Annotated in this window: 198 protein-coding genes and 3 pseudogenes (2 of these 201 only partly in view); 148 read left to right on the top strand and 53 right to left on the bottom strand. The window is 38.8% G+C overall.

Annotated elements, in window-relative coordinates; genetic code table 11:
- From AN957_RS24975 to spoIID, 3 genes are all read left to right on the top strand, one after another.
- Positions 1-416 carry the 3' portion of a YwmB family TATA-box binding protein gene (locus AN957_RS24975; protein WP_053478568.1) on the top strand. The gene continues 325 nt to the left of window position 1, outside the view, so 416 of the gene's 741 nt are visible here — the last part of the coding sequence; the start codon falls outside the window, past its left edge; its stop codon occupies positions 414-416.
- A gap of 33 nt (positions 417-449) precedes the next feature.
- Complete coding sequence (gene murA, locus AN957_RS24970; protein ID WP_053478569.1) at positions 450-1,763, top strand: UDP-N-acetylglucosamine 1-carboxyvinyltransferase; 1,314 nt, start codon at positions 450-452, stop codon at positions 1,761-1,763.
- 428 nt (positions 1,764-2,191) lie between these two features.
- Entirely contained in the window at positions 2,192-3,229 is a 1,038-nt protein-coding gene (gene spoIID, locus AN957_RS24965; protein WP_053478570.1) for a stage II sporulation protein D, read from the top strand.
- A 65-nt stretch (positions 3,230-3,294) separates the two neighbouring features.
- On the opposite strand, the gene AN957_RS24960 is transcribed toward spoIID, so the two are convergent.
- Positions 3,295-3,714, bottom strand: a complete 420-nt coding sequence (locus AN957_RS24960) for a VanZ family protein (RefSeq protein WP_053478571.1) — start codon at positions 3,712-3,714, stop codon at positions 3,295-3,297.
- Positions 3,715-3,854: 140 nt separating this feature from the next.
- Between AN957_RS24960 and spoIIQ the strand changes: the two genes are divergently transcribed.
- Positions 3,855-4,793, top strand: coding sequence for a stage II sporulation protein SpoIIQ (spoIIQ, locus tag AN957_RS24955; RefSeq protein WP_053478572.1), 939 nt, complete (start codon positions 3,855-3,857; stop codon positions 4,791-4,793).
- Positions 4,794-5,015: 222 nt separating this feature from the next.
- On the opposite strand, the gene AN957_RS24950 is transcribed toward spoIIQ, so the two are convergent.
- Positions 5,016-6,719 carry a methyl-accepting chemotaxis protein gene (locus AN957_RS24950; protein ID WP_053478573.1) on the bottom strand — a complete coding sequence of 568 codons (1,704 nt, stop codon included), beginning with the start codon at positions 6,717-6,719 and terminating at the stop codon, positions 5,016-5,018.
- 594 nt (positions 6,720-7,313) lie between these two features.
- Here AN957_RS24950 and spoIIID point away from each other — a divergent pair.
- The 7 genes from spoIIID (at position 7,314) to AN957_RS24905 (ending at position 12,299) form a co-directional block, all read left to right on the top strand.
- A complete protein-coding gene (gene spoIIID, locus AN957_RS24945; RefSeq protein WP_053478845.1) occupies positions 7,314-7,586 on the top strand; it encodes a sporulation transcriptional regulator SpoIIID in 273 nt (90 codons plus the stop codon).
- A 410-nt stretch (positions 7,587-7,996) separates the two neighbouring features.
- A complete protein-coding gene (mreB, locus tag AN957_RS24930) occupies positions 7,997-8,998 on the top strand; it encodes a rod shape-determining protein (RefSeq protein WP_053478575.1) in 1,002 nt (333 codons plus the stop codon).
- Between the two features lie 279 nt (positions 8,999-9,277).
- Positions 9,278-10,105, top strand: a complete 828-nt coding sequence (locus AN957_RS24925) for a flagellar hook-basal body protein (protein WP_056686765.1) — start codon at positions 9,278-9,280, stop codon at positions 10,103-10,105.
- Positions 10,106-10,132: 27 nt separating this feature from the next.
- The gene (locus tag AN957_RS24920; RefSeq protein WP_053478577.1) at positions 10,133-10,975 is read left to right on the top strand and encodes a flagellar hook-basal body protein; all 843 of its coding nucleotides are present in this window, start codon (positions 10,133-10,135) and stop codon (positions 10,973-10,975) included.
- A gap of 24 nt (positions 10,976-10,999) precedes the next feature.
- A complete protein-coding gene (locus AN957_RS24915; protein WP_053478578.1) occupies positions 11,000-11,272 on the top strand; it encodes a DNA-directed RNA polymerase subunit beta in 273 nt (90 codons plus the stop codon).
- Between the two features lie 140 nt (positions 11,273-11,412).
- Entirely contained in the window at positions 11,413-11,835 is a 423-nt protein-coding gene (gene fabZ / locus AN957_RS24910; protein WP_053478579.1) for a 3-hydroxyacyl-ACP dehydratase FabZ, read from the top strand.
- 161 nt (positions 11,836-11,996) lie between these two features.
- The gene (locus tag AN957_RS24905) at positions 11,997-12,299 is read left to right on the top strand and encodes a hypothetical protein (RefSeq protein WP_053478580.1); all 303 of its coding nucleotides are present in this window, start codon (positions 11,997-11,999) and stop codon (positions 12,297-12,299) included.
- Positions 12,300-12,329: 30 nt separating this feature from the next.
- On the opposite strand, the gene AN957_RS24900 is transcribed toward AN957_RS24905, so the two are convergent.
- On the bottom strand, positions 12,330-12,764 hold the full coding sequence (locus tag AN957_RS24900; RefSeq protein WP_053478581.1) for a YwpF family protein: 435 nt from the start codon (positions 12,762-12,764) through the stop codon (positions 12,330-12,332).
- A gap of 289 nt (positions 12,765-13,053) precedes the next feature.
- On the opposite strand from AN957_RS24900, the gene AN957_RS24895 reads away from it, so the two are divergent.
- Both AN957_RS24895 and AN957_RS24890 read left to right on the top strand, forming a co-directional pair.
- The gene (locus AN957_RS24895) at positions 13,054-13,413 is read left to right on the top strand and encodes a single-stranded DNA-binding protein (protein WP_053478582.1); all 360 of its coding nucleotides are present in this window, start codon (positions 13,054-13,056) and stop codon (positions 13,411-13,413) included.
- A gap of 5 nt (positions 13,414-13,418) precedes the next feature.
- Complete coding sequence (locus AN957_RS24890; protein ID WP_053478583.1) at positions 13,419-13,598, top strand: hypothetical protein; 180 nt, start codon at positions 13,419-13,421, stop codon at positions 13,596-13,598.
- A 347-nt stretch (positions 13,599-13,945) separates the two neighbouring features.
- Here AN957_RS24890 and AN957_RS24885 read toward each other — a convergent pair whose 3' ends face one another.
- Both AN957_RS24885 and AN957_RS24880 read right to left on the bottom strand, forming a co-directional pair.
- Positions 13,946-16,765, bottom strand: coding sequence for a DEAD/DEAH box helicase (locus tag AN957_RS24885; protein WP_053478846.1), 2,820 nt, complete (start codon positions 16,763-16,765; stop codon positions 13,946-13,948).
- Positions 16,758-18,374, bottom strand: coding sequence for a hypothetical protein (locus AN957_RS24880; RefSeq protein ID WP_056686763.1), 1,617 nt, complete (start codon positions 18,372-18,374; stop codon positions 16,758-16,760). Before AN957_RS24880 ends, AN957_RS24885 begins: the two co-directional genes overlap by 8 nt.
- Positions 18,375-19,070: 696 nt before the next feature.
- Between AN957_RS24880 and AN957_RS24875 the strand changes: the two genes are divergently transcribed.
- The 13 genes from AN957_RS24875 (at position 19,071) to AN957_RS24820 (ending at position 32,079) form a co-directional block, all read left to right on the top strand.
- On the top strand, positions 19,071-19,985 hold the full coding sequence (locus tag AN957_RS24875; protein WP_056687320.1) for a helix-turn-helix transcriptional regulator: 915 nt from the start codon (positions 19,071-19,073) through the stop codon (positions 19,983-19,985).
- Between the two features lie 67 nt (positions 19,986-20,052).
- Positions 20,053-20,802 (top strand): effector binding domain-containing protein, encoded by a 750-nt coding sequence (locus tag AN957_RS24870; protein ID WP_053478585.1) that lies wholly within the window; start codon positions 20,053-20,055, stop codon positions 20,800-20,802.
- 139 nt (positions 20,803-20,941) lie between these two features.
- The gene (locus AN957_RS24865) at positions 20,942-21,400 is read left to right on the top strand and encodes a DinB family protein (protein WP_053478586.1); all 459 of its coding nucleotides are present in this window, start codon (positions 20,942-20,944) and stop codon (positions 21,398-21,400) included.
- Positions 21,401-21,835: 435 nt separating this feature from the next.
- Positions 21,836-23,194, top strand: coding sequence for a M28 family peptidase (locus AN957_RS24860; RefSeq protein WP_053478587.1), 1,359 nt, complete (start codon positions 21,836-21,838; stop codon positions 23,192-23,194).
- Between the two features lie 1,200 nt (positions 23,195-24,394).
- Positions 24,395-25,918 (top strand): YifB family Mg chelatase-like AAA ATPase, encoded by a 1,524-nt coding sequence (locus tag AN957_RS24855; protein WP_056686760.1) that lies wholly within the window; start codon positions 24,395-24,397, stop codon positions 25,916-25,918.
- A gap of 2 nt (positions 25,919-25,920) precedes the next feature.
- A complete protein-coding gene (gene dprA, locus AN957_RS24850) occupies positions 25,921-26,979 on the top strand; it encodes a DNA-processing protein DprA (protein ID WP_056686755.1) in 1,059 nt (352 codons plus the stop codon).
- A 137-nt stretch (positions 26,980-27,116) separates the two neighbouring features.
- Entirely contained in the window at positions 27,117-27,932 is an 816-nt protein-coding gene (locus AN957_RS24845) for a YwqG family protein (RefSeq protein WP_053478590.1), read from the top strand.
- Between the two features lie 67 nt (positions 27,933-27,999).
- A complete protein-coding gene (locus AN957_RS24840) occupies positions 28,000-28,569 on the top strand; it encodes a cupin domain-containing protein (protein ID WP_053478591.1) in 570 nt (189 codons plus the stop codon).
- 124 nt (positions 28,570-28,693) lie between these two features.
- A complete protein-coding gene (locus AN957_RS28210) occupies positions 28,694-28,840 on the top strand; it encodes a hypothetical protein (protein WP_172797676.1) in 147 nt (48 codons plus the stop codon).
- A gap of 47 nt (positions 28,841-28,887) precedes the next feature.
- Positions 28,888-29,835: a hypothetical protein gene (locus AN957_RS24835; RefSeq protein WP_053478592.1), complete on the top strand. Its 948-nt coding sequence runs from the start codon at positions 28,888-28,890 to the stop codon at positions 29,833-29,835.
- Positions 29,836-29,935: 100 nt separating this feature from the next.
- On the top strand, positions 29,936-30,532 hold the full coding sequence (locus AN957_RS24830; RefSeq protein WP_056686752.1) for an SMI1/KNR4 family protein: 597 nt from the start codon (positions 29,936-29,938) through the stop codon (positions 30,530-30,532).
- Between the two features lie 40 nt (positions 30,533-30,572).
- The gene (locus AN957_RS24825) at positions 30,573-31,265 is read left to right on the top strand and encodes a hypothetical protein (RefSeq protein ID WP_056686749.1); all 693 of its coding nucleotides are present in this window, start codon (positions 30,573-30,575) and stop codon (positions 31,263-31,265) included.
- 61 nt (positions 31,266-31,326) lie between these two features.
- The gene (locus AN957_RS24820) at positions 31,327-32,079 is read left to right on the top strand and encodes an NUDIX hydrolase (protein WP_056686746.1); all 753 of its coding nucleotides are present in this window, start codon (positions 31,327-31,329) and stop codon (positions 32,077-32,079) included.
- A gap of 105 nt (positions 32,080-32,184) precedes the next feature.
- Here the strand turns inward: AN957_RS24820 and AN957_RS24815 are convergent, their stop codons facing one another.
- On the bottom strand, positions 32,185-33,381 hold the full coding sequence (locus AN957_RS24815; RefSeq protein ID WP_056686743.1) for a L,D-transpeptidase family protein: 1,197 nt from the start codon (positions 33,379-33,381) through the stop codon (positions 32,185-32,187).
- 521 nt (positions 33,382-33,902) lie between these two features.
- On the opposite strand from AN957_RS24815, the gene AN957_RS24810 reads away from it, so the two are divergent.
- Both AN957_RS24810 and AN957_RS24805 read left to right on the top strand, forming a co-directional pair.
- Positions 33,903-35,279, top strand: a complete 1,377-nt coding sequence (locus tag AN957_RS24810) for a S41 family peptidase (RefSeq protein WP_056686740.1) — start codon at positions 33,903-33,905, stop codon at positions 35,277-35,279.
- Between the two features lie 242 nt (positions 35,280-35,521).
- Positions 35,522-37,549 (top strand): coiled-coil domain-containing protein, encoded by a 2,028-nt coding sequence (locus AN957_RS24805; protein WP_056686737.1) that lies wholly within the window; start codon positions 35,522-35,524, stop codon positions 37,547-37,549.
- A 245-nt stretch (positions 37,550-37,794) separates the two neighbouring features.
- Here the strand turns inward: AN957_RS24805 and AN957_RS24800 are convergent, their stop codons facing one another.
- The 3 genes from AN957_RS24800 to AN957_RS24790 are packed head-to-tail and all read right to left on the bottom strand — an operon-like array spanning position 37,795 to position 39,806.
- A complete protein-coding gene (locus AN957_RS24800) occupies positions 37,795-38,067 on the bottom strand; it encodes a hypothetical protein (protein WP_056686734.1) in 273 nt (90 codons plus the stop codon).
- Positions 38,067-38,825, bottom strand: coding sequence for an Ig-like domain-containing domain (locus AN957_RS24795; protein ID WP_056686731.1), 759 nt, complete (start codon positions 38,823-38,825; stop codon positions 38,067-38,069). Before AN957_RS24795 ends, AN957_RS24800 begins: the two co-directional genes overlap by 1 nt.
- A complete protein-coding gene (locus tag AN957_RS24790) occupies positions 38,826-39,806 on the bottom strand; it encodes an Ig-like domain-containing domain (protein WP_056686728.1) in 981 nt (326 codons plus the stop codon). It abuts the gene before it with no gap.
- Between the two features lie 589 nt (positions 39,807-40,395).
- Between AN957_RS24790 and AN957_RS24785 the strand changes: the two genes are divergently transcribed.
- The gene (locus AN957_RS24785) at positions 40,396-42,567 is read left to right on the top strand and encodes a hypothetical protein (RefSeq protein ID WP_056686723.1); all 2,172 of its coding nucleotides are present in this window, start codon (positions 40,396-40,398) and stop codon (positions 42,565-42,567) included.
- An 800-nt stretch (positions 42,568-43,367) separates the two neighbouring features.
- On the opposite strand, the gene AN957_RS24780 is transcribed toward AN957_RS24785, so the two are convergent.
- On the bottom strand, positions 43,368-45,932 hold the full coding sequence (locus tag AN957_RS24780; RefSeq protein ID WP_056686720.1) for an Ig-like domain-containing protein: 2,565 nt from the start codon (positions 45,930-45,932) through the stop codon (positions 43,368-43,370).
- A 232-nt stretch (positions 45,933-46,164) separates the two neighbouring features.
- Between AN957_RS24780 and AN957_RS24775 the strand changes: the two genes are divergently transcribed.
- The 3 genes from AN957_RS24775 to AN957_RS24765 all read left to right on the top strand — a co-directional run bounded on the left by AN957_RS24775 (position 46,165) and on the right by AN957_RS24765 (position 52,232).
- Positions 46,165-48,264, top strand: a complete 2,100-nt coding sequence (locus AN957_RS24775) for a ligand-binding sensor domain-containing protein (protein WP_156341165.1) — start codon at positions 46,165-46,167, stop codon at positions 48,262-48,264.
- A gap of 243 nt (positions 48,265-48,507) precedes the next feature.
- Positions 48,508-51,099, top strand: coding sequence for a hypothetical protein (locus tag AN957_RS24770; protein WP_056686715.1), 2,592 nt, complete (start codon positions 48,508-48,510; stop codon positions 51,097-51,099).
- Between the two features lie 278 nt (positions 51,100-51,377).
- On the top strand, positions 51,378-52,232 hold the full coding sequence (locus AN957_RS24765; protein ID WP_056686712.1) for an HNH endonuclease: 855 nt from the start codon (positions 51,378-51,380) through the stop codon (positions 52,230-52,232).
- Between the two features lie 657 nt (positions 52,233-52,889).
- On the opposite strand, the gene AN957_RS24760 is transcribed toward AN957_RS24765, so the two are convergent.
- From AN957_RS24760 to AN957_RS24745, 4 genes are all read right to left on the bottom strand, one after another.
- Complete coding sequence (locus AN957_RS24760) at positions 52,890-53,339, bottom strand: competence protein ComK (RefSeq protein WP_245637838.1); 450 nt, start codon at positions 53,337-53,339, stop codon at positions 52,890-52,892.
- A gap of 36 nt (positions 53,340-53,375) precedes the next feature.
- Entirely contained in the window at positions 53,376-53,657 is a 282-nt protein-coding gene (locus AN957_RS24755) for a helix-turn-helix domain-containing protein (protein WP_056686705.1), read from the bottom strand.
- Between the two features lie 366 nt (positions 53,658-54,023).
- Positions 54,024-54,524 (bottom strand): sigma-70 family RNA polymerase sigma factor, encoded by a 501-nt coding sequence (locus AN957_RS24750; RefSeq protein WP_056686702.1) that lies wholly within the window; start codon positions 54,522-54,524, stop codon positions 54,024-54,026.
- A gap of 169 nt (positions 54,525-54,693) precedes the next feature.
- Entirely contained in the window at positions 54,694-55,527 is an 834-nt protein-coding gene (locus tag AN957_RS24745; protein ID WP_245637813.1) for a hypothetical protein, read from the bottom strand.
- A gap of 59 nt (positions 55,528-55,586) precedes the next feature.
- On the opposite strand from AN957_RS24745, the gene AN957_RS24740 reads away from it, so the two are divergent.
- On the top strand, positions 55,587-55,790 hold the full coding sequence (locus AN957_RS24740; protein ID WP_056686698.1) for a hypothetical protein: 204 nt from the start codon (positions 55,587-55,589) through the stop codon (positions 55,788-55,790).
- 287 nt (positions 55,791-56,077) lie between these two features.
- Here AN957_RS24740 and AN957_RS24735 read toward each other — a convergent pair whose 3' ends face one another.
- On the bottom strand, positions 56,078-56,518 hold the full coding sequence (locus AN957_RS24735) for a YtoQ family protein (RefSeq protein ID WP_056686695.1): 441 nt from the start codon (positions 56,516-56,518) through the stop codon (positions 56,078-56,080).
- A gap of 617 nt (positions 56,519-57,135) precedes the next feature.
- Here AN957_RS24735 and AN957_RS24730 point away from each other — a divergent pair.
- The 9 genes from AN957_RS24730 (at position 57,136) to AN957_RS24695 (ending at position 65,750) form a co-directional block, all read left to right on the top strand.
- Positions 57,136-57,924 (top strand): IclR family transcriptional regulator, encoded by a 789-nt coding sequence (locus tag AN957_RS24730; RefSeq protein WP_056686692.1) that lies wholly within the window; start codon positions 57,136-57,138, stop codon positions 57,922-57,924.
- A gap of 18 nt (positions 57,925-57,942) precedes the next feature.
- Positions 57,943-58,968, top strand: coding sequence for an ABC transporter ATP-binding protein (locus AN957_RS24725; RefSeq protein ID WP_053478631.1), 1,026 nt, complete (start codon positions 57,943-57,945; stop codon positions 58,966-58,968).
- Positions 58,958-60,022, top strand: coding sequence for an ABC transporter ATP-binding protein (locus AN957_RS24720; protein ID WP_056686689.1), 1,065 nt, complete (start codon positions 58,958-58,960; stop codon positions 60,020-60,022). Before AN957_RS24725 ends, AN957_RS24720 begins: the two co-directional genes overlap by 11 nt.
- A gap of 64 nt (positions 60,023-60,086) precedes the next feature.
- A complete protein-coding gene (locus tag AN957_RS24715) occupies positions 60,087-61,307 on the top strand; it encodes a dipeptidase (RefSeq protein WP_053478633.1) in 1,221 nt (406 codons plus the stop codon).
- Between the two features lie 24 nt (positions 61,308-61,331).
- Positions 61,332-62,966 (top strand): ABC transporter substrate-binding protein, encoded by a 1,635-nt coding sequence (locus tag AN957_RS24710; protein WP_056686686.1) that lies wholly within the window; start codon positions 61,332-61,334, stop codon positions 62,964-62,966.
- Positions 62,967-63,037: 71 nt separating this feature from the next.
- Positions 63,038-63,337, top strand: coding sequence for an ABC transporter permease family protein (locus AN957_RS28715; protein WP_245637812.1), 300 nt, complete (start codon positions 63,038-63,040; stop codon positions 63,335-63,337).
- 41 nt (positions 63,338-63,378) lie between these two features.
- Positions 63,379-63,984 carry an ABC transporter permease gene (locus tag AN957_RS28710; RefSeq protein WP_245637811.1) on the top strand — a complete coding sequence of 202 codons (606 nt, stop codon included), beginning with the start codon at positions 63,379-63,381 and terminating at the stop codon, positions 63,982-63,984.
- A 24-nt stretch (positions 63,985-64,008) separates the two neighbouring features.
- Positions 64,009-64,899 (top strand): ABC transporter permease, encoded by an 891-nt coding sequence (locus AN957_RS24700; protein ID WP_056686683.1) that lies wholly within the window; start codon positions 64,009-64,011, stop codon positions 64,897-64,899.
- A gap of 17 nt (positions 64,900-64,916) precedes the next feature.
- Positions 64,917-65,750, top strand: a complete 834-nt coding sequence (locus tag AN957_RS24695) for an alpha/beta fold hydrolase (RefSeq protein WP_056686680.1) — start codon at positions 64,917-64,919, stop codon at positions 65,748-65,750.
- 373 nt (positions 65,751-66,123) lie between these two features.
- On the opposite strand, the gene AN957_RS24690 is transcribed toward AN957_RS24695, so the two are convergent.
- The gene (locus AN957_RS24690; protein WP_142108355.1) at positions 66,124-66,774 is read right to left on the bottom strand and encodes a hypothetical protein; all 651 of its coding nucleotides are present in this window, start codon (positions 66,772-66,774) and stop codon (positions 66,124-66,126) included.
- Between the two features lie 765 nt (positions 66,775-67,539).
- On the opposite strand from AN957_RS24690, the gene AN957_RS24685 reads away from it, so the two are divergent.
- From AN957_RS24685 to AN957_RS24660, 5 genes are all read left to right on the top strand, one after another.
- Positions 67,540-68,097, top strand: a complete 558-nt coding sequence (locus tag AN957_RS24685) for a YitT family protein (RefSeq protein ID WP_075209256.1) — start codon at positions 67,540-67,542, stop codon at positions 68,095-68,097.
- Positions 68,098-68,241: 144 nt separating this feature from the next.
- On the top strand, positions 68,242-68,595 hold the full coding sequence (locus AN957_RS24680) for a hypothetical protein (RefSeq protein ID WP_053478639.1): 354 nt from the start codon (positions 68,242-68,244) through the stop codon (positions 68,593-68,595).
- A 423-nt stretch (positions 68,596-69,018) separates the two neighbouring features.
- Positions 69,019-69,306: a hypothetical protein gene (locus AN957_RS27930; protein WP_156341164.1), complete on the top strand. Its 288-nt coding sequence runs from the start codon at positions 69,019-69,021 to the stop codon at positions 69,304-69,306.
- Between the two features lie 433 nt (positions 69,307-69,739).
- Positions 69,740-70,291 (top strand): cysteine hydrolase family protein, encoded by a 552-nt coding sequence (locus AN957_RS24665; protein WP_082446748.1) that lies wholly within the window; start codon positions 69,740-69,742, stop codon positions 70,289-70,291.
- An 80-nt stretch (positions 70,292-70,371) separates the two neighbouring features.
- Positions 70,372-70,797 (top strand): hypothetical protein, encoded by a 426-nt coding sequence (locus AN957_RS24660; RefSeq protein ID WP_056686667.1) that lies wholly within the window; start codon positions 70,372-70,374, stop codon positions 70,795-70,797.
- Between the two features lie 284 nt (positions 70,798-71,081).
- Here the strand turns inward: AN957_RS24660 and AN957_RS24655 are convergent, their stop codons facing one another.
- Positions 71,082-72,137, bottom strand: a complete 1,056-nt coding sequence (locus tag AN957_RS24655; RefSeq protein WP_053478646.1) for a C40 family peptidase — start codon at positions 72,135-72,137, stop codon at positions 71,082-71,084.
- 399 nt (positions 72,138-72,536) lie between these two features.
- On the opposite strand from AN957_RS24655, the gene AN957_RS24650 reads away from it, so the two are divergent.
- Positions 72,537-72,920, top strand: a complete 384-nt coding sequence (locus tag AN957_RS24650; protein WP_056686664.1) for a hypothetical protein — start codon at positions 72,537-72,539, stop codon at positions 72,918-72,920.
- Positions 72,921-73,094: 174 nt separating this feature from the next.
- Here AN957_RS24650 and AN957_RS27260 read toward each other — a convergent pair whose 3' ends face one another.
- Positions 73,095-73,256 (bottom strand): type II toxin-antitoxin system antitoxin, encoded by a 162-nt coding sequence (locus AN957_RS27260; RefSeq protein WP_075209255.1) that lies wholly within the window; start codon positions 73,254-73,256, stop codon positions 73,095-73,097.
- 12 nt (positions 73,257-73,268) lie between these two features.
- Positions 73,269-74,114 (bottom strand): SPFH domain-containing protein, encoded by an 846-nt coding sequence (locus tag AN957_RS24645; RefSeq protein WP_056686662.1) that lies wholly within the window; start codon positions 74,112-74,114, stop codon positions 73,269-73,271.
- 284 nt (positions 74,115-74,398) lie between these two features.
- Here AN957_RS24645 and AN957_RS24640 point away from each other — a divergent pair, with 284 nt between their 5' ends.
- Genes AN957_RS24640 through AN957_RS24630 form a run of 3 tightly spaced genes read left to right on the top strand, consistent with a single transcriptional unit; the run spans position 74,399 to position 77,842 of the window.
- Complete coding sequence (locus AN957_RS24640; RefSeq protein ID WP_053478649.1) at positions 74,399-74,683, top strand: DUF997 family protein; 285 nt, start codon at positions 74,399-74,401, stop codon at positions 74,681-74,683.
- 11 nt (positions 74,684-74,694) lie between these two features.
- Positions 74,695-76,188, top strand: a complete 1,494-nt coding sequence (gene panF, locus AN957_RS24635; RefSeq protein WP_053478650.1) for a sodium/pantothenate symporter — start codon at positions 74,695-74,697, stop codon at positions 76,186-76,188.
- A gap of 46 nt (positions 76,189-76,234) precedes the next feature.
- Positions 76,235-77,842 (top strand): N-acyl-D-amino-acid deacylase family protein, encoded by a 1,608-nt coding sequence (locus AN957_RS24630; protein ID WP_056686659.1) that lies wholly within the window; start codon positions 76,235-76,237, stop codon positions 77,840-77,842.
- A gap of 140 nt (positions 77,843-77,982) precedes the next feature.
- Here the strand turns inward: AN957_RS24630 and AN957_RS24625 are convergent, their stop codons facing one another.
- Positions 77,983-78,345, bottom strand: coding sequence for a YflT domain-containing protein (locus tag AN957_RS24625; protein WP_053478652.1), 363 nt, complete (start codon positions 78,343-78,345; stop codon positions 77,983-77,985).
- A gap of 239 nt (positions 78,346-78,584) precedes the next feature.
- On the opposite strand from AN957_RS24625, the gene AN957_RS27480 reads away from it, so the two are divergent.
- Both AN957_RS27480 and AN957_RS24615 read left to right on the top strand, forming a co-directional pair.
- Positions 78,585-79,328, top strand: coding sequence for a tail fiber protein (locus AN957_RS27480; protein ID WP_056686657.1), 744 nt, complete (start codon positions 78,585-78,587; stop codon positions 79,326-79,328).
- Entirely contained in the window at positions 79,329-81,899 is a 2,571-nt protein-coding gene (locus tag AN957_RS24615; protein WP_056686654.1) for a discoidin domain-containing protein, read from the top strand.
- Positions 81,900-82,023: 124 nt separating this feature from the next.
- Here AN957_RS24615 and AN957_RS24610 read toward each other — a convergent pair whose 3' ends face one another.
- Positions 82,024-82,869 (bottom strand): MurR/RpiR family transcriptional regulator, encoded by an 846-nt coding sequence (locus tag AN957_RS24610; protein WP_053478655.1) that lies wholly within the window; start codon positions 82,867-82,869, stop codon positions 82,024-82,026.
- A 304-nt stretch (positions 82,870-83,173) separates the two neighbouring features.
- On the opposite strand from AN957_RS24610, the gene AN957_RS24605 reads away from it, so the two are divergent.
- From AN957_RS24605 to AN957_RS24520, 18 genes are all read left to right on the top strand, one after another.
- Positions 83,174-84,739, top strand: a complete 1,566-nt coding sequence (locus AN957_RS24605) for an ABC transporter substrate-binding protein (protein ID WP_053478656.1) — start codon at positions 83,174-83,176, stop codon at positions 84,737-84,739.
- Positions 84,740-84,766: 27 nt separating this feature from the next.
- Entirely contained in the window at positions 84,767-85,717 is a 951-nt protein-coding gene (locus tag AN957_RS24600; protein ID WP_053478657.1) for an ABC transporter permease, read from the top strand.
- A gap of 16 nt (positions 85,718-85,733) precedes the next feature.
- The gene (locus tag AN957_RS24595) at positions 85,734-86,636 is read left to right on the top strand and encodes an ABC transporter permease (RefSeq protein ID WP_053478658.1); all 903 of its coding nucleotides are present in this window, start codon (positions 85,734-85,736) and stop codon (positions 86,634-86,636) included.
- 22 nt (positions 86,637-86,658) lie between these two features.
- The gene (locus AN957_RS24590) at positions 86,659-87,681 is read left to right on the top strand and encodes an ABC transporter ATP-binding protein (RefSeq protein ID WP_053478659.1); all 1,023 of its coding nucleotides are present in this window, start codon (positions 86,659-86,661) and stop codon (positions 87,679-87,681) included.
- Positions 87,656-88,642 (top strand): ABC transporter ATP-binding protein, encoded by a 987-nt coding sequence (locus AN957_RS24585; RefSeq protein ID WP_053478660.1) that lies wholly within the window; start codon positions 87,656-87,658, stop codon positions 88,640-88,642. The genes AN957_RS24590 and AN957_RS24585 overlap by 26 nt, the downstream gene beginning before the upstream one ends.
- A gap of 73 nt (positions 88,643-88,715) precedes the next feature.
- The gene (locus AN957_RS24580) at positions 88,716-89,867 is read left to right on the top strand and encodes a M20 peptidase aminoacylase family protein (RefSeq protein WP_053478661.1); all 1,152 of its coding nucleotides are present in this window, start codon (positions 88,716-88,718) and stop codon (positions 89,865-89,867) included.
- Positions 89,868-89,905: 38 nt separating this feature from the next.
- The gene (menC, locus tag AN957_RS24575; RefSeq protein ID WP_053478662.1) at positions 89,906-91,015 is read left to right on the top strand and encodes an o-succinylbenzoate synthase; all 1,110 of its coding nucleotides are present in this window, start codon (positions 89,906-89,908) and stop codon (positions 91,013-91,015) included.
- Positions 91,016-91,474: 459 nt separating this feature from the next.
- On the top strand, positions 91,475-92,467 hold the full coding sequence (locus AN957_RS24570) for an ABC transporter ATP-binding protein (RefSeq protein WP_056686651.1): 993 nt from the start codon (positions 91,475-91,477) through the stop codon (positions 92,465-92,467).
- Positions 92,464-93,483, top strand: a complete 1,020-nt coding sequence (locus tag AN957_RS24565) for an ABC transporter ATP-binding protein (RefSeq protein WP_053478664.1) — start codon at positions 92,464-92,466, stop codon at positions 93,481-93,483. The genes AN957_RS24570 and AN957_RS24565 overlap by 4 nt, the downstream gene beginning before the upstream one ends.
- Positions 93,480-94,289, top strand: a complete 810-nt coding sequence (locus tag AN957_RS24560) for an IclR family transcriptional regulator (RefSeq protein WP_053478665.1) — start codon at positions 93,480-93,482, stop codon at positions 94,287-94,289. The genes AN957_RS24565 and AN957_RS24560 overlap by 4 nt, the downstream gene beginning before the upstream one ends.
- Positions 94,290-94,307: 18 nt before the next feature.
- Positions 94,308-95,888: an ABC transporter substrate-binding protein gene (locus AN957_RS24555; RefSeq protein WP_053478851.1), complete on the top strand. Its 1,581-nt coding sequence runs from the start codon at positions 94,308-94,310 to the stop codon at positions 95,886-95,888.
- Positions 95,889-96,019: 131 nt separating this feature from the next.
- Positions 96,020-96,952: a nickel ABC transporter permease gene (nikB, locus tag AN957_RS24550; protein WP_056686648.1), complete on the top strand. Its 933-nt coding sequence runs from the start codon at positions 96,020-96,022 to the stop codon at positions 96,950-96,952.
- Positions 96,949-97,860 carry an ABC transporter permease gene (locus AN957_RS24545; protein WP_053478666.1) on the top strand — a complete coding sequence of 304 codons (912 nt, stop codon included), beginning with the start codon at positions 96,949-96,951 and terminating at the stop codon, positions 97,858-97,860. Before nikB ends, AN957_RS24545 begins: the two co-directional genes overlap by 4 nt.
- Before the next feature lie 10 nt (positions 97,861-97,870).
- Complete coding sequence (locus AN957_RS24540; RefSeq protein ID WP_056686646.1) at positions 97,871-100,819, top strand: M14 family metallopeptidase; 2,949 nt, start codon at positions 97,871-97,873, stop codon at positions 100,817-100,819.
- Between the two features lie 12 nt (positions 100,820-100,831).
- Entirely contained in the window at positions 100,832-101,443 is a 612-nt protein-coding gene (locus AN957_RS24535; RefSeq protein ID WP_056686643.1) for a pyroglutamyl-peptidase I, read from the top strand.
- Positions 101,436-102,179, top strand: coding sequence for a 5-oxoprolinase subunit PxpB (gene pxpB / locus AN957_RS24530; RefSeq protein ID WP_053478669.1), 744 nt, complete (start codon positions 101,436-101,438; stop codon positions 102,177-102,179). The genes AN957_RS24535 and pxpB overlap by 8 nt, the downstream gene beginning before the upstream one ends.
- A gap of 305 nt (positions 102,180-102,484) precedes the next feature.
- Positions 102,485-103,249: a LamB/YcsF family protein gene (locus AN957_RS24525; protein ID WP_053478670.1), complete on the top strand. Its 765-nt coding sequence runs from the start codon at positions 102,485-102,487 to the stop codon at positions 103,247-103,249.
- Complete coding sequence (locus AN957_RS24520) at positions 103,246-104,109, top strand: 5-oxoprolinase subunit C family protein (protein WP_053478671.1); 864 nt, start codon at positions 103,246-103,248, stop codon at positions 104,107-104,109. The genes AN957_RS24525 and AN957_RS24520 overlap by 4 nt, the downstream gene beginning before the upstream one ends.
- A gap of 186 nt (positions 104,110-104,295) precedes the next feature.
- On the opposite strand, the gene AN957_RS24515 is transcribed toward AN957_RS24520, so the two are convergent.
- From AN957_RS24515 to AN957_RS24495, 5 genes are all read right to left on the bottom strand, one after another.
- Complete coding sequence (locus AN957_RS24515) at positions 104,296-105,156, bottom strand: Gfo/Idh/MocA family oxidoreductase (RefSeq protein ID WP_053478672.1); 861 nt, start codon at positions 105,154-105,156, stop codon at positions 104,296-104,298.
- A 5-nt stretch (positions 105,157-105,161) separates the two neighbouring features.
- Complete coding sequence (locus AN957_RS24510) at positions 105,162-106,472, bottom strand: GGDEF domain-containing protein (RefSeq protein ID WP_053478673.1); 1,311 nt, start codon at positions 106,470-106,472, stop codon at positions 105,162-105,164.
- Between the two features lie 112 nt (positions 106,473-106,584).
- Positions 106,585-107,643 carry a dihydrodipicolinate synthase family protein gene (locus AN957_RS24505; RefSeq protein ID WP_056686639.1) on the bottom strand — a complete coding sequence of 353 codons (1,059 nt, stop codon included), beginning with the start codon at positions 107,641-107,643 and terminating at the stop codon, positions 106,585-106,587.
- Complete coding sequence (locus AN957_RS24500) at positions 107,643-108,659, bottom strand: NAD-dependent epimerase/dehydratase family protein (protein ID WP_056686636.1); 1,017 nt, start codon at positions 108,657-108,659, stop codon at positions 107,643-107,645. The genes AN957_RS24505 and AN957_RS24500 overlap by 1 nt, the downstream gene beginning before the upstream one ends.
- A 20-nt stretch (positions 108,660-108,679) precedes the next feature.
- Complete coding sequence (locus AN957_RS24495) at positions 108,680-109,924, bottom strand: Nramp family divalent metal transporter (protein WP_056686633.1); 1,245 nt, start codon at positions 109,922-109,924, stop codon at positions 108,680-108,682.
- Positions 109,925-110,171: 247 nt separating this feature from the next.
- Between AN957_RS24495 and AN957_RS24490 the strand changes: the two genes are divergently transcribed.
- Genes AN957_RS24490 through AN957_RS24465 form a run of 6 tightly spaced genes read left to right on the top strand, consistent with a single transcriptional unit; the run spans position 110,172 to position 116,815 of the window.
- Entirely contained in the window at positions 110,172-111,116 is a 945-nt protein-coding gene (locus AN957_RS24490) for a sugar-binding transcriptional regulator (protein ID WP_056686630.1), read from the top strand.
- Positions 111,117-111,127: 11 nt separating this feature from the next.
- Complete coding sequence (locus tag AN957_RS24485) at positions 111,128-112,054, top strand: sugar ABC transporter substrate-binding protein (RefSeq protein ID WP_053478678.1); 927 nt, start codon at positions 111,128-111,130, stop codon at positions 112,052-112,054.
- A gap of 24 nt (positions 112,055-112,078) precedes the next feature.
- Entirely contained in the window at positions 112,079-113,587 is a 1,509-nt protein-coding gene (locus tag AN957_RS24480; RefSeq protein WP_053478679.1) for a sugar ABC transporter ATP-binding protein, read from the top strand.
- On the top strand, positions 113,584-114,555 hold the full coding sequence (locus AN957_RS24475; protein ID WP_053478680.1) for an ABC transporter permease: 972 nt from the start codon (positions 113,584-113,586) through the stop codon (positions 114,553-114,555). The genes AN957_RS24480 and AN957_RS24475 overlap by 4 nt, the downstream gene beginning before the upstream one ends.
- Positions 114,552-115,325 (top strand): tryptophan synthase subunit alpha, encoded by a 774-nt coding sequence (gene trpA / locus AN957_RS24470; protein WP_056686627.1) that lies wholly within the window; start codon positions 114,552-114,554, stop codon positions 115,323-115,325. The genes AN957_RS24475 and trpA overlap by 4 nt, the downstream gene beginning before the upstream one ends.
- 17 nt (positions 115,326-115,342) lie before the next feature.
- Positions 115,343-116,815, top strand: a complete 1,473-nt coding sequence (locus AN957_RS24465) for a xylulokinase (RefSeq protein WP_053478682.1) — start codon at positions 115,343-115,345, stop codon at positions 116,813-116,815.
- Positions 116,816-116,834: 19 nt separating this feature from the next.
- Here the strand turns inward: AN957_RS24465 and AN957_RS24460 are convergent, their stop codons facing one another.
- Both AN957_RS24460 and AN957_RS24455 read right to left on the bottom strand, forming a co-directional pair.
- Entirely contained in the window at positions 116,835-117,146 is a 312-nt protein-coding gene (locus tag AN957_RS24460; RefSeq protein ID WP_053478683.1) for a hypothetical protein, read from the bottom strand.
- Positions 117,147-117,493: 347 nt separating this feature from the next.
- Complete coding sequence (locus tag AN957_RS24455; protein WP_056686624.1) at positions 117,494-118,726, bottom strand: ATP-binding protein; 1,233 nt, start codon at positions 118,724-118,726, stop codon at positions 117,494-117,496.
- A 189-nt stretch (positions 118,727-118,915) separates the two neighbouring features.
- Between AN957_RS24455 and AN957_RS24450 the strand changes: the two genes are divergently transcribed.
- Positions 118,916-120,265, top strand: a complete 1,350-nt coding sequence (locus AN957_RS24450) for a GGDEF domain-containing protein (protein WP_082446744.1) — start codon at positions 118,916-118,918, stop codon at positions 120,263-120,265.
- A 128-nt stretch (positions 120,266-120,393) separates the two neighbouring features.
- On the opposite strand, the gene AN957_RS24445 is transcribed toward AN957_RS24450, so the two are convergent.
- A complete protein-coding gene (locus tag AN957_RS24445) occupies positions 120,394-122,904 on the bottom strand; it encodes an NEW3 domain-containing protein (RefSeq protein WP_056687317.1) in 2,511 nt (836 codons plus the stop codon).
- A gap of 327 nt (positions 122,905-123,231) precedes the next feature.
- Between AN957_RS24445 and AN957_RS24440 the strand changes: the two genes are divergently transcribed.
- From AN957_RS24440 to AN957_RS24405, 8 genes are all read left to right on the top strand, one after another.
- Positions 123,232-124,437: an ROK family transcriptional regulator gene (locus AN957_RS24440; protein ID WP_053478685.1), complete on the top strand. Its 1,206-nt coding sequence runs from the start codon at positions 123,232-123,234 to the stop codon at positions 124,435-124,437.
- Between the two features lie 127 nt (positions 124,438-124,564).
- Positions 124,565-125,656: an extracellular solute-binding protein gene (locus AN957_RS24435; RefSeq protein ID WP_053478686.1), complete on the top strand. Its 1,092-nt coding sequence runs from the start codon at positions 124,565-124,567 to the stop codon at positions 125,654-125,656.
- Positions 125,657-125,722: 66 nt separating this feature from the next.
- On the top strand, positions 125,723-126,793 hold the full coding sequence (locus AN957_RS24430; protein WP_142108380.1) for an ABC transporter ATP-binding protein: 1,071 nt from the start codon (positions 125,723-125,725) through the stop codon (positions 126,791-126,793).
- 42 nt (positions 126,794-126,835) lie between these two features.
- On the top strand, positions 126,836-128,563 hold the full coding sequence (locus tag AN957_RS24425; RefSeq protein ID WP_053478687.1) for an ABC transporter permease: 1,728 nt from the start codon (positions 126,836-126,838) through the stop codon (positions 128,561-128,563).
- 15 nt (positions 128,564-128,578) lie between these two features.
- Positions 128,579-129,310, top strand: coding sequence for a creatininase family protein (locus AN957_RS24420; protein ID WP_053478688.1), 732 nt, complete (start codon positions 128,579-128,581; stop codon positions 129,308-129,310).
- Positions 129,311-129,334: 24 nt separating this feature from the next.
- A complete protein-coding gene (gene argH / locus AN957_RS24415; RefSeq protein ID WP_172797675.1) occupies positions 129,335-130,858 on the top strand; it encodes an argininosuccinate lyase in 1,524 nt (507 codons plus the stop codon).
- Entirely contained in the window at positions 130,851-131,801 is a 951-nt protein-coding gene (locus AN957_RS24410; protein WP_056686618.1) for an N-acetylglucosamine kinase, read from the top strand. Before argH ends, AN957_RS24410 begins: the two co-directional genes overlap by 8 nt.
- A gap of 93 nt (positions 131,802-131,894) precedes the next feature.
- Complete coding sequence (locus AN957_RS24405; protein ID WP_053478690.1) at positions 131,895-133,622, top strand: alpha/beta hydrolase; 1,728 nt, start codon at positions 131,895-131,897, stop codon at positions 133,620-133,622.
- Positions 133,623-133,681: 59 nt separating this feature from the next.
- Here AN957_RS24405 and AN957_RS24400 read toward each other — a convergent pair whose 3' ends face one another.
- The 7 genes from AN957_RS24400 to fdrA form a co-directional block, all read right to left on the bottom strand.
- The gene (locus AN957_RS24400) at positions 133,682-134,938 is read right to left on the bottom strand and encodes an MFS transporter (RefSeq protein WP_056686615.1); all 1,257 of its coding nucleotides are present in this window, start codon (positions 134,936-134,938) and stop codon (positions 133,682-133,684) included.
- A gap of 386 nt (positions 134,939-135,324) precedes the next feature.
- Complete coding sequence (locus AN957_RS24395) at positions 135,325-136,038, bottom strand: response regulator transcription factor (RefSeq protein ID WP_056686613.1); 714 nt, start codon at positions 136,036-136,038, stop codon at positions 135,325-135,327.
- Positions 136,010-138,649: a sensor histidine kinase gene (locus AN957_RS24390; protein ID WP_056686610.1), complete on the bottom strand. Its 2,640-nt coding sequence runs from the start codon at positions 138,647-138,649 to the stop codon at positions 136,010-136,012. Before AN957_RS24390 ends, AN957_RS24395 begins: the two co-directional genes overlap by 29 nt.
- 101 nt (positions 138,650-138,750) lie before the next feature.
- The gene (gene arcC, locus AN957_RS24385; RefSeq protein ID WP_056686607.1) at positions 138,751-139,689 is read right to left on the bottom strand and encodes a carbamate kinase; all 939 of its coding nucleotides are present in this window, start codon (positions 139,687-139,689) and stop codon (positions 138,751-138,753) included.
- Positions 139,690-139,692: 3 nt separating this feature from the next.
- Positions 139,693-140,598: an oxamate carbamoyltransferase subunit AllH family protein gene (locus AN957_RS24380; RefSeq protein ID WP_082446740.1), complete on the bottom strand. Its 906-nt coding sequence runs from the start codon at positions 140,596-140,598 to the stop codon at positions 139,693-139,695.
- A gap of 7 nt (positions 140,599-140,605) precedes the next feature.
- Complete coding sequence (locus AN957_RS24375) at positions 140,606-141,871, bottom strand: YlbE family protein (protein WP_056686600.1); 1,266 nt, start codon at positions 141,869-141,871, stop codon at positions 140,606-140,608.
- A 180-nt stretch (positions 141,872-142,051) separates the two neighbouring features.
- Positions 142,052-143,800 (bottom strand): acyl-CoA synthetase FdrA, encoded by a 1,749-nt coding sequence (gene fdrA / locus AN957_RS24370; RefSeq protein ID WP_056686597.1) that lies wholly within the window; start codon positions 143,798-143,800, stop codon positions 142,052-142,054.
- 342 nt (positions 143,801-144,142) lie between these two features.
- Here fdrA and AN957_RS24365 point away from each other — a divergent pair, with 342 nt between their 5' ends.
- The 4 genes from AN957_RS24365 to AN957_RS24350 all read left to right on the top strand — a co-directional run bounded on the left by AN957_RS24365 (position 144,143) and on the right by AN957_RS24350 (position 147,121).
- Positions 144,143-144,997: an alpha/beta hydrolase gene (locus AN957_RS24365; protein WP_053478698.1), complete on the top strand. Its 855-nt coding sequence runs from the start codon at positions 144,143-144,145 to the stop codon at positions 144,995-144,997.
- Between the two features lie 51 nt (positions 144,998-145,048).
- The gene (locus AN957_RS24360; protein ID WP_082446738.1) at positions 145,049-146,290 is read left to right on the top strand and encodes a DUF4062 domain-containing protein; all 1,242 of its coding nucleotides are present in this window, start codon (positions 145,049-145,051) and stop codon (positions 146,288-146,290) included.
- Positions 146,287-146,499: a hypothetical protein gene (locus AN957_RS24355; RefSeq protein ID WP_053478700.1), complete on the top strand. Its 213-nt coding sequence runs from the start codon at positions 146,287-146,289 to the stop codon at positions 146,497-146,499. Before AN957_RS24360 ends, AN957_RS24355 begins: the two co-directional genes overlap by 4 nt.
- 226 nt (positions 146,500-146,725) lie before the next feature.
- A complete protein-coding gene (locus tag AN957_RS24350; RefSeq protein ID WP_056686594.1) occupies positions 146,726-147,121 on the top strand; it encodes a hypothetical protein in 396 nt (131 codons plus the stop codon).
- Between the two features lie 55 nt (positions 147,122-147,176).
- Here the strand turns inward: AN957_RS24350 and AN957_RS24345 are convergent, their stop codons facing one another.
- The 5 genes from AN957_RS24345 to AN957_RS24325 form a co-directional block, all read right to left on the bottom strand.
- A complete protein-coding gene (locus AN957_RS24345; protein WP_053478855.1) occupies positions 147,177-147,557 on the bottom strand; it encodes a VOC family protein in 381 nt (126 codons plus the stop codon).
- Positions 147,558-147,626: 69 nt separating this feature from the next.
- Positions 147,627-148,010, bottom strand: a complete 384-nt coding sequence (locus AN957_RS24340; protein WP_056686591.1) for an SRPBCC family protein — start codon at positions 148,008-148,010, stop codon at positions 147,627-147,629.
- Positions 148,011-148,018: 8 nt separating this feature from the next.
- Positions 148,019-148,375, bottom strand: a complete 357-nt coding sequence (locus AN957_RS24335) for a VOC family protein (RefSeq protein ID WP_053478702.1) — start codon at positions 148,373-148,375, stop codon at positions 148,019-148,021.
- A gap of 27 nt (positions 148,376-148,402) precedes the next feature.
- On the bottom strand, positions 148,403-149,221 hold the full coding sequence (locus tag AN957_RS24330; RefSeq protein ID WP_231690182.1) for a helix-turn-helix domain-containing protein: 819 nt from the start codon (positions 149,219-149,221) through the stop codon (positions 148,403-148,405).
- A gap of 75 nt (positions 149,222-149,296) precedes the next feature.
- On the bottom strand, positions 149,297-149,788 hold the full coding sequence (locus tag AN957_RS24325; RefSeq protein WP_245637810.1) for a GNAT family N-acetyltransferase: 492 nt from the start codon (positions 149,786-149,788) through the stop codon (positions 149,297-149,299).
- Positions 149,789-150,092: 304 nt separating this feature from the next.
- On the opposite strand from AN957_RS24325, the gene AN957_RS24320 reads away from it, so the two are divergent.
- Positions 150,093-152,294, top strand: a complete 2,202-nt coding sequence (locus AN957_RS24320; RefSeq protein ID WP_053478703.1) for an NHL repeat-containing protein — start codon at positions 150,093-150,095, stop codon at positions 152,292-152,294.
- Positions 152,295-152,533: 239 nt separating this feature from the next.
- On the opposite strand, the gene AN957_RS24315 is transcribed toward AN957_RS24320, so the two are convergent.
- Positions 152,534-153,499 carry a DUF3298 and DUF4163 domain-containing protein gene (locus tag AN957_RS24315; protein WP_053478704.1) on the bottom strand — a complete coding sequence of 322 codons (966 nt, stop codon included), beginning with the start codon at positions 153,497-153,499 and terminating at the stop codon, positions 152,534-152,536.
- Between the two features lie 458 nt (positions 153,500-153,957).
- Between AN957_RS24315 and AN957_RS24310 the strand changes: the two genes are divergently transcribed.
- From AN957_RS24310 to AN957_RS24270, 10 genes and pseudogenes are all read left to right on the top strand, one after another.
- A complete protein-coding gene (locus tag AN957_RS24310; RefSeq protein ID WP_056686588.1) occupies positions 153,958-155,820 on the top strand; it encodes a bifunctional metallophosphatase/5'-nucleotidase in 1,863 nt (620 codons plus the stop codon).
- A gap of 342 nt (positions 155,821-156,162) precedes the next feature.
- Positions 156,163-157,302 (top strand): glucosaminidase domain-containing protein, encoded by a 1,140-nt coding sequence (locus AN957_RS27245; protein ID WP_075209249.1) that lies wholly within the window; start codon positions 156,163-156,165, stop codon positions 157,300-157,302.
- A 204-nt stretch (positions 157,303-157,506) separates the two neighbouring features.
- Positions 157,507-158,169 (top strand): hypothetical protein, encoded by a 663-nt coding sequence (locus AN957_RS24300; protein WP_053478706.1) that lies wholly within the window; start codon positions 157,507-157,509, stop codon positions 158,167-158,169.
- A gap of 15 nt (positions 158,170-158,184) precedes the next feature.
- Positions 158,185-159,396, top strand: coding sequence for an efflux RND transporter periplasmic adaptor subunit (locus AN957_RS24295; RefSeq protein WP_056686585.1), 1,212 nt, complete (start codon positions 158,185-158,187; stop codon positions 159,394-159,396).
- 169 nt (positions 159,397-159,565) lie between these two features.
- Entirely contained in the window at positions 159,566-163,021 is a 3,456-nt protein-coding gene (locus AN957_RS24290) for a S8 family peptidase (protein WP_056686583.1), read from the top strand.
- A 262-nt stretch (positions 163,022-163,283) separates the two neighbouring features.
- Positions 163,284-163,532, top strand: a pseudogene (locus tag AN957_RS29300) (hypothetical protein); the annotation flags it as partial.
- Between the two features lie 30 nt (positions 163,533-163,562).
- Positions 163,563-164,114, top strand: a pseudogene (locus AN957_RS29295) (anthrax toxin lethal factor-related metalloendopeptidase); the annotation flags it as partial.
- Positions 164,115-164,471: 357 nt separating this feature from the next.
- Positions 164,472-166,949, top strand: a complete 2,478-nt coding sequence (locus AN957_RS24280; RefSeq protein WP_056686580.1) for a phosphodiester glycosidase family protein — start codon at positions 164,472-164,474, stop codon at positions 166,947-166,949.
- A gap of 208 nt (positions 166,950-167,157) precedes the next feature.
- Positions 167,158-167,568, top strand: a complete 411-nt coding sequence (locus AN957_RS24275) for a hypothetical protein (RefSeq protein WP_075209246.1) — start codon at positions 167,158-167,160, stop codon at positions 167,566-167,568.
- A 237-nt stretch (positions 167,569-167,805) separates the two neighbouring features.
- Positions 167,806-168,513 (top strand): C40 family peptidase, encoded by a 708-nt coding sequence (locus tag AN957_RS24270; protein WP_053478710.1) that lies wholly within the window; start codon positions 167,806-167,808, stop codon positions 168,511-168,513.
- Positions 168,514-168,725: 212 nt separating this feature from the next.
- Here AN957_RS24270 and AN957_RS24265 read toward each other — a convergent pair whose 3' ends face one another.
- Positions 168,726-169,631: an accessory Sec system S-layer assembly protein gene (locus tag AN957_RS24265; protein ID WP_056686579.1), complete on the bottom strand. Its 906-nt coding sequence runs from the start codon at positions 169,629-169,631 to the stop codon at positions 168,726-168,728.
- Between the two features lie 65 nt (positions 169,632-169,696).
- Positions 169,697-172,063 carry an accessory Sec system translocase SecA2 gene (secA2, locus tag AN957_RS24260; protein WP_053478712.1) on the bottom strand — a complete coding sequence of 789 codons (2,367 nt, stop codon included), beginning with the start codon at positions 172,061-172,063 and terminating at the stop codon, positions 169,697-169,699.
- Between the two features lie 385 nt (positions 172,064-172,448).
- Between secA2 and AN957_RS24255 the strand changes: the two genes are divergently transcribed.
- From AN957_RS24255 to AN957_RS24190, 14 genes are all read left to right on the top strand, one after another.
- Positions 172,449-173,507 (top strand): glycosyltransferase family 4 protein, encoded by a 1,059-nt coding sequence (locus tag AN957_RS24255; RefSeq protein WP_053478713.1) that lies wholly within the window; start codon positions 172,449-172,451, stop codon positions 173,505-173,507.
- A 173-nt stretch (positions 173,508-173,680) separates the two neighbouring features.
- A complete protein-coding gene (locus AN957_RS24250) occupies positions 173,681-174,793 on the top strand; it encodes a DegT/DnrJ/EryC1/StrS family aminotransferase (protein WP_053478714.1) in 1,113 nt (370 codons plus the stop codon).
- A gap of 98 nt (positions 174,794-174,891) precedes the next feature.
- A complete protein-coding gene (locus tag AN957_RS24245; RefSeq protein ID WP_053478715.1) occupies positions 174,892-175,635 on the top strand; it encodes a hypothetical protein in 744 nt (247 codons plus the stop codon).
- Positions 175,628-176,638, top strand: a complete 1,011-nt coding sequence (locus AN957_RS24240) for a Gfo/Idh/MocA family protein (RefSeq protein WP_053478716.1) — start codon at positions 175,628-175,630, stop codon at positions 176,636-176,638. Before AN957_RS24245 ends, AN957_RS24240 begins: the two co-directional genes overlap by 8 nt.
- Before the next feature lie 14 nt (positions 176,639-176,652).
- Positions 176,653-177,966, top strand: coding sequence for a nucleotide sugar dehydrogenase (locus tag AN957_RS24235; protein WP_053478717.1), 1,314 nt, complete (start codon positions 176,653-176,655; stop codon positions 177,964-177,966).
- Between the two features lie 118 nt (positions 177,967-178,084).
- Positions 178,085-178,816 carry an N-acetyltransferase gene (locus AN957_RS24230; RefSeq protein WP_053478718.1) on the top strand — a complete coding sequence of 244 codons (732 nt, stop codon included), beginning with the start codon at positions 178,085-178,087 and terminating at the stop codon, positions 178,814-178,816.
- Between the two features lies 1 nt (position 178,817).
- Complete coding sequence (locus AN957_RS24225; RefSeq protein WP_056686576.1) at positions 178,818-180,245, top strand: lipopolysaccharide biosynthesis protein; 1,428 nt, start codon at positions 178,818-178,820, stop codon at positions 180,243-180,245.
- Between the two features lie 122 nt (positions 180,246-180,367).
- Complete coding sequence (locus tag AN957_RS24220) at positions 180,368-181,960, top strand: asparagine synthase C-terminal domain-containing protein (RefSeq protein WP_053478720.1); 1,593 nt, start codon at positions 180,368-180,370, stop codon at positions 181,958-181,960.
- Complete coding sequence (gene wecB, locus AN957_RS24215) at positions 181,957-183,015, top strand: non-hydrolyzing UDP-N-acetylglucosamine 2-epimerase (RefSeq protein ID WP_053478721.1); 1,059 nt, start codon at positions 181,957-181,959, stop codon at positions 183,013-183,015. The genes AN957_RS24220 and wecB overlap by 4 nt, the downstream gene beginning before the upstream one ends.
- 10 nt (positions 183,016-183,025) lie before the next feature.
- Positions 183,026-184,405, top strand: coding sequence for an O-antigen polymerase (locus tag AN957_RS24210; protein ID WP_053478722.1), 1,380 nt, complete (start codon positions 183,026-183,028; stop codon positions 184,403-184,405).
- A 9-nt stretch (positions 184,406-184,414) separates the two neighbouring features.
- Positions 184,415-185,521 carry a glycosyltransferase gene (locus AN957_RS24205; protein ID WP_053478723.1) on the top strand — a complete coding sequence of 369 codons (1,107 nt, stop codon included), beginning with the start codon at positions 184,415-184,417 and terminating at the stop codon, positions 185,519-185,521.
- A gap of 81 nt (positions 185,522-185,602) precedes the next feature.
- Positions 185,603-186,685, top strand: coding sequence for a glycosyltransferase (locus AN957_RS24200; RefSeq protein WP_053478724.1), 1,083 nt, complete (start codon positions 185,603-185,605; stop codon positions 186,683-186,685).
- Positions 186,682-187,545, top strand: a complete 864-nt coding sequence (galU, locus tag AN957_RS24195; protein ID WP_053478725.1) for a UTP--glucose-1-phosphate uridylyltransferase GalU — start codon at positions 186,682-186,684, stop codon at positions 187,543-187,545. Before AN957_RS24200 ends, galU begins: the two co-directional genes overlap by 4 nt.
- A 13-nt stretch (positions 187,546-187,558) precedes the next feature.
- The gene (locus tag AN957_RS24190; RefSeq protein WP_053478726.1) at positions 187,559-188,800 is read left to right on the top strand and encodes a glycosyltransferase family 4 protein; all 1,242 of its coding nucleotides are present in this window, start codon (positions 187,559-187,561) and stop codon (positions 188,798-188,800) included.
- A 681-nt stretch (positions 188,801-189,481) separates the two neighbouring features.
- On the opposite strand, the gene AN957_RS24185 is transcribed toward AN957_RS24190, so the two are convergent.
- The 5 genes from AN957_RS24185 to AN957_RS24165 form a co-directional block, all read right to left on the bottom strand.
- A complete protein-coding gene (locus tag AN957_RS24185) occupies positions 189,482-190,804 on the bottom strand; it encodes a SpoIID/LytB domain-containing protein (RefSeq protein ID WP_053478727.1) in 1,323 nt (440 codons plus the stop codon).
- 1 nt (position 190,805) lies between these two features.
- On the bottom strand, positions 190,806-191,501 hold the full coding sequence (locus AN957_RS24180) for an SH3 domain-containing protein (protein WP_053478728.1): 696 nt from the start codon (positions 191,499-191,501) through the stop codon (positions 190,806-190,808).
- 176 nt (positions 191,502-191,677) lie between these two features.
- Entirely contained in the window at positions 191,678-193,786 is a 2,109-nt protein-coding gene (locus AN957_RS24175; RefSeq protein WP_075209244.1) for an N-acetylmuramoyl-L-alanine amidase, read from the bottom strand.
- A 207-nt stretch (positions 193,787-193,993) separates the two neighbouring features.
- Positions 193,994-195,031 (bottom strand): LCP family protein, encoded by a 1,038-nt coding sequence (locus AN957_RS24170; protein ID WP_053478729.1) that lies wholly within the window; start codon positions 195,029-195,031, stop codon positions 193,994-193,996.
- Positions 195,032-195,195: 164 nt separating this feature from the next.
- On the bottom strand, positions 195,196-195,834 hold the full coding sequence (locus AN957_RS24165; RefSeq protein WP_053478730.1) for a YigZ family protein: 639 nt from the start codon (positions 195,832-195,834) through the stop codon (positions 195,196-195,198).
- Between the two features lie 465 nt (positions 195,835-196,299).
- Here AN957_RS24165 and AN957_RS24160 point away from each other — a divergent pair, with 465 nt between their 5' ends.
- Positions 196,300-197,457, top strand: a complete 1,158-nt coding sequence (locus AN957_RS24160; RefSeq protein WP_053478731.1) for a sensor histidine kinase — start codon at positions 196,300-196,302, stop codon at positions 197,455-197,457.
- A 111-nt stretch (positions 197,458-197,568) separates the two neighbouring features.
- Positions 197,569-198,255, top strand: coding sequence for a response regulator (locus tag AN957_RS24155; RefSeq protein ID WP_053478732.1), 687 nt, complete (start codon positions 197,569-197,571; stop codon positions 198,253-198,255).
- A gap of 684 nt (positions 198,256-198,939) precedes the next feature.
- Here the strand turns inward: AN957_RS24155 and AN957_RS24150 are convergent.
- On the bottom strand, positions 198,940-199,212 hold the full coding sequence (locus AN957_RS24150; RefSeq protein WP_053478733.1) for a hypothetical protein: 273 nt from the start codon (positions 199,210-199,212) through the stop codon (positions 198,940-198,942).
- Positions 199,213-199,383: 171 nt separating this feature from the next.
- Between AN957_RS24150 and sda the strand changes: the two genes are divergently transcribed.
- The 28 genes and pseudogenes from sda (at position 199,384) to fliT (ending at position 226,098) form a co-directional block, all read left to right on the top strand.
- Complete coding sequence (gene sda / locus AN957_RS27240; RefSeq protein ID WP_082446734.1) at positions 199,384-199,536, top strand: sporulation histidine kinase inhibitor Sda; 153 nt, start codon at positions 199,384-199,386, stop codon at positions 199,534-199,536.
- A 222-nt stretch (positions 199,537-199,758) separates the two neighbouring features.
- On the top strand, positions 199,759-200,601 hold the full coding sequence (locus AN957_RS24145; protein ID WP_053478861.1) for a DegV family protein: 843 nt from the start codon (positions 199,759-199,761) through the stop codon (positions 200,599-200,601).
- 177 nt (positions 200,602-200,778) lie between these two features.
- Positions 200,779-202,275: an ATP-dependent helicase ComFA gene (locus AN957_RS24140; protein WP_056686573.1), complete on the top strand. Its 1,497-nt coding sequence runs from the start codon at positions 200,779-200,781 to the stop codon at positions 202,273-202,275.
- On the top strand, positions 202,265-202,969 hold the full coding sequence (locus AN957_RS24135) for a ComF family protein (protein ID WP_342668503.1): 705 nt from the start codon (positions 202,265-202,267) through the stop codon (positions 202,967-202,969). The genes AN957_RS24140 and AN957_RS24135 overlap by 11 nt, the downstream gene beginning before the upstream one ends.
- A gap of 92 nt (positions 202,970-203,061) precedes the next feature.
- Positions 203,062-203,493 carry a TIGR03826 family flagellar region protein gene (locus tag AN957_RS24130; protein ID WP_053478735.1) on the top strand — a complete coding sequence of 144 codons (432 nt, stop codon included), beginning with the start codon at positions 203,062-203,064 and terminating at the stop codon, positions 203,491-203,493.
- 254 nt (positions 203,494-203,747) lie between these two features.
- Positions 203,748-204,011 (top strand): flagellar biosynthesis anti-sigma factor FlgM, encoded by a 264-nt coding sequence (flgM, locus tag AN957_RS24125; protein ID WP_056686570.1) that lies wholly within the window; start codon positions 203,748-203,750, stop codon positions 204,009-204,011.
- Positions 204,012-204,029: 18 nt separating this feature from the next.
- Positions 204,030-204,515, top strand: a complete 486-nt coding sequence (locus AN957_RS24120; protein WP_056686567.1) for a flagellar protein FlgN — start codon at positions 204,030-204,032, stop codon at positions 204,513-204,515.
- A gap of 18 nt (positions 204,516-204,533) precedes the next feature.
- Entirely contained in the window at positions 204,534-206,099 is a 1,566-nt protein-coding gene (gene flgK, locus AN957_RS24115; protein WP_056686564.1) for a flagellar hook-associated protein FlgK, read from the top strand.
- Between the two features lie 10 nt (positions 206,100-206,109).
- Positions 206,110-206,997 carry a flagellar hook-associated protein FlgL gene (flgL, locus tag AN957_RS24110; RefSeq protein WP_053478739.1) on the top strand — a complete coding sequence of 296 codons (888 nt, stop codon included), beginning with the start codon at positions 206,110-206,112 and terminating at the stop codon, positions 206,995-206,997.
- Positions 206,998-207,046: 49 nt separating this feature from the next.
- Positions 207,047-207,598: a DUF6470 family protein gene (locus tag AN957_RS24105; protein ID WP_053478740.1), complete on the top strand. Its 552-nt coding sequence runs from the start codon at positions 207,047-207,049 to the stop codon at positions 207,596-207,598.
- 19 nt (positions 207,599-207,617) lie between these two features.
- Entirely contained in the window at positions 207,618-208,064 is a 447-nt protein-coding gene (gene fliW, locus AN957_RS24100; RefSeq protein ID WP_056686561.1) for a flagellar assembly protein FliW, read from the top strand.
- A 2-nt stretch (positions 208,065-208,066) separates the two neighbouring features.
- Positions 208,067-208,276: a carbon storage regulator CsrA gene (gene csrA, locus AN957_RS24095; protein WP_053478742.1), complete on the top strand. Its 210-nt coding sequence runs from the start codon at positions 208,067-208,069 to the stop codon at positions 208,274-208,276.
- 144 nt (positions 208,277-208,420) lie between these two features.
- Positions 208,421-209,272, top strand: coding sequence for a flagellin N-terminal helical domain-containing protein (locus AN957_RS24090; RefSeq protein WP_053478743.1), 852 nt, complete (start codon positions 208,421-208,423; stop codon positions 209,270-209,272).
- 133 nt (positions 209,273-209,405) lie between these two features.
- Positions 209,406-211,289, top strand: a complete 1,884-nt coding sequence (locus AN957_RS24085) for a TPR domain-containing glycosyltransferase (RefSeq protein ID WP_053478744.1) — start codon at positions 209,406-209,408, stop codon at positions 211,287-211,289.
- 262 nt (positions 211,290-211,551) lie between these two features.
- Positions 211,552-212,655 (top strand): annotated as a pseudogene (locus AN957_RS29270) (glycosyltransferase); the annotation flags it as partial.
- A 42-nt stretch (positions 212,656-212,697) separates the two neighbouring features.
- Positions 212,698-213,645: a tetratricopeptide repeat protein gene (locus AN957_RS29265; protein ID WP_425388949.1), complete on the top strand. Its 948-nt coding sequence runs from the start codon at positions 212,698-212,700 to the stop codon at positions 213,643-213,645.
- Positions 213,646-213,650: 5 nt separating this feature from the next.
- Positions 213,651-216,710, top strand: coding sequence for a glycosyltransferase (locus AN957_RS27230; RefSeq protein WP_075209242.1), 3,060 nt, complete (start codon positions 213,651-213,653; stop codon positions 216,708-216,710).
- 10 nt (positions 216,711-216,720) lie between these two features.
- Positions 216,721-217,617 carry a formyltransferase family protein gene (locus tag AN957_RS24070; RefSeq protein WP_056686558.1) on the top strand — a complete coding sequence of 299 codons (897 nt, stop codon included), beginning with the start codon at positions 216,721-216,723 and terminating at the stop codon, positions 217,615-217,617.
- Between the two features lie 75 nt (positions 217,618-217,692).
- Positions 217,693-218,820 (top strand): dTDP-4-amino-4,6-dideoxygalactose transaminase, encoded by a 1,128-nt coding sequence (gene rffA / locus AN957_RS24065; protein ID WP_056686555.1) that lies wholly within the window; start codon positions 217,693-217,695, stop codon positions 218,818-218,820.
- 28 nt (positions 218,821-218,848) lie between these two features.
- On the top strand, positions 218,849-219,595 hold the full coding sequence (locus AN957_RS24060) for a sugar phosphate nucleotidyltransferase (RefSeq protein WP_056686552.1): 747 nt from the start codon (positions 218,849-218,851) through the stop codon (positions 219,593-219,595).
- Between the two features lie 11 nt (positions 219,596-219,606).
- On the top strand, positions 219,607-220,152 hold the full coding sequence (rfbC, locus tag AN957_RS24055; protein ID WP_056686549.1) for a dTDP-4-dehydrorhamnose 3,5-epimerase: 546 nt from the start codon (positions 219,607-219,609) through the stop codon (positions 220,150-220,152).
- Between the two features lie 12 nt (positions 220,153-220,164).
- Positions 220,165-221,178 (top strand): dTDP-glucose 4,6-dehydratase, encoded by a 1,014-nt coding sequence (gene rfbB, locus AN957_RS24050; protein ID WP_056686545.1) that lies wholly within the window; start codon positions 220,165-220,167, stop codon positions 221,176-221,178.
- Entirely contained in the window at positions 221,175-222,062 is an 888-nt protein-coding gene (gene rfbD / locus AN957_RS24045) for a dTDP-4-dehydrorhamnose reductase (protein ID WP_056686542.1), read from the top strand. The genes rfbB and rfbD overlap by 4 nt, the downstream gene beginning before the upstream one ends.
- A gap of 232 nt (positions 222,063-222,294) precedes the next feature.
- Positions 222,295-223,356, top strand: coding sequence for a tetratricopeptide repeat-containing glycosyltransferase family 2 protein (locus tag AN957_RS24040; protein ID WP_056686539.1), 1,062 nt, complete (start codon positions 222,295-222,297; stop codon positions 223,354-223,356).
- A 61-nt stretch (positions 223,357-223,417) separates the two neighbouring features.
- Entirely contained in the window at positions 223,418-223,777 is a 360-nt protein-coding gene (gene flaG, locus AN957_RS24035) for a flagellar protein FlaG (protein WP_053478756.1), read from the top strand.
- Between the two features lie 14 nt (positions 223,778-223,791).
- Entirely contained in the window at positions 223,792-225,309 is a 1,518-nt protein-coding gene (fliD, locus tag AN957_RS24030; protein WP_056686536.1) for a flagellar filament capping protein FliD, read from the top strand.
- A gap of 43 nt (positions 225,310-225,352) precedes the next feature.
- Complete coding sequence (gene fliS / locus AN957_RS24025; protein WP_053478758.1) at positions 225,353-225,748, top strand: flagellar export chaperone FliS; 396 nt, start codon at positions 225,353-225,355, stop codon at positions 225,746-225,748.
- Entirely contained in the window at positions 225,748-226,098 is a 351-nt protein-coding gene (fliT, locus tag AN957_RS24020; protein WP_056686532.1) for a flagellar protein FliT, read from the top strand. Before fliS ends, fliT begins: the two co-directional genes overlap by 1 nt.
- 209 nt (positions 226,099-226,307) lie before the next feature.
- On the opposite strand, the gene AN957_RS24015 is transcribed toward fliT, so the two are convergent.
- Both AN957_RS24015 and AN957_RS24010 read right to left on the bottom strand, forming a co-directional pair.
- The gene (locus tag AN957_RS24015) at positions 226,308-226,487 is read right to left on the bottom strand and encodes a hypothetical protein (protein ID WP_053478760.1); all 180 of its coding nucleotides are present in this window, start codon (positions 226,485-226,487) and stop codon (positions 226,308-226,310) included.
- 239 nt (positions 226,488-226,726) lie between these two features.
- Positions 226,727-227,770 carry an HD-GYP domain-containing protein gene (locus tag AN957_RS24010; protein ID WP_056686528.1) on the bottom strand — a complete coding sequence of 348 codons (1,044 nt, stop codon included), beginning with the start codon at positions 227,768-227,770 and terminating at the stop codon, positions 226,727-226,729.
- Between the two features lie 186 nt (positions 227,771-227,956).
- Between AN957_RS24010 and AN957_RS24005 the strand changes: the two genes are divergently transcribed.
- Positions 227,957-228,301, top strand: a complete 345-nt coding sequence (locus tag AN957_RS24005) for a hypothetical protein (protein ID WP_056686526.1) — start codon at positions 227,957-227,959, stop codon at positions 228,299-228,301.
- Positions 228,302-229,202: 901 nt separating this feature from the next.
- The gene (gene hpf / locus AN957_RS24000) at positions 229,203-229,754 is read left to right on the top strand and encodes a ribosome hibernation-promoting factor, HPF/YfiA family (RefSeq protein WP_053478763.1); all 552 of its coding nucleotides are present in this window, start codon (positions 229,203-229,205) and stop codon (positions 229,752-229,754) included.
- A 296-nt stretch (positions 229,755-230,050) separates the two neighbouring features.
- On the opposite strand, the gene AN957_RS27225 is transcribed toward hpf, so the two are convergent.
- Positions 230,051-230,179 (bottom strand): FbpB family small basic protein, encoded by a 129-nt coding sequence (locus AN957_RS27225; RefSeq protein ID WP_075209241.1) that lies wholly within the window; start codon positions 230,177-230,179, stop codon positions 230,051-230,053.
- Positions 230,180-230,599: 420 nt separating this feature from the next.
- Here AN957_RS27225 and AN957_RS27220 point away from each other — a divergent pair, with 420 nt between their 5' ends.
- Positions 230,600-230,686 carry the beginning of an SEC-C metal-binding domain-containing protein gene (locus tag AN957_RS27220; protein WP_075209239.1) on the top strand. 1,827 nt of this gene lie beyond the right edge of the window, so the window shows 87 of its 1,914 coding nt (coding positions 1-87); its start codon is at positions 230,600-230,602; the stop codon falls past the right edge of the window.

Genomic DNA, 230,686 nt, shown 5'->3' with positions numbered 1-230,686 from the left:
TTCTATCTACCCCCATAAAAGACCACTTTCAAACGTATGTGATTTATGAGGTGAAAGGACAAGGGTGGGACCAAAAGGCAGAGGAATCCTTATCAAAAAGAATGACCGACAGAATAACTGACATATTTCGAGGAAATGCCACAACTTTCTCTTGTATCAAAGGCGAATTCAATGATAAAATAGATAAGACTTTGCCATTGGAAATAAAGCATTTATTAGCTGTTTTAAAAGCAAAGGAAGTCGAGGCATTAAAGGAAGATGCCTTTATTGCTAGTTCAGCCTATTCGACAATGTTTTCAGAATCTGTTGAAGCTGGCGAAAAAGAAATGAATGTACAACTAGGAATACGAAATCAAGGAATGGGCGGAAAGACTACCATTGTAGTTGGCACACCTATTATAACGATTGAATATTAATATAGAGAAAATGGACGCGGAGGGGAATACACTTTGGAAAAAATCATCGTCCGCGGCGGCAATAGGCTAAGCGGTACTGTCAAAGTAGAAGGAGCAAAGAATGCTGTCTTACCGGTTATCGCCGCAACACTATTAGCAAGTGATGGGAAAAGCGTAATTCGTGATGTACCTACACTCTCCGATGTATATACGATTAATGAAGTATTACGCTATTTAAACGCTGAAGTTGCGTTTAAAGATAACACCGTTACTGTAAATGCATCCCGAGAGTTAAGTGTTGAAGCGCCTTTTGAATATGTACGCAAAATGCGTGCTTCCGTTTTAGTTATGGGCTCATTATTAGCGCGTAATGGCCGTGCACGAGTAGCATTACCTGGCGGATGTGCCATTGGTTCTCGCCCGATTGATCAGCATTTAAAGGGCTTTGAAGCAATGGGTGCGACTGTTAAGGTCGGCAATGGCTTTATTGAAGCAGAGGCTGCTGGTGGACGCCTGCACGGAGCGAAAATATATCTTGATTTCCCAAGCGTAGGAGCTACTGAAAATATTATGATGGCTGCTACTCTTGCAAAAGGAACAACTATTTTAGAAAATGTTGCAAAGGAACCAGAAATTGTTGACCTTGCAAACTTCCTGAATAAAATGGGTGCAAAAGTTAGAGGTGCTGGAACAGGTACAATTCGCATTGAAGGTGTCGATGTATTATTTGGTGCAGACCACAATATTATTCCTGACCGTATTGAAGCGGGAACCTTTATGGTTGCAGCTGCAATTACTGGAGGAGATGTGCTTGTACAAGGAGCAGTTCCAGAACATTCGACTTCTTTAATTGCAAAGATGGAAGAAATGGGCGTTATTTTTATCGAAGAAGCAGAAGGTATCCGTGTTTTAGGACCAGATAAGTTAAAAGCAGTCGATATTAAAACCATGCCTCATCCAGGCTTTCCAACAGATATGCAATCCCAAATGATGGCATTATTACTGCATGCAAACGGCACAAGTGTCATTACAGAAACAGTATTCGAAAATCGTTTCATGCATGTGGAAGAATTCCGCCGTATGAATGCTGATGTTAAAATCGAAGGACGCTCCGTAATTATGAATGGTCCATCTAACTTACAAGGAGCGGAAGTAGCCGCAACGGATCTCCGTGCTGCAGCTGCATTAATTCTAACAGGATTAGTAGCTGACGGGGTCACTCGTGTGACGGAATTAAAGCATTTAGACCGTGGCTATGTCAACTTCCATCAAAAGCTTGCTGCATTAGGTGCAGATATTGAACGAATTTCAGAAAAAGAAGAAACCGTTGTAGATGAAGAAGCATATATTACAGATATGAATGCTTAATTTTTAATAAAAACGCATTATTCACCTGTCAGACTTCTGACTAGTTGAGCAATGCGTTTTTTATTTATATGCACCTCAAACGTGCTTGCGAGAAGCATTTGGGACTTATCAAGCAACATTTCATACATATCGAGCATTTCTCAAAAGTTATCGAGCATTTCCCAATAATTATCAAGCATCTTCTGAGATATATCGAGCATTCCGACGTATCAGGCCCCAAATAAAAAATATCTAGCACAATAGTAGGTTTATCGAGTATTTCCCCCAATTTATCGAGCATTTCCCATTCATGAAGCGTTTTTCCACTTCAACCAACATTTCATATCCTTCAAAAATTTTGTCATAATCGCTTGTCCAATCCCATAAGAATGAAATGGAGACGGACTCATTGGGAGTCTTAAGATTACATTCCTATGGAGGCTTAAATCATGAACACACCAAAATTCAAACTTTTCATCGTACTAGGCGCATTATTGTTTGTCATCACACTTATGATTCCATCCTTAGTCGTGCTTCCTTTCACTGAGGATCAAGCAACCGGAAAACTTGGGGAGCAGCTAAAAAAGGGGGAAAGCTCAGCGGAAACAAAGGTCACGTCTTCTGGTCCAGCCGTTGAAGTAGCCGTTTTCCAAATGCAGAAGAAGCAAACAGTAACACTTCCTCTTGAAGAATATATTGTTGGTGTCGTTGCATCTGAGATGCCGAGAGAATTTGAGAAAGAAGCCTTAAAAGCACAGGCTTTGGCTGCCAGAACCTATATTGTCAATCAAATGCTAAAGGAAAGTAAAACGGAGCTGCCAGGCGGAGCACTTGTAACCGATACCATTCAGCACCAAGTATATAAGGATGATGCCGAGCTAAGAAGGATTTTCAAAGATGATTATAGTTGGGCGATAAAGAAAATTAGAGAAGCTGTGAGCGAAACGAGCGGGCAAATTATCACCTATAATGGTTCCCCCATTGATGCGAGTTTCTTTTCAACTAGCAATGGCTATACAGAAAATCCAGAAGAAGTATGGCAAATGCCGCTTCCTTATTTAAAAAGTGTGGAAAGCCCATGGGATCTTAATTCCCCTAAATTCGATGGCCAAAAGGTATTGACTGTTTCAGAATTCGAACAGAAGCTTGGTGTTAAGCTGCCCAATAACAGCACAATTGGAAACGTAACAGAAAGAACAGCTGGCAAGCGCGTAGGCGAGGTGGAAATCAACGGGAAAACGATCAAAGGGAAGGATATCCGGGATACCCTTGGATTAAAGTCTACGGACTTCACCTGGGAGCGCAAAGGGGACAAAATTATTATTAACACAAAGGGAAATGGCCATGGAGTCGGAATGAGCCAATACGGAGCGAATGGGATGGCTGCAGAGGGCAAAAGCTACAAGGATATTATTGCTCATTATTATCAAGGAGTAGAGGTAACTGCGTCCGATAATATTCTAACAAAAGTACTCGCCAAACAATAGAACGATCCACTCAGTATGTAACTGGAATAAGAGAGTTATCGCATCATAAAGCGATAACTCTCTTTTTATGCTTTTTTTAGAAAATGAAGGAAGGCTGCAATCTTTGAGAAGCGCTTATGAAAGGAAGCGCGGTCAATGAAATACCAGCAAATGGCGACACCGGTTACATCTTTGACAACATCTATAAATGTTGCAGACCGGGCAGGTACAAAAGATTGATGAATCTCATCTGTAATCCCATACAGGCAGGCAATGACGGCGCAAACGAGATTGATCTTTTTAGAAAAAGGAATCTTTATTGTATGCATCGCAAAGACGAATAATAAATAAAGAATAGCGAATTCGATTAAATGCATGGATTCCTTAATAAAGCTGTCAAGTGATAAGTCGGGAAGCTCAACCACTGCATTAGCTGGGAAGCTTGAGAGCGTCCAAATGATCCCCATATATAAAAAGGGAAGAATTCTGAAAATCCATTTCCACATGTTAAAAACTCCTTTTAAAAAATAATTTATCTTTCATGAATAATTTCCTCGCGCTTATCAAAAAATAATCTAAAAAAATTTTTTCTCCACGTGTATATATTTCTTCTATTCTGTTCAGAATGATTGCTGAGGTGATGATAATGAGAGAGGAAGAAAAGAAACGATCTTCTCAAAATTCCAGCTTTAAGCGCTTTTTCAAAAAGCGTTGGGCATTCCCAGCTATCTACATTGCAAGTGCAGCAATCATTCTAAGTGCGGTCCTTTGGTATCAGAACAGCAATAGCGCGAAGAATCAAGATGACTTTGATTATAATGCGACTGATGTTCCAGGAAAAAATATCAATGAACCAGCTGTTGAAGTAAACCGTCAAATGGAAAACTTCATGATGCCTGTAAAAGAGGCTGATTCGCCAGTCATTCAAAGACATTTCTATGATATGAATGGCAAGGCAGAAGAACAAGAAGCAGCTCTCGTATTCTACAATAACAGTTACCATCAAAATACTGGTGTAGATATTGGCATTGAGAGCGGCGAAACATTTGATGTTATTGCAGCACTAAGCGGTACCGTAACGAAAGTAGCTGAAGATGTACTATTGGGAAATGTCATTGAAATTGAACATGACAATGGAATTGTAACACAATATCAGTCTGTTACAGAGATGAATGTTGAGGTTGGCGATCAAGTTAAACAAGGACAAGTTCTTGCAAAAGCAGGAGAAAGCATGTTTGATGAAGAAGCAGGTGTACATGTACACTTTGAAATTCGTAAAGATGGTGTTCCTGTAAATCCGCATAATTACTTCCAAAAGCCATTAAGCTCTCTACAAGAGGACACTTCATCAGATAAAGCGAATGCAGCTGATGAAGAAAAGGCAGAAGAGGACAAAGCTTCAGATGAGCAATCAACTGAAGATGGAAAGTCACTTGAGGAAGATCAACCATTAGAAGATGACAAGTCACTTGAAGAGGATCAATCATCAGAAGAAAATGCTGGTGATAAAGAAAAGGATTCAAGTGAAAAAGACAAAACAGAAGATGGTACAAAACAAGATAAAAAAGAATCTGCAGATGCATAAGAAAAGCGCAAGCGCCTTGGTCATCGCCGTACAAACTGGAAGGACCGGTTCTTTCGATAAAGGAAACACGGTGAGCGAGAGCGAACCGATGTTGACGCAATCGTTGCGGAGGGGGCCTGAAGTTTGATAGGCGATAGGACGCTTGCGCTAGACAATTCTCTAACTCCAAAGTTATACTTTCTTATCTCGAAAGAGAAACCCGCCAAATGGCGGGTTTTTTGCTTATAGTTTAAATTGGTTGACGATCATTCTAAGCTCATCAGCCATTTGGCTAAGGACAGTCGTAGAGGATGAAATTTCCTCCATGGTTGCATTTTGTTCTTCTGCAGCAGCAGCAACATTTTGGGACCGTTCAGAAGCTTCATTTGATAAATGGGCTACTTCATCCATCGTTTGCTGCATATTTTGTGTGCTTGCATTGACCTGTTCAATTACAGCGGAAATTTCCTCTGTTTGAGCGGAAACCTCGCTAACCATTCGGGCAATTTCCTGGAAGCTGGATTGGGTGGTCTTAGCCATTTCAATGCCATTTTCCACATTTTGAAGGGATTCCTCCATCGCTAGATTGGCCTCCATGACTTCCTGACGAATGACACCGATCAAGCTGCTGATTTCACCAGCTGCTCCATTTGACTGCTCTGCTAGCTTGCGAACCTCATCAGCTACTACCGCAAATCCTTTTCCATGTTCTCCAGCTCGTGCTGCTTCAATGGCTGCATTAAGTGCGAGCAGGTTTGTTTGATTCGTAATATCTGTAATCAACGTGACAATTCGTTCAATTTCCTTTGATTTTTGCTCAAGGGAGTTAACGATTTGCGCTGTTGCTGCTGAAGAACGCTGAATATCAACCATCTTATCCATAGTATTATCCATGATTGATGTTCCTTCAACCGTTGCTTCTGTTGTTTCAACGGCCAGGTTAGATACATTACCAACAGATTGAGAGGCTTGATTCATCCCTTTGCCTATTTCCTCGATCACTTTCCGGCTCGTATGGGTGCTCTCTAATTGGACGGATGAGCCCTCTGATATTTCCATAATTGCTTCTGTTACTTGTTGAAGAGAGTTTGATGTTTCTTCAGCACTTGCAGCTAATTCCTCTGAAGTCGAAGCAACTAGACCGACATTTGAGTCGATATTATGAACAATTTTTAGTAATTTATCGAGCATTTGGTTAAAGCTTTCTGCCATCTCACCAATTTCATCCCGATTCTTAATCTTTAATTCTCCAACGGTTAGATCGCCTGTCGCCATTAATGTAAATTTCTCAGCCAGTTTTACGATTGGTTTTTGGATGAGACGTAAGATGAAAATGATCATAGTAATGACGAAAAGAATTGAAATAAATACTAATATTATCATGACAATAGTGTTATTTTTGTATAAATGTATCCCTTGATCTTCAATTTCTGATGCATGTTTTTCGTGCATTGAAATTAGCTCATCGATATCTTTATCCATTGCATCATACAAGACCTGTGCATCATAAAATTGTAATACGGCACTTTCAGTTTGGTTTTGGGTTTTAAGTTCTTTTGCTTTATCTGTTGTCTGTAAGAATGTTTCCCATTTTTTTCGAAGACTTTGACCGATTGCCTTGGCCTCTTCACTTTTTAAGCTTTGTTCCTCATACTCATCGAACATTTGATCAATGTTTACTTTAAGCTCATCCATTTGCTTTAAAAATTTATTGATATATTCCGGGTCGCTCGATAATAAATATTTTTGAGCGGTTGATAAATAGCGCTCTGTTGTAAAATTGATATCGCCAATTTGTCTAATTCCAGGAATAACCTCTGTATTAATAAACTTTGCATTTTCATTCAATCTTGAAGAGGTGACAAATGATGAGGCGCAAATCACACCAATTAATACTAAAAAGGCACCAAAGATAATAACAATTTTCTTGCGGATGGACCATTTCATTCCTGCATTCTCCTTCACTTGATGAATGTGATTTTATGTTGACTATTTATTCGAGACACTTTAGCGAATGATCTTTAAAGTATTTCGACAAAAATCGCTATAAATTTCTTGAACTAATCATAATACGAAATATTTAAATTGGAAAGGCATTTTTTTTAAGAAAAGTCAAATGAAGAGGTCTGACCTCCTTCGACAAATTTCTTGGGAAATACCCTTTTTTCGTCCTATTCCTTCACTTTGTATAAAAATAAAGGTAGTAGGAGATTTCGATGTATTGCTCAAATTTTCAAAAAATTATTTAGATACCTTGTCCCTATTGTGTTTTTGATGCATATATAAGCAACCAAGCTAATAGACTGATACTAACCTTACAAAGAGAGTGTTTGAGGTGAGGAGTCGTTTGCGAAATAATAATGTATGTGCTCGGGACATGTTTATTCATAGCAAGTTCAGAAAGTATTGGCTTTCTGCCGCATGGAGGAAAAGGCGAATTGATTTTATACAAATGAAAACGTGCGGAATGGTGTAGCGGTCAAAGCGAAAAGCGAGTCTCATTTCACACTTCTCACATCCAATTTAGGGAGGGCGAGTGGTGTGCACGATTACATCAAAGAGAGAACTATCAAGATTGGAAAGTATATCGTGGAGACGAGAAAAACGGTTCGCGTTATCGCGAAGGAGTTTGGCGTATCCAAAAGTACAGTCCATAAAGATCTAACGGAAAGACTTCCTGAAATTAATCCCGAATTAGCCGTCGAGGTTAAAGAAATCCTAGATTATCATAAATCAATCCGCCATTTACGAGGGGGAGAAGCAACAAAAATGAAGTACAAAAAGGAGGAGTTAGAAGGCGAGCCCATCAAGTAATTTATGTGAATACAATCATCATAAAAAAGAAGCTAGAGATAAGGGCAATTGGCAATGGGCTAATTGCTTTTATTATTGAAAAGACTACTGTTAGAAGTATGGCAAATCATTTAAATCATCCCTTGTGCCTCTCCTTCCGACAAAAACTAGCAAAAATCCCAACAATTTTTGACAAATCATTATTTAAATCACAGTGAGTGTGGTAGAATATAAAATTAGGATAGAACTTGGTTCGTATAATCAAATGAGCATCTATGAAGCAACAAATAATAAAGCGAAGTTCGCTAAAAATAGCTTAAACATAAGAGATTGTGCTTGGCTGGTTTTCTTTAAAAAGCAGACGCCTTGCGCTTTTCTTATGAGCCAGGGCGGACGAGAAAGGCCAAAAGTGCAAGGAGGAAAGAGTAGGAATGTTTGCGAGGGATATTGGTATTGACTTAGGAACGGCTAACGTGCTTATTCACGTAAAGGGCCGAGGCATTGTATTGAATGAGCCATCTGTTGTAGCAATCGACAGAAACAATAATAAAGTTTTAGCTGTTGGTGAAGAGGCACGCCGCATGGTCGGGCGTACACCTGGAAATATTGCAGCTATTCGTCCATTAAAGGACGGCGTAATTGCAGATTTTGATGTGACAGAAGCGATGTTAAAGCATTTTATTAATAAATTAAATGTGAAAGGCTTTTTATCAAAGCCACGCATTTTAATTTGCTGTCCAACAAACATTACGAGTGTGGAGCAAAAGGCAATTAAAGAAGCGGCTGAAAAAAGCGGCGGCAAAAAAATCTATTTAGAAGAAGAACCGAAAGTAGCAGCAATCGGTGCCGGTATGGATATTTTCCAGCCTAGCGGAAATATGGTTGTTGATATTGGCGGAGGTACAACGGACGTAGCCGTATTATCAATGGGTGATATTGTTACCTCTTCATCCATAAAAATGGCTGGAGACACCTTTGATAGTGAAATCCTTCAATATATTAAACGTGAATACAAGCTTCTGATCGGGGAAAGAACAGCTGAAAATATTAAAATAAATATTGGAACGGTATTCCCAGGCTCAAGAAGCGAAGAAATGGAAATTCGCGGCCGTGACATGGTATCAGGTCTTCCAAGAACGATTACAGTGCGTTCAGAAGAAATTGAACTTGCACTAAGAGAATCGGTTGCTGTCATCGTTCAGGCTGCAAAAAGCGTCCTAGAACGCACACCGCCTGAACTTTCTGCAGATATCATTGACCGCGGTGTGATTCTAACAGGAGGCGGTGCATTGCTTCATGGCATCGATACACTGCTTGCTGAAGAATTAAAGGTTCCTGTCTTAATTGCTGAGAACCCAATGGACTGTGTGGCTATTGGAACCGGTATCATGCTTGACAACATCGATAAGCTTCCTCGTAGAAAGCTCGGATAATAAAGAGATAGCCTGCCTTCTATGGCAGGCTATTTTCGATGAAGGAAATGAAGTTTGGTTCTAGTGTAAAAATTGTTAGTAGATGGATGCTTCATGCCAGGAAATATGGATTGCTTCTGAGCGTTTTTGCATAAATCTCCTATTTCATACTATTTCCTGTAAAAATATAATGTATATTTTCTGTTTTTTTTTTATAATAGAGGTAGTGTCTAAAAATAGATTTGCGAATAGGCGATTCATTTACATATTTAATCGATTAATATAATGAGGTGAACATTTATGTTCAGAGGTTTTTATACCGTTGCGTCTGGGATGCTTGCACAGCAAAGAAGGACGGAAATGTTGACGAATAATATGGCAAATGCCAATACACCTGGCTTTAAAGAAGATCAATCATCATTAAGAGCATTTCCTGAAATGCTTTTGCAGCGGATGGATGATCAAGGCGTTAATATTCCAACTCAAAAAGGGCTCAATCTTCCTTTTAATAAAAGAATTGGATCTCTTAGTACTGGTGTCTACATGCAGGAGGCGATTCCTGCATTTAAGCAGGGGGATTTAAAGGAAACAGGACTTGGGACAGATATGGCGCTTTTAGACGTCTTTATGCCTGAGAATGGCTCTGTATTTTTTTCCGTTGCTGGTCCAAATGGGGAAACACAGTATACAAGAAATGGAAACTTTACTGTAGATGGGCAAGGCTTTTTAACGACTGCAAGCGGCTTGCAAGTGTTAAATGACGCTGGAAACCCAATCCAGCTAACAAGTGATCAGTTCACAGTCAATGAAAATGGTGTGCTTTCTGGTGAGGGCGGCGTAACAGCAAGACTTGGCATTGGATTTTCGGCTGATGCAAACCGTCTGATCAAGCTTGGAGACGGGCTGTATCAAACGGAGGATGGAAATGCCTTAGCGAATGCTTATAATGTGCCTAACGCACAATTTAAGCTGCAACAAGGCTTTATCGAGCGTTCCAATGTGGATGTGAGCAGAACGATGACAGATATGATGACTGCTTACCGTGCCTTTGAAGCTAATCAAAAGGTTTTGCAAGCATATGATAAAAGTATGGAGAAAGCCGCAAATGAAGTAGGCAGAATCGGCTAATTTGACTAGTGGAAAGGAGGAAGTGCAATGAATAGAACAATGATTACAGCGACGAATACGCTTTCTCAATTGCAGAAGCAGATGGATATTGTCAGCAATAATATGGCAAACATTGATACAACTGGCTATAAGCGCAGAGAGGCAAGCTTTACCGATCTTTTGTTTCAGCAATTTAATAATCAGCATAATGCGAATGCAGAAGGAAACCGTTTGACGCCAAATGGGATCAGACAAGGGGTTGGGGCAAAGCTTGCTCAATCAAAAATAGTCATGTCGCAAGGAAGCATCAAAAATACCGACCGTGCGCTTGATGCGGCATTCACAAAGGAAGGCCAATATTTCCGTGTGCTCGAGCAAAGTGAAAACGGTTCGGCGATTCGCTATACGCGTGATGGTGCTTTCTACCTGACGCCGCTGTCAGATACGGAAACCATGCTTGTAACGGGGAATGGCTATCCGGTTTTGGATGAAAATAATAATCCGATTACGATCAACGGACAAGTAAATGATTACGAAATAACGACAAATGGGCGTTTGATTGCGAAAATGGAAAATGGCGGGACGAGTGAATTCAATCTTGGTGTCGTTCAAGTGAATAAACCGCAATTCCTTGAGCAAAAAGGCGGCAATCTTCTGGGTCTGCCAGAAAATATGGCTGAATTAAATGTACCTGTGAATGAAATCTTGACTGAGCTGAACGGTCCGATGCGTAATCAAGTCTCAATTCAGCAACGTGCACTGGAACAGTCAAATGTAGATATGTCCAGAGAAATGACCGATCTCATTAACCTCCAGCGCGCCTATCAATTCCAGTCTAGATCCGTTTCAATTGCAGATCAAATGATGGGATTAGTGAACGGAATTCGTTAATCTGCGATAAAGGGGAAAAACAAAATGTCGATAAACAACAATAATCAAGAAGCAGCGAAAACGCGTGAGCAGTTTAAAAAAGAGAGTAACCCCCAACCGGCGAAAGTGCGCAGACGTCGTATACGAGTGCGTATTCTACCGATCTGGCTGCGGATTATCATTGTTGCGGCTTTAATTTTCCTAAGTCTCATTGCTGGTGCGGCCGTCGGATACGGTGTTATTGGGAATGGCGAAGCAAAGGATATATTTAAGAAATCAACGTGGACGCATATTGTTGATTTAATTGAAAAAGAATAAAGGAAAACTAGGTGAGGGGCATGGTGCCTCTCTTTTTTTATGTGAATCATAACAGCCAGGACCCTCCAGCCTATACATACACGGTTTTTTTTAGTAAAATGAAAATAAGATATAACCTATTACTAGTAGGAGGTACTAAAATGCTGGATATTAAGCAAATTAAAGAAATCATTCCCCATCGCTATCCTTTTTTGCTTGTTGATAAGATTCTTGAGGTAGAGGAAGGCCAGAAAGCGATTGGAATCAAAAATGTGACGGCTAATGAGGAATTTTTCAACGGCCACTTTCCGGAGTATCCTGTTATGCCAGGTGTGCTTATTGTTGAGGCGTTGGCACAGGTTGGCGCTGTTGCTATGCTGCTTAAAGAAGAAAACCGTGGCCGTCTTGGTTTTTTAGGCGGGATTGATAAATGCAGATTTAAAAGACAAGTTGTCCCTGGTGATCAGCTGCGTTTAGAAGTTGAAATCATTCGTGTAAAAGGGCCAATCGGCAAAGGGAAGGCTGTCGCTACAGTTGACGGAGAACTCGTCTGTGAAGCGGAAATTACATTTGCATTAAAATAATGATTGAACCTAAGAAAAACCAGAATATACCATGAGATAAAGCCGGCCTATCAAAGGGCTGGCTTTATTTTTTATGCAAGTTGCTGCGTATTTTGGGAACATTAACATAAGACCACTATAAAAGAGGTCACCAAAAAACATGTAAGGAAGGAGTTTTTCTCATGAATAAAAAGTTATTAAGCATTATTGGAGGATCCCTGCTTACGGCAATGCTGCTAACAGGTTGTGCGAACAACGACCAAGAGCCGCCTCCAGAGGATAACAATATCAATGAGCCAGGAGTCAATGACAACAATGGAAACGGCACGGATACAAATTTAAATAATGACAATGGCTTAAACAATGATAATAATGATGTAAACACAGATAATGATGGGGACATCATGCAAGATAATAATGAACCTGGTGAAGATTTAATTGAAGATAATTTAGATCAAAATGATAAAGATAACAAAGACAGATAATAAAAAGGGACAGGGGAGACCTGTCCTTTTTTATTTCTCTTTAGCTAGTGTCAATTTTGGCTTGCTATGCATCATTTGATTAAACTCATTAAGAAGCTTTTCCCCAGAAAGTCCCTGGGTAATTAATTTCTTCAAAACAATTTCTGCATAGTCATAATTTGTTTTCTTTAAATGTCCCTTTAGAAGAATGCTTATATGATCTTCGATGTGTTTGATCGTAACAATTTTTGTTTGAAAGGCAGCTGGGCTGTTTTCTTTTTTCGTAATAACGACTTGAACAATCAAATCCTCGTCCTGTTTGGCAAGCTTCTGGAAATAGTCATCATACGAAATGTTGATATAGGCCTCAATCAGCCAAGTGCTTTGAGTATTTTCTTGACTAATGATTAACCCATCTTCTAGCTCGATATCTACCAATTGGTCATCCTCGACTATCTGCAGCGAGATCAGCTTAAATGTTTTCATCCTCTTCCTCCTGTTTCAGACTCGTTTTTACGGACACCCTCAACTAACTCATACCCAAATTATAACATAGCTGAAGATAGAAACGGAAACCGCATCCATGTCGAAAAATATAGTCGGAAATAATCGAAATAAGGTTATAACTGATAATAAATGCCAGAATATAGGTATATATACCTAAAAGAGGTGTTTCTGTGTTTCTTCCCCAGTCAAAATTGTATTTTCGTGCTTTTACGCGTGTATCGCATAGCGGTTATGATAGGGCTAACTTTATAGAAAGGAGAATGGGCAGATGATTAATCAAGTAACGCTCGTTGGCAGGTTAACCAAGGACCCCGAGCTGAAACGGACAGCGGAAGGAACCCCCGTTACAAATGTGACCCTTGCTGTTAATCGTCATTATCGAAATCAGCAAGGGGAAATTGATGCAGACTTTGTTCAATGCACACTTTGGAGAAAGGTAGCAGAGAATACCTCAAGATACTGCCGAAAAGGCTCCCTAGTTGGAATTACCGGCAGAATACAGACAAGTCATTATGAAAATCAAGCAGGTAAACGAGTCTACGTAACTGAAGTATGGGCAGATAGTGTCAAGTTTCTTGATCAAAAAAAGCCGGATGAAGCGTATGCACCAGCAGGGAGAGAGGTGTAGCATTCTTGGAAAAGGAAATCGAATGCTTAGTGGAAGCCCTCATTACAATGCTTGGAAAATCAAATAAAAGAGTCAATGATTTAACTAGTCGCGTCGAACAGCTGGAGGAAATTATCCGTGAATCCGTTTTACAGGAAGACAAATCAGAGCCAATAAAGGAGGTGCATGCAGCATTTACTAACTAAACTTCTCAAAAATGTTCACCGTAATTTTCTATTCCCAATACCCTCTATATAAAAATTCAATTCAACTCCTCGAATTCCCTCATTCTTTCCGGTACAAATGTGCCGGACTTTTTCATTTAATAGGAGGGTGAGGTGGGGTACCGTCTTTGGTGATTTTTTCTCTATCGCCGAGCATCAAAGATCTTTATTTATTGGTGACCGCAAATCCGAAATTTTCCCTTTCATGGTAACCAAAGGCCGTCATTGGTGACCGCAAATCCGAAATTTACTCATTTACGGTAACCAATACTCCTCATTTCTTACCGCCCTTAAAAATAGCCACTAAAACAATGTTTAGTGGCTAAGCATTATGATAAATAGACAAGATCTCGCAGTTCATCCGTAGAAAGCTCGGTAATCCAGCTTTCACTTTGGATGATTTGGTCGTTCAAGGATTGTTTTTTCTCAAGCATGGCATCAATTTTTTCCTCGAGTGTGCCTGTACAGATCATCTTATGGACATGAACAAAGCGTTTTTGCCCAATGCGGTAGGCTCTGTCTGTTGCTTGATTTTCAACGGCAGGATTCCACCAGCGATCATAGTGGATCACGTGATTGGCGGCGGTTAAATTCAAGCCGGTTCCTCCAGCCTTCAATGATAAAAGGAAGATAGGAAATTGGTGCTCCTGGAACTGAGCAATCATCCGATCCCGTTCATTTTTCGGCACACTGCCATTCAAGAATGGAACATCCACTCCGAATTTCTTCTTCACCATGTTGCGGATGATGTTGCCCATTTCAATATATTGCGTGAAAATGAGACAGCTTTCTCCTTGTTCAAGGACAGAATCAAGCAGTTCACTCAGCTTTTCAAGTTTTGCTGAGCGTGCAATCATATTCGCTGGTCTCTCCTCTTTTAAGTAGAGGGCCGGGTGGTTGCAAAGCTGCTTCAAGCGGCTCAGCATTTGCAGAATCAATCCCCTGCGCTCAAAGGCAGACAACTGCTCAATCTGTGCAAAGGTGTCCTTCACAAGCTGCTCATACAAGGAGGCTTGCTCAGGTGTTAACGGACAATACTCCTTCTGCTCAAGTTTATCAGGCAGATTGAGTGCAACCTCTTCATCCTTTTTCGTCCGGCGAAGCAGGAAGGGACGAATGAAAGCCTGAAGCTGCTGAACCTTCTCTACATCATCGTCCTTTTCAATGGGCAGAACGAAGCGCTTTTGGAATTGGCCGAGGCTGCCAAGATAGCCGTGGTTTGTAAAGTCGAAAATGGACCATAGCTCGGACAGGCGATTTTCCATCGGTGTGCCGGTTAGGGCAATATGATGTTTCCCCTTTAATTTCCTTACTGCTCTGGACTGCTTCGTCTGAGCATTCTTGATGTTCTGCGCCTCATCGATGCTAATCGAGCTCCATTCGATGCGTTCGAAATCCTCCACATCTAGATGGGTTAGCCCATAGGAGGTGAGAACGACATCCGAGGCCATTACTTGTTTAGAAAATACCTCTTCTTTTAGCCGATTCCCGCCATAATGGAGATAGACGTTCAGATTAGGTGCAAAACGTTCAATCTCTTTTTGCCAGTTGCCCAATACCGAAGTGGGGCAAATAATTAGCGCAGGACCGCTGTCTGTTTCCGTCTCTTTTACCTTTAAAAGATAACTGATCAGCTGAATCGTTTTCCCAAGCCCCATATCATCTGCCAAACAGGCGCCAAACCCGTACTTCCGCAAAAAGAAGAGCCAGCTCATGCCGAGCTTCTGATAGGGACGGAGATCGCCTTGGAAATCAGCGGGTGCTTCCTCAAGCGGAATGTCCTTTATGTCGCGAAGCTGCTTCACCATTTGCTTCCATTGACGATTCAGTTCGATTTGAATTTTCGCGAAGGCTTGCGGGTTTTCGAGTTCATCCGTTTCGGCCTCTTCATCCTGAAGGAGCTCCTGTTCGATTAAATCGCGTACATGCAGGCCTTCCTTTTCTGCTTTTTTCATTAAATCTTGAATTTGCCGCACAAAATTGGGGTCAAGCTTAATCCAGCGCCCGCGAATATAGACAAGACGACGCTTTTCTTCAACCATACTGTTGAATTCATCCTCTGACAGGTCTACTCCGTTCATGGAAATGCGCCAGTCATAATCAAGCATTGCTTGGAGGCCCACGAAGGATGGACGATGGTTCGATTGGCCTTTTACCCGTGCTTTTACTTTCAGACTGGCATTTTGCATCGCTTGCCACCAGGATGGCAATAGGATTTCAACGCCAAGGGAGAGCAGGGTTTCACTCGCTTCTGTTAAAAATGTCCATGCTTCCTCTTCTGTTAGCCTGCTGGCAAGCCCTTTTTCACCGGCAAGCCAAGGGAATACGCTGATCCAGCGCTGCAGTTCTTTTTCAATCGCTTCCTCATGTTTCTTCCAGCCACGCGGGTAGTTGGCATAGTCATTCCGATCAACAAGCAAATCAGGCTGTTTTTTTCCGCGAAGGAAAATGCTGAGGTCCCATTGGTCATATATTTCCGCAGGCTCTTCTAATTTGAGCCCGATAGTAAAAGGTACATCGCTTTCCTTGAGGCCAATCCATTCCTGCCAGCTTTCCTCGTCAAAATAGGCAGCAAGATCACGAGGGGAGAGCTGATCATTTCGAAGTGCCTTAAGTTTTTCACCGAAGACAGCCCTCGTCTCGCTTTTTCGCTCCAAATAGGCATCCAATGAATGATGATACCAATTCTGGATAAAGTCTTTAACGGGCGTTTCATCAATGATTTGCTCCCAGAAGGAGGATGCGAATTCATTCATCACCCGATCAGGCAATGCCCAGCGAAATTCTTCCTTTTCCCAAGAAGCAAAATCCGGAATCCATTCTTTTTCAGTGATGGCTTCATAAATCGGCAGTGCCGCGGCTAAGCAAATTTGCGCCATCTCATCCCAGTCCCACTCAATCAATTGATTGAACTGCTCCCGGGCAAACAAGGTAACAAGCTGCCAGCCGTTGATGGGAAGGTCTTTTCCGTCAACAATTTCCTTCTCATTAAAAAGCGTTCCATAGAAGCTTTCTTCATGATGATGAAAGAGAAGCCGAATCCAAGCTTCAGGTGCAAGGAACTGCCCCTCTTCATTTTGGGCAGATAGATAATAGAGATCTGTGTTGATATTCCGTACGGCAATGGTTATATGTCTAGTTTTAAGCATCAATCAGCTTACCCCTTTTACATTCTTCTTGAAAGGCGCGTAGTCGTTTCGTTTTTTCAAGCAGTGCTTCCAAGTAGTACGCCCAGTCGTCCTGCCGCTTTAACTTTTTGTACAAGGTGCGGAGCTTTTTCATCTTTCGGACTGCTTGGCGGTAATTATCTCTGCCTTTTTGTGCAATATGATCTTGTACAGATTGATGATAGAGCGGCAAAAGCAAGTGAGGATGCTGCTTTTCAAGTGCTTTGAGCCGATCGCTTTGCAGCCTATCGATATCAAGACCCATATAGGCTTGTAAATCGGTCCAGCGATCAAATGCCTCATTGTCAAAAAGAAGATATTCATATTCGTTATAGCTGTATGGCAGCATTTCCATCAAGGCTTTTTCATAAAGATCTTGCCGGTTTGCTTCGATGCAATATGGTTGGATCGTTTTGATTGTATGTCTTGTATAGCTCATCTTTTCATAATAGTCCTTGGGTATAGATAGATAATCCTTTAACTTTTTAATATACACCTCGATAAAAGGCGCGACCCGTTTCCAGTCCTTTTGCGCAGTGAGGAGCTCAATCCAATATGTGATAAATGGGGTCATCCATTTATCCGGTAGAGCCAATTGTTCCAGAATGATGTCATCCTCTTTTTGCAGAAAATGAAGATGAATCATACCGATAAGCAAGGGATGGCTATTTTCCTCAACTGCCCTTAATTTCTTAAGTTCCTCCTGACACCAGTCCTTCTTCTTGAAAAACTTCGTCCATAGGATGCGGTACAAGTGAATCCGTTCAAATTCAAGCGGGAATTCAGCCGTAATGAGCCCAGAGGAATCCTCTTTCAGCTTCTCAATGAAATCATCAAAAGCAAAAGGCAGGGAATGAACGGAAAGGGAGTGAATGACGTCGACTACATCATCCGCTATTTCATAGAAAAGCTGTTTATAATAGCGATGAATCATTTCTGCAGAATGCCCATATTTCACACTTAACCCCATCAGCTTTTTAAAAGAAAATACATGTCCGACAAGGAAGTAGAGGAGCTTCCATTCCTGCTCATAGGGGGCATTTGCCTTCATTCTTCGGGTATACACCTTGTAAAGCTCGGTAATCACATATGGTTTTGGTTCGCCGTTCCCTTCCAAAATCGTGTGAAAGCTTTCATCAAAGGCCGCAATCCACCTGTCATAATTGGGCTTCAGCCGCCCAGCTGTCTGCAATAAATCCTTTGCTTTCTGAATACCTAGCTGTTTAGCCACTTTCTTTTCCCGCAGCGGCTTCCGCCATTCCTCCACCAAAGTGCTGACACTTCTCGCATGCGAAAGAAGCTGGAAAAAGACAGCCAGCTGATGGCGGCAAAATTCATCGGCTGGACAAGAGCACGTACTTAATTGGATAAAATTAAGGTTTAACTGAACCTTCGCTGGCGTTACATCCTGCACTGTCGCGGTAATTTCATCTCCATCAAAACGCAGCTGATAAACGAGCCCCTGCCGAAACAGCATCAGCCCTTTCTGAATGAGGCGCTCATGCTCGGGATTCTCTGCACGCAGTAACTCCATCAATTCATTCGCTGCAAACTGCAAAGGCTCATGGAAACGCTCAGGTATTGCAGTCATAGATAATCCTCCTCACCGATTGCCTCTGTCACACTCCGTTATGGAGAATCGCGAGTGACATCAGGCACAAAAGCATATTCCTTAATTATAACATTTCTTAGGAGGGTTCGCACGGGTGTATGGAAGTGGTAAATCACTGTGTGGAAATTGAATCAGAGGAGAGCGATGATGCCTGAGGAAGGGAGAATAGGCGTGAAGCGGTAATCAGAGGAGAGTGATGATGCCCGATGAAGTAGAAAAGAGAGTGTCCGCGGTAACAAGAAGATGCCACATGTGCCCAAGAAAGTAGAAAAGAGAGTGTTCACGGTAACAAGAAGATGCCACATGTGCCCCAAAAAGTAGAAAAGAGAGTGTTCGCGGTAACAAGAAGATGCCACATGTGCCCGAGAAAGTAGAAAAGAGAGTGTTCGCGGTAACAAGAGGAAGCTACATGTGCCTAAGAAAGAAGAAAAGAGAGTGTTCGCGGTAACAAGAAGATGCTACATGTGCCCGAGAAAGAAGAAAAGAGAGTGTCCGCGGTAACAAGAAGATGCCACATGTGCCCAAGAAAGAAGAAAAGAGAGTGTTCGCGGTAACAAGAGGAAGCTACATGTGCCTGAGAACCAAATTCCTCATGTACCCTCAAATAATAAAGGATTTTCCAATATCCATATAGAATTTTTTCTGATAGCATCTTATCTAAAAAGGAAGAAAACTATGAAACTAGACCGTCTTTTAACGATGACGATGATTTTAATAAACCGAAAAAAGGTAACAGCACAGGAGTTTGCTAAAGCTTTTGGCGTCTCAGTAAGGACCATTTATCGGGATGTGGACACGCTCAGTCAAGCGGGAATTCCTGTCGTAAGTTATCAAGGAGTGAATGGAGGAATTAGTTTAATAGAGGGGTACCGCATGGATAAGCAGGTGCTGACAGAAGGGGAGCTGGCATCCATTTCTATCGCTTTAAAAAGTGTGCTTACCTCTTACCAGGATCCGCATGCGGAAGCCGTTCTTGAAAAAATTACGGGGATTGCTGAAGAATCGGTCAAAAATACCTCGGATTATCTCTTCATTGATTATAGTCCGTGGGGGACAACTCCATTTTTGAAGGAAAAAATGACAACGATCAAACAGGCAATTGAATCTTCAACCTGTATAACTTTTACATACGGAAACGCTGGTGGAAAACAATCCGTTCGGACGGTTGAGCCCCATACACTTGTTGAAAAAGGGAGATCCTGGTATGTCTACGGCTATTGTCAATTAAGAGAGGCCTTTCGGCTTTTTAAAATTGCCAGGATGAAAGAGGTAAAGGGCTGCAAAGTTACGTTTGTCCGCAGAGAAATAGATTTGACTGAGCGTCCATGGGACAAGGAATGGAATGCGCCAGAAAATACGGTTGCACTAAAGCTCGCGTTTCAACCTGAACATCGATTAATGATTGAGGAAATGTTCGGCATCGAGGCGATTGAGGACGGTGCTTCGATTATAAAAGTTGACATCCCTGAGGACGAGTGGCTATACGGATTTATCCTCAGCTTTGGCAATAAGGTAGAGGTGCTGGAGCCTCTTCATATAAGGGAAATAGTAACAATGCGAGCAAAAGAAATTTTAGAAAAATATTTGTAAATATGACAAACAGCTGTCAGGTTTCCCTTGGTATATTGAGTACAAACAATTGAAAGGTGTGTTTTTGATGAATGCTGTTTATTGCCAAAGCTGTGGAATGCCGATGAATGAGGAAAAAATATTTGGTACGGAGAAGGATGAAGGAAGAAGCAGGGAGTATTGTGTTTACTGCTATGAAAAGGGCGAATTCAAACAGCCAAACATGACGGTTGAGGACATGATTGATCTTTGTGTTCCTTTTATGAAAGAGGATGGAAAAAGTGAAGAGGAAGCTCGGACGATTCTGACGAACTTCTTGCCAACATTAAAAAGATGGAGCGGCAACAGTAAGATGAATGAACCAGTCATTATAGAAAAAGAGGCGTTTACCATCATTGGCATGACGTCAAGAACGTCGAATGCCAATGAAATGACGATGGACGCAAAAATCCCGCAAATGTGGGAGAAGTATTATCAGCAAAAAATATATGAGCAAATTCCAAACCCTGAGGGAGCCATTACATATGGTCTTTATTCTGACTACCTTGATGGGGTGAATGGTGAATACAGTATGACAATCGGACTGCAAGGAAGTGCGGATGCATCATTGCCTGAGGGACTCGTTGCGATAACCATACCAGCTGCCAAATATGTTGTCTTCACAACCGAAAAAGGACCTATCGCGCAAATCGTCATTAAAGCATGGCAGCAAATTTGGGCATGGTTTGAGCAATCTGACTTTACAAGAGCCTATACAGGTGATTTCGAAGTATATGATGAAAGATGTGCAAACCCGCTTGAGGCTCAAGTTGATATCTATATTGCGATAAAACAATAATCGCGGTCAGCAGGAATATATCTGCGAACATGAGTAAAATATCTGCGAAATTAATAATATATCTACGAAATATGCAGATATATCTACGAAATTTCCAATTTATTGATTTTTCGACAAAATAAGAAAGGAGGTATGCCAATTGCAACTGGAAAAACAGAACATCTTATTGCATTACGAACAATCTATCCAATGGGTGCAAAAACTAGAAACATTATCAGAGGAGCAATGGCGAACACCAATTAAAGAAGGAAAGTGGAGCATTGCGGAAATCATCGGCCATCTGATTCCGTGGGATATGTTTATTATAAAAGATCGAATGCCATACTTCTTCAAGGATATCGATTTGCCGAAAGGTCCGGATGCTCAAGCGCTCAATGATCAAGCAGCCTCTGAAAGCAGGGTGCGAACAAAAGAAGAAACGATTGAGCGGTTTGCAGATACCAGAAAAACACTACTATCTGCTTTACAAGAGATGAATGACGACCTTTGGTCCAAGGAGCTAATCATTGGCAAGTCTACGCTTTCACTTGCAGCCTATTTTCAAGGAATGGTCGAGCATGACAATCATCATTTTGAACAAATAAAAAATGTCATTTAACAGAAAAACTGGAGCCGTGTCTGTACGCATGGGCTCTCTTTTTCTATTTATTCCTATTGCCAGCTTCCTCCTCACAAGTATAAATAATATTTTCCCCATTAATAATGTCGAAAATAGGGAGATCCTGTTGTTTTTTGCGTAATCTCTCATTCTATTAAAATGCTGATAAATAGTATTCCTCTCGATTAATCATTTCGTACTAAGAGAATGATTTTACTTGGAAAAACTAGATAGGTATATAGGCAGGGATTTCTATTTCAATATACTAATTTCCATTCGTCAAACAGAAAGATATATGAAAGATAAACCCATTCTTCCTGAAAACAGTGGCTCTTCCTGCTGAAAAATGGATAGATTTGTATTATTGTTTCAATTTACAAAATATTTAATTATATCAATAATAGAGTCATATTAAAAATGACTAGGAGGAATACGATGAATCGTAAATTAGTAGCTTTATTTGCAGCAGCGGGTTTGGTTTTATCCAGTGGAACTGTTCACGCGGCAACGATTGTCAGTCCAAACACGCAATATGAGGTTGTATTAGAAAATAAGTTTCTGAAGAAGATCAGTGCGGACAATATGTATAAAACAATTGAATTGTTATCTAAGCAACCTAGGGAAGCTGGAACAGAAGGAGAGCTTAAAGCCGTCAAATATATAGAGGGAGAATTTAAGAAGCTAGGCTACAAAACAGAAATTCAGCCATTTCCAATTTACGATTTCAAGACCAATCATGTAAAAGTGAAAATTGGCGACACCGATCTAGGTGGAACCCCTCACGCATTTAGCGGCAGTGCGAGCGGAAAAGTAACTGCTCCACTAGTGTATGTAGGGAAGGCAACACCTGAGGAAGTTGGGGATGTAAAAGGAAAGATTGTATTAGCAGAACGTGGAGACATCGCTTTCGTTGATAAGATTAAGAATGTCCTTGAAAAAGGGGCAGTCGGTGTCCTGATGTACAATAATTCGGATGAAGGCAATACATTCGGACAAGCTGCAGAGGGGCAAAATATTCCGGCAGTTGCTATTACCAAAGCGGAAGGACTGAAGCTAGTTGACCAGTTGAAGGCTAAAGAGCTTTCCGTAACTTTGGATGTAGACATTGAAAAAATTGAGAAGACTTCCTACAATGTAATCGCCACAAAACCAGCAACGGAGAAGAAAAATACAGGACAAATCGTAACAGTTGGTGCACACCATGATTCAGTGCCTGGTGGACCAGGTGCGAATGATGATGCATCAGGAGTTTCTGCTGTCCTTGAATTAGCAAGACTGTTTGCGAAGGAAAAAACAGATACAGAAATTCGCTTCCTTACATTTGGTTCTGAGGAAAGAGGGCTAGTCGGCTCGTCTTACTATGGGTCTAAACTTCCGAAGGCAGATGTTAAAAAAATGGTTGCGCACTTCCAAATGGATATGATTGGCGGCCGTGATGCCGGAGGAGATAACGAAGCTGGCGGATTAATCATGTATACAATTGACGGCAAGAAAAATCTCGTGACTGACTTAGGAGCAACGTCAAGCTATCATCTTTTTAATGAGGTTCTTCCGTATGGACAGCTTGGCCGAAGCGACCATCAACCATTCCATGACCTAGGAATCCCATCAGCTCTATTTATTCATTCACCAGTCGAGCCTTGGTACCACCAGCCGACAGACACACTAGATAAAATTGATAAGAAAAAACTTCTTCAAGTAGCGAAAATCGTAGGCTCATCTGTTTACCATATTACAGACCCTAAGACACCTGGAATCATTAAATACTATTTTGAAGATCGCGCTGTAGATTAATAGAGTGTCCATGGGCGGTGCATGCCACCGCTCGTGGATATTTGAGTGAAGTTCGGACAGGTTAGGTGGGATTCAAGAGCAAGGAGTCCGAACTTGGGATGAGATCGGACAGGTTAGGAGGATTCAAGAGCAAAGAAGTCCGAACTTGGGATGAGTTCGGACAGGTTAGGAGGATTCAAGGTTAAAGTTGTCTGAACTTGAGAGGAGTTCGGACAGGTTAGGAGGATTCAAGAGCAAAGAAGTCCGAACTTGGGATGAGTTCAGACAGGTTAGGAGGATTCAAGAGCAAGGAGTCCGAACTTGGGATGAGTTCGGACAGGTTAGGGGGATTCAAGAGCAAAGAAGTCCGAACTTGGGGTGACTTCGGACAGGTTAGGAGGATTCAAGAGCAAAGAAGTCCGAACTTGGAATGAGTTCAGACAGGTTAGGAGGATTCAAGAGCAAGGAGTCCGAACTTGGGATGAGTTCGGACAGGTTAGGGGGATTCAAGAGCAAAGAAGTCCGAACTTGGGATGAGTTCGGACAGGTTAGGAGGATTCAGGAGCAAAGTTGTCCGAACTTGGGATGAGTTCGGACAGGTTAAGAGGATTCAAGAGCAAAGAAGTCCGAACTTGGGATGAGTTCGGACAGGTTAGGAGGATTCAAGAGCAAAGGAGTCTGAACTTGAGAGGAGTTCGGACAGGTTAGGAGGATTCAAGAGCAAAGGAGTCCGAACTTGAGTCAACTTCGGACAAATTAAGAAAAAACAAAGTCAATTGTGTCCGAATTGGTGAGCCCCTTCGTAAAAAGTTTAATGTAACTCTCTTTTTCTAGTTCATTCTTCACGAATGGTGGCTAGTGTCGCTCATGGATATTGCATGTGTGATTGTGTGCGTGGAAAGTATGTCAATCAGGCATCTCAACTTTATTAATATTTTTTTATTTAAAGAGAAACTAATAGAATCAATGCTGTATAATAATAGAGAAATACCTTCCTCTAACACTCCAGCTATTCCTCACCAGTACGAAATCTCATAGGCAATCAGAAATATGGCACTTTTCCAGAATGTTCAAGATCGAGCGTATAATCTATTTCTTGCATCATCAGGTACGAAAAAAGGACAAAAACACCCCGGAGAAACGAGTGACCTTCCTTTATTTTGTTTTGCAATAATGTTGGAACTCGTTCATTCGAAAAAATACAAATAAGGAGATGCAATCATGGCTTCAACCGTACAAAGCTTTACCACGACAGGTATCCAAGGCCATCTCATAGAGGTCGAAACCGACACACTTATTGGCTTGCCGACCGTATCCATCGTCGGTCTCGCCGACAAAGCTGTAAAGGAAGCGAAGGAGCGATTGGAAGCCGCCATCAAAAATGCTGGCTATAAGTTCCCGCCGCAAAAAATCGTATTCAACCTAGCGCCATCAGATATGAAAAAGACCGGCACCCATTTTGACCTCCCCATGGCAATAGGCCTTTTACTCCAAACGAATCAAATCCGTCCAGTCTCGCTTTCCAAAACAGGACTAATCGGCGAGTTATCCCTCAATGGCTTTATTCGCCCTGTTTCAGGCATTCTTCCAATGGTCGTAAAAGCGAAAGAGTGTCAATTAAAAAGAATAATTCTCGCAAAGGAAAATGTACAGGAAGCCCAGATCATTAAAGGATTAGAAATTATCGGCTGTAATACACTGAAAGAAGCCATTCATTTCCTCAATGGAAAACAGCCCCCTCCCGCAATAGAAATAATTAATCCACCAAGCACAAATGAATATTCAGTTGATTTCAAAGATGTAAAAGGTCTCCATTCACTTGTTGATTACATTAGTATCGCTGCGGCAGGCGGTCATAACTTTCTCATGGTCGGGCCACCGGGGTGCGGCAAGTCCATGATTGCCAAGCGGATCCCAACCATCCTCCCCAACATGATAGAAAATGAATCACTCGAAGTCATGAAAATATACAGTGTAGCCAATTTGCTAAAAGATAAAAGCAGCCTCATCACGAAGCGCCCCTTTCGATCTCCGCACCATAACGCCTCAACAAACGCACTCATCGGCGGTGGAACGTATGCATTGCCTGGTGAGATTTCCCTTGCACATAGTGGAGTCTTGTTTTTAGATGAAATCGCCGAGTTTAGTAAAAAGGCATTGGATTCGCTAAGACAGCCGCTTGAAGATCATGCAGTCACCATCTCAAGAGTTTGGGGCTCGAACACATTTCCAGCCAATTTCATGCTTATTGGTGCCATGAACCCTTGCCCATGTGGGTATCACGGACAGGAGAAATGCCGCTGTACAGACTACGAAATCATAAAATATCGTCAAAAGCTTTCCGGCCCCATTATGGATCGAATGGATATTCAAAAATATGTGGGCACAGTTGACTTTTTTAATGAGGAGGACGAGGGGATAAGCTCAGCAGACATTCGAACCCGAGTGGAAAAAGCAAGATCTATTCAGCAGAAACGATACGAAGCGCTTCCTGATATTAACTGCAATGCACAGCTAACCCCAGCCCTCATCAATCAATTTTGCCCGCTTGACAGGGAATGTACAAAATTGCTGCAGCAAGTTTATCACCGTTTCCGATACAGCGGACGTTCCCTGCATAAATTTATTAAAATCGCCCGTACAATTGCAGATTTGGATGGAGAGGAGCAAATACACATTCAACATCTAAAGAAAAGCCTTTTAAGCCGGGATATTGAAAAAGAAACAACATTCATAGGAGGATGATGATGGACATTTATTGGATTTGGCTAAGCCGCTTAAAGCATGTAGGACCCGTCTTGCAAAAACAGATCATTATGCACTTCCCATCGCCCAAGGCTGTTTTTGAAGCAACTGAGGATGACCTTACAGTGGTGTCCAAAATGACAAAAACTGCAATGAAATCGATCCTCATAAACCGGGGTCTAAAAGATGCAGAGAATATCCTGAAAACAGCAGAAAAAAGCGGGGTGAGCCTGCTTCCTTTTACGAGTGAACACTACCCAAAATTTGCCCGCGAGAGCAAGCAATCGCCAATTATTCTCTATTACAAAGGAGAACTCCAGCCGCTCCACAACACGGTTGGAGTTGTTGGTGCGAGAAGATGCTCGCCCTATGGTAGGAAAATCGCCAAACAAATAGGAGAGGAACTAGCAGCGATAAACATTCCTGTTATCAGCGGCTTTGCTAAAGGAATTGACAGCTACGCACAAGTTGCCTGCTGCCGAAAAGGAGGATACACAATTGCCTTCCTTGGCTGCGGGCCAGATGTTTGCTACCCTCCAGAGCACAGGATGCTTTATCAGCAAATCCTTGAAAATGGCGGTGCCTTTCTCTCGCAGTATCCGCCTGGAACACGGCCATCCCCTAAATATTTCCTCGCAAGAAATGCTCTAATCAGCGCTTGGTCCACAGAGCTTGTCATTGTGGAGGCTAGTGAACGAAGCGGTGCTCTCTGGACAGCAGACTTTGCCATCAAGAACAATAAACCTATCTATACTGTTCCCAACCGGATTGACTCCCAAGAAGGGATAGGTACAAACCGTCTCCTTGCTCAAGGGATCCCGCCGTACCTTGGGATTCAAAGCCTGCAAGCACACAAAGAAAAACGAGAACACAGCAAACATCACCCAGCGACCGTAATCCCCGAATCCCCCATTCTCCAGCTCCTTTCAGACTCTCCCGCTACCATTCAGCAACTATCCAAGCAAATAAACCTCGACGTCACCGAAATCATGGACCAGCTGGTCGAATTAGAACTGGAAAAGAAAATTATCGTTAGGGGAAATGTGGTTTATCTGGTGTGAGGGTTCAATGTGACTAAAAATCTGCTAAATGCAATTGAAAGTTCATACGGTATGAAATGAGAAATTGTTATATAATGTAAATTGTTAATAGAGGAAACTAATTTTATCTGAAATCCACGTAAAGGCGGCGATTACATATGAGTCAGACTCCGAAATTAACATTACCAAAGGAACTGGAAGTCTATCGAAAGCAAATCGAAGGTACAATAAAACCTTTTGTTAAAATTTCTGCATCCAAAAGACGAACAACCCTTTTTCAGAGTAAGTTTGCAGGCGACCCCTATCTTCCAAAAACAACAGAACATCCAAAGGATGCGACTAATAAACCAATGAAATTGTTAGCACAGATAAATTTTGAGGAAATCCCTGTCCTAAAGGAAATGCCAACGCATGGGATCTTACAATTTTTTATCTCAGCTGAGGATGATGTGATGGGTTTAGACTTTGATCATATGACAAGCCAAAGAAATTTTAAACTATTATTTCATCAGCATATTGAGAGAGACGAATCATTATTAATTAGCGACTTCTCCTATATGTATGATCTTAATACAGATTATTTTCCAATTCAGCATGAATTAGCCCTTACGTTTAGTGTAGATTACGAACCAGTATCCATTGAACATTATAAAATAGATGAGTTACTTGAGACGGTAGATTTAAACCTTGAGGTAAGTGATGGGGAAGATGTAAAAGAACTTTGGGAAATTTATTCTGATACATTCCTAGGGGATGGCCACAAAATGGGGGGATATCCTTTCTTTACACAAGGGGACCCTAGAGATAGTCAAAAACGTTATGTCGACCACGAGATTCTTTTACTTCAAATAGATAGTGATGATGATCATGGGATCATGTGGGGAGACAGTGGCGTTGCAAACTTTTTCATTCGAAAAGAAGATTTGCTTAACTTGAATTTTTCAAACGTTATCTATAATTGGGATTGTTATTAAAAAAACATAACATCCCCTAACAGAGTGCATAGAATGATTTTATAAATCTGAAAGGGGTTGAAGGAAGATGTATGATGTCCCTTATATATACCCAAATCCATATCATGTTCACTTACCAATGGACATCCATGGAAGAAGTCTTGCTTACTGGAATGTTCCCAACGGGGTGAATCGTAATACGCAATGGCTTCCCGTTCAGTCACCAGTAGAAAGGAATCGTATTGAATTAAAGGATTATGGATCAGCACCATTTGTGGTGAATATCAACAAGGCTGCCAAGCAAAATCGTGCATATCGTACAGCTTTATGGACAGGAAGGCATTTGCAAGTTACGTTGATGAGTCTTAAAGCTGGTGAAGACATTGGATTGGAAATGCATCCAAACCTTGATCAATTTCTGCGGATTGAACAAGGGCAGGGGATTGTTCATATGGGGAATCAGAAAGATCATTTATATTATAGGAAAAAAGTCAATGATGATGATGCCATCATGATCCCTGCTGGAACATGGCATAATGTTACAAATACAGGGAATGTCCCGCTGAAACTATACTCGATTTATGCACCTCCCCAACATCCATGGGGTACAGTTCATATGACAAAAGCAAATGCAATGGCAGCGGAGCATGGGCATTAAATCTCTTCGGTGCAGCGATGGAAAGTGATCCTTTGCATCGCTGCACGTTGAATATAGCTTTTTTATATTGAAGAAGTAGTTTTGTAAAGTGTACAGGCATCATACCAATAATGGGGGGATCATAATGGCAAGATTTATTGATGATTTGGCTGGAGCAATCTATGATGTTTTTAAGTTTTTAATTACTAGTCTTTGCTATCTACTCGCTGGAATGCTCATTGTCGGAATCCCACTCTATCTAATTGCATTTGTATTTAAAATGATTGGTTAAGCGGGAAGAGGAAGGAATCAATACAATATTTGAAAAGAGGAACTCGCATGGAGAAGATAGCAAAGAAATATCTAAAAATATATCATAATCCAGCAGAGACCAATGATGTTTATACATATGTAGACTGGGAAGATTATATAAACCACCAATTTGAAATATACACAAAGATTGATAAAAGAAGAAAAGATGCGGATATAACTATATATTTAGCTTTAATAAAAAATCCATATTTATTGGGATTGTCTGAGGCTTTTCAGAGTAATGATTATGAGTTATTGAATCATACCATTTACCATTACAGCAAACATAGATTACTAGATATGAAAGCTGGCGGTTATGATCATTGTCTATATTTCTGGAATGTGATGGATAGCATGGCCTGCAATTATAAAGAGGCAGTCGAGAAATGTTTTCCTGAGGAATTGGGGCTATGCAAGAATGGATACCCTTTTTATGTCGTTGCCAGTAATTTGCTCATGTCATTATGGTATAAAAATCAGCAATGGATGGAATTTGCTTATCCTGCAGGAGAAAAATTTTTGAGTCAAAAGAAGGGTTTATGGGAAAAAGCAATCGTTTCCTATCTAATGGCCCTATCGAATAAGGATATGGAGAAAGCAACGGAAGCATTGAGTGATGTATGTAAACATTCCACAAGGATTGACCGTCCAAAAATATATAAATGCTTTTGCACAGAAGCGCATGGGCTGTACCAGATAGCCAGGTATCTATTATCAGAAGAAGATTTCAATCGAATCGAAATGCCGGCTAATGATAATTTTTGCAAGGGATTAATCTCGTGGCAGAGAAAACATAATTACCCGGAAAAGGGGAACATGATCGTGCATTATCCGGAAGAACTTGATGTGATGAACCATATTTTAGACCTGCCATTGCCAAGATGCGTTTTAAAGGGAAGTGGTGGGAGGCAAACAATAGACACAGAACAAATGAAAAAGAACTTGATTGCGGAGTTTGCGGGCGTTGATTCATGAAGAATGAACGCTGTTTTTCGTTGTAATTACTGATCTTCATGACACAGGTTAGATCAAGAAGGTATTTACAAAAATCAGCTGCAGAGGGAGAGGGTGAAAAATGGAGGATATTCAATTTCTTATTTCAAAATGGAAACAAATACTGCAAAAATTAGAGAAGAATAACGGCAAAGTCCGCCAAATTCAAATTGGTAAAAAGGCAACGATGCAGGAGATAGAGGCGAAAGAAAAGGAGTTAGGGTGTCAATTACCTCCTTCATATAAATACATAGTACATAATATCGGAAAATCACTTTCCTTTTATTACTCATTTTCTGAGGATACAATGATTCCCTGCGAATTTAGGGAAATATTTTCAGGTGAGATCAATTGGAATATCGACTTCCTTCAAAATTTAAATATAGCTGACGATCTACTTGAGGATGGAGAAGATGATGGGAGTACCCTTAGGGGGAAATTAGAGTTTTCTCACTCTGGAAATGGAGATATTTACGCATTTGATATGTCTGTTGACAGTGCGGAAAAACCAGTTATTTATTGGGACCATGAAGAAGACACGATTACTTATATTGCCGATTCATTTATCGATTATTTACTTAGGATTACTGAACTTGGGTGTATCGGCAGTGAAAAGTGGCAGTTTGAATATTTTCTAAGCGATTCTGGATTGGACACTGCAAGTCCAGCAGCCGTTTGAGACATTTTCAGAGACAACCTTAGAAGATGTGAAAAATAATATGGAACAGCTAGCAGCATTTGTTGTTTATCGAGAGAAATTAGAAACAATCACCTTACTCCAGAGATTTGATAGAAATGAGTTGTTTCAGTTCCTTCTAAAAGAATTGTATAAAGAAGTGGCATTTAAAGATCAGAAGCTAATATGTGGGATGATCGGACGAGTTTTAGGATTATACGCCGAAACATGGGTTAGCAGCATATGGGAAGATAAACCAGATCATATAGATACAAGATTACGTTCGTACCTAACAGCAATGTGTACAAGTAAGGATAAAGGATTACTGCTAGTATTTAATTTTCTTGAATCATCTAATAAAAAGATAACGGGGTATGAAGCACTTTCCCATCTTGGTGATTTTCATTCGAGGGATGTGATTTCCTGGATGGAGAACGATGTGAAATTTCCTGTGACAGAAGGCTGGGACGAATTATTTCTAAGATCAAACTTTTCATGGGACGATTTAAAAAGGTGGACCTCCTTAGAGGAGAAGCATGAAGTAACTGTCATTCACGCATTAGAAAAATATGTCCATGAGAAGTCCGCAAATAATGAATTTTCTTATGTTATATCAGGTCTCCCATCAAAATCGGAACTTATTGATTTTCTAGTTGAACTACGTAAGAGACAAGTGTTAAAAAAAAGGATCCTTCCTATTGAAAATGTTATACAAAACATAGATATTTTTTATTGAGATTTGAATTTGAGGGTATTCATTTATTCGAAAAATAACTTGAACAGATAGGAGGTTCCCCATGCAGCCACTCATCATCGAAAAAGCTCCACCAAGCATAATAGTCAAATTGAGCACAAGTCCAAGCAGGATTCCCCAAGAGATAAGCAACAACCATGATCGCTTTTGGAATGAACAAATAAGCAAAAATCCTGCACTTAGAAATGGAGAAGCCTTCACTATTACAGATATTAGACAAACACCCGAGAAACTAGAAATCACCGTTGTGAAAACCGACTACAAACACTATTTATACACAATGCACCATCCCACGTGTGACTATCCGTGTAAAGTCATCTATTCCTGCGCATCGGTCATTACGAAAGACAACCATTTGGCCTTCGGCAGAATGAATCAAACGACCTCCACCCCTGGGCGACTGCAATTCACAGGTGGCGGACTGGATGAATCGGATTTAAGAGATTCCAAATTTAATATGGAAGATAACATTAGCAGAGAATTAAAAGAGGAGATGGGGCTGGACATTCACTCGCCAGTTGTTCGTTCGTTTAGACCTAAATTCTTAAAGCATAAAGGCTCGCACGACTTTTGGGCAGTTATCTATGAATTATCGGTAGATTTTACAGCGAATGAACTGCATGATTATTTCTTAAATCATAACCAACATATAATAGAAAATGGTCAGCAGCCTGAGTTTGATAAGTTCCTGTTCGTTCCATTAGAAAAAGAAGCTGTTGAAGCATTTCTCCAAAACGAGAAAGCCCCTATGGTCGACTATTTAGCTGAGACACTCTTAAAATATACAGAAAAATAGGCACTCATGTTCAAGGGATTACTAAGTGACATTCCACAGAAAAGAGAGCCGATCCTGATCGACTCTCTGAATCTATTATTAACTGGGATTCGGTTTTTATCCCGTTTATTTAATTGTAACCACCGTTTTCAATGGGATATGCTGGAATAGCCATTGGACATCAGCGTTTTTCAGTCGAATGCAGCCTAAACTGACGTAGCCTCCAATGGAGGATGGATCGTTCGTTCCATGGATCCCATATTTTGTTCCCTTTGTTCCTGGTACGTCAAGACCAAGCCAATGACTGCCAAACGGATTCTTTGGATCGCCCCCAGGGATATCCTTTGGGCTATACCATGGTTTTTCAATTTTGTTAACAATTCTATACGTTCCTTCAGGTGTGAGCGATGAGTTTTTCCCTGTCCCAACTGAAAAAGTCTTTATCGCTTTCTTGTCTTGATAAACCACAAGCTTATTTGTCTTTTTCGTAATAACGATGCTGTACACGCCTGTTGCTTTCTCTTTATCTTTATTTTCTGATAATTTTCGTAATACAAAAGGACCTGGGATCTGCACCGTCTCCCCATATTTCAATTGATCGGGATTTTTGATTCCGTTAAAATTGGCTAATGACACACGATAGGAAGCGCTTCCATAATATTTTCTCGAAATGCTTGCAAGTGTTTCGCCTTTACTCACCTTATGATCAAACATAAACTCAGGATTCGGTATATTAAGCTTCATCCCTGAACGAATCTCTTTTGCAGGATCAGTAATCCCGTTATAAGAAGAAATCTTATTCTGAAACTGACTGCTTGAAAAATAGAGCATAGTAATACTAAAAAGAGTCTCATTCTTCTTCACTTCATGTTCGATCACACGAATGTCTTCTTTCTTCTTCCCTTCACGTTGGATCACACGAATGTCTTCTTTCTTTTTCCCTTCACGTTGGATCACATGTATGTCTTCTTTCTTCTTCACTTCATTTTGACATGTACATTTCTTCTCAGCTTTTGTCTGTATTGCATCCACCTTTATTTCAGTTTTTAATTCTTGTCCTAATTCTGATAATTTTTGGGGTGGCGTTTTCTGTGACGAAGCTAAAACTTCCTCTTGATTTGCAAGCTTCTCTTTTGGTTTTACTACTTGAATAAGCTGATCAGCCATTGTGCTTGATTGAATAGCTGGTACTGCTGCGAAAAGACCTATCAATAATAAAAGCATGAAAAAAATAAAAGTAAAGCGTCTTTTTCTTTGTCTGCTAGCCCTAATTCGCTTAGACCGAGAGAGCTGCCCTTTCTGAACATCCATCTTACTCGACATGTTTCTTCCCCTCACACTAAAATTCTACAAAATCTCCCAAATTATAGCTTGTTATGAAAGAAAATAAAGCAAAAATAATAAAAATAGGACCATGAAAATAACAAATCACTCCTATTTAACCAAAATATGGACAAAATATAGCGGAATATTAGCTAAAATGAACCTCTCTTACCTACAACCTTTTACCCATCAGGACAAATGGACAGGTACCCTAGGGTTATAAATATTCCAAATATAGTAAACTGGTTAACTTCTAAATAATATTCAGAAGGAACTGCTCACAACCAAGCAGGTAAATACCGGTCTGCTGGTTATTCCTTCGTACATATAGGTTTGTTCAGTTCATCAGACCGGCAATTCATTTTTATTATTTACTGGAACAAGGTTCCTGTCCCCTTGTCTCTCCGCCATCCCTGTCCTATTGCCAAAAAATCTATGAATATAACAAAAAGTAGTCTAAAATATAGCTAACGGTGCCTGTCACCGCGTGATTCGACTAACTTTGGGAGGTGCCTGTTTGTATGTTGAAAAAGTATTTTAGCTTTTTACTAGTTTTCTTGCTTTTATCGAATGTGACGGCTGTTTCTGCGGCTGAACCAATTGATGAGATACGTGCATTAATAAAGGATTATTACATAGAGGATGTCTCGGATTCTGTGCTGGCGAAACCGACTGCCAAGGAAATTACTAAGCATTTGGATCCTTATTCTGCCTATATGACAGCAGAGGAGTTTGCTGATTTTTCCAATGGAATTGAGCAGCAGCTTGTCGGCGTAGGAATTGTGTTAGAAGAGGATGTCAAAGGCATAAAGGTGCTGTCTGTTATCCAAGGCGGACCTGCAGATCGTGCGGGTATGCAAGCAGGAGATATTATAGTAAGTGCAAACGGCATTAGCCTTGCCGGCAAATCTGTCCAAAACGCGATTTCAATTATTAGCGGAAAAGAAAACACAACGGTGACGTTAAACTATATTTCAGTTGAAACGAATAGCCTTGTGACTAAGACGATAACAAGGGAATTAATCAAGCTGCCAAATGTCGAGTATAAAATGCTCGGGGGCGACATTGGCTATGTTCGCTTAAACAGCTTCGCCCAAGAATCAACGAAGGAAATCGTTAAAGCGATTGAAAAATTAAGCGGGGCAAAGGGCTGGATTTTCGACCTTCGCAACAATGGCGGAGGCTATGTTTCGGCTGCCCAGGAAATTGCCGGTCTCTTTCCAAATGTAAAAAACGGGTTCCAGCTGCGCTATAAAACAGAAAAACCAGAAATTTACGCAGCCATTCCACAAAAAGTAAAGTTTACAGAACCAACGCATATCCTAATCAATGAGTATAGCGCAAGTGCATCAGAAATGGTTTCCGTCTCTGTCAAAGAGCAAAAAGGAGCAACCATATACGGGCAAACATCCTTTGGAAAAGGATCGATGCAAACATTATTCCCGTTAAGTGACAACAGTCTGTTAAAATTAACAACCGCACGCTTCTATTCACCGAACGGCACGCCTGTTCATGAGGTAGGCGTGACACCAAATGTTGAAACGGCGGTAGGGGAAGAATTAACAATCTCCCATAGAGATCAACTAATCGCAAAACACAAAGGATACCACAAGCTTCCAATGCTCAAGGACGTCCCGGTTACGAAAACATTTACAGTTGAAATGAATATGAAAATGAACTGGTCTGCACTCAAGCCTGAGGATGTCCAGCTGATCCAGCTAGGTGGGAGCGAGGTCCCAGTTGATGTGAAAGTCGCCAACGATTATAAAATGACGATCACACCAAAAGCAAAGCTGCAATCAAAAGGACATTATATGCTTCTCATCCATCCAAAATGGACAAGCAAAAATGCCAAGCAGATGCAAAAGGGCATTTACCTTGAGGTGACAGTGAAGTAGGAGGAAAGGAGCACGAATTTGTGCTCTTTTTTCTTGCTAGTTACGCGCATTAATAGCATTTCAAGTGATCCCTGCAAATCTCCAAGAGTTCTTTATTAAGAAATTTATCCTATCAAACTATTTCAAATTCTATAATTATAATGTATAATCGGGAATATAAATGAATTATATCTCTTTATCGAACTTATTTTTTTACATAAATCGTTCTATATAAAGAACAAAAGGGGAGGTTTGGAATAATAGTGGAACCAAGATTCATGAGACAAAAAGGCAAGCTCAAGAAGCAAAAAAGAAGACTGTTTCGGATATTTACATCGAGTGTCGCGATTTCCTCTCTTTTATTAGGCACGGCAAGGATGACAGGCCCTACATATGGAGCGTTTACCTCTATACAGGATCAGGAAATTGGGGTTCAGGCTTGTTTCATTTTCCCAAAGGAGATTGAAAAGCGACGAGATCTTACATATGAGTGGAAGGAAGAAGCGATCGTACTGATGCAGGAGATATTAGCAAAAGCAGGCGAAATCGATGTCGCGGGCATGACGGAAAAAATCGACGGGATGATCAAAGCGGAAGAGGAAGATGGCACCGAAGCACCGCCAGCAGTTTCATTCGACACTACAACGATCGAAGGACTGCAAGCGCAGCAGGAAAGCCTGCGAGCAGAAATTGCGGCTATTCAACTGACAATTGCTGAAAATGAACAAAAGGTTTCGGACTTAGGGGCATTGATTAGTGAAATACAAGAGATGCAAACAAAGCTGCAAGAGGTTCTTGCTAATGACTTCCCGAAAGGAGAACAGAAGGCGCAGGAGAACCTTAAGAAAATGGAAGAAACCCTTGAATTTATTCGAGGGATCGTACAACTTGCCATTGAACAATGTAATTATGATCCAGAGTTCTTTGAGCTAATCCTCACACAAATCGAAGGCTTCAAAGAGGAGCTGATCCTATTTATGGAGGAATTTGCAGAAGGCAAAATTTTAACAGAAGAACAAGTCAAACAGCTAGACATGAAAATGGAAGAAGTAAATAAAGCCATGGAAGCCCTTCGTCAGCAAAATACAGACTTGTTAGCTAAAATCACCGAAATCGAAAGCACCATTGCCGCCATTGACCAGCAAATCATTGCCTTCCAAGAAATCCAAAAGAAAAAGGATGCCCTTAGAGAAGGTGCAGCACGAATCATTCAAAAGCTTAATGATTCAAAGAACTTAACACCTGAACAAGTTCAATACTTAATGGATAAATTAGCCGAAATCAATGCCGCCCTTGATAACAAGGATCTAACGGCAGATATTAGCGGGTTAGATCAAGCGATCGCTGACATAGAGAAAGAAATGACCCAGCTTGAGGAAATCCAAGTGCAAAAGAAAGACTTAAAGGAAGGAACAAGCCTATTAATTCAAAAGATCACTGAATCAACCACTCTATCAGAGGAGCAAAAACAAGCCCTTCTTGAAAAATTAACAGGACTTAATTCAGCCATTGATAGTGGAGATCTAACTGCTGGAACCGGTGAATTCGAGAAAGCCCTTGCTGAAATTGAAAAGGAAATGAAGCAAAAAGAAGAAGAGGCAAAGCTCGAACAGGAAAAGCTTGAAAAAGAAAAACTGGAGAAAGAACAGCAGGAACAGCAAGAGGAAGAAGTCGATGGAGAACAGCCGCAAAATCCAAATTCAAAAGAAGACCTTGATGCACTCAAGAAGCAAATTACGGAATCAGCGACACTAACGGATGAACAAAAACAGGAGCTGCTCGATAAATTGGCCGAACTTGATGCAGCAATCGGGGAAAACCCATCCGACAGCACAAGCGACCTCGAAAAAGCCCTTTCCGAAATCGAAAAAGAAATGAAACAAAAAGAAGAGGAAGCGAAGGCGGAACAAGAGGAGAAGGAAAAGACCGAAGAGGAACAGAAAGAAGGGGAAACTGATGAAGGCAAAGAGAATCCTTCTAAAGAAGAAAATCCAAATGACCCAGACAAACCTGATCAAGAAAAGCCAGCACAAGAAGATGAAAAGAAACCAGGAGAAGATAAGCCTGTAAAAGATAACGAAAAAGAACAAACACCAAGCCCGCAGCCTGCTCCTAAACAAGGACAGCCAGTGAAAGAACGCAGCGACAATAATGACTTAATAAACAAGCTGTTAAATAGCGGAGCAGTCCAGCCACAGATCAATAAACCAGAAGCGCCAAATAAAAACTTATCGATTGAGAATACAAGGCTAGATATGAGAACGGAAGAATCCACGGTCGAACCAGAGTAAGAAGGAAAAGGTGACAATATAATTAAAATGACAAAGAGCTCCGGATGCATAGGCAACCGGAGCTCTTTGTCAGGATAAAGCTTGTTAATAATCATATAATAAGCATAAAAAAGGCCAGCACTCATAACATTGAGTACTAGCAAAATGATGCTGCAGCTTTTGCTGCCCAGTTAGGTAAGCACTAGCCATTGGAAAAATCCGTTGCCAGTGTCCATCTAATAGACGTTGTTAGTATCAAAAAAGTTTCATTCAATTTTAAGAATTTTAAATGGTGCATCCTTTGAGACATCTTTTTCAGAGGAATCCTCTGTTTGTTCTTCAGCATTTGCAGCTTTCTCGCTATTTTCTGTCGCTTCGGTACCTGTTTCAGCTTCTGCTTTTCCTGAAGAATCACCCTTTTCGATGCTTGCCTCTTTACGGGAATCCTCTCCAAGATCAGAAAAAAGCATCGGCCAAATAATTAGGTTTGCGATGATCAGTGAAAAGATCATGGTATTACGGAGGGCTTTCTTCATCATTACGGAATGACAACCTCCTTCGTTTCGAGCACCTTGCCAGACATGCTGTACCCTTTAACGGTAATCTTTTCTCCAGATTTTAGCCCAGGCTTATAAAGCACAAATAAATTGTTGCCTTTATATTCAAACTCATCGCTGCCAGCCTTCACCTTTGTCACATAATCGCTCACCTGTACACTGATTTCATCAAAATGTGAATGCTTCTTCGTCTGAACCTTTACTAGATTCTTTTCAGGTGTTTTCGAGCTAGTGCTGTACTTAGAATTAGAGCTAGGTTTCGAGTTCGATCCGGAACTGGACGTTTTCCCTGATGAGGAAGTAGGCTGCTTAGCATTGGTAACCGTCTTTTCGTTGGAGCTCTTGCTCTCCTTTGAAGCAGTCCCAATTTTAAAAGGCAAAACCGTATGCTCATTCAGAAATTGATTGCTGCCGGATTTTACATTCCCTTTAACATATAAGTAATAAGTAACTTCTTTTTTATAAGGAGACTCAGGTGTAATTGTTACTTTTCTTTCATCCTTTGATAGGCTAAGCTTTGCTTTTACCTGTCGTTTCTTATCATCTTTAATAAGGAAGTTTTGCTTTTTAAAGGTTCCTTTATTAATCGGCTGTGAGAAGGTAATCGTCCAGCTTTTCATCGGATCCTGAATGGCTCGTTCGTTGAGCGTAACCTCTTTAATTGAAGCTTGCCCCTGCAGTATTCCAGGAAAGACAATAAGACTGCAAACCATCATGAAGAGGATAGTAATCTTCTTCATTTATCTATCCTCAACCTGAACTTTAATATCTTGCATCAAGCTTTCAGACAGCAAATCAGAAAACAAGCTTTCTTTTGACAGCAGCTCATGGAACGTATAGCCATTTCCAGCCGTCTTATATTTATAGGATTCTTTAAAAGAAGTAATTGCTTTGCCATCCTCGGCAGCAAACTTAATAATCTTCGAATCTATTGTTTGCTGGGCATTGTTTAAAACAGTCACTCTTACATCGTAAAAGTCAGGAATATTTGAGAACCCAATGTCAAATGTAAATTGGTTCTTCGATGCCTTCGTACCAGTTACTTTGCTCGCATATCCCTTTTGAAGGATATTATCATTTTTCATTATATCGACATGAACACTCGCGACGTCTTCACTTTTTGTATTAATATCAATATTCGTAATGCCGTTAAAGGATGCTTGATCCCCTTTTAAGGAACCTGTTTTTTTATGAATCACAGAAATCTCATTAATATAGCGTTTTGGAGCAAAAGCTTTAATTTGTCTAGGCGCATATGTATCAAGCATATTCATTAATCGGCCTTCATTAACAACCATTAATTCATAGAAATCGATATAGTTGGTTTGGAACGTATAAGACAGATGCTGATTGTATGTACCATTCTGTAGATCAACAGCAGGTCCGTTGAACTGAACCATGTATTCTTTGTTGAATCCGAGTGATTTCTCAGGAAGAATATGTAATGCTTCTCCATCTTTCTTAACGGTTTTTATCGGGAAATCATAATACGTTCCGTTGCTCTTCTCAAATAGTTTAATATACTGTGAGGAAATCCCGCGTATATCACTGTTGAAATAAATGCGTATATCCGTATCAATCGGAACATTCTGTTCGTTAGCTGCAGGACTTGTATGATCAATCCTTGGAGCAGCAGCTGCTGAGACCGATTGATTCAAAGCAGGCATTAATATGGAAAGGAGCAGTATGAAAGCAACGCCTATCCCCTTCAGTTTCTTCATAATACAAACCACCTTCATTGATAATAATTCTTTAGTCTTACTATACAACGAAATTCGACATTTCTCTATCCCTAAATAGGAAAAAGCCGCCAAATTTGGCGGCTTTTCCTGAACGCTGGAGCGAAGGTTAGTACGTTTGTACTATACAAGTTAAAGAAAGCATCCATTAGGGAGAAAACCTTCTTAATGATAGTGTACCAAATAATACCGAAAAGTACATGAAAAATTTTCTAATATAGACAAATTTTTATTGAACAGGCATAATCCTGAATTGACTGAATAGAATGATAAAGTGTGCATTCCTCTAGAAAACAGTAAATATATTACAGAATTAATAAAAATATGATAAAAAATGTAGAAATTTAGCAAGGTTTATATTATCATATGAAATATAAACCAAAGTTGGGAAGTCTGTCTTCGTTTACCTATAAAAATATATATTGGTAACTATTGCATTAAAGTTAATAGTTTGATATACTTTTTTACTAGTTAGGTAAGTGATGGATATAGAGGAAAACACAACCATTGGTTTATTCATTGCTAACAAATAAAAAAAGCACTACATAGTACGAAGGGAGAATACAAGTTTATGAAAAAGAAAGCTATTAAAATCGCAGCTTCAACAGCTGTGGCAGCTTCAGCATTCGTAGCTGCAGCACCAGTTAATAAAGCTGATGCAGCTGTAAATGTTGATCAATTAGTTAAATCTGCAGAGGCTTCTGCAAAAGTTCTACAATGGTCTATCTCAACAGAGGGTACTGCTAATTTTGTTGATCGTCCATACGCTCAATATAATGCAGCTAAGAAAACAAATGCTGCTGCTAAAGCTGCAATTGCAAAATTATCTGCTTCTGAAAAGGTTGTTTATGAAGCACGCCTTTTAGATTCTGACATTCAAATCAAGCGCGCTCAAGCTTACATTGATGCTCTTACTTCTGGTGAGAAAATCCGTGACAAGCAAGCTGCTCTAGACAAAGCTATCAAAGCTGCAGATCTTAAATCAGTTCAATCAAGCTACCACGTATTAACTGCTGAGATCCGTAAACAAGCTGAATTATTATACCGTGTTTATGGTCAATCTACTCGTGATGGCATCTTAAAAACTTTCAAAGCGCCTGCTGAAAGCTTATACAGAAGTGTTATCAATGAAGTAACAGTGCTTGATCACACTGCTTTAGTTGATAAATATACTAAAGCAAAAGATTTTGACAAGGCTGTAGATCATGTTGAAAAAGCTGAATATGCGTTGAAAGACGTTAAACAATTCAAAGCTGAATTGACTAAGAACTTAAATGATGTTGTAGATGCATTACCTTTAACAGTAAAATCTATAAATCGCATTAACTCTACTACTGTAGAAGTTAAATTTACAAAAGCTCTAGATGTCGCACCTGTTACTCACTTCACTTTTGATAAAGGATTAGAAGTTTCTTCTACAAAATTAAGTGATGATAAGAAAACAGTTACATTAACTGTAAATGGAGAAAAAGCTGGAGAGACTTATACTTTGTCTTACAAAGGTGAAGCTACGAAGTCATTTACAGCTCCAAAAACATCTACAAATGACCCAATTACTTCTGCTGATAAAGCTGAAAGAATTGAAGAAAATCAATACCGTACTTATACTTTCGATTTAAAAGATAGTGATGGACGAAAGTATAATGGCTATGCAGATGTAGAATTGACAACACCTGATATTGTTGAAATTGTATCTGTTAATGGAGATACAAAAACTACAGGTGTAAAAGTTAAAGATGGAGTACTATCTGTTGTTGTTAAGGGTGCAAAACATGGTGAAACTGCAGTAAAAGTTACAAATCTTGACACTGGTAAGACATTAACTAGTGGCAAAACTATTGTAGTGTTTGATCAAAACAATACTCTTGATAAAGATTCAGTATTATATGTACATCCTGATAAAGATTACTTCACTGCAAAAGTAGGCGGAGTAAACGACGAATTTAAGTTCTCTTTCACTAAAAATGACACTTTCCAAGTAGAAGGAAAAATTGTATCATATGAGGACTTCAAGAAAGCATTAACAGCACATTCAAAGATCAGTGTTGTGTATACAAAAGGTGAAAGAAACTTCTTTAACCTTGTTGAAAAAGTTGATGTAAAAGTAATCACTGTTACAAACCCATCTAAGAAAGATGTACGTGTAAATCCGAAAACAAATCAAAAATATTTCGATTTACGTGGTACTGGAGAAGCAGGCAAATATGTGAAGATTAACGTTGATGCTAATGGCGTTTCTCAATATGAAGTTAAAGTTGATTCATCTGGCAGATGGGAAGAACGCGTTTATTTAACAGAAAATGCAAAGAATACATTTACAATTGGTCAATATGAAGGAAAAAATAGCTCTGATGTAGTTGTAGGCGGCACAAAGGAAATTAACATCATTGAAGGTGCATTTGGTGTAACAGATGTTGCTGGTACATTTGCTACTGGAGAAGAGCTTACATTAACATTCACTACAATTGATAATTATAAAGATGAAGCTAAATTCTCTAGCAACTCTGTATTAACATTTATCGACGAAAATGGTGAAAAGTTAGAATACCAAATTGGTAAAGATAAAACAGAAGTTACATCTGGAGATGGAACAAACGTTGTTAAAGTTAAATTAGGTACTCCAATTAAAGCTAATAGCAACTTCAGCAAAGATGCAAACAGAGTAGTAAAATTATCTAATATCTCTGGTGTAACAAACCAAGATGGATTAAACTTAACAGTAGATTTTATTCCAGTTAAGTAATCCAATAGAAAAGTGTCTATTAACTCAAAAAATGTTGATAGATAATTAGAAAAGCTTTGCAGAGAGAGGTCTCTGTAGGGCTTTTCTTTTGTGTATTTTCAGAAAGAGTTTTGTATTTAGGTTTATAAATTTGGTTCTATAATATTTGTTGGGGTATTACACAATTTAAGAAATAAAAAATGTAAGTATTCATCCAATCTTTTATACATGAATTGTCGAGAAACAAGTATAGATTGGAGATACGTGCAAAATGAATTCTAACTGTTGACAAATGACCTTTAACGGTAGGGATCTCCTACCATTGTTATGACTGTAGAATGATGCAATATACAATTTGAAATTAAATTTGCTAGTTTAGTTCCTGAAAAATTTCATCACACACTATAAATTAACATTTGCTGTTAAAATGGTAATTCCCTTCTTATTTCTCTAGGGTGTTTTCTAGCTGATCTCACTATTTAAATCATGACACTTAATAAAAATAGGTGTTTGACCATTTCTTTGCTTACCACATTACCTATTGCAGTGCCGAGTGATTTACTAACATTTTTTGGTCCTAAAAACACAATATTCTTATTTTGCTTAATAAAACGAAAAGAGAGGAAATCTTGAATCTACTGCTGGTTTATTAAGCTTGAAAGGTAAATCGAAAAATTTTATTTCTTTTATATGCTGAAAGGCTACGACCTTTATTATTGATTACGTTATACTAAAAAGAGTAAACAATTCTCCTTTTTTAATTAGGAATCCTATCTATTCACCAAAAAAGGATTTGCCCAAATTGGCAAATCCTTTTTCATTTATTGAGTAATTTCCTTCACAATCCCAGCCTTTATCGGATTTCCTGCCAAGTCACTAATTCGAGCATCAGTTGATGTTTGAATTTTTATGCTTCCTGTTGTGAATAATAATTTATCAGGATATGAAACAACAAGTATCTCTCGTCCATTAGCTCCACTTTTTATTTCATATTGGTCCGAATTTATTTTTGTTGCATTTACACTAATATCAAAGCTTGTGTACCCATTATCATTAAACATAATATTCTCAGAAAATGTTAGTTTAATATTATTATTGGCATCAAGAGTGGCTGCCGTTAAAATGGGCTGAGTATTATCAGTTAGTGGAATACTTGCTGTAAAAGGATTCATCACATTATCTGAAAGATCCTTTACACCTGTTGCGGTAAGTTTATAATTTTTAGTTGCTGTAATCGTTCCTTCAGGCAGCGTAATTGTAACAAGCCTTTTGTCACTGCTCAATGTAAATGTTGAATTCGAAGGTAAATGGTTTCCATCATAAGAATAGTTTCTATAATATGTTGCGGATTCTTCTTTTACTGCTTCACTGAAATAGGCTAGGAATTGTCCGTTTATGGATGATTTATCAAATTGGACCGTTGGCTTTATTGAATCAAATTTTTTGGTAATGGAAGTAATGAATGCACGATTGTTATTTTGTGAAATCGTATTATCCTTTACGGCACCATCTTCAACAGTTATACGATAGTCTCCGTCAGGTAAACTTTTTACATCAAGTATCAGCTTGTTATTCACATTTGATTTAACTGTCGCTTTGACAATATTACTTCCTGAATCATATATTTTTATATTGTTTGCTACTGGCGATCCAGATTTTAAGGTCTTATTAAAAGAGATTTGGAATTCATTTGTCTTAGCATCATAGGTTGCACTAACAAACTGTGGCGGATTCAAATCCTTCGTAAGACTGACAGAACGGTCAATCGTTGAACCGGTATTATTATCAAGATCCTTATATGCTTTTACTTGTACATTTAACCAAACGGAATTTTCGTTCGTTCCATACACACTTGCAGGAAGCTCGATGTCAAACTTTGTTTTTTGCCCGTTAGAGACATCTTTTACAGTCGTTGGTCTTATCGTTGTGTTGCCCTTTGTAATGACAAGGTTAGATGCGGTGAACGCTTCTAATGTTTCTGTAAATTCTACTGTAAGTGTTTTCTCGTCCTTCACCTGTAAAGTTCTGACTCCTGGCGCAACCGAATCGGCTGTTGGATTATACATAAAGTTGCTGCGATACGTATCCATTGTATTAGGCGTATAGACAACTACATCCTTTGCACCTGAAACAACGATAGAATAGGATCTTCCTTTTCGAAGGCCAATACGATCAAGCTCTGCTTTAGGTACAGTGACTGTATCTGTGTCACTATAAACAGAGTTTGCTGTAACAGATTTTCCATCAACAGTGATGCTTAGGGATGACCCCGAATTAATGATTTCCGAGAACTTAATTTCCACATTGCCATTTGTTTGAGTGGTTATTGTTGAAACGGTTGGCTTTTGCTTATCTGAAAAAGTGAAAGATGAAGTGTAATCAGCTGTGCTTAATGTCTCATAGTTCGCTGACTGAATATTCTTCTTTACAGTTACAGTATAGGACGTACTTGTATAAAGCGGATCATATAGTTCAATGACTGCCGTCTTTTTGTCATTTGTAAGTATTACATTTTTAATCGTTCTGCCTGAAACAGAGTAATTCGATGTATTTTCAGCCCCATTTGTTCCGGAGCCAGATAGCATGGCTTTGTTAAATTCGACTCTAATACGTTTAGGTTCTGCTGCACTAACGTTTTCTACTTTAGGAACGTAAGATGTTTCTAAAGCGTTTAAGCGATCCGTTAAGTATTTCTTAATAACTGTATTGTTGATATATTTTAAATAGCTTTTTGCCTCTTGAATATGTTTGTTGGCTTTAACGGAGTTCTTATCTGCTAATGCTTTTTGTGCAAAATCGAGTTCCATTTTTACGGTTACAGGATATTTGGAAGCGTCCCGAACCTTTTCAGCTGATTGCTTATAATGCGAGCGTATGAGATCACGTGTCGTTTGCCCATATACACGATCAAGCAGAATTGCCTGTTTGCGGATCTCATTGGAAAGCTCATGGTATGCCTTCTCTGTCTGATCATTAATGATATCAAGATCCTGCTGATAAGCTAAAGTTTGTTGTTTTTCCTTAATTTTCTCGCCCGCAGTGATCGCATCGATATAGTACATCGTGCGAGTGATATGCAATTTTACATTTTGATCTAGGTCTGCTAAATATCTGTTCTTCTGGGCAGCTGGTAAAGTATTTACCGCTTTTAAAGCTTTGTCATACGCAGACTTGGCAGCATTATAAGCAGCCCATGGACGAGTCTTGCCATCGGCAGTTCCCTCAATGGATATGGCCCATTTTAATACAGTCCCCGCATCTTTTGCAGTCTTTACTAGCTTTTCTGCTTCGCTGACAGAAGCGGCTTCAATGGATGGTGCTGTAACGAAGGCAGAAGCAGCGATCGCGGAAGCACTTAAAATTTTCAACGTTCTTTTTTTACTCATACAATTATCCCCTAACATGAAATTTGTAGTAATACATCCAACATATTCCTATTGTAAGAGATTATATGAATGCTGTCATCTTCTGAGTATAGTAGTTTTGCAGGAAATTCATTTTTTTAACCTCGTAAGCTATAAAGCCAGAATCTTTACATTACTTATACTCTTTTAGGGGAGGAAAATCATACCTATTCGCGCAATTTTTGTTATAATGGAAAAGAAGGGAGAAGATTGGATGAAGAGAAAGATATTAACGTTAGTCACTATTTTCCCGCTTTTCTTATCGCTTGGACAGCCGAGTGTTTTTGCGGAGGAGATTGATGCTGGAACGCCAGTAGAGCAAGAAGATATTGAAATCATTGAAGATCAAGAGACACCAGAAACAGAAATTAATGAAGATGAAGTAGAAGTAGTCGAAGAGGTCAATAAGAATATAAGCTTAGTTGGCCCACAAGTATTTCAAACATCTGCTTTAACTGCAGCTGCAGGTTTTGATGAACTTGGAAATTCATACATGTATTTTGTTATGCATGGTACGCCATCAGCATTGGCTGTTGTCGATTTGAATACGAATGAATTGAAGCATACATATACACTATCTAATTCGACAAGTGCCTGGGGATTAGACGTGGATGAGGATGGAACCGTTTGGGTTGGCGGAACAACGGATGGCAATGTATACAGCTATAACCCAAATACGGATGAATTTCATGATCATGGGAATATGCTGACATTGCCTAAGGATACAGCGATTCAAGATATTGATGCTGTAGACGGAATCGTATTTGGTTCAACAGCATATGGCGGTTCTGTATTTAAATACGATTCTTCCACTGGAGAATTAGAGAATTTTGGACAGGCTTTATATAAGAAGGAATTTGCTAAGTCCATCGCCTATGATCAAGAGGCAGACGTTTTATACGTAGGTGTTGGTTCAAAAGCTGATTTAGTAAAAATTGACTTAAAAACAAAGAAGAAAACAGCGTTTCTTCCAAACGAATATAAAGATGATAAATATGTTCGAGATATCAAATTCATTGGAGATAAGATTTTTGCCCGAATGGATCCGTCCAATCGTTTAGTAGCGTTTGATAAAGAAACGTTAGAAGTGACAGATGAAATCGAATTAAACTCGAGAACCGTATCATTGATTTCTCCAACTGAAGAGGCTATTTATTATTCGAAAGAAAATAGTCTTTACAAGTATGACCTAAATACGAAAGAGCATATAAACCTGAATATTTCTTTGCTCAAAGGAACAGAATTGCTTAATCTGGATTTTGCCGAATTAAATGACCCGAACTATCCTGGAACGACATTAGTAGGTCTAATTGATAATGCGGGGAATGTTTTTAAGTATAATTTAGAAACAGGCTATAACGAGATTACAAAGATGGAACTGCCAGCGCAGCCAGTTACTTTATACACAATGATTCAAGATGAAAAACGGGAAAATATCTTTATCAATGGATATATGTCTGGCGGCTTAGCCATCTATAATCCTAAGACGAATCAATCTACACTTCATAAAGATATTAGCCAAATTGAATCGATGACAATTATGGGAGATAAGCTATATATTGGAGCTTACCCAAGAGCTAGAGTGCTTGAGCTTGATTTAACGAAGCCATGGGGTCCGATGAATCCAAGAGAGATTATGCGACTTGGGGAGTTTGGACAAGAAAGATCTACTGCCATTACTGCTGTACCAAAACTGGGTAAAGTATTCGTAGGAACTTATCCAGAAACAAGCATCGGCGGGGGAGCATTGGCGATCTATGATTTGAAAGAGAACAAGCAAGAAGTCTATGAAAATTACATCTATAATCAGAGCCTTGTGTCATTCCTACATCATGATGGATATATTTATGGCGGAACTTCGATTCATGCGAACTACCAAGTAAATGAACGTGGTGCAAGATTCTTCCGTTTCAAACCTGATTGGCCGGAAGAAAAGGAATACATTCACCTGCCGATAGAAGCCAGCATGATTACTAGCATCATCGCAGATAAGAACGGCACAATCTGGGCAATGGCTGATGGGACACTGGTTTCCTACAATCCAGAAACAAAGGAAATTAAAACAAAGCAGATCTTAGAATTAATTTCTGGCCGCTTCCGTAACGCGAAGATTATTGAAGGCATCGACGGAAATATCTATGGAACAGTAGAAGGAAGATTATTTAAAGCTGATCCGAAGACTTTAGATATTGAAATCCTCGTAAAAGAAGGGGCAAACGAAATTGCTCAGGATGCTGAAGGAAATCTGTATTACAGAAATCAAGCAGATTTGTGGAAGTATACATTCCCAACTGAAGAAGTAGAAAAGAAATAGACCTTAAAAATCAACCTAGCATATAGGTTGATTTTTTTTGTTATAAATAATAGAAGAAACTAGTAATCTACTTGAATACTTTTCCTTTGTATCCAATTTTACTAGTTTGAAGGAAAATTTTTGTCATTTAACTAATTTTAGAGATGATTTATGATTATAAACGTGGGGGCGACAAGGACATACAAATGCCTACATACTTATGAATTATCAATCTTATAAACATTCTTCTAGGGGGATTTTACATTGAATAAAAAGAAAGCAATTAAAGTACTAGGTGCATCAGCAATCGCTGCATCCGCATTCGTAGCAACATCTCCATCAAGTGCAGACGCTGCATCAGTAAGCCAAGTACAATCTTTAGTAAAAAAAGCTAAAGATGCTGGTACAGTTTTAAAATGGGCAATCTCAACTGAAGGCTCTGCTGATGGAACAACTCGTCCATGGGCACAATACAATGCTGCTAAAGCTGCTCGTGATAAAGCAGTAGCTGCAATTAACACATTACCAGCTTCTCAAAAAGCTGGATACCTTGCCGACATAGAACAAAATGTAAACCTTCACATTAACCGTACAATGTCTTACATTGATGCCATCACTGCTGGTGAAAAAATCAATGTGAAAAAAGCTGCTCTTGAAGCACAAATCTCTAAAGGGCTTATCGACGACAAGACTGAAGCTGCATACCATGCACTTTCTACTGAAATTCGTAAGCAAGCAATCCTATTAGACCGTGTTTACGGACAAACGACACGTGACGAAATCCGTGCAAACTACAAAAAAGCGGCTGAAACTGTACGTGACAGCGTGAAATACGAAGTATCTGCAAAAATCGAATTAGACTTAGCTAAAAAAGCTCTTGCTGCAAATGATGCTGCAACAGCTGAAAAGCACTTAACTGAAGCGGCTAAGTACATGAAAGATGTTAAAAATGCAGCAATGAAGGCAGCTCTTGTAAAAACTTTTGACGAGTTAGAAGCTCAAATGACTCCTGAAGTTAAATCAGTAACTGCAATCAATGCAAAGCAATTAGTTGTAAAATTCAATACAGCATTAGCAAAAGGTACGACTGAGGCACAATTATTAGCTGCTCTTTCATTAGAAACGAAAGCTGATTCAGCTGCTACTTTGTCTGAAGATAGAAAGACTGTTACTTATACTTTAGACAGCACTGAAGTTAAAAATGCAAAACTAACTGTTAAAGCTCTTGATACAGATAAAAAAGCTGCTGATCATACTGTCATTAAAACAGCTGAATACAATGCCGTATTCTCATTTGAAGATGTAGTAGCTCCAGAAGTAGCTGATAAAAAATTCAATTACACTTCTGCAACTTCAGCTGATTTAACATTAAAATTCTCTGAAGAGTTATCTTCTTTTGGAACGATCTCTGTAAATGGTGCTCAAGTTACTCCAGCTCCTGCAGATATCGATTTAGCTAAAGGTGAAGTTGTCCTACGTGGTTTAGAAGTAGGAAAATCATATACAATTGACGTTGTAGGTGCAACAGATGCTGCGGTGAAAACAAACAAGGCAGAGCATATTACTCTATCTTTAACAGTTCCAGCTCAACAAGTTGATTCAACAATTCCAACTGTATCTACTTCAACAAATGGAAATAAATTAGCTTTAACTTTCTCTGAAGAAGTAACAAAAGGCAGTGTATCTATTGGCGGCGTTGCTGTTGCAGCTAATGATATTACAACAACTGACAACAAAACATTTATTGTGGATGTTCAAAAAGCTAATGCTGGTGCATTCTTCGCTAACAATGCTAACTTCTTTACTTCAGAAGTTGTAATTAACGGATTTGCTGATAAAGCATCAACTCCAAATACAATGAAAGAAGTTAAATTCAATTCTACATTTACTGCTGATAACACTGCTGCATCATTAGTTCGTGCAGAAGCAAAAGCAGATGGAAAATTAGTGCTTGAATTTAACGAAGAAGTATCTGCTGCAAGTCTTTCAGCTCTAACAGTTAAGTCAATTGATGGAATTTTCCAAAGCAACACGAACCTAACTGTAGATTCTGCAATCAACCCAACTGTTGATGGAGAAGTTGTAAAGAACAAGCTTGAGCTAACACTAGCTGCTGGTACACAACTTGCAACTGGCAAGAACTATGTACTTGAAGTAGCTGCAGATAAAGTAGCTGACAGCTATGCAAACAAAAACGATAAAGCTATTACTTTAAATGTTGTAAGACCTGAAACAGCTGAACAACAAGCAGGTAAAGTAGTAACAACTACGATCAGTGAAGATAAAAATGTTATTTCTGTAGTATTTGCTAACACACATGCAAATGGAATGACTGATTCCGTTCTTTCTCCAGCTAACTACACTGTTGGCGGAAAAGCTCTTCCAGCAAACACAGATATTAAGTTTGTAGACAACAAGAACAAAGTAATGATTACATTACCAGAAGGATTTGTAACAGTGAACGGAACATTTACTTTTGCTGCTTCAAACTTAACGGATGCTTATGGAAATACTTTAGCTGATGGAGAAAATACAGCTCAAGTTGATTTAACTGAAAACATCGCTCCTACTGTAAACACAGCATTAACAGTAAACAGCAGCAATGAAGCAGTAGTTAGCTTCTCTGAATCAGTTGTTTCAACTGATATCGATGGCGATGCTACATTCTTCGAAGGTATTTCTGTAAAAGTTAACGGCTCTACTGCTGCATTTACACCAGCAGTAAACAACGGCAAGTTAACAGTTAAATTAACGAATGCGATCACACTTACAGATAAAGTAACAGTAGAATTTAAAGATGCTGAATTAACAGATGTTAATGGAAACCAAGTGAAGAATGGTTTTGCATCTAACTAATAATTAATTGTATGATCCATGAACACATTTGTATGTGAGTGGGTATTATAGAAGGAGAGCTACCGTAATATGCGGTAGCTCTTTTTTTTTACTAGTCTCTTGGGGCGGTTCCTTTTTTGATGCGCAGAAAATTGTATTTAAATCAAATATGCAATCTATTGTTTTGGTACTATATACATATATAAATAATCCATTTCTGCAAAATATGAGTAAATAGACTAATAGGATTGATTAATATGTTAATAGTATTTACACCAAGATAGCAAAGGAGACTTCCAATGACGGTTTGGCTAAAATCAGCAATTAGTGATTTTGATGTAAGCTCTGCAATTGAAGAGGTTGGGTACATCGATTGGGGAACGAATCATCATATTTTTGCTGGTGATATTGTTTATATTTATATGGGAAGACCAACACAAAAAATTTCATATAAGACAGAATGTGTGAAAGATGATCTAACAGAGAAGGAGTTAACAGATTATAGTCAGTTCTATCGCGTTCCATTATCGTCTTCAGCTGTTTCTAATCGAGTATCAAAAAAGTATATTCGTTTAAAGCCTTTAATCAATTTAGAAAGTTGTCTAGGTGAGGAGCTTTCTTTAAATGAACTTGTTGCAAAAGGGATGGCAAAATCTTATGTACGAGATACGAGAAAATTAGAGAATAAGCCGGATCTATTAAAATACATATATGAAGTAGAAGAAAAGCTAGAGATGGATTCGATAGATTCATTGGTACCGAAAGGGACACCAACTACAGTTGCAGAACGTATCGTGAAAACAAGAGTTGGACAAGGACTATTTAAGCAAAAGCTGTTATTGGAATCTCAGGAATGCTGTATCTGTGGCCTTACTGACATGAGTTTATTAATAGCTAGTCATATAAAGCCATGGAAAGACTGTACATCAAATGAGAGATTGGATAAGCATAACGGACTTCTGCTTTGTCCCGCTCATGATGCTCTGTTTGATAAGGGCTATATTACTTTTAATAACAATGGGAAAGTGGTTATTTCCTCAAGACTGGATGAAACAACGAAAAGGTTAATGAATATTGAATCGAGCAGTAAAATAAAACTATCCAAAAATAATAAGAAGTACATGGCGTTTCATCGAAGTAAGATTTTTAAATGACAAATTAGAGGTAAATAGCATTCAAAAAACTTCGTGTGGAGGTTTTGTCATTGGAGAAAATAGAAATTACAGAGAAGGAATTAGTTGATTGGGCTGATAGCTTTTCTCCGAAAAATAATAAATGGATTGTCGCTAACTTTCCGAAAAGAAGTCCTAGGGAATTTTAGAAAAGACGATCAATTTTTTAAGGAAATAAGTAAAGATTGTGGGATTTATTATTTTGTTAAGGAAAACAAGGTTAAATATGTGGGACAAAGTATAAATTAAAATCCCCTTTCTATAATCATAAGGATTCAAACGAGGCTTATTGTTTCGATTTTTATATTGTTACTGATAGTAAAAAGCCATTAGTTGTTGCCGATTTGGAGCTATTAGTAGAATACTTTAGAAGAATTTTGATTCTAGCAAAAAAGAATAAAGGTTGATTTTACTGACTCTTACTATAAAGCTATTTAGTCTAACTAAAATGAATTTAATACTGCAAATGTTAGCTGCAATATTACATAAAAGGACTGGGCGTTTGCAAGAAAGAGCAACCGCCTAGTCTTCGGTCATAGAAAAAGCAGTTATCGGATTAGGACTTTTTCTAAGTGTAAAAATAATCCACCATCTTGTATCCTAATCCACTGTCTTTTCTATTGCTTATAATTAAAAATCTCATATCTTTGTCATATCTTCTAGCTGTTCGGCTTGCTTGATTTTACAATTAAAGGATGCTAGTTTGTCTCTGATGAGTTTCGTTCGGCCATTGCTGTATATGATGAAGGTTTGGCGGTTGAGGCTGCTTGTTCTTTTGATGTGAACGGGGTTGTACCAGACGCACTCACTATGCTTAGGTGAAAGGGTAGGAAATATAACAATTCGATCTATTGGATTTACTAAAATGGGACAAATATAGATATTGCCCAGCAGACTTCTAGCTGTCTTCGTGGCGCCCTTTAAATCATATCCAACGCATATAATGTTGTCATTGATAATTTCAAGAGGTGATTTGTCGACGATGAAGGTTCTTCCTGTTTCTGTGACGAGGGTGCACAGCTTTCCGTTGCGGTCATAATAACCTGTCATTTCCATGAAATGTTTGTTGATGGTATAGCGGCTTTCCATAAACAAGCAAATCGACTCCTTTATGTAAAATATTCACTACTCCATTTGAACATTTGACCAATTGGGATCCTTCTCACGAATCCGGGCTCTTTCTACATCCATCTCAATTTCCTTCAAAAATTCAGAAGGCTCCATTCCTAAGGCTACGGCAAGGGAGCTAATTGTACTCAAAAGAGGCTCTTGCTGATTATTTTCCAGTAAACTAATTGTTCGTGTATCAAGCCCACTTTCCTCGGCGAGATCCTCCTGTGTCAGTAATTTGGACTTCCTTAGCTTCTTTAAAGTTTCACCAATATATTTTAGATTCCAGATTTCCATGATAAACCTCCTTTCTATCATTATTAGATAATATTAAGGTGAATTCTTACAGATATAGGACTGCATAAATGTTGAGTAAGGTAAACTTTTCTATTATTAGTAATATCCAAAATTTGTTTAAAAACTAGGTGTTAATCCCTATTATATGCGGTTTCTTAATTGAGCTGGTTAATGGAAAAGTAATTGTTACATTCTCATGAACAATTGTCTTTTCAAGTAAAAAATAATAAGGATAGCCGAATTTTGCTTGGGCAAAGTTGCCACCATCGGATGAAAACACACAGGGAAAGTGAAGTTGCTTATAAATAGTTTATAGGAGGAAGCAGGAAAAGGTTGTGATATTAGCCTCCTGCTTCCTATAAAAACTTACAATACCTTATTTTCTTTGATTGCTTTTCTTAGCTTATCCGTGGCAGCTGTTCTCCAATTTTTCACGGCAGATAATGAAACCTTCTCCATTGCGGCTATTTCTTTCACATTGAATCCCTTTAGGCATGTATAAAGAACCCATTTTGTCTGATTTTCAGTCAGGGATCCAGCTTGGCAATAGGAGAGGAGAATGTCTTCTTCCAATGGGCAGAGGCTGAACTCATCTTCTACGTAATCCAGGAACTCCTCGTTTACTGGACATGTATTCTCCGTATGCCTATTTGATTGCTTCATTTCTGTGAGAAATCTTCCCTTGATAAAGGTGTAAGCATAATTGGTGAAGTTCCCTTTCTCTGGATCAAATCGTTCATAAGCCTCCCATAATGCGATAAGACCAATCTGGAAGAACTCGTCCTTGTTCATATAAATGTTTAAGGACGAAATAATTTTGTAAATCATCGGTGTATATTGCTTCTTGACCTGTTCAAAGCTTTCCATCATGAATCCCTTCAGAAAGCGCGCTTTGCTCGTGTATTCCCGGGTAATCTACACCATAATGGAATGCTGAATTTTCAGCGAACAGGTTAAAGTCTAATTTCAACCAGGAAAAAGAGGGAAGAATGAAAAATTGGCATCAAAAGAGAAAATTGACCGAAAAAATAAGATGTTAGGACGAAATTGAATCAATCGAACATTTTTTTCTAAAAATCAATTCCTCTTGCCCCTGTCCGGTAGAAAAGCCTAGCTCAAATAACTCACCAAAATAGTGCTCGTCTAATTTCTTATTTAAGATTCCATGGAAGTAAGCAATAGGGTTTGCTACCCTATTGGCTGACTTCATTTTCCGAATCAGCTGCTTAAAGGAATGGATCGCTAAAGAAGTTATCAGGTCAGTTTCACTCTCCCTGTTATGTCGGTAAGCGGCGATGGTCGTCATTCTCCAAAATTCTTCAATCTCCTTGGCGACAGGAAAGAAGCATTTCATCAGTTGGACGAATGCACGAGGAACTCGGTCACTTGTATAGGTATGGTCAAGTTCAGTCTCTTTACGTTTATTTTTATCTTTAATTATTGTTTTAGAGAGATTGATAGCTTTATTAAGGGAGTTCATTTTTTCCTCTTTAGGTGGTTCACTGCTGGGAAAACAATTAAATACATACAAATTACTAGACTGTGACCCATTTCTTCTTTCTGTTTCATAAATCGTTAGGATGCCTAACGCTGACACCTTGGCAACCATTCGTTTAAACGTAGATCGGGAAATCCCGTTTCCGCCATACTCTTCATGAATGGCTTTTAACAAGGTACCGATTTTCGCATTACATACACCCGGCACTTTCGCAGCGAAGCGGATGAGCCGCTTCAGCCCAACTAGTTCTCCTTTCGTAAGCTGGTCCTTATGTACAGCCAGCCACATTTCGATATGCGTATTAAACTCCTGAAGATTCCTAAATTGTGAAAACGACTTAAACTGTTCTACATTGCCTGATTTTAAATTCATCTCTATGCACCACCCTTTTATTGCTATATATCTATTTGGGTGGAAATGGGACAGGATGAGTGCTCATTATTTTTAGACAAGGAAATTTTATTAGCGGGCATGCTGAAGCGCTTGCATTAAAAAGGGACTATAAAAAGATGATGAAATTATTAGAACATGCACAATTGAAGCGTCCAGATTACTATGCATTACAAGATAGTATCGATATGATCGATAGACTATTGAATATGAGGATGTCCTTGGCAAAGTTAGTGAAAATATAAAAAGGACTCAATTTCAATGAAGTTTATGCAACTGTAGTTGCTATTGTATCTGATGAGGAACGAAAAAACGGCTCAACCATTTTAAGCAAATACAAAGCCACTTATGAAATTCGCTATGAAAATGATCAGCTGAAACTGATATCTGGGAAGGCGGAGAAGATTAATTAGGGGGTACGATGTATTGTTTTGTTGAGCAAGACTTAAGGGAAATAGGACAGGTGAACTAAAGAAAAGGCTCTGGAAATATTCAGAAGCCTTTTCAACTATTGTTATTCATCGAGATAGCTTTATTCAAAAATATAACCAATCACATCCAACGCCTGTTCAACTGTCTCTACTGTTACATTTGCCTTATTGGAAAGTTCCTTTAACGGGTGGATTAATGATTCCGGTCGAATGATAATGGTTGGTTTATTCAACGTTATTGCTGTTGTGGCATCCATCGCTGTATTCCATTGTTTATACTTTTCGCCAAACAATGCAATCACGATATCGGCCTTCTGCATTAATACTTGTGTTCGGAAATTGTTTATATCAGATGCTGCATCATCCTTATAAAGGTTGCTAGGTTGTTTCCCTAGAATCTCTTCACCGATATTATCTGACCGGTCATGGTTTGTTTGAGGTGCCACAAATATTAACGGAAGATTTTTCGCCTTTGCTTTTTTCTCTAATTCCTCTCTCCAATTATCATGAATCTGTCCAGCTAAATAAACGGTTAATTCCATTAATATCCCTCCAAGTGCAATTAGTCTACTCTATCTTATAAAATTTTGTTGGAATTTTCAAAAATTAATGTGTGGTAGGAACTGCTATCTCCGTCAAGATGAGTATGATGAAGGCCCAATCTTGTTCAGAAAACAAAGAGATTGTCTTTCATCGCAGCAATGAAGGCCCCATTTTAGTCGGAAAACAAGGAAAGTGTCCTTCATCGGGGTAATGAAAGCCCAAACATGGTCGGAAACCAATGGAAGAGTCCTTCATCAGGTGAATGAAAGCCCAAACTAAGTCGGAAACCAAATGAAGAGTCCTTCATCGGTTCAAAGAAAGCCCAAACTTTTAAGCGAACAGTTTGGGTTTGGTGAACAAGAACAATTGAATCAGCAAAAATCTCTAATCCCTGTAGATGGATCTACAGGTTTTTTGTATTTTTATAACCTTATACGGAATCAATGATTTTCGTAGTATATGTTCGCCATATAATAATACTTGCTTTCAAATAATCAGAAACTTATAAAAAATCATAAAAATGTATTTACAATATTTTTTGTCATGGTATTATTATAAAAACGTTACAAAATTTAGAATAGTGGTTCTATAATCGAACCACAAAGGGTGTGTGAATTTGAGCTCGAAAACAGTTAGTAAGGCCCTTAGTATATTGGATGCATTTACTGCTGAAACCCCATCATGGGGATTGAGGGATCTTGCGAGATATTTAGATATGAGTCATACGATTGTTCATCGTATTCTCTCAACATTTGAGGAGAAGGGATATGTTGTTCAAAATACCGAAACAAACAAATATGAATTAGGGATCAAATTTATGGAGCTGGGCAATGTGGTTGAAGAAAATCTGAAGATATCCGAGATGATTCAGCCCATTATGAAGCGGATTGCTTTAGGGACAGGGGAAAGTGTAGTCTTGACCATTATTGATAATGAAGAAGGTCTATACCTGAAAATCGTTGAGAGTGAAAAAAGTGTTCGTTTTTCGGAATCGGTTGGAAAGAGAAGTCCCTTGTATATTGGTGCTTCACACAAAGTGATTCTAGCGCATCTTCCCCCAGACATTCAGAGCAAAATTATCGATCATGGGATAGAAAATAAAGCTAGACAGATTAATACAAAAGAAAGCTTCCAAGTTTTACTTGAATTTATTAAAAAGCAAGGCTGGTTCTATACATCCAGTGAAACGTTTGAGGAAGTGGCTGCTGTATCTATTCCTTTATTTGATAAAAAGAATAATATTCTAGGCTCTTTATCAGTTGCTGGCCCAGACTATCGTTTAACAGATGAACAGGCAAAGAAAATTCTTCCTATACTGAAAGAATATCAAGAAAATATGAATTTCATTTTAAGCAAAGTCTTTTTTCCATCTAGAAGAAATTATTTAATGAATAAACTATCTTAATGGAGAGGAGGGAGTTAGTTGGATAAGATTCTTGAAGTGAAAAGTCTTGTCACAGGTTATCAAGGGAAGGATGGGTTTGTAAGAGCTGTAGATGGTGTTTCTTTCGATATTAATAGAGGAGAGACCATTTGTATTGTAGGTGAATCAGGCAGTGGGAAAAGTGTAACATCCATGAGTATTATGCGGCTAGTAGAATATGAGAATGGAAGAATCATCGAGGGCGAAATTAAATTCAATGGCGAGGAACTGACGACCAAAAATACCGAGGAAATGAGAAGGATAAGAGGATCGAAAATATCGATGATCTTTCAGGAACCTCTAACTGCACTTAACCCTGTTTTTACAATCGGCAAACAAATTACAGAAGCCATTCTTTTTCATCACCCGATAAGTAAAAAGGAGGCTTGGCAGCGAGCGGAAGAACTTGTTCGTCTTGTAGGAATATCAGATCCTCAGGCTCGCTTGAAGCAATATCCACATGAATTATCAGGCGGGATGAGGCAGAGGGTAATGATTGCCATTGCTTTAGCTTCTGAACCGGACCTTCTCATTGCTGATGAACCAACAACTGCCTTAGATGTTACCATTGAGGCGCAAATACTAGAGCTTTTACGGAAATTACGTCAAGAACGTAATATGTCCATCCTGCTCATTACTCACGATATTGGTGTTGCTGCCGAAATGGCCGACCGAATTATCATTATGTATGCAGGAAAAGTGATGGAAATTGCTAAAACAAAGGATATTTTTGATCAGCCACTCCACCCGTATTCAAAAGGACTGCTGGAGTCCGTTCCAAAGATGAACGGAGAACGCGGGGTACCTTTAAAATCAATTAAAGGATCAATTCCTAGTTTAAATGAAATTCCAAGCGGCTGCCGTTTTTCTCCACGCTGTCCATTTGCAACAGATAAATGCCATACAGAAGAACCGCTTTTAGAAATGAGAGGGGAAAGACAAGTTGCATGCTGGCATGTAGATTATCTGATCGAAAATAGTTTACTTCAAATTGAAGAAGAAGGGGGTGTATCTATTGAATCCTAATCAAAAGAGCTATTCTTCTGACAACTCAGAACCACTTCTAAGAATTGAAAATTTGAAAAAACACTTTCCAATCAAAGGAGGCGGTTATTTTAGGAAAGAAAAAAAGGCAGTGCTGGCTGTTGATGATGTGTCCTTTACGATTTATAAAGGGGAGACATTAGGTTTAGTCGGTGAGTCAGGCTGCGGGAAATCAACACTTGGCAGAAACATTTTGAGGCTGCAGGAGCCAACAGAGGGTCAGGTTTTCTTTAATAATACGAATATCTTATTACATAACAAACATGAACTTAGAAAACTGCGAAAACAGATGCAAATTATCTATCAGGATCCTTTTGGCTCGTTGAATCCTCGCTTTACAATAGGACAAATTATAGGCGAAATGTATGAAATCCATGGCATTGCGAAAGGAGCTGAAAAGGAAAAGAAAGTAAAGGAAATGCTTGAATTAGTTGGACTGGATCCTAGCCGTTACAATAGCTATCCGCATGAATTTTCTGGGGGGCAGCGGCAAAGAGTTGGCATTGCAAGAGCGCTTGCGCTAAATCCGACATTTGTTGTAGCAGATGAACCAGTCTCTGCACTTGATGTGTCAGTTCAATCACAAGTAATCAATTTATTGATGAAGCTTAAAAAGGAATTTGGCCTTACCTTACTTTTTATCGCACATGGTTTAAATGTTGTTAGACATATATCAGATCGTGTAGGTGTCATGTATTTAGGAAAACTTGTTGAGCTGTCAGAAACGGATAATATCTTCGAGAGTCCAGCCCATCCGTATACAGCAGCACTGTTATCAACAGTCCCTGAAGCAGATCCACGATTGAAAAAAGAGCGAATAGTTTTAAAAGGAGAAGTCCCTTCTCCAGCTAATCCTCCATCTGGTTGTCGTTTTCGAACAAGATGTCCACTTGCAGCAGAACGATGCAAGAATGAAATGCCGCCATTAGTAGAAGTACGCAGTAAACACCACGTCGCTTGCCATTACCCACTAGAAGAAGGACAAACACTAAAAGAAGCCATTGCTTCTAGAAAAGAAGGACAATTGTCCATTTAATTATCTGAATGTTTTTTTAAACGGAATAATCAGTCTAAAAATAAAAAATAAGGAGTTTTTAAACATGACACAAACAACTAAGCAAGGAAACAAGAAAATGTATGACGGATACAAATCTTTTCAGTATTTAGAAGCTGGTGTGGATTATAAAGAGTATAAATTATCGAAAGAAAATGATCGAGTGGAACCTTACGTTTATCCTGTCTCGGCAGATGAAGAAGAAACCGTTCAAGAAATATTAGAACAGGATTATATCGTTTCCATGCATGAACATACATTTGTTATGCCAGAGAATTTACAAGAGTTCTATGAATTTAGACGTCAAGGACGTGATTGGACAGGCTTTGAAGCGCTAAGCCAATCCGGATTGGATGTCATATTCGAAAACTTCATGGATGGAACAGCGATGATTACTTCTCAGGCAGGATGGAAATGGTCAGATGTCATTCATGATTTGGGTATTCGTTTTAGTGATATTGCTCATCAAGATATGGTAATCAAGGCAGAGCGTATCTCGGATTTATATCGCGCGAAAAAGGAAGGGAAAATTGCCTTTGTTGGGGCATTGGAGTCTTCAACAATGATTGAAAATGAGCTTGATCGATTAGATGTTTTATATGGGTTTGGTATCCGTACGATGGGGATTGTTTATTCTGAAGCCAATCAATTAGGAGCAGGTTTAAGAGAACCGAATGATGGTGGTTTAACTGTATTTGGTAAGCAGGCTGTTCGTCGGATGAATAAGCTTGGAATTACGATTGACGTGTCACATGCAGGGGATAAGACATCATTAGATACGATTGAGGCAAGTGAAAAGCCTGTCACGATTAACCATGCAGGAGCCCGTGCGCTCTGGGATACAAAACGCTTAAAACCTGATGATGTGATTAAAGCTTGTGCAGAAAAAGGAGGAGTTATTGCGATTGAAGCTGCTCCACATTCGACGATTACTCATAATCATCCTGCACATAATATTGAGTCATTCATGGAGCATTTTGAGTATACAGCCAATTTAGTGGGGATCGACCATGTGGCTTTTGGCCCTGATACATTATTTGGGGATCACGTAGGTGTTCATGACCTCCTAGCCGGACAGCTTTCCATCAAGAGTGCTCAAATGGCAAATCTGCAAAAGGTTGAATATGTGAAAGGGCTTGAAAACCCAGCAGAATGCTTCCCTAATATTGTTCGCTGGTTAGTGAAGAAAGGCTACAGCCGTGAAGAGATTCGTAAAGTTGTTGGCGGAAATATCTTCCGTGTGTTGGAGGCTACTTGGGCAAAATAATTTAATTTGAGAGGGTAGATGATTATGAAGAAAAGCAAATGGAAATTTTTTAGTACCCTATTGCTCTCCGTTATTCTTCTTACTGCATGCTCCTACGGAGGAGAAAGTACGACTACAAGTGGAGAAAAAGAAGATGGAAATGGTTCGGCGAGTGGACCAAAGAAAGGTGGAAAGGTCTCCATTCCGATTGTAGCAGATCCGACATTTAACCCCTGGCATCCGAACGCATACGCAGAATCAAATGTCATCAACAGAGTATTATTCTCAGGGTTAACACAGCCAGGAAAGGATTTAGCACCTTCACCTGACTTAGCCACAAAATGGGAGGCATCAGAAGACGGCCTTGAATGGACCTTCTATTTAAGGGACGATGTTCTTTGGCATGACGGGGAAAAATTTACTGCTGAAGATGTCGCCTATACATTTAATGAAATCGCATTAAATAAAGAATTAGGGGCAAATAATGCATCTTATTTCCAAAAGGTAAAAGAGGTTCAAGTAGTGGATGACTTCACAGTAAAGTTTATGATGGAGAGTCCAGTAGCGGCTTTACCAGCTTATTTAAGCTTTAATACAGAGATTGTTCCAGAACATATCTTTAAAGGGAATGATCCTTGGGAATTAACCTCTTTTAATAAGAAGACCCCTGTCGGAACCGGTTCATTTAAGCTAAAGAGCTATACTTCTGGTCAGAGTGTCGTTCTCGAAAGAAATGAGGACTACTATGGAGAGACCGCTCTTCTTGATGAGGTAGAGTATAAGGTTCTTGCTGATGCCAATACACATGTTGCCCAAATTTTAAGCGGCGAGCTCTCCATTTTTGCTTTAGATGATTTGGCTGCACTTGACCGAATTGAAAAGGCAAAAGGTGTAACTGTTGAGGGAAGAGAGACTACCCGCTTCTTCTGGCTTATTGTGAATCAGCAAATTGAAAAATATCAGGATGTACGGGTTAGACAAGCACTCCTTCATGCCATTGACCGTCAAAACATCATTGATACCGTGCTTAAAGGATATGGAACAATTGCCGATGCGGGGATTGCCCCAGCATTGAAGGAATATTACACCGATGATGTTACGCGATATGAGTATGATCCGGAACGTGCGAAAGAACTCCTTGCTGAAGCAGGCTGGAAAGACACAGATGGGGATGGCATTGTCGATAAAGATGGAGAGCCATTTAAAATTGACTTCGAAATAGGGATTCAAGGGGACTTGGAGGCTGTTTCCCAAATGGTCCAGCAATATCTCGTGAAAGTTGGCTTGGATGTTAAATTAAATGCGATGGAATGGAATGCGATGGTCCAGGATGTCGTTGTTAATCGAGATTATGAAATGAGCTTAAATTGGTGGAGATATCCTGCTGATCCAGATTTATCAGCTTATATGCATTCAAATAGTATTAAGGGAATGAATATTCCTGCTTATCAGAATCCGGAGTTGGATAAGTTATTAGATGCGGGTGCACAAGCAAGTGATGTGGAGGATCGTAAAGGAATTTATACGGATGCGCAGAAATTAATGGCGGATGAACTGCCATATATGTTCCTTTGGTACCCGCAAGAAGCGCAAGTACGTGTTGATAAACTTAAAGGGGTTCCAGAACTTGCATTTGGGGATGCTCTTCATTATATCCATGAGTGGTATATCGAAGAATAGTGAATAGGATATGGAAGTGTGTGAACAACACACTTCCATTCCACTAACAAGGAAAGGAAGGAGGAGATGAAGTGCTCAGATTTTTGCTTAATCGATTGGGACAAAGTGCAGTTTTATTACTTATCGTGACAGTCATCACCTTTTTTCTAATTAACCTTGCCCCCGGTGGACCAGCAAGCACGATGAGAATGGAAGCATCTCCGGAAGAGCGTCAAGCAATGATTGAGAAATTAGGATTGGATCAGCCAATATATATACGCTACATAGACTGGATAACAAATGCGGTTCAAGGCGATCTTGGAATATCCTTACTTCGAGTGAGCCTGTTATTCAGCGAATTTCAGAAAGACTGCCTTATACAATTGAATTAACGGTTTTCACAATTGTTATTTCTGTTATTATTGGCATTCTTTTGGGAGTATTATCAGCTATAAAACGAGGAAAAGCACAGGACCATATAATAAATTTTATGAGTGTCATAGGCTTGTCTGTTCCAGCATTTTGGCTAGGGCTTATGCTAATCTTGCTATTTTCAATTACCCTTGGCTGGCTGCCTTCATCAGGTGTAGGATCTCGAGGGGCAGATTTTGATTTATGGGGCTGGATCTCTCATTTAATTTTGCCTGTCCTTATTTTAACCACGACCGTACTCCCAAATATTGTTCGATTTACACGCTCATCCATGCTTGAAGTAATCTCTCAAAACTATATTCGAACGGTTCGGGCAAAGGGAGCGAAGGAATCAATTGTCTTATATGTTCATGCTTTGCGTAATGCTTTAATACCGGTCGTTACAATAATAGGTGTTCTTATTCCCCGTCTTTTAAGTGGCGCCGTCATTACTGAAGCTATTTTTGGATGGACAGGAATTGGAACGTTAATTATTGAAGCGGCGAGAGGAAGGGATTATCCTCTTGTAATGGGTGTTACAGTCATGATTACGATTGTAGTTGTTGTGTGTAACCTATTTGTAGATCTTGTTTATTCTCGAATTGATCCAAGAGTGAAAAATGTATAAATAGATCTGGGGAGGTGAGATGGAATGGAGGCTTCTACTCAAACGAATGTAACGAGCGGAGCAGCGGTAAAAGTCAAAAAAAAGAATACGTTACTCAATCGATTGCTTCAAAATAAAGTTGCCTATTTTTCATTTTGGTTTTTGATTATATTACACATCATCGTATTTATTGGACCTTTAGTCTGGACTGTGAATCCAGAAGAGTTACAGGAGGTTGGTGCCTTAGCTAGCTGGTCATTGCAGCATCCATTCGGTACAGATGACCTTGGCCGTGATGTATTTGCCAGAATGCTTCATGGGGGAAGAGTAACATTGCTTGTTGGTTTAGCAGCCATGCTATTCTCTTTATTTATTGGCACCTTTGTCGGAGCATGTGCTGGATTTTTTGGGAAGTTTGTAGAAGCTGTGTTTATGAGAATTACAGAGGCAATGATGGCGATTCCGAATTTTTTCTTTGTTCTTGTCGCCTTAACTGTACTTGGTACAAGTCCATTTATGGTCATTGTGGTCATTGCTTTATCTAGCTGGATGGAAATTGCGAGGGTTGTATACGGGGAGACTCTGAAATGGAAAGAGTATGAATTTGTTGAGGCAGCTAATGCATCTGGTGCAAAATCGATAAGAATTTTAACTAAATATATTATTCCTCAAATTATCCCTTCCATTATCGTATCAGGAACATTAACAATTGCTGCAGCTATTCTTACTGAGAGTGCCATTAGTTATCTAGGCCTAGGCATACAACCGCCAACACCGACATGGGGCAATATGCTGCAAAATTCGCAGCAATATATTTGGACGGCACCTGTACTTGGGATTTTACCAGGGGCTGCCATTACCATCGCAGTGCTTGCTTATAATTTCTTAGGAGATGGCCTACGCGATGCACTTGATCCACGATTTGTTAAAAAATAATGAAAGGAGCTACGACAATGTTTATTACGATTAACGATAACGAGCTTTACTATGAAATTCATGGGAATCCTGATGGAGAGACTATTTTTTTTATCCATGGAGCTCCTGGTTTAAGTGATTGCCGTGGGGATATTAAAGCTTTTTCCCCGCTCGGTGATACATACCGTCTTGTATTTATGGATATGCGGGGATCTGGCCGATCAGGGGGAAACCCGCCATTTACGCATGAACAATGGGCAGCAGATATCGAAGAAATGAGGAAAACCTTAGTTGGCGGTCCAATTAAGATTCTAGGTGGATCCTATGGAGGATTTCTAACGCTTGAGTATACGCTGCGCTATCCGGAAAATGTTACTCATGTGTTATTACGTGATACGGCTGCCAATAGTGAATTTGATCATCTTTCTGTTGACCGGGCTTTAGAGAGTCATTTGCCAGGGATAACAGAGGAGGGCATTCGCCGGCTATTCGATGGGAAGGTAGGATCGAATGAAGAACTAAAGGAGATGTTTACAGCCATTCAACCGCTTTATACGGTCGAATTTGACGCAGAAGCAGTCAAAGCACGTTTGGATTCTATCTATTATCGCTGTGAGACGCATAATTTTGCTTTTCGCTATAATAAACCAGCGTTTAATTTAGTTCCAGATTTGCACCAAATATCTGTTCCAACATTAGTGACTGTAGGCAGACATGACTGGATTACACCAGTAGTTTGCTCAGAGCTCATTGCTGAGAAGGTACCTAATTCAAAACTCGTTATCTTTGAAAATAGCGGACACTCCCCTCAGCAAGAGGAAAATGAGGCATATTTAAAGTTAGTTCGTGAATTCCTTCATGCGGATCTTTAATGAAGAATCAGCTTTGACCTAATCATTCATGGATATTTCATTAATAGACAAGTCTTCGTTTTCTCTTAGATGTTTGATATAATTTACATCTGGCACTGCTAGCATCCTTTCAATTCCTCCACCTGTTATGATCTCGACAATCAAACAGTAGAGGTCATTTTTGGAGCAGGCAAGCCTTTTTTTATGCAGCTAGGTTCTGCACATAATCTCTGCAAAACTCTGTCCTTTTTTTTGCAATAAACAGATATAAAGGGAAACTTTCACGCTCAGTACAATGAAACGAAAAAAAGAGGGACTGACTGTTTCCTAAAAGTAAAAGTCCCTCTTACCTATTTCTATGTTGGGGGTTGTCACCTAAACTACGTGATTATGGTTACAACTTTACAATATTTCTTTCTCTTGACTGATAATCGTAAATTCCTACAAAAATAGATGCTTTGTTTGAATTCTTAGTTACATCAAAAGTGATGTAGTTTCCTTCATTTCCATTTCCATAGGCGAAAATCAACAAATATTGATAGATCTTACTGGTCTTTTCTCTCGCAAATATATCGCGGTCGCGTTGCACCCATCCTTTGTGGATTTGTACGTTCGTTTTGATTGAAACATCTGTAATTTTGTCAATTTCTAATTCAAAAGTGTGCTCATTTCTTTCGAAAACAATCTTATCATTACATCTATAAACGAACGTATTAGTACCCGTATTGATTGGGAGACCTGACACATGTTTTAACTTTAAACATACATCAGCACCTAGTTCTTTTATTCTTGCTTTTGAACCAGGTGTTAATTTTTTTCTTTCCCTTCTAAGTTCTATTTCCCTCTGAAGAGATTGGTTATTGTTATAGGATAGGAGTTTTTTTATTAAAAAGGATTCAAGTATGACCAAAAAAACCAAAAAAACTAAAACTATTGCATAGTCACCTGCTTGGTAACTGATCATGTTAATAAAAACACCCGATACAAATATCACAAGATACAAGCCAACAAGTACAGTACCTATTAAATACAAATTCCTTTTCAATAGCATCCTCACTTGACCTCTTTTCCTTATAGTTTTTTTACAAATGTTGAAATGGTAATTTCTCTTCACTTCGCTATTTAGTTTTCATGTGTTTACTAACGCATGTAAATAATATTCAAAATCTGATTTTCTTCTACTTAGAGTTCGGGTTTATTCCCTTTAAAAACATGTAGCTCGCTTAATATGTTGTCTATTAAAAATAGTTCAGGTAAATATAGTTTTAAAATTTTGAACTGAGTATTTTTGATTAACGTCACTCCACTTTAAAAGTAACTCCAGTACTTCCATTGTAAAGGAATTTATTGTTGTCTGAACAAGAATTTCCTAATTTTGCTAGTGTTTTTTATGTGATTATTACATAGTTATTGAAAAGTTTGTTTTAATGGGAACATTGACTATTAAAGCGAAAAATATATGATGGACAGTTGGATTTCAAAATCTAGTGATGAATAGAAGAATTAAGAGATATTCTATAGATTTTATTGTCATTTGTACCGATTTATAAATTATAAAGGCTGTCTTATCACTTAAAAAATACATTAAGTTCAATAAAACTGCGGGGGAATAAATGTAGAAATCTACAAACTTGGCCTAAACTCAGCTAGCTGTGAAATAAAGGACAGTTTCCCTGTTCCTCTATTCAAGGGGAATCAGTTGAAAACTAAGCAACATTTGCGAACCATTCCCATGTTTTTTGCATGTTCTCTGGACAATCCTCATATGGATAAATGAGTGTTTTTTGTCTGAAAATATGGGGTGGTCGAAATGTTTGCTCGAATTGCTGCTGTTGTGCTTGGAGGCATGCTGCTGGGGATTGGGATTAATGGTTTCTTAGTTCCGCATCATTTACTGGATGGTGGAATTATCGGCCTTGCCCTAATTTTGCATTATTATTTTGATTTTCAAGCTGGACTGTGGTCGGCATTGTTAAGTGTCCCTCTTATTCTCTATGCATGGGCGAAAGATAGACCCCAGTTTCATGGCAGTGTTTACGGGATGATCGTGACTGCGATTTTTATTGATATATTGGCCCCTATTCAATTTTCCCTGCCGATCTGGGCGAGTGCTATTTTAGGAGGGGTGATTTGCGGAATTGGAGTTGGATTGATGCTCCGTAATAAGACTAGCACTGGGGGCACTGACTTGATCGCTTATTTCATAGCCCAAAAAACGCCGATAAATATTGGACTGCTTATCGTTTTAATGGATGTTTTCATTGTCGGACTAGGATCTCAGGTATTGGGCCTACAGAGTGTTTTGTTTTCCGGCATCACCATATTAACTGCGGGTGTCTGTGCGAATATCTGTTATGAAGGATTATAGAAACACCTGGGGTGGTTCGATAGTGTTAATCAATCGTTTGATTAATTGGGAAAGGCTGTTGTGAAGAGTTAGCCGAAAATATAATTTTAGCTGACCGATATATTAATTGTAAAATAATTTACAAAAATGGAGGTCATCTACAGCATGAGAAAACACATAATAGTATCTCTATTGATGGCTACAGGATTCCTATTATCAACCGTATCAATAACCGAGGCATCAACAAAAGTGATGTGGAGGAAAATGGGGCTAAGATCCGGACAAATTGGGAAAGTGACGATTTTAACAGATACGGCCATATGGAAGGTTAAAGGTGGGGTCCTGTCAGAAGACAGAAAACTAAAGAAGGGTCAAGTATATAGAGTTTATCGTTATGTAGATGTCGAAGACGGTTTGTATAGTGTGGGAGATGGAGACTTTGTCTTTTCCGGTGTGGTAAAGTATGAAACCCCATCTAAAGCGAAGCTAGCCCTTTTAAAGAAAAAAACACAGCGTTAGGTATTGAATTGTAGCTAAGGGGTTTTATCTCTTAGCTCTTTTTTATAGGTTTGGATTATTGTTGTGTAATCAGAAACTGCTTTGTCATGATGTGAAGCTCTTATTCTATAATCAGCTCAAGTTCAGACAAGATCCGAAGAAAAAGGCATGCTGGAGTCCGAAGGTGGTTCAAGTTCAGACAAGATCCAGAGAAAAAGGCAGGCACGAGTCCGAAGTCAGTTCAAGTTCAGACAAGATTCGGAGAAAAATGCACGCTCAAGTCCGAAGGTGGTTCAAGTTCAGACAAGATCCGTAGAAATAGGCACGCTCGAGTCCGAAGTCAGTTCAAGTTCAGACAAGATCCGAAGAAAAAGGCACGCTGGTGTCCGAAGGTGGTTCAAGTTCAGACAAGATCTGGAGAAAAAGACATGTTGGAGTCCGAAGGTGGTTCAAGTTCAGACAAGATCCGAAGAAAAGGGCACGCTCGAGTCCGAAGTCAGCTCACGTTCAGACAAGATCCGTAGAAAAGGGCATGTTGGAGTCCGAAGATGGTCCAAGTTCAGACAAGATCCGAAGAAAAAGGCATGCTGGAGTCCGAAGTCAGTTCAAGTTCAGACAAGATCCGAAGAAAAAGGCATGCTGGAGTCTAAAGTTAGCTCAAGTTCAGACAAGATCCGTAGAAAAGGGCATGTTGGAGTCCGAAGGTGGTTCAAATTCAGACATGACCCGTAGAAAAAGGCATGCTGGAGTCCGAAGTCAGTTCAAGTTCAGACAAGATTCGGAAAAAAGGCACGCTCGAGTCCGAAGGTGGTTCAAGTTCAGACAAGATCCGTAGAAAAAGGCATGCTGGAGTCCGAAGTCAGTTCAAGTTCAGACAAGATCAGGTGAAAAAAGGAGACCTGAGTCCGAAGTTAGTTCAAGTTCAGACAAGATCCGTAGAAAAAGGCACGCTCGAGTCCGAAGGTGTTCCGAAATTAAACTACCCACATCCAATTCCTCACAAATGCTGTAAAAATAGTAATGCGTACTTGATCAAATTCTACTTAAAACCCAAAGTACACAAGCACGTTTCCTCTTTATTTTAACCACTAAAAGAAGTTGCTAAAAACCCACCCCTGAATTACCATTTAATTAGGAATAAAAAACCAATATGAGGTGAGCCATTATGCCAAAACGCGCATTAATTAATATTGACTACACAGAAGATTTCGTCGCAACTAATGGAGCTTTAACATGTGGAGAGCCGGGGCAGGCACTAGAAGATAAAATAGTCGATTTAACGAAGGAATTTATCTCAAAAGGGGACTTTACTGTATTTGCTGTTGATGTCCATGAGGAAGGAGACCCCTTTCATCCAGAAACCAAGCTATTTCCTCCACATAATATCCGACATACAAGTGGCAGAGATTTGTATGGTGCACTAAAAGAACTGTATGAAACGAATGAAGGATTGGAAAATGTATACTTTATGGATAAAACAAGATATTCGGCATTTGCCGGAACGGACCTAGAAATGAAATTACGTGAGCGTGGAATTGAAGAGATTCATTTAGTAGGGGTTTGTACCGATATTTGTGTTCTCCACACAGCGGTAGATGCTTATAACAAAGGGTTTAAAATGGTTGTTCATAAAGAGGCAGTTGCATCCTTTAATCAAGCAGGGCATGAGTGGGCTTTAAGCCATTTTGAAGGATCGCTTGGAGCAACGGTTATTTAGTTTTATATAGTGCTAGGCAATGCTTGAAAAATGTAAGAATAAGTTAATCCTAAATACAAAGCCATAACAGGGGTGAAGCAGTGAAGAAACTATTGTTATTGCCATTTATGCTTTTGCTGCTAATGGGATGCAATGTTAACGATGGTAAATTGACATTTTCAGAGATTAATCCAGAAAAAGCAAGTGCCACAGTGAAAGACTTTATTACTCAGATGGAAATAAATGAAGATGGAACAGGGAATGGGATTTATATACTTAATGTTAAGAAGGATAAGTTTTATTTGTTTTTAAGCCAGGAATTTCTTGATAAAGGGAAGAGCTTTGGTTCAATCGATGTGAAAGAAGAAGAGGACACACTTACTATTTATTTGAATGAGCGCTCTGATAAAGGGCAGGAAAATCAAGTGATGCAAAAATTATACGAAATTCACCGACCGAAAGACTACGAGTTCCTTCGTGTATTTAAAAATGGCGAAGAAACACATATCCAAACTGTAGGGGCCTAATTGTCTGGCGCTAATCGTGGAGAAAGACCTTACAGATCTGAATGTACCATAGCTAAGGAGATTTCTCTTAGCTTTTTTTGGCTACAAATGTTCGTCTATCTTAAGAGAATGAACAGCGTGACAGGGAGCTTTTCTCCAATCTTGTTACCTATATCAAAGAAGAGATGAAATTTGAACATGCTCACATATCTATGTATACGGATAAGGATTTTTAATAGAAGTGGATGTCATAATGAAAAAGGATCAACCTTCCCATCAGGAAGATTGATCCTTTTTCATGTAGATTAATAGAATCTCTTAAACCCATCAAAATGCTTCTGATAGTAAGCATCACTAAGCTTCGTAATCATTACACCTTTGGATGTGCTGGCATGAATAAACTGGTTATCGCCCATGTAAATGCCCATATGGGAAATTCCTGGTTTATACGTATTTTCAAAGAAGACTAGGTCCCCAGGCTGTGGAGTATCCACATAATAGGAACGGCTATAATAGCCCTCAGAAGAAAGGCGATTAATGGTTTTCCCCGCTTTGTTAAATACATAATAAATAAATCCGCTGCAATCAAAGGCATTCACGCTAGCCCCGCCATATAGGTAAGGAGTACCGATGAGCTTGATTGCCTCATCTAATAAAGGCATACCCGTATTCGTTACTTGCTCGTTAGCCTCGGGCTTTTGCTCAGTTGCAGGTTGCTTTCCTTGGCCGTTGACTGCCAATGATTGACCAACATAAATTAAATCAGATTTTAAGTTGTTTAAGGTTTGCAGCTGCTGAACCGTTGTTCCGAATTGAGAAGCGATTCGTGATAGGCTATCGCCGCTTTTTACTATGTATGCTGTCTGATTACTATTTCCAGAAGGGGCAGGAGTGGGTGCAGGTGCTGGTAAGGATTCTTCCACCACAGGTTCTTTCGATGGAGCTGTAGAAGAAGCAGATACCTTCAAACTTTGCCCTGGATAAATAATGTCTGATTTTAAGCTATTCCACGCAATGAGATCAGTTAATTTGATTCCATGCTTCGCAGCAATTTTGCTAAGATTGTCACCTTGAACGACTGTGTAGGCTTGTACAGTTTGAGTCAGAGCGGAAGCGGCTGCTGCTGTTTTCGGAGCAGTGGGGGCAACGGCTTTCGCAACCTTTAGCGTTTGGTTATTAGCTAAGAAATCTGTTGTTAGATTGTTTAAAGATTTAAGCTCACCAATTGTCGTATTGTGCTTTTTAGCAATGCTAGAAAGGGTATCCCCCTTTTGTACCGTGTAGGTAGAAGCAAAGGCACTCGTTGTAAAGCTTGCTGATAATAGAGCAGCAGTTGCAAAAGTTGCGACTTTTTTCTTCATTCTTCTCTCAACCCTCCCAAAATAATCTATATTATGCATATTCTATCATACAAAACGACACCTGACACCATCAGCGGACAAAATTTACTAGTTTGTATGAATATAGTGGACATAATTTGCTGGTTTGTATGTGTACAGTGGACATTTTTAAGAAGGTAGTAAATTTGTGGGACAGAGGGGATAGGGAATCTGCCCCATTTTTTCCCTGGGAAAGATTGCAGCTATCTTATAAAAATCGAACACACCTATTAATCAAACGTTTGATTAGTAGGTGTGTTCGTATGTATTGCTTATAAAGTAAGCATTCAATAAAAGAGAACTGCTTTTATCTTTTTTACATAACCTCTGAATCCACAAGGATGTAAATGTTGTATAATAATAAAGAGGAGGTGAGAAAAAATGAACGAAGAAAAAATTGAAAGTATGTTATCTCAATTAATTACAATGGTAGGAACCATGCATTCAGATCAGCTGGAGATGAAGCAGGATCAGCAAGAGATGAAACAGGACATACAAGGAATAAAACAGGATTATCAAGAGATGAAGCAAGACATGCAAGAAATGAAACGGGACCAGCAAGAGATGAAGCAAGACATGCAAGAAATGAAACAAGACCAACAAGGACTCCATTTTAAAATAGAAAAGATGGAAACGAAAAGTGAAGAGCGTCATCAAGAAATATTGGCCCGTTTCAAAGTGCTGGAAAATGACCAAGATTTTATATGGGAGAAAACGGCACGGAATGAAAGGGATCTGGCTAACATAAAACGACAATTAAGTTAGTAAGAACAATATTTTTCCTCATTGTTTTCCACGAAATTATTTTTTCTTCTATAGAAATGAACTCCATCTTTATCGCATTCTGCAAACAAACACATGGATAATTCATAAAAAAGGTAAACAAAAGGAGAGCCGATCCAGTCAAGATTGCTCTCCTTTATATATGGCTTAAGACTTTTACTCCTGCGACTTCTTCAGCCTTCCAGCCTTCTTAGCGGCATCACGAAGAAGAAATTCTATATGGCTATTTACGCTTCTAAAATCATCAGCAGCCCACTTTTGCAAAATCTCATACAGTTCAGGGTCTAAACGTAATGGAAAACTTTTTTTCTTAGACATAGAGCCCACTCATTAATATAGTGTCCCCGTATTAATAACAGGCTGGGCTGGTTTTTCTGCTACAATGGCTACCAATAAATTATTAACCATTTGGACTTTGCGCTCATCATCTAACTCAATTGTTTTATCCGCTTCTAACTGTCTAATCGCCATTTGTGCCATTCCAACAGCACCTTCAACGATTTTTTGTCGAGCTGAAATAATGGCTGATGCCTGTTGGCGCTGCAGCATCGCTTGGGCAATCTCTGTTGAGTAAGCAAGGTGTGTTAATCTTGCTTCAATCACTTCAACCCCAGCAACATTCAGTCTGTCTTGTAAATCAGCTGTCAATTCATTGGAAACCTCTTCTGCATTCCCTCTTAATGTAAGATCAGCATCTTCAAACGTATCATAAGGATATTTCGTTGCCACATGGCGAATGGCTGTTTCACTTTGAATCTCAACAAATTCCTCATAATTGTCTACATCAAACACAGCTTTAGCCGAATCGACAACTTTGAAAACAATGACCGCAGCAATCTCAATCGGATTTCCTTCCACATCGTTTACCTTTAAGCGCTTGCTATTAAAGTTTCGAACCCTTAATGACACATTGCGACGCAGTGAAAGCGGCACAGTCAAGTATAGTCCATTGTTGCGAATCGAACCTAAATACTTACCGAAAAAAGTAACGACAGCTGCCTGATTTGGCTGAACAATTGTAATTCCGCTTGCCAAAAGGACAGCTACAACAAGTAATGGAATGGCAACGACAAATAGCTCTTGGCTAATTAAAAGCCATACACCAAGTCCAAGCAGCACGATGACTGATAAAATCCCAATAAAACCATTAACCTGAAAGACGTTTTTTTCTTTCATTTTAATCACTCCTCTCAATATCTAACTTATATTATTATGATATCACTTTTAGGAAAAATTGTAAAATGTTTTTTCTGAAAAATAGATGTTAAGTAATGAAAGCTAGGACTTTAATATAAATTTTAGATAAATCCATCATTTTGCCTATTTTTTAAAATAGTATAAAAATTCATAATATTCTATTGACTTACATTGAAGGCAAGACCTATACTTTTAAAAGAAGTGTTGGCTTCAAAAAATACCAATGAAGAAGTTAAAACATCAATCAAAGGAGGCAGAGTTTATTGAAGGATCAAGAGGAATTCATCGAGGATAGCAGGTTTGCTCAATGTGATAAGGAAATGCGGGTGACGATGTGGTTATTTGTGATTAACATTCTTCTTGTAGGTGGGGTATCCCTATGGATTGGCCTTAACAAACCAGCAGCTTCCATGAGTTATATTCTTGGCTTTCCCGCTTGGTTTTTTTGGGGTGGACTTGTAGGGAATGTGATTTTCTGTATTCTTCCTTATTTTATGGTGAAGTTTTTTTACAAGGATATGTCTATTGAAGCAGAGGATGAAAGGTAGGTGACGGTTTAATGAAATGGGATGTTCTTATACCGATATGTCTTGCTTTAATTGTTACCTTTGCAATCGGGATTGTACTGCATAAGCGTTTAAAGGTCAAGAATGCAAACTTTCAGGAGGATTACTTCATTGGCGGCAGATCTCTCGGACCGTTAGTATTAACATTTACTCTCCTAGCATCGGCTGCAAGTGCGGGTACATTTATAGGATCGCCAGGTGTTGCTTATAATTCCGGTTTTAGCTGGATTCTTATTCTCCTGACGCAAGTAGGGATGGGTGTATATATTTTAGGAATACTCGGGAAAAAATTTGCCATTGTGGCAAGAAAGATTAATGCAGTTACATTAACAGACTTTTTTAAAGAAAGGTACCAAAGTAAAGCGGTCGTGCTGGGGAGTTCGATTGGGATTATTATTTTTATCAGTGCGTATATGGTTGCCCAATTTGTAGGGGGAGCGCGGATTTTAGAATCCATTACAGGATTGCCTTATAAAACGGGGTTAATGATTTTTGGTCTGGCTGTTGTTCTTTATACAGTATATGGCGGGTTTAGGGCTGTCGCAATAACGGACGCTATTCAGGGGATCATTATGATATTAGGCGGAGTCTTGCTTTGGATCTTCTTTTTTATTAAGACAGAGGGTTTTAGCGGATTAATTGGACAACTCGTAACAGAACATCCAGAAATGGTAGAATTGCCTGGACCATCAGGGGCAACACCGTTAATGCTGTTTTCTTATTTTATGCTCTTTGGGATTGCTGCCATTGGGCTGCCGCATGCATCTGTCAGAGGAATGACTTTTAAAAATACGGAATCCATGCATAAATCAATTATTTACAGCGGGCTTATCATGGCGCTTTTTACCATTTTCTTTGCCACTCTTGGCCCATTTGTAAAAGTATTATATCCGAATTTATCCGTACCTGATATGGCGTTGCCAACACTTATCCTGGATATCATGCCTGGATGGGTGGCGGGAATCGTATTATCAGCTCCGCTCGCTGCCATTATGTCGACGGTCAACTCCATGCTGCTTGTAACTAGCGCCTCCGTTGTAAAGGATATTTATTTGAATTATATTAACCCGAAAGCCAGTGAAAGAAAGATTGCTAAACTATCATATTTTACGACTCTTATTATTGGTGTTGGCGTTGTATTATTCGCCTTAACGCCTCCAGACTATTTGCAATTTATTGTGGTGTATGCAATAGGCGGGCTTGAAGCAACTTTCTTTGCTCCAATTGTATTCGGTCTTTATTGGAAGAGAGCGACCACATGGGGTGCGATTATTTCGATGTATGCAGGCTTAATAAGCTATATCTTGCTCGGAGAATTATTTCCAAACCCATTTGGGATGCAAACGATTGTTACTTCGACAGCTGTTTCAATCTTTTTAATGATTGCTGTCAGTTACTTATCAAAAAGACCATCACAAGAAGTCATTATTAAATTCTGGGGTTCGCAAAGGGCTGCAGCAAATAGTGGGAATAGGTCTATAAGCTAGTTCTTATTTTCTTAAGAGAAGAATCAACCTATTAGGAGGATGCTATATGTTTGATACGATTATTAAAGGTGGACAAATCTATGATGGAACGGAAAATCCTTGGACGAAATCGGATATTGGTATTAAAGACGGTGTGATAAGTAAAATAGGCGATTTAAGCCTACAAGAGGCAAAGCAAGTAATTCATGCAGAAAAACTAGCTGTAAGTCCTGGTTTTATTGATACGCATGTGCATTCTGATCTGCTTTGCATTAAACCAGAGATTCATAAAATAAAAGTCTTACAGGGAGTCACAACAGAATTGTTCGGGCAGGATGGGATCTCGGTTGCCCCCGTATCGGAAGCAACAAAACCGCTCTGGCAGAAGCAATTAAAAGGATTGAATGGAGATATTGGCGATTGGCCGTGGAATACGATTGAAGAGTACCTTCAGTTTTTGGAAGATTCAGATATAGCGGGGAATGCCACCTATCTTGTGCCGCATGGAGCTGTCCGGACATTGGTGATGGGGTTTGAAGGGCGAAATGCCACGAAAGAAGAAATGGCAAAAATGAGAGAGCTTGTAGAAGAAGGCATGAAACAAGGGGCTGTTGGGTTATCATCAGGTCTTGTCTATCCGCCTAACGTTTTCTCCTGCAAAGAGGAATTAATAGAGATCTGTAAAGGAGCAGCAAAATATGATGGATGTTTTGTTGTTCACATTCGAAATGAGAGCAATCGATCACTAGAGGCATTAGAGGAAGTTATTGATGTGGCTAGACAATCTGGGGTGCGGTTACATGTGTCTCATTTTAAAGTCGCTGGGAAGATCAATCGTTCAAAATACGAGAAAGCGCTAGACAGAATGGACGAGGCGAGAAAAGAAGGAATCGAAGTAACCTTTGATCAATATCCATATACTGCAGGTTCTACTGTTTTTCATGCTATCTTACCTCCTTGGATGCATTCTGGCGGAACAGCTGAACTGCTGGAGAAGTTAAAGGATGCTGATATACAGGCACGTATTAAAGAGGATCTTAGGAATAACACTGATTATGAAAACTGGGTGCTAAACTGCGGATGGGAAAATATTACACTCACCTCTGTTTCCACTGAAAAAAATCGCTGGGTTGAAGGAAAGAATATGGTTGAGATTGCAAATTTACTAGAAGTTGAACCAGCTGATGCAGCATTTAAGCTTCTTCTAGAGGAAAACGCTGGGATCACCATGCTAATCCACTGGGGGGAGGAAGAGGTAATTACTGGAGGAATGCAGCATCCTTTACAAATTGTAGGTTCTGATGGGATTTTTGGAGGGAAGCCACATCCACGTCTATATGGCACGTATCCAAGAGTATTAGGCTATTTTGTAAGAGAGAAACAAGCCCTTACGCTTGAACAGGCTATTCGAAAAATGACAGGGGCGCCTGCACAATTGCTTCGTCTGAAGAATCGGGGTTTGCTGAAAGAAGGATTTGCAGCAGATATTGTTATATTCGATCCGCAAACGATTAAAGATAATGCCACATATGAGGAGCCCTTACAAGAACCATCAGGCATTCATTATGTATTTGTAAACGGGCAATTGGCTGTTGAAGAGGGAAAATACTTAGGAGTAACCGCTGGTCAAGTGATAAGACGAGAGTCTGAATATGCTACAAACGTTTCAATATAAAGAGCTCACAGACCTGGAATGTTTATAGCAAGTGGTTAGGCTATTAAAATCATGATGTTGTTATGAGGCGCTATTGGATAATAAAGGCTCTCCAGAGAAAAAAATCTCTGCAGAGCCTTATTTTTTATTTCTTCAAATGGTTAAAAACTAGTATTAATAGGTAATTCAGATTCAGACAATTTATTCAACGTAGCAACGATAACGATTTTCCCTCTATCAAGCTCTTCTTCATATTGCTCCGCTTCGGATGAAGTTAAACCGAGATTTTCAAAATGGCTTCGAAGCTCATTTCCTCGTGACTTAAATATGTTTGCAACGGTGTCCATCATTCCTTTTTCCTCTAAATCCATGCTTTGAGTAAGTGTATCATCCGTTAATTCTTTGGAGTAATCTTTATCATGTGCAAAAACATATATTTGTTCCTTCGAATATCCTTCAGCAGCTAGTTGAGATATTTTTTCCTGAACATCCAGAACATTATTGGCAACAAGTACTTTACGCATAACTATCATCCTCCAAAATTATTTTTTATTATTCAGTTGTCTTCTATGTACTTACCTTTTTTGATAGATTTGAAACATTTTTCATAGAATAAAGAGTGTCTAAATTAAATTTGATAAAAATAAAATATAATACTTGAAAGTAATATAATTAACAATATAATTAAAGTAATAAAGTCGTATTTTGTATAAATACGGCAAAAAAGTGATTATCAAGAGATTGAATGGGAGGGTGTGAATGAATGAAAAGAAAATTTTTATTAGCTGTTGTTATGGGAATCTTATTATTTTTAAACGGAAATGAACTGAGGCATATCGCTGCAGCAGATGGAAGTTCAACGATCGAACGGCATGTGGGGGAAATTCGGCTATTTCCATATAGAGATTTTCGAATGATGGAAGATGGCTGGGAAGAGTTAAATGGTCTGCAGAAGGTGCAGCAATTTAACCCAGATTTATATTCAGTCATTGGAACAACATTTGGCGGAGATGACTTCTCCTATTTTTTGCCTGATTTAAGGGGAGCGAATCCATTGCCAAATATAAATTATATGATTTCGATGAAGGGATCATTGCCAGGTTCGGCTGATATTCAATCCTATGCAGGGATGATGCTATATCCTGGAAAATTAAATAATGAGTTCACTGAAGCGAATGGGGATGGAAATACACCTGACCTTCGGAATGCGAGCCCACTTCCAGGCATAAAGTACTTTTATACGGATGACCAGAATGACTCGAATGTGTATATAGGAGAAATTCGTCTCTTTAAGAAGGAAGATATGAAAGATACAAAAGGCTGGCTGCGATGTGATGGTGCAGAGCTGAAGATAGAAGAGCATATCGCATTATATTCACTTATTGGAGATAGATTTGGCGGAAGAAAAGGTCAATACATGAATATTCCTAATTTAATAGATGCAGAACCCTCAGCAGATGTTTCTTATTACATCTCAATAAATGGGGAATTTCCGGGAGACAAATAAATGAAAATACTAGGGAATCGGACACATTTAATAGAGAAATTAATAACAAAAGCAGTACTTCTAGGGCTGTTCTTAGCGTGTATCCTCCTATCTGTTCATCTGCCGGCAGCAATGGCAAGCACAGAAAATATTGCTAAGGGAAAACCAGTTGAGGCGAGTAGTTATGTAGCTCCTTATAGTCCAGAAAGAGCTGTAGATAATGATTTGAATTATACGAGCCGCTGGTATGCTTCCGGAGAAGAAACCTACTGGATTAAGGTGGATTTGCGATACTCATCCATTATAACTGGCTGGGAGCTAACTAATTTAATGACCGATGATCTTATGAATAACGGGCTCATTGTAAGCCCAGCTGACTTTAAGCTTGAGGCAAGCACAGACGGTGTGAACTGGTCAGAAATTGATCGGATGAATGGCAATACGAAGGCGAATCATACCAAGACAGTTCCGGCGACTAGAGCCCGATATGTAAAGCTAACGATCACAAAAGGAAACAATGTGAATCATTTATGGACATCGATTAAAGAATTAAAAATATTTGGCACGCAGGAAATTGATCTCCCTAAAATTGATGTGGGGAAAGGGAAAATATTAAATACTTCACAAAAATTCCAGTATAGCTTGGATTCATCTAATGGGTTAGATGGGGAGTGGATTGATGCAAAAGAGGGAGAAACAACAGGGATCGTTTTTAAACCAGGAAAAGTGTTTATTCGTGAGAAAGCGAATCCTCAATCACACAAGCTTCTTATAGATATACCTGAGCCAAGCAACCCTCCAAATGTCATCTTAGAAGAAGGTGGCGGAGAAGATGAATATGTACTAAAAAATGCAACTGAACAGATGGAATATAGTCTTGATCAAGGGAAAAGCTGGTCTAAAGTAACAGCTGAATTAGCTGCGGGTGCTGAGAAGATCAAGCTTTATTCGGATACGGATGGTGTCATGGTAAGAGTAGCCGCGACTGAAAAGACGCTCGCTTCTAAAACAAATCAATTATTTCCAGCAGGAAAAGCAACCATTTCATCCAATCTTCCATTAGTAGAAAATACATTAGACCAAAGTGAAATTACTGTTCAATTAAGTGGAGATTCTTTTAAAAGTCAAGAACTAAGTAGTGATGATTTTGAACTCATTGACGGCCCAGCTGGTTTAATAGTGGAAAGTATTCGGAAGATGGATAATAGGACAGTAACGCTGCTGTTATCCTTTAATGGAACTGATTTTAGTCAGGACCATCAATTAAAAGTGAAGGTTTTAGAAACAGCAACAATATCAGGTCAAGAGTTACTCTCAGTTAACTCCTTGATAGTTACTGCTTTCCAGACATCAAGTTCAGTTACGCTATCCCAAGATGAAGAGATATGGGAGGGAGAGGAAGACGGAAAGAGCATCATCGTTTCAGTAGAAGGCAATCTGTTTATGGATACTCTAAATGCAGCAAATTGGAAGGTTCTGAATTTGCCTCTGGGTGTTTCCGTTGATCAAATTATTAGAGTAGGCCCTCATTCTGCCAACATAGTTCTCAAAGGGCAATCTATTCAAGACTATCCAGGTGATATTCAAAATGTAAGTGTTAGTATAGCAGGTGAGGAATTTATTCATCCGATTGTCGGAGATAAACTTATTGCAAGCAGTGGGTTTTTGCTTAGAAGTATCATCGATTACTCTAAGCAAATTGAAAAAATTGAATTCGATCAGACGTCATATAAGCTTCTAAAGGATCAAACTGTTCAGCTTCATGTGTTTGCAGTGGAACAAAGTGGTGATAGGAGAGACATTACAAGATTTGTTAAATTTTTTGTGCAGCCGATCGATGGGGGAAATATATTGGTTGATTCTGAGGGATTGCTAAAAGGGATAACTGCCGGGAAAGCAAAGATGGTCGCATCGTTTGGTTTGCAGTCAGCCATTATTGATGTGGAAATTACTGAACTGATTCCAGATCCTGATCCAAAGCCAGATCCCGGTCCAAAGCCAGGTCCTAATCCAAACCCAACTCCAGAAGATAAATATATAAATATTGTCTCACCAACCGATGGCAACGAAAGAGTATCGACTGAGATAAATGGAAACAAGCTTTTGCTTAATAAAAAAGACATACCCGCATTAAGAAACAAAAAAATCGTTATTGAAAACTCTATAGCTAATGGAGATATGTTAATCATTCGTTATGCACTTGCTGAAAAAACTGCAAATGAAATGGATGCCCCAGTAATCATAGAGCTGAAAGAACAAGTGAAAAAAGTTGTTGTTCTCTATGATGATCAGCCCTATGAATATTTCCAGCCTAGCTTCAATGTTTCTCAAGATCGCCAATGGATGATTGAAATGAATATTCCTATTGATCCAAAATCAGTGAACAATGATAGTCTATCGATTATAAATTCAAAGGGAGAGGCTATTCAATTGACGTTTAAGGTTAGTGATAATAATAAGGTAATTACCCTTATACCAGGTGAATTATTTAGAAGCGGAGAAATATACATCTTAACATTAAGTCAGGAGCTAAAAACACCTGCCAGCAAACCATTAAAAGTTCCAGTAAGAATGGTATTTACAGTGCAGTAATGCTCCGTTAAATCATAAAATGATCTGTTAATAGAATTAAAGGAACAGAAAAGGAGAGTGGATCCCTAGACCACTCTCCTTTTTAAATTTTATTAAAAAATATTAACGTAATCCTAAACTAGTCTCAAATAAAAAAGTTCTCCGAATTAAATCTATCATAGTTATCTCTTCTTTTTTTAAATTCTTCTATATCAATAACGGATACCCCTGCAACAATGGTATTAACGAGTGAGAAAACAGCAGGTGCTGAATCAATTGTCGACCTTGGCGAAAGGCCGATTGGGAATAGAACATCTGAATGCTCCGAAAGCGGCGAAAGGTCCGAGTCCGTAATGCCGATGACAAATGCCCCTTGTTTTTTTGCTGCCTCTGCTAACTTGAGAGTGGAAGGTGTATAGCGGTGAAAGGCAATAGCAATTAGCGTGCTCTCGCTATCGAGCTTTGTGATTAAATGGTTGATATCATCAATGCCCGGCTGAATAAGCTGGGAGTTCCCACGAACAATATTAAGTGTAAAGGAAAGCCAATGAGCTACGGCAAAGGAGGTCCTCATGCCAGTGACTAAAACCTTGTTGGATTGATAAATTCTGTCTACCGCGAGCTGAAGGTCCTCCTCCTTTATATTTTCTTTCATTTCCTGAATATGTGCTTGGTGCTGCTGAAAGTTCTGTGCAAAAAAATTAGGTTTATTGACTAATTCCTCTTTCCCTGCTTGATATTCATGCAGGCTGCTCTTCTGGAAAATTAAAAAGCTTCGAACCTCATTTTGCAGTTCACTATAGCCGCTATACTCTAATGAGTAACAGAACCGAATAACGGTTGTCTCACTTACGCCAACTTCTTGTCCTAGTTGACTTGCTGATTTCATGGCGAGAGCTTGTGGGTTATCTAGTACATATTTCCCTACTTTTTTCATTCCCGCTGATAAAGAAGAATACTTGTTTTTTATTCTTTCTTTAAAGTTGATCATATAAATGACTCCTTCAGGACGATTCATCAATTACATTTACGATGACTTTTAATAGTATGAGCCCTATTTAAACATCGAGCTTTTCTTTTACATTACCATTTTCAACGGATAACTGGCAATCAAGATTTCAATAATAATAATTATTGCAAATTGACAGAATATATGATAAATTTGTCCAAAGTATAAACTTCATAGTGTTCAAATTAGAAGTATAGGCTTTATTTTTAAAGAGTCAAGGGTGATATTCTTCTTTATTTGGTCACTGGATGTTAGAGAAATGGAATATCAATAAGGGGGTCTAGAAATGAAGAAAATAAGTTTACTATGTTTAATGTTACTTTTGTCATTTACCTTAATGGCTTGTTCTGCAGAGGAGTCGGGGACAGATGATAAAGGCGGGGAGGCTGCGGTAGGAGGAGAACTGCAGGTTGCTTATAATGCACAGCCCCCAACACTTGATCCGTTGTTAACGACAGCTGTAGCAACAAGAGATGTAATGAGACATGTCTATGAGACGTTGGTAACGGTTAATCAAAAATTTGAAGTGAAACCGATGCTGGCAAAGTCTTATGAAGTAAGTGAGGATGGCAAGATAATTACTTTTGAATTAAGAGACGGTATCAAATTTCATAACGGGGAAGAGATGCTTCCTGAGGATGTTGTTGCCTCCATGAACCGATGGAAGGAGTCAACAACACTTGGCAAATCGTATTTTGCTGATGCAGTCTTCTCTTCTTCAGGTGAAAAAACAGTCGTTTTAGAAATGAAGCAGCCCTTGTCTACAGCCTTAGCGATGCTTGCTGATCCAGGCCAGGCAGCAATTATTACGCCAAAGGAAATCAATGAAGCTGCTACTGAACAGGGCATTACCGAGTATATAGGGACTGGCCCATATAAGTTTGTAGAATGGAAAACTGATCAATATGTTCATTTGGAAAAATTCTCAGATTACCAATCGCTAGATTCAGAAAGCAGTGGCTTGGCTGGGAAAAAAGAAGGCTTTGTTGATGATATCTATTTCCAATTTGTAACCGATGCTTCTACTCGTTTATCAGGGATTCAAACAGGAGAATATGACATTGCGAATGCGATCCCGTTTGATAATGCGGAGCAATTGGAAGCGAATGAAGATGTTGTTAACCACATTGACCACAATGGATTTAATGGATTGGTATTTAATAAGAAGGCAGGCTTCTTTGCAGATGTAATTGCACGTCAAGCTGTGAATGCTGCTTTGGATGAAGAAGAAATTTTAATGGCTTCGTTTACAAATGAAAACTTCTATGAATTAGAACATGGTCTAATGATTAAAGACCAAGTTGAATGGTACAGCGAAGCGGGAAAGGATCAATACAACCAAAATGATCCGGAGAAAGCAAAGCAATTATTAGAAGAAGCTGGCTATAACGGAGAAGAGATTGTCATTCTGGCAAGTAGAGATTATGAGGATCACTACAATGCAGCCGTTGTCGTTCAGCAGCAGCTTGAGAAAATAGGGATGAAAACGAAGCTGGATGTTTATGATTGGGCGACAGTCCTGCAAAGACGTGCAGATGAGAAAGCCTATGATATTTTCGTAACGGGCTTTCCGACAGAGCCTATTCCTGCGAAATATGTATTCTTAGATTCTGCTAATCAATGGCCGGGATGGACGAATAGTCCTGAAATGGATCAATTGCTAGATCAAATTAATACAGCCTCTTCACAAGAGGAAGCACAAGAATATTTTGCACAGCTTCAAGAGGAATTCTACAACTACTTGCCAATGATTAAATTTGGCAATAAGACAACGATTACTTCTACTCGTTCGAACATCGAAGGGATGGGCTTCTTGCAAGGCGTTACCTTGTGGAATGTGCAGAAAAAGTAACTAGATTTATAGAGGGGTGAGTTACCTGTGAAAGGATATATTCTAAAACGGCTATTATCGCTTATACCAGTGCTTTTTGTAGTAGCTGTTGTTGTGTTTCTGATTATCCATATCACTCCTGGTGATCCGGCTTCGGTTATGCTGGGTCCGGAAGCGAGTCCGCGTGAGGTAGCCGAGCTGCGCGAGGAGCTCGGCCTCAACCTCCCTCTGTACCAGCAATTTACGAGTTGGCTTGCTGGAGTCGTGCAGGGTGATTTTGGATGGTCCATATTTATGAACGAGCCTGTGCTTCAATCATTTTTCTCCCATTTAGGCCCAACACTGTCTCTAGCGATTTTCGCACAATTGCTTGCGGTAGTGCTCGCTATTCCATTTGGTGTTATAGCGGCAAAAAGAAGAGGCACGATCATTGACCAGACGTTTATGGGTGGATCGCTAATCGGCATATCTGTCCCAAGTTTTTTATTAGGACTTTTATTAATTCTCCTCTTTGCCGTTCAATTGCGATGGCTGCCTGTAGCAGGCTATAAACCGTTAGATGCTGGCTTTTTCCTGCATATACGGTATTTAATCCTGCCTGCGATTGCCTTAGGAGCCATGCAGGCTGCACTTATTGCCCGTATGACAAGATCATCGATGCTCGATATCCTTAACGCTAATTACATAAAAACAGCGCGTTCAAAGGGTTTAAAGGAAAAAATCATCATTTATAAGCATGCATTAAGAAATGCGTTTATACCAATTTTAACAGTCATCGGACAAACGTTTGGAACGCTGGTAGCAGGAGCGGCGGTTGTTGAAACAGTTTTCAATATTCCGGGCATCGGCCAGTTAATTGTTAACTCTGTTGAACGGCGTGATTTTGCTGTTATTCAAGGGACCATCCTTCTTGTGGCGATTAGCTATGTATTAATTAATCTTGTTGTTGACTTGCTATACGGGGTGATAGACCCACGCGTTCGTCTAAATCGAAAATAGAAAGGAGGCGCTCATTATGCAAACAACAGTGGTGAGGGAACAGGAACTATCCCAAGTGAAAAGTCATATAAAGAAAGAACGCAGGCAGTTGCTAATAAGGCGTTTCCTTTCCAATAAACTAGCGGTTACTGGAAGTGTCATCATTGTCATTATTTTGTTATTCACTTTTGTCGGTCCATTGCTTGCCTCTTATGATCCATATGAATTGGAGGCAAAGCAGCGGCTATTGGAGCCTAGTGATGCACATGTTTTTGGTACAGATAATTACGGACGAGATTTATTCAGCCGGGTTGCATATGGGGCGAAAGTATCGATAGGCGTAGGGTTCTTCGTTGCCATTATTACTTCAATCCTAGGGATGATTATTGGTCTTTATGCAGCATACTATCGCTCGCTGGATAATATTTTAATGAGGCTATGCGATGGGCTCATGGCTTTTCCCGCCATTTTATTAGCGATTGCCATCATGGCTGCTTTAGGGCCGAGAGTGGAGAATGTCATTATTGCTCTAAGCATCGTGTTTACACCATATGTTGCTCGGACGGTCCGCTCCTCTGCACTTGTCATTAAAGAACAAACATATATCGAAGCATTAAAAGCACAGGGGGCAGGAGCGACAAGAATCATTTGGGTGAATATCGCTCCGAATGTCATTTCGCCTTTAGTTGTACAAGCGACATTTATCTTCGCAGATTCGATCATTACGGAAGCTGCTTTGAGTTTTCTAGGTGCAGGAATCCCAGCGCCTGCCCCAAGCTGGGGGAACCTTTTATATGATGGAAAAATGGTTATTTTTAATGCGTGGTGGATGACCGTTTTCCCTGGAATCGCCATCATGCTTACTGTATTTGGTCTTAACCTGTTTGGGGATGGTCTTCGTGACCTATTAGACCCTCATAATAATAAAGCGAAAAAATAACGGGAGAGGAGGGGGAACGATCATGGAAACGAAACTTTTGGAAGTAAAAAATTTAAAAACACATTTCAATACGGAGCGTGGGCGTGTCACTGCAGTTGATGGGGTATTCTTCACTGTGTATGCTGGAGAAACAGTTGGTGTGGTAGGGGAATCCGGGTGCGGAAAGAGTGTAACAGCAGAGTCCATTCTTCGCTTGCTTGATGAGAAATCAACAGAGTACGAAGGGGAAATCCTATACAAAGGAAAGAATTTGTTAACCTCTACTATTAATGACATGCAGTCTGTAAGGGGAAATGATATCTCGATGATCTTTCAGGATCCGATGAGCTCTTTAAATCCTGTATACACAGTGGGGAATCAGATTGTAGAATCCATTATGCTTCACCAGAATGTAAATAAGAAAGAGGCTTATGAAAAGGCAACAGAAATGCTGAGGTTAACAGGCATTCCCTCACCAGAGAAAAGAATTCACGAATACCCACACGAGTTATCTGGCGGGATGAGACAGCGGGTAATGATCGCGATGGCTCTGTCCTGCCAGCCCAAGCTGCTTATTGCTGATGAACCAACAACAGCTCTGGATGTCACTACACAATCACAAATTCTGGATTTGATAAATGAATTAAAAGTGAAGTTTAACATGGGTACGGTCATGATAACGCACGATTTAGGGGTAGTTGCAGAAGTTTGTACAAAGGTAGTTGTGATGTATTTAGGACAAGTCATTGAAGAAGCGGATGTTCGATCATTGTTTTCTTCCCCTTATCATCCCTATACGGATGGGCTACTTAAATCAATCCCGCAATTAACTGGGGATCGCTCTAAAAAACTGCATGTCATCGAAGGGAAGGTTCCTACGCTGCATCAAATTCCAAAAGGCTGCCGATTTGCTCCTCGATGCGCATTTGCAAGTGAAAAATGCCATGAAGAGATGCCTGAACTTGCACAGGCGGATCATAGCCGTAAAGTTAGGTGCTGGCATTACAAGGAAATATTCCAGGCGGGGGAGGAGGGTCCATATGTCAGTGCAGCAGATTCCTATTGAACAGCCACTTTTAGAGGTGAGAAATCTAAAAAAATACTTCCCTGTAACGAATTCACTTGGCAAGGTGACAGGACATGTACAAGCGGTAAATGATGTTTCTTTCCATATGAAAAAGGGAGAAACCTATGGCTTAGTAGGTGAATCGGGGTGCGGGAAAAGTACAACTGGACGAACAGTTCTGCGCTTGATTGAACCTACAGAAGGAGAAACGCTATATAAAGGAGAGAATATTTATCAGCTTAAGGGAAGAAAGCTTCTAGATATGCGCCGGGAATTACAAATGGTCTTTCAGGATCCCTATTCTTCTCTTAATCCAAGAAAAAGAATTGGCCATATTTTAGAAGAAACATTGAAAATCCATCGCATCGGCAGTAAACAAGAAAGGATGGACCGAGTGATGGACATGTTAAATAAGGTTGGCTTCCAATCTGAGCAATATTTCCGCTATCCGCATGAATTTTCAGGTGGTCAAAGACAGCGAATTGGGATTGCGAGGGCATTGATGGTTGACCCGAGTTTGATTATTTGTGATGAGCCTGTATCAGCACTAGATGTTTCCATCCAGTCACAAGTGCTGAATCTTTTGGAAGAAATTCAGGATGAATTTAATTTAGCGTATCTGTTTGTTTCCCATGATTTAAGTGTGGTTCGCCATATAGCCGATCGTATAGGAGTAATGTATTTAGGGCAAATGGTGGAGGAAGCCTCGACAGATGAGTTATTTGCTCAACCGCTGCATCCGTATACACAGGCTTTGTTATCAGCTGTTCCGCTGCCAAATCCAACGATTAAGAGGGAGCGGATTACACTAAAAGGAGAAGTGCCATCCCCGATTAATCCGCCATCAGGATGCGTATTTCATACTAGGTGTCAGCATGCAACCGAGATTTGTAAGAAGAATGTCCCTGTTAAAAGGGATGTTGCACCAAACCATGCTGTCGCATGTCATCTTTATGAATAGGCCAACGGCAGGTCAAGGGAAGATTCTGAAATGAATAAAGAAAATAGAATAGCATAGCTAAGGAGGAAGTAGCATGCTAGAAACTTTAGATAATAGCAAACTGAAAGTCCAAATCTATGAGATTTTTGATTATCTCCATCAACATCCAGAGGTTAGCTGGAAAGAATATAAAACGACTCAATATCTTGCTAATTTGCTAGAAGCATTTGGCTGTAAGGTTACTACATTTGAAGACTGTACAGGGGTAGTAGCGGAAATCGGAGAAGGAGACTTTACCGTTGGTCTTCGTTCAGATATGGATTCCTTATGGCAGGAGGTAGACGGGATCTGGCAGGCAAATCATTCCTGTGGACATGATGCCCACATGACAATGGGATTGGGTGTCATGATGATGCTGAAGAAAATGGATGTTAAGCTTCCAGGCAAAGTGAAATTTATCTTTCAGCCAGCTGAAGAAAAGGGGAATGGCGCATTAAAAATGCTTGAGAAAAAAGTAATGGATGATGTTGATTACTTATTCGGTGTACATTTGAGACCGGAATTGGAGGTTCCAAATGGGAAGGCCGCACCAGCTATTGTCCATGGGGCAGGGCAATTTATTACAGGTAAAATTATCGGGGAAGACAGTCATGGAGGCCGTCCTCATTTAGGAGCGAATGCCATTGAGGTTGGATCCGCTTTAGTTGAGCAGATGAAAGGGATTTATCTAGATCCGATGATTCCCTATTCGATCAAGATGACCAAGTTTATCGCTGGTGGAGATAATGGCAATATTATCCCGGGTTCCGCTCAGTTTGGTCTTGACTTGCGCGCACAGTCTAATAAGGTGATGGAACAGCTAGTGGAAAAGCTGGAGAAAATCATCGGGAACCTTTCAGACCTTTACCAAGTTAGCATTACATATAAGACCGAGGGGGAAATCGTAGCAGCTCAAGTCAATGAGGAAGCCCAATCCATCATGGCTGAAGCAATTAAGGAAGTCATCGGAGAAGAGAATTTAGTTCCGCCTAGTGTCACATCTGGCGGGGAGGATTTTCACTTTTACAGTGTAAAGCGTCCTGAAGTGAAAGCAACAATGCTCGGACTTGGCTGTGGTTTGAAGCCAGGATTGCATCATCCCCATATGACCTTTGATCGCGAAGCATTATTGACTGGAATAGAAATTTTAACCCGATCCTTACTTAAAACTTTTGAAAAAAATGGTTTGGGATTAAAAGGTAACTAAAAATACAGTAGATTCATAGCACACAAGGAGGATTCATTATGAAAATTGATAAGGTGAAATTAGAACGTTTAAAGATGCCCCTGCTGTCCCCGTTTGAAACAAGCTTTGGGACGGAGACAGAAAAGGAATATATTCTTGTAAGTGTTTATGGGGATGGCCATGTTGGATATGCAGAAAGTGTTGCAATGGAGTCGCCTGCTTATAATGAGGAGACCATTGATACAGTCTGGCATGTGGCAGAACAGTTTATCATTCCTCAGATTTTAAAGGCAGAGCTCGAATCCCCTGCTGATTTTTCGAAGTTGTTTTCTTGGATCCGCAGAAATAACATGGCCAAGTCAGCGATTGAGGGTGCTCTGTGGGATTTATACGCCAAACAAAATGGGATTTCCCTCTCAAAAGCACTCGGAGGGGAAAAAGAAGAAATCGAAGTAGGCGTTAGTATTGGAATAGAGCCAACGGTGGAAGGGCTATTAAAGAAGGTGGAAGGCTTTTTAGCGGAGGGCTATAAGAAGATTAAAGTGAAAATTAAGCCTGGTATCGATGTTGACAGGATCAAAGCGATCCGAGAGACTTTTGGCTATGAAGTCCCTTTAATGGCTGATGCCAACTCTGCTTATACACTCGATGACATCGATACGTTAAAAGAATTAGATCAGTATGGACTCATCATGATTGAACAGCCGCTTGCACATGATGATATTGTCGATCATGCCAAACTACAAAGGGAATTACAAACCCCGATTTGTTTAGATGAGAGTATCCATTCTGTAGAGGATGCCAGAAAAGCAATTGAGCTTGGCAGCTGTAAAATCATTAATATTAAAGTTGGCCGTGTAGGCGGACTTACGGAAGCGAAGAAAATTCATGACCTTTGTCAATCACATGGTATACCGGTATGGTGCGGTGGAATGCTGGAGGCTGGAGTAGGACGAGCACATAATATCGCTATTGCTTCCTTATCAAACTTCATCATTCCAGGAGATACATCCGCCTCTAAAAGATATTGGGCCGAAGACATTGTTGAGCCAGAAGTAACCCTAAGCAAACCAGGAACAGTAGCCGTTCCAAAAGAGGCTGGCATTGGGTATTCACTCGTTCAGGGGAAAGTCGATAAGTATCTAATAGATGCTAAGGTCTATAGATAGAGTATGCTTTGAAAATCTAAATATCACCTCAAAAAACTGCCGCATTGCGAGCAGTTTTTTTATTTAGGTTCTGTTACAACAGAATGGTGATTTTACTGTGTTTGAAAAATAAACGGAAAAATTCCGCTTAAATTGGGAAATACCTATATTTCCTTAAAAATAAGGGGAGTTTTTCCGGTTATAGTATCTAAATCGTTGGATTTTGTCTGAATTAGAGCAGTTAATCGGAATATCTCCGCTTATATCTGCTTCTCAAGCTTCCTCTTTATATATTAACCGGAAATTCTCCGCCTATGAATTCCTGTACCATACACGAAAATCAACAATGTATAGTAACGGTGATATTTATCACACTTTTTCCGAAAAAACTATTGCAAACTTTCAGACATTTAATTAAAATTAAAATAATTCAAAAAATGAAATTGCATTTCACAAAATGAAACCGTTAGGAGTGTCATAATGGTTCAAAAAGTTTTAGAAGTGGAAGAATTGAAGGTTGGGATTAAGGACGAGGATGGCGGAAAGATCGCTATCGTGAATGGAATAAACTTTCACCTGCATAAGGGGGAAACGCTCGGAATTGTTGGAGAATCGGGATGTGGGAAAAGTATGACGTCTCTATCGTTAATGGGCTTGTTGCCTGCTGGTGTGGAGAGACATGGTGGGGATATTCGATTAGGGAATCTGAATTTTAATAGCTTTAACAAGAAAGATTGGCGGCAAATCCGCGGGAAAAAGATTGCGATGATCTTTCAGGAACCGATGAGCTCTCTTAATCCGGTCTATACAGTCGGTGCTCAAATAAATGAAATGATTCTGAACCATGAAAGAGTTTCGAAGAAGGAAGCTAGAAACCGCGCTCTTGAAATGCTAAAGCTTGTAGGAATTCCTAGACCGGAACAAGTATTGAATGAATATCCGCATCAGCTGTCAGGCGGAATGCGTCAAAGAGTCATGATTGCGATAGCCCTTTCTTGTAATCCAGAGGTTCTTATTGCGGACGAGCCTACCACTGCTCTTGATGTAACCATTCAGGCGCAAATTCTGGAATTGATGAAGAAGATCCAGGATCAGCTTCATATGTCCATTGTACTGATCACCCATGATCTTGGAGTTGTTGCGGAAATGTGTGACCGGGTGATTGTCATGTATGCAGGGGAGATTGTAGAAGAATCATTGGTCGTTGATCTTTTTGATCAGCCAAGCCACCCGTATACGAAAGGTTTATTAGCTTCATTGCCAGACATTCAAGAACAAAAGGAATATCTTTCTTCCATATCGGGTGTTGTTCCAGCTCCGGGAAAAATGCCTGTGGGCTGCCGCTTTGCCCCTCGCTGCTCCTTTGCACATGAACGGTGCAAGGAAGTTCCGCCTCTATTTGAAATGGAAAATGGATCTAGAGTAAAATGCTGGCTTTATGAAGATGGTGAGACGGAGGTGGCTGCGAAGTGAAGGAAAGAGAAAACGTATTGCTAAAGGTTGATAATCTAAAAAAATACTTTCCTATCAAAGGTGGAGTTTTCGGCAATAAAACAATGAAGCAAGTAAAGGCAGTGGATGGCGTTTCCTTTGAAGTGATGGAGGGAGAGACATTCGGAATCGTGGGGGAGTCGGGCTGCGGAAAGAGTACAGCTGGCAGAACGATTCTTAGATTGCTTGAGCCAACTGAAGGAAGCATCTACTTTCAAGGCAAAAATATAGCTGAACTAAATCCAAATGAAATGAGAAGGTTAAGAAAGGATATCCAAATTGTCTTTCAGGATCCGTTCGCTTCATTAAATCCCCGAATGAAAGTTAGAGATATTATTGAAGAGCCGCTTATCAACTTTGGTGTAAGTGATCGAAGAGAGAGGGAAAAAAGGGTGCTCGAAGTAGCCGATCAGGTTGGCTTAACGGCTGCACAGCTTTCGCGTTTCCCGCATGAGTTTTCGGGTGGACAGCGGCAGCGGATTGGCATCGCAAGAGCACTCATTTCGAAGCCAAAACTAATTATTGCGGACGAGCCTGTATCCGCACTCGATGTATCCATTCAGTCGCAAGTACTAAATTTAATGAGAGATTTACAAAAGGAATTTGGACTTACATATATATTCATATCCCATGACTTAAGTGTAGTGAAGCATTTTTGTGATCGGATAGGGGTCATGTATTTAGGGAAAATGGTGGAAATTGCTGATAAGAACAGCCTGTATGATGAGCCTCTGCATCCATATGCCGAAGCCTTGCTTTCTGCACTGCCTAGTCCTCATCCATTGCAAATGAAAAATCGAATCATTTTAAAAGGAGATGTACCAAGTCCTTCGAATCCACCAAGCGGATGTACATTCCATCCTCGATGTTCTTCTTGCATGGATATTTGTAAAACCGAAAGGCCATCATTACAGGTAATTCGAGATAACCATGCCGTATCCTGTCACCTATATGATAGTCCGGAAAAACTTGCAGTCGCAGCGGGAGAATTAAAATGAGTAAAACATTAGAAAAAGCGTTAAGTTTACTAGATTATTTTACAGAAGAAAAGCCTTACTGGCGATTAGATGAAATTTCAAAGCATTCAGGCATTCCAAAAGCAACGGCATTCCGCTTATTAAGAGGATTTGCTGAGATGGGTTATTTACAGCGTATGACATTTCAGCAGGATGGATTAGTTGTCGATGGAGAGAGCTATGGATTAGGCCTTAAATTTCTTGAAATGGGGGAACGGGTGGCTGCAAGATTTGAGATTCGCCGCGTTGCTCTTCCATTTATGAAGAAGCTTCAGGAAACCTTTAATGAAGCTGTGCAGCTTGTCATTCGCGATCAGCATGAAGGTGTTTATATTGAAAAGGTTGAAAGTACAAGACCTGTCCGTCTTTATACAAAGGTTGGCCGCCATGCACCCTTATATGCGGGAGCGTGCACACGGACGCTTCTCTCCTTTTTGCCGGATGAGATGGTGCAGGAAGTGCTAAAAGCGCCCTTAACCATTTATGCAAGTCAAACACCAAAGTCGAAAGAGGAAGTTCTAACATTAATTGAACAAACAAGAAAAGAAGGGTTTGCTTATAGCGATTCTGAGCTTGAGGAAGGGACGGTTTCAATTGCTGTCCCCATCTATGATCGGTTTGGAGCAGTTCCTTATTCGATCAGCATCGCGGGATTTTCAACCTCATTGCCAAGGGACAAAGTCCATCATATAGTAGGCGCGCTTTGGGAGGCGGCGGCAGGCATTTCAAAAGAAATTGGCTGCAGCCAGCCATATCCATATGGAGAAAAAATAGAAACGAAACAATAACAGGGGGGAAACAAGTTGATGAAAAAGAAGCTATCGTCATTATTGGCACTTCTAGTGATCTTTACACTCATATTATCCGCATGCTCGGGCGGCGGGAAGGAAAAGGCGAGTACAGAATCAGGAAAAGGCAGCGAGGAAAACCCTGTGAAAGACCGCGGCAATGAAATTGTTATCGGTGTTTCAGGTGATCCGCAAAACTGGGATCCGATTGATACGTTCCTATTAGATTGGAGTACGGTCGCTACCTCGGTATTTGAAGGGCTCGTCGATCGTACAATTGATTTGGAACTGCAGCCTGGTCTTGCGGAAAGCTGGGAGTATTTAGATGATAAAACATTGCAATTTAAGCTTCGCCAAGGGGTTACCTTCCATAATGGCGAGCCATTTAACGCGGAGGCAGTAAAATTCACATTTGACCGTCTACTAGGGGCAGAAGGTCAAAAGGGTCCGCAATATTCCAATTATACGTCCATTGAAAGCGTTGAAGTAGTAGACGAATTTACGATAAACATGAAATTAAATACGCCGGATCCGGTCCTTTTAACGAAGCTTGCAGGGTACGGAGCTGTGATTGTACCGCCTAAATATGTAGCGGAAAAAGGGGATGAGCATTTTAACAACAACCCTGTCGGTACAGGTCCGTTCAAAATGACTGGCTATAAACGTGACCAGGAAATCGTCTTAGAAAAAAATCCTGAATACTGGAAAGAAGGATTGCCAAAGCTTGATAAGGTTGTCTATAAAGTCATCCCAGAAGCATCTACAAGATTAGCAGAATTACAAACTGGCAAAATTGACATTATGAAGCGTGTAGAAGTGTCACAGGCTGAAACAGTAAAAGAATCTGGCTTCCTTGAATTGCAGGAAGTAGGAACACCAACAGCATTCTCTTTACGCTTTGATGTTGCCAAGAAGCCATTTGATAGCAAGGAAGTAAGACAAGCAATCAACTATGCAGTTGATAAAGAAGCGATTATTAACGAAATTCTTGGCGGCTATGGGAAGCCAATTAGCACATTCCAAAGTGAGCTTTCCTTCGGGAACAATCCGGACTTAGAGCCGTATCCGTATGATCCGGAAAAAGCGAAGGAATTATTGAAAAAGGCTGGTGTGAAAGAGGGAACAGCAGTTGACCTATTCATCCCTGGGAATGATGGCAACTTTAAAGAAATTGCACAGGCTGTTTCCTTCTATTTAGAGGAAGTAGGCATCAAGGTGAACATTAACACAGCAGACAGTACGACATTAACTTCAGACTTAATTCCAAATGCAAAAGCTGGCCATATGTATCGTCAGGGCTGGGGTGGATGGACACTGGACTTCGATAATACAGCTTACTTAATGTATTACGAAGGAGAACAATGGAATCCTTCATTCAAAAATGAAAAGGTTGAAGAGCTTCTTAATAAGCAGCGTGCAAGTGTTGATCCAGAAGAGCGTAAAGCAATCTTCAAGGAGCTGACTGAATTGCTGTATGACTTAGCTCCTGAGTTGAATCTCTATTCCGCTGTTGATTTATATGCAGTCAATAAACGAGTTCAAAACTTCCAGCCGCCACATGAAGATCGTATGCGACTAGAAGAAGTGATGGTGAAGTAAAGACATCGGCATAAAGAGATAGTATGAACCTCATGCTATCTCTTTCTTTTAAATATAACTGCTCTCTATTTGCGCCGAGGGCTTATGTTTACAGGATAAAGAGCCTTGCGCTTTTCTAAGGGGGGAACCAAATGATTGCTTATATTATTCGAAGATTGCTTCATACTATTTTAGTTGTTTTTGCTATTTCGTTAATCATCTTTTTTTCTGTCCGGTTAACGGGAGATCCTGTTTCTGTTATGTTTCAGGCAGGGGAACCAACAAAGGAAGCGATAGCAGAAGTAAGGAAAAACCTCGGATTAGATGAACCATTGTATGTACAATACGGCATCTTTCTAAAGGGTCTCATCACCTTTGATTTTGGAGAATCGTTTAGAAGCGGAATGCCTGTCATGGACTTAATCAAAGAAAAACTGGGAGCCACATTAGCTCTAGCCTTTGGGGGAATGGCCGTAGCAATCATGATTGCCTTTCCGGTAGGGATTGTATCAGCGGTTAAGCGAGGAACAGGAGTAGACTTCTTTGGGCGGATTTTTTCATTAATTGGCATTTCCTTTCCTAACTTTTGGCTAGGGATTATGCTTATTCTAATTTTCGCTGTCAATTTAAAATGGCTGCCATCTTCGGGTTTTGAAAGCTTCAAGCATCTGATACTTCCATCCATCACGCTCGGGATGATTTTATCTGGGATATTGGCAAGACTTGTTCGATCTTCGATGCTTGAGGTTATGAATCAGCAATACATATCGACAGCGAAGTCAAAAGGAATTAGTGATTTTGCCGTGATTATCAAGCATGCATTCCGAAATGCGTTATTGCCTACTGTTACATTCCTTGGATTGCAGTTTGGTGCGTTACTCGGCGGGACGGTCATTGTGGAACAAATTTTTTCTTGGCCGGGGATTGGACGTTTGATTATTGATGCGATCAATCAGCGGGATTACCCGGTGATTCAGGGTGGCGTTATCTTCCTTGCCGTTATCATGGTCGCCGTTAACTTAGTTATTGATTTAAGCTATACGCTTATTGATCCGAGAATCAAAATCGGGGGGAGCCGATCATGACATCTTTACAGCTCGAACAATCACCACAGCAAATCAGTCAGCAAAAGCCTTCTTTCCTAAAGAGAATCTGGCGTTTTATTAAGAAGAATCCCGCGGGTGTTGCGGGGATGATTCTCGTATTGTTAAGTATTTCTGCCGCTCTTTTTTCCCAATGGATTGCTCCATTTGATCCTTCAAAGGCGAGTCTAACCTCTCGTCTCGCGCCTCCATCCTGGGCAGATGAAACGGGTGAATCTGTTTTCTTCCTTGGTGCCGATCAGGTAGGGCGTGATTTGTTCAGCCGAATCATATATGGGGCGAAAATTTCATTGATGGTTGGTTTTTTTGGCGTTTTAATCTCATTAGTTATTGGTACCGTACTTGGCCTAGTAGCTGGTTATTTTGGAAAATGGCTCGATGATTTTATCATGCGTGTGGCTGATATTCAATTAGCCTTTCCATTTATCTTATTTGCGATTGTGATTATGAGTGTGCTCGGTACGGGGATATGGAAGATTATTATTATTCTCGGTTTAACGTACTGGGTTGGTTTTGCCCGCTTGATTCGAGGAGAAGTCATTTCTCTGAAAGAGCAGGAATACATTCATGCAGCAAAAGCCATTGGCGGCACCACCTTTACGATTATTCGAAAACATATTTTACCGAATGTAATGTCTTCCATCCTTGTTCTTGGCACCATGTATATTGCTGAATTTATTCTATTGGAAGCTTCATTAACCTTTCTAGGCTTAGGGGTGGATCCAACGATTCCGTCATGGGGAGGCATGCTTGCAGATAGCCGGAACTATGTGACAACCGCCTGGTGGACAGCGACGTTCCCTGGGATTGCCATTATGCTGACGGTTTTAGGATTTAATTTATTGGGCGATTGGCTGCGGGATAAATTTGATCCAAATATGAAATTGTAGGTGAATGCAGGTGGAAAACATTTTCTCGATTTGGACGAAAGATGGCCTATTGCGTGATAAAAATGGGGACGGCGTCATCGATGGCACAAATGTATGGATTGATCTGCCGGATTACTTAGCACCTGAAGGATTGATCGACTTTTGTGCCCGCTTAGGATTTGAAACGACTTCCTTATCATTCTGTTTCTTTGAACCGAGCGAGGAAGCGGTGAAGCTGTGCTTTGTGCACTCTGAAGCAGCTACGGATATTAGATTGGAAAATAATCAGCTAATGATCCGTTACCAAAGTGAACAGGAGCTGTCGGATCTGCTAAAGCTTCTAGCTGCGATGGATCTGGAACAGGCAGGCACAAAAAGCGATGTGATTGAATTAAGAGATGGCAGGCTGTATGCAGGGCAGCTGTCCATTCCAACGATTGATTATCCAAATGATCTTGCTGCTGCCGTGCCTGAAATAAATAACTTAAGTGATTTATGGAGTTTTTCAGGGATTGGAAAAAGCAACGAAGCCTCACCTGCAAAGCTTTTTCATATGAATATAGGCGTAGAGAAGTCATTAATGACGGCTGGGCTTTTGCGTGAGATATGTTATTTTGCTGCAAGAAGCGCCATGTATTCAACAGAAATTGTATTTCCGGTGACAGGGAATAAGGAAGCGAGCCTACAGTTAGAAGTGCTAGAAGGCGATGACCCTATTTTGGAGCTCGTGAAACCAAATGTCTTGCAGCTTAGAGGAAGAAAAGAAAATATGGCAGCTGCCGCCTATCAGCTTGCAAGGGCTAAGCATTGGAGTGAAGGCGGAGTATTTGGGTACTGGGAGCAGAAACATCAATTATCGCAAAAAAAGGAACCTCCGCTTCTATTTGAAATGCAATGGTCAGATGAGAAAGAAGTAGATGTCGCTTTTGACCATTTGAAAAGAGAAGAGGATCTGGCAGGTACGGATATTGAAATCTTTTTATCAGAACCGGCTGAGGTCCGCAGAAGGCTCGAAGAAGAATGGCGAGCAATCTTTCCGCAAGTCCATTCCTTGACCATTCGCTCCGCATTTAAAGCAGGCTTGCACTGGCTGATGGAAGAAATGATTCCCAGTCTGCAGCCCTATAAAGAAATTGAAATAAAAGTACGAGAAGAAGCTGGTGAAAAGGGACTTGAGCTGCCGATTCGCTGGATTCAAGAGCTATATCCTGCCGATCGATTGATCGAAGAGGAAATAGGTTTGAAGGCAGATTTAGTGACATACAAATTAGAGGGGAATCTCTCTCATACATATGAATTGTATGGACTGGATGAACAAGGGGAAAAGCACTTTATTAGCTCTTTAGATGTTCCTGTATCAAGACTGCCATACATTGACGGCAAGCATGATGTTTATCCGGCTTCAAGTGCTGTTCGCATTCGGAAAAATGGAGTGGAAGAAGAGCAATTAATTCAAACGGATAGAGAACGATTTTACCGTTTTTATGCAGATAAGGTACTGCCAAAGCTTAGAGACGCTATATCTGATTACCATCCAGGCCAGGGGCATACAAGACCGTTATTTGACCGCATCGAAATCGATGTGTGGATGAGTGAGGAGGAAATTAAGCTTCAAGTGGATGAGGAACGGGTTTCTGCACTAGAGGCTTTGCATGAAGATCTATACTTTAATACATTGGATTATTTTGCTTATTTAGGTGAGGAGCTTGAAGGCAAACCATTTGATGCACCCGGCGGTGTCCATCCTTTTATGCATGTGAGGGTGGGGGAAAAGCCGGAAGCACGAATTCGGGTCTATGGATGGGAAGATAAACAAAGTGAGAATTGGGTAACAACCGCCATTTTGTTTAATGAAGCAGGGGATTTTTCTAAAGCAGCGCTGACAAATGACGGGGAGGAAATCGCTCTTTCGATAGAAGCATCTGAAAAGCCTGACAGGCATCTCCATCCATATGTGAATGAGTGGCTAAATAAACATCCTTCCTATCGGGTGTTATATCCAGATCATTCTTATCGGGGACATGCGATACCGATTATTGAATGCTTCCTGGATACAGGTGAAGAATATGATTCTCCTTTAAAAATGACCTTGTTTAAGAAAACGATTTTCATTGAGGCAGGACATCATTCAAACGAAGTGTCAAGTACACCTGCTATTCTGCAGTTGCTAGAGCGAGCTTGCGAACGCTCTGATCATTTGCTGAAGGAAATGAATATTGTCCTCCTTCCATTAGCCAACCCGGATGGCTATGAATTAATGACAAAGCTTACAAAAGAACATCCGGAATGGAAGCATCATGCCGCAAGATATAATGCAGTTGGATTGGAATATTCATTTGTCCGTTTTCAGGAAACGGTATTTGGCGAGGCAAATATCTATCCTGAGGTTCTTCGGAGATGGGCGCCAGATACCATAGTTGACGATCATGGGATTCCGTCTCATGAGTGGGTTCAGCCTTTTGCTGGCTACAACAGTCCGCCGCGCTTTCCGGTATCATATTTTCTCCCAAGTGCAAAGATTTATGGGATTGGAAGACTATCTACCGGAGCTTTCCGTACAAGGCATGAGGAAAATTTAGATGCAATTGTTAACGAGATAAGCCAAGCAATTAGAGGGACGGAAATAGAAAAGGAAAATAGCTATTGGAAACAACGATTTAGAAAGTATGGAAACGAATGGCTTCCAGAAGTGTTTCCGATTGAAGAAGCACCAGGTATTCATTTTTATAGGCAGCCAACCGTTGCACCTAGCTATTCGACACTTGGCGTTTCAAGATATCCAGAATGGATCGGAGCAGAAATTATTTCGGAGGCGGCAGATGAGGTTGTGTACGGGGACGTTCTACAGAGCTGTGTAGAAGCGCATATTGTCTTTGATTTAGCGATATTGGATGTACTTCAAAGGGCGAGGATTGATGTAAAGCGTCAAACTGTGAATGGACTGTCCTATGAACGAGCTCGTCCAATTCAACTTTTATAAGGGGGTATTACGATGAAGACTTTATTATTAACCGGATTCGAACCATTTTTAAAATTTACCATTAATCCAACGATGCGCATTGTGGAAGAACTGAACGGGCAAGTAGTTGGAGATTATAAGATTCATAGTGAAATCCTTTCGGTCGATTTTAAGAAATCGGGTGCACAGCTTTTAGAGCATTTGAAAACTGTTCAGCCGGATGCCCTTGTTTCCTTAGGGCTTGCAGGTGGCCGCTTTAAAATGACTCCCGAACGAATCGCGATTAATGTAAACGATGGAGAGCCTGATAATAGCGGCAATGTGCCGGTGGATGAGACTATTGAGGAGCTGGGAGCGGATGGCTATATGTCCACCCTTCCCATCAGAAAAATGGTTAATCGATTAACGGAAGCGGGACTGCCTCCAGAAGTTTCAAATACAGCTGGTACCTATTTATGCAATAACGTGATGTATCAAGGGCTCCACTATGCGAAAAGGCTAAATAAGCGCATGCCTGCTGGGTTTATACATATTCCAGCCTCTCATGAACTTGCCATTGAGCACGGGAAAATTCCAAGCTGGTCCCATGAAGACTTAACAAAAGGAATTCTTACTTGCATTAAAGCTTTGTCAGAAGATGAATAAACCATATGAACAGCTTCCAGAAGCAATGATAACTGGTGAGAACAGCTTACGCTTTAGCTTTGGCAGCAGAGTAGAAAAAGGCACTTATTATAAGGTGCGGAAGTTCTGCAAGATAGTCGAACAGCATTCAGGTCCTTACTTTCAGGAAATCGTGCCAAGCTTTCATACGGTTACGGTTTATTTTAACAAGGAATTAAAAGAACCGAATGAAATGATTGAACGTCTATTGACTAAGTGGATGCATGGTAAAGAAGAAGAGGCAGAACCGGTGGAACGAAAGCTGCGTATTCCTGTTTGCTATGATGATAAATTTAGTTTAGATATGGACCGAGTAACAAGTCATACGGGACTAACACGGGAAGAAGTGATTTCCCTTCATGCCGGGCATACATATACGGTTTATATGATAGGGTTTCTACCTGGTTTTCCATATTTGGGCAAGCTTCATGAAAGGCTGGCAACGCCTAGATTACCTACACCAAGAGATAAGGTCTCAAGGGGGACTGTAGGGATTGGAGGCAGCCAAACAGGGATATATTCATTGGATTGTCCTGGAGGCTGGAATATCATTGGAAAAACACCGCTTGATCTATACTTGCCAGAAAGGAAAGAGCCATTTTTCTTTCAGGCAGGGGATCAGCTAGAATTTCAGCCAGTTACGCTAGGAGAATTTCATGAAATAAGCAAAGAATTAGCTAGTGAACCAGAGGAAATCAAGCGATTTATCGCAGATTAACGGGCTGTAAGACCCCCACTTCAAGAAGTTGAGGGAACAGAAAAATTCTAAGTGGGGGATCTAACAGCCCGTAAATGCCCGATTGGTTCAACTAACAATCAGTGGGGGATGAAGGCCGACTAAGAACGCCACGTCCTGTGGCAACGTCGGCACTAGCACGTCCTGTACGTCGGAAAACCCCCACTGATTGAGTTTCACTTTATCTTGGAGTAGACACGAGAGGGATTTTACCTAGCAGAAGTACAAATTTTCATGCAAAATAACGGTAGACGGATCGTATTTTTCACTTACAAGGAGGTGCCGTTATGCGAATTGATTTAAACGCAGATATAGGAGAAAGCTTTGGAGCGTATACAATTGGAGAAGATCAAGCGCTTTTCCAGCACATAACATCCGCCAATATTGCTTGTGGGTTTCATGCAGGCGATTTTAATGTCATAAAGGAGACGGTGAAGAGTGCAAAAAACTTTGGAGTAGCTATTGGAGCCCATCCAGGATATCCAGATTTGCAAGGGTTTGGACGCAGGGAGCTGCAGATGACCGCACGAGAAATTTATAATTGTGTTGTTTATCAAATCGGGGCTTTAAAAATATTTTGTGAGATTCATGGGGCACCGCTTCAGCATGTGAAGCCTCATGGCGCACTTTATAATGCAGCAGCGGAAAAGAGTGAAGTGGCCGAAGCGATTGCAGAAGCAGTCTATGACTCTATTCCTGAAGCATATTTATTCGGGCTATGTAATAGTGAACTTATTCATGCTGGGCAGAAGATTGGCTTAAAAACTGCTTCAGAAGCTTTTGCGGATAGGCGCTATACGGATGAAGGCCGGCTATGTTCAAGACTTCTGCAAGATGCTGTATTAAAATCCTTTGATGACATTCTCGGCCAGGTGAAGGAAATTGTAATAAACGGACGGGTTAGAACGCAGTCTGGACAGTTGTTATCCTTACAGGCGGATACGATTTGCTTTCATGGCGATGGAAAAAATGCCGCCCTCTATACATCGAAGATTCGAAAATTATTGGAAGATGCCGGCGTTCTCGTTCGTTCAGTAGGAAAGCCGATATGATTCCGCTATTTAAGGTGAAGAAAGCAGGTGTCTATGGATCAATGCAGGACATGGGCCGCACAGGTTTTCGGCGGTTTGGTGTACCTGTATCTGGTGCGATGGATTTCCATGCTTTTCAATTAGGCAATTATATTTTAGGGAATGATGCTAAAAGCCCTGCACTTGAGCTTTTTTTAGGCGGGGTAGAGTTAGAAATATTGAATGATCATCGAATGGTCATTTCAGGAGCCGATCTAGGGGCAAAATTAGATGGCCAGCCAGTTCCAAACTGGAAAACCTTCAATATCTATCAGGGGCAAACGTTAAGTTTTACGAGGCCTATGCAAGGGAGCATCGCTTATGTCATGCCAGAAGGAGGCTTTCTATCTGAAGAACTTTTAGGCAGTTCGTCTGTTTATCCAAAGGGGAAGCTGGGCTCGCCATTGAAAAAAGAGATGATTCTATTTGCTAGACAAGAGCAATCAATGAAATTTCACAGAGGGCTTTGTCAAAGTGAAATTCCTGAATATTCTGCGGATCTGAAGGTGAAGCTTTGGCCGAGCCCGCATCTGAACCGTTTTCACCCGGATAGTTTAAATGAATTCTTTCAATCCACCTATCAAATAAAAGGCGGAGACCGAATGGGGTATCTTCTTGAAGGAAACCCTCTACGATTTATAAATGGAAGCGATATCTTATCTGAAGCCACTCAATTCGGAACGATTCAAGTACCGAATAGCGGACAGCCGATTATTCTAATGGCAGATGCCCAAACAATTGGCGGGTACGCAACCATTGGAAAAATAGCCAAAGAGGATCTTTGGAAGGTAGTCCAGTTAAGAAGAGGGGGAAAGGTGAGATTCGAAGAGTTGGCAAGATGAAAAAGAAACTCCTATTAGAAGTCTGTTCGCTGTAAGGAACAAGTAAAGGCTTCTAAAATAGGAGTTTTTGAGTTTCGGAGGGATTGTTTTAAAGATTGCGTCAGTAACTGGGACATTGAACTTGTCCCACTGCCCCGAAAGGAAGATTATAAATAGGGTAGCTAATGAAGGACTTATAAAACTGATTTATTCTAGCATGTTGATTTGTTCTATTAATTTTATAATCTCAGCAGTTTCCTCAAGAGGCACTGGTGATAAACCAGTATTAAAAAACTCCACGATTTCCACTAATAAATTTGCATAATAAGGTCGTTCATCCTGCCAAAGATCGAATGTTTCTGCACGATCTTTATAGTGAATAACGCCTCCAAAACGGTTATGCCAATCATAATCTCCCCGCAAGATTACTTGGCGGCTGTCAGAAAATGATAACGTTACCCACTCATATTTTTCATCAAATTTCTCTTTTTTGATCATATGAATATCCGTTCCAAAAAGCGTTATGATCATTTCGATCAAATGAATCCCATACCAAAAATATCCAGGCATAGCAGTCTGCTGCGGCAATGGACCATATATGTATGCACTAATGAAACCGCTGGAATCTATATTTTTGATAGACTGAGCATAACGCAAAGAGGAAGAGCTCATGATCGGGGTTTGATGGTTTTCACTGAGCTCCATCACTGTTTTCATTTCATCACTGCTCATGACAATAGGCTTATCAATGAATACCGGCTTCTTGTATTGAACAATATTCTTTAACCAAGACAGGTGATTCCGGCCATCGACTGTTGCTAATAGAACAGCATCCACGCTTCTCATGAACACATCTATATCTTCAACAATCTTTACGCTGTATTTGTTCTCAACAATATTCTTATAGTGTTGAAAGCGGTCCCTGCTAATGGACAGATCCTTAGAAAAGATTGGGAGGGCATGTGTGATTCTTCCACCCTCTACATGGTTTGGATCACTTGTATCGTTCAGCAATCGAGTGAAAATTTCACTATGAGATGTGTCTAACCCAATTAATCCAATTCTCATCTTCACTACTCCTCATTAGTAATTATCGAAAAAACTTGACGTGGGCGCCCCCTTGTTGTGAGCTTTTCTGTACCTGCTACTTCAACAATATGAATGTCTAACCAAGCCTGTAGAATGCGATGGGCACTTCTAATTGTAATTCCTAGCATATTGGCAACATCCTGAGCCGTAAACTCATTGAGCCGATTTCGTTTAATCATCGCTAATGCCTTTTCTAAATGGACCGCATTGATTCCTGATTTCTCAGCTAAATCAAGAAGCTTCGCATCTGTTACAGAAAGCGGGTAAGTAATAGGGGAAATAAGATCAATCGGTCCAAAGACTTTCCGGTCTTCGCGAACAATGAACCCGCATTGCCCGCCATAATCCTGTGCCTGATAAAGAGCAAATCGAGCATTTTTGCCGGATTCAATCGCTGTTGACCCGAACCCTATTCCGATGGATAGATTCATATTCAGCGACTTTTTCATTTCATTTAATAATGGCAAGGATTTGTAGCCTTCGGTAATTCGTTCAAATGTTCCACGATTCGTAACAAATATATATTCAGCGTCATTTAGGGCTGTTAAATAGGCATCAAATTGCTCTGCAAAATTTAATAAAGTTTTATAAATATCATGAATCCGTTTTTGTAATTGTTTTTCTGTAGCAAAATCCTTCATTAAAGTGGATTGGTCCACATAAATTCTGCCAAAGACAATCTGTGTTTCCTTTTCCTTTCGCTGAGTTGTTGACAGCAGGAGTCGTTCTAAAATGACAATAATATCTTCTTCTGTTGGCTTCAGCCATTCATTGGTAATCCCAAGCTGGCTTAATTTTTCACTTATTAGCATTAGACTCGTTATAACAGCACTATTTGGATTGTTTTCAAAAACTGATAGATGGTGTTCAACTACCTCATCTACATTATCTGCGTGGACTAATTCATTAAAATGGGTATATGTGAATGATTCCTGGAGTGATTGTTTCGTAATCTCGATATATGGAACTTGAATTCCGTCAAAACTTATATGTGACAAGGATTGTTTTTTGTTTAGTAAATAGAGGGCACGATATAACCCCGAACCTTTCAAAGGAACATAGAAGGATGGAAGCTGTACTGGAATCTCCATTCTTGCAGTTAAATAAGGGGCCCTGCCCGAATAGAGTAAACAATCTACCTGTCCTCGAAGCTCCTTAGTAAATACAGATGCATCACTTAACTGATCGGAGAGACGGAAAATAGGTGTCATCGATGGAAAGAGATCAAAGCATCTTTGGAAAAATTCCTTTATCCAAAGTGGACCAATCACTCCAACTTTAATATGTACGTCCAATTCATCCACTCCTTTTTGCTTATCAAAAAAGGCACACCCGAAAGAATGTGCCTTTTCTATTCATTATACATGAGCTTCATGGGATAAAGCGAAACTTCCATCAGTGGGGGTCTTACTGCCCGTTAATCTGTGATAAAAAGGATTTAATAAAAGAGTCATCGTTGAGCTCTGGATATGCGGCTGTGACTCGGCTAATCTCTTCACTTTGTCCATCGCTCAGTACTTCATGATCGGCTAAACACCAATTTCCTTGAAGCAGACCTTGTCTTCTTAACACTTCATTAATCCCTGAAATGCTTCCTTTAAATTGATGGGCTGTATCAAAAAATGCTGCATTTGCATCTGTCACTTTTTGGGCAATTGTCAGCCATTTTAAATCAATGATTTCTTTTCTTTTTGCTTCTTTTATAGCGTTAAATAATTGAACAGCACTTCTCGTCCAAACAGACCAATGACCAAGTAATCCTCCAACTATTGTCTTTTTCACTTCTTGATTGTTTATATTGAATGCATAAGTCGTCAGTAAATCAATGACAATATTATCATCATTCCCAGTATAGAGCGCGATTTCATCTCTTCGCTTTGATTCACAAACGGCTCTTACAACATCTAGCGTTTGATAACGATTGAAAGGAGCCATTTTAATTGCAAGGACATTTTTAATATTGGCAAATTCTGTCCAAAAATGGTAGCTGAATACTCTTCCTCCAACTGCAGGCTGTAAATAGAAGCCAAAAACTGGAATGATTTCAGCGATCAATTCCGTCCGTTTAAGCAAGTCGGCCTCTGTGTAATGATTTAAACCGCCATTGCTTAATAAAACCAGGTCATAGCCCAAATTCCTAGCTATCTTTGCTTCTTTAACCGCCTGCTCGGTTGGTCCGCAGACCCCCGCAATTTTTAGAAAAGGACGATTAATCTTTGCCATTTCCACTTCTTCAGAGGCTATTCTCAGCACATCTTCGAAAAGGCTGAACTTAGGATCACGTATTTCAAATTGTGTTGTATGAACTCCGACCGCAATTCCATCCACGCCTGCTTCAAGATAATAACGGGTTAATCTCCTTTGAGAGGCCTCATCTAATTTCTTCTGTTCGGTTAATGCTAACGGATGTGCAGGGATGAATGCACCATCATGCAGTAATGTCCACTTTTCAGGTGAAAGTCCCATCAATATTGCCCCTTCCTTTCCTGAAAATGGGTAGGTTTGTTAATTGTTTCTCCATTATTCATGACCCAATTCGCTGTCCAATCGAGCATTTCATGAATGGATACACTTGGATAGCCGAATAATTGGTGCGCCTTTCCGGCATTATTTAGCAGGGCTGTTTCTTGCTCCTGGCCTTTAAATACAGGTTCTTTTCCAAATCTTTTACTAAATTGCTTTGCAATCCAACGTACAGGCAGTGTTTCAGGACCAGTTACATTTAAGAGAGTTGGAGGAGAGCTTGCAATCGATAGGGAGCGAATTGCGTATTCATTAGCGTCTCCTTGCCATATGACATTGACGTGCCCCATTGACAAGTCGATAGAAGTAGAATGATAGACCGCTTTTGCAATTTCAAGAAGGACCCCATATCGCATATCAATTGCGTAATTTAAACGAAAAATCGTAAGTGGCGTCTGATCTCTGTAAGAAAAATAGGTTAATACTCTTTCACGGCCCAAGGATGATTGACCATATTCTCCAACGGGACCTACTGGATGGGATTCATCGCATCCGCCTTTGTTCACAGGAACGAGTGGATAGACATTTCCTGTAGAGAAGGCAACAATGCGAGAGCCGCTGAAATGTTCAGCTATCCTTCCGGGTAGATACGTATTCATCGCCCAAGTATAATGTTCATTTCCAGCCGTTCCAAATTTGTTTCCGGCCATGTAGATAACATTGGGCAGCTTCGGCAAAGCAGCTAGCTGTTCTTCATTCATTAAATCAGCAGTAATTGTTTCAATGCCCGCTTCCTCTAATTCTTCCTTTAGATTTCCAGAAGAAAACCTTGAAACACCGACTACTTTTTTATCGATTCCAGCTTCGTCAATTGCTCGCTTGGCTTTCTTTGCAAGTGTGGGACCCATTTTTCCTCCCACCCCGACAATTAAAATATCTCCTTCCACTTTCCTTATGTCTTCTATTAAACCTTTGGACGGTTTGGTCATTAATTCTTCTAATTGCTGTACATTTTGCATGAAATACAACTCCTTAATGTTTAAGAAAGAAAGATATTTTTGAAATTATTAAATGCTAGGTAAAGTAAAACGAGTAAACCAATCATTCCAAATAGATTACTAGTTAATTTGTTTTTCAAGGATCCCATAATTTTCTCATCGTTTGCGACAACTAAAATACAAATGGCGATAAACGGAACGATAAAAATGGTTACAGCTTGTGCGAATACGATAAGATTTACAGGTGCAGATCCGAAAATAACGGCAACAATTGAACCAAATAAGATTACTCCAACAATGGCAAATTTCACTTTCATATTTGAGAGCTTGCTTCCAAAGCCCAATCCGTCTGCTAGCATCGAACCGCCAATTGTCGCATTCCCTATAAGAGATGAGTAGGAGGCGCCCATTAGACCAATCATAAATACAACAGTTGCCCAAGAACCAAACAGGGGTTCAAGAGATGCCCCCATTTCTGAAGCATCGTTCACCACTAGACCTTGGGGCTTTAATACAGCTGATGCAACAACCATAATTAAGAATGAAATGAATCCTAAAATAAAAATCCCTAAATACGACTCGCGTGTGCTGCTTTTCGCATCTTTAATTGTCCAGCCTTTTTCTTGAACTAAATAAGATTGGTAGACTGCACCGACGATTGAGAAACTCGTTGCAAAAAGGGCAATGACTAAGCCAATACTTCCTGAAGGCATCGTTGGTATAAATCCGCTGAAAATATCTGCGAATGATGGTTTGACTGCGATAAAGGTAATTAAAAATGCCCCAAGCATAACTAAAACAAGGCCAAGCATAAGCTTTTCTAAAATCGCGTAAAACTGTTTTGTAAATAGTAAGGCAATGGCAAGGATGGACATGATAACGATCCATATAGTTGAATGAATACCTGTCAGGGCTTTCATTGCAATTCCTGTACCAATTGAATTACCTGCTTGGAAAGAGGCCGTCACTAAAAAGGCACCTACACCTATTAGAACGGATGCAATTTTCCCCCATTTATTCAGCATTACCTTTATGAAGCTTCGATTGGCAGCAAGCCCAATCCGTGTGCTCATTTCTGTGTAGCACATCATAAAGATAATCGCTGCAAAAATTGCCCAAACGAGTTCAGTGCCATATATTGCCCCAATTTTTGACGACAGCGTCACACTTCCTGGACCTAAAACTAAGGCAGAAGTAATAAAAGCAGGACCAAGATATTTTAAAATGCTCTTCTTTCTTCCATTTACATGAACGCTAGGTGTTTCCCCTTCATTCTCCAATTTCATTAAACTCGCCTCCTTTTTCGTTGTCTGAATCTTCTATATAATCATAAAACATGAAAGCTTTAATTGACATGTCTTTAATATGTCTTTAATTTGCTAGCAAGAGAGATATGTCCTTTGTCCTAAATTTAAATAAATTTATTTTTATAAAATATTGACTTTTTTCAGATAAATAGGTAAATTATGATTACACCATGAACAAATTCTCTGTATTGCACAAATGTGCATTTGAAGATAGAAGGGGGTTTCTATGGATAAGGAAAGGTTAAGATTACTAGTGAAAATTTGCCATCTCTATTATCAGGATGGGATGAATCAGCAACAAATTGCTTCGAGGTACGGAATTTCACGATCTCAAGTTAGCAGGTATTTAGCAGTTGCAAAAACGGAAGGGATTGTGGAAATCACGATTCGAAATCCGTTTAGCGATGAGTCTGTATTAGAGAATAAGCTGATGCAGCAATATAATTTGCGGGATGTAATCGTAGTTGATACGACTGATGCAGATGATGCTCTTGCAGATATGTTAATGGGAAAGGCAGCGGCTGCATTTTTTGAAAACGCTATCAAGGAAAAAGATGTAGTTGGAGTAATGGCCGGTAAATCGATAACCGCGCTAGCCAGAGAAGTAAGTGATCCGCAAAAATCCCATATTCATTTTGTGCCATTAGTAGGCGGCTGGGGTTCTGAGGGAACTGAATGGCATTCGAATATTAACTCTTCCTTGCTTGCTAAAAATACAAAGAATTCCTATTCTGTATTACACGCTCCAGCAGTCGTCCGTTCAGAGGAGGCAAAAAAGACGCTTCTCCAAGAGCCGGAGATTGCAAAACTTATAGCCTTCTATTCTCGTGTAAATGTTGCATTAGTCGGTATCGGACAAATCTCAAAAGAGGCAACACATGTAAAATCAACAAATATGACTGATGAAGAGCTTTTAGCACTTGAGAAAGACGGGGTAGTGGCAAGTATAGCTACAACATTCATCGATGCGGAGGGAAAACAGGTCAACACTTCTTTCTCGGAGCGAATGATCGGGATTAGCGGATTAGATTTAAAAGAGGTACCACTTGTTTTAGGAGTTGCACGCGGAGAGGTCAAAGCTAAGGGAATTGAGGCGGCACTAAAAGGCGGATGGCTCGACGTTTTAGTCACTGATATGGAAACTGCAAAAATAATAATAGAAGAATCATAGGGGGTTAATGTATGAAAAGGCTATTAATTATCATAACTGCATTTGTGTTATTAGTAACATTAAGTGCATGTGGTGGAGAAAAATCAGGGGGATCAAGTGAAGATGGAAAGAAAGTTGCTATCTTAACACCATTCCTATCATCGGTTACAACGAAACAAATGGTTGATACGTTAGAAAGCCTTGCGACTAAAAAGGGCTGGTCAACAAACACGATTGATACAAATGGTGATGTTGGTGCATTAGCTTCACGTATGGAAGATGTCATTTCTTCTAATGTTGATGCGATTGTGTTAGTAAGTACAGATCCTAATCAAGTGAAATCTCAAATTCAAATGGCTAAGGAAAAAGGTATTCATGTCTTTGGAAGTGATGCGAGCTATATCGACGGAATGACGTTAAATGCAACTAGTGATAATGCGGAAATGTCTAAATTAATTACCGAGTATTTAGTTGAGCAAATTGGTGAAGAGGGCAACTTAATCGTCTTTACTCATCGCCCGCATCCTGGTGTTTTGAAGCGTACAGAAGTACTAGACGAAATGTTGAAGAAATATCCAAATATTCATGTGATTACTGAACAAGAAATTAAGGTGCCGGGTCCGATTGAAAATGCACGTCAACAAATGGAAAATTTGCTTCTTGCTAACAAGGAAGAAGGATCTATTACTGCTGTTTGGGCTGGATGGGACGAGCCTGCAATCGGTGCGGCTCAAGCGATAGAAGCAGCTGGCAGAGAAGATATTATCGTTACTGGCATTGATGGAAATAGCCAAGCAATTGTCATGATCGAGACAGGAGCGCCAATTAAAGCGACAGTTAGACAAAACTTCGAAGGAATGGCAGATATCGTTATTGAACAAATGGAAAAAGTCTTTAATGGGCAAGAAGTAGATAGTACGGAAATGTATGCTCCAGCAGAATTAATAAAAGAAAAATAGACACTTAGGAAGGGCGGGAATAGGATGGCGTTACTTCAAATCGATAAAATATCCAAAGTGTTTGGAACGAATAAAGCGCTAAATAATATTACTTTGTCTATAAATGCCGGTGAAGTACACGCCTTAGTAGGAGAAAATGGAGCTGGTAAATCAACACTTATAAAAATTTTAACTGGGGTTTATTTTCCAAGTGAAGGCAGCCTCCATTGGCAAACCAAACCAGTGAAAATAGGGAGTCCAAAGGAAGCGCATGATCTCGGAATTAACGTCATTCATCAGGATCGCCAACTTATTTCTTACTTTACTGGTCTAGAAAATCTTTATCTTAATACGAAGTATCCTAAAAATGGCTTAGGAATTAATTGGTCAGTGATGCATAAGGAAGCAACTGCATTATTAAATAAATGGGGAATGAATATTCCCCTAAAAAAAACGGTATCGGAGATGACGCCATCGGAGAGGACCATGTTAGAAATTGCCCGTGCGATGATGTCAAATTCAAAGATGCTGATATTAGACGAACCAACAGCTTCCCTAACAGATAAGGAATCGGAGCTATTGTTTCAATTTATAGATCGATTGCGAAAAGAAGGCGTAGCCATTATCTATATTTCACATCGACTTGAAGAGGTCATACAATTATCCGATCGAGTCACAGTGTTAATGGGTGGAAAACAAATCATTACTTTGCCAAAAGAAGAGGTAACACAGGAGCGCTTGATTCATTATATGACAGATGGTCAAGCCACAATCGGAAAAAGCAATCGGTCAAAACCTGCAATCGGAAAATCTCTATTAAGTGTAAAGAACCTTCGCACGTCAGATCAGATCGTCAAACAAGTAAGTTTGGAATTACACGAGGGAGAAATTTTAGGTGTGTATGGCTTGGCGGGTGCAGGACGAACAGAAACAATGGAAGCAATCTATGGCTTGCGCAAGATAGAGGCGGGTACAATTGCTTTTTACCAGCAGCTTGTTACGAATCCAAGCCCAGCTTATGCCATTGAAAACGGGGTCGTCTTAATACCGGAAAATCGGCATGAAGATGCGTTAATTATGGGGAATTCCATCTCTGAAAATATGTCTCTGCCCATATTAAGTAAGCTCACAAAGGGCGGGGTTGTTCAAAAGAAAGAAGAAGAACAATTGGTAGATAGAGAGATGAAAAGATTCCAAGTGAAGGCAGTAAATAAATTTCAGACAGTTGGAGAGTTAAGCGGAGGAAATCAGCAAAAGGTTGTTTTTGCAAAGGCATTATTGTCAGAACCATCCATCTATATTTGTGATGAGCCGACACAAGCAGTAGACATTATGACAAGAAAGGATATACATCAATTTTTACGAGACCAAGTGTCTGAAAATAAAGGTGTTATCTATGTATCCTCCGATTTACATGAGGTATTAGAAATCAGTGATCGAATCATTGTATTTAGTGAAGGGAAGACGGTGGCTGATTTACCAAATGAAAATATTAAACCAGATGATATATTGGAAATTTGCTATCGTTTTCAGAAGGAGGTTGTCAGCGAATGATTGCTCAGACAGAAAAGAGTCCAAATAAGATTTTTAACAAGAGTGTTCTTAGCTCCTATGGAACCATAATTGCGGGGATATTAATCATTATTATTTTTAGCGTCTTAAGTCCTTCTTCATTTGCAACTGTCGATAATTTTATTAATATCACCCGTCAAATATCGCTGCTCGTTGTCATTGCAGTTGGGGCAACCTTGGTCATGTCCGTGAATGAATTTGATTTATCCATTGGGGCAATTGCTAGTTTAGGCGGTGTAGTTTCTGCCAAATTAGCAACAGAAGGTGTGCCTATTATTCTGTGTATTCTTATACCTGTTCTTGTTGGTTTTTTAGTAGGTCTTATTAATGGATCAATCATTACTCATTTTAATGTATTATCATTTGTTACAACTCTGGCAATGGGGACCGTAATTGGCGGTTTTACCTTTTGGTTTACAGGGGGATCTACCATATTTGAAAATATTCCCCAAGGTTTTAAATGGATTGGACAAACGGGTATAGCAGGGATTCCGATGTTATCCATTATTATGCTTGTCCTTGTACTTGTGTTTTGGTTTTTGATGACACAAATGTCTGTTGGGCGCCGTTTTTATGCCATTGGCGGCAATGAAAAAGCCTCAAAAGTTTCAGGAATCCCGATAAAAAAGTATAAAACATTTGCTTTTGCCTTATGTGGCATGTTGGCTGCTCTAACAGGGGCCTTGCTTGCTTCACGTCTGGGATCTGCTCACCCAACCGGAGGAGACGGCTACTTTTTAAATGCGTATGCTGCCGTTTTTCTAGGGATGACAGTTGTTAGAAGTGGAATTCCTAATATATTCGGTACATTATTTGGCGCCGCGGTACTAGGTATACTAGCAAATGGTTTAACCATATTGGAAATCCCTACTTTTCTGCAAAACGTAATTACGGGAATGATCATTATTATTGCATTAATAATTCAAAAGTTAGGCCGTGAAAACACATGATTACATCACAAGAGAATTTTTTTAATAGAGTAAAGAATGATAAACACCCCTTTTTGACAGGCTACTTTGTAGGCGGGGATCCGGATGTAGGCTCCGCACTTGCTTATATAAAACAGGCGGTAGCAAATGGAGTTGATGCAGTTGAAGTGGGGATTCCAAGTGAGAATCCATACTTAGAGGGGGAAGTCATTAAAAGATCACATGCCAGGGCTTATTCTAATTTCCATAAAAAGGATCAAATACTCCCTTTCTTTAAAAGACTTCGATTGGAAATTAATGTACCTATATGGGTAATGGGATACTACGAAGATGTAATTAAATCTGGCCTTTATATAGATTTATCAATCTATCAAATCATTGATGGCCTTATTATTCCAGATTTGCCTTTGGATGAAGTGATTGGCCTTCGTAAAGAGTTAAATAAGTTTAATGTTTCAGTTATCCCGGTGATTAACAACGGCATGGATGATAGCGAGCTGGAAATTGCTTTAAAAGGAGCAGACTTGGTGTATTGTCAAATTCATCAAGGGAAGACAGGGACAAATATAACGAATCTTAATGAATTGCCTCAATTTTATCATAAAATACGCAGTCAAACGGAAGCAGCACTAATGGCTGGATTTGGTGTGAAGAATGCTCTTCTCGCTGAGCAAGTATGGAATTGTGGATTCGAGGGTGTTGTCGTCGGAAGCGAAATAGTGAGAATGGTAGAAATGCAGGATAAAGAACAATTTGTTCATTTCATTCAAGGACTTTCTAGTGCAAAGTAGAAAAAGGATGTGTAATTATGCACTATATTGCAGCTTTTGATTTAGGAACAACTGCGATTAAAGGTGTTTTATTAAGCCAAGAAGGGAAAATTTTCGCAGAACACTCATTTAACATCCATACAAGCTTAGGTGAAAATAACGAGATAGAACAGAACCCTGAGGAATGGTGGGAAGGTGTTCAATCGATTACTCATGAGTGGTTTTCTGTACATGGTGTTTCTTCACAGTCCATTAAGGCTATTACGTTTAGCGGTCAAATGGAAGATGTTATTTTGATTCAAGAAGGAGAAAATACAACAAGTGCTATTCTTTATTCAGATAATCGAGCAAACATAGAGGCTGAAGAAATTAATAAGAAACTGCCAGGTTTATATGAGTTGACCGGAAATAGAATTACGTCTTCATCTCCGATTTCGAAATTACTTTGGCTGAAAAAGAATAGCATAAGCAATAGTGATAAAAGGATACATGTTGTATTTAGTGCAAAAGATTATATTATCTATAAATTAACTGGTTCAGTTGTAACAGATTATACAACAGCAGCAACATCTGGTTTTATGAATATTGAATCAAGAAAATGGGAAACGCAACTTTTAAGCAGCTTAGGCATTGAGCAATTCATGTTGCCTGAGCTTACTTCTTCAGAACAAGAGGTTGGTCAGGTTTCAGCATTTGGTGCAAATGAAACGGGGTTTTGCCTACATACACCTGTACTCTGTGGAGCGGGAGATGCTGGAGCGAGCACTCTTGGTGCAGGAGCCATTTCTGAGGGAGATTGTTATATGTATTTAGGCACAACAGGCTGGATTGCTGTTCCTTCGAAGGATCATTCGCCTAAGGACCATGGAATATTTACTCTCGCACATATCATCCAAGAGTTGAATATATCCATCGCCCCTTTATTAAATGTAGGAAATGTGCACCGTTGGGCGGTGGAGGCGTTTATTCAATCAGGAAATTATGCTGATTTTGAAGATGAAGTTCAGAAATCACCTCCAGGCTCAAATCATTTATTATTTTTACCGTATGTTCATGGAGAGAGATGCCCTGTACAAGATAGTGAAGCAAAGGGGGCATTTTGGGGCATTGGCCCTAAGACAAAGAAATCTGATTTTGCCAGAGCTGTTTTAGAAGGCATCTGTTTCTCTTTATTTCAAATTATGCAAATGTTGATGCAAAAGAATGTTGGCAGCATTACCCTCATTGGCGGCGGTGCAAGAAGTCATTCATGGTGCCAGCTCTTAGCTGACCTAACGAATAAAACGGTAAGAGTACCGGCAAACAGTGAATATTTACCATCCATTGGCATTGCGGCAACCGCATTTCAATCCTTAGGGTGGGTTGAGGATTATAAAGAATTTGTTGATCAATATATTATTTCTTCCCAGTCAAAGTTATATGTGCCTAATAAAAGAAATAATGAAATATACAAGGATCAATATAAAATATATTTGAAATTGTACGAGTCAATGAAAAAGATCTATCAGTGAGGGACAAAGCTTTGTCCCTCTATTCTATTAGCTCCCCTAAAACTGAATCCAAACTAGAAAATATAAATCCTAACTGCTTTCCTTTATTCGTATTAATCGACCAAGATCCAGGCAGGGAATACGGAGATGCATTTTCTTTCGTTATTATGTTAGTAATGATTGCTTTATTACTTGTTTGTTTCTCTATTTTACCTACTAATTCAAGTAATGAAATATCCTCCTCACAGCCTGGATTAATTGGGCCTGTGAAAGAAGATGCCCCCATTTCATATAAAAACTTAGCAGCTTCTCCAGAGTGAATGAAGCTGTATCTCGCTTTGGGATTCGCCATTCCTATAGGTTCATTCTTTTTCACCTTATCTACATGGAATTTTAATCTCTCTGTATAGTCATCTGGTCCGATAACAATAGGAAACCGGATTGCTGCTATAAACTAACCTTTTGCCAAAAAATTGTGTGCCCCCTAAAATAAGAACGTGATCCATGGAAGTTCCCTCACTTATCTATCTGAATTTTATAAGTTATCACTAGTATTCTATTGTTATAGGAAATTTCCCTTTTCAGTATGAAAATAATGTATAAATAAAAATAACCTGCTTTCTTGTGAAGGAGTAAGCAGGTTATTTTTTTATGTTTTCGTATTCTTTTTTAAGCCAAATTATCCCCCCGCGCATCCGTTCAAACAGGAATTGTAATCGTAAAAGTAGTGCCTTTTCCTTTTTCGCTTTCGACTTTAATTTGGGCTTTCAGTTTATGGATGATGCTGTGAACCATAAGCATGCCAAGGCCTGTCCCTTCAACTTTAGTAGAGTAGTAGGGCTTGCCAATATTGGATATTTCCTCAGCGGTCATGCCGTTTCCTGTATCTTTAATGGTAATAAGGATGTTCCTTTTGTGCTCTGAAACTTCAATAGAAAGAATGCCGCCTTTCTCTTTCATTGCTTCAATGCCGTTTTTATACAAATTGATTAGGCACTGCTGCATTTGGCTTTTATCAAATTTCTTTGACAATGAATTATGGAAAGTAAGTTGTATATCGACATTATGCATGCGAGCGTAAGGAATCAGTATGTTTTTGACATACGCTGTTTCTTCTTTTAAATCAGAAAGCACCATGTTTTCAGATTGGGGTTTGGAGAAGGCTAGAAAATCACTCACAATTTGTTCGGCTCGATTTAATTCTTGTAAAGAAAATTCTACATATGATTTCTCCTTTGATGAGATTGATTCCGATTTGCTTAACAGCTGCAGAAAACCGCTCGTTACCGTAAGTGGATTTCTGATTTCATGGGCAACACTTGCTGATAATTCGCTGATCAGATGGTATCTTTCTGACTGTAAAAAGGCTTCGCGTGCTTTCAGGTTCGCAATGATTTTTTCTAGCAGGCACATTAGAATAACAGTCATGATTACTTGGGCCATTAGTGCATGAATGGATAAAATCCAAAACTCTTCGTTTAATGATGTCTGAAAACTTAAAGTCGTCAAGTAGAAACTGATCGTAATAAAAGAAACGATTGTTGCAAAATAAATTCGATACCGAGGTAATAGCCTGATAAACTTTCGGCTGCATAAGGATACAAGCACAAAAACTAGGGTTGAAAAAAGCAAGGATTGAAAGATGCCATCGCCACCGATATAGAAACGATAGGCATTGAGAACGATATAAATGAAGAAAGCATTTTTGTATCCACCATAAAGGACAGCAAGGATGAAAGGCACCAATCGTAAATCAAAAATAAATCCACTATCTAAATAAATTGGAAAGGTCATACAAAGAAGCATTGAAATGGATGCAAGAATAATGAGTATATATTTACTATAATAAAAGTTCTTATTTTCAAAAAAAATAAGATAGGCTAGAACGGGAATAAGTAAGAAAAGAAAATTTATTAATAAAGTTTCAATCAAATTTGAACGTCCTCCTAAAACGATATGCTATTTATTCTAACATAAATGAATAGAAAGCTTGATACCATTCCTTCCATGAAGGATCCGATCTTCTATCTAAAATAGTATCGAAGCATTTTGTAAAATGTTAGAATAGGAATAATTACATATAGAAAATGAATCACTTTATTGAATAGGATTGACATTCGTATGATATATAAAGAAGTAATCCATCACCGAAACGTAATTCTTTTTAGTTTGATTGTTGTATTTTATTTTGTACAAGTTTCTATAAATATCTCGATTGAGGGGATTGCTAGTGTGTTTCCGCCAGTTATCCTGTTTTTTATTGCTGCGTCTATACTGCTGCTGTTTATTATTAAAAAGATCAACCCCGTTTTAACTATGTATACATTCGTCATATTTACTTATCTTTATTTCTTTTTTCTGCTGACGGATTCACCTTATTTAATTAACTATTTATTCATGTGGCTAGGTCTTCCTTTAAGTGCAGTTTACCAAAATTATCGAGCAGTACTGCTTGCAGGGATAGGTTCCTTGCTTCTTACGTTTTATGCATTCTTTTCTTTTCGAAATGAGATTTTTCCGAATGTGGCTAGCGGAGATTTTGTTTTCTTCCTGATTTTCGGATTATTTCTGATGGGATTCTTATTATTGTTTATTAAGGCGACCCTTCTTCTATGGAAGCGGACGGAAGAATCTAGTAGTAAGTTGAACCATGTGCTGCAGCAAACGAACATTATTGCATGGTCATATGATCGATCCACTGATCGATTATCTCTATCCAATCACCTGCCTAACCTGCCGGAACTATCAGATACACTAGAGATTAGCGGCAAGCTGATGATTGAAAATTACATACATTCAGAGGATAGCAGCATTCTTAAGCATGCATTTTCTGAGATTGAGAAAGGGAAAGCTCGTACAGTTGAATATCGAATTGTAAACAGCAAAGGGGACGTCACATGGCTGCAATGCAGAGGTGTGTCTTTCATGAATGAAACAGAACGAGAGGCAAAGATAGAAGGGATCTTAATCGATATTACGAAACAAAAACAGATGGAAGAACAGATAAAAAAGCTAACTTATTATGATTCATTAACAGGTGCAGCAAATAGGTATAAGCTTAAGAAAAGTTTTGAAAGCCTACAGAAGATGGGGAGAACATTAGCGATTCTTTTTATTGATATGAACTCCTTTAAGCAGGTAAACGATACGTATGGTCATGATGCTGGTGATCGTTTGCTTCAAAAGGTTTCAGCGCGAATACAAGGGGAGATTGCTGAAATGGATTTATTATGCAGGCTGGGTGGAGATGAGTTTGTCATCTTATTATCTAATGTGGATGATGCCATGGCAAATGCAGCCATCACCCGAATTCATGCGGCAATGAATCGTCCGTTTGAAGTAGATGGCGTATCGATTCGTGTCTCAGCAAGTGTTGGCAGGTCAATGATTATGGAAGCTAATCAGGCTCATCTGGATAAGATGCTGCAGCAGGCCGATGCAGAGATGTATTTGGTTAAGGGTCATGAGTAAAATTAAAAAAGGAAAGTTCTTAAAGAATTCTCTTTATAGAACTTTCCTTTTTATTTATTGACTTCTGCTTTTACATATTTTTTCGGTTACTAGCAGGTCATTCTGCTATAAAGGCTGGAACCCCTAAATCACTGATTGGCTCCATAGCTAATTAGGTTTGTGAATATGCGATAGCCACCAGGTACTTGGCCTTGAATTTGCCGATAGAATACGAGGTTCGTATAAAGATAGGTCCCTTTCCCGTGTTTGGCCATCAGGATGCCGCCATCGAAAGGATCTTCATTTGGATCGCCCATGCTGACGAATGTTTCGTAGCTGCTGTCCCATTTCATTGGGTAATATAATCCTCTTTCTTGAACCCAGTTTTCCCAATCACTATCAGTAATTTTATTCGGATAGTTGAATAAAGAGGATTCTGGATTTAGGACAGTGACTTTTGCATTTTCGTCTGTCACTCTCCACTTAATGGATGGGTTTCCGATGGTTAATGGATAAGGGGCGGTCTTTTGAGCATCCCATCCATCATTTGGTTTATGGTATTGAACGACTAAGTGACCGCCATTTTCGACATATTTATGGAGACGATCGTTGTTTTTGACTAGGTCTTCTCTTGAGAGGTATGCACGAATTCCAGTCACGATCGTATCGTATTGACTAAGATCGCCTGTTGCCAAATCCTCTTCAGTAAGCTTTGTAATGTTGAATCCTGTATTAGTTAGATAGTCTGCTACTTTATCGAAACCACTATCTATATAACCAATTTTCAATTGATCATTCTTTAACAGTTCAAACGCGACACCATTTACTTGTGCAGGATACATATAATAAAACGTTCCGATGTGATCATAGCTGATTTCCTGAACGGTTGAATCAAATGTTTGACCGTTTGCAGCTGCTTCAGCACGAATGGCGAAGCTGCCATCTTGAATATCGGAAGGAGGTGTCAGCTTGAATGCAACCTCTTTTTCCTCTAATTGAGCAGTAAAGGCAACCTCTTTTTTGCTAGGAGAAACCTTCCATCCTTCTGGTACGATTAATGAAACAAAGGAAGTGTTTTTTCCATCTAAGTAGTTTTTGACTTTAACTGTTACTGGAATTTCTTCCTGAACATCCGCTGAATTTACGACAATGTCTTCAGGAGATAACGTGATGCCGACATCAGGCAAGACGGCAATGGTTTCTTTCAGTTCGTTGATTTGACTAGTTTTCGTACCATTAAATTCATACTGAACTTTCGTGCGGATGACTGAATCAAGGTAAGCATGATAGTATTCCGCATCTTTAGGCACCTGTACTTCATAATTTAGTTCAACTTTTTTACCAGGGTCTAAGTCTTTAGGGGAATTGGATTTGGAAACCTTCCAATTTTTCGGTACAACTAATTCAGCTGCTACCTTTTTTACTTTCTTATTCCCGTTATTTTGAATGCTCACCTTGACAGTTGTTTTTTGCCCTTTTGTAAGAATGTTTGTTTCTGGGCTGGTTTCAACAGATAATTCTGAGGCTTTCACGCTTGCCGTTTGTAATTGCTCTTCTTTTAACGAAAGCTTATGAAGCAAGTCAGACTTTACTTGTGGGTCAAGCTTTGCTTTTTCTGTTTTCTTTTGGATTTGTCGAACGTCCTTAAGTGCTTTTTGGGTTTTTTCAAATACTTGATCATTGCTAGGATACGCAGAGATGATGGAGTCTAGTGATTCTTGAAGTTTTGTGAAATGTACTTGCAGGTCTTTTTCTTGTTTTGGGAGTTTTTGAGCCCACTCTTTAAAGTTGTAAGGGATCCCTGCAAACAGATTGCTGCTGCCATTTGTATCAACAGCACTCTTTAATAATTCCAGATGAACTTGTCTTGGCTCAGCAGGGATGTCACTGCCCATGCCCTGGCTTTTATGCATATAGCGGGATTCCTCTCCCAATTGAGGATAAGTCATTTTATAAATTGGATCATACTTTCCAATTTCAATAGAGGTTGTCGCAGTATCCTTTGATTCAGCAGGCAAGTATAACTTTTTAACCTGCCAGACGGATAATCCCTCTTTAAGCTGTTCTGGAAAAATAGCTGGATTTGCCGCATCTTTAAATGCCTTTTCGCTTAATATTTCCATTGCGCGATGGTGCCCGTGCTGTGTATCAACATTTCTGAAAGATGGCATGACGATATCAGGCTGATACGTTCGAATGAAGCGAATCAATCGTTCATAGGTGAGATTCTGTCCCCAGTTTTCTAATGTTTCATCAGGGGTTTTCGAAAATCCAAAATCATAAATAGGGTCAGAAGTTGTCTCGCTAAGATGGTAGGCCTTTACACCAGTGATCTTTGCTGCCTCAATCATTTCTCTGGATCGAATAATCCCGAGTCCATTGTCTAGTTCACTTCCGATTTCGTTTTGCCCGCCCTCCCCGCGGTTAGCAATTAGACTTGAGGTTTTGATGCCAAGTCCTCTTGATAAATAAGCGAGAAAGTCGCTTCTCTCGTCATCCGGATGTGCCCCAGTGTTGACAAAAGTGACAGTAGTTCCAAGAGGCTTAACAGCATTCCAAAGTTCTACATCAGGTTCCTGTGTTTCAGTTGCGTGACTCGCAATGGGCCATAAAGAAACAATTAACAGAAAAGAAAGTAACCAGCTAAAATACTTTTTCAATTTTGAAACCCCTTTCATATTTAGATAAAAAACAAAGCGGGAAAATATCCTCCTTTCTCTATATTATCTCGTAGGTTAGTTAATTCAATTAACTAACTGCACGGATAATCTCCATTAATAGTACCTGTATCTAAGTGTGTTTGTAAATATCTATATATTCAGAAAATTAAATTAGTAACATCTACCTATATATTTGGTGTAGAACAACTATTTTAAAATATATTTATTAAAAAAATTACAAAAATTTGTTGTAAATGATTATCCACTATTGTATATTTTAGTTAATTAATAAAACTTACTAACCATAACGATTAAGGCCGTGATGTCATGAGTAGTAAAAGAAATTCCACTCCGTTGAAAACAACGAATAAAAAAGTAGTGCTTCAATGTATTAAAGAAAATCAGCCTATTTCTCGTGCGGAGATTGCATCCAAGCTTCAAATAAGCAAACCGACCGTTTCTCTGCTAGTAGATGAACTGGTTCAGGAAAACTGGGTATTGGAAAAGGGAATAGGGATGGCTTCTTCGCAAGGTGGGAGAAGACCGATTCAGCTTTGTTTTAATGAAAAGGCTGGATATGTGATTGGGACGGATATTGGCGGGACGAAAGTCAAAACTGTCATATGTGATCTGATCGGTAATATTATATGTTCAAGCAGCTTCAAAACAAATCACTATTTACAAACGGGTTTGCTGAAACAAATTCATAAAGAAATAAACTGTATGATTCAGACGTATCAGCTTGATTCAAGTAAAATGCTCGGGATGGGGGTAGGAATCCCTGGCATCACTGAACCAACCAATGGTGTCGTAGTTGAAGCACCGAGTATTAACTGGGTCCGTTATCCATTTATTACCGAAGCTAAGCGTTATTTCTCGTTCCCGATATTTGTCGATAACGATGTGAATGTAGCAGCTCTAGGAGAGCAATGGCTAGGGAATGGGAGATCAAAAGATAATATTCTTTTTATCGCTGTTGGAACAGGTATCGGCAGCGGAATAATTATTCACAATCAGCTATACCGCGGCTCTTCATGTGCAGCAGGGGAAATGGGGTATATGGTTACTGATAAAAATGATATGAGAAATGAATTTAAACCTATATTCCATCGATATGGATACTTGGAAAGCGTTGCTGGGGGGAAAGCGATCGGTGAAAGATTGACTAAGCTTATCCGGCAAAAGCAAGACCATCCAATGTTTGAGGAAGCTAGTAAATCAGAATTGACAGGTGAAATAGCCTTTACATTAGCAAAAGAAGGCGATGAAGCGGCACGGCTGGTTGTGGATGACGCGATTGAACATTTAGCCTATGGAATCATCAATGCTGCCAGCTTGCTAAATCCAGAGGTCATTATATTGGGTGGCGGTGTCTTTAAATCATCGGATTATATTTTACCTAGATTGCGAGAAATTGTGTATCAATATCTTCCTAGTTCAGTAGAATTAAACACCTCACAGTTAGGGGAGAATGCTGAAGTGCTAGGAGCGGTTTCATTATTCTTGCGAGAATTTGAAAGCGTTTTAAACTAGGGGAAACGCAAATAGGCATTTAATTACTTGGTTCTAAAGCGGGTTTATATGGCTTCAACATCTAGAACAGAGAATAATTTCTAAGCCTGCTTTAAGGATAAATTAATCTATTTTAAGGGGGTTCATCATGTTTAGGAAGAATCGTTTATTTGTTTTTTTAATTGTCGCACTCATGCTAATAATGTCCGCATGCAGTAATTCTACAGGTGGGGGCAATGAAAGCAGTGGAGAAAAAGAAAACAATTCAGGCGGGGAAAAGGCGGCAGAAAACAGCGGAAAGTTAGTCATCTACACGGCTCGTGATCAAACGATCGTCGACCAAGTTGTAGGGATGTTTAATGAAAAGTACCCTGATATTCAAGTAGATGTCCTTACAATGGGTGCGCAGCAAGTTCTTGAACGTATTCGTGGAGAAAAGTCGAACCCTCAAGCCGATTTTTGGTGGGGCGGTACACAATCTGCCTTTATGACAGGTGCTGCTGAAGATTTATTAGAACCATTTAAGCCGAGCTTTGATGCGAGCATTCTGCCAGAGCATAAAGACAAAGACGGACGCTGGTATGGTGAGATGCTTTTACCGGAAGTGATTATGATCAACTCAGATATGCTTTCAAAAGAAGAAGCTCCCCAAGATTGGGATGACCTGCTTGATCCAAAGTGGAAGGATCAGATTATCATCCGTGGCGTACTTGCTTCGGGAACGATGAGAACGATATATTCAGCAATGATTCACGAGCAAGGAGCGGATAATCCAGAGGCAGGCTACGAGTGGCTAAGCAAGCTTGATGCGAATACAAAAGAATATGCCCAAGATCCTACTAATCTGTACTTAAAGCTAGCTCGTCAGGAAGGTTCCATCTCCTTATGGAATTTACAGGATATTCTTTTACAAAAAAACGAGCATAACCAGCCATTTGATTTTGTTTACCCAGAGAGTGGAGCACCTATTCTTGTAGATGCAGTTGGTCTTGTTAAAGGTGCAAAGAATCTTGAAAATGCAAAAGTATTCTACGAGTTCCTTTTTGACCCTGAAACCCGTGCAACGTTAGCGGAGGACTTGTATCAAATTCCTACCCGTACGGACATTGATAAGGATCAAATGCCTGATTGGTTTAAGGATATTGAGCTGAAATCATTAGATCTAGACTGGGGAGTCATGGCAGAAAAAGAAGCTGAGTGGATGCAGCATTGGGATGAAAATATTAAAGGCAAAAATTAATAGTCTATTTTAAAAGGGGTGAAGAATCTTTTCACCCCCTTTTATCTACATAGCGAGGTGGTTTTGGTGAAAAGTGTACGACTTGATAATGTGAGCAAAATGTTTGGAACAGCTAAAGGGGTAGAACATGTGGCAATTGATGTAAAGCCGGGTGAGTTTTTCACCTTTTTAGGGCCTTCAGGATGTGGGAAAACAACGACACTCCGAATGATCGCAGGCTTTTACTACCCAACGAAGGGAAAGATCTTTTTTGATAACCGGGATGTAACGACCCTTCAGCCGAATAAAAGAAATATTGGGATGGTATTTCAAAACTATGCCCTGTTCCCGCATATGACGGTTTTTGAAAATATTGCTTTTGGACTTGAGGTTCGTAAATTATCGAAATCAGTCATCAAAGAAAAAGTGGAAAGAGCACAAAAACTCGTCCATCTAGATAAATATGGAAATAGAAAGATTAATGAACTCTCAGGCGGCCAGCAGCAGCGTGTGGCTTTAGCACGTGCTCTAGTGATCGAACCGGATATTTTATTATTGGATGAACCTTTATCAAATTTGGATGCAAAATTACGTGAAGAAACAAGATTGGAAATTAAACGGCTTCAAGTGGAATTGGGCGTAACTACGATTTATGTTACTCATGATCAAACGGAAGCGATGACAATGTCTGATCGGATAATGGTCATGAAAGAAGGCGTCGTTCAACAGATCGGCAGTCCGCAAGAAATTTATAATAAGCCTGCGAATCATTTTGTTGCATCGTTTATTGGAGAATCGAACATGCTCGAAGGTGAAGTGACAGAGATACGCGGAACAGCGGTGAAGGTGAAAGTAGATAGTGATCTGCACGTAGAAGGAGTCTTAGACACAGAGGCTGATCAGCCAAAACTAGAAGTAGGAAAGAAAGTGAAACTTTCCATTCGTCCAGAGGCCATATTTGAAGGTCAAGGCCCAAATCAATTACACGGAACGATTCAATTAGTTGAATTTACTGGGGTTAGTATTAATTATCTTGTTAAGGTGGGTTCATCCATTTTAAAGGTCATGATTATTAATAAAGGAAATCAGATTCTTAAACGAGGAGATTCCATTTCCCTTTATGTACCAGAAAAGGGTGTTTACTTTATAAATGAGTAGTTTTCTTTATGGAACTTATTCAAGCGAATAGAAGGTGAAAACATGAATACGAATCAAACAGCTTCACAGCAGGAGAGCCGGTGGTCAAGACTTACACAATCTAAATATTTCATCTATATCTTAATCTCCCCTCTTTTCTTAGTGCTCTTAGCCTACGTAATCTATCCTTTTTATCAAACGTTTATTCAAAGTGTGGTAGGTACCGAAGGAGCTGGAATCGGAAACTATAAACGTTTCTTTAGTCTGGAAAGTACAGCCAACCTTGAGGCGCTTTGGACTAGTATCTATATTTCAGTCATTAGTGTGATTACTTGTGCGATTGTCGGTGTGACAATGGCCTTCCTAATAGAAAGGTATGAGTTTCCGGGGAGGAAAATTCTGTCCATTCTCGTGCTTGTTCCTATGGCCTTGCCGCCTTTGGTGGGAGTATTATCATTTACTTTCTTATATGGAGAAAGCGGGATCATTCCAAGATCTCTTCAAGCATTATTTAATCTTGAGTCCGTTCCCTTCTCATTAAAAGGCATTACAGGGGTCATTGTTGTTCATACCTTTACAATGTATACATATTTTTACCTGACTGCGTCGGCAGCCATTAAAGGGCTTGATCCTTCTTTAGAAGAAGCAGCTACAAGCTTAGGGTCTGGAAGAATACGTATTTGGGTAAAAGTCATTCTTCCGATGTTAACACCAGCGATGGTTGCTTCCTCATTACTCGTGTTTATGATTGCGATGGCTTCTTATACAGCTCCATTAATGTTTGGGGTAGAGAGAACGATGACGATGCAAATCTATTTATCTCGAACGAATGGAAATTTAGATATGGCTGCTACTCAATCGACTATTCTCTCGATTGTTTCCATCTCCTTCTTAATTATGATGAGATGGTACCAAGGAAGACGTAACTTTCAGAATCAAAGTAAAGGGATTAGTGTCCATCGGACAGAGCTGCGTACACCTTTTATGAAATACCTTTCTATGTTTCTATCCTTTATCGGGGTCATTATTCTCATGCTGCCGATTCTTGTACTCGTACTTATCTCTTTCTCGGTGGATGGAGAATGGACGATTCAAATTATTCCGCCAGCCTACACACTCGATCATTACATTGCGTTGTTTACCGATGAACGAACGTGGCGCCCAATCTGGAACAGCTTACAAATGAGTTTTGTTGCAACCATTGGAAATATTCTTTTCGGGGTTGCTGCAGCCTATGCCATGATCCGAACAAGGTTTAAAGGAAAGGCTCTCCTCGATATTTTAATTATGATTCCATGGGCTCTTCCTGGAACAGTTGTCGCAGTTAATTTAATTGCTGCTTTCAGTGAGCCATCTGTATTTAGCTTTAATCAAGTATTAATCGGTACATTCTGGATTTTGCCGCTCGCTTATTTTGTTCGGCATTTGCCGCTTATTTTCCGGTCGACCTCGGCAGCGCTTATGCAGATGGATCAGTCGGTGGAGGAAGCTGCTCGAAGCTTAGGTGCCAACTGGTGGTATACGTTTAGAAGAGTGGTTGTGCCAATGGCTTTTTCTGGGATATTAGCAGGAACCTTGTTGGCAATGGTTCAAGGACTGGGTGAATTTGTTGCTTCTATTCTTATATATAGCACCTCGACCATGCCGCTTTCTGTTGCTATTTTTCAAAAGATGTATGCATTCCAATTTGGAACTGCCTGTGCATACGGCGTGCTGCAAATTTTGTTAATCATTTTTGTCTTGTTTATTTCTCAGAAATTAACAAATGGGAAGGCAGGAGCTGTTATTTAGGAGGAGGTTTTATCATTGAAGGCTAGTGAAATTCATGGAAGAGATCTCGAATTATTAGAAAATGCCGCATTTGCTGTTGTACCTCTTGGAAGTTTCGAATATCATGGTCCCCATTCTCCTTTAGGAACGGATATTTTTTTGGCAGATGGATTCGCGGAAAAAATTGACCCGAACTTAGGAGGGGTCACTCTTCCAACAATTCCTTTTACAGCATGTCCGGGAAAAACATCTAAATATGCAGGAACCATCTCGATTAGACCAAGCATTTTTCAAGAGTATTTAATTGATCTTACATTAGGTGTTATCCATCAGGGAATTAAAAAGATTCTGCTTCTAAATGCTCATGATGGGAATATGGGAATTTCGAGAACCGTTGCGGAGTATGTAACTGGCCTGCATAAGGATGTAAGCTTTCTGCTGATTAATTGGTGGCAAATGGTTGAGATCGATGATGCTGAGGAAATTGGTTTTAAAGATACAAGCGGGCGGGGGCATGGGGGCCCATATGAAATGTCTGCTGTAAAAGCTTTCCGTCCAGACCTAGTAACGGTAAGGAAAGAAGATGAAGAATTTATTGGTGCTGCCCCACTCTCCAGCTTTCCTTATATTCTTGTGGAAGGAACACCAAAATCATGGGATGGCTATACAGGTCTCATTCAACAAACATCAGAGGAAGCTGGAAAGAAAATTGTAGATAAAGCATCAATTCATATGAATGAGCTGATAAGAAACTGGTTAGATCAATAAATTTGCAGGAAAGGGCTGTTTGCTGTGAAAGCATCGCTTAGAGAACGAATGATTGATAAAGAAGGCACTCACTTTCCATCTAAGACCTATACTTCTATGGTGTTAGAGCCAGCTTATAATGAGGCAAAGAAACACTTTATCGATTCAATGGTTGATATTCATTTTGCCCATTTAATTATGCTTGTTGAAGAGGGATTAGTCGAGAAAGAAGAAGCAAAAAAGATTGCTAAAGCTGTTTCCAGCTTAAATACAGAAGAGATAAAGACCGGGAACTACAATCCGCAATTTGAAGATTTGTTTTTTCAGGTAGAACATGACTTAATTGAAGATGCCGGTGATATTGCGGGTAATTTGCATATTGCCAGGAGCCGAAATGACATGGGCATTGCGATTTACCGAATGACGCTAAGGAAAAAGATTTTGACCTTATTGGAGAAAGCCCTCACACTGCGAGAAGCTCTAATTGAACTTTCTGATGAGCATAAACATACGATTATGATTGGATACACTCATACGCAGCAAGCACAGCCTACTACACTCGCTCATTATTTTAATGCGATGACGGATATGCTGACTCGTGATATTAAGCGGCTGCGGGCTGCTTATGAGACCGTGAACCGAAGCAGTATGGGAGCGGCAGCGTTAACTACTTCGGGATTTGCTATTAACCGGGAGCGTGTGAAAGAGCTGCTAGGGTTTGAAGGCATGATTGATAATGCATGGGATGCCGTTGCCGGAGCAGATTATATTGCGGAAGTAGCTACGTCTGTTCAGCTTTCAGCCTTGAATTTGGGACGGTCTATTCAGGACTTCCTGTTATGGGGAACACAAGAATTCGGAGCCTTTATCCTTTCAGCACCTTACGTACAAATTAGTTCCATTATGCCTCAAAAAAGAAACCCTGTGTCTATCGAGCATATGCGGGCACTTTTATCCAGTGTTGCCGGCGATTGTCAAACCGTCCTTCTTATGCTGCATAATACGCCATTTGGGGATATTGTCGATACGGAAGACGATATGCAGCCATATATTTGGAAGTCCATGGAGACGTTAGGCGGCGTCTATGAACTATTATCTTCTGTTTTATTAACAATGGAAGTAGATAAGGAAAACCTTTTAAAACGTGCAAAAGAGAGCTTTGCGAATGTAACAGAACTGGCTGATACGATGGTGAGAGCGGATGGGCTTTCATTTCGCCAAGCGCACCACGTAGTAAGCTCTACAGTAAAGGAATTAATGAAAAACGGAAATAAGTCTCTTGAAGCTCTTACTCTTGATCTATTAAATGCCCAATCAAAATTAATTGTTGGGAAACCTTCTACTTTGACAAAAGAGGAATTATCAGAATGCCTAAGCCCAGAATATTTTGTTCAAATTCGTACATTGCAAGGAGGTCCAAGCCCAAGCAGATTAGAGAAAACGATTAAAGTCCGATTGGCTGAACAGACGGATTTGTCAAACTGGCTTATTGATAGGAACGAGCAATTACGAGTATCAAAAGAAAACGTAACAGCCATTATTAAAGAATGGAATATTGTCAATGAATGATCAGTCTTTTCATCTTCTTGCTGTTGATGGAGGGGGAACGAAGACACTAGCTGTGATAACGGATAGTACAGGTTCGATTCTCGGAGAGGGCAAGGCAGGTGCTTCTAATTATCAGGTGATTGGGAAGGAACTGGCTATAAAGGCGCTTGTTACATCTATCCAGGAAGCGTTAGTTGAAGTTGCCGCACGGAATAGCGGTCCAGTTCAGTTTGAGAAAACGGTGTTTGCACTCGCAGGAATTGATACGACAAATGATGAGGTAGAGGTAAGAGAGATTGTAGAAGCAACCATTAAGCAGCTGGGGTTAGCTACTCATATGCTGTTAGTTGAGAATGATTGCTTATCTGCTTTATTAGGTGCTACACAGAATAAGGCTGGTGCTCTTTTAATCTCTGGAACAGGATCGATCGTATTTGCTCATGACGGCCGCGGGAGCTTTTTTCGAACGGGGGGCTGGGGATATAGAGTTGGAGATGAGGGCAGTGGCTATTGGATTGGGAAGGAAGCGATTCGATCCGTTTTGAAGATGAATGATGGAAGAGAAAAAGAGACGATCCTATCAAAGCTAATATTACAGAAGTTTGGCTTTAATAAAGTAGAGGACCTTTATAATTGGGTTTATAGTCCATCTTATTGTGTTGACGATGTAGGTGCGCTTACTACTTTAGTGGAAGAGGCGTATAAAATGGGTGATGAAGTGAGTAAAGGCATATTAGACGATGCTGCATCCGAACTAACCCTTCTATTAGAAACCACAATTGATAAAGCGGGAATTGCAAGGGAAGAATTCCAGCTAATTCTACAAGGTGGTGTGATTCAAAACAATCTCTATATTAGGAATCGTGTACTAGACTGCCTGAAAAGAAAAGCTGAGAGAGTAAAAGTTATTGATACCGATCAAAAGCCGATTACCTTTATCATTAAACGGGGCTTAAATCTTTAGGGGGGAATCCCCTTTTTTTTTATCTTTAAATGAACCATTTCCCATTCTCAATCGTATTAAATAAGTAGACTAAGTTAAATGGGAGGAATGGAAATGGCGAAAAAGGCAATGAAATCGATTAGCATGCTTATGCTAGCAGGATCACTCGGACTCACGGGAGCTGCAGGCAGTTTAACCATCTCTGAACATCATGTATCGGCACAAGAAGTGAAAAATGAAATGAACTATGAAAATCAGGCAAAGGAATTTCTAATGTCTGTAAAAGCAAAAAAATGGGATGCTGCTTATACCCAATTAAGTCATAATCTTCAATCTGCTGTATCGAAAGAGACTCTTTCCTCATTATGGACACAGCTCTCGACTCCATACGGTGAAGTGAAAGAAACTTCATTTGAAGATGTAAAAGATGATGGGGTACATAAGAAAGTTACGTTTATTGTTAAAGCGGAACAAGGTTCTTATAAACAAGTGATAAAGTTTAATAGGGAAGGGAAGATAGATGATTTCTTGTTTGATGTCATCTCATCGCCTGGAAGCTTCCTAAATCCAGCGTATAATCACCCTGAAAACTATACAGAAAAACAAGTAGTTATCGGTGAGGGAAAGTATGCCTTACCTGGGGTACTGACGGTCCCTAAAGGAAAAGGGCCATTCCCGGTTGTTGTTCTCGTTCACGGATCCGGTCCGAATGATATGGATGAGACGATGACGGTCTTCAAGCCTTTCCGTGATATCGCTGCCGGTCTTGCCAATGACGGAATTGCTGTATTGCGCTATGACAAACGAACAAGAGCTCATACGGTTAAGGCGGGAATGGAACCGAAATTCTCCATTCAAGAGGAAACCGTCATTGATGCAAACCTTGCAGTTGATAAACTGAAGTCACTCCCTGAGATTGACTCGAAGAATATCTTCGTTTTGGGGCATAGCCAAGGTGCGTTCGCCCTGCCATTAATAGTGGAAAATGATAAGAAAAAAGATATTAAAGGGGTTATTGGTGTTGCTGGACCTGCAGGGAAATTTCATGATCTGATGCTGTGGCAAATGGAGGAGCAATTGAAGCTCGCTGAAAAAATGCAGGCACCAAAGGAGCAAATCAATGCTTTAAAAGAGACGCTATCAACCTATCAAAAGCAATTTGGAATTTTAAAGGATCCGAAGCATACGAAGGAAAATATCCCAGCTGATTTTCTATTACAGCCTGGTTATTGGTGGTTTGATCTGCGTGACTATGTCCCAACAGAGTTAGCAAAGAAGCAGGATATTCCAACCTTGCTATTACAGGGAGGAAAGGATCTTCAAGTTCCTGCCTCAGAATTTGAAGCATGGAAATCTGCCTTAAAAAACCGCGATAATGTGGATTATAAATTATACCCAAATATGTTCCACACACTAGTTGATTATCCTGGTGAGCCGAACTGGATGACGGAATATATGACACCAGGAAATGTCCCGCAGTCATTCCTATCCGATATTGCTGGGTGGGTGACAACAGGCAGCATTAAATCTGATGAAGATAAACCGGAACCAAAGCCTGAGGAGCAGAAGCCGGCACCAAAGGTTTATTGGGATGGCTTGTTAATGAAAAAAGGACAAATTGGCAAGATTGAAGTGGTGAAGCCTATTAATCTTTGGAAACGTGAAGGGGATAAGCTTACATTTGTAAAAGTGCTAAAGCCTGGGGAACAATATCGAGTATATAAATACGATGACAAGTTCGGTGGGCAATATGGGCTTGGGGATAATCACTATATTACTAACATGAAGGGCTATGTGAACTATAAAACCCCATCAAAAGCGAAATTAAAGGAACTTCAATAAATAATAGAAAAGATCCCGAATCGATCATATGAGATTCGGGATCTTTTCTATTTGTTTATTTAACTTGCCGCACCTTCCACATTCGGACGGTTATTCTCTTTAATGAATAATACAGAAATCGTACCGATGACTAAAAGAACTCCTGCGAAATAGAATCCAGCATTCAATGTACCTGTGACATCTGTAAGGAATCCAGTAATATATGGAGCCAATATGGATCCGCACATGCCGATAAAGTTATAGAAACCAAATGCAGTACTTAATGCATGTTTTGGAGCGTTATCAGCTACGACCGCAACAAGCACTGGGTTCGTACTAATTTTACCGAAAATACCGTAACCGATTAAAGCTGCGTATAATACCCACATACTATCAAATGCAACGATTGAAACAATTGCAATAATAGAAAGTGGAAGCATCACTAGCAAGACTGGACGGCGTTTTCCCATTCTATCAGCAATCCAGCTAAAAAGAATGGATCCTGGAATGGCTGCCCATGGAACTAATGAAGAAACAACGGCAACCTCTGTTCCATCAATTCCTCTTGCATGCTGCAAGTAATATGGAATCCAAGTAACAACCACGAAGAATGCATAAATCGCACAGAAAATAGTAATGTATGCAAAAACTAAGTTTCTGCTAAAAAGCTCTTTCATTTTAAGCTTTGGTTTCGCTTCTCCAGCTGAATCTCCTGCAGCTGTTTTTGGCCTTTCTTTTATGACCCACCACATAGCCAAACCAATAAGAACTACTGGGATAGCAATGACATAAAAGGGTGCTCTCCAGCTCATTCCAAGTGTGCCAACTGTGTAACTAGAAATGAAGTACCCAGCTGATAAACCAAATGCCATTCCACTGTTAATAATCGCACTTCCTAAAGTAATATGCTTTTTGGGAATCGCTTCAGATGATAACCCATACTGTGGGCCATAATAGAAACCTTGAAAAATCCCAACTAATAACCAAGCAATCATGAAAAGTGTAAACGAAGGCATCATACCTGTTACTGCGGCCATAATACCGAAAAGAATAACACCAGGAACAAGGACTTTTTTCTTTCCAATCTTATCTCCTAGTATCCCAGATGGGACGTTTAGTCCCGCATATCCAATGAAGAAAATACTGCTGATTAAACCTAGTTGTGCAGCAGATAAACTAAACTCTGCTTGGATATTGTCCATGACCGGGTTAAGAATGGCACGCGTTGCATATAGGGCAACCCAGCCTAGAAAGAATACAATCGTGATTTTAACCCAATACGGAATCCCACCCTTAGATGCAGGTACTGGCTCATCTTGATTCAAAACTTTAGCCATTTTCTTTTCCTCCTAATTTAGATTTATTTGTATGGATCTTAAGTAAAAAAATAATATTTCAACCTCATCCAAACTATAGGATAAAAAGCATTGCAGACGAATAAAAATGAAAGGGTTTACATTGCAAAAAGATTAAAATGTGATGAAAAGTCAATTAGAAAAGCGCAAGCGCCTTGGTCATCGCCGTACAAACTGGAAGGGCCGGTTCTTTCGATAAAGGAGACACAATGAGTGGAGCGAAAGGATGTCGACTTATCGTAGGGAGGGGACCTGAAGTTTGATAGGCGATAGGACGCTTGCGCTAGACAATTCTCTAACTCCAAAGTTATCCATTCTTATCTTGTAAAAAAAAACCGTACTGCTTATTAGCAATACGGTCTTAAAGCCTATTCTTGTGGAACACTCCTCAGCATATAACCAAGGCCAGGATAGGTAACAATATATTCCTCTTTATTCTGCAGATGCTCTTTTATTTTTCTGCGGATTCGTGCAATGCCCACACGTAAATATTCGATGTCATCTCGATATTGCGGTCCCCAAACTTCTGAAAGCAATATTTCATGCTGGACAACTTTATCAAGGTTAAGAGCTAAAATTTCCATTACCGAATATTCGGTTTGTGTGAGCTTAAACTCCTCATCCTTAATCCAGCATCGCTTACTTCCAAGATCAATAGCTAAGACCCCAGTGCGAATAATCGGTGTGGCCGCCGACTGCGGATCAGCAAAGCTGGCCTGGGTCCTTCTTAACACGGCATTCACACGTGCAAAGAGTTCATCTAATGAAAACGGCTTTGTTAAATAATCATCTGCTCCAACATTTAATCCCTGTACTTTATCCTTGGCGTTACTTCTAGCAGTAAGCATAATAACAGGTACATTCGAAAACTTTCGCAGCTTCTCCAATACATAAAAGCCGTCCTGACCTGGCATCATGATATCGAGCAAAATTAAATCAGGGGAAATTAGATCGAATTTCTCAAATAATTCTTCTCCTGAGCTAACAGTAGATACCTCGTATCCGATGGATTTTAAGTTTGCAGAAATAAATCGCAGAATTTTCGGTTCATCATCAACGATACAAATCTTTTGATTTTTCATCTATGTCCCTCCCTCTTTTATTGGGAAAATATAAGATAAATGTACTTCCTTTTCCAGACTCACTAATCGCTTCGATTTTCCCTTCATGTGCTTCCATAATTCCAACACATATCGCAAGACCAAGGCCTGTCCCGCCTGTCCGCCTTGTTGCTGTTACATCAACCTGATAAAAATGATTAAATATTTTCGTCATATGATCTTCTGAGATGCCAATTCCATTGTCAGAAACGGCTATAGTTACATCATTCTCTTCTATATCTAACGTAATATCAATTTCCTTTAAGCTCGCATCATTATAGCGCAGACCATTTGTAATTAAATTAACTAACACTTGTTGAACGCGAATCTTATCCGCATAGAAGGTAAAATCTTTTCCAAGCTTATTATGGAAATGAAAGCTTGCATCTTCACGTAAGGCAAGAGGAATTTGCTCCATTGATTTTTCGATAAGATCGCTTGCCCGGACCATATTACGCTCCACGTACATCGTTCCTGATTCAATCTTTGAGATGTCCATCCAGTCATTGACTAAATGAAGAATCCTTTCAATATCTTCATGCACACCCTCTAACAGCTCCTGCTGAAAATCCGGTTCCCATTCAACTTCAGGACGCAGCAATGTTTCCACACTGCCCTTAATGTTTGTAATCGGTGTTTTAAATTCATGAGAGGTAAGCGAGATTAAATTGTTTTTTAATGTATCAATTTCCTCTTCCTTCGTGATATCACGCAATAATAAGCCTTCGCCAATCACGTCCTCATCGAGCATGACAGAAAATTTATGAAGAATATAATATTTAGGCTTCTTTTGCCGAGCCTTATACTCTAATTTTAATTCCTTCTTTTTATTAGCAAAGAAGGCAGACAGCTCTTCAGGGTCAACATCAAATATGTTGATAAATTGTCGATACACATCATTAAAGCTGACTAATTCCTTCTCTTTTCCCATTTTAACGGTAGAAAGAAAGAACTCATTCACATATTCAACCTCTTTTTGGTTATTGACAAGCATTAATCCTTCCGACATGCTTTCCAATACCGCAGCTAACACAGCATGTTTATTGCGGATTTGTTCAAATAGGAACTTATTTTGCAGCATGACCGCTAAGGAGCTCGCAAAAGTCCGGAGAAATTCCTGCTGGCTTGCTGTCATTGATTGCTTGTTCATAAGATCCACAATTAAGAAGCCTTTATTGTTTTTTTCAATCTGAATCGGTTCGATGTACTGCTGTTCGCCTACAATATTTTTGCTCAGATATTGCAGTAAATTTTGCTTCGTATGAATCGTATTCGTTGTAACGGCTAAATCATGGAAAAACACATGGATGGAATAATCCATGAAAGGCTCTATTTCTTTTAAACAATGCTGAATAAAATGAGCTAAATCCTTATTAGAAGAAACAGAGGTAATTAATTTGTTTACTGCCTTCAGCTCTAAGTTTTTATTCTTCAACGTAGTCGTTCGCTCTTCAACTCTCGCTTCAAGCTCTTTGTTTAATTCGATTAATTCCGTGCGGTTTTTTTCTACTTCATCAATCATATGATTGAAATAATAGAATAGCTCTTCCATTTCTTGAGGACCTTGAATTTTCTTCTTTACCGTTGCATCCTCCTTGATGCCCTTTGTATAGTCCTTTATATAATTTAATAAATATCTTATCGTCCGTTCTAAGCGATCCGTTAAGTAAAGGCTGACAATCACCATGATAAGGGCTGTAATAAGGAGGAAAACGATAATTAAGAGAATGGCATTTTTATAGGTTGAAGTAATGGCATCTGTTGGCTTACTTACCCATACAACCCAATCAAGATGGTTTATTTTCTCATAAGTAACGTAGACATCTTCATGCAGATTATCCAGTTCAAAATAGCTGCTTCCGCTTTTATTCTGCTGTTCTTTAATATATTGAACAATAGCAGACTCGCTCAGATTCACTAACTCTCTTCTCGTATCGACTTCAGGGTGAACGACGACGTTTTTCTCTTGGTCAATGACCACTGCATATCCGCCATCCCCAAAGGTGCGATTTTTAATATGCTCACCTAATGCATTTAAATCTAGAGCTCCAAGTACATAACCAACTAGTTCGCCTTCATCATCCAGGATCGGGGAAACGATAGCGACTAGCAAAATATCTGTCCCGCCTCTCCCGTGATAAACTGGGGAAATGACTGTTTCCTTTGTTTTCAATAATTCCTTATAATAATAGCGATCACTGAAATTATGATTTTTCCTTTTAACCCCGTCTGTATAGGATTCAGGGTAAAAAACAATCGATTGTCCTTTGCTATCCCCAACGTACATATTGACGAAACCGGGATAGTTCGTTTTTATATCCTTCAATTGTTTTTGAATGCCAGGAATATCATTATTTAAAAAGGGCTCTTTCACATTCAGCGCTTCTGTTTGAATGGCTTTTTTATAGTCTAATACATAATTGTCAATATAATCTGCGAGATATTTCGCCGTCTGTGCTTGGTATCTCTGATTCTCATTAATTAAAGATGATAATTGATAAATTTGAAAAACGCCAAGGATGGCGATTGAAAAAAAGGCAATGATTAAAAAGGAATAAATAAGTTCTTTTTTTAAGGAGCGTGCCTTTCTCATGATTGGCCTCCTCTATTGATTGGATGAGAAAAATGGTATCTGTGCTAGCTTATAATAAAAATTTAGCATGAACAGATACCATATTATATAATAATTTTAAATTATTTTGTAATTTGTGTGCCAGCTTTTCCTTCCATGGCAAGGTCTGCTTGATCTAGTGAACAAATAATTGCTCTTCCACCCAGCTCAGCAAATTGAATAGCAGCCTCCATTTTAGGCCCCATGCTTCCAGCTGAGAATTGCCCTTCTTCCACATATTGCTTTGCTTCTTCAAGGGTAATATGTGTTAATGCCTTTTGATCAGGCTTGCCGTAGTTTACATACACATTTTGCACGTCAGTTAAAATCATGAAAGCATCTGCCTTTACCTCTTCTGCTAATTTAAAGGCACTGCGGTCCTTATCGATTACAGCTTCAATTCCAGTAAGGGCTCCCTCCTCGTTCTTTACGACCGGGATTCCTCCTCCGCCGGCAGAAATAACAATCGTATTTGCATCCGTTAATTGTTTAATTGTTTCAGAGCCTAGAATAGACTTCGGCATTGGAGAAGGAACGACACGTCTCCAGCCTCGTCCAGCATCTTCTTTTACGATCCAGTTCTTTTCCTCAGCTAATTGCTTTGCTTCTTCTTCCGTGAAAAAGACACCGATTGGTTTGGAAGGATCTTGGAAAGCTGGATCATCGGCTGATACTTCTGTTTGTGTCAGCATGCTGACAACAGAATGATTTAAGCCGAGCTTGTGTAATTCGTTTTTCAATGTTTGATCCATCATATAGCCGATGAATCCTTGTGATTCTGCACTGCACACATCTAATGGGAAAGGAGGAACGATGTCCTTCGCTTCTTCATTTTGGCGCAGAATGTTACCTACTTGCGGACCATTCCCGTGTGTAACAATGACATTATGGCCATTTTCTACGATACGGGCAATGATTTCACTGCTTTTACGTACATTTTCTAATTGATTTTCATAGGTTGCTTCTTGCTTCGGTTGTAAGATTGCATTTCCACCTAGTGCAATGACTACTTTTTCTGCCATCTATTATTTCCTCCAATTTTTCATTGTTAATAATCCGATTAATAGCCCGAATGCTGTATCTATTCCAGAGCTATGACCAACGGTAAGTAATTGCGAAAGATGAGATTCTACATCTGCCTGCTTATCCTTTTCTGCTAAACTATTTAAGATATTTATAATAGTAGAGCTGAACTCGCCTTTTAATGCATAGAGCAGATACTCTCTGGCAATATCTGTAGTAACGGATTCATGCTGAAGAATGCCTTGAATCGTTTGCAGAAAAAGCGGGCTGCATATGCCAGTGATTGCATGAATGGCTAGCAAACCAACAAGATGGTCATCTCCTGATGGGGTCAGGCCTCTTCCTCTGCCTAAGAAATAGCGTATAACTCTGTCTATTTCGGATATGTCTTGGGAAGAGAGTACCTCCATTAAACGGTAAACTTCATTTGCAGAAGTAGAGCATTTCTCTTTTTGAATACGAAGGTATTCTAGAAGAAATTGTTCAATATCAAGATCTAAACCTGTTTTTTCTCCTTCAACAGCTAGGATTTTAATGAATGTTTCTAAGTATTGAGTGGATATCTCTTTCTCCGTAAAATGAATATTGTTTGAGTAGGGTGCTCCTTTTGTAAAACTAATTGCTATATGGCTATTTTCAAACGTCAGCTGCTTTGTTTCTTCATCCCAATGGACAGCAGCTGGCATTTGAATAGAAGCCAGCAGTTTCTGAATGGCTTCCTTTTGAAGATGAATGCCAAAGGGAAGCTTCCCGTTTTTATCTGTACCGATAAAAAACAAACGCTTGCCCATCCGAATGTTCAGCCCATTTTGAAATAGGCTATGAACAGATCCACTCGGGTTTTCTATAAGGAAGAGAGGAATAGTCCGTTCATATTCCTCTGCATACATTGTTTGAGATTTTAGCATCGGCTCATTAGATGAGGCCTAATTTAACCGCATATGCTTCAAGCGCTTTCTCGAAGCATTCCTTCGGAGCACGAACTGTTCCCGCACCAACCTGTCCAACACCTGCTTGTTTATGAGCAATTCCTGTATTAATGACAGGCTCAATTCCTGTTTCAACGACTTTACGTGCATCTATTCCGAGGCAAGCCCCTTGGAAATCCCAAGTTGGAATCGTAAAGTTGCTGTTTTGATCGATACAAATTTCCATCATATCGTTGCTTGTTGTAAGTGCATCACTGAAGCCGCCAGCACCAACGAAGCGTGTTACACCAGGAGCCGCAATCATTGCCATCCCGCCGACACCAAATGTTTCGGTAATCGCACTATCCCCAATATCCGGGTTTGCATCATCTTGAGAATAGCCAGTGAAAAACAGTCCTTGTGGTGTATTAACTGGAGCAGTAAACCATTCATCGCCCATTCCGCTAATACGAATGCCAAAGTCCTTCCCGTTACGGCACATCGCTGTAACAACTGTACCTTCTTCAATTTTTCTTGCACCATCAAGGACAGCTTTACTAGTTGCCATCGCAATATTTAAGAAGAATTGATCCGTATCAGCTAAGAACTTAATAACATCCTTTAAGTCCTTGTTATCGATATCTTCTACTTGCACAATATATGGACTGATTTCTTTAAGGAAGATTAGGGATGCTGCGATATTCCGCTGGTGGAACTCGTCACCCATAGTGATGGCCTTAGCAATCATTACATTTAAATTTAGTCCGTTATCTGTTAGCTTTAATGCCTTTGAAAGGGTTGGCCCTAATACATTTTTCTGCCACTTTAAGCGATTGATTACTTCTTCAGAGTAAGCGCCGAAACGAAGTACTTTACCGATTCCTTCGTTCATGATGCAGTAAGCTTCATTTCCTTCTGAACGATTTTCTACGACAAATACCGGCATATTCGCAGAGGTGATCCCACCCATTGGACCAACTGCATTTACATGATGGCAAGGAATAAAGGTCACTTCGCCATTTTCAAGCATTTGTTTAGCTTCTTCCTCTGTGTTAGCCCAGCCTTCAAAAAGGGCAGCACCGATACACGAACCTTGCATGGGTCCCGTCATATCTTCCCATTTAATAGGTGGTCCAGCATGCAAAAGTACTTTTCCTTCAGTTAATTCTTTGATTTTATCCTTAGCTGGAACGACATCCACAAGGAATGGCGCAGATCCAGAAATCTTTTCAATTACCGCTCTGTTTGCTTCATCCATTGAATTGTATTTCATGTGAAATCCTCCTCGTATATTTAATAGGTATTGTCTAGCTCCAGCGCCTATCGCCTATCAAACTTCAGGTCCCCTCCCTACGATAAGTCGACATCAATTCGCTTCACTCATTGTGTCTCCTTTATCTCAGTCGGGGCCCTTCCAGTTTGTACGGCGGTGAACAAGGCGCTTGCGCTTTTCTTATTTTAAAAGAGCCAAGATTTTTCTCATTTTTTCGTTTCCGCCAGCAATTGGTCTCCAGTCAAACTGAACGACACGGCCACCATACGCTGTGATGGAATCAGTAAAGCTCTTTAAGCCTACATTGATGACACTTGGTTTATTGTTCACTAATGCTTCCATTTCTTTAGATACGGTTAAATCGAATGCCTTTGCTGGTGCTTTTGCATCCACATGAGCTTTCTGCACATCTTTTACCTTTAAGCCTACGATTGCTAGAGCTGTTCTTACCGCTTCGTTATTGCTGTCCTTCACGATGATGCCTGCTTCAGCAAGCTTTTTCTTTTGAGCTTGGTAATCTTGCGGATCCGTTTCTGTTCCACAAACAGAAGCGACTACATGCAATGTACGGCCTTCATTATGCGCGTGAGAAACGGCTTTTTGAATCGATGGTAAAAGGGCACTCGCCATATCATCATGTGAGCCATAGCCAAGTACGAAATCAAGAAGGATGACTGCTGTTTGTTCGTCAGCTCCAGCCTCATCAATAAATCTAGCTCTCGTCTCAGGGTCGATCATTGGATGCGGTTTTCCTTGTGTATATTTGTCATCGCCAAGGTCCACAACGATGTGGCCATCTTTCTTTAAGACATAGCCATCTTCGTTTGTTATGGCTGATCCTAATCCTAATGCATCAGAAATTAATACGGCCGCTTCTGACGCTAATGTTCCACCTGAGAATAGTCCTTTAATTGTTCTTTGGCTTGGTTTTAAGTCTGTATTAGCTGCTTCAAAATTGCCTTGATTGTAATCGGCTTTGATTTCGTTTCCTTTTGCTAAGTCAACAGCAATGCGAGCTGTTTCTTCTAGCGTGTATGCTTGGTATACATTTCCTTCATGCTGAGTTGGCTTTTCGCCTAGGAAAATCGTAACGACAGGCTTTGAAACGCTATGAAGCAAATCAACAACTTCATTACGTACTTCTTTTGCAGGCGGCTTAGAAATAACAACAATGATATCTGTTTGCTGGTGATTTTCTAATGCGCGGATTCCGTCCATCATTGTGATGGCGCCAACAGGTTCCTTCAAATCGCGGCCGCCCGTACCAATCGCATGGCTAACCCCTTCGCCAAGACGGTCAATAATCGCTGTTACCTCTTGAATCCCAGTTCCTGATGCACCAACAATTCCGATGCGTCCTTTTTTAACAACGTTCGCAAATGCAATGGGAACGCCATCCAATATTCCTGTTCCACAATCTGGCCCCATGACAAGCAAGCCTTTTTCATGTGCCTTTTTCTTTAGTCTTACTTCATCTTCAATTGGCATATTGTCACTGAAAATGAACGTATGCAAACCTAAGTCCAATGCTTTTTCAGCTTCTTCAGCCGCATATTGGCCAGGGACGGAAATTAAAGCTAATGTCGCATCAGGCAATGCTTTTTTTGCTCGATCCCATGTGCGGACCGTTTCAAAATCGTTTCCTTTGTTACTGATGGATTGGTCTTTCAAGTATTGCTCAACCTTTTCCAATACCTCACTCATTTTATTCTCATCATCTGTATCAACCACAATGGCCATATCATTCGATTCTGCTGTTTCCAGCTCTTCTGAATACAAGCCAGCAGTTTTAAAGATATCTTTATTCGCTGGTGTTCCCATCATGATTTGAGCCTTGTTGACACCTTCAATCGTAGAGATTGAATTTGTTAATAACATTAGATTAATAGAGTCTTGATACGAGTTCTTTTTTACAATCGTATAAATCACTTGTTATCACCTCGGTTTTATTTTTCGGTTTGCTGCATTTGAACAAAGTAGATTCTTTAGAAAGGCCCTCTATCGTGTGAAAGATCCATGCTGCAAAAAAGGTTCAGTTGACTGGAGCAGAAGTCAACCTCTACCCAACCCTATTTTTAAAAAGAGCCTTCGGTAAATAAATAAACAATAACTTAACCTCAGTTGCATTATAGGAAATCAGGCATAACAATCGAATAAAATTGAAAGGGTTTACATTGCAAAAACATTAAAGATTTACTCCATTCATTTGTTTCTACCATCGATGTACTATAATTAAAAACGTTAACGAGTAAATGAAAGGAAGGATATGTAATGAAAACAACATTTATATATAAGGAAGTAGATGGCTGTAAAATCAAAGGGGATTTTTATTCCATTGAGGAGAAGCATGCGCCACTCGTTGTTTATATTCATGGGGGAGGCTTAATCTTTGGAACAAGAACGGATATGAAAGAGGAACAAATAAATCTTTATTTACAGGCAGGCTATCACGTATGCACAATTGATTACCGTTTAGCACCTGAATCCAAGCTGCCAGCCATTAAAGAAGATATTGAGGATGTTCTAATTTGGTTAAAAGATCGAGGAGTAAATCAGTTCAATTTTGATCCTGAACGAATAGCCGTAATCGGCAGTTCAGCGGGGGGTTATCTCGCATTATTATCTGGTACTTTTCAAGTTCGCCCGAAAGCGATTGTTTCTTTTTATGGCTACGGGGATATTGCTGGGGATTGGTATCGAAAGCCTAGTCCTTATTTTTCAAAAATGACAACTGTTCCAGAAGTTCTTGTACAACAGCTCATTCAAAAGCAGCCCATATCTGAAGGACCAATCGAACGCCGCTTCGCTATTTACTTATACTGTCGTCAGCAAGGACAATGGGTCGACTATTTAACCAATAAGAACGAAGAGACACTCGATCCTTTTTGTCCATTAAAAAAAATAGATGAAAACTATCCGCCAACGCTCCTTTTGCACGGAGATGCCGATGAGGATGTTCCTTACGAACAGTCCGTATCCATGAGCGAGGCACTTAACAAGGCAGGTATTACAAATAAGTTCATTACAATTAAAAACGGCAAGCATTCATTTGATGAGGATATGGGAGATCCCGTTGTTGCTGAAGCGTTTGAGGAAGTCCTTAGATTTTTAAAGGAGAGGCTGTAAAATATAATTAAATTTTCAGTCTATTAGGTATTTGCTTGTTAGTATAATGGTATAATATGGGTAACTAACCTAAGGGGGAAGGGGGAGTTTCCGCTGATCAATAAAACAAGAATTTTTATTAGCTCCGCTTATGAAGAGGATCTTAAAGGGCCAAGGAAGTTGATCAAAAAGCATCTCGAAGAAAGTGGACATGAAGTACCGATTTTTGAAGACGGGGACTTTGGCACTTGGGAGAAGGATACACTTAAACAGTGTCAGGACGTTGTCAAATCCAGTGATGTGTTTGTTTTGCTGATTAATAAGAAATCAGGTGCCAGTCGAAGGCTGTTGCGTGGTAATGTAACGCCAACCTATCTTGAATATAAAGCTGCGCTGTTAGAGAAAAAGCATATCCTTGTTTTTGTATCGCCTGAGATCAAAAATAATTTTAAGCTGCTGCAAAAGGAATTTAAGAATTTATATGATATTTATTTAAGGGACCATCACCGGCTGCCTGGGTCTCCGTTTGACCCGCTAAAAGACTGGATGCAAGAACAATTAAAGCAGGATGGAATCGCGAAAAGCCTGCTGGAAATTGCTGATCTATTTGTATGGGCGTTCCTCTATGATATTTATTCAAATGGAAAATGGCTTTATGATTTTAATATCTCCCGTTCTGAAAAAGAGGCAAGCACAATTTCAGCGATGCTCAGCACGTCACTAAGGTCCGTTGTTGGTCTCATAGAAGAAAGGGATCAATTGGAGGAGCTTAAAGGACAAGCATCTTTCTTGTTAAATTATGCAGATTATACACTAATTATGCTGGATAAAAGAAATTCAATCGTGCAAAATACGAAAAGAGAATGGTCTAATTTTTTAAAAAGCGGTTTGCTGTTTCTTGATGAACCGAGGGCGATTGTGCAAACGCCGGATACAAACCCGATCCACGTGAACACGGTTTCTGAATGCTTAGCAGCTTCCCTTTATAAATATGATGGAACTTACTTAAAGCGAATGGCTGAATGTGGTGACATAACAGCACCTGACTTTTTCGATTTGACCGAATCGGAGGATGTATTTGTTGTTGAAGCATATAATAATCAAGAACGACTAATTGCCTTTTTAGAAGAAAAACAGACACTCTATATCACCGAACCAATAGGTGAATATGTGCTCTGCCTTCATTTTACGTTCATCGATTGGTGGTCTAAAGAACAAGTTCGCGCATATTCAGATGAGATTGAATATGCTATAATAAACGAAAGTGGCTATTTCTTTCAATTTTTGATTATGCTGATAGGAGGGACAAAATGAGCAAAGAACGAGTAAGTTATCATAGCTCTGGCACCATTGTTTCTAGACGTTCCCCGGCAGGAAAAGTCATCCAGAAAAACAAAGGGAAAATCTTAGGCCCACGCAGCTTCAGTGATTCCGTAGCCAACAACATTGATACATTAAATAAAGTATTAAAAGAATCAGATAAAATCATGCCTCGTCCAACGAGAATGTTTAGAAATGCATAAATTGTAGAGAAGATCATCTTCCCTGCAATTTTTTTGTGTAATTTTGACTAAATTAGAAGTAGAAAGCCGTAACGAGAGTCTGATGCTGGTTTAAGTTCAGACACTTTTAGGAGGAGAAGACTGGAACAAGTCCGAAGCTAGCTCAAGTTCAGACAAGATCAGGAGAAAAAGCTCGATCAAGTCCGAAGTTAGCTCAAGTTCAGACAAGATCAGGAGGAAAAGCCGGATGGAGTCCGAAGCTAGCTCAAGTTCAGACAAGATCAGGAGGAAAATCCGGAAGAAGTCCAAAGATAGCACAAGTTCAGACAAGATCATGGGAAAAATCCGGAAGAAGTCCGAAGTTAGCTCAAGTTCAGACAAGATCAGTAGAAAAATCCGGAAGAAGTCCGAAGTAAGCTCGAGTTCAGACAAGATCAGTAGAAAAATCCGGAAGAAGTCCGAAGTTAGCTTAAGTTCAGACAAGATCAGGAGAAAAAGTTCGATCAAGTCCGAAGATAGCACAAGTTCAGACAAGATCAGGAGGAAAATCCGGAAGAAGTCCGAAGTTAGCTTAAGTTCAGACAAGATCAGGAGAAGGGGGAGACATGTGCCCTCAATAGGAAGAAAAATAGAAACGCGGTAACCTAAAAGAGGAAGCTCACAATGATAGTAAAATAAACACTAATTAGTCATGACTCCTAATACTCATTCATCTTTCTATCCTTCTCTGCTTCACTCAAATACTCAAACAGCCCAATATGATTTCCCCAGGGGTCTGAAAATGTTGCCCATTTTACAGGAACTTCTGGTCTTTCATATATTTTAAAGTGAGCGATATTTAATTCTTTCACTAATCGCTCTCGCTCAGCTTCTATATTCACAACACCCAGTCTAAGAGGACCGCTGCTTTTGGCTGGAATTCCTACAGCCACTTGAAGCCAGCATCTTGAAATAAGCTCCCACTCTGCAAAACCCTCATGTGGAACAAAATCAGGCTCTCGTCCTAATAATGTTTGATACCACCATTCTCCTTTAACCATTTCGGTTACACGCACCTGAAAAGTCACTTCATATATCAGCTGTATCATCCCCTATAAATACATCTCCTTTAAGAACGATCCCATGTTCTATATATATTTTTAATAAAGTCAGAGCTTCTCCCCAGCCAGAAGCACAGCCAATACATGCATCGATTCTTTAATTGAATTTAAATACCCATTCTCTTCAAGGATTACTATAGTTCCTTCCTTAAATGGATGCAAATTGAATTTCACGGTTGTTTGGCTTTCTCCGGGGCACCATTGAAAAATAAAAGACTCATAAGAGATGGCTTCGACTATTTTTCCGGCATCTTCAATCACTTTATCCCCATTAACCGTCCATCTTAGCCGGATTTCACCCGTTTCATCCTTGTTCCACGCAATGGTTGTCCGATCTGTAAACCAAGCATTCCAACCATCAGCGGTTGTTAACGTATGGAACACTTTCGCTGGCTTCGACTTAATATACGTTTGATGCTTAATCACAGGCATCATAACAACTAGCTAGAAAACTCGACGATTTCAATTTGATTTCCTGCAGGATCCTTGATAATCGTATACCGGCCAGGCGGGCATGGCTGGGGCTCATCAAAGAGAATCGATACTCCTTTAGCTTTTAGTTCATCAATATCTTTATCAAGGTTCTCCGAAACAATTCCTAATAAAACACTTTGGCGTGTCTCTGCATCAAAAGGCTCTGTTTCCTCTAATACGATTGGGATTTCATTATGCACTAAACTAACTAGCTTATCCCCGTAATACTTTGACACCTCGAAAGTTAACACCTTTGTATAAAATTCAACTGCTTTCTTAATGTCGTCCACCTTCACGGTTAGCACACACACTTGATTTAACAAAATGATCCCTCCTAGCATTTGATATCCTTAATTTAACAAAAAAATAATGAAAAATTTCTTCAAGTTTGCTTTGTTTTTTTCTTTTTCAAATAATAGCTGGGGGAGATTTATTAAGATCGGTGGATCATAGGGCAAAGGATCTCTAAGCCTTATCTTTACTTCTGCCTCTGTCCTTTCTGTTACTTCAATTACATGATCCGACTTTCCCCGTAAGGATTTATCTAAAAGAAAGTAGTCTTTTGGATGAAAACTCAGAGGAAGTGCTGCCGCTAAAACATAGTAGGTTCCTAATGGCACAGCGGAGAACACGCAGTTTGTTTGATTATGGGTAATGGCTGTTCCAGCTACAGGTCTTTGGTCTGGGATCGGGCGCGGGAAGAGGCCGATAAAAATAAGGCCTTTAAAGCCTTTCGGAAATTCTAGGTGACATGAAATAACAGGAGGAGTTAATTTTATGGCTTCAAGCTTGTCCTGACGCTCAAAGTGGTTAATAAATTGGTGCAAGTCATCTGTCCTCAACTGGAATTGCTTTGGGGACAGACCGACAAATTGTTTGAATTTCGTGCTGAACGTTCCTATGCTTCTAAATCCAATTAAAAGCAGTGTTTTTAATATCGATGACGAGGAAGCATCTACCAGTATTTTCTTCCCCGCCTCGATACGTAAGGCAGATAAATAATGTCGTGGCGATATTCCTGTGATTCCTTTAAACACTCTCGAAAAGTGATAGGGGCTATACCCAACGAGAGAAGCTAGCTCTTCTGAAGTGATTTCTTCCTCTAAATGCTTCTTCATATATTCAATTGCAGTAACTACTGTTCTAGACTGATCATTCGAATTTGGCAATGTATTCACCTATTTTTATGCGGCTTATTTTTCAGAAAAAAGCGATTCTCTTTATGGAAGAATCGCTGAATACTTCTATCCTTCTTTATACCCATCATAGATGGCATCCCAATCAAAAGGTCTGGCCATTCGATTTTCGATATTGTCTAATGGCTTAAAGCCATATTGGGCATAAAGAGAATGCGCATCCCTCGTGGCGAGGTGGAAGTTTGTTCCTTTCAAATGAGGATGCTCGGTAATGACACTCATGAGCCACTTGCTTAATCCTTTTCCTCTATATTCAGGAAGGATGAATACATCCCCTAGCCATGAAAATCGAACAAGATCGGAGACGACACGCGCAAAACCAATCTGTTTTGGCGAACCAGTGGTGGGGTCTCCTTCATAAACGCCATAACAAAGAATCGAATGTTCAATGGCTGCAATGACCAATTCTTTCGAAATTCCTTTAAGCCAATAGGACTCCTCACTAAGGAAATGATGGATAACGTCAATATCTAAATAGTTTTTATTCGAACTTATAAAAAAGTCGCCGTTCCTTATCAATTCTGCTTGTCTATTTGCCAACACTTCGTTCCCCCTATGTTAAAATCTTATATTTATATTTATACAACTAACTATTATAATTTTCAAATAATTTAAGCAGGGGAAAGGGGATTCCTTCAATAGGCTAGGTAATTAGAAAATTCACAGCTCTAAAAATTAATCAAACGTTTGAATAAGGTAAAACGACCAGGGATTATTCATCCGAGAGGATCGTTTCATCCTATTTTTCACTTCATTTTCCATTATAGCATTTCACTTTAACAGTCCCAATTACGATTTGCCTATAGTAAAATAGATCTAACAACAATAGAATAGGAGAAAAATAATGATGAAAAAGTCGGTCTTATTTCTTATTTTAGCCTGTGTATTTCTAGTATTTTCGCAAGCTGGCTCTGTCTTAGCTGATTCGTCCTACCAAATTTCAAAGGTAGGAAAACCAATTACAAATAGCACCGCCATCACGGCAGCTTCGGGCAATGATGCGAAAGGAAATGCATATATGTATATTCTTTTGCAAGGTGAACCTGCACAGCTCGTTGTATTTAATCTTTTTAATAAAAAGATAGTTGATCAAAAGGCGTTAACTGGTTCATCTAGCGGCTGGGCGGTTGAAGTAGATGGAAAAGGAGAGGTCTGGATTGGCGGAACGCCTTCTAATAAACTTTATAAGTATAATCCAAATCAAAAAAAGCTAACCGATCTTGGAAAAGCAACGAGTGGAAGTACATCAATCCATGATATCGAAGTAGATCATCATGGGAATGTGTATGGAAGCACGTCTTATGAAGGCGGCTTATTTAAACATAGCAATGGAAAGTTTCAAAATCTTGGACAAGCGGCAAGCGGAAAAACAATTGGGCGCAGCTTAGCCTATTATCCAGGAACAAACACGATGTTTGTTGGAGTTGGAGCAAATGCTGATTTGATTGCTTGGAATCTTTCAACCAATGCCAAAAAGTCTATCCTGCCTCCGCAATATAAAAACGCAACCTCTGTTTATGATTTAGATCAGGCTGGGGGTGTGCTGTTTGCCAAGCTTGAAAACAAACATACCATTCTTATGTTCGATGCGAAAACATATAAGTTTAAAGGGGAGCTGACAGCAAAATCACGAGGAGTTTCAAAGCTTGCACCTAACGGGAATGATGTTTACTATACAAACGATTATCACCTTCAAAAAATGGACTTGCAGACAGGGAAGGTAACGGCTTCACGTAAAGCATTGCAGGGAACAGAAGCCGTTTCCCTTGATTTTGTGAAAAAAGGATCGAAGACCTACCTTGCAGGCTTACTAGGAAATACGGGCACTTTCTTTACGTATGATGTGGCTAGTGAAGAGCTGGTTGTTGATCGCTTTGTACTGCCGGAAGCAGGCGTTCCTATTTACAATCTAGCAGCAGGACCAGACGGCAATATTTATACAAGCAGCTATGTATCTGAGAAGATGGGCGTCTACCATCCACAGTCAAAAACATTTTCATCGATCCCGAGGGTCGGACAAGTGGAAAGTTTTGCGACAGTAAATGGAAGATTTTATCTAGGTGTTTATCCAGCAGGTATCATTTCAGAGTTGAAAGCACCATCGTCACCAACACAATTGTTTACGATTGGCAACGGACAAAACCGGCCGGTGGCGATGACTGGGGCAAAAGGAACAAACTACTTATTTATTGGAACCCATCCGAAAAGTGGCGAAATTGGCGGCAGTCTAACCATTTATGACACAATTACGCGAAACCATTCGGTCAGAAGAAATATTGTGAAGGATCAAAGTGTAATCTCACTAACTGCGCACCAATCATACGTCTATGGGAGCACGTCCATATTCAGCGGAAAAAACTTGGAAGGCAAACAAAATGCAGTCCTTTTTAGGATGAAGAGCACATCTCCAGCAGGGAAAATTGAAATTTTGCCATTAGGGATAAAAAATCCGCGCATGATTCATGCGTTAGTTTCAGATACAAAGAAGATTTATGGCTTATCAGATGGCAACTTCTTTTCTTACGATCCGCAAACGAAGAAAACACAAACGGTTAATATTGTGAAAAATACGAGCGGACGTTTTAATAATGGAACGCTTGTCATAGGAAATGATGGGTTGATTTATGGAACAGTTGAAGGGACGTTATTTAGCGTTCATCCAGGGACTTTCAAAAAGGAAATACTGAAAAGCACAGGAGCTGAACGGCTTACCAAAGGGGCAGATGGAGTCATCTACTTCACAAGCAAAGATGAACTTTTTTCTTTAAAAACACATCAAAAAGTCATGTGGGGAAAAACAGAACTTGTAAAGGGACAAATTGGAAAAGCAACCATGAAACAAGCTGCAACACTTTGGAAACGGAATGATGACGGAACCTTAGAAAAGGCACGTACACTTAAAGCAGGTGAAGAATTCCGCGTCTATCGCTATCTTGCCGAGAAAAATGGGCTCTACGGAGTGGGCGGTGGATTATTTATTGAAAAAAGCACCTCCAGCGTCTTATATGAAACACCTTCAAAAAGTAAATTAGCATTGCTAAAGTAGGGGCAAAAAGAAAAGGGAGCAGATCACATATCTGTCCCCTTTTTTATTAAAAGATATGAAAGTATAACTTTGGTGTTAGAGAATAGTCTAGCACAAGCGTCCAATCGCCTATCAAACTTCAGGCCCCCTCCGCAACGATTGCGTCAACATCGGTTCGCTCTCGCTCACCGTGTTTTCTTTATCGAAAGAACCGGTCCTTCTGCGTTTGTACGGCGATGACCAAGGCGCTTGTGCTTTTCTTATTTAAAAACCGAATAAGGTATTTTCACTTCCGGCATCCCAGCTGCATAGGCGGCCACTTCATATTCGAAGAATTTCACTACGACCCCATTATCGTAAAAGTAAAAAGGGCGATTATTATCGATAGTGATTGAAGAAAGCGAGTCAGTAAAGATCATTCCTATTTTTTTATTTTGATTGAGCAGGTCAGCTTTTGCGTAATTTTTCATTTTTGTTAAGGCGCTGCTGCTCTTAGCTGTGCTCGTTAAGGAAATTTGGTTTCCAGTCAGCATATCGAAATTATATGCTTTCACTGTTGACATTCCATGAGCACCGCCTGTATACATGTAATCGTAAATAAGAATGCTAAGCAGGTTATTTTTATTATATTTTACTTCATAACTTACATCATATTCATAGGAAAACCTATACTCTTCATCCGCAGGAACATCGTAGCCGTGTTCATTATAATAATCCTCACGATGGGCAAACTCATCCTCTTCTAATTTTAATAAGGATGTATAAGAAGCATCCATGTGATTTTTTATAGCCGTGTTAATCTTTTTCTGAGCCTCACTGCTGATTAAGCCTTCAACTTGCGGATAATTAAATGACCCCTCAAATGTTTGTTTAGAAAGAGTAACACCTAACGCCTGGAGTTTTACTTTAGAAGGAGTTTCATATTTAACAGCTGAAGATTTCTTAATAAAAGCTCCGCCACCAACACCATAAAGACCTCCGAAATCACTTTTAAATGTATAGACGCGGTATTCTTCCCCTTTTTTAAGCTTTCGAATTTCTACTAAGCTTTTTTGATCTTTACTGTATGTCCATAGCTGAGAATTATTTAATAATGTGGCTTTTCCTATTTGTCCCTTCTTCAGCTCTGTTTTCCCCCACATCACACTTGCTTGTGCAGAACCGATAGGCAGCATAGATAGAGAGAGAACAAATACAAATAATAGACCGAGTAATTTTTTCTTCATTCCAAAACCTCCCATTAAATATATTCTTAATATACTAGGGAAGTTTTTTTTATACAATCAAAAAGGGAAAGGGTATACAGCTGTAGTTCACATATCATGAAAAAAGGGTGGGACAAGGAATCTGACCCTCTGTTCCCTTGAAGGTATAAAAAAAGAATTAGCCTTCGGAAGATCCGATGACTAATTCAAAGTTAGGTAAGCACGCCGGAAAAGTAAACTCATTTGTTTACACATGCTAGCGTACAGTTACTATTGTATACTAGCAACTCGAATCTGTGAATGTGGAAATTATGGAAGTTATTTGTGATATTGTTGAAAATTGTATTAAAACGTCATAAATTGTTGATTTATTAGGCTTTAATTATAGGTATAACGTACTAATTTTACATTCTATTAACACGAGATTAATATTTATAAGATATAATAGAATTGAATTTTCAAAAAACAGGAGGTAAGTCATGCGAAGGTTTAAAAAAGGTTTTGCTGTTATTGTCTCTTCTTTAGTCGTATGGTCCGGATTTGGCGGACAGTTCACTGCACTTGCAGATAGTACTTCGGCTAGTGCCGCAACAAAGAAAATCACAATTTTGCATACAAATGATACCCATGGCCGTGTGGAAGAAGGCGATGGAATGGGATTTGCAAAGATTTCTGCGCTTGTGAAGCAATTTGAGAGTGAGAATCCAAACACTTTGCTGCTTGATGCAGGGGATACTTTGCATGGAACGACATTTGCTACTGTGAGCAAAGGCGATAGTATTACAGAAGTCATGAATACGGTCGGCTATGACGGAATGGCTGCTGGTAACCATGATTTTAACTATGGGTACAAGAGATTGCTAGAATTAGAAAAGAAAGTTAATTTTCCTGTATTAAGTGCAAACGTTCGTCAGGAAGATGGAACAAACTTATTAAAACCGTATGAAATTAAAGAAGTAGACGGCATTAAACTAGGCATCTTTGGCTTATCTACACCGGAAACACATTACAAAACACATCCAAAAAACGTTGAGGGATTAACGTTCACTGATCCTGTAAAAGAAGCACAGGCAATGGTGAAGGAATTAAAATCCCAAAATGTTGATATGATTATTGCTGTGACTCACTTAGGAATTGATGAGTCAAGTACAGAAACATCTATTAAAGTGGCAAAAGGTGCTCCTGGCATCGACCTCATTGTTGATGGACATAGTCATTCCACTCTTGTCGAAGGGCTAAAAGGAGAAAATGATACACTGATAGTAAGTACAGGTGAATATACGAAAAATCTAGGTGTTGTTGAATTAACATTTGAAGATAAGAAATTAACGAAAAAAGCGGCACGTTTGATCTCGAAAGAAGAAGCAGCGAATGTGAAGCCTGATCCAGCTGTTGAAAAAGTGATTAAAGATATTCAAACAGCACAAAAAGAAATTTTGTCAGAAGTAATTGGCAAAACAGATGTACAGTTAGATGGAGAGCGTGAACAAGTCCGTGTAGGCGGAACCAATCTTGGGAATTTAATTACAGATGCAATGGTAGATATGACTGGTGCGGATATGGCTGTAACAAATGGCGGCGGAATCCGTGCATCGATCAAAAAGGGAGACATTACGAAAGAGGATGTTATCACTGTTCTGCCGTTTGGCAACTATATCGTGACAAAGGAATTAACGGGTGCTCAGATTAAAGCTGGCATTGAAAACGGGGTAAATGCTTACCCAGAATCAAAAGGTGCATTCCCGCATGTTTCTGGTTTAACTTTTGCTATTGATCCTGCTCAAGCAGTTGGTCACCGCGTGCATTCAATGAAGATTAAAGGGCAGCCAGTTGATATGAATAAGAAGTACTTAGTCGCAACAAATGATTTTATGGCTGCTGGCGGAGATGAGTATACTTCATTCAAGGATAGCCCGATCGCAAACGAATTCCCTGCTTTAGATGAGGCATTAATTGCTTATATTCAAAAATTAGGCTCTGTGAACGAAAAGTATGAAGCTCGTATTGTTGAGAAAGCCATTGAAAAAGAAGAAGTAAAACCAACACCAACACCAACACCAGTACCAACTAAGAACGTTTACTGGGATGGTCTATTAATGAAGAAAGGCCAAATTGGCCGTGTCACAATTGAAAAACCAATCAACCTTTGGAAGCGGGATGCAAATAACAAGCTTACTTTTGTTCGTGTCCTGAAGCCTGGTGAGCAATACAGAGTATATAACCAAGATAAACTTTACTTTGGTCAATATGGAGTAGGTGATGGACATTACATCACAAACATCAAAGGACTAGTAAAATATGAAACACCTTCTAAAAAGAAACTAGCTGAATTGAATAAGTAATTCTGCTACTAGAAGCAGAGAGATGTCCATCTCTCTGTTTTTATTTAAAGATAAGAACGTATAACTTTGGAATTAGAGAATTGTCTAGCTCCAGCGCCTATCACCTATCAAACTTCAGGACCCCTCCCTACGATAAGTCGACATCAATTCGCTTCTCTCATTGTGTCTCCTTTATCTCAGTCGTGCCCCTTCCAGTTTGTACGGCGATGATCAAGGCGCTTGCGCTTTTCTAATTCTAGTATTGAAAAACACCTTTACGGTCATTTAATTTTACGAGAAAATAGAAAGTAAGTATGAAGATTAGAAATGATCATCTAGAAAACAATCGTAAGGGAGAAAGAAATGAAAAAAGTTTATTTATTGCTGTTTGTTTTATTTATGGGTCTGATTCCAGCTGTATCTGCAGAAGCTGCTAGTGAAAAAGTAGCCATAGAAGGGAATTCTATATTAACAGCGAAGCAAATGGGGGATTTTGTCTTACTGAAAAAGCCAGATCCTAAGTTAACGACTGTCGATATTTATAGATTAGCAGATTTATATTTGTCGATTGGACGGATGGAAGGAATTCGCGGAGATATAGCTTTTGCGCAAGCCATTCATGAAACGGGATTTTTCCAATATGGCAACGATGTGTTACCTGAGCAAAACAATTATTCTGGCATTGGTGCGGTTGGCGGCGGAGCACAAGGAGCTTTTTTCAATACGCCTGAGGAAGGTGTGCGTGCACAAATCCAGCATTTAAAGGCATATGCGAACAATGAACCGCTTGTAACTGAGAAAATTGACCCTCGATTTGATTATGTAAAGCGAGGAATTGCACCTTATTGGACAGATTTAAATAATCGCTGGGCTGTTCCTGGGAATGGATACGGCGAAAAAGTTTTAAGTATTTTTGATGAGATGAAGCAAATTAACTTAGCGATTCCAAATGTAAGCAGTGAGTGGACATCGAAGCTTCCGGCAGCATCCGTGTATTTGAAAGCAGATATGCCGCTTATTAGCCCGGATGGGAAAACAGAAAAGATCTTGAAAAAGGGTTTTTCCTACAAAGTATTCGGTACGTTAGGCAACAATTATAATCTGGGCGGCAATTATGTCATCGCTGCCAATAGCAGCAAGATGAGTGTTTATATTGGCCGATTGCATATTAAGAGCAAAAATATCGATTTATATAAGCCGGATGGCAATGTTCACCGTAAAATGATTCCTGGTGAAATCGTTAAAGTATTTAGCTATGATGAAAAGGCATACTATGTCGGTGGCGGTTATTATATTAAAAAAGGCACAGATGTTTCTTTTTACAAAGGGACGATTCAAATAAAAGCGGACAGTCCGCTAATAGATGCATCAGGTAATACAGCTAAAACACTGAAAAAAGGACAAGTATTTAGAGTATATGCCATCAATGGGAACAAGCTAGACCTAGGCGGGGGCTACTACCTAAATTATGACAAAATAAAACACGTCTATGCAAACAACTAACTGGGTGCCAGGCAAGCTTCCTGAACAAAATAGTTATGAAAGGAGATTCACATCTTAATAGAGATGGATGAATCTCTTTTTTTTATTGGTGTATATCATAACTTGTGAACAATTTCCTAATTTCGTCAATTTTAGGGTTTAAAATGGGAATTGAGACAATATGTGGGTTAAAATAGAAGTAGAATTCGTTTGGAGGTACAGCTTATGGTCTATTACGTGCAACTTATTAAGGGGTTGCTGCATCCAAGTAATTTCTCCTATCAAATGGAGAAAGCGGAAGAAATAAGAGGGCTTTGGAAAAAGGTTGTATTCCTCATTTTATCAAGTATTCTTATATCTGCTATTGCTGGTTACTACGGTGTAGGATTGGACATTCTAGCAAAAGAAATTACAGGAATACCTCAGCAGGAGCTTGAGGCAAAGAAGGTAATAGCAGGAATCGGGAAGGTTATATGGGGAGCGGGCTTTGCGGCATTTGTCCTCTTCGGCTGGTCAATTATTCTGTGGGCTTTAATGGACCTTCCATATAAGAAATTGGTTGTTATTCAATTATTTGTGCTCATTATTTTACTGCTTGAGAAAGCTGTCCTGCTCCCTTTCAATGTTTCACTAGGGATCAGTTCTGAATTCTCTCCATTTGGGTTAGGTGTAATGGCTAGATATATTACATCGAATATGATTGTCGTATATCTCTTATCACATATCTCAATTTTTAAAATATGGGTGATTATTTTCCAATATGTATGCATAAAGAGGATGAGTGAAAAGAACCCTAAGGTTATTTTCATTCTAATTGTTTGTGTAAATTTATTCTTTTGGTTAATTTCAACGCTATTATCCTATTTGAAAATTGAAAGTCTTATATAAACAGGTGGTGATTACTTGAGAAAGCACATCAAAAAGCTGCTGGTAGGGGCTGGAATTCTATTCATTTCCGGGAATATCTACCTCATTTTGAAAGATCAATCAAAGATTGAGCGGTCCGCATTTGTTGATCAATATTCAGCAGCCAAAAAAGAGGATATCAAAGAAATGCTTCATAAGGAAGGTGTTGTTTCACCATCTGATAATTACCATTATTACTATGATGAAAAAATGGGCTCTTTTAAACAGTTTTTTGTGAAAAAAGGAGAAGAGGTAACAATAGGGACTCCTTTGTATGAATATATTTCGGCTGATATTGAGGCAGATCGTGTCCGAATGGAAGCCGAAATTACTAAGATAGAAAACCAGATTTCAGCTATAGAAGATCATATTTCAGAGCTTACCCGCTATAGAGATTCGTTAATGTTTGAGGATGAAGAGAAGGCGGAAGGACGAGCAATTATACATAGCGTCGAGCAGGATATATATGATAAAGAATTACAGGCAGAAATGTTAGGGAAAGCAGCTGAAAAGTATGAACAGGAATTAGAAGCGCTTCAGGCAAGCGAGGGGAAATTAACCGTTGTTAGTGAGTATGAGGGCATTGTTAGCGATGTGAATGTCGGCTTAGAAAATCCGCTGATAACAATCAATTCTCTGACTCCTACGATTCAAGGCAGCTTTAATGAAGAGGAACGGCTTCAGGCAGAAGCTGGAATGACGGCTATCCTTTCCTCTAAGTTAATGAAGAATACATGGAAGGGGACATTACAAGAGGCAGATAATCTTCCAGCTGAACATGCTTCTGAAAAGAAGAAAAGCTACTATCCATTTACGATTCAATTGGATGAAGAGGCACCTCCAGATTTACTTCAAGGGTCTCATGTGAACATAAGACTTATAACAAAGGAGGTGAACGGAGCAATAATGGTTCCAAAGGAGTCCATTGTGAGGAATAAGAAGAAATCCTTTGTCTGGCTTATTACAGCAAGCGGAAGGCTAGAGCAAAGAGAAATTAAAACTGGCATGCAATCCGGTTATCAAGTCCAGGTCAAAAAAGGAATCGACGCTGGTGAAATAATTGTCAGTCATTCCAATTCTGTTCAAAAAGAAGAGGGGCCATCCATTATCACCCCACTTCATCCTTCCAAACTAGAACTCTCTTCAATGAAAGCAATCGAAAAAAAACAAATAGCTAGATATATAGCAAAAGGAATCCTTTCGCGCTAACGGTGTTCACAAGCGGATCTATTTGTACATATTGTGCAGACCCCATGTTTAATGGACACCACGAAGTATCTGCCTGTCGAAATTAGTAAAAAGTTTGAATAGGATAACGCTTGCTATTATTTGGTAATTATTAGTAAGATAAAGGGAGTACAGAAAATAGGGGGATACTATGAAAAAATGGGTTAGAAATGCCTTATCGGTTACAGTAGGGCTTGGCTTAATTTCTACTAATCTAGCAGCAGGAACGTCAGCCTATGCCGAAAAAAAATCAGCGAATGTAGCAGCGATACACGTAAGTAATCCACAGCTTCAGAAAAAGCTGGACTTGGCCAATGAAAAGGCTTTAAGTGAGGATACGATTGTTATTAAATATTCGAAACCGCTTACTCAAGCAGAGCATCGGATAGCAGGCGGAACATTGCTTAAGAACTTCCCTACTCTTAACTACGCGGTTGTTAAAGTAAATAACAAAAAGAATCTTCAAAAGGTAATGGGAAAATATAAAGGATTTGCGCATGTAAATTCAGTGAATCCAAGTGCACTGTACAAGCCTTTAAATGTAAAAGATCCAAAAGTGTCTGAGCAGTACTATATTGATATGCTAAATCTGAATAAAGCTCACCAGCTGGCAGGGAAGAATAAGGTTACAGTTGCTGTCATTGACCAAGGTGTAGACATGCAGCACCCAGAGTTGAAAGGGAAGCTGCTGCCAGGCTATAACGCAGTAAATCCGATGAATCAAGGAACTCCTGATTTCCACGGAACACATGTGACGGGAATTATCGCCGGCAATAAAAATAATGGCATTGGCGGCTTTGGCGTAAATCCAAATGTAAACATTCTTCCAATTGATGTCTTTGATCGCGGGTATGGAGCATATGACTATGCGATTGCAGATGGAATTTTACACGCGGTGGATAAGGGTGCCAAGGTAATCAATATGAGCTTAGGCGGACCAATGAAATCGCCAGTCATCGAGGAAGCAATCAAAAAAGCATTAGAAAAAAATATTACCATCGTTGCAGCAGCAGGAAATGATGGGGCTGCAGTAGTTAATTATCCAGCTGCATACGAGGGAGTTATTAGCGTCGGATCAGTGAACAAAGAAAAGAAACTATCAGACTTCTCCTCATATGGACCATCAGTTGATGTGGTTGCACCTGGAGATGAAGTGTACAGCACGCTCTATGATTATGAAAAGAAGTCAAGCTTTGTTAAAATGAGCGGTACTTCAATGGCTTCTCCAATGGTAGCAGGTGTTGCTTCGTTGCTTTTATCAAAAAATCCAAAATTAACACCAATGCAGGTGGAGTATATTTTAGAGCATACAACAGAGGATTTAGGAGATAAAGGGTTTGACGTTAAATACGGAAATGGACTCGTTAACCCGGTTGCCGCGCTTAATTTTGATATGAAGAAACTGCCAAATTTAACAAACAAAGATTTGACAGTTAAGGAAATTCTAGAAAAGGCTGAAGAAGTAGACTTAGCGAAAACTTCTATTATCAATGGTGTCATTACAAAACCATTTGAAGAAAAATGGTACCAAACAGAGGTGAAGGCTGGGGAGTACATTCAATTCTCTCTAGAGGGTGCAAAGCAATTTGACTACAAACTCCTTATCAACTCACCTGACGGCAAAGAAAAAGTTGATGTCAATAAAGTGCTGGATGGAAAAACAGAAGGCAAGCTTTATAAGGTTCCGGCCTCAGGAAAGCTCACCTTTGCTGTGAAAGATGTGAATGGAAGCTATGATGATTCGAAAAGTCAGCAATCCAAGTACAATCTCTCCGTGAAAAAATATACAGAGCTGCCAAAGGATGAATCTACACTTGAAGCACCGATTGATCTGAAGCTGCCGTATAAATCCGGAAAGGAAAACTTTACTTTGATCGGTGAAGAGGGCGACGATGATTATTACCGTTTCTCTGTTGAAGAGGAGCAAGTCATTCGTGTTGACCTTTCAGGTATTCCAGGGGTAGATACAAGTATAAGTGTTTACGAGAAATGGCTTCCAACTGAAACAGCTGAAGGGGATGTGCAAGATATAGAGATGCCTGAGATGCCAGCTGAATTCCCTGAAGAACCAACCTACTATGGGAATAATAAAGGCAAGGGTGAAGGCGAAACATTATCCTTTACTGCCAATCCTGAAACTGAATTATTAATTAAAGTTTCGAACAAAGAGAGCAACTATTTCGGCATTTTTGATTTCTTTATGAATATGGGCATGATTGAAGAAGAGCAAAGCCCTGAATCTTCAGCAATCCCTTATCAGCTAAATGTGGAAGGGAAGGTTCTTCCTCCAGATGAGGATTCATTGCCAGTATTTTTCTCTGAGGAAGAGGAAATGAGCATGCTTGAAAAACAGCTGGGGCTTATTTCAACGACTCCAGAAAATGAGGAATTTGATTATGTCCAAATGATTAAGGACGGGGCACTGCCTTATAAAATGGGTGATTCCGCAACAGGATATCTTCAATCACTAGAGGATGAAGATTGGTTCAGCCTTACGCCAGAAGAGAATGGAATCTATGAGTTCCTTTTATCTGATAAGGATGCTTCCGTTCCAATGCTAGGAATCTATCAAGTGAAGGAAGAGAAGGACCAAAACGGAGAAGAGTACTCCTATGTTGAAGCGATTGGTACGAATGAATATTCGTTCTGGCTAAATGGGGAACTTGGTACTTCCGTGTATACAGGATTAAAGAAGAATGAAACGTATTATGTGAAAGTAAATACGAATTACTATAATGGCAGTATTTCATTTGATCCTTATAAGTTCACTTCCAAGCTTGTTGTGAAAAATCCACAGGATAAATATGAGGACAATGATAAGCCAGAAAATGTGAAGAATCTTGCTTCGAATGTGATCGAAGGAAACTTTGCTATGCCAAATGACCAAGATGTCTTCTATTTTGAAAGCAAACAAAATGATATTTATGGTATTACATTGGAAAGAAAGAAAGTTAGTGAGAAATTTAAATCCCAGTATCCGAAAGAACTGCTGGATCCGTTCTATGGTGTTTTAGTAGTCGTAGAGGATAAGAATAAAAACCGTAAATTGGATGATGAGGAAATTGCCAACTCGCAATATATTCAAAAGGGTGCGTCTGAAGGAAAAACTTTTGGTTCCTTCAAAGCTGAAAAAGGCAAGAACTACATTATCACAGCTTCTGCCTATTTCGAGGGCTTTAACCCATTCTCATTAATCCCATACGTATTAACGCTTAATCCGGTTAATAAAAACGATGAGGATAAAGGTTCAGTTGTGAAGAATAACATCCCATCTAAGCCGCTAAAACTAAATGCAAAGTCTGCTAAGCATCTGCAAGCAACTGGTCATTTAAATGCGGGGGTTCCTTATGGAGATGAAGATTGGTACGAATTGAAACTAGACAAAAATACAAAAGGAACCATTGAACTAGCTACAGGCATTGAGGTAGATGGGGTTATTTCCCTCTATAAAAATGGCAAGCTTGTTTCAACAGCCGATTACTATCTAGCAGGGGATAAGGAAGTTCTAAGCTTTGACCTTAGCAAAGGTACCTACCATATTAAGGTGCGTGATTCATTCGGCAATACCACTTTAAATCCGTACACATTAAATGTTTATAAAAATTAATATAATGTGATTCAAGTTGAAATGGTTGCCTGTGGGGTATTCGTTCAGAATCGTAATCCTTCTTTGGATTGCTGGCTGAGCGTGTGCCCCGCAGGCTTTTCAGCTAGTGTTTTTTGACAGAAAAGTCTCTATCTTTTTCCCAGGAATCGACATACAATAAAGATACGAGCTGGAGGGATATCATTTGAAAAAACTAGTTTTTATATTTGCTGTATTCATCCTTTTTCTATCGATACATCCCGAGGATTCCAAGGCTGCGACTGTGTATTGGGATGGAGTCGAGCTGAAAAAGGGACAAATTGGGCGTGTCACAGTAGTCAAACCTATTAATCTTTGGAAAAGAACAGAGGACGGTCTTCAATTTATAAGATTGCTTCAGCCTGGTGAGAAGTATCGCGTATACCGAATGGACGAGCTTTATGGCGGCCAATATGGGGTTGGAGGAGATGCCTATATTACGAAAGTGAAGGGGCATGTTATTTATGAAACGCCATCAGCTACTAAGCGCAAACTATTAGATTGTGATCAGAAATGCCTTGTTGAAAACATAGTAACTCTTCCGAAAGAAGATTATGATAGGACAGCTGTTGAGCAAGTGAAAGAGCGATTAGGGCATTTGCCAGAACCTATTTTAATGCAGCTTATTGATCATCAAATACATATCGTTCTAGTAAATGGTCCGATTACTGATACAGCGGAATATGCCCACCTAAAAGGTGTTGCCCCAAGAGGCTGGGAGGATACGAATAAAACATGGGATGATGTTCCTGGAGTCGGCGGTGGAAAAGCGGTCGTCGTTCGAATAGGGTATAGTGAAAAGGGAAGTGGACATGGTTCCATTAATTTAGAACTGCATGAGCTAGCACATTCTGTTGATAGTATACTGAAGAAGCATGTATCCTCTTCTAATGCTTTCAATGCGATTTGGAATATGGAAAAAGGAAGATTGTTCCTGAATGAGAAGTATTTCCTTAATTATCGTGAGGAATACTTTGCAGAAGCATTTGCGCTATATTATCGGGATGATAATTCCAGAGCAAAATTGCAAAGGATGGCACCGCTAACCTATCAATTTATTGAAAGTTTAATTTAGCAAAAAGCCTGTGGGAGCAGCCCTCAGGCTTTTTGCTATTTTATTGGCCGATGGCCCGAAAACAAGATGAGTGGCTGATAAACTAGGAAAGTGGCCCGAAAACAAGAGGAAGTGGCCGATAAATTAGGAAAGTGGCCCGAAAACTAGTGAAAGTGGCCGATAAACTAAAAATTTGACCGGAAAACAGCACAAAGGACCGAAAAACGAACAAATTCTTCAAATTAATAGCTACATATCAAATAATGTCAGCTCCCATCCTTTGTTTATTAGTTCAAAAGTCGTTTTATCCAGTTATTTGTCCAATTATCTGGGAAAATGTCATATAATAATAGAATAGTATATAGAAGGAGAGGGAAAATGACGAAAAAGTGGATAGTTAAGGTAGTAGTAATTGCAGCATTGATTTTTGGTTTAAGCTCTCAGGCTTCAGCAAGCGAGCCGAAAGTTTATTGGGATGGACTTCTTATGGTTAAAGGCCAAGTGGGGAAAATAAAAGTGATTAAGCCTATTAATCTATGGAAAAGAGATGGAAATAAGCTTGTGTTTGAACGGGTATTAAAGCCTGGTGAGCAATATCGTGTGTATCGCTATGACAATCTCTTTGGGGGCCAATATGGACTCGGAGGCGGTTATTATATTACGAAAATGGCAGGGTATGTTGACTACCGAACACCATCTAAGAAAAAGCTGGCAGAGCTTGAAGCTGCATATAGTGGCGGTGGAACAACAACGAAGCCAATAGGAAATCTTTCGATCGGAAAAGTGACACAGCAGCAATCAAAGAAGATCGCTCCTGGTGTAACAGAAACAGAGCTTTCAGTAACGAGCAACAGAGGAAAGCAGAAAATTTATACAGTTGAGTATGACGGAAAGACAGAGAAGATTAGTTTAGAAACGGCTTTGGCAAAAGGGCAATTATACGGATTTGAACCTGTATCAAAACAAGCAAATAATGCCCAAACGCCAGAGAAACATGTAGTAGCGGGTATCAACGGTGACTACTTTGATAAAAATGGTCATCCAGTAGATCTAATGATACAAAAAGGCGAAATTGTTGCTACGAGTCAGACGCCATTAAATGAATTAGCTGTTTTCGGTGTAACAAAAGAGGGCAAGCCATTAATAGGCAATCCACAATTGAAAATTTCTGTTCAAGTAAATGGACAGAATGCGTATTGGATTAATTCTGTTAATAGAACTAGATCGGCCAACCATCTTGTACTTTATACACCAGCTTTTGCAAGCTCTACACGTACAAATAATCTTGGAACAGAAGTGGTTGTCAAAACGGAGTCTGGTCAATTAAACGGACATAGTGTGTTAACAGGCACAGTTGTTAGAGTGGTGGAGAATGTAGGAGATGAGCAGCTAAACAGCGGGGAATTTGTGCTTTCTGGCCACAATTTCGGCAGTGATTACTTAAAAACAATTTCCGTTGGGGACAAAGTTGAAGTAAAGGCGGATTTTGGGTCAAATGATTGGAACCAAGTGGTGGAAGCGTTAAGCGGCCGTTACCACTTAGTGAAAAATGGATCAGTTGTTAAGCAGACTGTTGTAGGTGTTCACCCAAGATCGGCAATTGGAATTAAAGCAGATGGCGGAATTGTCACGGTCGTTGTTGATGGGCGTAATGCTCTTCACAGTGTAGGTCTTTCCTTAGCGGAAATGGCTACTGTCATGAAGGATCTTGGTGCTGTTCAAGCATTTACCTTTGATGGCGGCGGATCTTCTACAATGGTTATAAGAGATCATGGGAATGATTCCGTTTCAGTAGTTAACAAGCCTTCAGATGGGGCAGAGCGTTCCGTATCCAATTCCTTATTATTTATCAGTCAATGGATGAAGGGACCTCTTAATCAGCTTGTCGTCAATCCGAAGGAGCTTACTTTGTTTGCAGGTGCTACATATAAGGATTTAGGCATTACTGTTAAAGGAATGGATCAATTCTATAATGCGGTTCCTGTTTCACAAGTAGCATATAGCTCTCCAGCATTGAAGAAAAATGCAGATGGCAGCTATATAGCTTCCACTTCTTTAAGCAATAGTGAGATGACTGTTTCATCTGGTAATATTAGCAGCAAGATTAAAGTGAATATAATTAATACGCTTGATAGCATCCAAGTGGATGAAAAGGATGTCATCGTTGAAAACAACACGATTTATAAGATTCAGCCGAAGGGCATTTATAAAGGCAAGACAGTGATTACCGATCCTGCATTGTTCAAATGGAGTGTATCACCAGCGAGTCTAGGTACAATTAATAATAAAGGCGAATTTAAAGCTGGATCCGCAAAAGGAACAGGTACGATTACTATATCCCATGGGAAAGTTTCAGCAAAAATTGCCGTAACAGTAGGAACACCTGAACCAATTCTTATTGATGGCTTTGAAAACGGAGTAGCAAACTATAAGGCATCTGGAGCAAGATATAAGAGTGTGAACTTAATCCAGGATCCTTTAAGCAAAACGGGAAAATCATCAGCGAAGCTAAGCTATGACTTTACAGGTACTTCAGGGACATCAGGCGCTTATATCGATGCTATTAAACCGATCGCTATAAAAGGCAACCCGAAAAAAATTGGCATGTGGGTTTACGGGGATGGCAAAGGGCATTGGCTAAGAATGCAGCTGAAGGACGGCAGCGGCCAAGAGATTCAGCTTGATTTCACAAAGAATTTAAATTGGACTGGCTGGAAGTATATAGAAGCAGCTGTTCCACAAAATATCAAAACACCATTAGTCATTGAAGCTCCAGTGCGTTACATGGAAACAAATGATGCAAATAAAAATAGCGGTGCCATTTTTATTGACCAAATTCAAGCTGTTTACAAATAAATAAAGAATGGATAAGAGGCCAAATTTCTCCCTGATTTTTTATTTTGATTTGGGGAATTTGGCCCTTGTTATGATTGCACTTTACAAAAAATGTTATTTGTATTGGTTTGATTTGTCATTTATGATATGGTACGCTAGTACAAGCAATTCTATTTTGTGCTCTTTTATGGGATAATTTATAGAAACCCTTTTCGTTGGAGGGAAAAGAATGTCAATGGGTTCGAATAATATGGAACAAGTAAGAAAGCAGTTTGAAAAAGATCCTCCCAAAATTATTGGGGGTTATAAAAGGCAAGGCTGGGCTCAAAAGGCTCTAGATAAAACCGAGAATGAAGATATCGAACAAGAGAAAAAAGGTTTTATTACAGCAAAAGCAATTCTTGAAGCAAAGGATGGCAGCTATTATCCGGCCTTTTTATTAATTGATACGAAGAAAAGCGGAAAAATTAAAGATGCTTTTTTTCTTTCTGAGGCACAGGAGCAATTTAATCTCATTCCATTAGAATTAGCTTTAGAATTTATGGACAAAGACGCAAGTGACTTAATGCCTTTTCGATATAGAACACTCGGAAAAGTTAAAGGGGATCAATTCCAAAAAAATTGGCCAGACTTTTCGTAAACCTTCTTACATGGTAAGAAGGTTTACTTTTTGTTATAGTAAACGTAATTTTTCATAAAAATGGGATAATATGGCTAGTTCTTTAGTAGAGTCTTTCAAAATCACTCAAATTGTAACATCCCTGTAATATAACAAGAATTATTTAATAGATTTGAAATGATAAATTACCTGAAAATAATGTAAAATCATACTTGTAGCGATAATATACGACATTCTTCTTATTTTCGGGAGGTTTAAATGAAGATTTTAGCGAAAGTAGTCATTACGGGGGCATTGCTTCTTCCGGCAGTTTTCGGAGCAGGCAGCGCAAGTGCATCTAGTACGGATGATCTAGTAGAATATAGCAAGAAATTCATTGGAACTCCTTATGTTTGGGCAGGAGAATCACCAAAAGGCTTTGATTGTTCAGGATATATTACATACATATATGAAAATTTTAATGTGAATAATTTACCTAGAAGTTCTGCAGACCAATATAATGTTGGCGAAACTGTTGCTAAATCAGATTTAAAGCCAGGGGATGCTGTTTTCTTTAATACATCTGGATCTGGCGTATCCCATGCAGGGATCTATATTGGCGACAATAACTTTATTCATGCATCAACTTCTGACGGCGTTAGAATCAATAGTTTAGACGATAAATATTGGAAAAATAAGTACGTAGGTGCGAAACGATTCACAAACTTTGATGCTCCACCACCGCCGCCGGGAGAGTTCAAAGGACTTGAAGTAAAGTCTGGTCAAATAGGTGTAGTAGAAATTAAAAAGTCTATTAATCTATGGAAACGTGATAGCAATGACAAATTAGTTGTTGAAAGAGTACTTAAAGCTGGAGAAAAATATCGCGTGTATACATATGATGATAAGCATGGCGGTCAGTACGGGCTTGGCGATAATATGTACATAACGAAAATGGATACACATATTGAGTACTTTTCATTGTAAGAAAAGCGCAAGCGCCTTGGTCATCGCCGTACAAACTGGAAGGGACGCGACGGAGATAAAGGAAACACAATGAACGAAGTGAATTGATGTTGACTTATCGTAGGGAGGGGACCTGAAGTTTGATAGGCGATAGGTGCTGGAGCTAGCCAATTCTCTAACTTAATAGTCGTACTTTCTAATTTTACCCAAAAAAAGAGGTCTGAAGCTTAGCTTCAGGCCTCTTCTTTCATATTAACAGCTGCATTTTGAGGAACATAAGTCTTCCATTTAGATAGATCTAGATTTTCCTTTGTTATCGCTGATTCTGGGAAAACAAAGGTCCATGGTTTGCATGTTTGGCTCTTGATTTCAAGGTTATTTAATTGAAACCCAGCCTGGGCAACAGCTTCTCCGGAAGCATCTTCGAATACTAGTGGCAGGTTTTCAATCGTAATGCTGCGGTTGCTTGCATTGCGGATTAGTAATGTGGCAGCCAGTCCTCTTCCTTCGATCATTTTTGCCTCTAGTCCCATGAAATTAACTTCTCCTTCACGTAAAGGCGGAAGGTTCTTTACAATGTCTTCTAAATGTTGTTTCTGCTCGTCACTAAAGGCTTCTTTCCAGCTATCCTCAAGATCGAGTGGAAGAACGTCTGGAGCTTTTTGCTTCAGTTCAAAAACAACCTTCCAATTATTCTTAGGAATTTCATCTACGAGTTTATTCTCGTTTTCGAATAAGAATCTCCATGGTCTGCAAGAGTTAGGAGGCAATTCACCGAATAAGTCCATTTCAAAGCTCTTTCTAGCTAATCGTTCATTATCGCCATTCACAATAACTAAGTCAATTACCTCGAAGCTTACAGGCTTAGGAAGGGAGCTTCTTAAGAAAGCGGTGATAACGAACCCGCCATCATATTCGTATAAATTAATGCCATTAATGGCAATTTGGTTTGGCTGAAGCGTTGGCAATTTTTGATGGTTATATTGGAACACATATTTTTCTTGCACGCTCAAGTCCCATTCTGGGTGATAAGAAAGCTCTGTTTTTATTCCTTCTTCATTATCTGTTGCGCGAATATCTAATGATTTATTTTCCTCTTGCCCGTTTACATCTTTATTTCCCTTATTAAAAATCCCCATAAGTCGTTCAGTCCCCTTTTAAAAGGAATAAGGCGAGTTTTTGTAGAATCGCCTTATTCTTATCTTTATTGTTTCTCCTCACTAGGAAGAAAATGCTGAATGATCATTCTTGTTTGCTTGCTTGCTTGAGCATCTAATTCGGCTAAGAAATGCTTGAACTCCTCGAAGCCTTCCAGTTCGTATAGGCGGTACGGATCCTCTTGGCCATAGCCGCGAATATTGAAGCCTTCTCTTAATTGCATCATCATTTCCATATGAACAACCCATGAACGATCTAAATTTTGCAGATATAATAATTTAACCTGCGATTGGAAATCTTCATTTGCTTCAAGATTCTTTATTTCATTCATATAATTCTCATATAATTGGTCGATCTTTTCTCGAATTCCCTCTTTTTCAAGATCGAGTAATTCAGAGGCTTGGAATGGCAGCTCACCGAAAACAAGTGTCAGTTCTTCATGCAAACCATCTGCTACTGAATTTTCTGTAATGAGTTCAGCAGGGCAATAGGTTTCAAAGATGTTATTAAGATGATTTTGTAAAGAGTTGTTGATCAAATCTACTGAATTCGTATTTGCTAGTAGTGCATCACGTTTTTCATAAACGATTTTCCGTTGTTGGTTAACGACATCATCTAGCTTCAATAGATGATTTCTAGCAGAGAAATGACCGCCTTCTACAATGGATTGAACTTTAAGCACAAATTTCACTGGATTTGGTGAAATGATAAGGCCAGTTTCATCCGTTTTCATTTTCTTTTTCCACCTATCCATCTCTTCTTTATCATAACTATTAAAGATATCATCTTCAATGGATATGATAAATTGAGTAGAGCCTGGGTCTCCTTGTCTTCCAGCTCTTCCTCTCAGCTGCATATCAATTCTTTCACTTTCATGGAGCTCTGTGCCGATTATATGCAAGCCGCCAAGCTCTCTGACAGCAGGGTCCAAGATAATATCCGTTCCGCGTCCGGCCATGTTTGTAGAAAGCATGACTTGATTTTTTTGTCCGGCTTGAGAGATGATGTTTGCTTCATCTTCTTCCGTTTTTGCATTAAGAATTCTATGCTTGATTCCAGCCTTTTCTAGATAGCCTGAAAGCTTTTCTGACTGTTCGATGGAGGTTGTCCCAATTAAAACTGGACGGCCAATTTTATTATTTTTGGCTACCTCTTCGACGATTTTTGCAACCTTTGCTTCATAGTCTTTATAAACTAATGGCTCATCATCTATACGAGCATTCGGTTTATTTGTTGGTACTGAAACCACACGAAGACTATATGTTTCAAAAAATTCCTTTTTCGAAGGTGCTGCACTACCGGTCATTCCGGATAGGATTTTATAGATCCTGAAATAGTTTTGGACAGTGATGGATGCTTGTGTCTGGTTCTCATCCTTAACAGTGACGCCTTCTTTTGCCTCAATTGCTTGGTGAAGTCCATCGCTAAAGGTCCGGCCTTCCATGATTCTTCCTGTAAATTGATCGACAAGCATGATTTCATCGTTTTTAACAATGTAATCCACATCTTTTCTCATGACGACATGTGCCCGTAACGATTGCATAATGTTATGAAGAAGCTCGCGGTGTTCTGCATCATATAAATTTTTCAAGCCAAAAGCTTGTTCGAATTCATTTGCTCCATTATCTGTTAAAACAATTTGCTTTGTTTCAGGATAGAATTCATATTGGTTGCCGTCTTCAAAATTCTTTACAATTTCAGAGGTAATATAGAATAATTCAGTCGCAATATCTGATTTGCTGGCAATGATGAGCGGAGTTCTTGCTTCATCAATTAAAATGCTGTCTACTTCATCAACAATTGCGTAATGTAAAGGTCTTTGAACACGTTCTTCAAAGCTTGCTGTCATATTATCGCGCAAAAGATCAAACCCGAATTCCGTACCTGTGCCATAAGTAATATCTGCGTTATATGCTTCTCTTTTCTCGGTTTCAGAGATTTGAGAAATATTTAACCCAACTGTTAAGCCGAGAAAATTAAACAGTTTTCCCATCTGCTCATAGTCACGAGTTGCTAAGTATTCGTTCGCTGTAATCACGTGTACCCCTTTGCCTTCCAGTGCTCTTAAGTAACTAGGGAGGGTAGCAACGAGTGTTTTACCTTCGCCCGTTCGCATTTCAGCAATCCCGCCTTCAAGAAGGACTAATCCTCCAAGCAGCTGTACATCATAATGGCGGAGACCAAGTACCCGTTTAGAGGCTTCTCTCACTGTAGCGAAAGCTTCTTCTTTTAAATCAAGAACAGATACGCCTTCTGCAACCTTCTCTTTTAAATATTGAGTAGCCTCCTTAAGCTCCTCATCGCTTAGAGCAGAAATCTTTTCTTCTAAATCATTTATATTTGTGACATGTTTATATAAGCGTTTAAGCTCCGCAGAATCTTCATTAAATATGCGCTTCATTAACGATAGCATGCTGTTCTCTCCTAAAATTTAGTAAAAGTAGTTCTATTTTTTATAAGATTAATAGCCGTTTTGGCTTCTACATTTTTCCCTATCTAATTATAACATATAATGTAGTATAATATAATTTGGAAGGGAAGCCGCAGTTAATTTTTGACAGATTCTATTATTCTTCTTTATTTGAAACTTTTTTCGATAATATTCGTCAACTTTAGAGGAAACTTCCATTTAAGGTCGAAAACTAATAAAGACTTTATTGTAAAAGAGGTGATACTATTAACAAGTAATTGCTATACCTTACAAGAGAATATTTTTAAAAATGAAATTAATTGAATTCTTTTTGATATATGTTAGTATAAATCTGGCTGCATAAATTCAAAAACTAAAGGTGATATCATTGGATATTAAATTTTTAGCTGCATTTATTGCGGCTTTAGTGACGTCCTTGCTAATAACTCCCTTGGTCATTAAGTTTGCACTGAAAATTGGTGCAACTGATAAACCGAATCATCGGAAAGTCCATTCAAAAATTATGCCTAGACTTGGTGGTTTGGCTGTCTTTGCTGGAGTGATTGCAGGCTATTATGTGGGCGGTCTCTATAATGAAAAGATAACTGGGATTTCAGTAGGTGCGATTATTATTGTTATTACTGGCGTCCTTGATGATAAGTATGAACTCTCAGCAAAATATAAGCTAATCGGTCAATTGCTTGCTGCAGCTGCTGTTGTAGGAAGCGGCTTGACGATAGATCATCTGACCATTCCATTTATCGGTACGTTTGATGTTGGTTTTTGGACATATCCGATTACGGTCTTCTGGATTGTTGCTATTACGAATGCCATTAACTTAATTGATGGCCTTGATGGCCTTTCTGCAGGGATTTCTGCGATTGTTATTGCAACCATTGCTTTTATGGCCGGAATTGCAGGAAAGCCGCTCATTTTGATGTTATCTCTTATTTTATTGGGAAGCACATTAGGATTTCTGTTCCACAATTTTCATCCCGCAAAAATATTTATGGGTGATACGGGAGCGCTGTTTTTAGGTTACGCCATTTCCATTCTGTCATTACTCGGTTTGTATAAGAGTGTAACCCTATTTAGTTTTATTGTTCCAATCATCATCCTTGGTGTGCCTGTTTTCGACACAACCTTTGCGATTATTCGACGGATTGTAAATAAAAAGCCGATTTCAGCTCCTGACAAATCGCATTTACATCATCGTCTCCTTGCCCTTGGTTTGTCTCATCGGAAAACAGTGCTATGCATTTACGGATTTGGAATTATTTTTAGCATTAGTGCTATACTATTTTCAACAGCAACACTATGGGTTAGTATTTTTATCATCTTCGGATTATTGCTGATCCTCGAGGTGCTCGCAGAAACAATTGGCTTAGTACACGAGAAGTATCAGCCTGTTATCAAAATATATCGAAAAGTTACTGGCAGACAATAACATTAGGCCGTTTGTGGACGACTCGCAAACGGCCTTTTTAGAAAAATGATTTGTCTAGCTGCAGCATTTATGTTCGAAATTTGTCATTTTACAACAGTGTTAAATAGCAATTTTTATCCCTTTTTATGTTAAAATGATTTAGTATTTCATCTAGGAAGTTGGAGGAAATGAATATGAAAATTCCTATGTTAGATTTAAGTGAACAATATCAAACGTTAAAGAACGAAATGCTTACTGCTTTAGATCAAGTGATGAGCTCTTCTCATTTTATTTTAGGCGATAATGTGAAGAAGCTGGAAGCAGATGTGGCAGCGTATAGTCATGTTCAGCATGGAATTGGTGTAGCAAACGGTAGTGATGCCATACATATTGCTTTACAAGCAGCAGGAGTAAAATCAGGTGATGAAGTAATTACAACACCATTTACTTTCTTTGCTACTGGCGGTTCGATTGTTCGTGCTGGAGCTACTCCGGTTTATATTGATATCGACCCAGTAACATTTAATCTTGATCCAAAGAAAATCGAAGCAGCCATTACTGAGAAAACAAAAGCGATTATCCCTGTTCATCTATATGGGCAAACAGCGGATATGGAAGAAATTTGTGCGATTGCTGATAAGCATCAACTTGCTGTAATCGGTGATGCTGCACAAGCAATTGGTGCTAAGCATAAAGGGAAAACAGTTGCAGAATATGGTACGGCTGCAACATACAGCTTTTTCCCAACAAAGAACCTAGGAGCATACGGAGATGCGGGCATGGTTGTTACAAATGATGACCAAGTAGCAGAAAACAGCCGTGTCATCCGTGTTCACGGAAGCAAGCCGAAATATTATCACCATGTATTAGGCTATAACAGCCGTTTGGATGAGATGCAAGCTGCTGTTTTAAACGTGAAATTCCCGCATTTAGATAAATGGAGCGAGCTGAGAAGAGAAAGAGCAGCTATTTACACACATCTTCTTAATGAGCAATTAGGGGACTTAGTAAAAACGCCGGTTGAAAAAGAAGGCAATTACCATGTATTCCATCAATACACGATCCGTGTAGAGAAGCGTGATGAATTACAGGCTTTCTTAAAAGAACAAGGTGTGCAAACAATGATTTACTATCCGCTGCCACTCCATGTACAGCCTGTTTTTAAAGATCTAGGCTATAAAGAAGGAGATATGCCAGAATCAGAAAAGGCAGCTAAAGAGGCATTGTCATTGCCAATGTTCCCTGAACTGAAACAAGAACAACAAGAATATGTAGTAGCGAAAATTGCGGAGTTTTTCAAAAAATAAAAAATAAAATGGAACGTCGCCGAGCAGGGGGCGTTTCTTTACTTGCTTTTTCGCAATAATAAGCAGTTTCTATAATTTTAAAAGGAATGGTGGTCTTTTTGGCAGAACAAAAAAGATTTGCGTTATATGAATACTTAGTTTTCTTTTGGAAGAAGAAAATTTTCTTCCTTATTATCCCCCTACTGTTTACATTATTAGGATTCGGTGCTTCTTATTTAATCCCTAAGGATGGCAAATACGTAGGGAGTGCAACTGTTTTTACAGGTTCTATTAAGCAAAAAGCATTAACAAATCCATCGAATGTGGTTGCTACTTATGGCAAAGATGTTCATGGGGTCATTGATGCGTATGTTTCTAGTGAAAGCTATGTAAAAATCAAAATTTTTGATGATAATGAAGAGCGTCTTAAAAAGGATCTTCAAAAGATGGCAGCTGGCATTGAGCAGGGACTTGTTGATAGCTATGATCTAAGATATCAAACGACAGAAGATATTATAAAAAATAATGAAACAACCTTTGAGCAATTAAATGATGTGATAACTGTTAGCAGTGAAAGACTTGAACGTGAAGATTTAACAATTGAAGAAACGGAAGACATTACTAGCCTGCTTGAAAAATCTGAGGCAGATGCTGCAAAGGCCAAAACGTCTATTCAAAGCATGAAAACAGATTTAGCCTTTTTTGAAAAGCCGGGCATTGTTTCTCAAGAAGTAGGCCCAACAAACACGTATAAATTAGAACTGACATTAGCAGGACTTGTTTTGGGGATTATTGCTGCAATCCTTATTCTGATGCTATGGAAATATATAAATGATGCTAGGAGATTCTATAAAAATGATTAATTTTGCCGTTGTTGGTATGGGTCATATTGCAAACAAGCATATTGAAGCAATTGAAAAGGCTGAAAATGCGAATCTGTTTGCAATATGCGATACGAACCCTGCACGTTTAGTAATTGATAACGAAGATGTAAAGAAATATACGGACTTAGCTCAAATGCTTGAGGAGAATCCGGATATTGATGTTGTTAATATTTGTGTCCCTTCAGGGTTACATGCACGCTTAACGAAGATTGTCGCAGAGCATAAAAGACATATTATTGTTGAAAAGCCAATGTCACTTAAGCAGCAAGATGCTGAGGATATGATTAAATATGCGAATGAAAATGGCGTCAAGCTTGCTGTTGTTCATCCGAACCGTTTTAGACCTGCCATTCAAAAGCTAAGAGAGCAGATGGATGCAGGCTCATTCGGGAAATTAAGCCATGCAAATGCAACCGTTCGCTGGAATCGCAATCAGGCATACTATGATCAAGCTGAATGGCGGGGTACGAAGGAATTTGACGGCGGTGTTCTTATGAACCAAGCGATTCATGACCTTGACTTAATGCTATGGTTAATGGGGCCGGTTGAATCGGTACAGGCGATGGCGGCTACTCGCTTACGCAAAATTGAAACCGAAGATGTCGCAGCAGCTGTTGTTCAATTTAAGAATGGAGCGCTTGGTGTCATCGAAGCAGCGACGACAATTTATCCGAAGAACCTAGAAGAATCCCTTGCTATTTTTGGAGAAACGGCATCAGTGAAAATTAGCGGCAGAAACGCTAATTTTATTGAAACATGGGATATCGAAGGGGTAACGGAAGAGGAAGCGGACAAAATAAAAAATGAGATTCAAGCAGATCCTTTTGGCAAACCAGGGCATCAATGCATCATCGAAGATATGGTGCTTGCTGTAAAAGAAAATCGTAACCCAATTGTAACTGGAGAAGACGGTCTTGCTCCTGTAAAATTAATATTGGCCATATTAGAATCAGCAGAAACTGGCAAAAAAGTCGTTCTATAAAAGGAGAAAGAAAGATGAACGTATATACATCATTAATTAATAAAATTGAAAATAAAGAAGCTGTTATTGGTGTTGTTGGCTTAGGTTATGTGGGTCTTCCGCTTGCAGTTGAAAAAGCAAAAGCTGGCTATAAGGTTATCGGCTTTGACGTACAGGCAGCACGTGTAGAGCAAGTGAATATGGGAATTAACTATATCGGCGATGTGGTTGATCAAGAATTAGCAGACATGATTAAGGATGGCCGTTTAGTCGCAACAACTGATTATGCGCGTATCCAAGAAGTAGATGCCGTGGCAATCTGTGTGCCAACTCCGCTTGATATTTATCAGCAGCCAGATACTTCTTATGTAGAAAGCTCATCTAAAGAAATTGCTAAATATGCACATGAAGGCATGCTTGTTGTATTAGAATCGACTACTTACCCAGGAACAACAGAGGAAATTGTCAAGCCTGCGCTTGAAGAAAAAGGCCTTAAAACAGGCGAAACTGTATTTGTTGCTTATTCTCCAGAGCGTGTGGATCCAGGTAATAAGCAATTCAAAACGAAAAATACTCCGAAAGTAGTTGGCGGAATTACTGAGAATTGTACGAAAGTGGCAGCAGCCCTTTACAGAAGTGTTCTTGAAGGCGATGTACATGAAGTATCCTCTCCGGCAGTTGCTGAAATGGAGAAAATTTTCGAAAATACATTCCGTCACATTAACATTGCATTGGCAAACGAAATGGCCATTCTTTGTGAAAAAATGGGCATTGATGTATGGGAAGTAATTGATGCAGCTAAGACAAAGCCATACGGATTTATGGCGTTCTATCCAGGTCCAGGCTTAGGCGGACACTGTATTCCAATCGATCCATTCTACTTAACATGGAAGGCTCGTGAATATAACTACCATACACGACTAATCGAACTTGCAGGCGAAATTAACAACAGCATGCCTGAATATGTCATCACACGTGCAATGCAAACATTGAATGAGGATGGCAAAGCACTTCGTGGAGCAAAGGTGGCTGTTCTTGGTGTTGCATACAAAAAGGACATTGATGATGTAAGGGAATCTCCTGTTCTTAAGATTGTTGAGCTGTTGGAGCATCACGGTGCAGATTATACAGTAGTAGATCCTTATGTGAAGTCATTCAGATCATGCAATCAAAAGATTGAAACGGTTGAATTGTCTAAAGAGCTTTTAAATGAGGCAGATCTTGTTTTAGTAACAACTGATCATACAGATTTTGATTACGAAATGATCGCGAAGGAAAGCAAGGTTATTTTTGATACGCGTAATGCACTAAAGGATATTGCGAAGCCGAATAAATACATTAAATTATAATATATAGAGCAAGATTTGGAGATTCCGGTCAAATTAGTTGGGAATCCGGTCAACTTTCTGTTTATCCGGTCAAAATTTCATTATTCCAGTCAATTTTAAGGTAAAGGGAGACTTTCTTATGAATTTTATTGATCCTTCCGCTATAGTAGATGAAACGGCAAAGGTCGGTTATTTTTCCGTTATTGAAAAAGATGTAAAAATCGGTAAAAACGTTATCGTTGGTAACCGCGTAACGATTCATGAGGGGACAACGATTGGGGATAACACGACAATTGCAGACGGTGCCGTTGTTGGAAAGCCGCCAAAGCCAGCAAAAACAAGCACGGTAAAGCTATCTGATTCCATTCCTGCTCTGGAAATTGGTGAAGAAGTAACTATTGGTGCCAATTGCGTTATTTATCGTGGAGCGAAAATTGGCTCAAGTACATTAATTGCAGACCTGGCAAGTGTAAGAGAAAACGTAGAAATTGGGAATTTTGTTATCGTCGGCAGAGGCGTAACGGTTGAAAACTTTGTGAAAATTGGCGATCGCACAAAAATCCAATCCAACTCATATATTACTGCTTACACAACATTGGAAGAGAAAGTGTTTATCGCTCCTTGTGTCACAACGACAAACGATAATTTCATGGGCCGTACGGAAGAACGTTTTGACAAGATTAAAGGCGCACATGTGAAAAAAGGCGCTCGTGTTGGTGGAGCATCGATTATTCTTCCGGGGATCGTCGTTGAAGAGGAAACATTTGTAGCCGCTGGTGCATTAGTAACAAAGAATACGGAAGCAAAGACTTTAGTTAAAGGTGTTCCTGCTAAATTCGTCAAGATGGTAGACGAGCGGGAACTGTTATAGGGTGTTCGCCCAAATTAAGCGTTTAGGAGCGGATTCGCTCCTTTACGCATTTATGAACGTAGGAACGAAGCTAATAGCCTTTATTATGCTTCCGATATATACATCCTTTCTGCCAGATCCTGCACAATACGGGGTTTTGGATTATTTAGATCGAGTCACGTCCATGCTGACCTTCGTTGTTATTTTCGGAACAGATTCCGCACTTGCCTTTTATTACTTTGATACAGAGGATAAGAAGAAAAGGCTGGATTATGTCCGCTCGGTCATGACCTTTAGAATGCTGATAGTTTTAATAATTGCAATCGTATTTCTAGTCGGTGGAGAGTGGCTGGCACAGCTTCTATTAAAAGATGCTGCCCTATATTATTTGTTCTACATTGCAATTGGGGTTTTGGCTTTAGATACAGTAATTGCCCTAATTTTAACAGTTCTTCGTTATGACTTTTTCACGAAAAAGGTTGTAACTTTTACGATTTTAAAGATGCTTCTAATTGCATTATTCTCTTATGGATTTTTAGCCTATGTTAGCCCAACAATCGATGGCATTTTGTATGGAAGGCTAATAAGTGTGGCTATCGTTGCTCTTTTATTGATTAAGCCGTTAATCAAATTTATTAAATTTACATTTAATAAAAAACTTTTGAAAGAAATTCTTGTTTACGCTGCACCACTAGTTCCGGCTTCTCTGGCCTTTTGGGTTATTGTTAATGCAAACTCTTTTCTGCTAGAAAGGTTTACCTCGTTTCACGAAGTTGGTATTTACGGGGCAGCGGTTAAGTTTGCATCTTTAATAACACTCCTCACCAGTGGGGTACAAATGGCTTGGAGACCGTTCTCCATGTCGCTTAAGGATAGAAATGATAGCCCTGTTTTATTTGCAAAGTTGTATTATGGTATTCTGTTACTAGGGACAATCGGTGTTTTAGCAGTCGCTACATTAATGCCTTGGATCATCCAAATGTTAAATACCAACTATCATGAAGCTTATCAATATGTTGCGGTCTTATCTGCTGTTACCTTCTTGAATTTTTTCTATATGATTATTTCAGTCGGTATCTTTTTCTCGAAACAAACAAAGATTATTTCGTATGCATTCGGAATCGCAGCAGTTGTCAATGTTATTTTGAATGTGGCGTTGATACCATCCTTTTCGATCTGGGGAAGCGTCGCAGCTTATTTGATTTCTTATCTGATCGCGATTACGTATATTTTCTTTAAAAGCCAAAAACTTTATCATGTTCCGGTGTCATTTGGCAAAATGACCTTTTTATTTATGTTCTCACTGGTAGCAGTGATGGCAATCGTTTATATTCAGGAGAGCAGTATTTCGGATTGGAATATTGTATTTGCTTGGATCGGGTATGTGGTCGTTGTTCTGCTTTCACGGATTGATAAAGATCTATTGCGGAAAAAATCTGCTGCAAATTGAAAATAGGAAGGTCTGTGGGATACGTGTCCGAAAATGATTCAATGAACGAATAGATACGCGTACCCCACAGGCAATTCCATATATTTAAATGACATAACCTAACGAAAAAATAGGTGATTTATTTGCTGAAAGTAATTATTCAAAACAGTACTCTTATAAAAGAATTAACCTTCCCATTTGGCCAAGTATATTTTGGCGGCTATCTTCTTTACAAAGGGAAGTGTTATCAAGCCGAGGATCTTCACAATATTCTTGATGAAGAGGGGTTCTTCCTAAGTGAGCTAAATGAAATACAAGGTGAATTTGTCTTCATACAAGCTGGTCAGAGTGAAGTGACGGCGATTGTTGATCGGAAGCGGAGCATACCACTTTTTTATTATAAAGATGGCTCAGACTGGATTGTAACAGATAAAATTAGTCAAAAACCGGACCAGGTATTCAATCAAACAGCCGTGAAGGAATTTTTATTAACTGGTTTTACCGCAAATGAAAAGACACTTTATGATGGAGTTCATCAAGTTGAAGCTGGTTCATACATTCAGATCCAAGAAGATGGGAAGATTAGAAGCAAAGAGTATTACCAATTTTACCATCAGCCTGTTGAGAAGGACTTAGAGCAATTTAGTTCAGAACTAAAAAATGTTTTTCATCAAGTGTTCGAAGACCTCATTGTCCGTTTAAAGAATAAAGTTCCGATTCTGCCTCTTAGCGGCGGCTATGATTCAAGAATTATCGCCTTATTGCTAAAGGAGTATGGGCTGGAAGATATCGCTTCCTTTACATACGGAAAAAGGGAAAATAAAGAGGCGCTTGTTAGTAAAGATATTGCTGATCGCCTCGGGCTAAAATGGGACTTTGTTGAATACAAGAAGGATGATTGGCATAGCTGGTATCATTCAGCTGAGTGGAGGCAGTATGTGGATTTTGCTGTGAATGGTTCTTCGATGGCTCACCTTCAGGATTGGCCAGCCGTAAGAAAAATCGTTAGCAAGCAGGATCGAGATTATGTGTTCATTCCAGGCCACTCAGGTGATTTCGTTGCAGGAAGCCATTTAGCTTATGAAATCACGGAGGATCGTGCGTTTTCGGCAGATGACGTCGTTCAATTTACCCTTAATAAGCATCATAAGCTTTGGGAAATGGAAAAGGGGCTGCATGAATCTGCTGGGGATGTACTAGCAGAAATCAAACGGTCATTTGGAGACTTGCCATTCCAAACAAATGAGCAGGCGAGTGCTCTATTTGAATACTGGGATTGGAAAGAAAGACAGGCAAAGTTTATTATTAACTCTGTCAGAGTGTATGAGTTTTATGAAAAGGGCTGGGAGATTCCATTATGGGATGATCGGTTAATGGAATTTTTCAAAACCGTTCCTGTCGACCTTCGTTTCAAGAAATACTTATACGATTACACTCTTCATCAAATGTACCCAGATTATTTTCCAAAGCCAGAAAAGCCAGCAGGCAAGGAAACGTCTTTAAAACAAAAGTATGGTGTCTTTTACAAAACAGCGAAAAAGATCTATAACAAGAAAAAGCTTTATCAAAAGTATTATACAGAGCCGATGGAATGGTACGGCATTTATAAAAGCTATCCTGAATACCTCAGGGCTTTGTCCTTTAAATATGATCGCTTGAAATATTCGCAGCCGTATAATATTAACTCATTTTTAGCAAAAGACTATATTCAAAGCTTGAAAGGTGAATTGAAATGAAAATATTAACGATTCTAGGCGCAAGACCGCAATTTATTAAAGCTGCTCCAGTATCAAGGGTATTACGAAAGCATATGGAGGAAAAGATCATCCACACAGGCCAGCACTATGATGCTAATATGTCTGATATTTTCTTCGAAGAGCTGCATATTCCGAAGCCTGATTATCATCTAGGTGTTGGATCAGGCAACCATGGGAAGCAAACAGGTGAAATGCTTGCGAAAATTGAAGAGATTGTTCTAAATGAACAGCCTGATTATTTAATGGTCTATGGTGATACAAATTCAACATTGGCAGGCGCATTGGTGGCTGCTAAATTGCATGTTCCTGTCATTCATATTGAAGCAGGTCTTAGAAGCTTTAATAAAAAAATGCCGGAAGAAATTAATCGTATTATGACAGACCATGTATCAGAATATTTATTTTGCCCGACAGACACGGCAATTGAAAACTTAACAACTGAAAACATTACTCACAATGTATTTAATATTGGGGATGTGATGTATGATGCCGTGCTTTATAATCGTGAGCTGGCAAAGGAAAAGTCGAATATCCTAGCGGAAGCTGGGTTAACGGCAAAAAATTACCACTTAATTACGATTCACAGAGCGGAAAATACAGATGATATCGAGAATATGAAAAACATCTTAGATGCTTTTTCAAAAATTGAAGAAGTAAAGGTATGGCCGATTCACCCGAGAACGAAGCATAAATTGGCTGATTACGGCTTAAACTTAGGCGATGTCCCTAATTTAAAAGTAATTGATCCTGTTGGTTACCTAGACATGCTGACGCTTGAGGCGAATGCAAAGAAAATCGTGACAGACTCTGGCGGCGTACAAAAAGAGGCTTATTTCATGAAGGTTCCGTGCGTAACGATCCGTGAGCAAACAGAATGGGTTGAAACGCTTAGTGGAGACGCGAATATCTTAACTGGAACAGATACGGAGAAAATCTTAGCTGCTGTGCAAAAAGAGGTTAACCCAGAATATAAAGAAGTATTTGGTGATGGACAAGCCTCTGAAAAAATTGTTGATTTAATCAGCAAAAAGTAGGTGCTGACGAATGTTAGCTATTATTATTTGGCTGGCTGTTCTAACGATTTCAGTCATCCTATTTAAAAAAGTATCTGGGAGCTTGTCACTGTTTAAGCCAAATCTTAATTCTTTAATCTTTTATTATTCCTTGTTTGTTTCCTGTTATATTGGCAGCTTATTAATTGCTCTTGATATCGACCATTATTACATGATTAATAAACTCGACCATGAAGTTTATCGGTATATCGGTTTTGGAGCCGTTTCTTTCGTCATGATTATGCTGCCGCTTTCGATGTTCATCGTCAGCAAGCTTGCAGGCTTTGATGCAAAGAAGGAATTTAATCATTACTTGAAAAAGCCAGTGGAGAATACGTTTACGGAGAAAAATGAGTTCTACCTTATCTTTCTCGGTCTCTCGCTCATTAGTATGCTTGCGGTTGCTTATACGCTATTGAAGACAAGTCAGGTTCCTATTTTGGAGCTGTTAAAAGGGAACTTATCTGATCTGGGCCAACTTCGAATTGATGCAGCAAGGAATTTTCACGGCAAAGTATTAATAAGAAATATTTTTGCGATTGCATTGACCCCTTTGCTGTCCTTAATCGCTTATGTATATACTGTAAAGACAAGACAATTGAAATGGGGATTATTATTCCTGCCTCTTTTCGCCTGTGCGGTCTTAATCAGTGTGTATGATCTATCAAAATCACCGATTATTTTTTACATCATTATGTTTATTTTTGTACAGCTATATGTTGGGAAGCTCGTGCTTAACCGCAGGAAAATTAATAAGTATATCATTAGTGGAGCTGTATTAATCATTTTGATGTACGTGTTTATTCAAGGAGTAAATGATTTAAGTTCCTTCCTGTCCTACTCATCTGGACCAATTGGAAGAATTATTTTAGCTCAAATTGCACCTACCTTCCTGCATTTAAATATTTTTGGGGAGTCGATCCCATTTTTAAATGGCAGCAGTCTCCCATCCATTTTAATCGGCTGGTTCGATATCGAACAGGTGCGTTCGGCTAGACTAGTCATGGCAAACGCGTTTCCTAACCGGATTGAAGACGGGACAGGCGGTGTGCTGAATACGCTTTTCATTGCGGAGGCGTATGCTAATTTCGGCTATTTAGGGATTTTATTCGGGACGATTTATGTCGGCGTACTTATCCAGCTGCTGTATATTATTTTTATCAGGCTTCCGAAAAACCCGGTGTTTTTATGCTTGTTTATTTACTTTTCCATTAACATTCCTCGGACATTAGTAGGTGGATTTGCTGATTTTCTCTTCAATCCAATTTGGATATTTATCACTTGCTTATTCGCTGGAATTCTATTGTTTATAAGAATTCGTTTGGATTTGTTTTCCTTCTTTTTCAAGAAGAAAGCGAGAAACGAGCTATAAGGAGAAAAAATGATGAAATCAGTTTTACTATACTATCCATTTGAGGTAGCCGAGAATGCGAATAGCGGTTCAAAGCTTCGCCCGAAGGAAATTCATAAGGCCTTTCAGCAATGGGGAAGCCGGGAAGGTGTAAATATTCTCTTGCTGTCAGGGAACTCAGCTGAAAGGGAGTCCTTATTTGAGCAATGGAAGGCAGAAGGGAAGCTGGATGATCTTTGGTTCTGCTATATGGAGAACCAAACGATTCCTTTTTGGCTGACCGATAAAGGACATATTCCGAAGAAGCCTTTTATTGATACGAAGGTCATGAAATTTTTAAAACAGCGCCATGTGCCTGTCGGTGTTTTTTACCGTGATGTGTATTGGAAGTTTGATGAGCTTTATCCATTAAAGGGTGCGAAGAAAGCGATTATGAAGACCATCTACCGAATGGAAGAGAATTTCTATAATAAATATTGTGACGTTATTTTCTTGCCTAGCGATGCAATGGGGAAGTTTGTGGATATTAACAGGGAGAAAGTCTCCCTCCCTCCAGGCGGAAAAGAGAGCCAAATCGTTCGAAATGAACGAGTGAACGAAAAGGCTCAAGGGCTATATGTCGGCGGGATTAATAATGAAGATTACGGATTGTTTCTCTTGCTAGATGCACTTCAACTAGCAAATAAAGAAGGCTCTATTTGTGAATTAACGGTTGTTTGCCGTGAGGACGAGTATAAGGGATTGCCTGAGGAAAAGAAGGCACGTTTGCAGGAAATGAATGTAGCGGTAAAGCATGTGAGCGGAGAAGCATTAAATGCTCTTTATCGTGAAATGGACTTTGCCTTTATTCCGAGATATCGCAGTACGTATAATGATTTCTCCGTCCCGGTCAAGCTTGTTGAATACCTTTCTAATGAGCTTCCAGTCATCGCCACATATTGTCAGGCCCAACAAGAAATAATAGAGACAGATGACTATGGCATTATTTGTGAAGACAACTCCACAGCTATGGCAAAGGCAATCGAAAATATGGCAAAAGATGCTGAGCATTATCGAGAAAATATTCAAAAAACGTTCTTGCAAAAGCATTCATGGCTTGCAAGAGTGGAAAAAATAAAGAGCACCCTAATCAAATAATTTGCACGACTTGTGGACAAAACGAGGTGTTTTGTCTTTGTAGGGTGTACATTTTAATGAACGACTTTCTGAGGAGGACATATGAAAGTTTTAATTTTGGCTCCAAGTAAATCGATACACACACATAAGTGGGCCTTGTTTTATAAAGATAAGGGGATCGATGTGAAGGTTGTAACGTTTTTCGATCATTATTCTGCGGAAAATGCGAAAGAAGTAGATACGATTACTCTTCCTAAGCTTTTACCAGGGAAGCTATCTTATATTTCAAGCGTTTTCGCACTGAAAAAAATCTTAAAACAATTCAAACCTGATATTCTGCACGCTCACTATGTGTCAAGCTATGGATTTATTGGCGCATTGGCAAATTACAAGCCTTATTATGTTTCTGTTTGGGGAAGAGATATTTTCCAATTTCCTCAGCAAGGCAGTGTGAATCGAAAAATTGTTGATTACACATTATCGAAGACTGATGTTGTTTGTTCTACAAGTCATATCATGGCTAAAGAAACAAATAAGTATACAGATAAAAAGGTTTTTGTCACTCCATTCGGTGTGGATCTGAATAAATTCAAGCCAATACCCGGGTTGAGATCAGACGATCAAATTACGATAGGTACGGTTAAGGCGTTATCAGATAAATATGGCATTGGGGATTTAATTAAAGCGTTTGCCACGATTTACGCCAGCAAGAAAAATGCCCAGCTGCTAATTGTCGGAGATGGGCCGCAACGAAGTGAATATGAACAATTAACAAAAGAGCTGAAAATTGATCATGTCACTACTTTTACGGGCAGAGTACCAAATGACAAAGTACCTGAATACATAAATAAAATGGATGTGTTCGGGGTTCCTTCTACAGAGGACAGTGAAAGCTTTGGGGTTGCTGCAGTAGAATCGATGGCATGCGGTGTTCCTGTCGTTGTTTCTAATGTCGGCGGCCTGCCTGAGGTTGTTCTCGAGGGCAAGACAGGGTATGTAGTGCCAAAAGAAAATCCGGAAGAATTAGCGAAAGCGATTCTATCTTTAGTAGAAGATAAAGAAAAAAGCCAAGCGATGGGTCTTGCGGGCATTGACCATGTAAAGGCAAATTATAACTGGGTTGATAACGCGAATGGCATGCTTGAGCTTTATGACCAAACCTTGAAAAAGGGGATGAAATCATGATTAAAAAGGCAGTTATTCCTGCAGCAGGCTTAGGGACAAGGTTTTTGCCTGCGACAAAGGCACAGCCAAAGGAAATGCTTCCGATCGTAGATAAGCCAACGATTCAATACATTATTGAAGAAGCGGTTGAGTCGGGAATCGAAGATATCATTATTGTAACAGGACGAAGTAAACGAGCAATTGAGGATCATTTTGATAAATCCGTTGAGCTAGAATTGCTTCTTGAGAGAACAGGTAAGCATGAGATGCTCGAGATCGTTGAGAATATTTCTAACCTCGTTGATATTCATTATGTAAGACAAAAGGAGCCACTAGGCTTAGGCCATGCGGTCCTATGTGCGAAGAAATTTATTGGCAATGAACCTTTTGCTGTATTGCTTGGCGATGACATTGTCGATAGTGAGGTTCCTGCGTTAAAGCAAATGATTGATCAATATAATGAGGTTCATTCAAGCATTCTTGGTTGTAATGAGGTTCCTCGTTCAGAAGTGAATAAGTATGGAATTGTGAATTACTCAGAAAATACAGGGGATCTTTTCAAGGTGGAAAGTTTAGTTGAAAAGCCTGCTATTGAAGAAGCGCCATCCACACAGGCGATTGTTGGACGATACATTTTATCGCCAGCGATTTTTGATTTGCTTGAACAGGTACAGCCTGATAAAAAAGGTGAAATTCAGCTCACAGATGCAATTGATCGATTGCTTGGACAGGAATCGATTTATTCTTATATCATCCAGGGCAACCGCTATGATGTCGGAGATAAGTTTGGATTTTTACAAGCGTCCATCGATTTCGCATTGAAGCGTCCGGATCTTAAAGATAAGCTAGAAGCTTATATTAAACAAATTCATGTTAAGTAATGGAGATGGGAAAATGAGAGTGATTTATCTATGCCAGCATTTTCCCCCTGAAACAGGTGCCCCTCAAATTCGAGTATACGAAGTAAGTAAAGAGCTAATTAGCAGAGGTCATCAGGTGGAAGTATTAACAGCATTTCCTCATCATCCTCATGGAATTATTCCAGAGGAGTATAAAGGAAAATTCTATATGTATGAGGATTGGGATGGGATTCCTGTTCACCGTTCATGGATTTACCCATCTCCGAAAGGAAGCTTCTGGAAGCGGCTTGCTTCTTATTTTTCCTTTACATTCAGTGCGTTTTATTCGCTCATGAAGGCAAAACCGACCGATGTGATCATTTGTAATTCGCCACCGCTTTTTCTCGGCATCACCGGTTATCTCGGGGCTAAAATGAAACGGGCTAAATTTGTCTTCAACGTAGCGGATATTTGGCCAGAATCTGCAGTTGAATTAGGGATTTTAAAAAATAAATCGTTTATCCGCTTAGCGGAGTGGCTTGAAAAATTTCTTTATAAAAAGTCGTGGAAAATTGCGACTGCAACTGAAGGAATTAAGGATTATATGATCCGTAAAGGGAAAGACGATTCAGATGTTTTCCTACTTCCGAATGGCGTGAATACGGAGACATTCAAGCCGATTCCAAAAGATGAGAGCTTGTTAAGTGAGATTGGCATACAAGGGAAAAAGGTATTTATGTATGCTGGAGCACTCGGTTATGCACAGGGATTAGATTCGGTATTGGAAGCGGCTCTCTTGTTATTGGACAAGCAGCAAGATGTCCACTTTCTTTTTGTTGGTGATGGCCAAGAGCGCGAGAAGCTTGTAAAAATGAAAGAAGACTTAGGGCTGGAAAATGTGACGTTTTATGGATCCGTTCCCGTTTCTGAAATGCCAAGAATGTTTTCAATTGCCGACTTTAGTGTCGTTTCCTTAAGAAATATTGAGCTTTTCAAAGGAGCAAGACCTTCGAAGATTTTCCCTGCCATTTCCTCAGGCGTTCCCGTACTTTATTGCGGAGATGGGGAGAGCGCAGCAATTCTTGAAGAATACAATTGCGGAAAAATTGCTCCTCCAGAGAATCCTGAAGGAATCGCAAATGCGATTTCAGAGTTAATGACGATATCTGATGATGAATATCAAGCGATGAGTGAAAATGGTCGTAAGCTTGCGATCGAACAATATTCATGGAAAAGCATTGTAGATGAAATTCTAGATAACATAGAAATCAAGGAAAAAAAGAAAGCCAATTCCTAGGTAGGAATTGGCTTTCTTCTTGCTGGAGGGCATGTTAGTGGGGGAAGGAGAAGGAGAGGGGTGCAGACATGTGCCCGCGAAAGCCAGAAACTCGAAAGCACGGTAACAAGAGAAAGGAACATGTGCCCGCGAAAGCCAGAAACTCGAAGACACGGTAACAAGAGAAGGCAACATGTGCCCGCGAAAGCCAAAAACTCGAAGACACGGTAACAAGAGAAGGCAACATGTGCCGCGGAAGCCAGAAACTCGAAGGCACGGTAACAAAAGAAGGCAACAAGTGCCCGCGGAAGCCAGAAACTTGAAGGCATGGTAACAAGAGAAGGCAACAAGTGCCCGCGAAAGCCAGAAACTCGAAGACACGGTTACAAGAGAAGGCAACATGTGCCCGCAGAAGCCAGAAACTCGAAGGCATGGTAACAAGAGAAAGGAACATGTGCCCGCGAAAGCCAGAAACTTGAAGGCGTGGTAACAAGAGAAGGCAACATGTGCCCGCAGAAGCCAGAAACTCGAAGGCATGGTAACAAGAGAAAGGAACATGTGCCCGCGAAAGCCAGAAACTCGAAGACACGGTAACAAGAGAAGGCGCTCGTTTGTCTATAAAGTGAAGTAAGGGAATTCCATCTTCTAATATGAAACAGAAAACGCCTGGAGTGATTTCTCATTCTCCAAGCGCTTTTGACTTTATTTTGAAACCGTTGTTCCTTGGAAATAGTGGGTAAGGATTTGTACAGCAGTCCAGCCCTTTTCTGCATAGCCACGTGCGCCGTATTGGCTCATTCCAATTCGGTGTCCCCAGCCTTTTCCATTAAGGGTTACAGAGGTAATGCCTGTTCCGCCTTCATTAGAAACAACCCCACCAGTAGTTTGGATCGATATCTTTGAATCTGAAAGGGAAACTTCGCCATTTGCCGTTTGCACCTTTTGTCCTTTTAGATCCTTAATGGTTTCAGTGCCGTTAGCTGTTTGGACGGATAGCTCCGTTGGTGAGCCATTTACCTGAATATCAAACCAGTTTGAGTATAATTGATTATAAAGGTTTGCATCGGGCAGAGGGAATAGTTTACGAATCACTGCTTCATTTCCAGTGACTGTTTTATCGCCAGCAGAAGTCTTCAGTGTTACTCCGCGAACTTCGCCGTTTGCGCCTGTTTTAGCTAAGGTAATATCAAGGATTTGAGCTGTTTCAGCAAATCCGAATGATTTTAACACTTGTGCAGCCGTAAATGTTTCACTCCAGCTGCTGTATGGAGAATTTTCATATGGATCTTCAACAGATACTAAATAAGGAAAATCGGATTGTCTAGAGTTCCATACATCTCCAACATTTGCCGTTCGGCCGCCGCTTGTTGAAAAGAAGAAGGTTTGAATCGGTTTGCCATTATATTTAACTAAAAGCCCTTCTGTTTCTTTAATGGCGGCATTTGTCCGAGCATCCTCTCCAGAATACCCTCGGTATACCTGGCTTGCCGCAGTCGTTGTTAGCATAATTGAATTTGCCGCATAGCTTCGAGCAGAAATGGCTTGTGCCTTTAAAGCCTCTTTATGCCAGGAAGCAGGCATTTCGCTAGGAACTACACCCTTTAAATAGTCTTCCATATCAAGAATATTAATGACTTCTATTTTACTGCCGTTTGGTTTCAAAAAGAAACTGCCGCGGTAAGTCACCCCATTGCTTACTCTTGCTAGAGATAGACTACTGCTGATCTGCTCTTGAACATCAAAACCTTTAGCAGAGCTTTCGGTAAAGCCAGTGTAGCTTACAGTTACTCCAGCGCTATCCTTTTTAACACTAATCGTCGTGTTTGGCGGTACTTGCGTAACATTTCCTGTATCTTTATTGCTAAGCTGATATGAGCCGTTTAAAGAGAGAGTCACATTTGCATTTAAAAGAATCGATACATTTACTTTGGTTGGGTAGTTTACTAGTTCTGCTGCTTTCGAGTCAGTTGGTAAATAGACTAGTAGCAATAGTAGACTAGCAAAAATGGAAATAAATTTCTTCAATTTATTTCACCTCGCTAAGATTGCCGATTACCCATCCTTTGATTCCGCCAGCTGTTTGAACATTATGCCAAACCTCGCCAGCAGCATTTGTGAAGGAGGAAATGTATTTTAACGTTGTCCCTTTTGGAATCACTTGAAGGGATGCATAGCTTGTCGTCGCTCCTTTACGCAAATTCACATCTCCAAATGTCACGACGGTTTTCTCTGCATTCGCTGGCTTTTCAACAGAAACGTCTCCAGAAAATACCCATCCTTTTAACGTAGAAGAAAGTTCAACACGATACCAAAGACCTGTTGCAGATTTATGTGAATCAATAACCTTCAATGAAGAGCCACTTGCTCTAGTAGCAACTACTTTATAGTCTTTTGTTGCTCCAGAATGAATGTTAACTGTTCCTTTAGCATAAACAGCTGAAGGCAGCTCTCCAGTAACTGGTGGAGTAACAGGCGGTGGTGTTGTCCCCGGCTGAGAAATTTGAGCTTTCAGATTATTTATTTCCTGCTGCTGTGAGGAAATCTTTGATTCTAGCTCGGAAATCTTCGTTTTCATTGGATTTAATTGAGAAGTCACCCAATCAACACTTGCTAATACAACGTTGCTTGAAGCCTTCATTACTTGAGGAGTCGAAATAACCGCACCCGCTCCGAGGCCCAGCGTTAACACACCTGCTGCCATTAACTTTTTTGATCGATTCATCTTTTTTCCTCCTTTTATATAAAAAACAAAAACTATTAGTCCTAAAAAAGGATAACTCTGAAAAATGAGACATTCGTCCATGAAAAAAATTTGGGTAACTAATAAAAATTACCCAAATTTATATTCCTATAGTAGATTAGCATAAATATTCGTTATGGAAAATAGTTTACAAGTATTTAGAAATTGTTAAAGTATTCCTCGAGCCCATTGGTAATTCCAACCGCTGCTTTTTTGCGGAAATCGCTAGAATTCAGCAATTTTTCTTCTTTCGGATTAGAAATGAAAGCGAGTTCTACTAAAATACTTGGCAGGTCATTCATACGGTTTACATAGAAGTTTTGTTCCTTAACGCCTCGATTATAAGTGCTAAGTGAAGAAATCATACTTTTTTGAACGGCGCTACCTAATGTTTTGCTTCGCGGTCCGTTAAAATTAACCGTTGAATTATAATAAGTTGTTGACCCATTAGATGATGCAGAGAAGGAATCTGCATGAACGCTAATGAATGCATCTGCAGTCGATTTGTTGGCAATTGCTGTTCGCTCAGCTAATTCTAGGAAAACATCAGTGCTGCGAGTAAGGATGACAGTTGCTCCGTATTTTTCTATTTCCTCTTTAAGAGCTAATGCAGTTGCTAGAACAACATCCTTTTCTTTTATTCCAGAAGGACCTACTGCCCCAGAATCCTTTCCGCCATGACCAGCATCGACGATAATTGTTTTTCCTTTCATACCGAATGGAACAATTTTAATAGATAGCTTGTCATTATAATTTCTCATCGTAAAGGAGTATCCTGGTTCAAACGTTATCACGACTGATTTTTCAGCCCCTGAAGCGAAGGTTTCGACGGATTGAATTCCAGGAATTTTTCCAGAAGGCAGCTCAACATCTGTTAATCCTCCTGTCAGCTTTAAGCGATTGGAAGACAGTGTTGTGTAAGAAACGGAAAAATTACTCGCTTTTTTCCAGTTTAAGTATTGATCTCCACCCGAAGTAGTTACTGTTGGCGATAATAGCTTCTTAGATACTAATTGAAAGGAAGCCATATCAGAGCTTAGAACCCATCCCTTTTTTCCAGAAGAGCTCAAAATATTGATCCATTGCTGGCCAAGAGAGTTCTTGAACTCACCAAGGATTGTTATTGTCGTATTCTTTTTCAGAACTTCTACCACTTTATATTGAGTGGATGCACCTGAACGCAGATTCGTATTTGATGTACTGACCGTGTACTTTGAACCAACAGCATATGTATTAGTAGTCTGTGTTGAAACAATCGTTTCACTGATCCATGCTAATTGATTGGAGCTTGTCAGTACTTGATACCATAAGTGGCCATCTGAACCCTTTTCAGATTTTACTGCTTTTAAAAGTGTTCCTTTTGTTGCCTGATCCATAATTGAATAGCTCGTGGATGGACCGCTCCTTAAATTAGCTACATCGGCAGTTACATACAAATCAAGATTCAATGATTCAGACGTACTAACTGATTCTGCTGGAATCCAGCCCGCTAATGAAGCATTTACCTCTACTCTTAGCCAAGCTGTACCGTCTGTATGGGTAAAGTGATCGATAACTTTTACTTTCTGGTTTAATGAAAGCTTGTAGACGGATGCGTAAGAGGTAGTTGCTCCTTTTCTGACATCCAGCCCATTTTGCCCGCTATAAACATAGCTGCCAATATCGGGGAGATCCGTTGTTTCAGACCCTGGAGGGCTTGGCGGATTAGCAGTTGAATCAAAGGCATCCCCATGAATCCAGCCTTTTACGGATCCTAGATCAGCACGGTACCATGTTTCTCCAGCTGCATTTTTAAACGTATCAATAATGTTTACTTTTTGATTCTGATAAACATATGTAACGATGCTGTATGAATCAGTTGCCCCTTTTCGAACCGGAGCCTTTGCCGCATAAATTGTTTTGACTTCTGTACTTGGAGGAGCAGGCTTATAATCATTAGATGGTGCGACATAATCTTGGATTACCCAGCCTTTTACGGAGCCAAGCTCAATCCGATACCAAAGTTCCCCTTTGCTGTTTGTAAAGCTATCAATCACTTTGACTACTGTGTTTTTTGAAAGTTTTGTGACTACTTGATAAGAAGTAGTAGCGCCCTTCCGAATGTTTACATTATTTTCAGTAATTAAAGCGTTCTTACCTGTTTGAATCATACTGCTGTTTATTTGTTCTACTAACGTATTTGCCGGTGTATCAAGGCTTTCTGCTTGTACGATGGCAGGAAAGAGAGCAGCAGTAGCAAGAACAGAAGAAGCAATCAGTTTTTTCAAAATTTTTTCCCTCCGTCGACAAAATTATATTTCCGTATCTTATTCTAGCGAACTTTGTCTAATGTTCCAACTATAAATACTAAATATAGTTATTTATTATTAGAAAAATATAGATAGCAATGGATGTAGAGGGGGTATTCTGGAGATTTTATACAAAAAAAGCCTGTGGCACGTTTTCACGTTTACACAGGCTTGTATTATATTAATCTAGTATTCTTCGTTATCCGTATCTTGTTCTGATTGCGAATTTTGAGAAGGCTGGTCATTTGTTCTTACTGTTTTCTTCGTATTTGTTAAGCTGTCATTTAATATTGTGCTTACTTCATCAATAGAGTCATCATCAGGAATATAATAATAAACGCCATTAATGTATTCATCTTCGCCTTCTATTGTTAAGTTCTGAATTTCTGTATTCTTTATTTTGCTATATAGTTTTATGAAATTTGCAAATTTAGACGGGGGAATGTTTGTTTTTACATTCTCTCCTAAGTCACCTAATATATCATTAATTTTTGTAATCGTACCGAAGGATGTTCCTTTATCAATAATGGCCTTGATTACTTCCTTCTGTCTTTCGTTTCGGCCTTTATCCCCTTGTGGATCCTTTTTTCTCATTCTTACATAGGCAAGAGCTTCATTCCCATTTAGATCCATTGGACCTTCATAAAAGGTTTTCCACTTTAAGCTGCCTGTAAGCTGTGATTTAAATGTAAATGGAACATTTACTTCCACTCCGCCAAGTGTGTCAACGATATCTTCAAATCCGTCAAAGTTCGTCGTAATATAATAATCAATTGGCACATCTAGCAGCTCATCAATCGTTTCAATTGTTGATTCAACGCCGCCGTAGCTAAAGGACTCAGTAATTTTTGTTTTCTTTCCAGCCGCCGGAACCATAATTCGTGTGTCACGAGGAATACTTAACATGGATACTTCTTCTGTAATTGGATTAACGGTTACAAGCAGAAGTACATCTGATCGCTGTCCGCCACCTTGTTCTTCAATTCCTAATAATAGGATATTAAAAGGCTCTTTCGTAATCTTAACCTCTTCTGTTCGATGATTTTCTACTTTTTCACGATCAATTTCTTGGTAAATATTATCAGTAGCCTTTTTTGCGTGGTAAGCAATATCAAATGCAAAATACGATCCGCCACCAACTAAAAGGAGCAGGATTAAAAGGACAAAGGTGCGCCAAAAACGCTTCTTTTTGCTTTTTCTCCTATTTGACCTAAGATTAGACATTTTATCCCCACTTTTTGTTTTAATAGTAAAGAAACTTTAGTGACTGTATTCTTTGTATGTTCTATTTGTTTCATTAAAAAAGACACATATTGCAGGCTGGCTTTGTTAAACGCAAGTAAATCAATAGTTAATTTTACCGAAATTATCAGTAATCGTAAATATAATTATTTTTCCACGTCTTCTTCCAAATATAACAAGGCGCCTTCTGTAATTTCTCCCTGTCCATTCGTTAGCTCAATCATCCATTCTGTAAAGGCAGCTGTTTGTTCTTCCTCCACAAATGTTTCGATCTCTACCGTATCTAAATAATGGATTTCCTTAAGCGCATAGATAGAGGAGCGAAGTTCGTTTTCGAGCTTTCCAAGCCAAGTATAGTCCACCTTCGTATGCATAACCTGCATGAGCTTTCTTTCAACAATCCCAGTTGCATCAATGCCTTCTGAGGTAGATTTCCCATAAGCACGAATAAGGCCGCCTGCTCCAAGCTTGATTCCTCCGAAGTACCGAGTAATGACAACAACCGTATCTTTCAATTGCTTTTTCTTGAGTACTTCAAGGATGGGAACGCCTGCGGTTCCGCTCGGTTCACCATCATCATTTGCTTTTTGGATCTGATCATTTTCTCCAATCATATAGGCAGAGCAATTATGTGTGGCATCCCAATTTTGTTTTTTTATTTTTTGGATAAATTCTTGTGCTTCTTCTTCCGATTCCGCTCTTTCAACATAAGCGATAAATCGCGATTTTTGGATGATGATTTCGTGTTCTCCGTAACCTTTTACAGTATAGTAACGGGGCAGCATATAACCGCTCCTTTCCAATCTAATTCGCCTTTCTTCATTATAATTCGACAAGTTGTAAAACTTCAATTATAAGCTGAATGTAATGAAACTTTAATATTGTAAAAAAGTCTCCGTGTTATAATAACAATATTCAAATGGTAGGAACCTTCTATAAATAAGTTATTCACTGAATATAGTTGGCTAATAAAGATAATTTATGGTCATATTATAGGATATAAGTCATATGTATGAAACATAATACTAAGTCTTTTTACGGAATTTTGCCCATTTTAGCCTGTTTTTAAGTGTTCAGAGATAGTATAACAAGCCATTTCAAGCTAGAATAAAAGGGATTAGTGGAAGAAATTTGTTTAAAAGTAGGTCTATGCTGGGTAGAAGAGAAGCATTTACAGTACATAAGCTTTTTTCATAAGCTATACAGTCCATAGGTCGCTAAGCGTATGCTTTTCGATTGGAGGATATTTAATGAGCAAAAAAAAGAAACTTGATACAAAGACGCTTGATTTAATATTAGAAAAAATGATTGACACGGTTGACATTAGCAAGAACGAAATTTTTCGTATTGGTGAGCAATGCCGCAAGGATCATATGACTTTAAGTGATGAGCTTAAAGCAATGAAGGAGCAAGTTGCGAAGACCATTAGCGAAGGGGACAGGCTCGATGTTCAAACGCGTTTTGCGAGAAAACGTCTTTCTGAAGTAAGCATGCACTTTAAGGATTATACTGAAGCGGAAGTACGAGATGCATATGAAAAAGCTCATCAGCTGCAAATGAATTATTCCATGAACCAGCAAATAGAAAAGCAGCTTCGGGATCGACGCGATGATATTGAAAGAAGGCTTATTGGCTTACAGGAAACGATTGAGCGTGCAGAACATCTCATTTCCCAAATTACGGTCGTTATGAATTATTTAACAAGCGATCTCCAGCAAGTTGGTGAAATGCTCGAGGATGCCAAGATGAAACAAGACTTCGGGTTGAAAATCATCGCTGCGCAAGAAGAAGAGCGAAAACGTGTATCTAGGGAAATTCATGACGGTCCAGCGCAAATGATGGCAAATGTCATGATGCGTTCGGATTTAATTGAACGAGTATACCGGGAAAGAGGCAGCAATGAAGCATTCAAGGAAATTCGCGACCTGAAAAAAATGGTCCGAAATGCACTATATGAAGTGCGGAGGATTATTTATGACCTGCGTCCGATGGCTCTTGACGATTTAGGCTTAGTTCCGACCCTCAAAAAATACTTGCAGACAACCGAAGAATATCATAAGAAAACAAAAATTGTCTTTGCAAATTTAAAAGAAGAAAAGAGACTCCCAGCAAATTATGAAGTGGCTCTATTTCGACTCATCCAAGAATCTGTACAGAATGCGATTAAACATGCTCGGCCATCAGAAATACAAGTGAAGCTTGAAATCGATAAGTCCAAAGTTTCTGCTATCATTAAAGATGATGGGATCGGCTTTGATACCTCTCAGAAAAAGACAAATTCCTTTGGCTTGATCGGCATGAGAGAAAGGGTCGAGCTATTAGAAGGCGAGCTGTCCATTGATTCAAAAATAGGAAAAGGGACAGTTGTTCTCATTCAGGTTCCTATTATTTGTGACTCGAATAATTGAGGATAGTAGAGGGGAACGGAATAATTATTTCGCAAAGATAGTAGCAAATTTTAAAGAGAAATAAGAAATTACTTAGATAAAATCTATGTGAAGAATGTAGGAGGGGAAAAAATGACTACAAAGATTGTCATAATTGATGACCACCAATTATTTAGAGAAGGCGTAAAACGCATTTTAGATTTTGAAAAATCGTTTGAGGTAGTAGCTGAAGGGGATGATGGAAGTGAAGCTCTTTCCATCGTTGAACAGCACCAACCAGACGTCATTATTATGGATATTAATATGCCGAGTACAAATGGTGTTGAGGCTACACGCCAGCTGATTGAAAAATTCCCTGAATCAAAGGTGATTATTCTTTCCATTCATGATGATGAAAATTATGTTTCGCATGCATTGAAGACAGGCGCAAGCGGCTATCTATTGAAGGAAATGGATGCAGACGCATTAATTGAAGCTGTCAAAGTAGTAGCCGATGGCGGTTCATACTTACATCCAAAGGTAACCCATAATCTTGTAAATGAATACCGCAGACTTGCGTTAGAGGAAGCAGGACAAGGTCAATCTCACATGCCGCGCGTAGAAATTCGCCGTCCGCTTCATCTGCTAACTCGCCGCGAATGCGAAGTACTCCAGCTGCTAGCAGATGGAAAAAGCAACCGCGGAATTGGTGAAGCCATCTTCATTAGTGAAAAAACGGTTAAAAACCACGTCAGCAATATTTTACAAAAAATGAACGTAAACGACCGTACACAAGCCGTAGTTGTCGCCATTAAAAATGGCTGGGTAGAAGTTCGGTAGTACGTTATTGAGAAAAGAGCTGTTGCATAAAAATGCAAGGGCTCTTTTTTATGTGAGTGGATTGGGTTTATATGAGTAAATTTACTATATTAGGCTTTGGACAGGATTGGCGATTTTAAGGGTAATCGATTCCGAATTAAAGCCGAGTTCAGACAGGATTGGTTAAGATAAGAGAGAGCGAGTCTGAACAAGAGTCAAGTTCGGACAGTTTAGGTGAAAACAAGAGAGATCGAGTCTGAACAAGAGTTGAGTTCGGACAAGTTTGCTGAAGATAAGAGAGATCGAGTCTGAACAAGAGTCAAGTTCGGACAGTTTAGGTGAAAATAAGAGAGAACGTGTCTGAACAAGAGTCAAGTTCGGACAAGTTTGCTGAAGATAAGAGAGATCGAGTCCGAACAAGAGCCAGGTTCGGACAAATTTGGTGAAAATAAGAGAGAACGAGTCTGAACAAGAGTTGAGTTCGGACAGGTTTAGTGAAAATAAGAGAGATCGAGTCTGAACAAGATCTAAGTTCGGACAAGATTGGTTAAGACAAGAGAGATCGAGTCTGAACAAGAGCCAGGTTCGGACAAGTTTAGTGAATCATGAGTTATCAAGTCCCAACCTGAGTCCATTTTATAGATCCCTACAAAAGAGAATGTACTCACGAGTAAAATCAATACTACTTATTCTTAAAAAACATAATCATTTTAACACTCCGGTTGCGAGAGTTTGTAATATACTTTTTATTTCGGAGCCTCTTTTCCGTGCACAGTGAATCATAAATAAAACTTCTTCGATTTCCTGTGGAGTAGAAACCTCAGTGAGCCAATCCGCTAATTCCTCTCCAGTAATAGAATATTTAATTGTAGAAATTCTAATCGATTTATAAGCTTTTAGTATATTTTTGAATGCATGAATATTTCTCCTATGGTCTGTGCCAGGGTAATACGAATTTGAATAGGCCCTCTTGTGCATATAGAACCCCACCCTATAATAAATAATCCTCGTACAATCTTGACTGCAATGTAGAGAGGACATACCTGAACTCACTAGAAATGTACAATTCATGACACTTACTTTATACCTGTTTACAAAATAGGTGTTTTTAACCAAAATAGGAATAAATACATAAAGGAGCGAGTGGATATGTCTAGTTTAGAAAAACTGCCAGATCTATTATTAGTCGAGACGTACTATAAAGCTGTTGCGATTGATCTTGAACCGAAATTTATTGAATTTCTATTATTTGAAATTAATAAAAGAGGCTTAGAGGTTTATTATGAAAAACAATTGAATTGATCCTGTATCTATAATTCTCCAAAAGTAAGCTTCAGTTACTCTACATGATTTATACCCATTTTCACAGTACTATTAACGTTATTCTTCTCGAACGTTTCCACACATGATAAAAATTCTCTCTCTTCAGCCTAATCCCGTCAAATCCACCCCAAATTTAATGCATTTCCTTTCAATTTCATATAAAATGGGAAATAGAAAATGAATAAGGATGGTATCCCAAATATGAAAACGGCAGTAGTCACGGATAGTACAGCCTATATCCCAAAGGAACTACGGGAAAAATTAAATATATATATGATTCCACTTAGTGTAATTTTTGGAAATGAAACATATCAGGAAGAAATCGATATAAGTGCTTCTGACTTCTATGAGGAAGTAAAGCAAAAAGAGCTTCCGACAACCTCTCAGCCTCCAGTTGGACAGTTTGTAGAGCTTTTTGAAAAGCTATCAAAGGAATATGATGCTGTTATCAGCGTTCACTTATCAAGCGGGATTAGCGGTACATTCCAAGGTGCGGTCACTGCTGGAGGCATGGCGGAAGGAATTGAAGTCTTTCCATTTGATTCTGAAATCAGCTGTATGGTGCAAGGCTTTTATGTGCTGGAAGCAGCGGAAATGGCTGCAGAAGGACATTCACCACAGGAAATAATGGCACGGCTAGAAGAAATGAAGCATTCGATTCGCGCATATTTTATGGTCGATGATCTATCCCATTTACAGCGCGGCGGACGTCTTTCAAGTGCTCAAGCACTTATCGGCAGCTTGCTTCAAGTAAAACCGCTTCTCCATTTTGAAGAGAAGGTCATTGTCCCATTTGAAAAAATCCGCACACGCAAAAAGGCAATGAAACGAATCGTCGAACTCCTTGAAGAGGATGCCAAAAGCGGTGCCCCTTATCGAGCAGCAATTATTCATGCAAATCGAGAAGCAGAGGCAAACGAATGGAAAGCCGAGCTTGAAGCCCAATTCCCAAATGTTGAATTTATGATCAGCTACTTCGGTCCCGTCATCGGTACCCATCTTGGTGAGGGTTCGATGGGACTAGGTTGGGTAAAGAAGAAATAAACGTTCCCTGACTTGCAAAAAAAGTTACTTCGGGGGAACGAAAAGGACCCGATATACGCATTACACAGAATACACGGTAACAAATAGAGTAAAAGCGTGACTGAAAGTAACGAAAAATAAATAACAGAGGTATTCGGATCGTATGCCGGGTGCCTCTAATACTACTGAGGTGATCCTTTGCGATTTGCCATCGTCCATTCGAAACTCCTTCCCGATAAACTCCTTCATTCCCCTGAAAAAACATACCCAATCTCATCAATTGATCACATTCCCGTTCAGCAGACGAATTCGAGCTACTCCTACAACATAGAGCTTCAACAACAGTTAGCAGGCAAACAGCTTTTGCTCGATGATCTTGTCATTCCCCTCGAAGAAATCCAAGAACATTACGAAAATGGGTGCCTTATCTACCGGAAAGGGATCTCAATTGAAAAAAATAAACCTATCTGCAATCGCTGCGGCAACAAAAATAAACATTTTTTCGCTCACTTTCCATGTGCCCGATGCGGCGAACAGTGCCTATATTGCCGTAAGTGCATAATGATGGGGAGGATCAGTGCATGCACCCCATTAATCAGCTGGACAGGACCGCCTGCACAAATCGATATCAATCGTTCGCAGCTCTCTTGGAACGGTTCCCTATCGGAAGGACAGCAAGCGGCCTCTGAACGAGTTGTACAGGCAATTAATGAAAACAAAGAGCTCCTTATATGGGCAGTGTGCGGGGCAGGGAAAACCGAAGTGCTTTTTCAAGGCATAGATGCTGCGCTTACCGCTGGAAAAAGAGTGTGTCTTGCAACGCCAAGAACAGATGTGGTACTTGAGTTAACTCCTCGTCTAAAAAGTGTTTTCCCGAACATCCAGGTTGCTTCCCTCTATGGCGGGAGTGAAGACCGCCATTTGAATGCCTCCTTAACGATTACAACAACCCACCAGCTTCTTAGATTCTACCAAGCCTTTGATACTGTCATTCTCGATGAAGTTGATGCCTTTCCATATTCTGTTGAGGAATCTCTCCAATACGCCGTCCATCAAGCGCGAAAGCAGTCATCCTCCATGATCTACCTTACTGCTACCCCAAATGAAAAATGGCAAACCGAATGCCTTCAAGGAAAAAAAGACTTTGCAACAATTCCTGCCCGCTACCATCGTCATCCTTTACCAATGCCGCATTTTCAATGGTGTGGGAACTGGGAAAAGGGGCTAAAAAAGAATCGCCTTCCCCCAACCATCGTTCAATGGGTAAAAAAGCGTCTGGACTCTAACAAGCAATGCCTCCTATTCATTCCTAAAATCGATAAAATGGAAAAAATCCTTCCGCTCATCCGATCGCTCCATCCGAAAATAGAGGCGGTCCATGCGGAAGATCCAAATCGGAAGGAAAAAGTAATCGCGATGCGGAACAAGGAAATCCCCGTACTCCTCACCACAACGATTTTAGAAAGAGGAGTAACTTTCCCCAATATTGATGTGGCCGTACTAGGTGCAGAGGACCGTATTTTTACTGAAAGTGCCCTCGTTCAAATTGCCGGCCGCGTGGGCAGGAGTGCACAGTTCCCAAGCGGCGAGATCACTTTTTTTCATTATGGTAAAACAAATGCAATGATTCGTGCGAAAAATCAAATCTTAAAAATGAACGAAGAAGCTCGAAAGAAAGGACTGATTGATTATTGAACACTGTCTTGTTTGCTTTTCAGAAATGATGCCGCAAATGGGCTGGACTACGTTATTTTCAAAAGAAGAATCAAGCTACATGTGTACGGAATGCTACGCGAAATTTGAAAAAATTGAAGGAGAAACCTGTAAGAGCTGTGGTCGTCCTTTAGTGGAAATAGAACCACAATTTAAAGCGGGGAATCGGTGCTTAGATTGCATCCGTTGGGAGGAGGATCACGAATGGGCAGGTACGCTTGAGAGAAACCATTCACTTGTCCATTACAACGATTTTGCCAAAGAAGTGATTGCACGCTTCAAATATCGTGGGGATTATTTGCTTTCGTATCTATTTGTTCCGTTAATCAAGAAAAAGCTCCAATTGATCTCTTTTGATGCAATCGTTCCGATCCCGTTAAGCGAGGATCGACTCTATGAAAGAGGATTCAATCAATCAGAAGCTATAATTTTAGCTTGTGGCTATCAGCCAAACAATCTCCTCACTAGAATTCATTCAGAAAAGCAATCAAAGAAATCCCGCTCAGAGCGCATTCACCTTTCACAAGTTTTTCAAACAAAGATCAACATTCCAAATAAAAAAATCCTCCTCATTGACGATATATATACTACAGGTTCTACACTTAGACATGCCGCGAAAGTCCTTAAAGAAGCAGGCGCCCAATCAATAACCTCGCTGACAATAGCAAGAGGATAACAGAATTTCGGAAATCTGCCATTTTCTAATTTCCGGCATTCAGGCTATAATTGTGGAAAAAGAGATCTTAAAGATAATAAGGAGGAGCCAGCGTGTCTGAACTGACAAACTGTCCAAACTGTAATGACATATTCGTAAAAAACCAATTCCGTGAAATCTGCCAAAATTGCTGGAAAGAGGAAGAAAAGGCATACGAAACGGTCTACCAATTCATCCGCAAACGTGAAAACCGTGCGGCAACAATGGAACAAGTAGTAAGCGCAACCGGAGTAGAAGAAGAGCTAATCCTAAAATTCATTAAAACAGGACGTCTCAAATTAACACAATTTCCAAACCTTGGATACCCATGTGACAAATGCGGAGCGATTATTCGTACAGGAAAGCTTTGTGATCATTGTTCAGAAATTCTTCGAAAAGAGCTTGATGTTTTCGCAATGGAAGAAGAGCGTAGATTGGAAATTGAGAGAAGAGAAAAGAATGCAACTTATTTTGCGATGGATGAGAAGATTAAAGGGAGAAATTAACATTGAACTAATTACCTGTGAGAAATGTGGGCAGATTGTGATTCATCAAATGAATCGATCATCTGAACGTGTGTCTTACAGGTTTTTTATTTCAGGAAATTTTATTATCTAGTTCAAATTAAGCAAAGGGACATTCATTTCAATAGGTATTTAGAAGTAATTTCAGCTAACTTAAAAATAATATTTAAAAACTTTACACTTTTACCGATAATAACTATATAGAAATTCGCTCGGAGTGAAAGTGAGGGATATCAATGAAAATCAATAACTTTGGCACTTCAGGTGTAAACCCATATAAACGCCAAATGAATAAACTTGATAACATAGCAAAAACAACAGCAAACGCAACAGATAAAATAGAAATCTCAACAACAGCAAAAGAAATGCAGCAAGTCTCCCAGTATGCTGTCAACCGCCAAACAAAGGTAGATGAACTGAAAATACAAGTAGAGAACGGCAACTATAAGATCAACCCAAATGAGGTCGCAAAAAGCATCCTCAATTTCTATAAAAGATAAGGATTGGAGGGGAAACACATGTCCGCCGAATTGTTATACGCATCCATGGAAAAGCTATGCAAGCTTCACAAAAGCCTCTATGAGCTCGCAGTGAACAAAACAGACATCATCAAAACCGGGGACATGGATGCCCTAAACCAATTATTAAAAGACGAACAATCCCATATCGCGGCCATTGATCGAATGGAGAAAGAACGCCAAAAAGCAGCAAAGGCTCTTGCGCCTCACATCGATCAACCGACAGTTACAGATTGTATGGATCGTCTTTCAACTGCTGAACAGGACAAGATTACAGACATTGCCAATAAACTCGTCCAACAAGTCTTTCATTTAAAGGAACAAAACAATCTCAATCAGCAGCTCATTCATAACTCTCTGCAATTCGTCAATGTTTCTATGAATTTATTGCGTCCGCAGCCTGAAAATATAAACTATGGACCACCTAAAAAAAATAAAAAGTCTTCCGAAAAAAGCGCCCAAGGGATGTTTAATTCGAAAGCATAACAGAACGGAGGAACAATCATGCGCCCAACTTTTATGGGACTTGAAACAGCCCGCCGAGGTATGTTCACTCAGCAAAGTGCTTTATATATAACAGGACATAATATTTCAAATGCGAATACACCAGGATTTTCTAGACAACGGGTTAATTTTCAGCCAACTATTCCATATCCAGGTAATGGGATAAATCGTCCGCACTTGCCTGGGCAAATGGGGACAGGTGTCGAAGCAGGAAGTATTCAGAGAATCCGTGACAGCTTTATTGATGCTAGATACAGAAGTGAAAGTAATCAATTAGGATATTACGGAGCAAGATCTGATGCGCTGACTCGAATGGAAGATGTAATGAACGAGCCTACATCAGAAGGACTATCAGCAGCAATGGACAACTTCTGGAATTCCCTGCAAACATTAGGAACGAACCCGAATGAGAGCGGTGCGAGAGAAAGTGTCTTAGCGCAAGGAAATGCGATGGCAGATACTTTTAATTATCTCTCTACTACCCTTAATTCTATTCGTGACGATCTAAAGCAGAGTATTAGTGTAAATGTTGATAAAATAAATACTTTAGCTTATCAGATCAATGAAATTAATAAACAAATAGGTCAGGTGGAACCACATGGAGATCTTCCGAATGACTTATACGATGAAAGAGACCGACTAGTCGATGAACTTTCACAATTAGTGAATATCAAAGTGACAAATCAGCAAAGTGGAGGAATCCCATCACCAATTGCTGAAGGAACTTATAAAATAGAAATTCTGGATCATTCAGGGAAAAGCTTAGGGACGTTAGTTGATAAGAATACAATTGGCGGGGAACCAAATAAGATATCCTACAAAATGAATAATGATGGTTATGTTGAATCCTTATCAATCGGAAATGGCTCACCAGTAAAAGTAGAGGATTTCTCAAAAGGAACCCTAAGATCAGATATAGAGGCTTATGGGTATGTGGATAAAAGCGGGAAACAAGTGGGTACATATCCTGATATGGTAGATCAGCTTGATAAATTGGCTTTTGCCTTAATTAAGGAATACAATCATGTCCATAGAAGCGGAATTGATCTTGATGGGAATAGTGGGAAAAACTTCTTCCAGGATCTTTCAAGTTATAAAGGGGCAGCTGGTAAAATTTCAGTAGCACTCACAAACCCGAATGAAATCGCTGCTTCCCTCAATGGAAAAGGAAATGGGGATAATGCTTATAAAGTGGCTGAAGTACTCAGAAAGGATCTTTCTGAGTTTGAAGCACAGATTAAAGATTCCGCAGGCAACTTAATTAATTTAAAAGATTTCGCTCAAAATGATTTGAAAATGACAGGAAATATTAAGTCCTTCTATGGTGGGCTAATTACCTCCCTAGGTGTCAAAACACGGGAAGCAAATGTCTTAACTAATAATACTTTGACACTATTAGAGTCAGTAGATAGACAGCGGCAATCAGTTTCTGGTGTTTCACTTGATGAGGAAATGTCAAATTTAATTAGATTCCAGCATGCGTATAATGCATCTGCTAGAAATATCACAGTTTTAGACGAAATGTTAGACAAAATCATTAATGGCATGGGTACAGTCGGAAGGTAGGGATAAATAAATGCGTGTAACACAATCGATGCTTACTAATAATATGCTGCGAAACTTAACAAGTAGTTACCATAAACTCGGTAAATATCAAGAACAGCTAAGTTCTCAAAAGAAAATTTCAAGGCCTTCCGATGATCCAGTTGTTGTATTTAAAGGCATTTCTTATAGAACAAGTGTAAATGATGTTTCACAATACCAAAGAAATATGTCTGAGGTAAATGTATGGCTGGAAAATACAGAAGACGCACTTGAAAAGGCTGGTTCATCAATTCATCGGTTAACTGATTTAGTCACACAAGCAAACACTGGAACAGTAACTGATGACGATAGAAAGAAAATCGAAGATGAAATAGAGGAAATAAAAAAGCAGCTCGTTTCCATTGCTAATACGAAAATATCAGGGAAATATATATTTAATGGTTCGGATATTTATAATGCTCCTGTCAACTATGATGGGACGAACGTAACAATGAAATATAATAACGATGCTGTAAATATTGAAGTTTCTGCAGGTATTAAACTCCAAGTAAACTATTTAGGATCAAATGTATTTGGTGACGAGAAAAGTGGCATGTTTGCGGATTTGGAAGCTTTGCAGAATGATTTAAAAAATGGAAATGACCCAGACTTAGGAAAATTCATTGATGCATTTCAAAGTCATTTAAATACAGTTACATCTGCTAGATCAAGTATCGGTGCCTCGATGAACCGTGTAGATATGATTCAAAATCGCTTAGATTCTCAAGAAATCATTGCGACTAAGACAATGTCAGAGAATGAAGATATTGATGTGGAAAAAGTCATTTTAAACCTGCAAACCCAACAAAGTATTCATAGAGCAGCCCTAAGCGTTGGTTCAAGTATCATTCAGCCGAGTTTAGTTGACTTCTTAAGGTAAAAATAAAGCTATCTATATAGATAGCTTTTCTTTTTAGGGAGAGAATAATATGCAAATACCACAAATTCGTATAGAATCACAGGCTGGTAAAATTGGTTTGAATATTAATAAACCCATTCAATCGATTGAACAGCCTCAAGCTGATTTGAGCATAGAACAGCCTCCTGCCGAAATGACAATAAACCGTCAGCCTGGCAGATTAACAATTGATCAAACTCTAGCAAGAGAAAACCTAGACCTTAAATCAGTTTTTAAAAGAAATGATGAAAATGCTCAGCTTGGATACCAAACCTTAATGGAATATATAAGTAAAACTGTTCAAGAAGGCGATGAGCTAATGAAAATAGAAAATGGCGGGCAGCCGCTGATAGATCAGGTTGTAAGAGCAATGGATCGCGAGTCCGTATTTAATACTGGCAATACCCCTTCTCAAGACAGTGTACAAATAGACTATGCACCTGCAAAGGTTGAAATAGAATGGAATCGAAATAAACCTAATATTCAGGTTCAACTGAATAAGCCTATTCATGATTATACGCCTGGTAATGTAGAGGTTTTTATGCAACAATACCCATCATTAAATATAGACTTTACAATCTAAAGACTGTGGGGAGATAAAAGTGAATATCAAAACAAGGTATCATGAAGAAATTGAGGTAAGCAAAGAGGATATTATTTACTTTGGAAGCGGAATACCAGGATTTCCAGAAGATAAGGAATTCATCAACCTTCCTCTAGGAATGGACTCGTCTTTCAGTATCCTCCAATCAATAAACAATGAAGAACTTGGCTTTGTGATCGCTGAACCTTTCTCCTTCTTCAAGGAGTATGAATTTGATTTAGATGAATCGGTTATTACTCAACTGAAGATTAAGGACAAAACAGATATCATTATCTATTCAATTGTTACACTCGGTGATTCATTAGCCACATCAACCGTTAATCTGCAAGCCCCTATTATCATTAATAAAAGAGAAAGCTTAGGGAAGCAAGCCATTCTAAACACTGATAAATATCATACAAAGCATGTATTAGCAACAAAAAAACAAATGGGTCAGGAGGGGTAACGATGCTAGTTCTCACAAGAAGAAGAAACGAAAGTGTTATCCTGAATGAAAACATTGAAATAACAATACTAGAGATTGATGGAGATCAAGTGAAGGTTGGTATAAAGGCTCCGAAAGAAGTCGAAATTCTTCGTAAAGAGATAATGGTAAAAATTGAAGAAGAAAATATGAACGCATTAAAAGGAAATCATGATTTGAAAAAATTTTTTTAAAAGAAAAACAAAAAAGGTGTAAAAACTTCGAGAACCCTGTCGATATAATAAATAGTTACATAGGAAATAAGTCGGCCGACGAAATACTATGTCAAACTAACCACATGGAAGTGGGAACTTTCAAACTCAAGGAGGAAATTCAAAATGAGAATTAACCACAATATTTCAGCGATGAACACTCATCGTCAATTATCTTACAACAACAATGCTTCAGCTAAATCAATGGAAAAATTATCTTCAGGATACCGCATCAACCGTGCAGCTGACGATGCAGCAGGCCTTGCAATCTCTGAAAAAATGCGTAACCAAATCCGTGGATTAGACCAAGCATCTGCTAACTCACAAGATGCAATTTCTTTAATCCAAACTGCTGAAGGTGCATTAAACGAAACTCACGCAATGCTTCAACGTATGGCTGAATTAACTACTAAAGCAGCTAACGAAACTTTAACTACTTCTGATACTGCTAAAATTCAAGAAGAGATTACTGAATTAACAGAACAAATTGGTGCTATTGCTGAACAAACAAAGTTCAATACTAAGAATATCTTAAATTCATCATCTTCATTAACATTCCAAGTAGGTGCAAACTCAGGTGAAACTATTAAGTTAGACTTGGTAGATGCTACTGTTACTGCTCTTAAGCTTGATGCTGCTGGCGGTATTAAAGACCTAGTAAGTGATGTAACATCAACTGTTGATGGAAGCTTAAACGGTGTTGCAAAAGGTAACTTAGATATTATCCAAAATGCTATTAACACAGTTTCACAAAACCGCTCTAACCTAGGTGCTGTTCAAAACCGTTTAGAGCACACTATTAACAACCTAGGAACAACTTCTGAAAACTTACAAGCTGCTGAATCTCGTATTCGTGACGTAGATATGGCTAAAGAAATGATGACTATGACTAAGAACAACATTCTTACTCAAGCTGCTCAAGCTATGCTTGCACAAGCTAACCAACAGCCACAAGGAGTTCTTCAACTTCTTCGTTAATATTCTAAAGAATAAAAGAGATCTTAGAATTCCTAAGATCTCTTTTTTTTTAGGTAAAATACCCCTGTCCTTAATGTTTTTAATTAAAAGTCGATAATAGTAATAGAACTTTAGAATTTAAAAGGTGGCTATCATGGGTAAAAATACTATATCACTATGTATGATTGTTAAAGATGAAGAAACGTACTTAAGAAGGTGTTTGAATAGTGTTAGAAATCAAGTGGATGAAATCATAATAGTTGATACTGGTTCAACAGATTTAACTATAGACATTGCAGGAGAATTTGGGGCTAGCATTTTTACTTATAAGTGGGACAATGACTTTGCCTCAGCAAGGAATTTCTCTTTAGATAAGGCACAATCTGAGTATGTTATAGTACTTGATGCTGATGAATATTTAGATGAGAAAACAAACCTACAAAAGGAAATCGAAAAGCGAAAAGATTTTTATATCATAAATTTTAGGAATTATATGGATGGGGGCTATGTATCAAAACATCAAGCAATTCGATTATTTAAAAATAATATCAACCTAAGATATTATGGGAAAATTCATGAGCACTTAAATATTGATGCATTTAAGAATTTAACTAATGATTTTGCTGACTTTGTTATCCATCATGATGGCTATAAAAAAGAAACCTATGATAAAAAGAATAAGTTTGAACGAAATTTAAAGATTTTAGAAAAGGAAGTAAAAGATACACCTACTGGGTATAATATGTATCATTTAGGTACGCAGTATAGAATAGATGGCGATTATGCCAAAGCGTTAGATTTGTTTAGAAAAGCTTATCCACTAAGTAAAACCCAGATTTATTTACCCTATCTTCTTTATCTTATGGGAGATTGCTTATTACAGTTAGGTAGGTATAAAGAGGGGATTAATCTAATTAAAGATTCTATCGAAATATTTCCAAAGTATACTGGTTACTATTATTTAATAGGATTAATCTATGAACAACTAGACTATTTAAAGGAAGCAGAGAGGGCATTTGAGAGATGTCTTGAATTGGGAGAGGTTGAGGACTTGCAATCTTTAGAAGGTGTTGGAAGTTACTTTGCTCATATTAAATTATCAGAAGTACATCAAAAACAAGGTAATTTAATAAAGGCACTAGAATCATCATTCTCTGCATTGGAATTTAATAAGAATTTTCCACCTGCACTCTCACAGTATATTTCTGTATTAAAGTCTGCTGGCATTAATGAAAGTGATATAAAAGAAAATTTGATAAAGTCTTACCCAATCAATGATGTTAAGAAATTAGAGATTCTTACTGGTGTCTTATATGCTCATAGAAATAAACTCCTTCAGTTTTATATTGATGAGTTTAACATAAATGTAAATAAATCAGTTTTAGCAATTGCAGCCCTTTATAATAATGAATATGAGAAAGCTTATAAATATTGGAATGAAGAAGAAATATTAGATAAGAGTAATTTTAGTGATATCGTTACATTGCTGGTAGTTCAAAAAAACCAAGACTTGTTGGAGAAATTATTAAAGGCAATGAATCTTAATAAAAAAGAAAAGAAGGTGATGTCTTCTATAGTGGATGGAAAGGGAGAGATATTAAATTATTTTCCGGATACATTATTTGAAACTATAAAAGATGCATGTATAAATTTACTAACAATAGAAGAAGAGGCAGTTTTTTTAGATTTATTAAAAAGGTTAAATTTAAATGTACAAGAAAAAGAGCAATTAGTAAGATCAATATTAAATAAAGGCTATCTAGAGGTAGCTATATATTTAATAAATGAAGAATTAAAAATAAATAATACAAATTATGAATTAATTGGATTGCTAGGAGATGCATATGCTAGGCAAAATAAATATAAGGAAGCACTTGGTCTTTATACTCAGTTGATTGAAAAAATAGGAGATTATTCTTCTTATAATAGATTATTTTGCTTATATGAAAAGATTAATTACAGTGATGGACTACCCATGTTAAAAATTCAAATGAACAGAATCTTGGAAACTGAATTAGGGGTTAATATAATGACCTAGCTAATGTCTTGATTAGAAACAATGTGAAAAAGTTAATATTAATTAGTTCTCCTTATTTAATGGGTTTTTAGAATAGCTAAAACCTGAAATAAGGAGATTTTTTTTATTTAGGAGGGAACTGCAAAGTTTAAAAAATTATTTCCCAATTAATTGAAATCTCTATATGAAGTTAAGAACCAATAAAAAGTGCCGATAATAGTATAGAAGTATTTCGACTTTTTTTGTCGAATAATGCGGATTGAAAATGGATGAGGTGGATATATTGCTTACGAGCATAATCATACTAACTTACAATAATTTAGAATACACAAAACAATGTTTAGAAAGTATAAGAAAGTATACAGATCGAGATACTTATGAATTAATCATAATTGATAATAATTCTGTGGATGATACTAAAGAATGGTTATTAAAGCAAGATGACATAAGAGTAATAATAAACAAGGAGAATCTTGGCTTTCCTAGAGGCTGCAATCAAGGAATTGAATTAGCTAAAGGGGATAATATTCTATTACTTAACAATGACGTCATTGTAACTGAGAATTGGCTAAGTAATTTAGTCAATAGTTTGTATAGTGATAAAAGAATCGGTGCAGTTGGTCCAGTTACCAATTCTGCAGCATATTACACTGCAATCCCGGTAGAATACTCCAATTTAAATGAAATGCACAATTTTGCACAAAGATTTAATAAGTCTGATTCCGAAAAATGGGAAGAAAGATTGAAATTAATCGGCTATTGCATGCTTATTAAAAGAGAAATGGTTGACAAAATTGGACTTTTAGACGAAAGATTTACCCCTGGGAATTTTGAGGATGATGATTACTCTGTTAGAATTCGCCAAGCGGGTTATAAGCTACTGTTATGTAAAGATACATTTATTCATCATTATGGAAGTGTTTCATGGAAAGAAAATATTTCTGGATATGGGGAATTATTATCTGAGAACGAAAGGAAATTTATGGAAAAATGGGGAACGAATTCACATTCATATATTATCCATAATGATTTGATAGATGAAATTCCTTTTAAAAAAGATGATCATATTAATGTTCTGCATATTGGCTGTGAGGCTGGGGGAACGTTACTAAAAATAAAGGATACATTTAAGAAATCTTCTTTATATGGTATTGAAAAGAATAAATCTGCAGCTACTGAAGCAGAGAGAGTTGCAAAAGTTTTGCATTATCCAGTTGAGAAAGCTATTAACGAGTTGAAAGAAAATAGATTTGATGTAATTCTTATTACAGATTGGAGTAATATTACAAATCTTCAAATCTTTATGTCAGCTATCAAGAATTTATTAAAACAGGATGGAATAATCCTTTCTTCAATAAATAATGCGAATCATGTTAGCCTAATAAATTCCTTAATACTGGGAAAGAATCCTTTCTTAGAAAATAGATACATGTCATTACAGGATATTAATAGAGTATTCAAAGAAGAGTCAGGGCTTAAACACAGTGTTAAAAATGTTAAAAACAATTTGGATGAAAATGAAAAGAAAATAGTAGAGTTGTATTGCTCACTTACTGAAAAAAATATGAATAATCAGTATGAAACTTATAAATATATAATTATGGCACAGAATTTTAATGAATATCTAGAAAAAAATATTATGAATATAAAAAAAGAATTTGAGGTTGAAAAGAATTTACAAGAGCTAGAGCAATATTCTGAGGAAGAAATAATAGATTGTATACTAGATAGATTTGAAGATAGGATTCAGGTTTTACAAATGCTTGCAATATTGGATTTTAGCAGAAACAAGCATGACAACGTTTTAACTTATCTTCATAAAGCTTATGAACTTGATAGTAATAATCCTGACACACTATATAACCTTGGTATCGTCCTATATTCTTATAATGAAAAGAAATTAGCAAAGAGATATTTAGATCGTCTAGGTGAAATGGATAAGGATGATGAGGTTGAAAAGATTCTAACTGAAGTCAACTTCGAGGAAGAGCAAAGGAAAAGAAAGTTGGTTTATCTATTAAGAAGACTTGAACATGAAATAGATTTTGAAGATTCCAAAAACGAAATGGTCCAATATATATCTAATGAAGTATATACAGAACAAGAAATTATGGAGGCCATTTTAAATTCAACTATAGATAAGGAAAAAATATTAAATATAGTCGGGATAAGTGCTTTTGAAAATGGTTTGAATGATAGTATTTTTCCTTTTTTAAATAAGGCGTATGAATTAAATCCAAATAATGATGATACTTTGTTTAATTTAGGCTATATATTAGCAGAACTTGGAGAAAACGTGTCTGCACTATCTTTTTTTAATAAAATAGCAGTTCAGGATAAAGATGTAATAGATATGATCCAAAAAGTAAAAGGGTGACTAGAATGAATGAAAATAAAATTTGTTTTATTATTAATGGTCATGATGAAGTAAAGTATCAGGAGTCCTTAAAGTATATAAACGCACTGATTATACCTGAAGGATTTGAAATAGAAATTCTAACAAGTGTTAAACATATTAATACGCCAGCCTTCTATAATACTGCAATGTTATCATCTGATGCAAAATATAAAATTTATTTAGAAGAAAGCACAAGTATTATAGATAAACAGTTTTTGTACAGTCTAATCAGTCTCTTTAGGGCTAATCAAGATATAGGTATGGTAGGTGCAATAGGGGCTAAACAAATTCCTGAAACTTTTAATTGGATCGAAAGTAATTACAAGGTTGGAAGTGTTTATGCTTATCAAGGCGAATGTCTAGAGTTCATTGAATATTCCCCTTCAGTTTCAGGTTTTGAAGAAACTGTTGTACTTGATCGTTCAATTCTAGCAACTCAATTTGATATTCCTTTTTGTGAAGAAGATTTAATATATGACTTGTCACAAAGTGTTAAGTTTATTGAGAATGGATACAAGATAGGGGTTCTTATTAAAGATCAGCCTTTTGTAGTTTTAGACCAAAAATTAAATAATGAACGTAGTTCTAAACTTCCATTAGATATAAAAAAAATAAATTCTAGATTAAATGTAGAGTGGAAAAGTGACTTGCCTTTAGTCAGTATATTAATTCCTACTTATAACAGGCCAGATTATTTTGAATTAGCTCTTAAAAGTGCACTTGAACAAACTTATGAAAATATCGAAATTATAATTGGAGACGATAGTACAAATAACCTTACAGAATCCCTAGTGAAAGATAAATATTTGCCTTATTATAACAATATTCGCTACATCAGAAATGAAACAAATTTAGGACAATTTGATAATGATTTAAAATTGATGGAGCTTTCCAGTGGGGAATATATTAACTTTCTAATGGATGATGATTTATTTCATCCGAAAAAAATTGAAAAAATGATGGATTACTTTATTAATGATAAAGAGAGAGAAATTGTCCTCGTAACTTCTCATAGAAGATTAATAAATGAAATGGGCGAACCATACAAAGATGGTGGTGTAACGCAAAAGGTATTCAAAGAAGATACCATTATGGATGGTATAGAATTTGGTAATATCTTATTAAAATTTAATTTTAACTTTATTGGCGAACCTACAACAGTTCTATTTCGCAAAAAAGATCTTACTGAACCATTTGGAACATTTGCTGGTAGAAAGTATGGATGTAATGTTGATAGTGCAACTTGGCTTACCCTATTATCAAAGGGAAAAGGTGTATACATTAGTGAAACCTTAAGTTTCTTTAGGATACATGGTAATCAACAGTTGCAATCTGAGAAAATGAAAGTTTTTGGGGCAATTGATTATGCTCACGAAATAATCAATGCACGATCATATGGTTTTTTAGGTAATAAACAAGATTACAATGTAAGTGTTTTAAATTGTATAGATTATAGCTGTAAGGTGTTAAATAGTTTGCCGAAAATAATTGATGGTAGCCTAATAATTAGATTAAAGGAAAAAATAAATAAATTAGAAGAAATCCGAAAAGCAGATAGTGATTTTAGAAATTCTAATATGGAAATAAATAATGAAAACCTGCAAATAAATAAAAACTATGAACTTTTTAAATCATTAAAATCCATAATGTATTTACCTGAATTAAAAGGAAATTACGAGAAACAAATGGAGTATGCCAAAATTATTGCAACTAGTTGTTGGCTTGCTCATAATGGGAATTTAGTAAGTAAAGAGCTAGAAGAAAGATTAATCAATATCAGTCAAAATTCTAGAGGCGTTAATGGAGAATTGAATAACAAACCCATTTATCAAAAAAAATCCACACATATTATTCATATTTTGACAACTGCATATGAAACGGGTGGACATACACGATTAGTCGAAAGGTGGATAGCAAATCGATCGGATTATGATGAGACCCATTCTGTAATAATTTTGAACCAGGGTTTAGTCCCCTTTCCTGAGTCATTGAAGATTGTTTCTAATAAATCTGGTGGTTTTTTTATGGTCCTGCCAGCAAATGAAACTTTATTTAATAAATCACTTTTTTTAAGAGATATAACTAGAGCTACAGCAGATAAGGTTATAATTCATTGTCATCCAAATGACCCGATCCCAACAGTGGCTTTCGGTATTGAGGATTTACCGCCAATTCTATATTTGAATCACGCGGATCATGTATTTTGGCTAGGAGTAGGTATTTCAGATGTTGTTCTAGATTTAAGGGAATCAGCCCAGAAACTAACCCTACAGAGAAGATTAGCCAGGAAATCTCATATTGTCCCAATCCCCTTAGAGCTTAAAGAAATAGAAAGTACAGTTTATTATAAAGAAAAAATGAATATTCCATTGAATTCTATAGTATTACTAACTATTGCAAGTTCATTTAAATTCAACAAATTTCAACATCATAATTTTATAAATGTTGTTGTTGAATTGCTTCATGAAAATGAGAATATGTTCTTTATCATAGTAGGAGCGAATCAGTTAGATCCTGATTGGCAAGCTGCTATAAGGAAATGTCGGGGAAGACTAAGAATTATTAAAGAAACTCCGTATATAGAGAATTATTATAAAGTATCAGATATTTATTTGGAATCATTCCCAATAGGATCTCCTACTTCAGCATTAGATGCTATATTATTTGGGAAGCCTGTTATTCGACAGCCGTTACCGATAGCTTCGGTTTTAAGCATGGAAAAATATCAGGGTATGTATGATCATGCAAATTCCATTACAGAATATAAAGACCAAATTTATAAGTATATTAAAAATAAAAACAAAATAAAAGAAAGTATTAATTTGCAATATCAGGACGTTTGCAGTAGACATATCGGTGAAGGATGGAATCAAAAATTAGATAAAATAATATATGGGCAAGCTTTAAAGCATGAGTTAGGCTATTCCTCAATTCAATTAAGAAAGTATGATCAGTATGATCAGTCGTGGGCAGAACTACAAATGAAACATAAGGAAACGATAGATTTTTTGAAATCAATAGGAATGAAGACCAATGAGAGGTAACAATTGAGCCATGCAAAGTAAATTAATTTTGTTTTTAATGAATGAAAAGGGTTATTATGTATTAAAAAATTTACTTAATGATTTTCCGGCTTCCAAGATTAAATATGTTATTTCAAATAGGGATAAAAATATTAGTAATGATTATTTTATGGAAATTAAACAGTTATGTTTGATAAATGATATTCCCTTTTTGGAACGTGATGATTTTAAAAATATAATACTAGATAAATCTAAAAATTATTATAGAATTGCAATTGGATGGAGATGGATATTAGATGAAACGAAAAATCTAATTATATTACATGACTCATTACTTCCAAAATACAGAGGGTTTTCACCCCTTGTTACTTGTTTAATTAATAATGAAAAAAGAATTGGAGTAACAGCACTATTTGCAGCAGAAAATTACGATGAAGGTAATATTATTCATCAACTTTCTGTACCTGTTACATACCCAATAAAAATAAAAGAAGCAATAAATAAAATTAATCCTCTTTATTATTCAATAGTAAAGAAGATTTGCAGCAAAATTTTTAATAATGAACGAATAAATAGTTACCCACAAGATAATACACAAGCTACATACAGTTTATGGAGAGGGGAAAGTGATTATTCCATTGATTGGTCAAAGGATTCAGCTTATATACAAAGGTTTGTTGATGCAGTAGGAGAACCATTTTTAGGAGCCTCTTCTTTAATTGATGGAAATAAGGTAAGGATTTTGGATGTTGAATTAATGGAGGATTTAATGATAGAAAATAGAGATCCTGGTAAAGTTATATTTATCCAAGATGGTTTTCCTGTTGTTGTATGTGGAAAAGGCTTGATTAAAATAAAAAAGGTAATAAGAGATGATAATAAGACAGATATTTTACCTATAGGTAAGTTTAGAATTCAATTCGAATAATCAAATTATATTAATGAACTAAAAAATTCTATTCTACTTAATAATAATTCCTTCGAATGTAAAGGTGAAACATAAATGATTAAATTTAATGTTCCTTCTGTAGTTGGTAACGAGATAAATTATATAAATAAAACAATAGAAACAAGATGTTTTTCTGGAGATGGGTATTTTACAAAAAAATGTACTAATTGGTTTGAAGAAGAATATTTAACATATAAGGCATTACTAACACCCTCATGTACTCATAGTTTAGAAATGGCGGCATTACTATTAGATATTAATGATGGAGATGAAATAATAATGCCCTCTTACACATTTGTATCTACTGCTAATGCTTTTGTGTTGAGAGGTGCAAGAATCGTATTTATTGATATTAGACCAGATACTATGAATATTAATGAACAATTAATTGTAGATGCAATAACAAATAAAACAAAAGCTATTGTTGTAGTTCATTATGCAGGTGTCTCATGTGAAATGGATGTGATTATGGATATTGCAAGACGGTATAATCTTGCAGTTGTTGAAGACGCTGCACAAGGGGTTAATTCCTTTTATAAGGGTAAAGCGCTTGGTACTATCGGTCATATCGGATGTTACAGTTTTCATGAGACAAAAAACTATCATTGTGGGGAAGGTGGAGCAATCCTATTAAATGATGAAAAATATATTGAACGAGCAGAAATTATAAGGGAAAAAGGTACTGATAGATCAAAGTTTTATAGAGGACAGTTAGATAAATATTCATGGATTGATTTAGGATCTTCTTATCTAGCAAGTGAATTAAATGCAGCTTTCTTGTATTCACAATTGGAAAGGGCGAATGAAATAAATAATATACGTTTAGAAAGGTGGAATGAATATTATAAAGGACTTCTTCCCTTGATGGAATTAGGTAAGATTCATTTACCTATTATTCCAAAACTAATAGATCATAATGCTCATATGTTTTATATGAAGGTCAAGGATATTGAAGAACGATCAGATTTGATAAACTATCTCAAAGAAAATGATGTAATGAGTGTATTCCATTATATCCCGCTTCATACATCTGATGCAGGAAAAAAGTTTGGATCTTTCTTCGGAAATGATAAGTATACTACATCAGAAAGTGAGAGGTTACTAAGACTACCATTATATTATGATCTTGAATTAAATAAAGTAAAATGGATCTGTGAATTGATAATTAAATATTATTTATGACTATAGGAACTGAAAGTAGGATAAAAGTATGAAAGGCATCATCCTAGCAGGAGGTACAGGCTCTCGCCTGTACCCCTTAACAAAAGTAACAAATAAACATTTACTTCCAGTAGGGAAATACCCTATGATCTACCATGCTATTTTCAAATTAGTAGAAGCAGATATTGAAGATATTTTAATAGTAACAGGAAAAGAACATATGGGTGATGTTGTCAATTTACTTGGAAGCGGATCAGATTTTGGTGTTACTTTTACATATAAAGTCCAAGATCAGGCTGGCGGAATTGCACAAGCTCTTAGTCTGTGTGAAACTTTTGTTGGAACGGACAATATGACTGTGATCCTTGGAGATAATGTGTTTTCAGATAATATCACTGAATATGTACAAAAGTATAAACAGCAAAAGAACGGGGCGAAAATCTTAATAAAAGAAGTTACAGATCCACATAGGTTTGGTGTTCCTGAGTTAGATGGCTCTCTTATTAAAAGTATAGAAGAAAAACCAAAAGATCCAAAAAGTAATTATGCAGTAACGGGGATATATATGTTTGATTCCTCTGTATTTGATATTGTACGAGGTCTTAAGCCTTCTAATCGAGGAGAGCTGGAGATTACGGATGTTAACAATGCCTACATTGAAAAGGGGGCTCTTACTTATGATGTTTTGTCAGGCTGGTGGACAGATGCAGGTACACACCAGTCACTAGCTAAGGCAAATGAGCTTGCAGCAGGAACTGATTTAGGTGAGAATTTTAATGTACATATGAAGCTATAAGGGAGTTTAATATGGAGGTAATTAATACTAAATTTTCTGATGTGAAAATTCTTTGTCCAAAAGTTCACGGTGATCACCGAGGATTTTTTATGGAGTCCTTCAACGAATCAGTACTGGAAAAAATGGGTTTAAATTATAAATTTATTCAAGACAATCAATCTTTATCTAAAGAGCCTGGAACCATTAGGGGATTGCATTATCAGTTATCTCCAAAGTCTCAAACAAAGTTAGTGCGTGTACTGAGTGGAGCTGTCTATGACGTTGTATTAGATATACGAAGGAATTCACCAACTTTTGGACAATGGGAAGGATTTATTTTGTCAGAATATAATTTTCGGCAATTACTTGTTCCAAAAGGGTTTGCGCATGGATTTTGTACACTTGTTCCAAATACACAAATTCTTTATAAGGTGGATGAATATTATTCACCTGAACATGATCGGGGTATTCTTTGGAACGACTCGGAATTAAATATTTCTTGGCCAACTTCGAACCCGATTTTATCAAAAAAAGATGAAATATGGCCAGTGCTGAAAAAAGCAGAAATAAACTTTTAAGGGGATAGGTAAGTGAATATTCTAGTAACAGGTGGAGCGGGGTTTATTGGGAGTAATTTTGTTAGATACATGCTGGATACTTATCCAGATTATCAAATTATTAATTATGACCTTTTGACTTACGCAGGTAACTTAGAGAACCTTAAAGAGTATGAAAATAGAAAGAATTATTCTTTTATAAAAGGAGATATTCGGAACAAAGAACTTCTTCAATATGTTGTTAAAAAGCATCGTGTAAATGCCATAATTAATTTTGCAGCTGAATCTCATGTAGATAGAAGTATTTCTGATCCAGGTATTTTTGTGAAGACGAATGTTTTAGGAACTCAAGTTCTTTTGGATGTGGCTAAAGAAAATAATATTGTGAAATACGTTCAAATTTCAACAGATGAAGTATATGGTTCACTGGGGGAAGATGGATTTTTCATCGAAACGACACCGCTTTCACCCAATAGTCCTTATTCAGCTAGTAAGGCAAGTTCCGACTTATTTGTACAGGCCTACCATGAGACTTATGGAATGAATGTTAACATAACAAGATGTTCTAATAATTACGGCCCATTTCATTTTCCGGAAAAATTAATTCCCCTGATGATCACTAACGCATTGGAAGGGAAAAGTCTACCAGTATATGGAGACGGAAAAAATGTACGTGACTGGCTACATGTTTCTGATCATTGTTCAGCGATAGATTTGGTTCTGCATAATGGAGCGCCAGGAGAAGTATATAATATTGGCGGTCATAATGAGAAACAAAATATTGATGTGATTAAAGAGATATTAAATATTTTGGAGAAACCGCATAGTTTGATCCAATTCATTGAAGATCGAGCAGGTCATGATCGAAGATACGCAATTGATGCGACGAAAATAAGAGATGATCTTGGCTGGAAACCCGCTTATGATTTTGAGAAGGGATTACTTGAAACAGTAAACTGGTACTTAAATAATAAAGCATGGTGGAACAGAATAAAATCAGGTGAATATCAACGATACTATGAAACTCAATATGGTATTTTGCTATGAGTAAAGGGAAAGTCTTGATAACTGGTGGTACAGGCCAATTAGGTTCAGATATTGGGGAGTTGTTGCTTAAACAGCGATATCAAGTATATTCTTTGTCAAAGAAAGAACTAGATGTATCGAACTATGAACAGGTTGAAAAGACCATCAATGAAATAAAGCCTGATGTAGTGATTCATTCTGCCGCATATACAAAGGTAGACTTAGCAGAAGATAATCAGGATACCGCATATTTAGTCAACGCTATAGGTACAAGAAATATTGCAATAGCATGTGAGGTTATACAAGCTAAGTTGGTCTATATTAGTACGGATTATGTTTTTGATGGGAACAAACAGGGAAGATACAATGAGTTTGATATTCCTACCCCCATTAATGTTTATGGAAGTTCAAAATTAGCTGGTGAAAATATGGTTAAGGACTTTCATAGTCAATATTTCATTGTTCGTACCTCATGGCTTTATGGGCAAAATGGAAACAATTTTGTCAAAACCATGTTAAACCTTGCTGAAAACGGCAGACAGATTAACGTTGTAAATGACCAATCTGGTTCCCCTACTTGGACAGTAGATGTCGCTATCAAAGTTTCCGAGCTGATAAAAACAAAATTATACGGTGTTTACCATGTTACAAACTCAGGTGAATGCACATGGTTTGAATTTGCATCGAAAATATTTGAATTGGCTCAAAAAAGGGTAGACTTAGTACCTATTGGTTCGGAAGAGTTTGTTCAAAAAGCAAATAGGCCTAAAAACTCCGTGTTAGATCATATGGGATTAAGGTTAAATAATTTTTCCGAGATGAGGCATTGGGGAGATGCGTTGGAAGATTATTTTTTAAAAACCTCGCAAAAGACAACTGATGAAGATATAAGGTGTGAACTGTGAACACTTTTTCATCTTAACAATTTTAGTATCAGTAGATAATAACTTAATTTTTTTCGAGTACTCCTTTATCTCTATTTATTTAATTTGGCTGTGGAGCAATTATCCACAGCTTTTATATTTTTTATCACACTGAAGTTTTAGGTTAATCGAATGATAACTCTTTTTTCATGTATTCAAATATTATAATCCAAGTCGATATTAAAAGAAGTTAGTCATATTAAAGGAGAACAAAATGCCAAACATTTCTTTAGTTATGATCGTAAAAGATGAATCGGAACACTTAAATACCTGTTTAGAGTCTGTTAAAAATTATGTAAATGAAATCATTATCGTAGATACGGGCTCTACAGATAATACGATAAAAATTGCAAAGACACATGGTGCAGCAGTCTATGAGTATACTTGGACCAATGATTTTGCTGCTGCCCGCAATTTTGCTTTATCTAAGTCAACGTCAGAGTGGAACTTAATTCTCGATGCTGATGAGCAGATTACCAATTGGGACAAAGACAAAGTAAATAAATTGCTCCAAAATGATCATTTTATCGGGAAAATTAATATTAAAAGCAATTTTAAGCAAAACAATGAAGAGCGTTATTCACAAATATATATTTCACGTTTGCTTCCAAAGGGAGCTTATTATTCTGGGAAAATACATGAGCAGGTGATGTCTAAGCTGACGCGGGTTGAGCTGCCTATTGATGTATTCCATACAGGTTATTTTCAAACAGATAAATCAGAGCGGAATCTTAAAATTTTAAAAGAAGATCTCTCTAATAATCCGAGGAATGCTTATATCTTATATCAGCTTGCTCGACAATATAAGACAATGAATCTCTATCAGAAAGCAGCCCATTTTTTTAGGGAAAGTTATCAGGCGGCTGATCGATCAGAGGGTTACTTCACAGATTTGGTTGTCAATTATATTTATACTTTAATTGAATTGAAGCAATACTACCCAGCTTTTGAAATGATTGACCAAATGAATGTACCTTTAGGGAACAGTCCAGATTATCAGTTTGTTTGCGGGATATTTTATATGAATTTTGTGTTAAGTGATACGGCTAAGAATATTGATTTTCTACCTCTTATTGAAAGGTCCTACCTTATCTGTCTTGCATTAGGGAAGCAGAATGAAAGAGAAATCGTTTTAGGTACAGCTTCCTTTCTAGCTGCATATAATTTAGGAGTTTATTATGAGATGTTTAATCAAAAGGAAAAAGCAAAAGAATTCTATGAAATTTCCGCAGCTTATCATTATTTACCTGCCAAAAGCAGATTATTGACCCTATAAATGTTAATAATTTGATTAAATATCCGATGTAATAAGTAGAACAATTACTAGGGGGATTAAGATGGGCTCTGTTGATTCAATTTCCAGATCTTCTGTAGATAATATTAGCTTTGAAAGTAATAAATCTATTAAAGTGCAGGAACAACCAACATACATCTTAGAACAGCAGCCTGAGAATAGTACAGAAACAGCTATTGAAGAAAAAGATTTAGAGCAAGTTGTGACAGATATAAATCAAGTATTAGGTAACACCCATACTTCTTTAAAGTATATGTACCACGAAAAATTGCAGACGTATTATGTTACTTTAATCAATGATCAAACAAAGGAAACAGTAAGAGAAATACCGCCAAAGAAGCTATTAGATATGTATGCTTCAATGAGGGAATACTTAGGGTTGTTTGTTGATAACAAAATTTAACGGAGGTGTCCTATATGGTTAATAATACAATGAGAATTACGGGTTTTGCATCTGGGCTTGATACAGATACGATAATTAGGGACTTAATGAAAGCTGAGCGTGCTCCACTGGATAAATTATTTCAGAAAAAAGAATGGATGTCGTGGCAGCGTGATGCTTATCGAGATGTAAACCTTGAGCTTAGTGCTTTTCAAAAAAAAGTTGATAAACTACGGTTTTCTTCGGATTTTAATGGCTTTAAAGCTACTTCTTCAAATACAGCAAATGCATTAGTTTCCGCGAAAGGTAATGCGATACAAGGTTCTTACGATTTGAAAATTGAGCAATTAGCTGAGGTAGCAAAAATAAAATCAAGTTCTGCAATTAAAAAAGGTGATGGGACTGCTGTAAAAGCGACTGATAAAGTGTTGGCAGCAGGAGAGACCTCATCCTTTGAAATTAAGACGGCTAAGGGAACAGCAACCATTACTGTTACTGATGAAGATACTTTTGCATCTTTAGCAAGCAAGATTGGATCGGCTACCGAGTCTGGAAAGTCTTTAGATTTAAGGGCATCCTTTGATGAGGTAACATCAAGCTTTGTCATTTCTACAAAGGAAATGGGGAAGGATCAAAAGATAGAAATTACTCACCAAACAGGTACGTCAGATGTAGCATCACTAGTTTTTAATGGAGGAACCATTTCTGCTGCACCTGCGACACCAACAACTTATAGTGCAGATGGCAAGAATGCCAAAATCACTTTTGATGGAACGGTTATTGATAACTTAACATCAAATAAAGCAACCGTCTATGGTGTGGAATTGACGCTATTAAAAGCTGATCCGACAGCAACAACTACAATCAATGTTGAATCAGATACAGATGCCATTTTTACCAAAATCAAAGATTTTGTTGATAGTTATAACTCAATGATTGATAGTCTTAATTCTAAAGTCAAAACTCATCGTAATCGTGAGTACCAGCCCTTAACGGAGGAACAAAGAGAAAGTCTATCGGAAAAAGAGGCTGAGAAATGGGACGAAAAGGCAAAAGAAGGGTTATTGTATAATGATCAAATTATCAGGGATACGTTAACAACACTTAGAGGTAAAATGTATAATACAGTTTCGGGAATTCCTAATGGTCAACTAAGGATGTTATCCGAAATAGGTATACAATCAGCCTATATGTCGAAGGATGGCAAGCTAGAGATTAACGAAGATAAGTTAAAAGAGGCAATTGCTAACAACCCTGATGAAATTTCAAACCTATTTACCAGTGAAGATGGAATTGCCACGAGAATATATAAAGAAGTAGGCAGTTCGATTGAAAAATTAAACAAAAAGGCAGGCCGCCCAAATACAGCGACCACTCTTGATATAAGTACACTTGGAGACTCAATCAAAGATGTTACAACTCAAATGAAAACATGGGAAGATAAGCTGAAATTGATTGAAAATCGTTATTGGAAGCAGTTTACGGCAATGGAGCAAGCGATAAGCAAGATGAATGCACAAAGCAGCTCTATTGTAGGAATGCTGGGACAATAGACTAGAATTACTTACGTGTTATCTTTTAGGAGGATATATAAACATGCAAAAACAATACGAAGCATATCAACAGAATTCTGTTTTAACTGCTTCTCCTGGTGAATTGACACTGATGTTATACAATGGTTGCCTGAAATTTTTAAATCAAGCCAAAAAAGCGGTTCAAGAAAAAAATATCGAAGCTAAACATACAAATCTTTCAAAAGCACAAAATATCATTTCAGAGTTAATGGTTACTTTAAACTTTGATTATGATATTGCCAAAGATATGAGAAAATTATATGACTATATGAATCGGAGATTAATTGAGGCTAATATTAAGAATGATACTGATATTATAAGTGAAGTCGAAGGGTTGGTAACGGAGTTCCGGGACACATGGAAGGAAGCTCTGATTATAAACCGCAAGAAACAATATAGTACAAGCGGGCTTGTTTGATGGAAGTCATTGAAAAGCTATACGAGATTACTAAACAGTTACAGTCGACTGCTTCTAATGGAAATCAAGGAGACAGAGAGAAGCAAATTGAAGAGTTAGAGGCGTACGTTGAAACACGTGGGAAGCTGTTAGATAGTGTAGATCAATCTCTCTTAACTAATGGTGATAAACAAAAATTGAAAGAAATTCTTTCCATAAGTGAAGATGTAATAAAGCAAATGGGGAAGATTAAGACATCTATTCAGCAAAATATTATTAATGCGAAGAAAGGGAAGTCTGCCTTTAAAGGATATAACGACCCTTATGCATCTGCCTCATTCGATGGCCATTATTTTGATAGGAAAAAATAAGGTCGAAGAATAAAAAATATAATAAATTTGTTTAAAACCTGCTTTGAAAAAAGCAGGTTTTTGTTATTAAAACATCAAGTGCTTTTGAAGGTTTAGATGATTTTGTAGCTCGATTTAAACAAGATGCCAAACCCCTTTTTACAAATGGGAAAATTAATTTAGCCAATCCATATACTATTATAAAAGCACAGCTAAACTCAGCTGTGCTTTTAAATCTTTATATCAATAAATTGTGAGAATGGAGAAGGTTGTTGTATTTCACGTATTCTTTTTGAAGGATCTTCCAATACATCTAAAATCCTTTCTTTTATGGCAGTCTCTGCTATTTGTTTATTGATGACAACAAATTGTGAGACTGGTCCTTCTCCAACACCGCCGATAATCGCCATTTGAAACCCTCCTATTTATTGTGAATAAAATATATATTCACCGTAAGGTTTCAATTCTCCTTCATTTATTTGGTAATTATATCCATCAATAAATTGAAGCATTACTCAATTTATTTAATTAAGATTAATATTTTTTTAATTAATAATTTTCCCTGATTAAGTTATATTAATTAATATCTTTGTTAATTAGATAGATACATATAATGAAATCTATGAAGTTCATAAAAATATAAGCTTAGTTATACGCGAACCTCATGCCCTTCGCCAATTAGACTCTCAATCCTCACTCCAGCTTCCCTCCGCAAATCTACGTACTCCTCTCCAACCTTCACCAATGGCTGGTAAGGCTCGTTATCATGAATAAAGACAATCTGCGCTTCCTTCCCATTGCTCAATCTCACCTTTTGCAATAGGTTTTGCCTCATAATGTATCGGACAAACGGAATGACAATTGCGGGGTTTAGCTCGTTTTTCTGTGCCTTTTCGATTAGCTCGTACACACCTGCAAAATTCGGCTTCTTTTCCCCGTTATCATGAATATTCATATACACTGAATTAAAACAATCTGCTACGGAAACAATTTGCACAAAATAAGGGATGTCCTTCTCTTTCAATTGTTTTGGATACCCCGTTCCGTTTATCTTTTCATGATGATGAAGAGCAGCAAGTGGAATAAGCGAATTGATATAAGGAATCGAGCTTAATAGTTTATGTCCAATCTCTGTATGCTTTTGAATCTCTTCATTATCAATAGTATTCGTATTTTTATAAATACTTTTGTCTATTCCTAGCATGCCAACATCGTGAAGCAGTCCCATATCTGCAAGTAGGAGGCAATCTTTCTTCTTATAGCCTAATAGTTTGCCGATAATACTTGAGAGAATTCCGACATTTATACTATGTTGATACAGCTGTTCATCTTTTTTTCCTTCTGTTTGCAGGACTTTTAGAATGGAAACATCACAGAGTGATAGTTCAATAAGTGGATGAAAGCGCTCTCTTAATAGAACGATATTAATTTCCTTACTTCTGTAGAAGCTTTGGAACGCATCTTTTATATAGGCTTGAATCGATTGATATGGTTTTTCGCTTGGTGATATTTTTTTTGTGTTTTCGTTAAGATCTACTGATACGGTCTTGCCAAATCTATACTTTTGCAGCAAAAGGATATGAACTTCTTTCAAGATCGTTCCCTTTTTCAATAATAAGATGCCTTGCTCCGAGAAAATGTCTTCTCCAAGTGCACTTCCTACCAAATCGAATGATATTTGTGCTTGATCCATGATTGATCCCCCTAAATCTGTAGTTAACAGAAAAACTCCCCGAAAATTATCTTGTTTATGTCCTAAATTTATCATTTTGCTAGAGAGAAATATACTAAAATTAACCTGTTTTGTAAAAATGGGTAAAGTGTCCTGTATAAAATGTCCTATTGTTGACAATTTTAGAATTCATGGGTATATTAGCCAATGGATGAAATTTATTACTATGTGTATATAATTGTTGTAAAGGTGATAAAAATGAACACTCCAGATATGAATCATAATAATATAGGGAAAAAAGCCATATTAACAAAGTATGATTATCACAAAAATTGTTTAATAAGGGAAATAAACGCAGTAAAATCTATTAAAATACCAACACAAAACTATTCTATTAATCATACTGATTTAGCGGATTGGATTATTGATGTTTCATCTCCTAAGGAACTTGAGATGCTTCTTAGTGAGATCAGAATTGTGAAAAAACGAACAAATAATATTAAACCATTCTTAGCAATCATTGCAGTTGGGTTAGTAAACAAGGCTGAGTAAGGAAAATTAGTGAACCCACCAACTACATGCAGAGGTAGGTTCGTTTTTTTAGAAAAAGGTCAATTTTAATGAAAATAGCTTATCAAATGCCATTAATCGTTTGAAGACACTATCAAGGTTAAAAAAATGCAATCGAACAAGGCGGAACGGGCCGAATCTGTTTTCTCGGAAGTTTTTGCAAGTGGTATGGACGATTAGTAAGAACTAATTGATTTATAAAAGATGTGTTGATAATAATGCAAAATTTTTTCCACTCCATAGCGTTTGTAAACAGCGATATTACAAATTTTGTCATTGTTGTTTGTGAAAGGGGATAAGATTTCAACAACGATACCTGGGGCATGTATAATTTTTTTCTCCGAAATAATATGTAGACAATTGAAATATAACAATATCGGGCTATGACTTGTTATTATCATAAATGTTTAAATCAATGGGTGAGGTCAGTACAAGGACGTCTGGTGTACAAGTATCTTCTAGTTTGTTAGAAAAATGCTTAGATATTTACTAAAGCTTAACTATGGGTGGTGCCACCATAGCGTACCGAACCCCTTTATTGATCTCAACTCGATCTTCTTTAAAGCTGTAAGAGTCGAACGGCTCTGTTGCTTTTTCCTTTTGAAAGATATATCACTCCTGCTTAACGAGTATTTTTTAATATTAAATATCAGATAGTTAGAAACAATTAAACAATTCGGAACAAAAGTATATCCTCCCCTATCCTTCACCAATCCGACAAATTTCTCAAACTTTTTTCATGTACTAGCAGGAGATTTATGGGGTAAAATAGAAATGTAAGTATATAGTCTTTTTATTAAGGCTAAGTGTCTTTAACAAAGAAGCCGGATAGGCTGAAGAGAAGGCGCGCAGTATTCGTATAATGAAAAGGAGGAGTTCGCTTATGAATTTTAACATTCGTGGTGAAAACATTGAGGTAACTCCAGCAATTAGAGAATATGTAGAGAAGAAAATTGCTAAATTAGAGCGGTATTTTACCGAGTCTCCAGATGCAACCGTACATGTGAATTTAAAAACGTACCAAGATAAAACCTCCAAAGTAGAAGTAACAATTCCAATGCCGAATCTTGTCCTTCGTGCAGAGGAAGTTCATGATGATATGTATGCAGCTATTGACTTGATAACTGATAAATTAGAACGCCAAATTCGCAAGCATAAAACGAAGGTAAATCGTAAATTCCGTGAAAAAGGGAATGTGCCAGATATGTTTGTTACGCTTGATGAATCTGAAAGAGCATCAATGGATGAAGACCAGGAGCTGGAAGTTGTCCGTCAAAAAAGCTTTGATCTAAAGCCTATGGACAGTGAAGAGGCTATTCTGCAAATGAATATGCTTGGCCACAATTTCTATGTATTCACAAATGCAGAAACTAGCTTAACAAACGTTGTTTATAAGCGGAAAGATGGCCGTTATGGTCTAATTGAAGCACAATAATAAGGAAACCCCGCTGTCAAAAGCGGGGTTTTTCTGACTCTATTATTATGTCCGCTGATCAGAATCAGAAAGAATCTGAGCGGGTTGAATTTGAATCCTTGGCGGATTTTTTACCTCTGAAGTGATTGCTGACGTAAATGTTGTTTCGAGTATACTTCAAAAAGTAAAGATTACTAGCCATTTTTGTAATGCTGCGGTTTTCAATTACGTATTTTCTCCTCTTTTTGTATGATTTTGATAAAAGTAAGAGGGAGATTTTACACTGCAAATTCCTCCTTTCTAATAAGTGGGTTTCTTCATTTTGTCTTTGCGTGTTTTTCATCGATTCTTTTCTCGATTTTTTCCATTTGAATCTTGTCCTTTAATAACTCTTCTTTGTTCTTCTTTGTTAATTCTTCAAGTGAAAATCGGATCTTTTTATTCATGTGAATTCCTCCATTATTGTATAGGTACTGACCTTGCATGTTGTGGATTGTGAGCCCTTGATGGATGCTTTTCTCCAACAATATTTGTTTCAACAAGCCTAATAAAAAAGACCTTTACCACGATGGGTAAAGGTCATAAATAAAGACCTCTACCGCTTGGTAAAGGTCTGGCTAACAATTTTTAGGCTGCCAACAATGCCGAGAGCTAGTGCTCTGAAATGACGACAATGCTGTAAAAGCTACTCCCCTTTAGGAGAACAACTATTTAATTAATATTATTATATAAACGGAAGTTGAAAATGTCAAGGATAGCAGTTTTATATTTTAATACGTGTGTCAAACTAATAGTTAATTTGTTTGAAGCTATAGTGATAGAATAGATTAAAAACAGATCAATAGGGATAAGGAGAAAGCTGTTATATGTCTACTTTAAAAGTTAGCCGGAATGAACCATGTCCGTGCGGAAGCGGGAAGAAGTATAAAAAATGCTGTGGGAGCAAGGATACG

The sequence above is a fragment of the Cytobacillus solani genome (assembly GCF_001420595.1).
GTDB lineage: Bacteria > Bacillota > Bacilli > Bacillales > Cytobacillaceae > Cytobacillus > Cytobacillus solani.
The sequence above is the reverse complement of the archived record's forward strand: the minus strand, read 5'-3'. Positions and strand labels throughout refer to the sequence as shown.

Excerpts from the sequence above, each read along its gene's own strand:
- AN957_RS24435 (WP_053478686.1), top strand. The coding sequence starts at position 124,565 with ATGTTTAGGAAGAATCGTTTATTTGTTTTTTTAATTGTCGCACTCATG.
- AN957_RS24590 (WP_053478659.1), top strand. The coding sequence starts at position 86,659 with ATGGAAACGAAACTTTTGGAAGTAAAAAATTTAAAAACACATTTCAAT.
- AN957_RS24685 (WP_075209256.1), top strand. The coding sequence starts at position 67,540 with ATGTTTGCTCGAATTGCTGCTGTTGTGCTTGGAGGCATGCTGCTGGGG.
- AN957_RS24200 (WP_053478724.1), top strand. The coding sequence starts at position 185,603 with ATGAAAGTTTTAATTTTGGCTCCAAGTAAATCGATACACACACATAAG.
- AN957_RS24625 (WP_053478652.1), bottom strand. The coding sequence starts at position 78,345 with ATGCGTAAAGTACTTGTTGCCAATAATGTTCTGGATGTTCAGGAAAAA.
- AN957_RS24960 (WP_053478571.1), bottom strand. The coding sequence starts at position 3,714 with ATGTGGAAATGGATTTTCAGAATTCTTCCCTTTTTATATATGGGGATC.
- AN957_RS24650 (WP_056686664.1), top strand. The coding sequence starts at position 72,537 with ATGAACGAAGAAAAAATTGAAAGTATGTTATCTCAATTAATTACAATG.
- rffA (WP_056686555.1), top strand. The coding sequence starts at position 217,693 with ATGATTAAATTTAATGTTCCTTCTGTAGTTGGTAACGAGATAAATTAT.
- AN957_RS24490 (WP_056686630.1), top strand. The coding sequence starts at position 110,172 with ATGGATAAGGAAAGGTTAAGATTACTAGTGAAAATTTGCCATCTCTAT.
- AN957_RS24500 (WP_056686636.1), bottom strand. The coding sequence starts at position 108,659 with ATGCAAAATGTACAGCAATTAGAAGAATTAATGACCAAACCGTCCAAA.
- AN957_RS24170 (WP_053478729.1), bottom strand. The coding sequence starts at position 195,031 with ATGTCTAATCTTAGGTCAAATAGGAGAAAAAGCAAAAAGAAGCGTTTT.
- AN957_RS24250 (WP_053478714.1), top strand. The coding sequence starts at position 173,681 with ATGAAAATTCCTATGTTAGATTTAAGTGAACAATATCAAACGTTAAAG.
- AN957_RS24240 (WP_053478716.1), top strand. The coding sequence starts at position 175,628 with ATGATTAATTTTGCCGTTGTTGGTATGGGTCATATTGCAAACAAGCAT.
- AN957_RS24515 (WP_053478672.1), bottom strand. The coding sequence starts at position 105,156 with ATGAGAATTGGATTAATTGGGTTAGACACATCTCATAGTGAAATTTTC.
- AN957_RS24190 (WP_053478726.1), top strand. The coding sequence starts at position 187,559 with ATGAGAGTGATTTATCTATGCCAGCATTTTCCCCCTGAAACAGGTGCC.
- AN957_RS24155 (WP_053478732.1), top strand. The coding sequence starts at position 197,569 with ATGACTACAAAGATTGTCATAATTGATGACCACCAATTATTTAGAGAA.
- sda (WP_082446734.1), top strand. The coding sequence starts at position 199,384 with ATGTCTAGTTTAGAAAAACTGCCAGATCTATTATTAGTCGAGACGTAC.
- AN957_RS24085 (WP_053478744.1), top strand. The coding sequence starts at position 209,406 with ATGGGTAAAAATACTATATCACTATGTATGATTGTTAAAGATGAAGAA.
- AN957_RS24165 (WP_053478730.1), bottom strand. The coding sequence starts at position 195,834 with ATGCTGCCCCGTTACTATACTGTAAAAGGTTACGGAGAACACGAAATC.
- AN957_RS24750 (WP_056686702.1), bottom strand. The coding sequence starts at position 54,524 with ATGGAAAGCTTTGAACAGGTCAAGAAGCAATATACACCGATGATTTAC.
- AN957_RS24880 (WP_056686763.1), bottom strand. The coding sequence starts at position 18,374 with ATGACTGCAATACCTGAGCGTTTCCATGAGCCTTTGCAGTTTGCAGCG.
- AN957_RS24605 (WP_053478656.1), top strand. The coding sequence starts at position 83,174 with ATGAAGAAAATAAGTTTACTATGTTTAATGTTACTTTTGTCATTTACC.
- AN957_RS24825 (WP_056686749.1), top strand. The coding sequence starts at position 30,573 with ATGGAACAGCTAGCAGCATTTGTTGTTTATCGAGAGAAATTAGAAACA.
- AN957_RS24350 (WP_056686594.1), top strand. The coding sequence starts at position 146,726 with ATGGAGTCCGAAGCTAGCTCAAGTTCAGACAAGATCAGGAGGAAAATC.
- AN957_RS24060 (WP_056686552.1), top strand. The coding sequence starts at position 218,849 with ATGAAAGGCATCATCCTAGCAGGAGGTACAGGCTCTCGCCTGTACCCC.
- AN957_RS24700 (WP_056686683.1), top strand. The coding sequence starts at position 64,009 with ATGGAGGCTTCTACTCAAACGAATGTAACGAGCGGAGCAGCGGTAAAA.
- wecB (WP_053478721.1), top strand. The coding sequence starts at position 181,957 with ATGAAAATATTAACGATTCTAGGCGCAAGACCGCAATTTATTAAAGCT.
- AN957_RS24820 (WP_056686746.1), top strand. The coding sequence starts at position 31,327 with ATGCAGCCACTCATCATCGAAAAAGCTCCACCAAGCATAATAGTCAAA.
- AN957_RS24410 (WP_056686618.1), top strand. The coding sequence starts at position 130,851 with ATGAATGATCAGTCTTTTCATCTTCTTGCTGTTGATGGAGGGGGAACG.
- AN957_RS27230 (WP_075209242.1), top strand. The coding sequence starts at position 213,651 with ATGAATGAAAATAAAATTTGTTTTATTATTAATGGTCATGATGAAGTA.
- pxpB (WP_053478669.1), top strand. The coding sequence starts at position 101,436 with ATGAATAAACCATATGAACAGCTTCCAGAAGCAATGATAACTGGTGAG.
- AN957_RS27225 (WP_075209241.1), bottom strand. The coding sequence starts at position 230,179 with ATGAATAAAAAGATCCGATTTTCACTTGAAGAATTAACAAAGAAGAAC.
- AN957_RS24525 (WP_053478670.1), top strand. The coding sequence starts at position 102,485 with ATGCGAATTGATTTAAACGCAGATATAGGAGAAAGCTTTGGAGCGTAT.
- AN957_RS24810 (WP_056686740.1), top strand. The coding sequence starts at position 33,903 with ATGTTGAAAAAGTATTTTAGCTTTTTACTAGTTTTCTTGCTTTTATCG.
- AN957_RS24665 (WP_082446748.1), top strand. The coding sequence starts at position 69,740 with ATGCCAAAACGCGCATTAATTAATATTGACTACACAGAAGATTTCGTC.
- AN957_RS24355 (WP_053478700.1), top strand. The coding sequence starts at position 146,287 with ATGAGCAAAGAACGAGTAAGTTATCATAGCTCTGGCACCATTGTTTCT.
- AN957_RS24900 (WP_053478581.1), bottom strand. The coding sequence starts at position 12,764 with ATGAAAACATTTAAGCTGATCTCGCTGCAGATAGTCGAGGATGACCAA.
- arcC (WP_056686607.1), bottom strand. The coding sequence starts at position 139,689 with ATGGCAGAAAAAGTAGTCATTGCACTAGGTGGAAATGCAATCTTACAA.
- AN957_RS24790 (WP_056686728.1), bottom strand. The coding sequence starts at position 39,806 with ATGAAGAAACTGAAGGGGATAGGCGTTGCTTTCATACTGCTCCTTTCC.
- AN957_RS28210 (WP_172797676.1), top strand. The coding sequence starts at position 28,694 with ATGGCAAGATTTATTGATGATTTGGCTGGAGCAATCTATGATGTTTTT.
- AN957_RS24425 (WP_053478687.1), top strand. The coding sequence starts at position 126,836 with ATGAATACGAATCAAACAGCTTCACAGCAGGAGAGCCGGTGGTCAAGA.
- AN957_RS24920 (WP_053478577.1), top strand. The coding sequence starts at position 10,133 with ATGAATAGAACAATGATTACAGCGACGAATACGCTTTCTCAATTGCAG.
- AN957_RS27480 (WP_056686657.1), top strand. The coding sequence starts at position 78,585 with ATGAAAAGAAAATTTTTATTAGCTGTTGTTATGGGAATCTTATTATTT.
- AN957_RS24230 (WP_053478718.1), top strand. The coding sequence starts at position 178,085 with ATGAATTTTATTGATCCTTCCGCTATAGTAGATGAAACGGCAAAGGTC.
- AN957_RS24210 (WP_053478722.1), top strand. The coding sequence starts at position 183,026 with ATGTTAGCTATTATTATTTGGCTGGCTGTTCTAACGATTTCAGTCATC.
- rfbD (WP_056686542.1), top strand. The coding sequence starts at position 221,175 with ATGAGTAAAGGGAAAGTCTTGATAACTGGTGGTACAGGCCAATTAGGT.
- AN957_RS24630 (WP_056686659.1), top strand. The coding sequence starts at position 76,235 with ATGTTTGATACGATTATTAAAGGTGGACAAATCTATGATGGAACGGAA.
- spoIIQ (WP_053478572.1), top strand. The coding sequence starts at position 3,855 with ATGAGAGAGGAAGAAAAGAAACGATCTTCTCAAAATTCCAGCTTTAAG.
- panF (WP_053478650.1), top strand. The coding sequence starts at position 74,695 with ATGAAATGGGATGTTCTTATACCGATATGTCTTGCTTTAATTGTTACC.
- fliT (WP_056686532.1), top strand. The coding sequence starts at position 225,748 with ATGGAAGTCATTGAAAAGCTATACGAGATTACTAAACAGTTACAGTCG.
- flgK (WP_056686564.1), top strand. The coding sequence starts at position 204,534 with ATGCGCCCAACTTTTATGGGACTTGAAACAGCCCGCCGAGGTATGTTC.
- hpf (WP_053478763.1), top strand. The coding sequence starts at position 229,203 with ATGAATTTTAACATTCGTGGTGAAAACATTGAGGTAACTCCAGCAATT.
- AN957_RS24885 (WP_053478846.1), bottom strand. The coding sequence starts at position 16,765 with ATGCTTAAAACTAGACATATAACCATTGCCGTACGGAATATCAACACA.
- AN957_RS24005 (WP_056686526.1), top strand. The coding sequence starts at position 227,957 with ATGGATGAAATTTATTACTATGTGTATATAATTGTTGTAAAGGTGATA.
- AN957_RS24395 (WP_056686613.1), bottom strand. The coding sequence starts at position 136,038 with ATGAAAAATCAAAAGATTTGTATCGTTGATGATGAACCGAAAATTCTG.
- AN957_RS24860 (WP_053478587.1), top strand. The coding sequence starts at position 21,836 with ATGAATCGTAAATTAGTAGCTTTATTTGCAGCAGCGGGTTTGGTTTTA.
- AN957_RS24520 (WP_053478671.1), top strand. The coding sequence starts at position 103,246 with ATGATTCCGCTATTTAAGGTGAAGAAAGCAGGTGTCTATGGATCAATG.
- AN957_RS24105 (WP_053478740.1), top strand. The coding sequence starts at position 207,047 with ATGCAAATACCACAAATTCGTATAGAATCACAGGCTGGTAAAATTGGT.
- AN957_RS24485 (WP_053478678.1), top strand. The coding sequence starts at position 111,128 with ATGAAAAGGCTATTAATTATCATAACTGCATTTGTGTTATTAGTAACA.
- AN957_RS24505 (WP_056686639.1), bottom strand. The coding sequence starts at position 107,643 with ATGGGACTTTCACCTGAAAAGTGGACATTACTGCATGATGGTGCATTC.
- AN957_RS24745 (WP_245637813.1), bottom strand. The coding sequence starts at position 55,527 with ATGAATTTAAAATCAGGCAATGTAGAACAGTTTAAGTCGTTTTCACAA.
- secA2 (WP_053478712.1), bottom strand. The coding sequence starts at position 172,063 with ATGCTATCGTTAATGAAGCGCATATTTAATGAAGATTCTGCGGAGCTT.
- rfbC (WP_056686549.1), top strand. The coding sequence starts at position 219,607 with ATGGAGGTAATTAATACTAAATTTTCTGATGTGAAAATTCTTTGTCCA.
- AN957_RS27260 (WP_075209255.1), bottom strand. The coding sequence starts at position 73,256 with ATGTCTAAGAAAAAAAGTTTTCCATTACGTTTAGACCCTGAACTGTAT.
- AN957_RS24915 (WP_053478578.1), top strand. The coding sequence starts at position 11,000 with ATGTCGATAAACAACAATAATCAAGAAGCAGCGAAAACGCGTGAGCAG.
- AN957_RS24760 (WP_245637838.1), bottom strand. The coding sequence starts at position 53,339 with ATGGAAAGCCGCTATACCATCAACAAACATTTCATGGAAATGACAGGT.
- AN957_RS24150 (WP_053478733.1), bottom strand. The coding sequence starts at position 199,212 with ATGCACAAGAGGGCCTATTCAAATTCGTATTACCCTGGCACAGACCAT.
- mreB (WP_053478575.1), top strand. The coding sequence starts at position 7,997 with ATGTTTGCGAGGGATATTGGTATTGACTTAGGAACGGCTAACGTGCTT.
- AN957_RS24010 (WP_056686528.1), bottom strand. The coding sequence starts at position 227,770 with ATGGATCAAGCACAAATATCATTCGATTTGGTAGGAAGTGCACTTGGA.
- AN957_RS24040 (WP_056686539.1), top strand. The coding sequence starts at position 222,295 with ATGCCAAACATTTCTTTAGTTATGATCGTAAAAGATGAATCGGAACAC.
- AN957_RS24290 (WP_056686583.1), top strand. The coding sequence starts at position 159,566 with ATGAAAAAATGGGTTAGAAATGCCTTATCGGTTACAGTAGGGCTTGGC.
- AN957_RS24775 (WP_156341165.1), top strand. The coding sequence starts at position 46,165 with ATGAAGAGAAAGATATTAACGTTAGTCACTATTTTCCCGCTTTTCTTA.
- AN957_RS24495 (WP_056686633.1), bottom strand. The coding sequence starts at position 109,924 with ATGAAATTGGAGAATGAAGGGGAAACACCTAGCGTTCATGTAAATGGA.
- AN957_RS24145 (WP_053478861.1), top strand. The coding sequence starts at position 199,759 with ATGAAAACGGCAGTAGTCACGGATAGTACAGCCTATATCCCAAAGGAA.
- AN957_RS24615 (WP_056686654.1), top strand. The coding sequence starts at position 79,329 with ATGAAAATACTAGGGAATCGGACACATTTAATAGAGAAATTAATAACA.
- AN957_RS24235 (WP_053478717.1), top strand. The coding sequence starts at position 176,653 with ATGAACGTATATACATCATTAATTAATAAAATTGAAAATAAAGAAGCT.
- nikB (WP_056686648.1), top strand. The coding sequence starts at position 96,020 with ATGATTGCTTATATTATTCGAAGATTGCTTCATACTATTTTAGTTGTT.
- AN957_RS24310 (WP_056686588.1), top strand. The coding sequence starts at position 153,958 with ATGCGAAGGTTTAAAAAAGGTTTTGCTGTTATTGTCTCTTCTTTAGTC.
- AN957_RS24400 (WP_056686615.1), bottom strand. The coding sequence starts at position 134,938 with ATGGCTAAAGTTTTGAATCAAGATGAGCCAGTACCTGCATCTAAGGGT.
- AN957_RS24275 (WP_075209246.1), top strand. The coding sequence starts at position 167,158 with ATGTCAATGGGTTCGAATAATATGGAACAAGTAAGAAAGCAGTTTGAA.
- AN957_RS24735 (WP_056686695.1), bottom strand. The coding sequence starts at position 56,518 with ATGGAATTAACCGTTTATTTAGCTGGACAGATTCATGATAATTGGAGA.
- AN957_RS24090 (WP_053478743.1), top strand. The coding sequence starts at position 208,421 with ATGAGAATTAACCACAATATTTCAGCGATGAACACTCATCGTCAATTA.
- AN957_RS24950 (WP_053478573.1), bottom strand. The coding sequence starts at position 6,719 with ATGAAATGGTCCATCCGCAAGAAAATTGTTATTATCTTTGGTGCCTTT.
- AN957_RS24460 (WP_053478683.1), bottom strand. The coding sequence starts at position 117,146 with ATGGCGAATCCCAAAGCGAGATACAGCTTCATTCACTCTGGAGAAGCT.
- AN957_RS24465 (WP_053478682.1), top strand. The coding sequence starts at position 115,343 with ATGCACTATATTGCAGCTTTTGATTTAGGAACAACTGCGATTAAAGGT.
- flgL (WP_053478739.1), top strand. The coding sequence starts at position 206,110 with ATGCGTGTAACACAATCGATGCTTACTAATAATATGCTGCGAAACTTA.
- AN957_RS24695 (WP_056686680.1), top strand. The coding sequence starts at position 64,917 with ATGTTTATTACGATTAACGATAACGAGCTTTACTATGAAATTCATGGG.
- AN957_RS24380 (WP_082446740.1), bottom strand. The coding sequence starts at position 140,598 with ATGCTAAAATCTCAAACAATGTATGCAGAGGAATATGAACGGACTATT.
- AN957_RS24680 (WP_053478639.1), top strand. The coding sequence starts at position 68,242 with ATGAGAAAACACATAATAGTATCTCTATTGATGGCTACAGGATTCCTA.
- galU (WP_053478725.1), top strand. The coding sequence starts at position 186,682 with ATGATTAAAAAGGCAGTTATTCCTGCAGCAGGCTTAGGGACAAGGTTT.
- fliS (WP_053478758.1), top strand. The coding sequence starts at position 225,353 with ATGCAAAAACAATACGAAGCATATCAACAGAATTCTGTTTTAACTGCT.
- AN957_RS24830 (WP_056686752.1), top strand. The coding sequence starts at position 29,936 with ATGGAGGATATTCAATTTCTTATTTCAAAATGGAAACAAATACTGCAA.
- AN957_RS24440 (WP_053478685.1), top strand. The coding sequence starts at position 123,232 with ATGAGTAGTAAAAGAAATTCCACTCCGTTGAAAACAACGAATAAAAAA.
- AN957_RS24450 (WP_082446744.1), top strand. The coding sequence starts at position 118,916 with ATGATATATAAAGAAGTAATCCATCACCGAAACGTAATTCTTTTTAGT.
- csrA (WP_053478742.1), top strand. The coding sequence starts at position 208,067 with ATGCTAGTTCTCACAAGAAGAAGAAACGAAAGTGTTATCCTGAATGAA.
- menC (WP_053478662.1), top strand. The coding sequence starts at position 89,906 with ATGAAAATTGATAAGGTGAAATTAGAACGTTTAAAGATGCCCCTGCTG.
- AN957_RS24835 (WP_053478592.1), top strand. The coding sequence starts at position 28,888 with ATGGAGAAGATAGCAAAGAAATATCTAAAAATATATCATAATCCAGCA.
- AN957_RS27245 (WP_075209249.1), top strand. The coding sequence starts at position 156,163 with ATGAAAAAAGTTTATTTATTGCTGTTTGTTTTATTTATGGGTCTGATT.
- AN957_RS24875 (WP_056687320.1), top strand. The coding sequence starts at position 19,071 with ATGAAACTAGACCGTCTTTTAACGATGACGATGATTTTAATAAACCGA.
- AN957_RS24815 (WP_056686743.1), bottom strand. The coding sequence starts at position 33,381 with ATGTCGAGTAAGATGGATGTTCAGAAAGGGCAGCTCTCTCGGTCTAAG.
- flgM (WP_056686570.1), top strand. The coding sequence starts at position 203,748 with ATGAAAATCAATAACTTTGGCACTTCAGGTGTAAACCCATATAAACGC.
- AN957_RS24270 (WP_053478710.1), top strand. The coding sequence starts at position 167,806 with ATGAAGATTTTAGCGAAAGTAGTCATTACGGGGGCATTGCTTCTTCCG.
- AN957_RS24390 (WP_056686610.1), bottom strand. The coding sequence starts at position 138,649 with ATGAGAAAGGCACGCTCCTTAAAAAAAGAACTTATTTATTCCTTTTTA.
- AN957_RS24845 (WP_053478590.1), top strand. The coding sequence starts at position 27,117 with ATGAGTCAGACTCCGAAATTAACATTACCAAAGGAACTGGAAGTCTAT.
- AN957_RS24375 (WP_056686600.1), bottom strand. The coding sequence starts at position 141,871 with ATGAAATACAATTCAATGGATGAAGCAAACAGAGCGGTAATTGAAAAG.
- AN957_RS24070 (WP_056686558.1), top strand. The coding sequence starts at position 216,721 with ATGCAAAGTAAATTAATTTTGTTTTTAATGAATGAAAAGGGTTATTAT.
- AN957_RS24645 (WP_056686662.1), bottom strand. The coding sequence starts at position 74,114 with ATGAAAGAAAAAAACGTCTTTCAGGTTAATGGTTTTATTGGGATTTTA.
- flaG (WP_053478756.1), top strand. The coding sequence starts at position 223,418 with ATGGGCTCTGTTGATTCAATTTCCAGATCTTCTGTAGATAATATTAGC.
- AN957_RS24795 (WP_056686731.1), bottom strand. The coding sequence starts at position 38,825 with ATGAAGAAGATTACTATCCTCTTCATGATGGTTTGCAGTCTTATTGTC.
- fabZ (WP_053478579.1), top strand. The coding sequence starts at position 11,413 with ATGCTGGATATTAAGCAAATTAAAGAAATCATTCCCCATCGCTATCCT.
- AN957_RS24340 (WP_056686591.1), bottom strand. The coding sequence starts at position 148,010 with ATGCCTGTGATTAAGCATCAAACGTATATTAAGTCGAAGCCAGCGAAA.
- AN957_RS24315 (WP_053478704.1), bottom strand. The coding sequence starts at position 153,499 with ATGAAGAAAAAATTACTCGGTCTATTATTTGTATTTGTTCTCTCTCTA.
- fliD (WP_056686536.1), top strand. The coding sequence starts at position 223,792 with ATGGTTAATAATACAATGAGAATTACGGGTTTTGCATCTGGGCTTGAT.
- AN957_RS24580 (WP_053478661.1), top strand. The coding sequence starts at position 88,716 with ATGCTAGAAACTTTAGATAATAGCAAACTGAAAGTCCAAATCTATGAG.
- AN957_RS24840 (WP_053478591.1), top strand. The coding sequence starts at position 28,000 with ATGTATGATGTCCCTTATATATACCCAAATCCATATCATGTTCACTTA.
- AN957_RS24405 (WP_053478690.1), top strand. The coding sequence starts at position 131,895 with ATGGCGAAAAAGGCAATGAAATCGATTAGCATGCTTATGCTAGCAGGA.
- AN957_RS29265 (WP_425388949.1), top strand. The coding sequence starts at position 212,698 with ATGTCATTACAGGATATTAATAGAGTATTCAAAGAAGAGTCAGGGCTT.
- trpA (WP_056686627.1), top strand. The coding sequence starts at position 114,552 with ATGATTACATCACAAGAGAATTTTTTTAATAGAGTAAAGAATGATAAA.
- AN957_RS24300 (WP_053478706.1), top strand. The coding sequence starts at position 157,507 with ATGGTCTATTACGTGCAACTTATTAAGGGGTTGCTGCATCCAAGTAAT.
- AN957_RS24570 (WP_056686651.1), top strand. The coding sequence starts at position 91,475 with ATGGTTCAAAAAGTTTTAGAAGTGGAAGAATTGAAGGTTGGGATTAAG.
- AN957_RS24855 (WP_056686760.1), top strand. The coding sequence starts at position 24,395 with ATGGCTTCAACCGTACAAAGCTTTACCACGACAGGTATCCAAGGCCAT.
- AN957_RS24480 (WP_053478679.1), top strand. The coding sequence starts at position 112,079 with ATGGCGTTACTTCAAATCGATAAAATATCCAAAGTGTTTGGAACGAAT.
- AN957_RS24710 (WP_056686686.1), top strand. The coding sequence starts at position 61,332 with ATGAAGAAAAGCAAATGGAAATTTTTTAGTACCCTATTGCTCTCCGTT.
- AN957_RS24870 (WP_053478585.1), top strand. The coding sequence starts at position 20,053 with ATGAATGCTGTTTATTGCCAAAGCTGTGGAATGCCGATGAATGAGGAA.
- AN957_RS24585 (WP_053478660.1), top strand. The coding sequence starts at position 87,656 with ATGTCAGTGCAGCAGATTCCTATTGAACAGCCACTTTTAGAGGTGAGA.
- AN957_RS24015 (WP_053478760.1), bottom strand. The coding sequence starts at position 226,487 with ATGGCGATTATCGGCGGTGTTGGAGAAGGACCAGTCTCACAATTTGTT.
- AN957_RS24595 (WP_053478658.1), top strand. The coding sequence starts at position 85,734 with ATGCAAACAACAGTGGTGAGGGAACAGGAACTATCCCAAGTGAAAAGT.
- AN957_RS24560 (WP_053478665.1), top strand. The coding sequence starts at position 93,480 with ATGAGTAAAACATTAGAAAAAGCGTTAAGTTTACTAGATTATTTTACA.
- AN957_RS24280 (WP_056686580.1), top strand. The coding sequence starts at position 164,472 with ATGACGAAAAAGTGGATAGTTAAGGTAGTAGTAATTGCAGCATTGATT.
- AN957_RS24785 (WP_056686723.1), top strand. The coding sequence starts at position 40,396 with ATGAAAAAGAAAGCTATTAAAATCGCAGCTTCAACAGCTGTGGCAGCT.
- AN957_RS24655 (WP_053478646.1), bottom strand. The coding sequence starts at position 72,137 with ATGAAGAAAAAAGTCGCAACTTTTGCAACTGCTGCTCTATTATCAGCA.
- AN957_RS24160 (WP_053478731.1), top strand. The coding sequence starts at position 196,300 with ATGAGCAAAAAAAAGAAACTTGATACAAAGACGCTTGATTTAATATTA.
- AN957_RS24780 (WP_056686720.1), bottom strand. The coding sequence starts at position 45,932 with ATGAGTAAAAAAAGAACGTTGAAAATTTTAAGTGCTTCCGCGATCGCT.
- AN957_RS24895 (WP_053478582.1), top strand. The coding sequence starts at position 13,054 with ATGATTAATCAAGTAACGCTCGTTGGCAGGTTAACCAAGGACCCCGAG.
- AN957_RS24365 (WP_053478698.1), top strand. The coding sequence starts at position 144,143 with ATGAAAACAACATTTATATATAAGGAAGTAGATGGCTGTAAAATCAAA.
- AN957_RS24475 (WP_053478680.1), top strand. The coding sequence starts at position 113,584 with ATGATTGCTCAGACAGAAAAGAGTCCAAATAAGATTTTTAACAAGAGT.
- AN957_RS24180 (WP_053478728.1), bottom strand. The coding sequence starts at position 191,501 with ATGAATCGATCAAAAAAGTTAATGGCAGCAGGTGTGTTAACGCTGGGC.
- AN957_RS24905 (WP_053478580.1), top strand. The coding sequence starts at position 11,997 with ATGAATAAAAAGTTATTAAGCATTATTGGAGGATCCCTGCTTACGGCA.
- AN957_RS24925 (WP_056686765.1), top strand. The coding sequence starts at position 9,278 with ATGTTCAGAGGTTTTTATACCGTTGCGTCTGGGATGCTTGCACAGCAA.
- AN957_RS24715 (WP_053478633.1), top strand. The coding sequence starts at position 60,087 with ATGACACAAACAACTAAGCAAGGAAACAAGAAAATGTATGACGGATAC.
- spoIID (WP_053478570.1), top strand. The coding sequence starts at position 2,192 with ATGAACACACCAAAATTCAAACTTTTCATCGTACTAGGCGCATTATTG.
- AN957_RS24755 (WP_056686705.1), bottom strand. The coding sequence starts at position 53,657 with ATGGAAATCTGGAATCTAAAATATATTGGTGAAACTTTAAAGAAGCTA.
- AN957_RS24205 (WP_053478723.1), top strand. The coding sequence starts at position 184,415 with ATGATGAAATCAGTTTTACTATACTATCCATTTGAGGTAGCCGAGAAT.
- AN957_RS24610 (WP_053478655.1), bottom strand. The coding sequence starts at position 82,869 with ATGATCAACTTTAAAGAAAGAATAAAAAACAAGTATTCTTCTTTATCA.
- AN957_RS24320 (WP_053478703.1), top strand. The coding sequence starts at position 150,093 with ATGATGAAAAAGTCGGTCTTATTTCTTATTTTAGCCTGTGTATTTCTA.
- AN957_RS24535 (WP_056686643.1), top strand. The coding sequence starts at position 100,832 with ATGAAGACTTTATTATTAACCGGATTCGAACCATTTTTAAAATTTACC.
- AN957_RS24120 (WP_056686567.1), top strand. The coding sequence starts at position 204,030 with ATGTCCGCCGAATTGTTATACGCATCCATGGAAAAGCTATGCAAGCTT.
- AN957_RS24265 (WP_056686579.1), bottom strand. The coding sequence starts at position 169,631 with ATGGGGATTTTTAATAAGGGAAATAAAGATGTAAACGGGCAAGAGGAA.
- dprA (WP_056686755.1), top strand. The coding sequence starts at position 25,921 with ATGGACATTTATTGGATTTGGCTAAGCCGCTTAAAGCATGTAGGACCC.
- AN957_RS24555 (WP_053478851.1), top strand. The coding sequence starts at position 94,308 with ATGAAAAAGAAGCTATCGTCATTATTGGCACTTCTAGTGATCTTTACA.
- AN957_RS24545 (WP_053478666.1), top strand. The coding sequence starts at position 96,949 with ATGACATCTTTACAGCTCGAACAATCACCACAGCAAATCAGTCAGCAA.
- AN957_RS24800 (WP_056686734.1), bottom strand. The coding sequence starts at position 38,067 with ATGATGAAGAAAGCCCTCCGTAATACCATGATCTTTTCACTGATCATC.
- AN957_RS24765 (WP_056686712.1), top strand. The coding sequence starts at position 51,378 with ATGACGGTTTGGCTAAAATCAGCAATTAGTGATTTTGATGTAAGCTCT.